The organism is Arthrobacter sp. GW822-FHT05G07, assembly GCF_058799755.1.
In genome coordinates this window covers 285,540-459,636 of sequence record NZ_JBXALT010000003.1, presented here as the reverse complement: position 1 = coordinate 459,636, position 174,097 = coordinate 285,540, and the positions used below count along the sequence as shown (strand labels likewise).

General features: G+C 62.5%; 156 protein-coding genes, 5 tRNA genes, 1 pseudogene and 1 riboswitch (1 of these 163 running past the window's edge). Of the genes and pseudogenes, 53 read left to right on the top strand and 109 right to left on the bottom strand.

Going from position 1 to position 174,097, the window contains the following annotated elements; translation table 11 throughout:
- From AC1RJY_RS07260 to AC1RJY_RS07235, 6 genes are all read left to right on the top strand, one after another.
- A partial coding sequence (locus tag AC1RJY_RS07260) for a transketolase-like TK C-terminal-containing protein (RefSeq protein WP_498601970.1) occupies positions 1-743 on the top strand: 743 nt, incomplete at its 5' end.
- A 184-nt stretch (positions 744-927) separates the two neighbouring features.
- Entirely contained in the window at positions 928-2,172 is a 1,245-nt protein-coding gene (locus AC1RJY_RS07255) for a PucR family transcriptional regulator (protein ID WP_498601968.1), read from the top strand.
- Positions 2,173-2,260: 88 nt separating this feature from the next.
- Positions 2,261-3,190 (top strand): ACP S-malonyltransferase, encoded by a 930-nt coding sequence (locus tag AC1RJY_RS07250; RefSeq protein WP_187329881.1) that lies wholly within the window; start codon positions 2,261-2,263, stop codon positions 3,188-3,190.
- Positions 3,187-4,248: a beta-ketoacyl-ACP synthase III gene (locus AC1RJY_RS07245; protein WP_498601967.1), complete on the top strand. Its 1,062-nt coding sequence runs from the start codon at positions 3,187-3,189 to the stop codon at positions 4,246-4,248. Before AC1RJY_RS07250 ends, AC1RJY_RS07245 begins: the two co-directional genes overlap by 4 nt.
- A gap of 114 nt (positions 4,249-4,362) precedes the next feature.
- Entirely contained in the window at positions 4,363-4,608 is a 246-nt protein-coding gene (locus AC1RJY_RS07240) for an acyl carrier protein (RefSeq protein WP_011692310.1), read from the top strand.
- Positions 4,609-4,738: 130 nt separating this feature from the next.
- Positions 4,739-5,974: a beta-ketoacyl-[acyl-carrier-protein] synthase family protein gene (locus tag AC1RJY_RS07235; protein WP_043806151.1), complete on the top strand. Its 1,236-nt coding sequence runs from the start codon at positions 4,739-4,741 to the stop codon at positions 5,972-5,974.
- A gap of 97 nt (positions 5,975-6,071) precedes the next feature.
- Here AC1RJY_RS07235 and AC1RJY_RS07230 read toward each other — a convergent pair whose 3' ends face one another.
- The 5 genes from AC1RJY_RS07230 to AC1RJY_RS07210 all read right to left on the bottom strand — a co-directional run bounded on the left by AC1RJY_RS07230 (position 6,072) and on the right by AC1RJY_RS07210 (position 10,939).
- The gene (locus AC1RJY_RS07230; protein ID WP_018776197.1) at positions 6,072-6,575 is read right to left on the bottom strand and encodes a DUF3145 domain-containing protein; all 504 of its coding nucleotides are present in this window, start codon (positions 6,573-6,575) and stop codon (positions 6,072-6,074) included.
- A gap of 237 nt (positions 6,576-6,812) precedes the next feature.
- Positions 6,813-7,739, bottom strand: coding sequence for a tyrosine recombinase XerC (locus AC1RJY_RS07225; RefSeq protein WP_187329882.1), 927 nt, complete (start codon positions 7,737-7,739; stop codon positions 6,813-6,815).
- Between the two features lie 61 nt (positions 7,740-7,800).
- Entirely contained in the window at positions 7,801-9,036 is a 1,236-nt protein-coding gene (dprA, locus tag AC1RJY_RS07220; protein ID WP_014922074.1) for a DNA-processing protein DprA, read from the bottom strand.
- A complete protein-coding gene (locus AC1RJY_RS07215) occupies positions 9,033-10,574 on the bottom strand; it encodes a YifB family Mg chelatase-like AAA ATPase (protein ID WP_014922075.1) in 1,542 nt (513 codons plus the stop codon). The genes dprA and AC1RJY_RS07215 overlap by 4 nt, the downstream gene beginning before the upstream one ends.
- Positions 10,574-10,939 carry a YraN family protein gene (locus AC1RJY_RS07210; RefSeq protein ID WP_498601965.1) on the bottom strand — a complete coding sequence of 122 codons (366 nt, stop codon included), beginning with the start codon at positions 10,937-10,939 and terminating at the stop codon, positions 10,574-10,576. Before AC1RJY_RS07210 ends, AC1RJY_RS07215 begins: the two co-directional genes overlap by 1 nt.
- Between AC1RJY_RS07210 and AC1RJY_RS07205 the strand changes: the two genes are divergently transcribed.
- Complete coding sequence (locus tag AC1RJY_RS07205; protein ID WP_498601986.1) at positions 10,929-11,057, top strand: hypothetical protein; 129 nt, start codon at positions 10,929-10,931, stop codon at positions 11,055-11,057. The two genes, AC1RJY_RS07210 and AC1RJY_RS07205, sit on opposite strands and share 11 nt — an antisense overlap.
- Here AC1RJY_RS07205 and AC1RJY_RS07200 read toward each other — a convergent pair.
- The 12 genes from AC1RJY_RS07200 to AC1RJY_RS07145 form a co-directional block, all read right to left on the bottom strand.
- Positions 11,054-11,398 (bottom strand): DUF2469 domain-containing protein, encoded by a 345-nt coding sequence (locus tag AC1RJY_RS07200; RefSeq protein ID WP_018776202.1) that lies wholly within the window; start codon positions 11,396-11,398, stop codon positions 11,054-11,056. The two genes, AC1RJY_RS07205 and AC1RJY_RS07200, sit on opposite strands and share 4 nt — an antisense overlap.
- A 68-nt stretch (positions 11,399-11,466) precedes the next feature.
- Complete coding sequence (rnhB, locus tag AC1RJY_RS07195) at positions 11,467-12,237, bottom strand: ribonuclease HII (protein WP_498601963.1); 771 nt, start codon at positions 12,235-12,237, stop codon at positions 11,467-11,469.
- Positions 12,238-12,255: 18 nt separating this feature from the next.
- Positions 12,256-13,125, bottom strand: a complete 870-nt coding sequence (lepB, locus tag AC1RJY_RS07190; RefSeq protein WP_043806153.1) for a signal peptidase I — start codon at positions 13,123-13,125, stop codon at positions 12,256-12,258.
- Entirely contained in the window at positions 13,126-13,803 is a 678-nt protein-coding gene (lepB, locus tag AC1RJY_RS07185) for a signal peptidase I (RefSeq protein WP_210063703.1), read from the bottom strand.
- An 80-nt stretch (positions 13,804-13,883) separates the two neighbouring features.
- Positions 13,884-14,237 (bottom strand): 50S ribosomal protein L19, encoded by a 354-nt coding sequence (rplS, locus tag AC1RJY_RS07180; RefSeq protein ID WP_014922079.1) that lies wholly within the window; start codon positions 14,235-14,237, stop codon positions 13,884-13,886.
- Between the two features lie 257 nt (positions 14,238-14,494).
- Complete coding sequence (gene trmD / locus AC1RJY_RS07175) at positions 14,495-15,295, bottom strand: tRNA (guanosine(37)-N1)-methyltransferase TrmD (RefSeq protein WP_011775117.1); 801 nt, start codon at positions 15,293-15,295, stop codon at positions 14,495-14,497.
- A complete protein-coding gene (gene rimM, locus AC1RJY_RS07170; RefSeq protein WP_187329883.1) occupies positions 15,296-15,850 on the bottom strand; it encodes a ribosome maturation factor RimM in 555 nt (184 codons plus the stop codon).
- 131 nt (positions 15,851-15,981) lie between these two features.
- A complete protein-coding gene (locus AC1RJY_RS07165) occupies positions 15,982-16,224 on the bottom strand; it encodes an RNA-binding protein (protein ID WP_011775119.1) in 243 nt (80 codons plus the stop codon).
- Position 16,225: 1 nt separating this feature from the next.
- A complete protein-coding gene (rpsP, locus tag AC1RJY_RS07160) occupies positions 16,226-16,645 on the bottom strand; it encodes a 30S ribosomal protein S16 (protein ID WP_017199647.1) in 420 nt (139 codons plus the stop codon).
- Between the two features lie 235 nt (positions 16,646-16,880).
- A complete protein-coding gene (locus AC1RJY_RS07155) occupies positions 16,881-17,318 on the bottom strand; it encodes a hypothetical protein (RefSeq protein ID WP_238324316.1) in 438 nt (145 codons plus the stop codon).
- Between the two features lie 162 nt (positions 17,319-17,480).
- Complete coding sequence (locus AC1RJY_RS07150) at positions 17,481-18,353, bottom strand: VOC family protein (RefSeq protein WP_014922082.1); 873 nt, start codon at positions 18,351-18,353, stop codon at positions 17,481-17,483.
- 79 nt (positions 18,354-18,432) lie between these two features.
- Positions 18,433-19,515: an amidohydrolase family protein gene (locus AC1RJY_RS07145; RefSeq protein WP_210063701.1), complete on the bottom strand. Its 1,083-nt coding sequence runs from the start codon at positions 19,513-19,515 to the stop codon at positions 18,433-18,435.
- Positions 19,516-19,598: 83 nt separating this feature from the next.
- Positions 19,599-19,706, top strand: a riboswitch (TPP riboswitch).
- Here AC1RJY_RS07145 and thiC point away from each other — a divergent pair.
- The gene (thiC, locus tag AC1RJY_RS07140) at positions 19,702-21,570 is read left to right on the top strand and encodes a phosphomethylpyrimidine synthase ThiC (RefSeq protein WP_498601960.1); all 1,869 of its coding nucleotides are present in this window, start codon (positions 19,702-19,704) and stop codon (positions 21,568-21,570) included. Its footprint overlaps the riboswitch before it by 5 nt.
- Here thiC and AC1RJY_RS07135 read toward each other — a convergent pair.
- Both AC1RJY_RS07135 and ffh read right to left on the bottom strand, forming a co-directional pair.
- Positions 21,553-22,275: an alpha/beta fold hydrolase gene (locus AC1RJY_RS07135; RefSeq protein WP_014922085.1), complete on the bottom strand. Its 723-nt coding sequence runs from the start codon at positions 22,273-22,275 to the stop codon at positions 21,553-21,555. The two genes, thiC and AC1RJY_RS07135, sit on opposite strands and share 18 nt — an antisense overlap.
- A gap of 104 nt (positions 22,276-22,379) precedes the next feature.
- Entirely contained in the window at positions 22,380-23,960 is a 1,581-nt protein-coding gene (ffh, locus tag AC1RJY_RS07130; protein WP_011775126.1) for a signal recognition particle protein, read from the bottom strand.
- Positions 23,961-23,990: 30 nt separating this feature from the next.
- Here ffh and AC1RJY_RS07125 point away from each other — a divergent pair, with 30 nt between their 5' ends.
- Positions 23,991-25,529 (top strand): glucose-6-phosphate dehydrogenase, encoded by a 1,539-nt coding sequence (locus tag AC1RJY_RS07125; RefSeq protein ID WP_498601957.1) that lies wholly within the window; start codon positions 23,991-23,993, stop codon positions 25,527-25,529.
- Positions 25,530-25,602: 73 nt separating this feature from the next.
- Here the strand turns inward: AC1RJY_RS07125 and AC1RJY_RS07120 are convergent, their stop codons facing one another.
- Positions 25,603-25,941 carry a P-II family nitrogen regulator gene (locus tag AC1RJY_RS07120; RefSeq protein WP_011775128.1) on the bottom strand — a complete coding sequence of 113 codons (339 nt, stop codon included), beginning with the start codon at positions 25,939-25,941 and terminating at the stop codon, positions 25,603-25,605.
- Positions 25,938-27,266, bottom strand: coding sequence for an ammonium transporter (locus AC1RJY_RS07115; protein WP_014922087.1), 1,329 nt, complete (start codon positions 27,264-27,266; stop codon positions 25,938-25,940). The genes AC1RJY_RS07120 and AC1RJY_RS07115 overlap by 4 nt, the downstream gene beginning before the upstream one ends.
- 264 nt (positions 27,267-27,530) lie before the next feature.
- Between AC1RJY_RS07115 and AC1RJY_RS07110 the strand changes: the two genes are divergently transcribed.
- Positions 27,531-28,751 (top strand): MFS transporter, encoded by a 1,221-nt coding sequence (locus AC1RJY_RS07110; RefSeq protein WP_014922088.1) that lies wholly within the window; start codon positions 27,531-27,533, stop codon positions 28,749-28,751.
- 66 nt (positions 28,752-28,817) lie between these two features.
- Here AC1RJY_RS07110 and ftsY read toward each other — a convergent pair whose 3' ends face one another.
- Positions 28,818-30,023, bottom strand: a complete 1,206-nt coding sequence (ftsY, locus tag AC1RJY_RS07105; protein WP_141285266.1) for a signal recognition particle-docking protein FtsY — start codon at positions 30,021-30,023, stop codon at positions 28,818-28,820.
- 20 nt (positions 30,024-30,043) lie between these two features.
- Positions 30,044-33,622: a chromosome segregation protein SMC gene (gene smc / locus AC1RJY_RS07100; RefSeq protein ID WP_498601984.1), complete on the bottom strand. Its 3,579-nt coding sequence runs from the start codon at positions 33,620-33,622 to the stop codon at positions 30,044-30,046.
- Positions 33,623-33,970: 348 nt separating this feature from the next.
- Between smc and AC1RJY_RS07095 the strand changes: the two genes are divergently transcribed.
- Positions 33,971-38,869 (top strand): DUF4082 domain-containing protein, encoded by a 4,899-nt coding sequence (locus AC1RJY_RS07095; protein WP_498601955.1) that lies wholly within the window; start codon positions 33,971-33,973, stop codon positions 38,867-38,869.
- 99 nt (positions 38,870-38,968) lie between these two features.
- Here the strand turns inward: AC1RJY_RS07095 and AC1RJY_RS07090 are convergent, their stop codons facing one another.
- The 9 genes from AC1RJY_RS07090 to coaD all read right to left on the bottom strand — a co-directional run bounded on the left by AC1RJY_RS07090 (position 38,969) and on the right by coaD (position 45,319).
- The gene (locus AC1RJY_RS07090) at positions 38,969-39,997 is read right to left on the bottom strand and encodes a TolB family protein (RefSeq protein ID WP_498601953.1); all 1,029 of its coding nucleotides are present in this window, start codon (positions 39,995-39,997) and stop codon (positions 38,969-38,971) included.
- Positions 39,994-41,217 carry an MFS transporter gene (locus AC1RJY_RS07085; protein WP_498601983.1) on the bottom strand — a complete coding sequence of 408 codons (1,224 nt, stop codon included), beginning with the start codon at positions 41,215-41,217 and terminating at the stop codon, positions 39,994-39,996. Before AC1RJY_RS07085 ends, AC1RJY_RS07090 begins: the two co-directional genes overlap by 4 nt.
- An 80-nt stretch (positions 41,218-41,297) precedes the next feature.
- Positions 41,298-42,005 (bottom strand): hypothetical protein, encoded by a 708-nt coding sequence (locus AC1RJY_RS07080; RefSeq protein WP_498601952.1) that lies wholly within the window; start codon positions 42,003-42,005, stop codon positions 41,298-41,300.
- Entirely contained in the window at positions 42,002-42,139 is a 138-nt protein-coding gene (locus AC1RJY_RS07075; protein ID WP_159101464.1) for a hypothetical protein, read from the bottom strand. Before AC1RJY_RS07075 ends, AC1RJY_RS07080 begins: the two co-directional genes overlap by 4 nt.
- Before the next feature lie 46 nt (positions 42,140-42,185).
- Positions 42,186-43,148: a bifunctional DNA-formamidopyrimidine glycosylase/DNA-(apurinic or apyrimidinic site) lyase gene (mutM, locus tag AC1RJY_RS07070; RefSeq protein WP_498601950.1), complete on the bottom strand. Its 963-nt coding sequence runs from the start codon at positions 43,146-43,148 to the stop codon at positions 42,186-42,188.
- A gap of 6 nt (positions 43,149-43,154) precedes the next feature.
- Positions 43,155-43,865, bottom strand: coding sequence for a ribonuclease III (gene rnc / locus AC1RJY_RS07065; protein ID WP_011775138.1), 711 nt, complete (start codon positions 43,863-43,865; stop codon positions 43,155-43,157).
- A 23-nt stretch (positions 43,866-43,888) separates the two neighbouring features.
- The gene (gene rpmF, locus AC1RJY_RS07060; RefSeq protein ID WP_011775139.1) at positions 43,889-44,092 is read right to left on the bottom strand and encodes a 50S ribosomal protein L32; all 204 of its coding nucleotides are present in this window, start codon (positions 44,090-44,092) and stop codon (positions 43,889-43,891) included.
- A gap of 33 nt (positions 44,093-44,125) precedes the next feature.
- Positions 44,126-44,653 (bottom strand): YceD family protein, encoded by a 528-nt coding sequence (locus tag AC1RJY_RS07055; RefSeq protein ID WP_011775140.1) that lies wholly within the window; start codon positions 44,651-44,653, stop codon positions 44,126-44,128.
- Between the two features lie 165 nt (positions 44,654-44,818).
- Complete coding sequence (gene coaD, locus AC1RJY_RS07050; RefSeq protein WP_011775141.1) at positions 44,819-45,319, bottom strand: pantetheine-phosphate adenylyltransferase; 501 nt, start codon at positions 45,317-45,319, stop codon at positions 44,819-44,821.
- A gap of 77 nt (positions 45,320-45,396) precedes the next feature.
- On the opposite strand from coaD, the gene AC1RJY_RS07045 reads away from it, so the two are divergent.
- On the top strand, positions 45,397-46,620 hold the full coding sequence (locus tag AC1RJY_RS07045; protein WP_498601982.1) for an aminotransferase class I/II-fold pyridoxal phosphate-dependent enzyme: 1,224 nt from the start codon (positions 45,397-45,399) through the stop codon (positions 46,618-46,620).
- Positions 46,617-47,411, top strand: a complete 795-nt coding sequence (locus tag AC1RJY_RS07040) for a spermidine synthase (protein WP_498601980.1) — start codon at positions 46,617-46,619, stop codon at positions 47,409-47,411. The genes AC1RJY_RS07045 and AC1RJY_RS07040 overlap by 4 nt, the downstream gene beginning before the upstream one ends.
- 12 nt (positions 47,412-47,423) lie before the next feature.
- Here AC1RJY_RS07040 and rsmD read toward each other — a convergent pair whose 3' ends face one another.
- From rsmD to AC1RJY_RS07020, 4 genes are read right to left on the bottom strand one after another with little or no spacing between them, the layout of a single operon-like run.
- Positions 47,424-47,990 carry a 16S rRNA (guanine(966)-N(2))-methyltransferase RsmD gene (rsmD, locus tag AC1RJY_RS07035; RefSeq protein WP_498601948.1) on the bottom strand — a complete coding sequence of 189 codons (567 nt, stop codon included), beginning with the start codon at positions 47,988-47,990 and terminating at the stop codon, positions 47,424-47,426.
- 33 nt (positions 47,991-48,023) lie between these two features.
- On the bottom strand, positions 48,024-50,279 hold the full coding sequence (locus AC1RJY_RS07030; protein ID WP_498601946.1) for an ATP-dependent DNA helicase RecG: 2,256 nt from the start codon (positions 50,277-50,279) through the stop codon (positions 48,024-48,026).
- Positions 50,269-51,342, bottom strand: a complete 1,074-nt coding sequence (locus tag AC1RJY_RS07025; protein WP_498601944.1) for a DAK2 domain-containing protein — start codon at positions 51,340-51,342, stop codon at positions 50,269-50,271. The genes AC1RJY_RS07030 and AC1RJY_RS07025 overlap by 11 nt, the downstream gene beginning before the upstream one ends.
- Before the next feature lie 22 nt (positions 51,343-51,364).
- The gene (locus tag AC1RJY_RS07020) at positions 51,365-52,378 is read right to left on the bottom strand and encodes a thiamine-phosphate kinase (RefSeq protein ID WP_498601943.1); all 1,014 of its coding nucleotides are present in this window, start codon (positions 52,376-52,378) and stop codon (positions 51,365-51,367) included.
- 266 nt (positions 52,379-52,644) lie between these two features.
- Here AC1RJY_RS07020 and AC1RJY_RS07015 point away from each other — a divergent pair, with 266 nt between their 5' ends.
- Entirely contained in the window at positions 52,645-53,154 is a 510-nt protein-coding gene (locus AC1RJY_RS07015; protein WP_014922098.1) for a DUF3515 family protein, read from the top strand.
- A 67-nt stretch (positions 53,155-53,221) separates the two neighbouring features.
- On the opposite strand, the gene AC1RJY_RS07010 is transcribed toward AC1RJY_RS07015, so the two are convergent.
- The 6 genes from AC1RJY_RS07010 to leuC all read right to left on the bottom strand — a co-directional run bounded on the left by AC1RJY_RS07010 (position 53,222) and on the right by leuC (position 59,796).
- Positions 53,222-54,358, bottom strand: coding sequence for a D-alanine--D-alanine ligase family protein (locus AC1RJY_RS07010; protein WP_498601941.1), 1,137 nt, complete (start codon positions 54,356-54,358; stop codon positions 53,222-53,224).
- Positions 54,358-55,410, bottom strand: coding sequence for an NAD(P)H-dependent glycerol-3-phosphate dehydrogenase (locus AC1RJY_RS07005; RefSeq protein ID WP_498601940.1), 1,053 nt, complete (start codon positions 55,408-55,410; stop codon positions 54,358-54,360). Before AC1RJY_RS07005 ends, AC1RJY_RS07010 begins: the two co-directional genes overlap by 1 nt.
- Positions 55,407-56,180 carry a lysophospholipid acyltransferase family protein gene (locus tag AC1RJY_RS07000; protein WP_210063691.1) on the bottom strand — a complete coding sequence of 258 codons (774 nt, stop codon included), beginning with the start codon at positions 56,178-56,180 and terminating at the stop codon, positions 55,407-55,409. Before AC1RJY_RS07000 ends, AC1RJY_RS07005 begins: the two co-directional genes overlap by 4 nt.
- A gap of 11 nt (positions 56,181-56,191) precedes the next feature.
- Entirely contained in the window at positions 56,192-57,517 is a 1,326-nt protein-coding gene (gene murA / locus AC1RJY_RS06995) for a UDP-N-acetylglucosamine 1-carboxyvinyltransferase (RefSeq protein WP_014922100.1), read from the bottom strand.
- A gap of 209 nt (positions 57,518-57,726) precedes the next feature.
- Positions 57,727-58,335: a 3-isopropylmalate dehydratase small subunit gene (gene leuD / locus AC1RJY_RS06990; RefSeq protein WP_011775153.1), complete on the bottom strand. Its 609-nt coding sequence runs from the start codon at positions 58,333-58,335 to the stop codon at positions 57,727-57,729.
- Positions 58,336-58,344: 9 nt separating this feature from the next.
- Positions 58,345-59,796: a 3-isopropylmalate dehydratase large subunit gene (leuC, locus tag AC1RJY_RS06985; protein WP_498601938.1), complete on the bottom strand. Its 1,452-nt coding sequence runs from the start codon at positions 59,794-59,796 to the stop codon at positions 58,345-58,347.
- A gap of 166 nt (positions 59,797-59,962) precedes the next feature.
- Here leuC and AC1RJY_RS06980 point away from each other — a divergent pair, with 166 nt between their 5' ends.
- Entirely contained in the window at positions 59,963-60,682 is a 720-nt protein-coding gene (locus tag AC1RJY_RS06980) for an IclR family transcriptional regulator (RefSeq protein ID WP_014922101.1), read from the top strand.
- Between the two features lies 1 nt (position 60,683).
- Positions 60,684-61,220 carry a DUF1697 domain-containing protein gene (locus tag AC1RJY_RS06975; protein ID WP_014922102.1) on the top strand — a complete coding sequence of 179 codons (537 nt, stop codon included), beginning with the start codon at positions 60,684-60,686 and terminating at the stop codon, positions 61,218-61,220.
- Here AC1RJY_RS06975 and AC1RJY_RS06970 read toward each other — a convergent pair.
- The 10 genes from AC1RJY_RS06970 to AC1RJY_RS06925 form a co-directional block, all read right to left on the bottom strand.
- Positions 61,217-62,836 carry a GTPase gene (locus tag AC1RJY_RS06970; protein WP_498601936.1) on the bottom strand — a complete coding sequence of 540 codons (1,620 nt, stop codon included), beginning with the start codon at positions 62,834-62,836 and terminating at the stop codon, positions 61,217-61,219. The two genes, AC1RJY_RS06975 and AC1RJY_RS06970, sit on opposite strands and share 4 nt — an antisense overlap.
- Positions 62,833-64,614, bottom strand: a complete 1,782-nt coding sequence (locus AC1RJY_RS06965; protein ID WP_498601934.1) for a dynamin family protein — start codon at positions 64,612-64,614, stop codon at positions 62,833-62,835. Before AC1RJY_RS06965 ends, AC1RJY_RS06970 begins: the two co-directional genes overlap by 4 nt.
- 110 nt (positions 64,615-64,724) lie before the next feature.
- Positions 64,725-64,797, bottom strand: a tRNA-Glu gene (locus tag AC1RJY_RS06960).
- 127 nt (positions 64,798-64,924) lie between these two features.
- Positions 64,925-64,996 (bottom strand) — tRNA-Gln (locus AC1RJY_RS06955).
- 138 nt (positions 64,997-65,134) lie between these two features.
- Positions 65,135-65,863: an HAD family hydrolase gene (locus AC1RJY_RS06950; protein WP_011775159.1), complete on the bottom strand. Its 729-nt coding sequence runs from the start codon at positions 65,861-65,863 to the stop codon at positions 65,135-65,137.
- A 14-nt stretch (positions 65,864-65,877) separates the two neighbouring features.
- Positions 65,878-67,398: a glutamate--tRNA ligase gene (gene gltX / locus AC1RJY_RS06945; protein ID WP_011775160.1), complete on the bottom strand. Its 1,521-nt coding sequence runs from the start codon at positions 67,396-67,398 to the stop codon at positions 65,878-65,880.
- Positions 67,399-67,522: 124 nt separating this feature from the next.
- Positions 67,523-68,299 (bottom strand): fumarylacetoacetate hydrolase family protein, encoded by a 777-nt coding sequence (locus tag AC1RJY_RS06940; protein ID WP_011775161.1) that lies wholly within the window; start codon positions 68,297-68,299, stop codon positions 67,523-67,525.
- 23 nt (positions 68,300-68,322) lie between these two features.
- A complete protein-coding gene (locus AC1RJY_RS06935; RefSeq protein ID WP_011775162.1) occupies positions 68,323-69,225 on the bottom strand; it encodes an MBL fold metallo-hydrolase in 903 nt (300 codons plus the stop codon).
- Between the two features lie 262 nt (positions 69,226-69,487).
- Complete coding sequence (locus AC1RJY_RS06930; RefSeq protein WP_011775163.1) at positions 69,488-70,600, bottom strand: branched-chain amino acid aminotransferase; 1,113 nt, start codon at positions 70,598-70,600, stop codon at positions 69,488-69,490.
- A gap of 119 nt (positions 70,601-70,719) precedes the next feature.
- Positions 70,720-71,772, bottom strand: a complete 1,053-nt coding sequence (locus AC1RJY_RS06925; protein WP_498601930.1) for a 3-isopropylmalate dehydrogenase — start codon at positions 71,770-71,772, stop codon at positions 70,720-70,722.
- A gap of 135 nt (positions 71,773-71,907) precedes the next feature.
- Between AC1RJY_RS06925 and AC1RJY_RS06920 the strand changes: the two genes are divergently transcribed.
- The 4 genes from AC1RJY_RS06920 to AC1RJY_RS06905 all read left to right on the top strand — a co-directional run bounded on the left by AC1RJY_RS06920 (position 71,908) and on the right by AC1RJY_RS06905 (position 77,197).
- On the top strand, positions 71,908-73,092 hold the full coding sequence (locus tag AC1RJY_RS06920) for a sensor histidine kinase (protein WP_498601928.1): 1,185 nt from the start codon (positions 71,908-71,910) through the stop codon (positions 73,090-73,092).
- Positions 73,093-73,095: 3 nt separating this feature from the next.
- On the top strand, positions 73,096-73,809 hold the full coding sequence (locus tag AC1RJY_RS06915) for a response regulator (RefSeq protein ID WP_011775166.1): 714 nt from the start codon (positions 73,096-73,098) through the stop codon (positions 73,807-73,809).
- Positions 73,810-73,933: 124 nt separating this feature from the next.
- Positions 73,934-74,728 carry an ABC transporter ATP-binding protein gene (locus tag AC1RJY_RS06910; RefSeq protein WP_011775167.1) on the top strand — a complete coding sequence of 265 codons (795 nt, stop codon included), beginning with the start codon at positions 73,934-73,936 and terminating at the stop codon, positions 74,726-74,728.
- Positions 74,729-74,731: 3 nt separating this feature from the next.
- Positions 74,732-77,197, top strand: a complete 2,466-nt coding sequence (locus AC1RJY_RS06905) for an ABC transporter permease (protein WP_498601927.1) — start codon at positions 74,732-74,734, stop codon at positions 77,195-77,197.
- 113 nt (positions 77,198-77,310) lie between these two features.
- Here AC1RJY_RS06905 and metG read toward each other — a convergent pair whose 3' ends face one another.
- From metG to AC1RJY_RS06860, 9 genes are all read right to left on the bottom strand, one after another.
- The gene (metG, locus tag AC1RJY_RS06900) at positions 77,311-78,870 is read right to left on the bottom strand and encodes a methionine--tRNA ligase (protein WP_011775169.1); all 1,560 of its coding nucleotides are present in this window, start codon (positions 78,868-78,870) and stop codon (positions 77,311-77,313) included.
- Positions 78,871-78,904: 34 nt separating this feature from the next.
- Positions 78,905-79,660 carry an ABC transporter ATP-binding protein gene (locus tag AC1RJY_RS06895; RefSeq protein WP_011775170.1) on the bottom strand — a complete coding sequence of 252 codons (756 nt, stop codon included), beginning with the start codon at positions 79,658-79,660 and terminating at the stop codon, positions 78,905-78,907.
- On the bottom strand, positions 79,657-82,467 hold the full coding sequence (locus AC1RJY_RS06890; protein WP_014922110.1) for an FtsX-like permease family protein: 2,811 nt from the start codon (positions 82,465-82,467) through the stop codon (positions 79,657-79,659). Before AC1RJY_RS06890 ends, AC1RJY_RS06895 begins: the two co-directional genes overlap by 4 nt.
- A 209-nt stretch (positions 82,468-82,676) precedes the next feature.
- Complete coding sequence (serA, locus tag AC1RJY_RS06885) at positions 82,677-84,272, bottom strand: phosphoglycerate dehydrogenase (protein WP_014922111.1); 1,596 nt, start codon at positions 84,270-84,272, stop codon at positions 82,677-82,679.
- A gap of 305 nt (positions 84,273-84,577) precedes the next feature.
- Positions 84,578-85,603, bottom strand: coding sequence for a ketol-acid reductoisomerase (gene ilvC / locus AC1RJY_RS06880; RefSeq protein ID WP_014922112.1), 1,026 nt, complete (start codon positions 85,601-85,603; stop codon positions 84,578-84,580).
- A 68-nt stretch (positions 85,604-85,671) separates the two neighbouring features.
- Positions 85,672-86,184 carry an acetolactate synthase small subunit gene (gene ilvN, locus AC1RJY_RS06875; RefSeq protein WP_011775174.1) on the bottom strand — a complete coding sequence of 171 codons (513 nt, stop codon included), beginning with the start codon at positions 86,182-86,184 and terminating at the stop codon, positions 85,672-85,674.
- Between the two features lie 2 nt (positions 86,185-86,186).
- Positions 86,187-88,091 (bottom strand): acetolactate synthase large subunit, encoded by a 1,905-nt coding sequence (locus AC1RJY_RS06870; RefSeq protein WP_498601924.1) that lies wholly within the window; start codon positions 88,089-88,091, stop codon positions 86,187-86,189.
- A 294-nt stretch (positions 88,092-88,385) separates the two neighbouring features.
- The gene (ilvD, locus tag AC1RJY_RS06865) at positions 88,386-90,107 is read right to left on the bottom strand and encodes a dihydroxy-acid dehydratase (protein ID WP_011775176.1); all 1,722 of its coding nucleotides are present in this window, start codon (positions 90,105-90,107) and stop codon (positions 88,386-88,388) included.
- A 123-nt stretch (positions 90,108-90,230) separates the two neighbouring features.
- Entirely contained in the window at positions 90,231-91,163 is a 933-nt protein-coding gene (locus AC1RJY_RS06860; RefSeq protein ID WP_498601923.1) for a LysR family transcriptional regulator, read from the bottom strand.
- Positions 91,164-91,344: 181 nt separating this feature from the next.
- Here AC1RJY_RS06860 and AC1RJY_RS06855 point away from each other — a divergent pair, with 181 nt between their 5' ends.
- From AC1RJY_RS06855 to AC1RJY_RS06840, 4 genes are all read left to right on the top strand, one after another.
- Positions 91,345-92,343, top strand: coding sequence for a sunset domain-containing protein (locus AC1RJY_RS06855; protein ID WP_498601921.1), 999 nt, complete (start codon positions 91,345-91,347; stop codon positions 92,341-92,343).
- A gap of 18 nt (positions 92,344-92,361) precedes the next feature.
- Positions 92,362-93,543, top strand: a complete 1,182-nt coding sequence (locus tag AC1RJY_RS06850) for a PQQ-dependent sugar dehydrogenase (RefSeq protein WP_498601920.1) — start codon at positions 92,362-92,364, stop codon at positions 93,541-93,543.
- Positions 93,544-93,662: 119 nt separating this feature from the next.
- Positions 93,663-93,738, top strand: a tRNA-Lys gene (locus AC1RJY_RS06845).
- Positions 93,739-93,933: 195 nt separating this feature from the next.
- Positions 93,934-94,009, top strand: a tRNA-Lys gene (locus AC1RJY_RS06840).
- Positions 94,010-94,102: 93 nt separating this feature from the next.
- Here AC1RJY_RS06840 and AC1RJY_RS06835 read toward each other — a convergent pair.
- A complete protein-coding gene (locus AC1RJY_RS06835; RefSeq protein WP_498601919.1) occupies positions 94,103-94,570 on the bottom strand; it encodes a MarR family winged helix-turn-helix transcriptional regulator in 468 nt (155 codons plus the stop codon).
- An 84-nt stretch (positions 94,571-94,654) separates the two neighbouring features.
- Between AC1RJY_RS06835 and bcp the strand changes: the two genes are divergently transcribed.
- From bcp to AC1RJY_RS06800, 7 genes are all read left to right on the top strand, one after another.
- A complete protein-coding gene (gene bcp / locus AC1RJY_RS06830) occupies positions 94,655-95,128 on the top strand; it encodes a thioredoxin-dependent thiol peroxidase (protein WP_014922117.1) in 474 nt (157 codons plus the stop codon).
- Between the two features lie 61 nt (positions 95,129-95,189).
- Positions 95,190-95,271: transfer RNA gene (locus tag AC1RJY_RS06825), tRNA-Leu, on the top strand.
- Positions 95,272-95,439: 168 nt separating this feature from the next.
- A complete protein-coding gene (locus AC1RJY_RS06820; protein ID WP_498601917.1) occupies positions 95,440-97,107 on the top strand; it encodes an ABC transporter substrate-binding protein in 1,668 nt (555 codons plus the stop codon).
- Between the two features lie 79 nt (positions 97,108-97,186).
- Complete coding sequence (locus tag AC1RJY_RS06815; RefSeq protein WP_081589143.1) at positions 97,187-98,692, top strand: malate:quinone oxidoreductase; 1,506 nt, start codon at positions 97,187-97,189, stop codon at positions 98,690-98,692.
- Positions 98,693-98,759: 67 nt separating this feature from the next.
- Positions 98,760-101,984, top strand: coding sequence for an efflux RND transporter permease subunit (locus tag AC1RJY_RS06810; RefSeq protein WP_498601915.1), 3,225 nt, complete (start codon positions 98,760-98,762; stop codon positions 101,982-101,984).
- 149 nt (positions 101,985-102,133) lie between these two features.
- Positions 102,134-103,258: an LLM class flavin-dependent oxidoreductase gene (locus AC1RJY_RS06805; protein ID WP_014922120.1), complete on the top strand. Its 1,125-nt coding sequence runs from the start codon at positions 102,134-102,136 to the stop codon at positions 103,256-103,258.
- On the top strand, positions 103,258-103,719 hold the full coding sequence (locus tag AC1RJY_RS06800; protein ID WP_011775186.1) for a MarR family winged helix-turn-helix transcriptional regulator: 462 nt from the start codon (positions 103,258-103,260) through the stop codon (positions 103,717-103,719). The genes AC1RJY_RS06805 and AC1RJY_RS06800 overlap by 1 nt, the downstream gene beginning before the upstream one ends.
- Positions 103,720-103,734: 15 nt before the next feature.
- Here the strand turns inward: AC1RJY_RS06800 and AC1RJY_RS06795 are convergent, their stop codons facing one another.
- Complete coding sequence (locus AC1RJY_RS06795) at positions 103,735-104,541, bottom strand: transglutaminase-like domain-containing protein (RefSeq protein WP_498601913.1); 807 nt, start codon at positions 104,539-104,541, stop codon at positions 103,735-103,737.
- 70 nt (positions 104,542-104,611) lie between these two features.
- Entirely contained in the window at positions 104,612-105,514 is a 903-nt protein-coding gene (locus tag AC1RJY_RS06790) for a hypothetical protein (RefSeq protein ID WP_043806159.1), read from the bottom strand.
- A 54-nt stretch (positions 105,515-105,568) separates the two neighbouring features.
- On the opposite strand from AC1RJY_RS06790, the gene AC1RJY_RS06785 reads away from it, so the two are divergent.
- The gene (locus tag AC1RJY_RS06785) at positions 105,569-106,237 is read left to right on the top strand and encodes a DUF1684 domain-containing protein (RefSeq protein WP_498601911.1); all 669 of its coding nucleotides are present in this window, start codon (positions 105,569-105,571) and stop codon (positions 106,235-106,237) included.
- Here the strand turns inward: AC1RJY_RS06785 and AC1RJY_RS06780 are convergent.
- Positions 106,234-107,430, bottom strand: coding sequence for an SLC13 family permease (locus AC1RJY_RS06780; protein WP_498601909.1), 1,197 nt, complete (start codon positions 107,428-107,430; stop codon positions 106,234-106,236). The two genes, AC1RJY_RS06785 and AC1RJY_RS06780, sit on opposite strands and share 4 nt — an antisense overlap.
- A gap of 116 nt (positions 107,431-107,546) precedes the next feature.
- Here AC1RJY_RS06780 and AC1RJY_RS06775 point away from each other — a divergent pair, with 116 nt between their 5' ends.
- The 3 genes from AC1RJY_RS06775 to AC1RJY_RS06765 all read left to right on the top strand — a co-directional run bounded on the left by AC1RJY_RS06775 (position 107,547) and on the right by AC1RJY_RS06765 (position 109,681).
- On the top strand, positions 107,547-108,182 hold the full coding sequence (locus tag AC1RJY_RS06775; protein WP_498601908.1) for a DM13 domain-containing protein: 636 nt from the start codon (positions 107,547-107,549) through the stop codon (positions 108,180-108,182).
- Positions 108,183-108,283: 101 nt separating this feature from the next.
- The gene (locus AC1RJY_RS06770; RefSeq protein WP_498601907.1) at positions 108,284-109,177 is read left to right on the top strand and encodes a fumarylacetoacetate hydrolase family protein; all 894 of its coding nucleotides are present in this window, start codon (positions 108,284-108,286) and stop codon (positions 109,175-109,177) included.
- 18 nt (positions 109,178-109,195) lie between these two features.
- Positions 109,196-109,681, top strand: coding sequence for a GtrA family protein (locus tag AC1RJY_RS06765; RefSeq protein ID WP_498601906.1), 486 nt, complete (start codon positions 109,196-109,198; stop codon positions 109,679-109,681).
- Here the strand turns inward: AC1RJY_RS06765 and AC1RJY_RS06760 are convergent, their stop codons facing one another.
- From AC1RJY_RS06760 to AC1RJY_RS06735, 6 genes are all read right to left on the bottom strand, one after another.
- Positions 109,682-110,848, bottom strand: coding sequence for a cysteine desulfurase family protein (locus tag AC1RJY_RS06760; protein WP_498601905.1), 1,167 nt, complete (start codon positions 110,846-110,848; stop codon positions 109,682-109,684). It abuts the gene before it with no gap.
- Between the two features lie 13 nt (positions 110,849-110,861).
- On the bottom strand, positions 110,862-111,740 hold the full coding sequence (nadC, locus tag AC1RJY_RS06755) for a carboxylating nicotinate-nucleotide diphosphorylase (RefSeq protein ID WP_011775195.1): 879 nt from the start codon (positions 111,738-111,740) through the stop codon (positions 110,862-110,864).
- Positions 111,733-113,589 (bottom strand): L-aspartate oxidase, encoded by a 1,857-nt coding sequence (locus tag AC1RJY_RS06750; protein ID WP_498601903.1) that lies wholly within the window; start codon positions 113,587-113,589, stop codon positions 111,733-111,735. The genes nadC and AC1RJY_RS06750 overlap by 8 nt, the downstream gene beginning before the upstream one ends.
- Before the next feature lie 43 nt (positions 113,590-113,632).
- Positions 113,633-114,940, bottom strand: a complete 1,308-nt coding sequence (nadA, locus tag AC1RJY_RS06745) for a quinolinate synthase NadA (protein WP_498601901.1) — start codon at positions 114,938-114,940, stop codon at positions 113,633-113,635.
- Positions 114,937-115,656, bottom strand: a complete 720-nt coding sequence (locus AC1RJY_RS06740; protein ID WP_011775198.1) for an NUDIX hydrolase — start codon at positions 115,654-115,656, stop codon at positions 114,937-114,939. Before AC1RJY_RS06740 ends, nadA begins: the two co-directional genes overlap by 4 nt.
- Before the next feature lie 101 nt (positions 115,657-115,757).
- Positions 115,758-116,231, bottom strand: a complete 474-nt coding sequence (locus AC1RJY_RS06735; RefSeq protein WP_014922130.1) for an Lrp/AsnC family transcriptional regulator — start codon at positions 116,229-116,231, stop codon at positions 115,758-115,760.
- Between the two features lie 174 nt (positions 116,232-116,405).
- On the opposite strand from AC1RJY_RS06735, the gene AC1RJY_RS06730 reads away from it, so the two are divergent.
- The 5 genes and pseudogenes from AC1RJY_RS06730 (at position 116,406) to AC1RJY_RS06710 (ending at position 121,212) form a co-directional block, all read left to right on the top strand.
- Positions 116,406-117,791, top strand: coding sequence for an amino acid permease (locus tag AC1RJY_RS06730; protein WP_011775200.1), 1,386 nt, complete (start codon positions 116,406-116,408; stop codon positions 117,789-117,791).
- A 138-nt stretch (positions 117,792-117,929) separates the two neighbouring features.
- Positions 117,930-118,982, top strand: coding sequence for a thiamine pyrophosphate-dependent enzyme (locus AC1RJY_RS06725; protein WP_043806163.1), 1,053 nt, complete (start codon positions 117,930-117,932; stop codon positions 118,980-118,982).
- Positions 118,975-120,058 (top strand): annotated as a pseudogene (locus tag AC1RJY_RS06720) (alpha-ketoacid dehydrogenase subunit beta). Before AC1RJY_RS06725 ends, AC1RJY_RS06720 begins: the two are co-directional and overlap by 8 nt.
- Positions 120,051-120,380 carry a biotin/lipoyl-containing protein gene (locus AC1RJY_RS06715; RefSeq protein ID WP_014922133.1) on the top strand — a complete coding sequence of 110 codons (330 nt, stop codon included), beginning with the start codon at positions 120,051-120,053 and terminating at the stop codon, positions 120,378-120,380. Before AC1RJY_RS06720 ends, AC1RJY_RS06715 begins: the two are co-directional and overlap by 8 nt.
- Position 120,381: 1 nt before the next feature.
- On the top strand, positions 120,382-121,212 hold the full coding sequence (locus tag AC1RJY_RS06710) for an alpha/beta fold hydrolase (RefSeq protein ID WP_083773641.1): 831 nt from the start codon (positions 120,382-120,384) through the stop codon (positions 121,210-121,212).
- Between the two features lie 57 nt (positions 121,213-121,269).
- Here the strand turns inward: AC1RJY_RS06710 and AC1RJY_RS06705 are convergent, their stop codons facing one another.
- Positions 121,270-121,683, bottom strand: a complete 414-nt coding sequence (locus AC1RJY_RS06705) for a winged helix DNA-binding protein (RefSeq protein WP_011775205.1) — start codon at positions 121,681-121,683, stop codon at positions 121,270-121,272.
- Positions 121,684-121,768: 85 nt separating this feature from the next.
- Here AC1RJY_RS06705 and AC1RJY_RS06700 point away from each other — a divergent pair, with 85 nt between their 5' ends.
- Positions 121,769-122,437 (top strand): phosphoribosyltransferase, encoded by a 669-nt coding sequence (locus AC1RJY_RS06700; protein WP_238324649.1) that lies wholly within the window; start codon positions 121,769-121,771, stop codon positions 122,435-122,437.
- Between the two features lie 77 nt (positions 122,438-122,514).
- Here the strand turns inward: AC1RJY_RS06700 and AC1RJY_RS06695 are convergent, their stop codons facing one another.
- On the bottom strand, positions 122,515-123,849 hold the full coding sequence (locus tag AC1RJY_RS06695; protein WP_011775207.1) for an MFS transporter: 1,335 nt from the start codon (positions 123,847-123,849) through the stop codon (positions 122,515-122,517).
- A 129-nt stretch (positions 123,850-123,978) separates the two neighbouring features.
- On the opposite strand from AC1RJY_RS06695, the gene AC1RJY_RS06690 reads away from it, so the two are divergent.
- Positions 123,979-124,725: an IclR family transcriptional regulator gene (locus AC1RJY_RS06690; protein ID WP_014922136.1), complete on the top strand. Its 747-nt coding sequence runs from the start codon at positions 123,979-123,981 to the stop codon at positions 124,723-124,725.
- A gap of 19 nt (positions 124,726-124,744) precedes the next feature.
- Positions 124,745-125,647, top strand: a complete 903-nt coding sequence (locus AC1RJY_RS06685) for a MoaF C-terminal domain-containing protein (protein ID WP_210063675.1) — start codon at positions 124,745-124,747, stop codon at positions 125,645-125,647.
- Positions 125,648-125,721: 74 nt separating this feature from the next.
- Here the strand turns inward: AC1RJY_RS06685 and AC1RJY_RS06680 are convergent, their stop codons facing one another.
- On the bottom strand, positions 125,722-127,197 hold the full coding sequence (locus AC1RJY_RS06680; RefSeq protein WP_498601898.1) for an APC family permease: 1,476 nt from the start codon (positions 127,195-127,197) through the stop codon (positions 125,722-125,724).
- A 234-nt stretch (positions 127,198-127,431) separates the two neighbouring features.
- Between AC1RJY_RS06680 and AC1RJY_RS06675 the strand changes: the two genes are divergently transcribed.
- Positions 127,432-128,406 carry an AraC-like ligand-binding domain-containing protein gene (locus AC1RJY_RS06675; protein WP_014922139.1) on the top strand — a complete coding sequence of 325 codons (975 nt, stop codon included), beginning with the start codon at positions 127,432-127,434 and terminating at the stop codon, positions 128,404-128,406.
- Between the two features lie 46 nt (positions 128,407-128,452).
- Here the strand turns inward: AC1RJY_RS06675 and AC1RJY_RS06670 are convergent, their stop codons facing one another.
- From AC1RJY_RS06670 to AC1RJY_RS06645, 6 genes are read right to left on the bottom strand one after another with little or no spacing between them, the layout of a single operon-like run.
- Complete coding sequence (locus AC1RJY_RS06670) at positions 128,453-130,063, bottom strand: sulfatase-like hydrolase/transferase (RefSeq protein ID WP_011775212.1); 1,611 nt, start codon at positions 130,061-130,063, stop codon at positions 128,453-128,455.
- On the bottom strand, positions 130,060-130,914 hold the full coding sequence (locus tag AC1RJY_RS06665) for an ABC transporter ATP-binding protein (RefSeq protein ID WP_011775213.1): 855 nt from the start codon (positions 130,912-130,914) through the stop codon (positions 130,060-130,062). The genes AC1RJY_RS06670 and AC1RJY_RS06665 overlap by 4 nt, the downstream gene beginning before the upstream one ends.
- Complete coding sequence (locus AC1RJY_RS06660) at positions 130,911-131,690, bottom strand: ABC transporter permease (protein ID WP_011775214.1); 780 nt, start codon at positions 131,688-131,690, stop codon at positions 130,911-130,913. Before AC1RJY_RS06660 ends, AC1RJY_RS06665 begins: the two co-directional genes overlap by 4 nt.
- The gene (locus AC1RJY_RS06655; RefSeq protein WP_011775215.1) at positions 131,690-132,463 is read right to left on the bottom strand and encodes an ABC transporter permease; all 774 of its coding nucleotides are present in this window, start codon (positions 132,461-132,463) and stop codon (positions 131,690-131,692) included. Before AC1RJY_RS06655 ends, AC1RJY_RS06660 begins: the two co-directional genes overlap by 1 nt.
- A 26-nt stretch (positions 132,464-132,489) precedes the next feature.
- Positions 132,490-133,482 (bottom strand): ABC transporter substrate-binding protein, encoded by a 993-nt coding sequence (locus tag AC1RJY_RS06650; RefSeq protein ID WP_498601896.1) that lies wholly within the window; start codon positions 133,480-133,482, stop codon positions 132,490-132,492.
- A 59-nt stretch (positions 133,483-133,541) separates the two neighbouring features.
- Positions 133,542-135,239, bottom strand: coding sequence for an amidohydrolase (locus AC1RJY_RS06645; protein ID WP_498601895.1), 1,698 nt, complete (start codon positions 135,237-135,239; stop codon positions 133,542-133,544).
- 206 nt (positions 135,240-135,445) lie between these two features.
- Here AC1RJY_RS06645 and AC1RJY_RS06640 point away from each other — a divergent pair, with 206 nt between their 5' ends.
- On the top strand, positions 135,446-136,057 hold the full coding sequence (locus AC1RJY_RS06640; RefSeq protein ID WP_011775218.1) for a TetR/AcrR family transcriptional regulator: 612 nt from the start codon (positions 135,446-135,448) through the stop codon (positions 136,055-136,057).
- On the opposite strand, the gene AC1RJY_RS06635 is transcribed toward AC1RJY_RS06640, so the two are convergent.
- From AC1RJY_RS06635 to AC1RJY_RS06610, 6 genes are all read right to left on the bottom strand, one after another.
- A complete protein-coding gene (locus AC1RJY_RS06635; protein ID WP_498601894.1) occupies positions 136,048-137,427 on the bottom strand; it encodes an MFS transporter in 1,380 nt (459 codons plus the stop codon). The two genes, AC1RJY_RS06640 and AC1RJY_RS06635, sit on opposite strands and share 10 nt — an antisense overlap.
- A gap of 86 nt (positions 137,428-137,513) precedes the next feature.
- A complete protein-coding gene (locus AC1RJY_RS06630) occupies positions 137,514-140,528 on the bottom strand; it encodes an AAA family ATPase (protein ID WP_498601892.1) in 3,015 nt (1,004 codons plus the stop codon).
- Entirely contained in the window at positions 140,525-141,715 is a 1,191-nt protein-coding gene (locus AC1RJY_RS06625; RefSeq protein WP_498601890.1) for an exonuclease SbcCD subunit D, read from the bottom strand. Before AC1RJY_RS06625 ends, AC1RJY_RS06630 begins: the two co-directional genes overlap by 4 nt.
- A gap of 69 nt (positions 141,716-141,784) precedes the next feature.
- Positions 141,785-142,720, bottom strand: coding sequence for an aquaporin (locus AC1RJY_RS06620; RefSeq protein ID WP_498601888.1), 936 nt, complete (start codon positions 142,718-142,720; stop codon positions 141,785-141,787).
- 160 nt (positions 142,721-142,880) lie between these two features.
- Positions 142,881-143,225, bottom strand: coding sequence for a DUF202 domain-containing protein (locus tag AC1RJY_RS06615; protein ID WP_210063666.1), 345 nt, complete (start codon positions 143,223-143,225; stop codon positions 142,881-142,883).
- A gap of 2 nt (positions 143,226-143,227) precedes the next feature.
- Complete coding sequence (locus AC1RJY_RS06610) at positions 143,228-143,584, bottom strand: YidH family protein (protein ID WP_175538584.1); 357 nt, start codon at positions 143,582-143,584, stop codon at positions 143,228-143,230.
- A gap of 81 nt (positions 143,585-143,665) precedes the next feature.
- Between AC1RJY_RS06610 and AC1RJY_RS06605 the strand changes: the two genes are divergently transcribed.
- Positions 143,666-144,736: an ADP-ribosylglycohydrolase family protein gene (locus tag AC1RJY_RS06605; RefSeq protein ID WP_498601886.1), complete on the top strand. Its 1,071-nt coding sequence runs from the start codon at positions 143,666-143,668 to the stop codon at positions 144,734-144,736.
- 7 nt (positions 144,737-144,743) lie between these two features.
- Here the strand turns inward: AC1RJY_RS06605 and AC1RJY_RS06600 are convergent, their stop codons facing one another.
- From AC1RJY_RS06600 to AC1RJY_RS06580, 5 genes are all read right to left on the bottom strand, one after another.
- The gene (locus AC1RJY_RS06600) at positions 144,744-145,196 is read right to left on the bottom strand and encodes a DUF4395 domain-containing protein (protein WP_498601978.1); all 453 of its coding nucleotides are present in this window, start codon (positions 145,194-145,196) and stop codon (positions 144,744-144,746) included.
- A 1-nt stretch (position 145,197) separates the two neighbouring features.
- Positions 145,198-146,208 (bottom strand): 3'-5' exonuclease, encoded by a 1,011-nt coding sequence (locus tag AC1RJY_RS06595; protein WP_011775227.1) that lies wholly within the window; start codon positions 146,206-146,208, stop codon positions 145,198-145,200.
- 95 nt (positions 146,209-146,303) lie between these two features.
- Entirely contained in the window at positions 146,304-146,990 is a 687-nt protein-coding gene (locus AC1RJY_RS06590; protein ID WP_011775228.1) for a hypothetical protein, read from the bottom strand.
- Positions 146,987-147,925 (bottom strand): ABC transporter ATP-binding protein, encoded by a 939-nt coding sequence (locus AC1RJY_RS06585; protein WP_498601884.1) that lies wholly within the window; start codon positions 147,923-147,925, stop codon positions 146,987-146,989. The genes AC1RJY_RS06590 and AC1RJY_RS06585 overlap by 4 nt, the downstream gene beginning before the upstream one ends.
- Positions 147,922-148,323, bottom strand: coding sequence for a GntR family transcriptional regulator (locus AC1RJY_RS06580; protein ID WP_197533143.1), 402 nt, complete (start codon positions 148,321-148,323; stop codon positions 147,922-147,924). The genes AC1RJY_RS06585 and AC1RJY_RS06580 overlap by 4 nt, the downstream gene beginning before the upstream one ends.
- A gap of 130 nt (positions 148,324-148,453) precedes the next feature.
- Here AC1RJY_RS06580 and AC1RJY_RS06575 point away from each other — a divergent pair, with 130 nt between their 5' ends.
- The gene (locus AC1RJY_RS06575; protein ID WP_187329962.1) at positions 148,454-149,215 is read left to right on the top strand and encodes a DedA family protein; all 762 of its coding nucleotides are present in this window, start codon (positions 148,454-148,456) and stop codon (positions 149,213-149,215) included.
- Positions 149,216-149,286: 71 nt separating this feature from the next.
- On the opposite strand, the gene rdgB is transcribed toward AC1RJY_RS06575, so the two are convergent.
- The 6 genes from rdgB to clpS form a co-directional block, all read right to left on the bottom strand.
- The gene (gene rdgB, locus AC1RJY_RS06570; protein WP_498601881.1) at positions 149,287-149,949 is read right to left on the bottom strand and encodes an RdgB/HAM1 family non-canonical purine NTP pyrophosphatase; all 663 of its coding nucleotides are present in this window, start codon (positions 149,947-149,949) and stop codon (positions 149,287-149,289) included.
- Positions 149,946-150,704: a ribonuclease PH gene (gene rph, locus AC1RJY_RS06565; protein WP_011775233.1), complete on the bottom strand. Its 759-nt coding sequence runs from the start codon at positions 150,702-150,704 to the stop codon at positions 149,946-149,948. Before rph ends, rdgB begins: the two co-directional genes overlap by 4 nt.
- Positions 150,705-150,759: 55 nt before the next feature.
- Positions 150,760-151,557, bottom strand: a complete 798-nt coding sequence (locus AC1RJY_RS06560) for an MBL fold metallo-hydrolase (RefSeq protein ID WP_011775234.1) — start codon at positions 151,555-151,557, stop codon at positions 150,760-150,762.
- A complete protein-coding gene (murI, locus tag AC1RJY_RS06555) occupies positions 151,554-152,624 on the bottom strand; it encodes a glutamate racemase (protein WP_498601878.1) in 1,071 nt (356 codons plus the stop codon). The genes AC1RJY_RS06560 and murI overlap by 4 nt, the downstream gene beginning before the upstream one ends.
- Positions 152,625-152,688: 64 nt before the next feature.
- Positions 152,689-153,255 carry a DUF2017 domain-containing protein gene (locus AC1RJY_RS06550; RefSeq protein WP_011775236.1) on the bottom strand — a complete coding sequence of 189 codons (567 nt, stop codon included), beginning with the start codon at positions 153,253-153,255 and terminating at the stop codon, positions 152,689-152,691.
- On the bottom strand, positions 153,248-153,610 hold the full coding sequence (gene clpS / locus AC1RJY_RS06545; protein ID WP_011775237.1) for an ATP-dependent Clp protease adapter ClpS: 363 nt from the start codon (positions 153,608-153,610) through the stop codon (positions 153,248-153,250). The genes AC1RJY_RS06550 and clpS overlap by 8 nt, the downstream gene beginning before the upstream one ends.
- Positions 153,611-153,647: 37 nt before the next feature.
- On the opposite strand from clpS, the gene AC1RJY_RS06540 reads away from it, so the two are divergent.
- Together AC1RJY_RS06540 and AC1RJY_RS06535 are read left to right on the top strand one after the other, a co-directional pair.
- Positions 153,648-154,976, top strand: a complete 1,329-nt coding sequence (locus AC1RJY_RS06540) for a nicotinate phosphoribosyltransferase (protein ID WP_011775238.1) — start codon at positions 153,648-153,650, stop codon at positions 154,974-154,976.
- The gene (locus tag AC1RJY_RS06535) at positions 154,976-155,602 is read left to right on the top strand and encodes an isochorismatase family protein (protein ID WP_498601877.1); all 627 of its coding nucleotides are present in this window, start codon (positions 154,976-154,978) and stop codon (positions 155,600-155,602) included. The genes AC1RJY_RS06540 and AC1RJY_RS06535 overlap by 1 nt, the downstream gene beginning before the upstream one ends.
- Before the next feature lie 77 nt (positions 155,603-155,679).
- On the opposite strand, the gene AC1RJY_RS06530 is transcribed toward AC1RJY_RS06535, so the two are convergent.
- The 8 genes from AC1RJY_RS06530 to AC1RJY_RS06495 all read right to left on the bottom strand — a co-directional run bounded on the left by AC1RJY_RS06530 (position 155,680) and on the right by AC1RJY_RS06495 (position 165,248).
- Positions 155,680-157,455 carry a DEAD/DEAH box helicase gene (locus tag AC1RJY_RS06530; protein ID WP_011775240.1) on the bottom strand — a complete coding sequence of 592 codons (1,776 nt, stop codon included), beginning with the start codon at positions 157,453-157,455 and terminating at the stop codon, positions 155,680-155,682.
- A 112-nt stretch (positions 157,456-157,567) separates the two neighbouring features.
- On the bottom strand, positions 157,568-157,906 hold the full coding sequence (locus AC1RJY_RS06525; protein WP_014922159.1) for a DUF3039 domain-containing protein: 339 nt from the start codon (positions 157,904-157,906) through the stop codon (positions 157,568-157,570).
- A gap of 8 nt (positions 157,907-157,914) precedes the next feature.
- The gene (gene nagB / locus AC1RJY_RS06520) at positions 157,915-158,697 is read right to left on the bottom strand and encodes a glucosamine-6-phosphate deaminase (protein WP_014922160.1); all 783 of its coding nucleotides are present in this window, start codon (positions 158,695-158,697) and stop codon (positions 157,915-157,917) included.
- Positions 158,698-158,784: 87 nt separating this feature from the next.
- On the bottom strand, positions 158,785-160,356 hold the full coding sequence (locus AC1RJY_RS06515; protein WP_014922161.1) for a hypothetical protein: 1,572 nt from the start codon (positions 160,354-160,356) through the stop codon (positions 158,785-158,787).
- A complete protein-coding gene (locus AC1RJY_RS06510) occupies positions 160,338-161,279 on the bottom strand; it encodes an ABC transporter ATP-binding protein (protein WP_498601874.1) in 942 nt (313 codons plus the stop codon). The genes AC1RJY_RS06515 and AC1RJY_RS06510 overlap by 19 nt, the downstream gene beginning before the upstream one ends.
- A gap of 35 nt (positions 161,280-161,314) precedes the next feature.
- Positions 161,315-162,415: an NADH:flavin oxidoreductase/NADH oxidase gene (locus AC1RJY_RS06505; protein WP_498601872.1), complete on the bottom strand. Its 1,101-nt coding sequence runs from the start codon at positions 162,413-162,415 to the stop codon at positions 161,315-161,317.
- Complete coding sequence (locus AC1RJY_RS06500) at positions 162,415-163,413, bottom strand: tetratricopeptide repeat protein (RefSeq protein ID WP_043806169.1); 999 nt, start codon at positions 163,411-163,413, stop codon at positions 162,415-162,417. Before AC1RJY_RS06500 ends, AC1RJY_RS06505 begins: the two co-directional genes overlap by 1 nt.
- A gap of 38 nt (positions 163,414-163,451) precedes the next feature.
- On the bottom strand, positions 163,452-165,248 hold the full coding sequence (locus AC1RJY_RS06495) for a DUF8094 domain-containing protein (protein ID WP_498601870.1): 1,797 nt from the start codon (positions 165,246-165,248) through the stop codon (positions 163,452-163,454).
- A gap of 202 nt (positions 165,249-165,450) precedes the next feature.
- Between AC1RJY_RS06495 and AC1RJY_RS06490 the strand changes: the two genes are divergently transcribed.
- Positions 165,451-166,743 (top strand): AI-2E family transporter, encoded by a 1,293-nt coding sequence (locus tag AC1RJY_RS06490; RefSeq protein ID WP_011775248.1) that lies wholly within the window; start codon positions 165,451-165,453, stop codon positions 166,741-166,743.
- Between the two features lie 221 nt (positions 166,744-166,964).
- On the opposite strand, the gene AC1RJY_RS06485 is transcribed toward AC1RJY_RS06490, so the two are convergent.
- Entirely contained in the window at positions 166,965-167,759 is a 795-nt protein-coding gene (locus AC1RJY_RS06485) for an alpha/beta hydrolase (RefSeq protein WP_498601868.1), read from the bottom strand.
- 19 nt (positions 167,760-167,778) lie between these two features.
- Positions 167,779-168,123 carry an Rv1322 family protein gene (locus AC1RJY_RS06480; RefSeq protein ID WP_014922167.1) on the bottom strand — a complete coding sequence of 115 codons (345 nt, stop codon included), beginning with the start codon at positions 168,121-168,123 and terminating at the stop codon, positions 167,779-167,781.
- Positions 168,124-168,180: 57 nt separating this feature from the next.
- On the opposite strand from AC1RJY_RS06480, the gene nucS reads away from it, so the two are divergent.
- From nucS to AC1RJY_RS06465, 3 genes are all read left to right on the top strand, one after another.
- Positions 168,181-168,876, top strand: a complete 696-nt coding sequence (gene nucS / locus AC1RJY_RS06475; protein ID WP_014922168.1) for an endonuclease NucS — start codon at positions 168,181-168,183, stop codon at positions 168,874-168,876.
- 47 nt (positions 168,877-168,923) lie between these two features.
- Complete coding sequence (locus AC1RJY_RS06470) at positions 168,924-170,168, top strand: N-acetylglucosamine-6-phosphate deacetylase (RefSeq protein WP_014922169.1); 1,245 nt, start codon at positions 168,924-168,926, stop codon at positions 170,166-170,168.
- A 285-nt stretch (positions 170,169-170,453) separates the two neighbouring features.
- Positions 170,454-170,657 carry a cold-shock protein gene (locus AC1RJY_RS06465; protein WP_017199737.1) on the top strand — a complete coding sequence of 68 codons (204 nt, stop codon included), beginning with the start codon at positions 170,454-170,456 and terminating at the stop codon, positions 170,655-170,657.
- A 177-nt stretch (positions 170,658-170,834) separates the two neighbouring features.
- On the opposite strand, the gene AC1RJY_RS06460 is transcribed toward AC1RJY_RS06465, so the two are convergent.
- Complete coding sequence (locus AC1RJY_RS06460; protein ID WP_498601866.1) at positions 170,835-173,351, bottom strand: bifunctional lysylphosphatidylglycerol flippase/synthetase MprF; 2,517 nt, start codon at positions 173,349-173,351, stop codon at positions 170,835-170,837.
- Positions 173,333-174,097: the 3' portion of an alpha/beta hydrolase gene (locus tag AC1RJY_RS06455; protein WP_498601865.1), read on the bottom strand. Its footprint extends 534 nt past the window's final position; 765 of the gene's 1,299 nt are visible here — the last part of the coding sequence; its start codon lies off the right edge, out of view; the stop codon is at positions 173,333-173,335. Before AC1RJY_RS06455 ends, AC1RJY_RS06460 begins: the two co-directional genes overlap by 19 nt.

Sequence of the window (174,097 nt, the reverse complement as noted above, 5' to 3'; positions counted from 1 at the left end):
ACCCCGCCTACGGCTACGAAATCGGCCACATCATCCGCCACGGCCTCGAAGAAATGTACGGACCCGACAGCACTGACGGCACCGGTGAAGACCGCAACGTGATGTACTACCTCACCGTCTACAACGAGCCCATCACCCAACCCGCCGAACCCGACAACCTCGACATCAACGGACTCCTCAAAGGCATCTACAAACTCGCAGACGCCCCCGAAACCACCGGGAACGGGAACCGGCCCACCGCGACCATCCTCGCCTCCGGCGTCTCCGTCCCCTGGGCCCTCGAAGCACAACGCATCCTCAACGAAGACTGGAACGTCGCCGCCGAAGTCTGGTCCGTGACCTCCTGGAACGAACTCCGCCGCGACGGACTCGCCGCCGAAGAACACGCCTTCCTCAACCCCGGCCAACCCGCCCGCACCCCGTTCATCACCGAACAACTCAAAGACACCAACGGACCCGTCATCGCCGTGTCCGACTACATGAAAGCCGTCCCCGACCAAATCCGCCAATTCATCCCCAACGACTTCGCCTCCCTCGGAGCAGACGGCTTCGGCTTCTCCGACACCCGCCAAGCCGCACGCCGCTACTTCAAAAACGACACCCACTCCATCGTCGCCAAAACCCTCCAACTCCTCGCCGCCAAGGGAGAAGTTGAAGCTGGTGCGCTGGAAAAGGCGATCGAAAAGTACCGGCTCCTGGATGTAAACGCCGGCACCACCGGCGGAGCAGGCGGCGACGCATAACAAACTGCGGGCAAGCCCCACAGGAACAGCAGTATCCGCGACGGCGGCTTTCACCGAAAGGTGAGGGCCGCCGTCGGGCTTTAACCTGGCTGGGACATGCATCCCAAGGACGTGATCAGCAACAACACGAGTTGTAGCCTTCTCACAAATGGAGCTTGCCGGGGATGGGCCGTATGCTCGTTCCATGGCAGAGCCGAGCAAAACAACCACCAAGCGCAAGGCAGCACCCCAGGCATTGTCACCCGAAAAGGCCGAGACACTGCGGCAACTCCGCGCCAACGTGGGCCAACTATCCACAAGCACCATGAGGCAACTCGAGAAATCGCTGCCTTGGTATGGCCGCCTGAGCTCGGATGAACGCTCGACCTTGGGCCTGGTGGCCCAGAACGGCATTGCCGCCTTCGTGACGTGGTATGAGCGGCCCAGTTCTCCATCGTGGATCCTCACGGACGTCTTCGGAAACGCTCCTACCGAACTGACCCGCTCCATCAGCCTGCAAAAGGCTCTGCAACTGATCCGCATCGTGGTGGAAGTCGTCGAGGACCAGGTTCCCGTGATCGCTCCGGAGTCGGACCAGCCTTCCCTCCGCGAAGCGGTGCTGCGCTATTCGAGGGAGGTAGCCTTCGCGGCCGCCGATGTGTACGCGAGGGCCGCGGAATCCCGCGGATCCTGGGACACGCGCTTGGAAGCACTGATCGTTGACGCCATTCTACGAGGCGAAAACACCGATGCCTTGAGGTCCAGAATCGCGGCCCTCGGCTGGAAAGCCCAAGAGCGTTTCACGGTAATGGTGGGAAATTCGCCCTCGGAGCCAAGCGCCAGCTATGTCAGCGAACTACGCCGCACCGCCGGGCGGTTCGCCGAGGACGCACTGGTCGGAATCCAGGGTGACAGGCTCATATTGATCCTTGGCGGCTTACAGGACCGCGACACAGCTTACGTCAAGCTCAGCGAGCTTTTTGCCCCGGGAGCCGTGGTTTATGGTCCGGAAGCAGGCTCACTCCTGGAGGCGAGCAGTTCCGCCCAAGCCGCCTTCGCGGGGCTCACTGCGGCCCGTGCATGGCCTTCCGCGCCCCGACCTGTTGCTGCCGACGACCTCCTGCCCGAACGTGTTGTTTCCGGTGATGACGCCGCGCGCCGCTCCCTGATCAAGAACATCTACAGGCCACTCCTGGCGGCTTCAAATGGCTTGGTGGAGACCTTGGGAACGTACTTGGAGTTGGGCCACTCGTTGGAGGCTACGGCGCGCGAACTGTTCGTCCATGCCAACACCGTGCGCTACCGTTTGAAGCGTGTCTGCGATGTGACAGGCTGGGATCCGCTCCTCCCCAGGGAGGCGTTTGTATTGCAAACGGCGTTGGTAGTGGGTCGTCTTTCGGCCCAACCGAAAGCCGCCCCGGAACGTCACGCGTCACGTTCACAGAACTGAACCGTTGTAGACTTCCTACAAACTGACCCAGTGAGCTTGGTGTACCAAAACACCAGTGGATCACGTGGCAATTTGGAAAGCTGGATACGTGCTTGCAATCGTCTGCCCTGGACAGGGCTCCCAGACCCCCGGATTTTTGGCCCCTTGGCTGGAACTCCCCTCCGTCGAAGGCCAATTGGCCGCACTGAGCGAAATCGCAGGCATTGACCTCAAGGCCCACGGAACCACCTCGGATGAAGAGACCATCAAGGACACTGCCGTAGCGCAGCCGCTGATCGTCGCTGCCGGCCTCGTTGCTGCCAAGTCCTTGTTCGATGTGGAACTCAGTACCCTTCCCGTCATCCTTGCCGGTCACTCCGTCGGCGAAATCACGGCCTCAGCCCTCGCGGGCGTCCTCACGGAGTCCGAGGCCATGACCTTCGTTCGGGAACGCGCCAACAGCATGGCTGCAGCAGCTGCGGTGACGCCCACGGGCATGAGCGCAGTTGTGGGCGGAGACCCTGCCGAGGTCCTGGCGGCCATTGAGGCTGCAGGCGCCACTCCGGCCAATGTGAACGGGGCCGGACAAACCGTGGCCGCAGGCACGTTCGAACAGCTCAAGGCCTTGGCGGAAAACCCCCCGGCGAAGGCACGCGTCATACCCCTCAAGGTTGCCGGCGCCTTCCACACTTCCCACATGGCACCGGCAGTCAGCGCCCTTGAAGACCTCAAGCCGTCGCTGTCGCCGCAAAACCCTGCAGTTCCGCTGTTGTCGAACTATGACGGCAAGGAGGTCACGGCCGGGCCTGCCGCCGTCGAAAGCCTGATCGCACAGGTCTCACGCCCCGTCCGCTGGGATCAGTGCATGGAAACACTGGTTGAACGCGGCGTCACCGGCGTGATCGAGCTTGCCCCTGCAGGCACGCTCGCGGGGCTTGCCAAGCGCGGAATGCCCGGCGTGAAGACGGTTGCCGTCAAAACCCCGGAAGACCTCTCCGCGGCTCTCGCACTTTTCGCTGAATTGGAGGGACAGGCATGAGCACTCCCGTACTGAACAAGACTGCGGTCAACGAAAACGCCCGCATTCTGGGCATCGGCGCCTACCGCCCGGATGTCATCGTCACCAACGACGACGTCTGCCAGTGGATCGATTCCTCGGACGAGTGGATCCGCCAGCGCACCGGCATTATCACGCGTCACCGTGCAGCCGCAGATGTCAGCGTGATCGACATGGCTGAAGGCGCCGCACGTGAGGCACTCAAGCAGGCGGGAATTGAACCGTCCCAGCTGGGAGCCGTCATCGTGTCCACCGTGACACACCCTTACGCCACGCCGTCGGCTGCCGCTGCACTCACCGACCGTTTGGGCGCGACGCCGGCACCCGCCTTTGACATCTCTGCCGCCTGCGCGGGGTACTGCTACGGCGTGGCCCAGGCCGATGCCCTCGTCCGTTCAGGCGCCGCCGAGTACGTACTGGTGGTCGGCGCCGAGAAACTCTCGGACGTCATCGACAACCACGAGCGAACCATTTCGTTCCTCCTCGGCGACGGCGCCGGCGCCGTGGTGGTCGGCCCATCCGACACCCCCGGCATCGGACCTTCCGTGTGGGGATCCGACGGCAGCAAGTGGGATGCCATCGGCATGACCCACTCCCTGGAAGACGTCAAGAAGCTCGGCGAATCCGCCCGCCACTCGGACGAAATCGACGATCCCGCCATCCTTTCCGCGACCCAGGACGTCTGGCCGACGTTGCGCCAGGATGGTCAGACAGTGTTCCGCTGGGCCGTCTGGGAAATGGCAAAGGTAGCGCAGCAGGCATTGGATGCCGCAGGCATCGAAGCCAGCGACCTCGCTGCTTTTGTTCCCCACCAGGCCAACATGCGCATCATTGACGAGATGGTCAAGAAGCTCAAGCTTCCCGAATCTGTTGTCATCGGCCGCGACATCGCCCAGGCGGGAAACACCTCCGCGGCGTCCATTCCGCTGGCAACGCACCGCTTGCTTCAGGAGAATCCTGAACTGAGCGGCGGCCTGGCCCTGCAGATCGGCTTCGGTGCCGGTTTGGTCTTCGGCGCCCAGGTAGTGGCTCTGCCGTAGATCGGGACACGTCCCGGCTATCAGCCAACTGAATACGACTTACAAACCCAAGCCGCAACCCGCGGTTTGCCCCCTTTCCGGCAGTAGCCGGTACAACAAGAAAAGGAGCCAACAATGGCTAGCAACGAAGAGATCCTGGCCGGCCTGGCTGAAATCGTCAACGAAGAAACCGGCCTCGCCACCGAAGCCGTGGAGCTGGACAAGTCCTTCACCGAGGACCTGGACATCGACTCCATCTCGATGATGACCATCGTCGTCAACGCCGAAGAGAAGTTCGGCGTTCGCATCCCGGACGAAGAGGTCAAGAACCTCAAGACCGTCGGCGACGCCGTCAGCTTCATCGCTAACGCACAGGCCTAGTCCTGACACCTGCTGTGCCGGGCCGGGATTCCTATCCTTGAGCCCGGCACAGCCGCAGTAACCCATAGATTTTCTTGCCTCCCCGTGTGAACAGCGCATGTGGGACGGCTATCCGACAGAGAGTGATCGCATGGCACGCAAAGTAGTCATAACCGGTCTGGGGGCCACCACTCCCATCGGCGGCGACGTCCCCACAATGTGGCAGAACGCGCTGAAAGGGGTCTCCGGCGCCCGCACGCTCGGCGACGAGTGGGTGGCCAAGTACGACCTCCCCGTCCACTTTGCTGCCCGGTGCTCGACGCCGGCACTTGACGTCCTGAGCCGCGTTGAGGCAAAGCGCATGGACCCGTCCACACAGTTCGGCGTCATCGCAGCCCGTGAAGCCTGGTCAGACTCCGGGATCGAAGAAATCGATCACGACCGGCTCGCCGTAGCATTTGCCACAGGCATCGGCGGCGTCTGGACGCTCCTTGATGCTTGGGACACGCTCAGGGACAAGGGCCCGCGCCGGGTCCTGCCCATGACTGTTCCCATGCTCATGCCCAATGGCGTGGCAGCAGCTGTCAGCCTCGACCTCGGCGCCCGTGCCGGAGCGCACACTCCCGTATCGGCCTGTGCATCCGGCACCGAGGCCCTCCACCTCGGATTGGACTTGATCCGGTCCGGCAAAGCAGACGTTGTGGTGTGCGGTGGCGCTGAAGCCGCAATCCACCCGATGCCGTTGGCCGCCTTCTCCTCCATGCAGGCCTTGTCGCGCCGCAACGACGAGCCGGAGCGCGCCTCCCGCCCGTACGACATCGACCGCGACGGTTTTGTCATGGGTGAAGGTGCCGGTGCTCTGGTCCTCGAAGCCGAAGAGCACGCCATCGCCCGCGGCGCGCGCATCTACGCCGAGCTCGCTGGAACCTCGGTGACAGCGGACGCCTACCACATCACGGCACCGGACCCCGAGGGCCTGGGTGCCACCCGCGCACTGAAGGCCGCGATGTTCGATGGCCGGATCCAAGCGGAGGACGTGGTCCATGTCAACGCGCACGCCACCTCCACTCCTGTGGGCGATAAGCCCGAGTACACGGCCCTCCGTGCCGCCCTGGGGACCCATGTAGACAATGTGGCGGTCTCCGCCACGAAGTCGCAGATGGGCCACCTCCTGGGTGCTTCAGGGGCCGTTGAGGCTGTACTGACCGTACTGGCCGTCTACGAGCGCAAGGCGCCGGTCACTATCAACCTCGAAAACCAGGATCCCGAGATCCCCCTCGACGTTGTCACCTCCGTCCGTGACCTTCCCGCCGGCGACATCGTGGCGCTGAGCAACTCCTTCGGCTTCGGCGGTCACAATGCCGTCATCGCAGTCCGGAACGTCTAAGCGCGGTTAGGCAGTCGCCTCAATGAGACATAGGAAGGGCCCCACCAGCAGGTGGGGCCCTTCCTATTGCTATGGGGAAACGCTTAGGTCGGTGCTGTTACCCGACCTGGTGCAACCAGCGCACGGGCGCTCCTTCAGCTGCATGGCGGAAGGGCTCCAGTTCCTCGTCCCACGCTTCACCGAGCGCCAATGACAGCTCATGATAAACGGCCGAGGGGTCTCCTGCGCCGGATTCGTACGCGTAGCGGATGCGGTCCTCCGTCACCATGATGTTGCCGTGTACATCCGTGACGGCATGGAAGATACCCAACTCAGGGGTGTGCGACCAACGCGCTCCATCCACACCTTGGCTGGGTTCTTCGGTGACCTCGTAACGCAAATGAGCCCAGCCCCTCAGCGCCGAGGCCAATTGGGCTCCGGTACCGGGGGCCCCTGTCCACGACAACTCCGCCCTGAACATTCCCGGCGCAGCTGGCTGAGGGGTCCACTCAAGATCGGTTCGCTTATCCACGACCGATCCAATGGCCCATTCAACGTGCGGGCAAAGTGCCGTCGGGGCCGAGTGCACGAACAGGACACCGCGGGTTGTTGCAACAGACATTCCATCCTCCATAGCTGTAGGTACGTCTTCCCCAACGACCTCTGCCTGGATGTTTGCTGTTGCTGCCGGATGCCATGTAAATCATGTGGGCCCTGACAGGCTATTTAGTTTTCTTGGTACTAAAGACGATATTGGCACAGATTTAACCCTCAACCGTGAATTGAAGGTTTCCCCGTGGTGCTTTCATTTTGCCGTACGGTGCCCTTTTCCGCCAGTGCGGCTCTTGCGGGGTCATGCTCAGGCCCTCGGGTGCGCCTGCTGGTAGCTCTTCCGCAGACGATCGACCGATACATGGGTGTAGATCTGAGTGGTGGCCAGGCTGCTGTGACCAAGTATTTCCTGCACCGCCCGCAGGTCCGCTCCCCCGTCAAGCAGGTGAGTGGCCGCGCTGTGCCTGAGCGCGTGCGGTCCTGTGGCAGATGTGTCACCCAAAGCCTGCAGCAGCTCGCTGACCACCGCCCGGATTTGGCGCGGATCAACCCGGTTGCCACGCACGCCCAAGAACAAGGCCGGTCCGCTCGTGGCTCCCACAACGGCGGGACGGCCCCGCCTGAGCCAATCGTCCACGGCTACGGCTGCCGGAACGCCGAACGGAACAGTACGCTCCTTGTTGCCTTTACCCAGCACTCGTACAGTACGTCGATCGGGATCAAGGTCATCGATGTCCAGCCCCGCCAGTTCCCCCACGCGGACTCCCGTGGCATACAGGAGTTCCACCATCGCCCTATTGCGCAGAGCCATGGGCCCACCGTCAGCGGCCGCAGTGTTCAGATCATCCACCATCCGGGAGACCTGCTGCTGCTGAAGGACCCCTGGCAGGGACTTGTCCCGCTTGGGAGCCTGTAGACGGACGGCGGGGTCAGTCTCGATAAGTTCTTCCCGGAGCGCCCAGCCAGTGAACGACCTGGCGGTTGCAGCCCGGCGCGCCAAAGTGGCCCGTGCCATGCCAGCCTCACTTTGCGCCCCAAGCCAGCGCCGCAGGGAGCCTAACTCCAGTTGCCTGAGTTCTTGGACTCCCTCCTGCACCGCAAAGCCAAGGAGACTCTCAACATCGGACAGATAGGCACGGACTGTGTGCGCAGACCTTGCACATTCGCCCTCCAGGTAGCGTCGAAAGCCATCGACTGCCTTTTGAAGGGGTCCTGGAAGTAGTTGCGTGTCCACCCTTCCCACTGTGCCAGTCGCCGGTACAAAGTCGGCGTATCAACATGCTTTTCCTCTGCGTCTAGGCCTTTCCGGTCCGTTTCCACCCTCCGCGTTCCGAGCGCGCCAACCCCAGCAGCCCCAGCCGGCCAAGGCCCGCGCGCACGGCATCCGGACTCAGTCCCGCCACCACAGTCAGCTTCTCCACCGAGCTTGTGGACCTAAGAGGCAGAGCGTCCAAGAGAATGAGATCTTCCAAAGACAGGCCGTCGTGCACCGCAGCGGCGCCGGCGTCCTTTTCCTCACTGCCGGTTTCCCCGATGGCGCCGGCAAGCTCGGAAATCTCGCCGACGTCGGTGACGCAGACAGCTCCCCCGTCCCGGAGGAGGCGATGACAGCCGGCCGAGTTGGCACTATGTATTGATCCGGGAACAGTGGCAACAACCCTTCCGATGGTTTCAGCATGATGGGCTGTGTTGAGGGCTCCCGACCGCCAGCGTGCCTCAACCACAACCGTGACTGACGCCAAGGCCGCAATGATCCGGTTCCGTTGCAGGAATCTGTAACGCGTTGGAGCGGATCCTGGTGGCACCTCCGAGATGACAGCCCCCTGCGTGGCCACCGCCCGGAGCAGGTCCTCGTTGCCCGATGGGTAGAAGCGGTCCACGCCTCCAGCCATGACGGCGATGGTGGGCACGCCGGCCACCCCGCCGCTCAGAGCTCCCCGATGGGCATGGGCATCGATACCATAGGCTCCACCTGAAACCACGGTATATCCGCGTTGTGCCAGGCCATAGGCGAAGTCCCCCGTGACGGATGCTCCGTAGTTGGTACTGTCCCTCGAACCTACAAGGGCGATGGCTTGGCGGGCGGAGGGCAGCGGCTGCTCCTGTCCTCGCCACCACAAGCAAAGCGGCTCTTGGAGTCCAAGGTCTTCCAACTGCTCCGGCCACAAATCATCACCCGGGATGATCAAGCGTCCTCCGAGTCGACGAACGGTCTCCAAATCGCGGTCCGGCGCGAGGTCGGCGACACGCGGCGCCCAACGTCGAAGGCTGGCCGGGAGCCCGGCCCAAGACGATGGCCCTCCTCCGTCAGCAAGCAGGGAAGAGATCTCCCGTTCCAGGTCTGGACCTGTTCCCAGCTCCCCTGTTGCGATGCCCAGAGTATCCACGGCCCCTACTGCCCGCACCAATGCGAGGCCTACCGAATCCTGGGGCTCCATGAGGCGGGCCAGTGCTGCCCTGGCAATGCGTTCTTTGTCCTGCTTCCCCACTACAGCCACTGCTGTGAATCCCTTCGTGTCGGTACTGCTCATGTCGCGGCCGCCGCTTGGCGCAGGCCTAATGCTTGGCCAATGTGATCGATGTCCGGCGCATCGCAGTGCCCCAGATCTGCCAGCGTCCAAGCCAGCCTGAGGACGCGGTCGTAGCCGCGGGCAGTGAGGGTGCCACGTTCCAACGCAGTGTCCAGAATCCGGGTCGTTCCGGGAGACAACCGCAGTTCTCCCCGCAAGGTGCGCCCCGGAACCTGCGAATTTGTCTCGAGCCCCATGGCCAGCAAGCGCTCGAGTTGCCGTTGCCGGGCCGCCAGCACCCGTTCTGCGACAGTGTGGGTATCTTCTTCTTCGCCCGCATGGCCAAAGTCGGCCAATGACACCCGTTCGACCGGCAATTGAATATCCACGCGGTCCAACAATGGTCCTGAGATCCGTCCAAAATACCTGCGACGCATCATGGCAGTGCACGTACAGTCCATTCCCTTGCCGGAAGCTTTGCCGCATGGGCAGGGATTGGCGGCCAGTACCAGCTGGAACCGGGCAGGGTATGCCGCAGTCCCCGCCGAGCGGTGTATGACCAACTCTCCGCTCTCCAGGGGTTGCCGAAGGGCGTCCAGCACCCGGCGCTCATACTCTGGAGCTTCGTCAAGGAACAACACACCGCGATGTGCGCGCGAAGCGGCACCGGGCCGGGGAAGCCCTGAGCCGCCTCCGATGATGGCAGCGGCTGTGGCACTGTGGTGGGGATTCTCGAAAGGGGGCCTCCGCAGGAGCCGCACCGGAGAGGATTGGACTGCGGCCAACGAGTGGATGGCCGTGACCTCCATGGCCGCTGTATCAGCCAAATCCGGAAGCAAGCCCGGCAAGCGTTCCGCCAGCATGGTCTTGCCGGCACCCGGCGGCCCGGTCAGCAACATATGGTGGCCGCCAGCAGCAGCTACCTCCAGGGCACGGCGAGCCTCGCCCTGTCCGGACACATCGCAAAGGTCCGGCACGATGAGAGCATCATCGCTGTCTTCGCCCGGCTCGTCGACGTCCAGGGGGTCGTAATCGAGGGCGAGGTCCTTGGGATCCGCGCCAAAGTCGAAGGCAAGCCGGGCAAGGGTCTTGTAGCCGCGAACCTTCGCTCCCGGGACCAGTGACGCTTCCGCAGCGTTGGCTTCAGCCACCACAATGTCGGGGTAGCCTGCCTGAACAGCGGCCATTACGGCAGGAAGTATGCCACGTACCGGCCTCAATCTGCCGTCCAGGCCAAGCTCCGCGATGAACACAGTCCCGCCGATTTCACGGATGTCGTCCGCCGCTCGGAGCACAGCCATAGTGATGGCGAGATCGAATCCAGAGCCCCGCTTGGGGAGCGAGGCCGGAATAAGGTTGGCGGTGATTTTCCGTCTACTCAGGGGAATGCCGGAGTTCCGGGCGGCAGATCGGATACGTTCCTTGGCCTCGTTCAATGCCGCATCAGGCAACCCCAGGATGATGAAGTTGGGGAGCGTTTGGCCGATGTCGGCTTCTACTTCCACGATGTAGCCGTTGAGTCCGACGAGGGCAACGCAGTAACTGCGTCCGACCCCCATCAGCAAACACCCCGTAAATGCTCCAGCTGCGGCTCGACCACGCCGTTGTCAATCACGGACACAACATCGATGCGCCTTCGCGGGGCATTGAGTTGGTGCTGCCGGCACCACGATGACGAGAGCCGGTGAAGACGCGCCAGTTTGGCTGCATCCACCGCCTCAAAAGGATGCCCGTAGTCCAAACTCTTACGGGTCTTCACTTCGGCAACAACCAGGGTGTCGCCGTCGATCGCCACGATGTCGATCTCGCCGTCCGGGCACCGCCAATTACGATCGAGGATCCGCATTCCCTGGTTCTCCAGAAAATCGGCCGCCAGCGCTTCGCCGCTTCGGCCAAGCAGGTCTTTTGCTCTCATGACCACCACCTCCGCTCACCAGCTTTCAGGCTGGCGGAGTGCAGCGGCAGAGCGTTACGACGCTATGTGGGTAAACCTGCCCATATCAGTGTCTGTGGAGGAATACTCGCGGAAGGTGCCGCGCTAGTTTCCGAGATCTCCCAAGTCCCCAAGGCCGCCATCCTTCGGCAAAGCCAAGTCTTCGCTTCGCGGCAGTTCTTCCACATTGACGTCCTTGAAGGTGATCACCCGGACGTTCTTGACGAAGCGAGCAGAGCGGTAAACGTCCCAGACCCAGGCGTCCTGCAGGGTCAGGTCAAAGTAGACTTCGCCGTCGGCGCTGCGAGCCTGGAGATCTACGTGGTTGGCCAAGTAGAACCGCCGCTCAGTTTCCACCACGTAGCTGAACAGACCAACAACATCCCGGTACTCGCGGTAGAGCTGAAGCTCCATGTCGGTTTCATAGTTCTCAAGGTCCTCGGCGCTCATAGTTCCATCTTGCACTATCAGCCGGGCAGCACGCGCCATGGGACGCGTCGGCGCCGTTCAGGACAACGTCACAACAGCTCAGGCCCAGTAAGGTTCCAGCTGGTCCGGTGGTGTGCGCTTGGGCCCTGCAGCCGGATCACGTCCCGGTGAGCAGAGGTGGCGTAGCCCTTATTCACGTTCCAGCCATAGGAGGGAATCTCCGAATGCAGGTCCAACATGATCCGGTCACGGGCAACCTTCGCCAGAACACTCGCTGCGGCAACACTGAGGCAGCTCATATCGGCTTTCACCCTGGTGTGGACAGGCGCTTCGCACCATGGACCCGAGTCGGGTGTGTCGAAGAGAGAGGCTTGAACGTCGGGCGAAAGCCAGTTGTGGCTACCGTCCAACAGCACGACATCCGGCGTGATGCCGCCGGCCAGGATCTCAAACCAAGCGCGGGTTCCGGCCAGGCGGAGTGCTGCAATGATGCCTATTTGGTCAATCTCCCGCGACGATGCGTGCCCGACGGCGGAGGCGACGGCCCATTCCCGAACAAGTGGTTCCAGCCTGTCGCGGTCCTCGGGCTTGAGCAGTTTGCTGTCCCGGACGTCTGCCAGCAAGCCGTGGTTTTCGAGGTTGACCACGGCAATTCCCACGCTGACGGGACCAGCCAGTGCTCCCCGCCCAACCTCATCCACACCGGCCAGCAACCGCACTCCGGAGGACAAGAACGATCGTTCGACGTCAAGGGTAGGGAAACCCACCGGGCTCTTGGCCTTAGTGGTGGATTTAGCCTTCGTCTTGGCTTGGGCTTTGACCTTCGCCTTGCCCTTGGAGCCGGTAGCCGTTGTAGCCATTACGTTGCCGGTGTTGCCTTACTTGGTAGGGGTACCTTCAGGGACGTCACGGAAAACGTCCTGGTAGTTATCGAGGATGGTCCAACGGTTGATCGGCCAGGCAATGACGGTGGCCTTGCCTTCAACATCCTCAATGTTAATGAAACCACCATTGACTTCCTGGTGCGCCCGGGAATCCTCGGAATGGTTTCGGTTGTCGCCCATCACCCACACCTTTCCTTCCGGAACAACGATGTCGAAAGGCTGCGGAGAAGGTACTTCTGCCGGGTTGATATACGTCTCATTGACCGGCACACCGTTGATCGAAAGACGGCCCTCAGCGTCGCAACAGGAAACCCTGTCGCCCGGGAGCCCGATGATTCGCTTAACAAGATGTTGATCATTGTCATCAGCAGCCAAACCGACGAACTCCAGGCCGTCCCCCACCCAGTCCATGGGTCCGGCCGGCTTCTTGGCCACGGGCGGTAACCAGGCCTGAGCGTCCCTGAAGACCACAACGTCCCCGCGTTCCAGGTCGAAAGGCCCAGGCACCAAGAGGTTGATGAAGATGCGATCGTTGACGTCCAAAGTGCTTTCCATGGACTCGGACGGAATGTAAAACGCCCTGAACAGGAAGGTCTTGAGAAGGAAGGACAAAACCAGCGCAATGGCCACCACTGTGACAATCTCTTTGACCCATACGAGCACCGGGTTCTTGCGCGGTTTCTCGGCTGCGTGGGATCCACCTTCGGAATCCCGGGAACGCGGCCCGTCCGCCCCATCTCGCGAACCAGATGCGACGTCGTCAACCGGGCGGGGCTCCGCCACGCCGGCGGCACTTGCCGTTCCGTCCGAGAACCGGGCGTCGTCGTCGTACCGCTCGGGATTCTCTGGAGCTTTGTCCGGCATTTACTGTCCGTTCTTCGATGATGGTTCGGCCTGCGCTGAGCGAGGCATCTCTGCAAATCTATCAAGTGGCCAGACGATCTGGACCGGACGGCCTATAACGCGTTCCACCGGAACCATACCGCCGCCCGGGGCTCCCAGCAGTCCACGGGAGTCAGCAGAACGTGAACGGTGGTCACCCATCAGCCAGAGGCGGCCATCAGGAACTACGACGTCGAATTTCTGATCGCTGGGGTCATCCCCCGGATACAAATATGGTTCCTCAAGAATCTGGCCATTCACCGTGAGTTGTCCTGCTGCGTCGCAGCACTTAACCTGGTCGCCTCCAACCCCGATGACCCGCTTTACGTAGGTGGTGTCGCTGCCGGTCAGCCCGAACCATTGGCTCGCAGCCGACACCGCATCAACAAACGGGCCTTGTCCGCTGCTCAGGGGTGCGAAGGAACCGCGGCCATCGAAGACCACTACGTCCCCGCGGCGAATCGGCTCGCCGTTGAAGGCCGTCCGCGATACCAGGATCCTGTCCCCTTCTCCGAGGAGGGGTTCCATGGACTCGGACGGAATGTAGTAGACATCCAGCCACAAGGAACGGACCAAGCCACTGATCGCTACGGCCAACACCAGTGCGAGTAAAACAAAACGCCAGCCCTGTTTACGGGGCTGGCGTTCTGATGTGTCCATGACTCGTATCCCTGTTGCGTTGCGGATTGCTCCGGAACTACCGGGCACGAATCCTGGACCCGTTGCGTAAGTCGCAGGACTTACTTGGCGAAGTCGCGCTTTTCCTTGATCTTCGCAGCCTTACCGCGCAGTGCACGCATGTAGTAAAGCTTCGCGCGGCGGACGTCACCCTTGGTGACGACCTCGATCTTGTCGATGATCGGGGAGTGTACCGGGAAGGTACGCTCTACGCCGACACCGAAGGAAACCTTACGCACGGTGAAGGTTTCGCGAACGCCGTCACCCTGGCGGCCCAGGACGAAGCCCTGGAATACCTGGACACGGGAGTTCTTGCCTTCGATGATGTTGACGTGAACCTTGAGGGTGTCGCCCGCGCGGAACTCCGGAACATCGTTACGCAGCGAGGCTGCATCTACGCTATCGAGGATATGCATTAATCCACTCCTGGTGAACGCCACAGGTCATTCACTTTGGGTTACGGCGGACAAGCCCGGGGCACGAAGGCTAACCGGAAATCTCCGCCGAAGTTTCTTAGTGTCCGGCTCCGCCACCGATTGGCGTCGCCGGGTTGTCCGACTGTTGGCTGAACTCCCCCTGTGGCAGGTGTCAGCCCAGCAGACACAAGGGTTAATTCTGCCATAGTCGCCACCATCAGGCCAACTGCAGCAACGTTCGACGGCGGGAGGTGGACTTAGTTTTCGGTGTCGCCGCCGGGCTTGGCACGGAGGCGGCCATCAACGACGTCGTACCCGAGGTCCGCGAGGGCCTGCCGGTCCGCGCGACTCAACACACCGGCGTCGAGCCCTTCCATAAGGTCCGGCCTGCGCTCAGCCGTCCGGCGGAACTGCTCGTGGCGCCGCCACTGTGCAATCTTGCCGTGGTTGCCGCTAAGGAGGATCGGCGGGACGTCGTGATCTCGCCACGCTGACGGTTTGGTGTAAACGGGATACTCCAGGAGACCATCGGAGTGGGACTCCTCTACCAAGGATTCGGGGTTTCCGACTACACCGGGAAGGAGGCGGCCAATGGCTTCGACCATGGCCAACACGGCCACTTCTCCGCCGTTGAGGACGTAATCACCGAGGCTGACAGGCCGGACCCTGAAGTGATCCTGAGCCCAATCAATGACGCGTTCGTCGATGCCTTCGTAGCGTCCGCAGGCGAAGACGAGCTGCTCTTCTTCTGCGAGTTCATATGCCAAGGCCTGGTTGAATTTCTCCCCTGCCGGCGAGGGAACAATCAGCACCGGCTTGGAGTTTTCGCGGGCGGCGGCAACCGACTCGAGGGCTTGTGCCCATGGTTCCGGTTTCATCACCATTCCAGCGCCACCACCATACGGCGTGTCATCCACTGTCCGGTGCTTGTCCGTGGTGAAGGTGCGAAGATCGTGGACGTTGAGCTCCAACAATCCGTCCTGGCGGGCCTTGCCTATGAGTGACAGCTCCAGCGGGGCGAGGTACTCAGGAAAAATGCTGACAACATCGATCCTCATTCAGGCATCATCCCCGGCGCCGTCCTTGGGCTCCTTGGCGTTCTCGTCGTTGATCTCAAACAGGCCAGATGGTGGGGTGATGAGGATGTACCCGCCCTCCACATTGACCTCCGGCACGATTTCGTCAACGAAGGGAATGAGAATTTCTTTGCCCTCCTCTGTCGTCACCGTGAGCAGGTCCTGGACCGGCAGGGTGCTGAGCGCTGCTACTTTGCCCACTACCTGTGAACCAACGCGGGCCTCCAAGCCAACGAGCTCGTGCTCGTACCAGCCTTCATCGTCATCTTCGTCGCTGAGCTCCTCGGTTTCGATGAAAAGCTTCGCTCCACGGATGACTTCGGCAGCGTTGCGGTCGGCGATTTCCTCAAAGCCAAGCAGGAGGATGTCCTTGTTCCACCTGGCGCTCCGGATGGTCAACGGGCCGGCGGAGGCGGGCTCCACGACGAACTCGGTTCCGGCGACGAATCGCTCGGAGGGTGCGTCGGTGAGTACCTGCACCGTCACCTCGCCGCGGATGCCATGGGGTTTGCCGATCCGGGCCACCTGGAGCTGCATGGGTTCCTCTGAATTCTTGTAGTGCCCGCGCTGCCGGGCAGCAACGGACAGTAAATTGTGGATAAAGCAATCCGGCCCCTCCACCATATTCGGTGAAGGGGCCGGATCTAAGACAAGTAGTGCTGAGCGCGTTACCGGCGACGGTCGGTGTCGACGACGTCGACCCTGACCTGCTCGCCACCAGCCAAAGCTGCAACCACTGTGCGCAATGCACGTGCGGTGCGTCCTTGACGGCCGATCACCCGTCCGAGGTCCTCCTGGTGAACACGCACCTCGAGGGATTCCCCGCGGCGATTGTTCTTGGCACTGACCTTGACATCCTCAGGGCTGTCAACAATCCCACGGACCAAGTGCTCGAGCGCTTCTGCCAGCAACTTACTCAGCCTCGGTGGTCTCTGCTTCAGCCTCGGCCGGAGCTTCGGCTTCGTCCTTCTTGGCCTTCTTGGTGATGGCTTCCGGAATGATGACGGAACCCTTCTCCGGGGCTACGAAGGCTTCCTTCGGAGCTTTGGTCTTCAGGGTGCCTTCCTGGCCCGGCAGGCCCTTGAACTTCTGCCAGTCACCGGTGATCTTGAGGATCGCGGCGACCTGCTCGGTCGGCTGGGCGCCAACGGAAAGCCAGTACTGGGCGCGCTCGGAAGCGACCTCGATGTACGACGGCTCTTCGGTGGGGTGGTACTTGCCGATTTCTTCAATGGCACGGCCATCGCGCTTGGCGCGGGCATCCATGACGACGATGCGGTAGTACGGTGCGCGCATCTTACCGAAGCGCTTAAGGCGAATCTTTACGGCCACTTTTGTGGTCACTCCTGTTTCTGAAACGAGGTTGAACCCGACGTTCTGCACCCGTGGGGCGGGCCATACTTGACGGTTCGAAGGACAAGATACGAGCACGGAGAGAGGGGCCGCACCGATCGAGTACCTGTCTATTGTGCCAGATGCCCGGAGCAAATACGACTTAGGCCACGCGGGGCGGCGTGTTCTTCCTCACTCCCCGGGTTGAACGTGCGGCCATACCCGGATCGGTGGGTTACTCAGACCACACATAGAGGCCCGTGCGCTCAGCCTTCTCCACGTCCGTCGCGAGGGCAGCGAGCTGTTGGACGTACTGGCGTGACTGGGCGGCATCGAAAGGCATGTCGTCCTGCGCGGCCCAGGCAGCAGCGACGTCGTCGAGAACGTTCGCGTCGCCTTCGCTCTCATAAGTCAGCAGTTCAGCAAGGGCCCGCACCATGGCTTCGGGAACCCCCAGAAGTGCGTCACTCGTCACATCAACCAGGGCAAGCTCGTAGTCAGCTCCGGCGGCGTGGACAGCCTGTCCTGCGAGGTCGCCCAACTGTTCGACTTCGAAGTCGGTAATGCCGTCAATCCTGACGGCCGGGCCGGTCACATCCGCGCCCTTCTCCAGGGCAGCTGCCCGTTTGAGTGCTTCATCGTGGGTGGCTACAAAAATTTCGGCAAAGCCCATGGAAAGTACTCTCATTCCTTCGTGCTGACGGGGCGGCGGCACGGAATCCATATCGGCTCCGTGCCGTCACTGCCCAGCCTAATGCAGCGGGAGGGGGCCAGCGGATCAGGCGCGGGTGGCCACGGCTTAGCAGGTGGCCGCGGCTTAACAGGTGGCCGTGGCTTATTTGGCGGCGACCCGCAGCTTGTTCCGCCAAGGATCCTCAAACTGAAGCTCAGCTCCGGTGTGATGATTCTGCACACCCGCAACTTTCAGGCGATCCGCCAGCGCTGCTACGTCTTCACTGCCGGGGACTTCGATCAAGACTTCACCCAGGCCGAGCGTGTCCTTCCGGGGTCCGGCTCCGCGACTGTTCCAAACGTTCATCGCCATGTGATGGTGGTAGCCGCCGGCGGAAACGAACAGCGCCTGACCATGCCAGCCTGCAGTCCGCTCGAAGCCAAGGGTCTCAACGTAGAACTTCTGCGCAGTCTCCACGTCGCCCACCTGCAGGTGCACGTGTCCAACGCCGGCAGCGGCCTCCCGCTGCCCCGTTACGGCAGCTTCGCTCAGGTGCTGCTGGAGGAAGCGCTGCGGCGGCAAGGCCACATTATCCATCACTACATTCTTGCCATCCCACTGCCAGAGTTCACGCGGCTTGTCGTAGTAAAGCTCGATTCCATTACCTTCGGGGTCAGTGAAGTAGAACGCTTCGCTGACCAGGTGGTCGGCGCTGCCCGCGAACGCCCGGGGCTCATATTCAGCGGCCGTGGCGATGGTTGCGGCCAGTGAGGGCTGATCCTGGAACAGGATGGCTGTGTGGAACAGGCCAGCCTCCCCCCGCCCCGGTATCTGCAAGCCAACCGCCGGCGCAAGATGGACAACGGGCTTACCTACGCGTCCCAAATAGAGCCCGCCATCCTGCTCGGCCACGACGTCCAGCCCCAGGGCGCGCTGGTAATAGTCACTCATGACCTTCATGTCGCCGACCTTGAGCATGACGGTGCCCATGGTGAGTTCGGCGGGAAGAAGATCCTGGCTGGAGGTGGTGGTCATGTGAAGCTCCCGGTTTTGAGGATGCCGCCTTTCGGTACCCTGCTTACCTTACTAAATTACTTGAAGCTTCAATTTATTCCTAACGTACGATCTCGCCTCGCAGGACGATGTGCTTTAGTTCGAGCACTGTCTCCAGGTGGCGCCGTGGATCGGTACTGCACAGCACGACGTCGGCACTCGCCCCGTCGCTGATGCCGTCGGCTCCCAGCCATGGACGGGCACTCCACGCGGCGGCGTCCAGGACCGCCGCCGGCGGCAGGCCGGCGTCGTGCAGTTCCTTCATTTCGTCGGCAATCCTGCCGTGCTTGATCACGCTGCCGGCGTCGGTGCCTGCATAGATGGAAACACCCGCCTCGAAGGCCTCAAGCACACGCTCACGCCTCCCCTCCCAGAGACGGGTCATATGGTCCGCGTACTCCGGAAACTTCTGCCCGGCCTGGGCTGCTATATCCGGGAAAGTAGCGATGTTTACCAAGGTGGGAACGATCGGCACTGACTGTTCCACCAAGCGGGGAAGGTGTCGCGGCAGGAGACCGGTGGCGTGCTCTATGCAGTCGATATTGGCATCGAGCATGTCGTCGATGGTGTCCTCGGCGAAACAGTGAGCCGTGACCCTGGCACCTTCATCATGCGCGGCCGAAATGGCGTCCCTCACGATCTTCGCCGGGAAAGAGGCAGCGAGATCGCCAACGCCGCGATCGATCCAGTCACCCACCAGCTTTACCCAGCCGTCGCCGTCGCGGGCTTCCTTTCGGACGGTCTCCACGAGGTCGCCGGGCTCAATCTCGTGGCCCAACCCGCGGAGGTAACGTCGGCTCCGCGCGATATGCCGGCCTGACCGGATCAACCGGGGCAAGTCCGATCGCTGCTGTACCCAGCGGGTGTCTGAGGGCGATCCGCAATCGCGGATCAGCAGCGTCCCGGCGACGAGGTCTGCTTGTGCCTGGGCAAGCGTGGCCTGCTCGTCAACCGCTCCTCCAACGCCGAGTCCGATATGGCAGTGTGCGTCAACAAATCCCGGCAGTACCCAGCCATCCAATACCTTGTCCGGCGAGGCAAGGGGACGTTCAAACGTCAGTTTGCCGTCGATGGACCACAGCCCGCGGCGCTCTTCGTCCGCCGAGACGAGCACGGGTCCACTGAATTCGATGATGTTGGCCATGGCAAAAGCGTAGCTGCGGTGGCTAACCAGAGCCTGCTGTACTCATGTGACTGGGAGCCCGCCGGGAGCTGTGGTAGCTTCGTCTACGACCACACGGGAGCCCTTGCAGGGGCTGAGATCGGACTGATGCAGTCTGCGACCGTTGAACCTGTCCGGGTAATGCCGGCGAAGGAAGTGAGTATTCCCTTGAGCACCGCAGAAACACAGCACAGCCCTGTTCAAAATCAGATCAACGCAGGCCAAAACCAGATCAACGCAAGCGAAAACGCTCCTGAGCCCGTCACGCAATCGTTGAAGTCCCACTCGTTGGCGTGGCTGGAAGACCGCGACAACGGCATACAAGTCCCCGTCACGGAGATCGCTTTGGAGCCCTCCCCCAACGGGCAAGCCAATCCCCCTTTGCGGGTGTACCGAACAGCAGGCCCGGGCAGCGATCCGGTGGTGGGGTTGGAGTCGTTCCGTGCACCGTGGATCGAAGCCCGCGGAGACACGGAGGCCTATTCTGGTCGGGAACGAAACCTACTCGACGACGGCAAGTCCGCGGTTCGGCGTGGAGCAGCGTCAGCGGAGTGGAAGGGCGCGCAACCTGTGCCGCGCCGCGCCGTCGAGGGTAGGACCGTCACGCAGATGCACTACGCGAAGCAGGGAGTTGTGACTCCTGAAATGCAGTTCGTCGCGTTGCGGGAAAACTGCGATGTTGACCTTGTCCGCAGCGAAGTTGCCGCGGGAAGAGCGATTATCCCGAACAACATCAACCACCCCGAATCCGAGCCGATGATCATTGGCAAGGCTTTCTTCGTGAAGATCAACGCCAACATCGGAAACTCTGCAGTCACCAGCTCCATCGCCGAGGAGGTGGACAAGCTGCAGTGGGCAGCCCAGTGGGGCGCTGACACAGTGATGGACCTCTCTACGGGAGATGACATCCACACGACGCGCGAATGGATCATCCGCAACTCCCCCGTTCCGATCGGAACAGTCCCTATCTACCAGGCGCTGGAAAAAGTGAACGGCGAGGCCAACAAGCTGACGTGGGAAATCTTCCGCGATACCGTGATCGAGCAATGCGAGCAGGGCGTGGACTACATGACCATCCACGCGGGCGTTCTGCTGAGGTACGTGCCGTTGACCGCCAACCGGGTCACGGGCATCGTGTCCCGCGGCGGTTCGATCATGGCCGGCTGGTGCTTGGCGCACCACCAGGAGAACTTCCTGTACACGCATTTTGACGAGTTGTGCGAAATCTTCGCCAAATACGATGTCGCGTTTTCCCTGGGTGACGGGCTCCGCCCCGGTTCCATCGCCGACGCGAACGACGCCGCGCAGTTCGCCGAGCTGGATACGCTCGCTGAGCTGACACAACGGGCGTGGGAGTTCGACGTGCAGGTCATGGTGGAAGGCCCGGGGCACATTCCCTTCCATCTGGTGCGTGAAAATGTGGAGCGCCAGCAGGAACTGTGCAAGGGTGCGCCGTTCTACACGTTGGGTCCGCTAGTTACCGATATCGCCCCCGGCTATGACCACATCACCTCGGCCATCGGCGCCACGGAAATTGCACGCTACGGCACGGCCATGCTCTGTTATGTGACCCCGAAGGAGCATCTGGGGCTTCCCAACAAGGACGACGTCAAAACGGGCGTCATCACCTACAAGATCGCGGCGCACGCTGCGGACCTCGCCAAGGGACATCCGGGGGCTCATGAACGTGATGATGCACTTTCCAAGGCGCGGTTTGAATTCCGGTGGCGCGACCAGTTCGCGTTGTCCCTCGATCCCGTGACTGCCGAGGCCTTCCATGATGAGACGTTGCCCGCCGAACCGGCGAAGACCGCCCATTTCTGCTCCATGTGCGGACCCAAGTTCTGTTCGATGCGCATCAGCCAGGACATCCGTGACGAGTATGGTTCGGCAGAATCGCAGGCGGCCATCGCTGGAATGTACAGCGGCATGCGGGAAAAGAGCGAGGAGTTCCTGGCTTCAGGTGGAAAGGTGTACCTGCCGGAGCTTCAGGTCCCGGCAAACCAGGGCGTCAGCCGCTCAGGAAGCTTGAACTGACATAGCCCGGCCGACATCCGCGATGAACGAGCGGATAGCCTGATCTCCGTCAACGGAATCCTGGGGCCGGTGTCCTCCCGCTGCTACGCGGCGGAGGGCACCGGTTTCCTGCAGATAGCCGGCGATTTCCTCATACAAGGGCTCCCAACCTCCCGTGAGGACGAGTGTGGGAACGCCCGGCACGATATGGAGCGGGGCATCCCATGGCGGTGCTTGGAGCCGGAGCCTGCGGGCTGACCGCCGGGCCTCCGGGGTGTCCAGCCCGCCGGTTTCGGCCGAGAAAGCACGCCGGTAGAACTCGCGCTGGTAGTCGGCGTCGTTGAGCTGGTTTCTTACGTCGAACAGCGGTTCCATGAGGGCCCGGTAGGAAGCAGTCGCCGGAAGCTCAGCGGTCAGAGACAAGCAGGACGGTTCTACCAGGGAGAGCGAGTGCACCAGATCGGGGCGCTCGACGGCGGCAAGCATGGCGGATATAGCGCCTTGTTCGTGGGCAACGACGTGGCCGCCGCCGGAGTCCACCAGCGCGTTGATCAGGATGGCCACGTCCGCCGCGACGTTGGACTCCAGAGGTTCGGTGACGGCATCAAAGCCGTGCCGCCGAAGGAAGAGTGCGTCATAAGCAAGGGCCATGCCATGTTGCTTCGGCCATGCGGCTGAACCGAAACTGCCCAAACCGTGGACGAAGACTACGCGCTGCTTATGCATTGGTTCAGCCTATTCCACGGCTCTGACACCCCAACTGACCGACATTTGTGGTTGCTCTGAGTGTTCAAAACAACCACTAATGTCAGCCAGTCGGGTTGCAACGTTTACTTGCCGAGGAACTTGTCGAAGCCCTTGGGAAGGTTGAGCGATGACGGGTCGAAGTCTGCTGCGCCCTGGCCGAAAGCCGCACCCGTGGGTGCCGCCGAGGCTGCGTTTGCCCGCTTGGCTTCGGCATCGCGAAGTTCCTGGGCTGCCTTGGCGGGATTGCCGGAGCGTGCTTTCTTCTTCGGGGCATTCTTGCCGCCCTTGCGTCCGCCACCGGGGCCTCCGAGGCCCGGCATTCCGGGCATTCCCGGCATGCCGCCACCCTGAGCGAGCTTCTTCATCATCTTCTGGGCCTGGGCGAACCGCTCCAGCAGGCCATTGACCTCGGACACATGCACACCGGAGCCCCTGGCGATACGGGCGCGACGTGAGCCGTTGATGATCTTCGGAGCCACACGCTCGTGGGGAGTCATGGAGCGGACGATTGCCTCGACGCGGTCGATCTCTTTTTCGTCGAAGTTCTCCAGCTGCTGACGGATGTTCTGCGCACCCGGCATCATCATGAGCATCTTTTTCATGGAGCCCATGTTGCGGATCTGCTGCATCTGGGCGAGGAAGTCGTCCAGGGTGAAGTCTTCCTGGTCGGCGAACTTCTTCGCCATCCGGGCGGCTTCGTCCTTGTCCCACGCCTTTTCCGCCTGTTCGATCAGGGTGAGGACGTCACCCATGTCCAGGATGCGGGAGGCCATGCGGTCTGGGTGGAAGAGCTCGAAATCGTCCAGGCCTTCGCCGGTGGACGCGAACATCACCGGCTTACCGGTCACGGACGCTACCGAAAGCGCGGCACCGCCGCGGGCGTCGCCGTCGAGCTTGGACAGCACGATGCCCGTGAAGTTGACGCCTTCATCAAAAGCCATCGCCGTGTTGACGGCGTCCTGGCCGATCATGGAGTCGATGACGAAGAGGACCTCGTTGGGGATGATCGCCTGACGGATGCGGCGGGCCTGGTCCATCATTTCGGCGTCGACGCCAAGGCGGCCGGCGGTGTCAACGATCACGACGTCGTGCAGCTTCTGGCGAGCTTCCTCAACACCGGCCTTGGCGACGGCTACCGGGTCACCGGCAGGGTGCTCGAGCTCGGACGTAGCACCGGGGTGCGGAGCAAACACGGGAACGCCCGCGCGCTGGCCGACAACCTGGAGCTGGGTCACTGCATTGGGGCGCTGAAGGTCACAGGCCACCAACATGGGGCTGTGGCCCTGTGCCTTGAGCCACTTGGACAGCTTGCCGGCGAGGGTGGTCTTACCGGCGCCTTGGAGGCCGGCAAGCATGATGATGGTGGGGCCGGTCTTGGCCAGGCGGATGCGGCGGGTTTCGCCACCAAGGATCTCTTTGAGTTCCTCGTTGACGATCTTCACGATCTGCTGGCTCGGGTTCAATGCTCCCGAGACTTCGGCGCCGAGGGCACGTTCGCGGATACGGCCAGTGAACTCGCGGACCACGGATACGGCAACGTCCGCATCCAAGAGGGCACGGCGAATCTCCCGAACGGTGGCATCGACATCAGCCTCGGTGAGGCGGCCCTTGCCACGAAGGTTCTTGAAGGTTGCTGTCAACCGGTCAGAGAGTGAATTGAACACGCGCCGTGCACTTCTTTCGATGGTCTACGAATGGCGGCCAATGCGGCACGCCAGAGTCTTGACGATTGCCCCCAAATAAAAATGTCTCAACCCAACAAATCTGAATCGACAAGGGGACTCGACTATCTAGGGTACCAAGTCGCACCTGCAAGATGGCATGCTGGCACAGTGACCAGCAAAACGACGGTAAAAACGTTGCTCATCCTCGGCGCGTCCGGGGACCTCACAGGCAGGCTGCTGCTTCCCGGACTCGCCGGGCTACTGGCTTCGGGCCGGGCTCCCGGTCTTCGGTTGGTCGGAGCCGGCTCCGACCCTTGGTCCCCTGAACAGTGGCAGGAAAGAGTCAAGGGCGCCTTTGAAGCTGCCGTGGGCGGGGCCGACGCCACCGGGCAAGCTGCTTTGGCCGCCGTTGCCGCCGCCACGGAATACCACCAAGTGGATGTCACGGCGGACGGACCCCTGGCGGAGCTGCTCGCGACGTTGGAGGGGCCTATTGCCATCTACTTCGCCCTGCCCCCGCACGTCAGCCAGAAGGCTTGCGAGGTCCTGCACAGGGATCAGCTGCCCGCCGGTACACGCTTGGTCATGGAGAAGCCCTTCGGTTCCGGCACGGAATCGGCGCATGAGTTGAACAAGACGTTGGCCGCTTTGGTGCCTGAAGATCACATCCACCGGGTGGACCACTTCCTGGGCAAAGCCACGGTGCTGAACATCCTGGGCCTCCGCTTTGCCAACAGGTTCCTGGAACCAGTGTGGAACCGGGACCACATCGAAAAAGTGGAGGTCATCTTCGACGAGGACCTGGCACTCGAGGGTCGGGCCCGCTATTACGACACCGCCGGGGCGCTCCGCGACATGATTCAGAGCCACCTCCTGCACATCATGGCTTTCCTCGCCATCGATGCCCCAGCCACCATCGAGGAACGGGACCTTCGTGACGCCGTGGCAACGGTCCTGCGGGCCAGCAGCATCAAGGCCCCTTACACCGGCTCGACGCGGCGCGCCCGGTATGCAGCGGGAACCATCGGGGAACGCAAGGTACCGGACTACGCCGCCGAGGAGGGTGTGGACCCGTCCCGAAATACCGAAACACTCGCAGAGGTCAGGGTGGACATCGACAACTGGCGATGGAAGGGCGTCCCCTTCATCCTTCGATCGGGCAAGGCCCTGGGGCGCCGGCGCAAAGAGGCAGTGATCACCTTCCGCCCTGTGCCTCATCTGCCAAAGGGCTTCTCCGGTATGGACTCCCCCAACCAGCTGCGGATCGGTTTCGGTCCGGACGTGCTCCAACTCAACGTCGACGTGAACGGCCCCGGAGACATCTTCACCTTGGACCGCGCCAGTCTGGTGGCCGAGCTCAACGCACCCGGCATGCTGCCCTACGGAGAAGTGCTGGAGGGCATCCTGACCGGGGATCCGCTGCTGTCCGTCCGTGGCGACACGGCTGAAGACTGCTGGAGGATCATCGAGCCGGTCCTTCGGGCGTGGGAGAGCGGTACCGTCCCCTTGGACGAGTACGACGCCGGCAGCGCGGGGCCGGCGAACTGGCCCACCGACGTCGAGGACTAAAGTCAGCGGATACACCAAAAGCGGGCCGGGTACCTTGATTGGTACCCGGCCCGCTTTATGTTGAGTGGAGGACTTAGATTGCGGCTGCGCCGCGCTCTCCGGTCCTGACCCGGACTGCTTCGTAGACATCCACGGTCCACACCTTGCCGTCACCGGCGCGGCCGGTGTTGGAGCTGGCGATGAGGACATCCAGGATGTCGTCTGCCTGCTCATCCGTAGCGAGGACCTCTATGCGGATCTTGGGCAGCAAATCCACGTTGTACTCGGCTCCGCGATACACCTCGGTGTAGCCGCGCTGACGGCCGTACCCGCTGGCCGCGCTGACCGTCAGGCCCTGGACCCCGTATGATTCGAGGCCTTCCCGGACTGCTTCAAGCTTTTCGGGACGGACGATCGCTGTGATGAGCTTCATGCCTGGACACTCTCCTTGCCTTCTGCGGGGGTCTTGGCTGCTGCGGGATCGCTCTTTCCAGTCATCGCCTCGTGCAGGGGCTGGAAGCTGCCGCCGTGGCCGTTGACACCGAATTCGTAGGCCGTCTCAGCGTGGAGGCTGAGGTCGACGCCAACGTTCTCCTGCTCAGTGGAGACCCGGAAGCCCATGGTCTTGTGGATGGCGAAGGCGATGATGGCCGTCATGATGGCCGAGAAAGCAATGGCGATACCGGCTGCCGCGAGCTGTGCCCACATCTGGGCCATGCCGCCACCGTAGAAGAGGCCGCCACCGACGCCGTCGGTGGGCAGGGCGATGAAGCCCAATGCCACGGTGCCGATGATGCCGGAAACAAGGTGGACGCCTACGACATCCAGCGAGTCGTCGAAGCCCCAGCGGAACTTCAAGCCAACGGCCAGGGCCGACGCCACACCGGCAACCACACCGAGACCGAGTGCACCTATGGGACTGACGTTTGCACAGGCGGGGGTGATGGCCACGAGGCCGGCAACCACACCTGAAGCTGCACCGAGGGAGGTCGGGTGGCCGTCGCGGATGCGTTCGGTGATGAGCCAGCCGATCATGGCTGCTGCAGGTGCTGCGAGGGTGTTGATCCAGATGAGGCCACCCTGTTCAGCGGTGGTTGCTGCACCGCCGTTGAATCCGAACCAGCCGAACCAAAGGATTGCAGCGCCAAGCATCACGAACGGGATGTTGTGCGGGCGGTGGTTCGGGTCCTTGCCGAAACCACGGCGGTTACCAATGATGAGGACCAGGACCAAGGCTGCTACACCGGCATTGATGTGCACCACGGTGCCACCTGCAAAGTCAATGGCCGGGCCAAGGGCCTTGCCGATAGCGCCTTCCGGGCCGAAGAGTCCGCCGCCCCACACCATGTAGGCCAGCGGGCAGTAAACCAGCGTGACCCAAACCGGGACGAAGATGCTCCAGGCGCCGAACTTTGCGCGGTCAGCGATCGCGCCACTGATGAGGGCGACCGTGATGATGGCGAAGGTGGAAGCGTAGCCGACCTTGATCAAGCCATCCGGGGTGTCAATGCCTTCCAGGCCGAAGGTGGCAAACGGGTTACCCACGATCTGCAGGAAACCTTCACCGGAGCTCATCGAAGCGCCCCACAGCACCCAGACGACGCCCACGATGCCGATGGAGATGAAGCTCATCATCATCATGTTCAGGGCTGCCTTGGCGCGTGTCATGCCGCCGTAGAAAAATGCCAGACCAGGTGTCATGAACAGCACAAGCGCCGCCGCCACCATGACCCATACGTGACCTGCGGTAAGTTCCATGGTGCACGTTCCTCTCTTGCTAGATCTGCGGTTCAACCGCTGTCCTGACGCCGTTTGCGTCCTGCTTAAGAGTTTTGTGCCGCCGTGTTTCACCTGCGCAGGTTTTACATTGCGGGCTCGTTACAACAACCTCCCCAACGTAAATGGTGCATATCCCCGGTGTTACGGATATGTTTCAGGCGTCGGACTTCACAGGAAATACCCGGTTTTCGACCACACGCACCCCAATAGCCCCAGACATCCCACCTGAAGGACCAGTACCGTATGACCGAGTCGCCCAGATCCGTCAAAGCTCCAAGGATCAGGCCGGAGAAGGCTCCCCTTCCGCGCGACATCAAGGTGATGTTGGCTGCGGCTTTCCTGATCGCGCTGGGCTTTGGTCTGGTGGCTCCTGTCCTGCCGCAGTTCGCCACAACGTTCGACGTCGGCGCCACGGCTGCCGCAGTGATTGTCAGCATCTTCGCCTTCATGAGGCTGGTCTTCGCCCCGGCAGGCGGCGCCTTGATCGGACGCTTTGGCGAACGGAATGTCTACGTCTCAGGCTTGCTGATCGTGGCGGTGTCCACGGCGGCTTGCGCCTTTGCCCAAGACTATTGGCAACTGCTGATCTTCCGCGGTCTGGGCGGGGCCGGCTCGGTGATGTTCACGGTTGCCGCCATGGGACTGCTCATCCGGCTTGCACCACCCGAACGGCGGGGACGTGTGTCCGGTGCTTACGCCTCAGCTTTCCTGATCGGAAGCGTCCTGGGGCCGGTAGTGGGCGGTTTGCTGGCGGGCTTTGGCCTCCGGGTGCCCTTCCTTGCCTACGCCGGAGCGTTGTTGGTGGCTGCCCTGGTGGTGCGGACCATGCTCAGCGGGGAAGGCAATGCGGCGGAGGACGCAGCACCTGCCCCGGCAATGACTTTGAAGGAAGCTCTGGCGGACTCCGCGTACCGTGCCGCCATTTTTTCGAGCTTCGGCAACGGCTGGGTGACGTTCGGCGTCCGCATGGCCACTATCCCGCTGTTCGCCGTTGCGGTCCTGCAGTCCGCGCCGGAGACCGCCGCTTGGGCCCTGGCTATCTTTGCCGTTGGCAACGCCTTGGCGCTGACCTTCAGCGGGCGGCTCGCGGACGCTTGGGGACGTAAGCCCTTGCTGATCCCCGGTCTGGTCATCACGGGCGCGGCCACCGGGGTCATTGGCCTCACATCAGACCTGCCCGCATTCCTCATAGCTTCGGCTGTGGCAGGATTCGGCTCCGGTTTGCTGGGGCCGGCGCAACAGGCCGCCGTCGCCGATGTTATCGGCCGGGGACGTTCGGGAGGGAAGGTACTCGCCATCTTCCAGATGGCGGCTGACACAGGCGCGATCGTCGGTCCCATCGTGGCGGGACTCCTCGCTGACCGCCTTGGCTACGGCTGGGCGTTCGGCATCACAGGAGGCGTGCTCCTCCTTACCGCCGCGGCGTGGCTGCCGGCACGCGAACCGCTTAAACCGAAAAACTGACTGGCAATAGTGGTTGCTCTGAGGGCTCAGAACAACCGCTAATGCCAGTCAGTTGGGCAGGCAGCGCTAGTTAAGCAGTGCGTCCACGAAGCTTTCGGCATCGAACGGTGCGAGGTCGTCCGGGCCTTCGCCCAAGCCAATGAGCTTCACCGGGACCCCCAATGACTTCTGGATGGCCACAACAATGCCGCCCTTGGCGGTTCCGTCCAGCTTGGTCAGGACGATGCCCGTGATGTTGACTACCTCCGCGAAGACGCGCGCTTGGTTGAGGCCGTTCTGTCCGGTAGTGGCGTCCAGGACCAGCAGGACCTCATCCACTTCGGCCAGCTTTTCGATGACGCGCTTGACCTTTCCGAGCTCATCCATCAGGCCGGTCTTGTTCTGCAGGCGTCCGGCGGTGTCCACCATGACCACATCGACTTCCTGGTCAATGCCGGCCTTCACGGCCTCGTAGGCCACGGAAGCTGGGTCCGCGCCGTCGATATCGGATTTGACGGTGGGCACACCCACACGCTGTCCCCACGTGGCCAACTGCTCGGCCGCTGCCGCACGGAACGTGTCAGCCGCCCCCAACAGCACGTCCTTGTCTTCAGCCACCAGCACACGTGCCAGCTTGCCTACGGTGGTGGTCTTGCCAACGCCGTTCACACCAACAACAAGGACGACGGCGGGACGGTCACCCTTGCGCTCGACGTTCAACGAACGGTCCATGCCGGGATCCACCAGCTTGATGAGCTCCTCACGGAGCATCGCCTTGACGTCCTCGGGGCTGCGGGTGCCCAGCACCTTCACGCGCTCCCGCAAAGCATCGACCAGCTGCATGGTGGGTTCGGTGCCAAGGTCGGCCAGCAGGAGGGTCTCTTCAACCTCGTCCCACACGTTCTCGTCAATCTTGTCGCCTGACAAAAGTGCGAGGAGGCCCTTGCCCAGGATGTTGTTGGACTTGATCAACCTGGCACGGAGACGGGTCAGGCGACCCTCCACCGGCGCCGGTGTATCGATGGCGATGGTCTCGAGCCCGGCGGCGTCATCCGGGACGTCCGTGTCCTCGACGGTTCCGTCGAAGGTCGGGGCCGGGGCCTTTACCGCATCCGGGCGGTCCTCCACAAGGGTTCCGCCGCCTGCTGCCGATGACTGGACGGGATCATTCGCGTCACGTGTTCCGGGGTACTTTGCGCCGGTCTTCCGGGCTTTCATCAGTACCGGCACGAGTCCGCCGACCACTACGAGCGCAGCGAGAATGGACAGAATTATGGGTAGGAAATCGTTCACTCCCCTACCTTCTCATAAAGCTATGCCCCGGCACCGAGCCTCTGGCTGATCACGGTGGAGACGCCGTCGCCCCGCATCGTGACTCCGTAAAGTGCGTCGGCCACTTCCATGGTTCGCTTCTGGTGGGTGATCACGATCAACTGGCTGGACTCCCGCAGTTCCTCAAAAATGGTGATGAGCCGGCCCAGGTTGGTATCGTCCAACGCCGCCTCCACTTCATCCATGACATAGAACGGCGAGGGACGGGCTTTGAAGATCGCCACCAATAGTGCCACTGCCGTGAGTGAGCGCTCCCCGCCGGAGAGCAGCGAAAGCCTCTTGATCTTCTTGCCAGCGGGCCTGGCCTCTACTTCTATTCCCGTGGTGAGCATGTCGTCAGGGTCAGTGAGTACCAACTTTCCTTCGCCGCCGGGGAAGAGCCGGGCAAAGACGTGGTCGAACTGCGCTGAAGTATCAGCAAAGGCTTCGGTGAACACCTGCTGGACACGGTTATCCACCTCTTTGATGATGTCCAGCAGGTCTTTGCGGCTGGATTTGAGGTCTTCAAGCTGCGAGCTCAGGAACTGGTGCCGTTCTTCCAGCGCGGCGAACTCTTCCAAGGCGAGGGGGTTCACTTTGCCCAGCGCCGCAAGTTCTCGTTCGGCCTTCTTCAGCCGTTTTTCCTGCTCTGCCCGGACGAACGGAACTCCCTCGATGATGGCCTCGCCGTTCTCATCAACCGGCGCCCGAAGCTCAGCCCACTTATCGGTGGTGGCTCCGGGTGGCAGTGGAACCGGTTGATCGGGACCGTAATCGGCAATGAGTTGTTCAGCGGAGAGGCCCAGTTCTTCGATGGACCGCGATTCCAGGGCCTCGATGCGGAGCCGCTGCTGTGTCCGGGCCATTTCATCCCGGTGCACCGAGTCAGTCAGTTCGGCAAGCTCCCGGGCCAGGGCATCGTTCCCGGAGCGGACCTCAGTGAGCTCCTTCTCCAGCTGCTCACGCTTTTGCTCGGCAAGGTCACGATCATATCCGGCCAGATCCACCGAAATATCGATGAACCGGAGGGTCTGCTCCACCGCTGACGCGACTGCCGCCGCACGATTCGCCTGGGCGCGTCGGCGTTGCGCCCGACGAGCGGCCTCTTCACGGGCACGGCGTTCAGTTGCTGCTGCCCGCTCAAGAGATGCCGCCCTGTTACTGATTGCTCCCAACTGCTCTTCCGAAGTCCGGAGCGCGAGGCGGGCCTCTGTTTCCAATGCCCGGGCGGTTCTGGCGTGGGCAGCCAGTTCATCCCGTTGATCCGTGGACGGTTCCTCATCCGGAGCTTCCTGGGCCGCAGCGAGGCGCTCCGCTGCGACTTCGAGGTCCAGTTGAGCTTCAGCGATGTTGGCTTCAGCCTTGGCCATGGATGCAGCGAGCCTTTCGCTTTCGCCAACAGCACTGCGAAGAACCGAGTTAAGATGGCCCAAGCGCTCAGCGACCGCCGCCAGCCGGGCATCCGATTCGTGCAGCCGCTCCAAGGCGGCGTCGGCGCGGTCCTGCGCTTCGGCGCGGCGCGATTGAGCTCCGGCCAAGGCGAAGCGTCCACGTTCCAGACGGGCCGTGACCTCCTGGAGCCGGGCAACGGCGTCGTCCACTGCTGCCTGAACCTCAAGCAGTGACGGCGCGGTGGCCGATCCGCCTGTGATGGTCAGGGAGGTCAGAACGTCACCTTCACGGGTGACAGCCCTGAGGCCAGGGTGCTCCGCAATGAGGTCTGCCGCCGCCTCCACATCATCGACGACGGCGGTACGGGCCAAGAGTGCGAGCGCACCTTGAGCAGCGGGATCAGCGATTTTCACCACATCGGCTGCCCAGCGACTACCGGCGGGAAGCGCGGCGTTGGCACGTACGTCTTCCTCGGCGGGTGGACCGCCGGCAAGAAGCAGTGCTGCCCGGCCGGCGTCGTCATCCTTCAGTAAACGCAAGGCTGCTACAGCGCTGTCCGTATCGGCGACCACCAAGGCGTCAGAGGCACTCCCCAGGGCGGCAGCTATGGCGGCTTCGTATCCCGGCTCGATAGTTATCAGCGCGGCCAATGAACCAAGAACGCCCTCAGCCGTCAGAAGACTTCCGGACCCGTCCTTGCGGTTGAGCCCCAGTTGAAGTGCATCACGCCGAGCCGTCAGGGCGTCCCGCTCACGGACAGCTTCCCGCTCGGAAGCTTTCAGTTCCTCGATCTCCGCCAGGACAGCATCCAGGACCTCGTTGGCATTCTCGTAGTCAGCGTCGAGGCTCTCTTCGCCGTCTTCAACGCCCGCCACCTGTGTTTCGAGGGCAGTGAACTCGCTTTGCGCCTTACGGCGCCGTTCGTCACCTGCACCGAGGGATTCCCTGAGGCGACCACGCTCGGCTTCGGCAGCTTCAGCCCGGGATCTGGCCGCTGCCACTTGGCCTGCCAATCTGGCCAGCCCTTCCCTGCGGTCGGCGGCTGCCCTTAGCATGGCCGTCAAGCGTTTGTCTTCCGCAGCTGCGAGTGCTTCGGCCGAGTCCTTGGCAACTGTGGCTTCCAGGAGTGCCGCTTGCTTTGCAAGGATGTCGTGCTCAAGGGCAGCCTGTTCCTCACGGACCCTGGCGGCTTGGCGTTCGAGTTGCTCGGGGTCGCGTCCCGTGTCCGGGCTGACCTCCGAGGAACCCAAGAGCCTCCTGCGCTCCGTGGCCAGTGATCCGAGCGAGCGGAGTCGTTCCCTGTTTGCTGAGAGCTGGTACCAATGGTCGCGTGCTGCGTTGAGTCGCGGTGTGGCTTCGGTGGCCTGTTGCTCCAAGGCAGCTTGGCGTCGCCTCCCCGCACCCAGCTCCGCTTCAACCACCTGACGGCGCTCCTTGAGCGCTGCTTCGTCGGCGACGTCCTTTTCAAGGGTTGTGGTCAGTTGCACGAGGTCGTCAGCTAAAAGTCGTGCGCGGGCATCACGGACATCGAACTGGACTGTTTGGGCACGGCGGGCTATTTCTGCCTGCTTGCCCAAGGGGGTTAATTGCCGCCGTATCTCTGCCGTGAGGTCACCGAGCCGTGCGAGGTTGGCCTGCATGGCTTCCAGCTTGCGGACAGTCTTTTCCTTGCGGCGGCGGTGCTTAAGGATGCCTGCGGCCTCTTCGATGAAGCCGCGGCGGTCCTCAGGGGTGGCATGGAGTACGCGGTCCAGCTGGCCTTGTCCGACGATGACGTGCATCTCGCGGCCGAGGCCTGAATCGGAGAGGAGTTCCTGGATGTCCAGGAGCCTGCAGGGTGCGCCGTTAATGGCGTACTCGGACCCACCCGTACGGAAGAGGGTCCGGGAGATGGTGACTTCGCTGTACTCGATGGGGAGTGCGTTGTCCGCATTGTCGATTGTCAGGGCCACATGGGCCCGGCCCAGCGGAGGCCGGCCTGAGGTACCTGCGAAGATGACGTCTTCCATCTTGCCGCCGCGGAGGGTTTTTGCGCCCTGCTCTCCCATGACCCAGGCCAAGGCATCCACCACATTGGATTTGCCCGAGCCGTTGGGACCGACGACGGCAGTGACGCCCGGCTCAAAGTCGAAGGTCGTGGCCGACGCAAACGACTTGAATCCTCGGACAGTCAAACTTTTCAGGTGCAAGGCGCTTCGGTTCTCCTGGGTGGCCCGGGTGTCTGTATCCACTAAATCTACTGCGGTTTGTGCGAAATCCGCGGATCTGAAGGCGTAAGCCCTTGCGGGCGGCAAGCCACGCCCCTACACTCCTGCCAAGGGTTACTTGGCGGATTCGTTCCTGTGATCCGGCTTCGGCTTGAACTTCTGTTCGGTCTTTGCCGGATCCGGTCCCGATCTTCGGAACATCCATCCGTGATAATCCTGTATTTCATAACTGAAGATCTTGGTTTGACCCTGGCTGGGGAGCGGCAAGCAGGGGCTGCGCTTAAGGCGTGGCCCCGTCTTAGCAATCGGCGTACCACTCCAGGAGTTCTCATGCCCGGTCCTTCAGCTACCCAACCGCAGCGGGTCTTCAAAGGGTTTCTTGTGCCCTTGGTGCTTGCCATGGTGGCAGCCCTGCTGCCTCTTACAGCACCAGCAGCCGTTGCGGCAGGGCCCTGCGACCCCGTGGTAAACCCAGTGGTCTGCGAGAACTCCAAACCAGGCAGCCCCCCATCGGAGTGGGACATCCTTGGAGCCGGGGATGACAGCATTCAAGGCTTCTCGACCGAGATCAGCGTCAATGCCGGCCAGCCCATCCGCTTTAAGGTGGCCACGAATGCGCCGAGCTACACCATAGCGATCTACCGCACAGGCTGGTACGGCGGCAACGGAGCGCGCAAGATCGCGGATGTTGTGCCATCGGTCTTGCGCCAGAACCAACCTGCCTGCCGGAGCGACCTCGCCACGGAGCTGTACGACTGCGGCACGTGGGGTGTGTCGGCAACGTGGCAAGTACCGGCAACAGCAGTATCCGGTGTTTACGTTGCCCTGCTGACAAGGCCTGATACTGGCGGCCAAAGCCACATAACGTTCGTTGTCCGCCAAGACGCCAGCCGCTCGGACGTGGTCTTCCAAACCAGTGACACCACATGGCAGGCCTACAACACTTACGGAGGCTCCAGCTTCTATGAGGGCGGTGACAATGGCAGGGCCTACAAGATCAGTTATAACCGGCCCATGAACAGCCGCGGCGGGCCCGATGGCAGGGACTTTTACTTCGCCAACGAGTACCCGATGGTCCGCTTCCTGGAGCAGAACGGCTATGACGTCAGCTACATCAGCGGGCTCGACACCGACCGCAGCGGGAGTTTGCTGCTCAATCACAAAGTGTTCCTGTCCGTGGGGCACGATGAGTACTGGTCCGGCCCACAGCGCGCCAACGTCGCAGCGGCACGCGATGCGGGCGTCAACCTGCAGTTCTTGTCCGGCAACGAGATGTATTGGAGGACCCGTTTCGAACCCTCAATCGTGGATGGCGCAGCCGGGCGCACGCTGACCTCCTACAAGGAGACGTGGTCCAACGGCAAGATCGACCCCAGCCCGCAGTGGACAGGCACCTGGCGGGACCCGCGTTTCGCATCACAGGCCAATGGCGGCGGACTCCCGGAGAACGGGCTGACTGGAACCCTGTACATGTCCAACTACTCCGACCTTCCCGTGACCGTCAGCTCCGAGGAAGGCAAGACGCGGCTCTGGCGTAATACCACGCTGGCTTCCCTGCCGGCAGGCTCGTCGGCGGCGTTGGCTCCGCACACCGTGGGGTATGAGTCGAACGAGGACATCGACAACGGCTTCCGTCCGGCCGGCCTCATCCGCCTGTCCACAACGGTAGGCAGCGTAGCCGAATATCTGCAGGACTACGGGAACACGGTGAAGCCCGGAACCACCACCCATAACGTCACGCTGTATCGCGCTGCGAGCGGGGCCCTGGTGTTCTCAGCCGGCAGCGTGCAGTGGACCTGGGGCCTGGATCAGGAACACGACGGCAACGGGGCTCCGGCTGACCCGAGGATGCGCCAAGCCCAAGTCAACCTTCTTGCCGACATGGGGGCGCAGCCGGCTTCGAGGGCAGCAGGCCTTGTGGCCGCGGCCGCCAGCAGCGATCGGACAGCGCCGACGGTTGCTGTTACCGCCCCGGCCAATGGGGCCACCATCCCCCATGGCAGCAAAGTCACAGTAAGCGGCACCGCAGCCGACACCGGCGGCGTGGTTGCCGGCGTCGAGGTTTCCACGGACGGCGGCAGCACTTGGCACCCCGCCGCGGGCAAGCAGAACTGGACCTACAGTTACATCCAGCAGGGCCTGGCAAATGCCACCATCCAGGTTCGCGCGATTGACGACAGCGCCAACATTGGAACTCCGACCACCCGCAACCTCGTACTGAGCGGACCGTACAGCGTGTTCGGCCAAACGGTTCCCGCGATCCAGGACTCCGGTGATGGGGGCGCGTACGAAATGGGACTGCGTTTCACTCCCACGGTGGATGGCTTCATCACCGGCGTCCGCTTCTACAAGAGCACCGCAAACACAGGAACGCATACGGGCTCACTCTGGAGTTCCTCCGGCGAGCGCCTGGCCACCGCCACATTCAGCAATGAGACTGCCAGCGGTTGGCAGAGCACGCTGTTCAGCCAACCTGTAGCGGTCGCCGCCGGGCAGAAGTACACGGTCTCGTATTGGGCTCCACGGGGGCACTATGCCACCAAGGACTTCCAGTGGGTGAGCTTCGGGTCCACCGCTGCCCCACTGACGGTTGCGGGGGGCTTTGGCGCTGAACCCGCAGGTGTGTACAGCACCTCCCAGAGCTTCCCGACCACCAGCTTCAACGGGGGCAACTACTTCGCCGACGCCATCTTCAGCACCGTTGACAATTCCCCAATGACGGTGTCCGGGCACTCCCCGATCCCGTCGTCGTCAAGCGTCGCGGTCTCCACGAAGGTCAGCGCGGTGTTCTCCAAGCCCGTCACCGCCGCCAGCGTCCAGTTGACGCTGCAGTCTGCTGCCGGTCCCGTGGCCGGCACCACGACCTACGACGCTGCTACCCGCCGCGCCACGTTCACTCCGACATCGCAGTTGGCCTTCAGTACGCAGTACACGGCGACTCTTGCCGGTACCGACACGGTAGGCGGCCAGGTAACCTCAGGGGGCACCTGGACATTCACCACAGCGTCCACGGTGCCGGTTCCCGGTTCCTGCCCCTGCAGTCTTTACGACGACAGCGTGACGCCAGGGATTGCCGAGATCCGTGATGGCGTTCCGCTGACATTGGGTGTGCGGTTCTCGAGTGTTTCGGCAGGCGAGGTCACCGGCATCCGGTTCTACAAGTCGGCCGGCAACACGGGCACGCATACGGGCGCCCTCTACACGGCCACGGGCCAGCAGCTGGCAACAGTTACCTTCGCCAACGAGAGCAGCTCCGGATGGCAGACCGCAATGTTCAGCCAGCCCGTCCAGATTGCGGCGAACACTGAATATATTGCGTCCTACAAGTCACCCACGGGCGCCTACTCGGCCACGTCCAACGGCTTTGGGTCCGGCATGAGCGTTGGACCCCTTCGGACTGTGTCGGACGCGGGCGCGTACACGTACAGTGGCGATTTCCCGGGTTCGCGGTCGTCCGCCAGCTACTTGGTGGACGTGGTGGTGATGGTTTCGGCGCCACCGTTCACGGTCGGCGGTCATAACCCGATCCCGAACGCCTCCAGCGTCCCACTGAACTCGACCGTGAGCGCAGTCCTTTCCGAGGCCGCAGTTGCCTCAAGCGTTGCTCTGTCCCTCAAGACCGCCGCCGGCGTTGCGGTTTCAGGAACCACCGCCTACGACACGGCAACGCGCAAGGTCACGTTCACTCCGGCGGCCCCCTTGGCGGCCGGTACAACGTACACGGCAACGGTGACCGCGACGGCGACGTCCGGACAACCGATGTCGTCCGGCGGTACCTGGCAGTTCACCACTGTCCCGCCGGCCGGCACGCCTGGTTCGTGCCCCTGCAGCCTGTACGAGGACACGGTGACGCCGACCACTGTCGAAGTCAATGATGGAGTGCCTTTGACGTTGGGCGTCCGGTTCAGCAGTGACACCGCCGGCCAGGTAACCGGCGTGCGCTTCTACAAGTCCGCGGGGAACACCGGAACCCACACCGGATACCTGTACACGGCCGCCGGCCAGGTGTTGGCTACCGTCGCCTTCACCAATGAATCCAGCACCGGCTGGCAGACGGCCACGTTCAGCCAACCGGTGAACATCCAGGCTGACACAGAGTACGTGGCCGCCTACAAGACGCCTACAGGTAAGTACTCCTACACCGCCGGAGGATTCGGCGAGGGCTTCACCAGCGGGCCGCTAAAGACGGAGCCGGATTCCGGGGCTTACTCCTACAGCGGGGATTTCCCAAACACCGCATCCACGGCAAGCTACCTCGTGGATTTGGTATTTACCGTAGCGGAACCGCCACTGAGCGTGGTGGCGCAGGTGCCGGGTCCCGGTGCAACGGCCATTCCGACTGATGTGAAACCGACCATCACGTTCTCCACGGCCATAAAACCCGGTGCCTCGTTCACCTTGACCGCGAACGGTTCGGCCGTGGCCGGGACGGCTGCTTTGTCCGCCGACGCCAAGACCATCACCTTCACGCCGACGGCTGCCCTGCCGGCCAGCACGGTGATTTCAGCCAGCGTCTCAGGTGTGGCAACTCCACAAGGGCAGACGCTGTCCCCGAGCAATTGGCAATTCACCACGGCTGCCCCAACCATGCAGCAATCCACGATCTTTGGATCGTTGGTGCCACAGGTAGCGGCCGCTTCTGAAACCAAATCGGTGGAGCTCGGGACGGCCTTCACGGTTTCGCAAGCAGGAAGCGTAACCGGCATCCGGTTCTACAAGGGAACAGGCAACACTGGTACTCACGTCGGATCCCTGTGGAATTCTGCGGGTAGCCGCCTCGCCCAGGTGACATTCACGAATGAAACCGCTACCGGGTGGCAAACGGCTACGCTGTCCGCCCCGGTCGCCTTGTCTACAGGCCAAACCTATGTGGTGTCTTACCGGGCGCCCAACGGCAGGTACTCCTTTACACAGGGGTTCTTCAACCAAACGTGGACCAGTGGCGTGTTCACCGCCTCCGGCCCGAATAACGGGCTCTATCGGTACGGATCCGGCGGCGTGATGCCGACCAACTCCTGGAACGCCACGAACTACTTCGTTGACGTCGTGTACTCCACGGCGGCGCCTGCCCAGCAGCAGGCTGCGCCATCCGCCACAGCTACTCCGACTGCCACCGCCACCGCAACGCCGTCACCAACAGCGACGGCGACGGCGACTGCCACCCCCAGTCCCACGCCCAGTCCCACACAAACCGGCGGGCTTCTCTGCGGGTTGCTGCGGACCTGCTGACGGCCGGCCGTAAACGGCGACTTCCGCTGGTGTCCGACCCCCGAACTCCGGGCCGGGCGCCAGCGGATCCATGCAGTGGACCCCTGACCTCGAGCAGCTTCAGCGGACCACGCTGGGTGACCATGCGTGGGCGATGAACAGGCTCGGCTGCGAGTCGGGATCGGTTGCCAGCTTCCAGATGTTGCTGTCCCCGTCAATGGTTTCGTCCGCTAAACCGTAGAGAACGTTCTGGTTGTCGAGCCATTCGATCTGGTCATCGACACTGCGCTTCTCAGCGAGTACCGTTTCCCGTCCCGTAGCGAGCTCAAGCACAGCGACGTTCCAGTGGGCTGCCAACGCCCCGCCGTCGTTCTTCTTAAACGCGATCCGCGTGCCATCAGGCGAGATGGACGGACACTCAACGTTGTCGTGAATGGCAGTCAGGGTCTTGGCGGACAGGCTCCCCCGCACCAGCCAGATGCGCCCTGAGGAAGCGGCAGTAGCGTAGAAAACATCGCTCTGGCCAGGCGCGAAGGTCACACCCCAAATGTTCCTGTCGGTGGCAAGAAGCCTTTCGCCGTTCACCATCAAGGCGAAGTCCTCGAGGTTACCGGAGGTACCTTCCGGAAGGCTGATCTCGGTGGCGGTGGAAAAGCCTGCTGTGGCATAGGAGTGGCCGGAAACGAAAACGGTGGTGGCGATCATGGAACCGTCGGGGCTGATGCGGGTCCTGCTGGGTATTCCCGGGACCGGCCAGGCCCGTTGCTGCTCCCAGTTGCGGTCCAGCACAGCAGCCTCGAATGCCGTCACCAATCCCCGGTTTGTCTTCAGGCACACCACGTTCTCCGGCGTTCCGTAAACGCGATCGCACTCTTGTCCACTCACCGCCCGGGTGCCATCCGGGGAGTCCAACGGAACAGTGGCGGCGTTTCCGTAGCCTTGGCCTGATGCTGTGTTGCGAAAAAGGATGAAGGGTCCGGCCGGAAGCGGCTGGCTCGCCGTGACGCCCACGGACGAGGCCGCAGTGCGACTCTCCTCGAAACGCTGATATGCGCCCACCGCGTAGATACCTGCCGCCACCAGGACCAGTGCCGTGACGGCAAGGAGGGCACCCCACCGCAACTTACCTTCCGCGAGCCCGCCGCTCATGCCTCGTCACTTGCATCCTGAACCGGGGCAATCCGGGCGCCTCTCAGGATGAACGCGACGGCCACGACAGCGCAGGCGAGCAACCCACCGGCCACCACCATGGCCGTTGGCGCGCCGACTGCGTACCAGAGGACACCGAAACCTGCCGATGCCATCATCCGGCTGAGAGCCACCACTGTCTGCGCAGAGGCAATGCCCGTGGCGAGCTTCCCCGGAGGGGTTAGTTGGCTGGCCAAGGCGGCCAGAACGCCATCTGTGGCTGCGTAGAACGCTCCCAGGAGGACCAGGCAGCCTACAGTCGCCCAAAGCCCCCCGAAAGGTGCCGCCGCGAGGAGGTAGGTTGCCAGTAGCGCAATGTGTCCCGCTACGAACACCGGGATCTTTCCCACCCGGTCCGCCAGCCGTCCCAGCGGAATGGCGAAGGCGAGGAACACCACATTTGTGCCCACGAACAACAACGGAAACCACTGGACGGCGAAGGAATCCCGTGCCTGCAGCACCAGATAGATGAAGCCGTCACCAACGGTCACCAACCCCAACAGCCCCGCAGCAATCAGCAGCTTGCCCAGCCCTGGTTCCTTCAGGTGACTCCAGGAAAAAGCGAAAAGCCGGCGTCCTTCGCGTTCCTCCGTGCCCTTGAGGCCACGCGCCTTGATATCAGGCACCACCAAAGCAAGAACAGCAACACCGATCACGGCGAACGCCAGAGACACCACAAACACCGTGCTGAAACCGTTGGGAATCATCAACAACACGAAGAACGCGATCAACGGCCCGGCCGCGGCGCCGATGTTGTCCAGCATCCTGTGCACGCCGAAGGAACGAGCCAGATGTTCGGGCTGTGCTGAGACCGAAATGAGGGCGTCCCGCGGTGCCGTGCGGATGCCCTTGCCGATCCTGTCACCGGTAACTATTGCCGCTATTGCCCAGAACCCGCCCGCGAAGAGAAAACCAATTCTGGCAATCATGGACAAGCCGTAGCCGGCCAAAGCTATCCGTTTGGGGTGGCCACTGCGGTCGGCAGCCCAGCCGGCCGCAATCCTGACGATCGCACTGGCGCCCTGGTTGATGCCGTCGATGACCCCAAAGGCAATGGTGGACAATCCCAGGAATCCGGTCACATACAAAGGGAGGATCGCGGTGACCGACTCCGAGGAGACATCGGTCACCATACTCACAATGCCCAACCACAAAATGACCGGAGACAAACGGAACGGCACTTCGCTCGATAGTGCCGTTCGTGTTCCCTCCGGCTTGTCCCGTTTACCTCGGTCCGAGAGTGAAATGTACATCGCTGCCCCTAGTCCGCCGCCGTGTGCAGGCTGCCCAAAAGCTGGAAGCGTGAGTTGCCTGTGCCTGTCGTCGACACTGAAACCGTGACCGTGTCTGCGCCTCGCACGAATCGTTCGGCAACAGCTCCTTCCGCTGCGGGGGCTCCCTCCGACCAGAATCCATGGGCCACCAACGACTGCCGGAAGGACGCCAGGACCTCGGCCTGCGGTTTGGCAATGATTCCGTCCGCTGTTACTTGGAGGACATCACCAGACGTCGATATTGAGGTGGAACCGATCGTTGTTCCTTGGGGCAACGTCAAAATATCGGCAGGCCATCCGTCCACCACTTCACCGGCCGCACTTCCGGGCTCAGGCAAGGTGGTGATCAGTGGCGCGGGGGCAGATGGTTCGGGCAAACCTGTGGGAGTGGCGGTTACCGGCGGGAGGACCTCGAGCGGCTTGGCGGTGGACGGGCCACCCTCCTCCTCGCTGTTGTTGCCTGCGCTGCCTTCGGCGCCCGACGTCGGGCTACCGGACTGGGCGGGCTCCCCGGCACCACCCGGGGTCGGGGTCCCTGAAGCGGTGGCGTTGGAGCCTGGGGTTGGGGCGGAAGACGTTGTGCTTTGGGCGGCCGACGGCCCTGGCTTCCCGGCCATCTGGTCCAAAACTACGGCGACGGCGGCGATCAGCACAGCAAGGCAGATGCCCGCAATGACCAACCGCCGCGCCATCATGGCATGTCCGGGGTGACGGGATTGCCGAGAGGTTGGTACGCCTTTTCACGATGGACGGCGGGTAGAACTGACGCCACCCACATTGTGGTGGCGTTGATCCTTGCGATGGCGATTCGAAGCGCCAAGCTGTTCATGGGGACAGTCTGCCATTGCGACCCCGATTCCGGAACAGTTTTGGCCCTACCAACGTCCATTCCGCGGCCGCGGTTGGCACACCGGGCAGGTATAGGAAGAACGGTTCATAAACTGTTCCCGCTTCATGACGCTGTGCAATCCGATTGCCTCGCAACGGCCACACAGTTCACCGGCACGTCCGTAGGCATTGAGCGACCTGGAGAAGTACCCGGAATCGCCATTGACATTCACATAGAGGGAGTCAAAACTCGTCCCCCCTGCGGCAAGGGCGGCGTTCATGACGTCTTTCACAGCCTCAACCAGGCGCTCGGCATCCGCCCGGCGAAGTGTGTCTGTGGCCCTGGCATAGTGGAGACGGGCACGCCACAAGGCTTCATCCGCATAGATGTTGCCGATGCCGGAAATGACCCCTTGGTCCAGAAGAGCGCGCTTCAGGCCGGTCTTGCGGCCCTTGACCTTCCGGTAGAACGCGTCAAAAGAGAAGTAAGGGTCAAGCGGGTCCCGGGCAATGTGCGATGCTTCCTCGGCGATCTCCGGCAGGGGCGTTTCGCCCAGGCCGCCAGGGCCACCGTCGACAGTTGGCACCAAAGCAGTCACGAACAGGCCACCAAAAATCCTCTGGTCCACGAACCGCAGCTGCTCAGGCATCCCGTCCGCCGGGCTGAGGCTGATTCTGACCTTCAGGTGCTTCTCATCCGGCACCACGGGGTCCTGCATCAGCAGCTGCCCGCTCATTCCCAGATGCGCCATCAGCGCCACCTTGGGGAGCTCGTCCGCGGGTTCGGTGTCGGATACGCCGGACATGGCGAGGGGCATCCAGAGGAACTTGCCTCGACGGACGACGTCCAGCACGGTTGCGTGCTCAAGATTCCCGATAAAGTCTTCTGTTCCGAGGGCATGGCGTCGGATGGAGCGCGGATCAAGGACATCAACACCGGTGACGGTACGGCCACGAACCCACCGGGCCAAGCCGCGGCGGACAACCTCTACTTCAGGAAGTTCAGGCATCCGGGTTCAAGCGGAAGAAGGACCGGCAGTAGTGGGATCCAAGGCAGTCAGGGCACGCCAGGCATCAGCGGCTGCTTCCTGCTCTGCTTCTTTCTTGGAATGGCCCGAGCCCCGGCCGTAGGGAGTTCCACCGATGTTCAGTACTGCCTCGAACGTCCTGGCGTGGTCCGGCCCGGAGCCCTCCACAGCATAGTGAATGGCGCCCAGTTGCCGGCTCGCCGTAAGTTCCTGGATGCTGGTCTTCCAGTCGGTTCCTGCTCCAAGGGCACCGGCATCTTTGAGCAGCGGGCCCACCAGGCGCATCACCAGTTGGCGTGCGGTCTCGATGTCGTTCGAGAGATACGTGGCCCCGATCAGGGCCTCCATGGTGTCAGCCAGGATGGAGGCTTTGTTCTTGCCGTCAGTCAGCTTCTCGCCTTGACCGAGGTAAATAAACTCGCCGACGCCGATCTCCCGGCCAATACCAGCCAAAGCACGCGTACTGACGACGGCGGAGCGTCGCTTGGCGAGCTCACCTTCAGGCAGCGAGGGGTTCTCACGGTAAAGAGAATCGGTGACCGAGAATCCCAGGATGGAGTCGCCGAGGAACTCAAGACGCTCGTTGGTGGGAATCCCGCCGTTCTCATACGCATATGAGCGATGTGTCAGAGCAAGACGAAGCGTCTCGGTGTCAATCGAGACACCGAGACGCTTCAGAAGCTCTTCAGTTGAAGACATCCTTAGTCAGCCTGTACGGCAGATTAGGCGTCTGCGACCTTGCGGCCCTTGTATTCAAGGAACAGCGCGGTGCCGGCAGAGTCAGTAACGACCTTTGCCTGGTGCGGCAGGCTGTAGGTAACCTGACCGTTTTCGATGGTCTTGACCAAGTTGGGGGCAGTTGCCTTCCACTGGGCACGGCGGGCGCGTGTATTTGCGCGAGACATTTTCCGCTTGGGAACAGCCACGGCTATCTCATTTCTCTCTTAGACGAACACTTACTAATCGGTTTGCCGGTCAGTCTTAGCCAGATCAGCTAGGGCAGCCCAGCGAGGGTCAATGACCTCGTGGTGGTGCCCCGGCTCGTCTTCCAGGCGCGCTCCACATTCGGAACACAGGCCCTGGCAGTCTTCCCGGCACACCGGCTGGAACGGCAGCATAGTGACAACTGCGTCCCGCAACACCGGCTCAAGATCGATTAGATCGTACTCGACTCGACGTTGCTCTTCATCGTCTTCTTCGCCCGAAAGCTCAACGCCTTCGTAGAAGAAAAGTTCTTGCACATTGACCTCAAGGTCATACGCAAGGGGATCCAGGCATCGACCGCATTCGCCGGTTACTTCGACGTCTACGGTTCCAGATACCAGAATTCCTTCGTGTACGGCCTCAAGACGAAGATCCAGCTCGATATCCGAGCCTTCCTTTACGCCAATGAGCGCCACACCAAGGTCACTTGGCGCAGGTACATGCTCGTTGAGTGTCCGCATGGTCCCTGGACTGCGTCCAAGGTCCTTGACTACCAGCGCCAAGGGCGAACTTGCATCTCGCTTAATGAGAACTCCTGTAGAACATATGACCGACGTATCATCTTAGCCTGATCACGCTTGAGGACTCAAACCGACGCCGGGCGCGCGTGAATGCGCGGTGATTTCAGCTTGGGAACTCCGCGCGAAGGCGCAAGGTACCCATCAAGCCTACCCCTTGCGCGAGGGTTCCGTGGGCGGCTCGCCAGCGAGGAGCCTCTTCAGCACCGATTTGGGGACGTACTCGGAGATGTCGCCGCCGAGGACGTTGACCTCTTTGATCAAGGTGGAGGAAAGGTGCACGTAATGCGCTTCCGCAGGCAGGAAGACCGTTTCGACGCCGGTCAACTGGCGGTTCATGGTGGCCATCGGCAACTCGTAATCGAAATCCGAAGATGAACGCAGCCCCTTGACTATGGCTGAGACACCGCGGTGACGGCAGTACTCCGCCAGCAAACCTTCGCCCATGGGCTCCACGATGATCCCGCGCAGAGAGGCCAATGTTTCCCGCGCCATTTCCATGCGGTCTTCAAGGCTGAACCTGTATTTTTTGGCGTAGTTGGTGGACACGGCCACGATGACTTCGTCGAACAGGCCGGCGGCCCGGGCGATGACTTCGAGATGTCCATTGTGAATGGGGTCAAAGGATCCAGGGCATACCGCGCGTCTCATGAGACGAACCTACCCCATGGCTTTGCCGGGATACCATGGCTGACATGGCATCCGCAGGCAAAAGCCCCTCCCTTGATATGAGTGCCGGCACCACCGCTGGTACTTACTCAACACCATGGCAGCGGGCCGCTACGGGAGCCAATCTGCTCTCCCCGGATGGAACGTTGGGTGTGACAATCTTCGAGGAAATGACCACCTTGGCACTGTCCACCGGTGCCATAAACCTTGGCCAGGGGTTTCCCGATGAAGACGGCCCGGCGGAAATCAAAGCGGCTGCCCAATCCGCCATCGCCCAGGGAGCCAACCAATACGCGCCAGGCAAGGGCACTGCCGCGTTGAGGGAAGCCATTGCCACACACCAACAGCGCTTCTACGGGCTTAACCCGGATCCGGACACGGAAGTACTGGTCACAACTGGCGCAACGGAAGCCATTGCCGCCACACTGCTCGCCTTCATCCAGCCCGGCGACGAAGTCCTGACCTTCGAGCCCTTCTACGACTCGTACGGGGCCATCATCGGCATGGCGGGAGGCAACCACGTCACCGCTCCCCTGCTGGCTCCGGACTTCCTCCCCGACCTCGCGGAGCTGGAAAACTCCTTCAGCAGCCGGACCAAAATCGTCCTTTTGAATAATCCGCATAACCCCACAGGAGCCGTTTTTCCGGAACCCGTACTGACCAGGATTGTGGAACTCGCAGCTAAGTACGGCGCCATCATCGTGAGCGACGAAGTCTACGAGCACCTGACATTCGGCGTAAGGCACATCCCGATCACGTCGCTGCCCGGCGCCGCCGAACGCACCATCACCATTTCGTCCGCAGGCAAGACCTTCTCCTTCACCGGGTGGAAAATCGGCTGGCTCAGCGGACCGGCGGAGCTGGTGGCGGCAGTGCGTACGGTGAAACAATTCCTGACTTACAGCTCGGGGACGCCCTTCCAAAGCGCAATCGCCGTGGGACTTGCCCTACCCGATGAGTTCTACACGGGCATTGCCAATACCCTTCGACACAAGCGCGACGTTCTTGCTGAGGGCCTCCGCGCCGCAGGCTTCGGAGTCTACAACCCCAGCGGAACCTACTTCATCAACGTCGACACCGCTCCGCTGGGCATTCGGGACTCGGTGGATCTCGCACGGCGACTTCCCGGGCTCGTTGGAGTAGCAGCCATCCCTGTCCCCGTGTTCTGCCACCCCGAAGGGGCCGAGCGAACGCGGAGCCTGCTGCGGTTTGCCTTCTGCAAGAAAGCGGACGTCCTGGAAGAGGCTGCCGCCCGACTGTCCACCCTCAAGGACCGGCTCTGAACCCGGCAGGCTCCGGCCAGCATGGGGCTACCCGCTTCCTCAGAACCACAGGACAGCACGCCACCATCGAGACGGACACCCTGATTGAGGGCGGCTTCATCCTCAGCATCGGCGGAGCCGAACAATCGCATGTGAACCTGGCCGATCCATCGGAGATCTTCTACGAGTACCTGCGCAGGATCGGGCACGTAGTGGACTTGGCTGCCGAACCCGGAAAACCCATCAGCGCCCTGCATCTGGGCGCCGGTGCCCTCACCTTGGCGCGTTACATCCAAGCGACCCGTCCGGGCTCGGAACAATACGCCGTTGAGCTGGAACGTGAGCTTTTGGACTTCGTACTCCAGAAACTGCCCATGCCTGAAGGCACCACGTTGACCACCCACATCGGCGACGCCCGCGACGCGTTGGCCGAACTTCCCGCGCAGGTGACGTTCGACGTCGTGATTCTCGATATCTTCTCCGGACCGGAGGCCCCTGCCCATATCGCCTGCCGGGAATTCTATGAAGAAGCAGCCGCGCGGTTGCGGCCCGACGGGGTGCTGATCGTCAACGTGGGTGACGAACCCGCGCTGACGCTCGTACGCAGTCAAGTGGCTGCGTTGCGCCAGGCCATGCCGGACGTCGCCGCCTTCGCTGAAACGGGAATGTTCGCTGGCCGCTACCCGGGCAATATAGTGCTGGTGGGCACACGCAAGCCGTGGTCCCCGGACTGGACCGCGCGGCTGCTGGCGCTGGGCCCCCACCCCGCAACCGTCCTCACGGGCGTGGAGCTGGATAGGATTACTGCCTAGCACCCGCAAGCGTTAGGCAGGCTCAGCGAACCACAACTTGGTCTCGCCGTACTTCTTGTCCGCGAAACGCTCCAGAGCCTCGGGCCACACAGGTTCCGGGCTCCGCGAACTCCGCTCCACCACCACAACGGCCGCGTCGTCCAAATACGGTGCCAACTTTTCGAGCACGGCACTCAGGGCAGGCTCATCCAAGGGATAAGGCGGATCAAGGAAGACCAGATCCCACCTGTCAGCGTCGCCCGCACGCTCCAGGAACGACTCCACCTTGGAACGATGCACCGAGACCCTCTTGCCGCCCAGGAGCTGATTCACCAAATCCGCATTGCGCTGGCAGACATCGCTCGCCTTGGCATCAAACTCCACCAGATCCACGGTCCGGGCACCTCGGCTGGCACTCTCGATGCCCAAGGAACCGGATCCTGCATAAAGGTCCAGGACCCTGGCATCGTCAATTACCGCCAAGGATTCCAGCCGGGAAAACAGCGCTTCCTTGACCCTGTCGGTCGTGGGACGCGTAGCCGTTCCGGGAACGCTGGTCAGCGGGTTCCCGCCACCAACTCCGGCAATGATCCGGCTCACAGGGATTCTCCAAGTGCGAGCATCCATGGATCTCTATCCGCGTTCAAGGAACGCCTCCTTCTCAGGGTTCAAATACTCATCGATCGCGGCGGCAAGAACCGGCTGATGGTCCAACGCCGGGTCCTCCGACACCAGGCCTTGGGCGTCAGTTCGTGCACGGGCAATGATTTCTTCGTGTTCAAGTACACGGAGCAACTTCAGCGTGGACCGCCCGCCGGATTGCGAAGCACCCAGAATGTCACCTTCCCGGCGGAGTTTCAGGTCTTCCTGGGACAGCTCAAAACCGTCGGTCGTTGAAGCAACGGCATCAAGCCGCCGCCGACTCGGGTGTCCGGGTTCCAACGTAGTCACCAGCAGGCAAGTGCCCGGCAGTCCCCCACGACCCACCCGGCCGCGCAACTGGTGGAGCTGGGAGATCCCAAAGCGGTCGGCGTCGAGAATCACCATGAGGGTGGCGTTGTGGACGTCCACGCCCACCTCAATGACAGTAGTGGACACCAGCACTTTGGTGTTGTTGGATGCGAACGAAGCCATCGTCTCGGACTTCACCTGCGGATCCTGCCGGCCGTGGAGCGGCGCCACCGGGACACCAGCCAGCGCCGGCTCCTGCAAGAGGCTTTCGACGACGGCGGTCACCGAGGCCAGCTCCCGCGCCGGGCCTTCGTCCGCGAGCTCGGCATCGCTGGGTTCCGCTTCGCCAGGGCTGAAGTCGCCGTCGTCGTCCGAGCCGATCTTGGGGCACACCACATACACCTGATGGCCGGAATCGACTTCTTCGCGTGAACGCTTCCAAATGCGGTCCACCCAGCCCGGATTCTCAGCGAGCCCCACCACGTGCGTCGAAATAGGTGCACGTCCGGCTGGAAGCTCATCAAGGATGGAAGTCTCAAGGTCACCGAATACCGTCATGGCAACCGTGCGCGGAATCGGTGTGGCCGTCATGACCAGCAAATGTGGAGGCCGCTGCGCCTTTGCGCGGAGGGCATCGCGCTGCTCCACGCCAAAGCGGTGCTGCTCATCCACCACAATCAATCCGAGGTCCTGAAAGCTGGTTTTGTCGCTCAGCAAAGCATGAGTACCAATGACGATTCCCGCATTCCCGGAGGCCGCATCCAGCATTGCCTGTTTGCGTGCCGCGGTGGGCATGGAGCCGGTGAGGAGCGTTACTTGCACGGCTTCCTGAGTGGAGTCTCCTCCCAGCATGCCCGCTCCGCCAAAGATATGGTCCCGAGCCAGTGGCCCCAAGGTCTTGCGGATCGAGTGGAAATGTTGGGCCGCCAAAACCTCCGTAGGCGCCAGCAGGGCAGCCTGGCCACCCGCGTCCACTACCTGCAACATGGCCCGAAGGGCAACGATCGTCTTGCCCGAGCCCACTTCACCCTGCAGGAGCCTGTTCATGGGGGTATCGCGCCCGAGCTCTTCAGCCAGTGTCTTTCCGATTGCGGACTGGCCGGCGGTCAGCGTAAAAGGCAGGTTCTGGTCGAACTTGCTGAGCAAACCGTCCGCGCGCGGCCGGCGCGCAGTGGCTTCCTCGGCGGCGAGCTGCGCGCGACGGCGTGCCAGAGCCGTTTGCAGCACTAGCGCTTCCTGATACCGGAAGCGTTCTTGGGCCCGTTGCCAGTCCTTGGCAATGTCAGGTGAATGGATCAGACGGTATGCCTCAGCCACGCTGAGCAATGCGTCCCTTCGGACAATACTTTCCGGCAGCGGGTCTTCCAAGGAATCAAGATCCATGGTTTGGAGCAAGGCGGTGATTACTTTGTGGATGGACCAACTGGTCAGCTTGGCAGTTGCCGGGTAGACGGGGATGGGCATGGCGGCGAGCTTCTCCGGATCCACGGAACCCTCGGCTTCAGGGTCCTCGTCCAGCAGAAGGAAGTCGGGGTTGGTCAGGCCGAGGGCCCCGCCGTAGCGGGTCACCTTTCCAGAGAACATGGCCCGACGACCAGGCAGTAGTTCTGCCTTCGCACGGAACCCGTTGAAGAAGCTGACCTTCAACGTGCCTGGAACGCCGCCGCCCCCGGCCTCGTCCGTCACCACCACATCTGTGATCGAACCACGCCGGGCCCGCATCTGGCGTGTGCTGTTGGACAGCACACGGGCAATCAGCGTGACCTCTTCATCCAGCGGAAGCTTGTTGATGGGCGTCAATTCACCGCGACTCAAGTATCTGCGAGGGAAGTAGTTCAGCAAGGCTCCGGCCGTTTTGAGGCCCAAGTGCTTATCAATGACAGCCGCAGACCGCTTGCCGATTCTGCGTTCGAGGGGCAGTTCCAGCTCAGAATACATGCCGTGACTGGCCCGGGACTGGGGAGGCTTGGTTGATGCTGGTGGATTCTCCGCCAGCTGCCAGTGTGGCCGGTTCCTGCCCGTCCTCACGGGGTATCGCCAGCTGGCTTACGGCGATATCAGTCGGTTCCCCCAGCGAACGTATGAGTGCGACAGCCGGCTCCGGATCCGGGACATGCACATGAACGCGCCAACGGTAGCTGATTTCGACGCCGGATTCGTCGTCATCATCATCGGTGCCCTGGGCACCACCAACTTGACTCATGATGACGGAATCGCCCATCTCGTCGAGGCGCTGGCGAAGGATGGCTGCATTCAGTGGCGAGAGGTTGATGGTGCACATGACCTCCACGCCGTCGTCGGCAGGCATGTGCTCATGGATGTGGGGATCCTGCAATTTGTAGCCGTGGAGACCATCCAGCAGTTCCTCCTGGAGTTCCTCACCAAGGACGGCAGCGCGGAGGCAATCCAGCACCAGCAGCATGCCCACCCCGCCCGCATCCACAACATGTGCTTCATGGAGCTGTGCGAGCTCATCTTCGGTCCGGACAACTGCTTGGTAGGCCGCCTCCACCACGGCGTCGAGCGAGAGCCCCAATGCATGGTTGCTGTCGTCGCCGCTTTGGGATGCATCCACCGCTTGGGCAGCGTGAGCGGCGGCTTCCAGAACAGACAGCATGGTGCCTGCCACAGGCTCACTCAAGGCAGACCAAGCCCGGATCTGTGCCCTGTTCAGGGCAGCGGCAAGCAGGGGTGCGCTGAGGCGCGATTTTCCCGCCAAAGGCTCTGCGGCGGCGCACAGGAACACCGCAAAAAGCGTGCCCGAATTGCCCCGTGCTTGCTCCATTGCTGCCTGCCCCGCGCGGGACAGCAAGGCGCCGACGTCGTTGCCGGTCTCGGTGGTGTCCGGCGCAGCTCCACCCAAGGCAGCCACTGCTGCCCGAACAGTGAGATAAAGGTTGGTTCCGGTATCGCCGTCAGCGACAGGAAAGATGTTGATCGCATTGAGACGGTCGCTGTGGTTGCCGAGGACAACCTCCGCCTTGCCGAGCCAACGTTTCATGGCGTGTGCATTCGCGGCGATCTTAGTCTGCAAAGTGATCCCATCCAACGGTGTCAGCAGTTTGCCCGGCAATCCGGACGCCACTGCCTGGCGGCTCGACAACGGCTTGCACCGAGCCTATCGCAGTGAAGCCCTGCGGCAGCTGAATTTCTGCCGGGAACGTAGCAAGCAAACCGTGGTCTTCTCCCCCACCGAGCACCCACCGCATAGCTTTCCCGCCCAGAACCGCAGCTGCTGGTTCCAACGGGGCTGCGTGAATCTTCAAAGCAGCAGGATCAAAGTCCAGGACCACGCCGCTGGCTCCGGCCAGCCGGCTGCCGTCCCGCAGCAGGCCGTCGGAAATATCCAACATGGCCGTGGCACCCGCATGCGCAGCCAGCGGTCCGGCTGCCAGCGGTGGCAGCGGCCGGCATTGGTTGTCCACCAAGCTCCGCAACTCACCTGACAGGCTGTCCAAGGGAATTTCACTTTCCAGCAGCGCCCAGCCGGCAGCTGCCCTTCCCAGCGTCCCTGAAACCGCCACGACGTCCCCGGGTTTGGCGCCGGACCTCAGCACCGGCGCCATACCGGCCAGCGTTCCGACGACGGCGACGGTCACCGCGAGCTCGCGGCCCCTTCCAAGGTCTCCGCCGGCAACGGAGCAGTCCTGGGCGCCCAAACCCACAATTGCCGCCGAGAGGCCATCGGCAAACGCTTCAACCCATTCGACGGGCGTTTCCGGTGGCATGGTCAGGCTCACCACGAGACTCGTGGCACTGCCGCCCATGGCATTGATGTCACTGAGGTTTTGCGCCGCAGCTTTCCAGCCGACGTCGTATCCCGTGGTCCGGTAGCCGTTACGCCACTCAAGCCTGAAGTCCTGATCCTGCGTTTGAGTGTCAATGGAGATGAGCGTCCGGCCGTCCGGGGCTGAGATCAGGGCGGCATCGTCACCAGGTCCCAGCAGAACGCCGGGGCTATGATGCAGGCGAGGAAAGATCCGGGCGAGGAGCTCAGACTCCGAAAGGTCTTGGACACGCAACCGTTCTGCAGGCACTGCTCTCAATTCTTCTGCTGGCACTGCGCTCGACTCTTCTTCCCGCACTGCACTCGACTCTTCTCCTGGCAATGCTCTCCACACTTCTTCTGGCACTGCGCTCCACTCTTCTTCCCGCACTGCACTCGACTCTTCTCCTGACACTGCTCCACGCTATCGCGATCCACCGACAGAATAATGCGGCGCTGCATTGTGGGGGTTCCGACCTTAGTGTGACCCTGGCAACGCGAATCTGACTGCCAGCGCTTGCGGGATAGTCTGGATGAATGCACCGAAAGATCCTTCGCCGGACTGCTCTGGCCATCGCCTTGGCTTCGGCATCCGTCACCGCTTTGTCGGCTTGTGCGCCGGCCGTGGACGTCACGGCCGCCGCCGACGCCGCAAATCCTGCCTGCGCACCAATGATGGTGGCCCTGCCGGACCAAATCGGTGACGCCGCCCTCCGCAAAACCAACAGCCAGGCGACAGCTGCGTGGGGAGACCCTTCACAGGTCATTCTCCGGTGCGGCGTGAACGTTCCCGGCCCCACTACCGACCGTTGCGTGAGCGTCAATGACATTGACTGGGTGATCAAGGAAGGCGATCCCGTCTACACCTTGACCACGTTCGGCCGCGAACCGGCCACGGAGATCTTGATTGATCCGGTCAAACTGGAGGCGGCAAACATCAGTTCCGCAACCGTGCTGACCGAGCTGGCAGCGGCGGTTGGCAAGATCAAGGCAACTGGAAAGTGTGTGGGCCAAGAGGACCTTCAGAACTTGCCGTCCGCGCAGTAGTCGACGCCCACTGACGGGCAAGAGTAGTTGTCTTTAGCACAACAACCACTATTGCCCCGTACGTGGGTCAGCGCAGCCCGGTCTTGCGGGTCAGAGCCAGATGGATCAGTTCATCTATCAAGTCCCCGTAGGCCAGACCGGATGCCGCCCACATCTGCGGGTACATGCTTTTCGGCGTGAAGCCAGGCATGGTGTTGATCTCATTGATGATCAGCTCTCCGGCCGGGGTATAGAAGAAGTCCACACGACTGAGGCCTTCTGCTCCCACGGCGTCGAAAGCGACGGCGGCGAGTTCCCGCACGCGTGCGATCGCCTCATCCGGCATATCTGCCGGGCAGCTTAGAGCTGCGGCCCCGTCCTCAACATACTTGGCCGCAAAGTCGTAGAACTGATGTTCCCCAACTGCCACCGCAATCTCACCCGGCATGGAGGTACGTGGCGCATCCGTGCCACGGCCCTGTAGGACAGCGCACTCGATTTCGCGGCCCACAATGCCGGCTTCAATGACCAGCTTCAGGTCGTGGCGGCGCGCTTCCTCGATGGCAGCGTCAAGTCCTTCCATCGAGTCAACTTTGGAGATACCCATGGACGAACCCGCGCGGGCAGGCTTGACGAACACGGGGAACCCGAGCTTGTCCACCCGCTTACGAACAGCCTCCGCGTCGGTGCTCCATTCGCGGTCTGTGACAGCCACGTACGGGCCCACGCTCAGTCCGGCGGACTCAAACACCACCTTCATGAAGTGCTTGTCCATTCCCACAGCCGAGGCCAGCACACCGGCGCCGACATAGCGCGTGTCTGAAAGCTCCAAGAGGCCCTGGATGGTCCCGTCTTCGCCCCATGGCCCATGCAGCAAGGGGAAGACAACATCCACCGAACCCAGTTCCTGGGGAACGGCATTGGGCTCGGTCACTATGAGCTGATGCTCACCACCCACTTCGGCCAAGGTTACGGTCCTGCCCGACGGCGCCACCTCGGGAAGCGCTGCGGAGCTCAAGGACCACTCACTTGTGTCGCCCGAAGCGAGAACCCACTGCCCCGATTTGGCGATGCCAATCGGTATGACCTCGTACTTGTTCTTGTCGATCGCGCCCATGACACCAGCGGCGGTAACGCAGCTGACGGCATGCTCGCTGGAGCGCCCCCCAAAGAGAATCGCTACACGGGGGCGGCCCGTCACGGGGGTGGAGTGGTCAGTCACCATCAGTAGTCGCCTTCGGACTTCAGTGCCCGGGCCAACAGTCGCGGCCCCAGGTCATCAACGGACATTCTGCCTTCAAGCACCGCCACGACGGCAGCCGTTATGGGCATTTCAACATTCAACTTGCCAGCAAGCTCGTGCACAGCAGGGCCTGACTTGATGCCCTCCGCTGTCTGTGTCATCTGTTCGGCAACCTGCTCAAGGCTGAGACCTTCGCCGAGCAATCTGCCGGCCGTGTGGTTGCGTGAGAGTGCTGAAGAGCATGTGGCAACAAGATCGCCGAGTCCGGCAAGACCGGCCATGGTGTGTGCTTCTCCGCCAAGAGCCAGCGCCAGCCGGGACGTCTCGGCGAGACCGCGCGTGATGACGGAAGCTTTAGTGTTGTCGCCCATCTGCCGGCCTTCGCAAATGCCCACGGCAAGTGCAATCACGTTCTTCACGATCCCGCCGATTTCCACACCTACGACGTCGGTGCTGGTGTACGGCCGGAAGTAGGGTGCCGTGCAGCAAAGCGCTATGGCAGCAGCGGTGTCGGCGTCGCTGCAAGCAACAACTGACGCCGTTGGTTGTTCCCTGGCAATCTCCATCGCCAGGTTAGGGCCTGAAACCACAGCAACGCGCGATGCGGGAAGACCCAGCTCCTGGGCAATGACTTCGCTCATCCGGGCGTCCGTGCCCAATTCCAGGCCCTTCATCAAGGAGACAACCACGGCGTCCGGCGCCAGCAACGGCTTCCATTCCCCCAGCTGTGGCCGCAGGGACTGGGCGGGCACGGCGAGGACCACCAAGGTGGCATCCCGGAGCACCTCCGCCACATCCGTGGACGCTGTGATGGATGACGGAAGGTCAATGTCTTTGAGGTACTGCTCGTTCCGGCGTGAAGAGTTGATCTGCTCCACAACTTCCGTGCGACGTCCCCAGATCCGGATACTGCGCTCAGATCCCGTAGCGTCAGCTGCGTCAGCCAGGACCTTGGCAAACGTGGTTCCCCACGACCCGGCACCCAAGACAGCCACGATGTCCGGTGTTTTGACGGGGCTTTCCACTGCGATCATTTGCTGTCCTCCCCTTCACGGGCATCAGGAGAGCCACCCTGAGTGAAGCGGCCGTGCTTGGACTGTTTGTGGACAGCCGGATCCCAGCGTTCAACCGGAGCATCTTTGCCGCGAAGAGTCTCAAGGAGTTCCGTGATGGCGTCCATGATGACTTCAGTGGCCTCGGTCAGTGTGGCGCGGTCCATCGGCCGGTCACTGAACGCACTGAGATCCACGGGCTTCCCGATGAGCACGCGAACCGTTTTCCGCGGGAACACATGGAACCGCTTGGCATAACGCGGGAAAACATCTTGCGCACCCCAGTGGGCCATGGGCACCACAGGGGCTCCGGTCTGCAGGGCAAGCCTGGCGGCCCCGGTGTGCCCCTTCATCGGCCACAGATCAGGATCCCGGGTCAAGGTGCCCTCCGGATAAATGATGATGGCACCGCCGGCATCCACCACCTCTTTGGCGACTTGGAGCGAGCGGTTCGCTCCCGCCGTCGAGCGTTCAACCGGAATCTGCCTGGTGGCGTGCAGCAGGGCACCCAGCACGGGGACCTTGAAGAGGCCTGTCTTCGCGAGGAAGTGCGGTGGCCGCTTCTGGTTGTACACCATGTGTCCAATGACGATGGGGTCGATCTCGGTGCAGTGGTTTGGTACTGCGATGAAGCCGCCAGGTGGAAGGTTCTCCACACCTTCCCACTTCTTGGCCATCAGGATGTTCATCAACGGGCGCGCGAGACCCGCCAGCAGCATGAACGTTGCACGGCTCTTGGCCGATTCCTTCAAAGGATCCCCCGCTACTTGGTGGTGGTGATGTCGAAATCGGCGCCCAGACCGGCCAGCTTCTCGGTAAAGCGCTCGTAACCGCGGTTGATGATGTCTATGCCCGTAACGCGTGACGTTCCCGTGGCGGCCAAAGCCGCGATGAGGTGGCTGAAACCGCCACGGAGGTCGGGAATGTCAATGTCCGTGCCCCTGAGCGGAGTGGGACCTGAGATCACTGCTGAGTGGAGGAAGTTCCGCTGTCCGAACCGGCAGGGAACACTGCCCAGGCACTCACGGTGTACCTGAATGTTCGCACCCATCCGCGCAAGGGCTTCTGTGAATCCGAAACGGTTCTCATAGACAGTCTCGTGGACGATGGAGACGCCCTCGGCCTGTGTCAGGGCAACCACCAACGGCTGCTGCCAGTCCGTCATGAAGCCGGGGTGGACGTCCGTCTCCAGGACGAGCGGGGAGAGCTTTCCGCCCTGGTGGTAGAAGCGGATACCGTCGTCGCCGATGTCCATGCCGCCGCCAACCTTGCGGTAGGTATTCAGGAACGTCATCATGTCCCGCTGCGAAGCACCCTCAACAAAGATGTCGCCGCGCGTGACCAAGGCGGCAGATGCCCAGGACGCGGATTCGTTGCGGTCCGGGAGTGCGCGGTGGTTGTAGCCACCAAGGTCCTTGACGCCCTCAATCCGGATGGTCCGGTCAGTCTGGACGCTGATAATGGCGCCCATTTTCTGCAGGACCGCAATGAGGTCGATGATCTCCGGTTCCGTGGCCGCACCAATGAGTTCGGTGATGCCCTCGGCGCGCGTGGCGCTGAGCAGCACCTGCTCAGTGGCTCCAACTGACGGATACGGCAGCGAAATCTTGGCTCCGTGCAGACCGTTGGGGGCGGAGATATGAATACCGCCCGGACGCTTTTCCACCACGGCACCAAATTGGCGCAGGACGTTCAGGTGGTAGTCGATGGGCCTGTCGCCGATCTTGCAACCACCAAGGTCGGGGATGAAGGCCTCGCCGATCGCATGGATCAGGGGTCCGCACAGCAGGATGGGAATCCGCGAATCGCCCGCGTGCGCATCAATTGCTGTACTGGAGGCCGTCTTGGCATCCTTGGGATCCAAGGTGAGGTCTCCCGTCACCGGATCCTTTACGACGGTTACGCCATGCAGCTGCAGCAGGCTGGTGACAACCTCGACATCCTTGATTTCCGGCACGTTCCTCAGCACCGATGGTTCGCTGCCCAGCAACGCCGCCACCATGGCCTTTGGCACCAGGTTCTTGGCACCGCGAACGGTCACTCGTCCTGTTAATGGGACGCCACCGCGGATTGTCAGAACACTACTCATCTATACCGGTTTCCTCACGACTACTCGCCCCCCAAACTTACAAAGGCTCCAGCTAAGCATAGAAGCTCGCTTTACCGAACCGAAATGGAACCGCCCGACACCCCGCCTTTCACGCTCCAGGCGCACGCCAATGAAAAAGGACCGGCGGGGCCCCTTTGAGGGGGCCCTGCCGGTCCGAAAACCGCAGCGTTGCGACCTGGCGTCGGAGGCTACTGGGCTTGAACCTTCGCGGGAAGCGTCTTCGGCTTGAAGGACGGGCGTGTGGCCTCGTAGGCCGTGATGTCTGCCTCATGCTGGAGGGTCAGGCCAATGTCATCGAGACCTTCCAGGAGGCGCCAGCGGGTGTAGTCGTCGATCTCGAACGGCGCCACCACATTGCCGCACTCAACCGTTTTGGAAACCAGGTCAACCTTGATTTCAGTCCCGGGGTGGTTCTCCAGGACCTTCCAGATGAGTTCAATGTCATCCTGTGCCACCTGGGCCGCAAGCAGCCCCTGCTTTCCTGAGTTGCCACGGAAAATGTCGGCGAACCGGGAGGACAGAACGGCTTTGAACCCATAGTCCTTCAACGCCCAGACAGCGTGCTCACGGGATGATCCCGTACCGAAATCAGGTCCGGCCACCAGCACGGAGCCGGCATTGAACGGGGCCTGGTTCAAGATGAAGGACTCGTCCTTCCGCCAAGCGGCAAACAAGGCATCCTCGAAACCGGTGCGCGTAATGCGCTTGAGGTACACAGCGGGGATGATCTGGTCGGTGTCCACGTTGCTCTGGCGCAGCGGGACGCCGATGCCGGTGTGGGTAGTGAATGCTTCCATGGGATCCTCCTAGACTGCGATTCCGGTCAGTGTGCATGCCGCAGCGGGCTCAAGGTCCGATGGCGAGCTCAGCGTGCCTCGGACAGCTGTGGCCGCAGCCACGACGGGCGAGACCAAGTGCGTGCGGCCACCCTTGCCCTGACGCCCCTCAAAGTTGCGGTTGGACGTGGAGGCGCAACGCTCCCCCGGCTCCAACTGGTCCGGGTTCATGCCCAAGCACATGGAGCAGCCGGCAAAACGCCATTCTGCGCCAAACTCCTTGAAGACCTTGTCCAAGCCTTCAGCCTCTGCTTCCAAGCGGACTCGGGCTGAGCCTGGAACCACCAGCATCCGCACGTTGGGATCCTTGGCACGGCCGCGGATGATGTCGGCGGCAACGCGCAGGTCCTCGATGCGTGAATTGGTGCAGGATCCCAGGAACACGGTATCCACGCGGATGTCCTTCATGGGGGTGCCGGCTTCCAAGCCCATGTACTGCAGGGCGCGCTCGGCAGCTGCCTTGGCATTCTCGTCACCGAAGTCCTCAGGAGACGGCACCTTTGCGGACAGGGACACGCCCTGACCCGGGTTGGTACCCCAGGTCACGAACGGCTCCAACGTGTCGGCGTCCAGGTCAACTTCGACGTCGAAGGTCGCATCGGCGTCCGTGGTGAGCGTGTTCCAGTACTCGACGGCGGCATCCCAGTCGGCGCCTTCCGGTGCGTGTGGGCGGCCCTGCATGTAGTCGTAGGTAGTCTGGTCCGGAGCCACCATACCGGCGCGTGCGCCGGCTTCGATGGACATGTTGCAGATGGTCATGCGGGCGTCCATGGACAGCGCACGAATTGCGGAGCCACGGTATTCCAGGACGTATCCCTGACCGCCACCGGTGCCGATCTTGGCGATGACGGCCAAGATGATGTCCTTCGCGGTGACGCCGGGACGCAGGGTGCCTTCAACATTGATGGCCATGGTCTTGAACGGCTTCAAGGACAGCGTCTGGGTAGCCATGACATGTTCTACCTCGGACGTGCCGATGCCCATGGCCAGGGCACCGAAGGCGCCGTGGGTTGAGGTGTGCGAGTCGCCGCAGACCACAGTCATGCCCGGCTGGGTCAGGCCCAGCTGCGGCCCTACCACGTGCACGATCCCCTGCTCCTTGTCGCCGAGGGAGTGCAGGCGGACACCGAACTCCTTGCAGTTGGCGCGCAGGGTTTCGATCTGGGTGCGGCTGGTCAGGTCCGCGATTGGCTTGTCGATGTCCAGCGTGGGAGTGTTGTGGTCCTCCGTGGCAATGGTGAGGTCGACGCGACGCAGCGGCCGACCAGCCAGGCGCAGGCCCTCAAAGGCCTGCGGGGACGTCACTTCGTGGATGAGGTGCAGGTCGATGAAAAGAAGGTCTGGCTGGGCATTGGCTCCTTCGCCTTCACCCTTGCGCACCACGTGCGCGTCCCAGACTTTCTCGGCCAGTGTCTTTCCCACGGCCTTGCTCCCTTCACTGCGGTTGGATGATCACATCCATTGAACTGTTCGTGATCCACTGATCTCTTCATCTACTGAAGCAGCTTCAACTACTGAAGCAGCCCTGCGGCAAAATAGGCCAGCGAAACAACTTGCATCTCAGATATTGAGACGGCAATATCATTACATGGACAATTCTAGTGGAGTCGGTGTCATTGATAAAGCGGCCCAGGTACTCGATGCCCTTGAGGCCGGGCCCACGACTCTCGCCCAACTTGTGGCGGCCACGGGCCTTGCCCGGCCCACGGTTCACCGGCTCGCGCTGGCCCTGGTTCACCACCGTCTGGTGAGCCGCGATATCCAAGGACGTTTCGTCCTGGGCAGCCGGCTGGTGGAACTCGCATCCGCTGCCGGTGAAGACCGGCTCATCGCCTCAGCCGGTCCCGTGCTCATTCAACTCCGCGACGCCACGGGCGAAAGCGCGCAGATCTTCCGCCGCCAAGGCGACTGGCGTGTCTGCGTGGCCTCAGCGGAACGCCCCATCGGTTTGCGGGACACCATTCCGGTAGGCACCCAACTCTCCATGAAGGCCGGCTCTGCCGCCCAGGTCTTACTGGCGTGGGAGGACCACGACCGCCTTCTCGAAGGGCTTCAAAACGCCCGCTTTACGCCCACCGTACTGGCAGGGGTACGACGCCGGGGCTGGGGTCAGAGCCTCGGCGAACGCGAGCCCGGGGTCGCCTCGGTTTCAGCCCCCGTTCGCGGACCGTCGGGCAGGGTCATCGCGGCGGTGTCTATTTCGGGTCCGATTGAACGCCTCACCCGCCAGCCGGGCCGCCTTCACGCCGAAGTGGTTTGCAACGCCGCCCGGGTTTTGACCGAAGCCCTGCGCAAGAACAACGACTGACATGAACAGCTACGCCGTGTTCCTCCGCGGCATCAATGTGGGCGGCATCAACATCAAGATGGCCGATCTCTCGTCAGCCCTGAAGGACTACCCGTTCGCCAAGGTCAAAACCCTCCTGGCCAGCGGAAACGTGGTCCTTCAGAGTGAACTCAGCGCCAAGGACGTCAAAGCGCAGTTCGAGAAGTGCTTGCGGGAAACCTTTGACTACGACGCCTGGGTGGTAGTCCTTACCGCCGCACGGGTAAGCGAACTTGTGGACGCGTGCCCGTACCCGGCCGACGACAAATCCACGCACAGCTACATCACCCTCGCCTCCGACACAGCAATGCTCGACGAACTCTTTGAGGCAGGCGAAAACCTGGGCGGCGTAGAACAAGTGCGGCTGGGCCCGGAGGCCTCCGCTTGGCTGGCCCCCGCCGGCGGTACACTGGCCAGCCCTTTCAGCAAGCTCTCCGCCAAGGCACGCTACAAGGCCAGTACCACTACCAGGAACTTGCGCACTCTAATCAAAGTCAGGGATGCGGCCGAGGCCCTCTAGCCGGAACGCGCGGCCCTCAGCGCCGCGTTGAAAGCCTTCAACCGCGTAATTTCCACTTCAACCGGCTCCACGATCCGCTGCTCGGCAACCGCTGCCACAGCGCCCTTCAAACGCTTTGCAGCCCCCGAAGCCCTGACGCGGGCAGCCCAGCCCCCAAGCATCCGCCCGGAAATCGCCAGGACAATACCCAACACCACTCCGCCCACGACCATCAAGGTAGGCCACGGCCATCCCTCCGTGCGGGGTACTTCGGGTACAGGCATCTGGAAGTAGCCGAGGACGGCCAACACGCCGAGCCATCCAAGGCCGCCAACGGCCAGCAGAAGCGCCAGCCATTGAAGTGTATTAAAGAGCACCCACCACAGCGGACGCTTCGTGGCCTTCAGATCAGTTCCGGCAATAGCCTGATCCAACGCATCAGGCAGCTGTTCCCGGCCGTCCCTGGCCACACCACGGATGGCCGCACGCCACGGACCAGGAGCGCCGGTGGATGCGTCGTCCGCGAAGTCCCTGACGGCGGCATCCGTCCGTGCTCGCTCCGGCGCGCCCGCTGGAGGCAACGATGTCCGGCTCAACTCAGGCCGGGTGTCATCCCTGCCCAGATTTAACCTCCGCAACGGATCAGGTCGGAAACGCAACAGCCATCGGGTGACGGGCCACCCCGTCCTCTTGGCCGACTCCCTCTTGAAAGATCGCTGAACAGCATCCACCACCACCGGTACATTTGCCGCCGTCGAAAGTTCTGACGCCAAGCGGGCCTTCGCGTTTCCCTTGATGCCCCGGGCTTCACCCTCGCCGGACGCCCGAGCGAGTTCCGTGGCGGCCCTCGTGACGTCCGCCGCCAGGCGCTGTGTTGTTGCCTCCCGTTGGACCACGACGTTCCGGATGGCACCGCGGAGGGTTTGGACGCCGTCGCCAGTCAGCGCTGAGGCGCTGAGGACCCGAACCTGGCCCAGTCCGTCCCGTGCCAGGATCCCTTCCAATGACTGCATGACTGCCGAAGCGTCCGCAGAACTGAGCTTGTCCACCTGGTTCAGGACAACCAGCGTGACGGCACCGTGGGAGGCCATGGGTCGAAGGAAATCATTATGCACAGCGGCGTCGGCGTACTTTTGCGGGTCCAGAACCCACACCAAGACATCCACCATGCCCACCATGCGCTGGACAATCTTTCGGTTTTCAACCCGAGTGGAATCGAAGTCCGGGAGGTCCAGCAGCACCAGGCCGGTGTGCTCATCTGCGAGGCCAGGGACCGGCGGCAGCGTATGCCGCTCTTTGACATCCAACCAGTCCAGCAACGGTCCGCTGCCATCTTCTCCCCAGATGCCCGCCAAAGGCGCCGAGGTTGTGGGGCGTCGCGCAGCTGCAGTCGCCAGTTCGCTGCCGGATACTGCATTGAACAAGGACGACTTGCCGCTGCCAGTAGCTCCGAAAAAGCCCACCACGGTGTGTTCTGCAGACAATGACCGCCGGGACGCTGCACGTTCCAGGACGTCATAGACAGATTGCAGCTCCTGCTCCGGAAGCACGCCTTCGGCGAGTTCCCGGGCCGTGTTGAGCGATTCAAGCCGGCGCTGCAACTGGGAAGACTCGCGGACCTGACTGTGGCGGCTCATGCGGCCCCTGCCAGGCGGCGCAAGGCTTTGGCATGCCGGGTGAGGTTGTTTCCGGAGCTGGGATTGGCCTCCTCAAGCCGGCTAAGGAACCGTTGCCTCTCATCGTCCAGGAGCCGTTGGCACTGAGTGTGCAAGTCATCCCTGGCCTGCTGGGCCAAGCGACGTACGGCGTCCTCACCGAACACCGCTTCCAGCAGTTTCTGGCCAACAACGGCCGTTCCGCCTGCGATGCCGATCTCCAAACCGCTCAGACCGGCAGTCATGGAGAACACCACCACCATGAGCGCAGCGCCGAGTCCGTTGACGCCGAAGGACAACCACCGGGCCTGGGTTCGTTTTCCCTGGCCCTGGGTCCGGATCATCTCCATCAGCCCTTCCTGCCAGGATCGGATGGCTGCTGCGGCCTTTGCGTCGAAGCCCTCGCTGGTGCCCGAAAGATCGTCGGAACCAAGGAGCTCCCGACCAGCAGCATCCGCACGCCATCGCCTGTCCACGTTTTCGGCAGCGTTCGCGGCTTCGTCCAAGATCACCGCCTGCAACCCGGTCTCAATCGCGGTTTCAACCTTCACCGCGGGGGCGGGTTCGCCACGGAAGAATGCCCCTACGCGGTCCCGCATCCGTCCGATGTTCTGTTCGAGTGCCCGGAAGAACTCCCCCGTGCCTACAAAGTCCTGCCACCGCGCCAACACTTCGCCGCGGAGCAACGCTCCGTCCTTAGTGGCCTCCAAAATGCGCGAAAGGGCTTGCCCATACTCAGCAACGCATGCTGCCTGGAGGTCGTTGGCTGCGGCATCCTGGGCAGCAGCAGCACCGGCGATTCCCTCCAACCGGACGCTGACAGCTTTGACAGCGCCATTGAGTGTGCGCCTGGCAACGTCTGCACGCCCGGCTGCATTGGCCGCCAAGGCACCCAGCCACTGGCGCAGGGGAATGACGGATTCCTCCGGCAGCATCCCCAGCCCATCCAAAGCACTCTCCGGAACGACGAAGAGTTTCGCGTCAGCCAGCCCCTGCCGATCAAGCATTGCTTGGAGGTCAGTCCTGACTTCGTCTTCCGCAGCAGCGGGCACGCGGTCCAGGACCACGGCTACGGTGATATCCCGCGAAGCTGCGTCCAGGAGCAGTCGCCAGGGAACGGCGTCGGCATAGCGGTTTGCCGTGGTGACAAACACCCAGAGGTCAGCGGCAGCAAGCAGCTGTCCGGCAAGCCTGCGGTTGTCGTCGGAGATGGAGTCGACGTCGGGCGCATCCAGGAGGGCTATGCCCTGCGGAACGCGATCATGCCCCACCAGCACCAACGATGTGATGGCTCGTGCATCGGGAACGGCACCTGCCTGATGCGCGGGCATGGGATTCGCGGACACGGTTCCCCGGATACGGTCCAGGTTCGGAAGTATCCGGTGGCCTTCAAACCACCCTGCGTCCAGAGGATGATGCAGAAGGATGGGCTGGCGAGTGGTGGGCCTGATAGCACCGGCACGAGTCACCGGATACCCAATCAGCGCATTAACCAGCGTGGACTTCCCGGCGCCCGTTGAACCGCCGACGACGGCCAGCAGCGGAGCGTCGAGGCTGCGGTAGCGGGGAATAACGTAGTCGTCCAGCTGGGCCAGTGACTCTCGGATCCACTGACGTGCTTCCCGCACCTCCGGCACGGCGAGCGGAAGGGTTGTGGCCGCAAGTTCCGCGCGGGCATCTTCCAGGGTCTCGACGGCGGCTGCCGCGCCTGGTGCAGCTTGGGTAGCCCCGGGTGTTGCCTCATCATCATTTGCGGTCACAGCATCATCATGCCAGCCCGATCCGTCGCAGGAGCGGCGGCGCAGGCCCTGAGGGCAAAACCGTGGAAAAAAGAAATCCCCCGGAACCTGAGTTCCGGGGGATTTGTTTGTGACCCCAGCGGGATTCGAACCCGCGTTACCGCCGTGAGAGGGCGGCGTACTAGGCCGCTATACGATGGGGCCTTGCACTTTTTGTCACCGTTTCCGGCGATCAAGCTGAATGAGTATTTCATACTTTCAGCTTCACTCCAAATCGCTTCAGCGGCTTGGAGGTTCCGAATTTCCAGCGAATTCACGCGGATTTTCAGAGCTGGGATACCAGGACTCGAACCTAGAATGACGGTACCAGAAACCGTAGTGTTGCCAATTACACCATATCCCAAAGTGACTTTTGGACCGGAGTTCCTCGCGTTGGTTTCCCTCAGCTTTTCCCTCCGTGCCCCTCAGCACGAGTAATGACTCTACCGGAGTCTCGTCACCTGCACAAATCGGAAAGCCGTTACCTGCATCACATGATCCTTTAGGCCGGAGTGGGAGCGGTGACCAGCAACCGGGACAGGGAGTCCACTTGGCGTCCGGTGAATGTTTCCACCACTTCCCCCGTCCTGTTGAGCCACACGCCTATCAGGCCGGCCGCGGTTGCACCGTCAGCATCAAGCAACCTGTTGTCGCCCACGTAAAGGGTTTCGCCCGGCCCGGTGCCCAACAGCCGCACGCCTTCGAGGTAGATCGCCGGATCCGGCTTTGGCACACCTACCGTATCCGTACCCACCAGAACCTTGATCCTGGAGAGACCTGCACCGTCCAGCTTGGCCCGCTGGTAATCATGCACATTGTTGCTGACGGCACCGTAGGGAATGCCTGCGGCATCGAGCGCGTCCAGCACGCCCTCCACGTCGTCGAAGGCCCGCACGTACGCCGTCTGGCGCTGGTGATACTCCGTTACCCAGGCCTGCGATTCCTCACCTTCTTCAAGCTCCACACCAAAGTGACCCAAAGCAGCCCTGCCGCGCAGCAGCCGCTGCTCGTTGAACGTCAGCTCGCCGGCCAGGTAGCGGTCGTAGAAGTGAGTAGTTTCGTGGGTAAAGATGCGCCCGAACTTCACCCACCCGGCCTGGTCCAGGCCGGGCAGGAGATGTTCGCTGACGTCGCGGAGCGCCGTTGTCATGGCGTACTCAAGGTCCACCAAGGTGTCGTCAATGTCGAAGAGGACACCGCGGATGGTGCCGAAAGTGCTTGAGATAGCCATGACTGTTTCCGTTGTTAGCCGCGGAAAGCGCGGACGCGTGCGAGGGACGAGTCCTTGCCGAGGATCACCATCGACTCGAACAGCGGCGGGGAAATCCGGCGTCCTGAGATGGCGGTGCGCACAGGCCCGAAAGCTGCCCGCGGTTTGATGCCAAGGTCCTCAACCAGAGCCTGCTTGAGCGCGGTCTGGATATTCTCCGCCGTCCACTCCCCGATAGGCTCCAGTGCCGCCAAGGCAGCATCCAGGACTTCCTCCAGGTTCTGCGGAAGACCCTTGCGTGCATCATCCGCAACGTCAATGGCGTCATCGGCCTTGAACAGGAACGCCAGCATCTCGGGAGCTTCGCCCAGAAGGGTGATTCGCTCCTGAACCAGCGGGGCGGCCTCCGCGAGGATCTCTTCCTGCCGCGGGGTGAGGATCTCTCCGACGAATCCGGCGGCGCGGAGGTAGGGAACCAGCCGCTCCTTGAAGTCCTCGGCCGCAAGCATCCGGACGTGGGTTCCGTTAATGGCTTCGGCTTTCTTGATGTCGAAGCGCGCCGGGTTGCCCAGGACGTCATGGATGTCGAAGTTGGCCACCAACTGCTCCACGGTGAAGATGTCCTCGTCCGCACTCAAGGACCAGCCGAGCAGCGACAGGTAATTCAGCAGGCCCTCGGGGATGAAGCCACGTTCGCGGTGCAGGAACAGGCTGGACTCGGGATCACGCTTGGAAAGCTTCTTGTTGCCCTGGCCCATGACATAGGGCAGGTGACCGAACTCCGGCATGTACTCGGCAACACCGATGGCGTAGAGCGCTCGGTACAGCGCGATCTGACGCGGAGTGGAGCTCAGCAGGTCCTCACCGCGCAGGACGTGCGTGATTCCCATGAGGGCATCGTCCACCGGGTTCACCAAGGTGTACAGGGGGGCACCGTTGGCACGGACCACGGCGAAGTCGGGTACGGAGCCGGCCTTGAAGGTGATTTCACCGCGTACGAGGTCGTTGAACGTCAGGTCCTCATCCGGCATGCGGAGACGCAGGACGGCTTCGCGGCCTTCGGCCTTGAACTGTGCCAGCTGTTCATCCGTCAGGTGGCGGTCGAAGCCGTCGTAGCCCAGCTTCGGATCGCGACCGGCAGCCTTGTGGCGGGCTTCGATCTCATCTGGCGTGGAGTAAGACTCGTAGACGTGTCCCCCGGCCTTGAGCTTGGCGATGACATCCTGGTAGATGTCTCCGCGCTGCGATTGTCGGTACGGCTCGTGTGGTCCGCCAACCTCTACACCCTCATCCCAGTTGATGCCAAGCCATTTGAGGGCATCCAGCAGCTGGTGGTAGCTCTCTTCGCTGTCACGGGCAGAATCCGTGTCCTCGATGCGGAAGATCAGCTTGCCACCGGTGTGGCGCGCATAGGCCCAGTTGAACAGGGCGGTGCGAATCAGGCCAACGTGCGGCGTACCCGTGGGCGACGGGCAAAAACGGACGCGGACCGGAGTCTCGGCGTTGACGGCAGGGATGGCGCTGGAGGCAGCGTTCGACGCAGAAGCAGTAGTCATAGTGGTTCCAACTTTACCGCTTGGCGCCGCTTCGGTTTCCCCGGCTGGGAGCGCCCGACGGCGGTACGCGCCTTTCGTGCGAAAGGCGCGTACCGCCGTCGAGCTGTGGCCTTCGGCGGGGTGCCTAGCGGCGGACCACCGGGTTGGACAGGCGTCCGATGCCTTCGATCTCCACTTCGAAGCGGTCGCCCTCGCTCACCAGTCCGACACCGGCCGGGGTGCCGGTCATGATGACATCACCCGGGAGCAGGGTGAACGCGTGCGAGACGATCGAGACGAGCTCGCGTACGCCGCGGATCATCTGGTTGGTGCTGCCGTCCTGGCGGAGTTCACCATTGAGTCGGCCCTGGATGGACAGGTCTTCGTGGTCCAGCTCGGTTTCGATCCACGGGCCCAGCGGCGCCGACGTGTCAAAGCCCTTGGCACGTGCCCACTGGAGGTCCGTCTTTTGGACGTCGCGGGCAGTGAGGTCGTTACCGCACGTGTACCCGAAGATGACATCGTCCGCGCGGTCCTCGGGAACGTCCTTGCAGATGCGGCCGATGACGACGCACAGCTCGGCTTCGAAGGAAACTTCCTCCGAGAATTCCGGAAGGATGATGGGATCGTTCGGGCCGATCACCGAGGTGTTGGGCTTCAGGAAGAGCAGCGGTTGCTGCGGAACCTCGTTGCCGAGTTCGGCAGCGTGCTCGGCGAAGTTCCTGCCGACGCCAATGACTTTGCTGCGGGGAATGATCGGAGCGAGCAACCGCACATCCTCCAGCTTGTGCTTCACGTGGGTACGTTCGACGCCGTTGAAGAAGGGGTCACCGTTGATGACAGTGATTTCCTCACTGCCGGGCTCGCCTTCAACGACGCCGTAAAGGGGATCAGAATCAACTACAAACCGGGCGATACGCATGGGCTCAAGCCTACCGTCAGCGTTTAGCTTCGGAGGTAATCCAACTGGGCCGCGACGGATGTCTCCGCCGCCCACCTGACGGAAGGGTCGACGTCAGGATAAACGGCATCGGTAACGGCAGGTATCGATGCATCCTGTCCCAGGGAATTCAGCGCCGCCCTGATTTGATCGAGCCGCTGCTCACGGTGGTCACGGTACTCGCGGCACTTCTCGTCCAAGGCCGGTAGCACAGGCCCATGTGCGGGCAGCAGTGTTGCGGGCCCCATCGCTTCCAGCTTGTCCAAGCTTGAAAGGTAGTCGCCCAATCGACCATCCGGAAAGTCCAACACGGTGGTGCCACGACCCAAAATGGTGTCCCCCGTGAGGACGGATCCGGTGGGGCCGTCATGAGGGAGATGGAAACAGAGAGAGTCGGACGTGTGGCCCGGGGTTGCCACCACACGGATCTCCACGCCACCCGCGGTCAGGACCTCGCCGCCCATCAGCGGCTCGCCGCCATGGCAATGCTCCAGCAACGCAGCACGCACCGGCGCCCCGGTGATCTGATGGAACCGCGCAGACGCCTCGGTGTGGTCAGCATGCCGGTGAGTGATGAGTACGACGTCCACTACGCCTGCCGATGCCAAGACGGCCAAGTGCTCTTCGTCGTCAGGACCCGGATCCACAACCGCGACGTAAGGGGATCCCGGGGCGCCGATGACGTACGAGTTGGTACCGTCCAGACTCATCGGACCCGGGTTCGGGGCCAATCGGAAACGGGTGAGCTCACTGCTGCGCTGGAGGGAACTGCTGGGCTGGGGGGAACTGCTGGGCTGGGGGGAAGAGTCGCCATTGATGGGTGAGTTGCCGGAAGTCGCCTTTGATTCTGAAGTCACTGTCCCATCTTGGCACTGAACCAACCCTCTCTCACATCCCACACCCTTCATCCCAGCCCTCTCTCACATCCCACACCCTTCCCAAGGCACGACGCCGTCAAGCGGCTGAGGTGCCAGCATCGCCGGCGTCGAACGCCCCTGCCGGAAGGTGAGTCAGGGTTCGACGCAAACCCGAGGGATCTGCGAGAGCGTCCGCCCCAAACCCGAGGGATCTGCGAGAGCGTCCGGGAAGCAGAACGGCGGCCCTTCCGCTTGTCTGCCAAGTGGAAGGGCCGCCGTCGCGCGTCTTCAGTCGTGCCAGGAAACCCGGGTACTAGACCAGGCGGGTCAGCCAGCCGTGGGTGTCCTCGACGGTTCCGGTTTGGATGCCCAAGAGCTGCTCGCGGATAGCCATGGTGGTTTCCCCGGCCTTCGCGTCTTCGGAGCCGATGAATTCCGTGGCGTCCTTGAGCACACCGATCGGCGTGATCACGGCGGCCGTGCCACAAGCGAAGACTTCGGTGATCTCACCTGAGGCCACGCCGTCACGCCACTCGTCCAGGGTGATCTTGCGCTCTGTCACTTCACGGCCCATGTCCTTGGCCACCTGAATGACGGACATCCGGGTGACGCCTTCAAGGATGGTGCCGCTGAGCGCGGGAGTGACCAGAGAGCCGTCCTTCATGACGAAGAAGACGTTCATGCCACCGAGTTCTTCCACGGCGTCATCGTTGAAGTGGTCAAGGAACAGTACCTGCTTGCAACCGTTCGCTTCGGCTTCCTGCTGCGCAATCAGGGAAGCTGCGTAGTTGCCCCCGCACTTGGCAGCACCGGTACCGCCACGGCCCGCACGGGCGTATTCGCGGGAGATCCAGATGGAGACGGGCTTGAGCTCGCCGCCAAAGTAGTTGCCGGCGGGCGAAGCGATGACGCGGAAAGACACCTCGCGCGCGGCCCGAACACCAAGGAACGCCTCCGTGGCGATCATGAACGGGCGCAGGTAAAGGGCTTCTCCGTCGCCGGAAGGAACCCATTCCTTGTCTGCCTGCACGAGTTCGCGGATGGCACCAAGGAAGTACTCCTCGGGCAACTCCGGGAGGGCGAGGCGGCGTGCGGACTTGTTCAGGCGCGCGGCGTTGGCTTCGGGCCGGAAGGTCCAGACAGAGCCGTCAGCGTGACGGTAGGCCTTGAGGCCTTCGAAGATTTCCTGGCCGTAGTGCAGGACTGCGGCCGAGGGGTCCAGGGAAATGGGTCCGTAGGGCTCGATCCGGGCATTCTGCCAACCGCCATTCCCATCGGCATCAACCTTGTAGTCGACGACGGCGGTGTGGTCGGTGAAGTAGTCGCCGAAGCCTGGGTTCGCCAGGACGGCTGCACGCTCCTCAGCAGACTTCGGGGTTTCCGAAAGCTGCTGGCTGAATTCGACGCCGTGGGCAGTCTGAGTCATGTTTCCTCCACAGTCAGCTACCTGGCAGGGCGAACCGGGCCCCCAAAAGGGTGTGGTTCAGCGATGGACCAGGGAAGCAGGTAAATAATTCAACACAAGCTTACGCCTGAGTAATGGGCCTAAAGTGCGGCCGCGATGGCATCGCCGATGGCAGCTGTGCTGCGTGGCTCACCGGTGCGGCTTTCGACGTCGGCGACTACTGCCGCTTCGATCTTGCGGGCCGCCGTGGTGTAGCCAAGGTGGTCCAGGAGTAGCACTGCGGAGAGGATGGCCGCCGTGGGATCGGCTTTTTGCTGTCCGGCGATATCCGGAGCTGAGCCGTGAACGGGCTCAAACATGGACGGTGCTGTGCGGTCCATGTTGATGTTGCCCGATGCCGCCAGGCCGATGCCGCCTGTGATGGCAGCGGCGAGGTCGGTGAGGATGTCGCCGAACAGGTTGTCGGTGACGATGACATCAAAACGGGAGGGGTCGGTCACCATGAAGATGGTGGCGGCGTCAATGTGCAGGTAGTCGTGGGTGACCTCGGGGAACTCCCGGGCCACGGCCTCGACCGTGCGCTTCCACAAATGACCGGCGAAGACCAGCACATTGTGCTTGTGGACGAGTGTGACGTGCTTGCGCGGGCGTTCGCTGGCGCGGCGGAAGGCATCGCGGACAACGCGCTCCACACCGTGAGCCGTGTTGAGGGAAACTTCCGTGGCTACCTCGTGGGGAGTACCGCCCCGGAGGGTGCCGCCGTTGCCCACGTAGGGACCTTCGGTACCTTCGCGGACCACGATGAAATCGATCTCGCCGGGGTTCGCCAGTGGGCTGCCGACGGTGCCGTACAGGCGGGACGGGCGCAGGTTAACATAGTGGTCCAGGCTGAAGCGGAGCTTGAGGAGCATCTCGCGTTCAATGATGCCGGAGGGGATGCGCGTGTCACCCGGGGCTGCACCCACAGCTCCGAAGAGGATGGCATCGCGGGTGCGCAGGTCTGTAAGGACCTCGTCAGGGAGGGTCTCGCCGGTCTCAAGCCAGTGCTGTGCGCCAAGCTTGTAGTTGGTCAGCTCCAGGGCCACGCCCTGGGCGGCGACAGCCTTTTCGAGGACCTTGACGGCTTCAGCGATGACCTCAGGGCCGATGCCGTCGCCGGGGATGACAGCGAGATTGATGGACGTTGCACTCATAGCTCTATCTAGCCAAGCAATCCACATGCTGGTCAAAATCGTCTCACTCTGCGAACACCTGCTTGCCTGCAGCCCGGGTCGGACTCAGACCACGGCATGATGCCCGAGCATGGAGCGAGCACATAGAGTCATAGCGTGGATAGAAGGCACGAGATATACGAATGGTTCCGGATCAACCGATTCAAGGTTGATATGACGGCCACGTGCCTCCTCATCCTCCTTTTTGGTCCCGTATATCTGGTCGCGGACCGGCCTTGGCTGTTCCTCTTGTCCTGCAGCCTCCTGCTTCCCCTCGCATGGCGACGCACCCGCCCGGCCGTTGCGGCCGGCGTCGTCATCCTGGTGTGCCTCGTCCAGTGGGCGGTGGCTGCCGAACCTGTAGCCGGACAGATAGCCGTCCCGCTTGTCATCTACGCGACGGCTGCTTATGGCCCCGCGTGGGCGAGTCGGACGGTTCTTCTGGCCGGACTGTTAGGTGGGGTCATGCTTACCACCCGACTCTTTTCAACCACCGCTGAGTCCGGCATCCTGGGCCTCACCATCGGTGCGCTCTATACGGTGTTGATCTGGATGCTGGTGCTGGTGAGCTGGACCCTGGGCGACCTCACGCGCGTACGTCGGTTACAGCTCCAGGCCCTTGAGGACCGCACGCGGAGGCTTGAGGTGGAGCAGATGCAGGAACGGAAACTGGCCGCCGCCGATGAACGCTCGCACATTGCCCGGGAGATGCACGACATCGTGGCGCACTCCCTGTCCGTCATCATCACCCAGGCCGACGGAGCCCGTTATGCGGCGGCCGCCAAACCCGAACTCGCGACCCAGGCGTTGGCCACTATTGCGGCCACGGGCCGGGATTCGCTGGGCGAGATGCGAAGACTGCTGGGCGTCCTCCGCTCCGACGACGATTCCCCTACCCGCCCTCAGCCCCGGCTTTCGGACCTGGATGAGCTCCTGCTCGGTTTCCGTGCCGCCACGCTTCAGGTCACCTTTGAACAAAGCGGCGCACCTCGTAGGGCCCTTCCTGCAGGTGCGGAACTGACGGCGTACAGGATCATCCAGGAAGCCCTCACCAACGTGATGAAGCACGCAGGACCAAGAGCGACGGCGGCGGTCACCCTGGCGTGGCAGGCCCGCGGCCTGCAGGTGGACGTCGTCGACGACGGCCGGGGCGCCGCCGCCGATCCGCCGACTGCCGGTGGAGGTAACGGCCTGAGGGGAATGGGCGAGCGTGTCTCGCTCTACGATGGTTCCTTGACCGCAGGCCCGGAACAGGGCGGCGGTTTCCGTGTGTCCGCTTTCATCCCTTATTCGGAGGCCTGAGCCATGCCTGTAGTTCCTTCACCTATCCGGGTGGCACTCGTCGATGACCAGCAATTGGTTCGCTCGGGATTTGGCATGCTGATCAATTCCCAGCCCGACCTCGAAGTTGTGGCCGAAGCAGGCAACGGTATTGAGGCCGTCCAAGCGCTCAGTGCCACAACGGCCGATGTGGTCCTGATGGACGTCCGGATGCCGGGGATGGACGGTATTGAAGCAACCCGTCGCATCCTGGAGCAGGCAGCGGCACAGCCGACGGGTTCGCAGCGGGCTGAGATCAAGATCGTGGTCCTCACCACCTTTGACCTGGACGAGTACGCCCTTGCCGCCATCCAGGCAGGCGCCAGTGGATTCCTCCTGAAGGATGCACCTCCGGAGGAACTTCTCGAGGCCATCCGTACCGTTTTCCGCGGGGACGCCGTGATTGCCCCGTCTACCACCAGACGCCTGCTTGACCACGTGGCGCCACTCCTGAGGACGCAGACGCCGGAGCAAACTGAGCATGCTGCCGCCGTCGAGCGCCTTACCGCCCGCGAGCGCGAGGTGTTCCAGCTGATTGCGCAGGGACAGTCGAACCCGGAGATCGCGGCGGGGCTGTTCCTTTCCGAGGCCACGGTCAAGACCCATGTAGGGCATATCCTGGCGAAGCTAGGCGCACGGGACCGCGTTCAAGTGGTGGTCATCGCGTATGAAACCGGTGTCGTAGCCCCTGGCACCTAGATGGAACATCCGGCTGGCTCATACCGGCCGACCGCCAGTCTCAGACCACGGTATGAGCAGGCACCCGGAACAATGGGCCCGCGGCCCGATCCAGCAGGGCAGCCCTGAAACATAGCGTGGAACCATGACAACTTTCACGTCTCTCCCCCACCCGTCAGGAACCGATCGCCCCGCAGGCTCGGCAGGCGCCCAGGCCCGTCCCGCCGTGGAGGCTCATGAGCTGACCAAGAGCTACGGCCGCGCCGACACCACCGTCACTGCCCTGAACAAAGTGTCCTTGAGCTTCGACGCCGGGAAGTTCACTGCCATCATGGGACCGTCCGGTTCCGGCAAGTCCACTTTGATGCATTGCCTCGCCGGCTTGGATACGGCTGATTCCGGGCGGATTGTGCTGGGCGGCACGGAACTGACGGGGCTGAACGACCGCCAGCTCACGGCGCTCCGCCGCGAGAGGATCGGCTTTGTTTTCCAGGCGTTCAATCTTGTGCCCACCTTGACTGCCGAACAGAACATCACGCTCCCCCTCGCCTTGGCAGGAACCACTGCCGACGCCGGATGGCTGGACACCGTTGTCAGCACCCTTGGGCTCAAGGACCGTTTGAAGCACCGGCCACATGAGCTCTCGGGCGGCCAGCAGCAGCGTGTGGCGGTTGCCCGGGCGTTGCTGACGCGTCCCGACGTCGTGTTCGGCGACGAACCTACCGGCAACCTGGACTCAAGGGCGGGCGGAGAAGTCCTGGCGTTGCTGCGCCGGAGCAGCCAGGAGATGGGGCAGACCATCATCATGGTCACGCACGATCCCGTGGCAGCCAGCTACGCGGACCGGGTGGTGCTGATGAGCGACGGAGGACTGGTGGGCGAGATTCACGATCCCACAGCAGACTCTGTGCTCGTTGCACTTGGCAAGCTGGGGGCTTAAAGCATGTTGCGTGTTGCCCTTTCCCAATTGACCACACATTTCCGGCGGTTCGTGGCCATCGGGCTTGCCGTGATGTTGTCCGTCATGTTCCTCTCGGCCACCCTCATGGTGGGTGCGAGCACCAATGCGTCGCTGGGCGCGAGCATCGGTGAGGCGTACCGGAACGCGGATGTTGTGGCTACGTCCAAGAACGGGGAGCCGTTCAGCCAGGCTGCGGTGGACTCGGCGGTTTCCTCCCCCGCCGTGCAGGACAGCTATGCGGAGCGTTCCACCTACGTGACGTTCGAGGCTGGTGGCGGTGAGCAGTACGGACGCCTGCGCAGTGCGGCGCCGGCTTCCCTGGAGAGTGCAGTGCTGTCCTCGGGGTCCATGCCATCGAGCGCCTTGGAAGCCACGGTTGACGTCAAGGCTGCCGAGCATCTGGGCCTCACTGTCGGCAGCACCTTGGAGCTGCGGGGCGCGGGACCCGTCAAGACGGCGAAGGTGACCATTTCTGGCTTGACGAAAGCTACCAACGATCCTTTCTCGGCATCGGCTGCCCAGCTGGTTGGTTCTGAGTCTGTACTGAACGCTGTCCAGGACGCGGGCGCCGGGTATTCGGGGCTGCAGTTCGTACTCAAGCCCGGGGAAGACGCCACCGCAGCAAAGGACTACATCGCGCACCGAATGGAAGCAGCAGGTGCGGTCGAGCCCGTGCTGGAAACGGCGCAGGAGAAGGTCACCTCCACCGTGGCCATGCTCAGTGCAGGCCAGGACCAGCTGACCGTGGTGCTGCTCGCCTTCGCAGGAGTGGCCATCCTCGTTTCCACTTTGGTGGTGGCCAATACGTTCTCCGTTCTGGTGGCTCAACGGACCAGGGAGTTGGCTTTGCTCCGCTGCTTGGGGGCCGGCCGGGCACAGATCCGCGGCTCAGTCATGGTGGAGGCCCTGGTGGTCGGCTTCATTTCTTCAGTCCTGGGTGTCCTTGCTGCCACCGGCCTGATGACGGGCTTGATTGCCTGGGCGAAGTCCCAGCCCGAGCAAGCGTTCGCGACGTTGGCTGTACCGCCGTCGGCCATCATCGCCGGCCTGGTAGCCGGAACGCTCCTGACCGTGGTGGCTGCACTGGTACCCGCGAAGGCGGCAACCGCCGTCGCTCCCCTTGCCGCCCTCCGCCCGGCAGACGACGCCTCCGTGGGTAACCGACGCGGTAAGGTACGCCTGATCCTGGGCCTGGTGGCCATGCTGGGCGGAGCAGCCTTGCTGGTGTACGGCAGCATGACTGTCTCCTTGCTGGTGGCACTGCTCGGTGGTGCTGCCTCGTTTGTGGGCATCCTTCTTTGCTCCACCCTGTTCATCCCCTCCGTGGTGGCCTTGGCCGGCTGTCTGGCCGCACCGGCCGGTGTGCCCGGCAAGCTTGCCGCCGTCAACGCGACGCGAAACCCTGCCCGCACCTCCGCTACGGCCGCTGCGCTGCTGATCGGTGTCACGCTGGTCTCCCTCATGATGACCGGAGCGGCTACGTCCAGGCATGCATTCAACGACACCTTGGCGGAAAATTATCCGGTGGACCTGTCCGTCCAGACAACAGTGGACGCCAGCGACCCCGCGCAGGCTGTTGCCCGGATCAAAGCGCTCGACGGCGTCAGCACTGCAGTGCTGCTGCAGCCGGTGGGAACACTGACTGACGGAGCCACGCCCGACGCCGGCACTACCATCTACGGGCTCTCCGCCGCTGATGCCGCATCAGTACTGCGCGACAACAATCTCAAGCCGACGCCGGGCACCGTATACCTGCCTGAAGACTCTCCGGAGGGACCAGCCGAGATCTCGACGGCGGCAGGCAGCGTTACGCTCGACGCCAAGGTTCTGCGCACCCGCCACGTACCCGCCTTCGTGGAGACTTCCAGTCTCTCCTCGGCTGCGCTGCCGGAAACGCCCGGCATGGTGTGGGTGAAACTGGACGATTCGGTATCCGGGGACCGGGTTCAGGCCATCCAGAAGGAAATCGCATCGACGCTGGGTGTTCATGAGCGCACAGTCAGCGGTGCGGCCATTGAGCGGGTGACTTTCAACAGCATTATCGATGTCCTGTTGCTGGTAGTCACAGGCCTCTTAGGGGTCGCGGTGGTCATCGCGCTGATCGGCGTAGCCAACACGTTGTCACTTTCTGTCCTGGAGCGAACACGAGAGAACTCCTTGCTCCGTGCCTTGGGACTGACCAGGGGTCAACTCCGCGGGATGCTGGCCATCGAGGCCGTGCTCGTCGCTGGTGTGGCCGCAATCATGGGCGCAGGCCTGGGCATCGTTTACGGCTGGCTCGGCGCACAGGCAACCCTGGGAGGGGTAGCCACTGTTGTTCCGGCGGTGCCGTGGGTGCAACTGGCGGCCGTTTTTGGGGTCGCCGTGGTTGCCGGGCTCCTGGCTTCCGTGGTTCCTGCCCGGCGCGCGGCACGATTGTCGCCCGTTGAGGGTCTGGCAACCGCCTAAGTCGCTCTCTCACATCATCACGCCAAACGAGAATCGCTCTCTCACTTCCTGCGGTCAAACCGACGGGAAGTGAGAGAGCGATTCTCAATGAGGGCTGTTATGTGAGAGAGGGACTAAGCCTCGGCGGGTTCCTCGTAGCGCGGGAAGACCGGCGCAGGCGCGGGCAATTCGGTGCCGGCAACAATCGGTGTGGCGACAGCCGCGAATTGACGCGACTCGCCTTCCGGCTGTCCGAGAACTTCCAGGAGCTTCGCGGACGACGACGGCATGACCGGCTGAGCGAGGATCGCCACGATGCGGACAACTTCCAAGGTGACGTACAGGACCGTGTTCATACGTTCCAGATCGGTCTTGCGCAGCACCCACGGAGCCTGCTCTGCGAAGTAGGCATTGGTGTCGCCCAAAACAGTCCAGATGGCCTCGAGTGCCCTGCTGAATTCCTGCTTGTCGAACGCGGCACGTGCGGTGTCCAGCAGCTCACCGGCCTGTGCCAGCAAGGCTTTGTCCTCTGCCGTGAACTCTCCGGGTTCGGGAACCCTGCCCTCGCAGTTCTTCGCAACCATGGACAGCGAACGCTGGGCGAGGTTGCCGAAGTTGTTGGCCAGATCCGAATTCATACGCCCCACGATGGCCTCGTGGTTGTAGTTGCCATCCGCCCCGAAAGGAACTTCGCGGAGGAAGAAGTAGCGGCACTGGTCCAGGCCGTACTGGGCGACGAAGTCCTGCGGTGCCACAACGTTGCCCAGGGATTTGGACATCTTCACACCGTTGTTGGTGAGGAAGCCATGAATCATGACCCGTTTGGGCAGTTCCAGCCCGGCGCTCATGAGGAAAGCGGGCCAGTAGATAGCGTGGAAGCGGGAGATGTCCTTGCCGATAACGTGGACGTCGGCGGGCCAGAACTTCTTGAAGGATTCCGACTCGATGTCCGGGTAGCCGACGCCGGTCAGGTAGTTGGTGAGTGCGTCAACCCAGACGTACATGACGTGCTTCTCGTCGCCCGGAACCGGGACGCCCCAGTCGAAGGTGGTGCGGCTGATGGACAGGTCCTCCAAGCCGCGCCTGACGAAGCTGATGACCTCGTTGAAGCGGGATTGCGGCGCGCCGAACTCAGGCTGTTCCTCGTACAGGGCAAGCAGTTTGTCCTGGTAGTTCGAGAGCCGGAAGAAGTAGCTTTCCTCGGCCGTCCAGGTGACCAGGGTGTCCGTCTCCTTGGAGTAGCGGAGCCCGTCATCCTTCACCACGGTGTCGTCTTCGACGTAGTAGGCCTCGTCGCGGACGGAGTACCAGCCCTCGTACTTGGACAGGTAGATATCGCCGTTGGCTTCCATCTTCTTCCAGATGGCTTGGGAAGCGGCGTAATGGTCCTGATCCGTGGTGCGGATGAAGCGGTCATGGGAGATGCCCAAGTCCTGGCTCATCTGCTTGAAGGCGGCCGAATTGCGGTCAGCGAGCTGCTTGGCAGTGAGGCCTTCTTTCTCGGCTGACTGCTGCATTTTGAGTCCGTGCTCATCCGTTCCGGTCATGAAGAACACCTCATGGCCGTCAAGGCGCTTGAAGCGCGCCATGGCATCAGTCGCGATGACCTCGTAGGCGTGGCCGATGTGCGGCACGCCATTGGGGTAGCTGATTGCGGTGGTGATGTAGAACGGGGATTTCTCTGGAGACGTCACTCTAAGAAGTTACCTTTTTTTGGGATGAAATAGCTCAGTTAAGTTCGGTCAGCGTATCGCTGAGCCGCACCAGCTCATGGTCGTGGGAGGCAACCAGGACGGCAATGCCATCGCTGGTGGTGTCCTTAAGGATGCCGATGATGCGGTTCGCCGCAGCACGGTCAAGGCTGGCGGTAGGCTCGTCCACCACCAGTACGCGGGTTCCCAGGATCAGTGCACGGGCAATTGCGACTCGCTGGCGTTCACCGCCGGAGAGCTGAGCGGGACGGTGACGCATGCGGCGTCCGAGCCCCACCAGGTCCAGGAGGTCCTTGGCCATTTCGGTGCGCTGTTCAACTTCGCCGTCGGGTACTGCGGGAAGCAGGACGTTCTCAAGGGCACTCATACCGTCGATCAAGGCGCCGCCCTGGTCCACGTATCCAATGAGTGCCCGCCGGCGGTCCGCGATCTCGTCGTCGCCCATGGTGTCCAGCGCCTGGCCCTCCCAGAAGACCTTGCCCGACGTCGGGAGCGTAAGTCCCGCGCTGACCGTCAGGATACTGGTCTTACCGGAGCCGCTTCGCCCGGCGATGCAGTGCATCTCACCTGCGTGCAGGGTGAGGTTGAAGTCGTCCACGACGTCGACTTCCTCGGCTCCGCCTTTATCGCCACCGTAGTGGATGGTGACCCGGCTCAGTTCCAACGGAGTTGCGTGGTCCGTGGCCCTCACGATGGTGTTGGCACGGGTCTGCAGCGACTCGTCCGCGGGTTCCGGGGTGGCCGTCTTCTCGGGGTTGAGGTTGTCAGTCATTTGACTACTTTCGTTGCAATCGGAATCCAGCAAATTACGGCCAACAGTCCGGCCAGCCCGGCCCAAAGAGCCGCGTAGGGAGCCAGGAGCAATCCCAGCCCCAGGGCACCAAGGACACCCAGGGGAAGTGCCACGGTGCCCACAAGTGCGTTCTCAAAGAAGCGGACCTGGCCAAGCATGTCCGGGTTCCAGCCCATGGCACGCAATGTACCGAGGTACTCCCGCTTGGCGTGGAGCTCGAAGCGGCCGGTGACCAAGGTCAAGAGGAGGCCAACAACCACACCGAAGACCGCGAGGATGACGCTCGGCAAGGCGATGCTGGCAGCGGCCAGACCACTCAAAGCACTGGCGCCGGCTGCTCGGGGGATGTCGATCAGGAGTGCGATCAGGGCGCCCACCGCTGCGCCGAACACGCCGACAGCCACGGCAAGGGAGATCGAGTTGAAGCGGTTGGTGGTGAGCTGCCTGTTGGCGAACGTCAGGGGCGAGTCCACGGTCACCAGGCGCTCATCGTGCTGCGGTTCCTGATCAATCACCACTCGGTGGCGCAACTGCTGGGCAGCCAGCAGTGCCGCGCCGGAATAGATGACAAGCATGGTCACGGAGACGATTACCGTGGCGATATTCCAACTCAGCAGGCTGAGGATAATACCGGCGGCCGCGAGGGCTGCGGCGCCCACGGCAAACTCCTCCAAGACCCAGGAACGGATGCGTTTCTGCGTCCAACCCATGGCCCTGAGGATTCCGGCTTCGCTCCTGCGTTGGCGGATGTAACTCACGGTGGAAGCACCCGTCAGGAGCGTTGCACCCAGCAGTGTCAGGAACAGCAGGGTGATGTTGGTTCCGGTGAGGGATCCTGTGACGGCGTCGGCCGCGTCCTGGCGCACCCACGACTGCTGGACGGTGCCCAGCGGTGACTCCTTGCCGGCGTCGTCCTTGCTGTAACCGGGGACGAAAATATTGGCGTCTTCACGGGCGGAACCAGCCACAACAGTTGCCTCAAGGCCGAGTTCACGGATTTGCGTGGCCAGTTTCTCTACCTCGGGCTGTGCCGTCTTCCAATTACCGGTAGCTGACGCCTTGACCCGTACGGCGTCAATGACATCCGCGTTGCTGTCGTATCCACGCGCGGCTGCAAGACCGTAGTAATCGGTGATGGCGCCGGCGGACTGGCTGACCAGACCTGTAGCACTCAGCGAGGGCTTCAGTTGCGTGCCCTCAACGTCTTTGCCCTCAGCGTCTTTTGTCAGGGTCATGGGAGTGGGGTCGTAGCCACCCAGGGGCAGCTTGTTGACATCCCCGGCCGCTGCCTGGACATCTGCAGGGTCAAAAGTGCCGTACACCATGGGCAGCGGCGTGGCCGGCTTCTTGCCCGTTTCCAGGTCTTCACGGTACGAACGCTCGTCAACCGGCTTACGCTGCGTCTGGTCCACGGCAGCCCCGAAGGACGACTTCTCAGGCAGACGGTTGACTGTTACCCAGTCCCCCGGTGTGGCGCTCTTTTCCGATGCTCCGTTGGCGGCTTCGTCACCGTCCTGGTACTGCGGAGCGGCGGCAAACGCAGTGCTCCAGGTGGCCGGGTTGTACAAACCCTGGCTGAAGGAGGCAGTGCTGCCCAGCAGTTTGCTGTAATCAGTGGATCCCGGCCATTCAAGGGCAAACGGGGACTTGGACACGAACGGAAGGTAATCCTTGTCCAGGGACCGCGTTACGGTGCCCACCTCATTGACCACCTTGCCGCTTGCATCAAGTTCCTCGATTTTGACCGAGTACTGCAGGTCAAGGGAGGTTCCGGAACGGACAATCAGCGGGATGGCCTGTGAGTCATCAGTCAGCAGGCCGTCGCGCTTGGCTTGCTGGTACTGGGTCATCAGCGGGGCCCAGTACTTGAGCTTGACGCCCAGGAAATCCGGCCCTTCTTCCAACTGGTCCATGCTGAGGCCGGTGGTGAAGAGACTCTCGAAGTGACGTCCGATGGCGCCCGCGTCACGCGCATCTGCCGGCGGGGCCTTCTCCAGCGGTGCCAGGAAATCTCCTGCGGACCCCAGCAATGCCCGCTCCGCGGCAGGGTCGACGGCGACGACGGACTCTGTCACCTCTGGCGCCAGGGGAAGCGCTACGGAGAGGTTGAAGAGGTTGTGCTCCGAGCCCAAGGCGGGGGCAGGGAACTTGACGCCGGTCTCGCCTTCGGGACCCGCGATCCGGACGTTGGAGCCGCCCGCAGTCTGCTCCTGGATCAGGCGGCCCTTGCCCAAAGTGCCTTCAGCGCTGGTTTTGAAAAGAGTTTGTTGGTTCACGCCATCCGAGCTCGTGGCGGAGGCTGTGAGACGGTACTTCTTGGGGGAATCGGGCAGCACGGATTCCGGGGCAGGCCATTTGCCCGAATCCATGGCGGAGGGGTCCCCCGCAGTCATGGCGCCAGCAAGCCCTGCATTGTAGCCCAGGTAGTCCATGGCATTGAGGCGCGGAGCCTCAAGGTTCTGCGACACACGCGAGACAAGGCTGATGGGTGCGGCCACAGCCGTTTGGCCCATGGTCCGGATCTTCTCCAACTGCTCAAAGCTGATTCCGCCTTGGCCGTTCGCGATTTCCGGCTGGATCAATGCGCCGCCGTCGCCATCTTGTGATTGGTCAGGTTTGGCCTGGACCAGGATGTCGTAGAGTCCCCGCGAGTTCTCGTCCACTGTCCTGTTCAGAGCAGCCTGCGACTGGCTCTGGACGAGGACGGACAAGCACATTGCGACGATCAAAATGGCCGCGGTCAGCAGCAGCACACGGCTTCTGATGAACCTTTGGACGGCGTTCATTGGGCTCCCTGAGACCTTGATTGCGGGCGCGCACACATGCACCGTGCTTCCTCAAAAGACACAGAGGAATACCGGGCTGTATGTGCAAAAAGTTGTGGCCGGCCTGCTGCCGGGTCCGAATCCCGGACCCAGCCATTGTAAGCAGACCGGCCACTCCTGCGTGCCAGGGTGTGTCGCCGGCACGCGAACTTAGCTGATGAAAATCAGTGCTAGTCCTCCAGGTCCACTTCACGGACCATCTCTGCACCGATACCGGCTTTGATGGCTTCCAGTACCTGCTGAGGAACCGAGCTGTCGATGGTCAGGAGCGCCAGGACCTGGCCGCCTTCGGTCTGGCGTGCCACCTGCATCCCGCCGATGTTGATGTTGTTCATGCCCAGGATGTGTCCAATGGTGCCGATCACGCCCGGACGGTCGGCGTAGGCCACAACAACCAGGTGCTCGCTGATGGGAATTTCGACGTCATACCCGTTGACGCCTACCAGCTTCTCCACCTGCTTGGGACCCGTGAGGGTGCCGGCAACCGAGATTTGCGAACCATCGCTGAGCGCTCCACGGATGGTCAGGACGTTGCGGTAGTCCTCAGCGTCCGGGGTGGTGATCAGCCGGGTGTTGATGCCGCGCTGTTCGGCGATCACGGGAGCGTTGACGTAGGAGACCTGCTCCGTCACGACATCGGCGAAGACGCCCTTCAGCGCGGCCAGTTCGAGTACCTTGACGTCCAGGGCGGCAATTTCTCCGGCGACTTCAACGTCGATCTGCGTCAGGGACGCGTGGGTGAGCGCAGTGAAGATCCGGCCCAACTTTTCGATCAGAGGGATGCCGGGACGTACGTCCGGAGCGATGACCCCGCCGGCAACGTTCACGGCATCGGGCACGAGCTCGCCGGCAAGGGCAAGGCGAACCGACTTGGCCACCGACACGCCCGCCTTTTCCTGGGCCTCATCCGTGGACGCGCCGAGGTGCGGTGTAACAACTACGTTGTCGAATTCGAAGAACGGCAGGTCGGTGCTGGGCTCCTTGACGAAGACGTCCACGCCGGCGCCGGCAATCTGACCTTCCTTCAGAGCCGTGTAGAGGGCTTCCTCGTCCACAAGGCCACCACGTGCCACATTGATGACATATGCCGATTCCTTCATCTTGCGGAAGGCGTCAGCACCCAGCATTCCCACCGTCTCCGGCGTCTTGGGCATGTGGATGGTGATGAAGTCGGAATTTTCCAGAAGTTCATCCAGGGTGACCAGCTTGACGCCCAACTGGGCTGCACGGGCAGCCGTGATGTAGGGGTCGTAGGCGAGGATCTCGGTCTCGAAGCCCTGCAGGCGTGCTGCCACCAAGGCGCCGATGCGGCCCAGGCCGATGATTCCGATCTTCTTCTCGAAGAGTTCAATGCCGGTGTACTTTGAGCGCTTCCATTCGCCGTTCTTCAGCGCGGAACTGGCCTGCGGGATGTGGCGCGCGAGGCTCAGGATGTGGCCCACGGTGAGCTCTGCGGCAGAGACGATGTTGGACGTCGGCGCGTTGACCACCATGACGCCTGCCTGCGTCGCAGACTTGATGTCCACGTTGTCCAGACCCACGCCTGCACGGGCGATGACCTTGAGGTTTTTAGCCGCAGCGATGGCTTCGGCATCCACCTGTGTAGCCGAACGGACCAGGATGGCGTCGACGTCGGCAATGGCGGACAGCAGCTGGGAACGGTCGGCGCCGTCGGTCTGTCGGATTTCAAAGTCCGGGCCCAGTGCCTCGACTGTGGCGGGCGAAAGTTCCTCGGCGAGGAGGACGACGGGTTTGCTGGCTGACACGGGGTGGCACCTTACTTTGGACAACTTTGGACAGAACTGGACAAGGAGCGGATGCGTGGCCCGGGCACGGCGCCGGGACCAGCCCAGAATATCGAATCCGGGCGGGGATTCCGGTGCCGGGGAGGGATGTTACGGCCGGACCGGTAGCTGGTGTGAAGAAGTTCACAGCCCATGCGGCTGGGCTATTCGGTGGAGAAAACTGTGAAATTCGGTGGAGAAACAACGCATCAAACGACGACGCCCGCCCGGCTGTGTTCCCCGGACGGGCGTCGTGGTGCGCGAGCCGCTAGGCCTGCACTGAAGGATCAGCGGGCTGCAGAACCTTCAACGTAGTCAGCGTCCTGCTGCTGCCAGGAGAACAGGGAGCGAAGTTCGCGGCCGACCTCTTCGATCGGGTGCTGCTCTGCCTTGGCACGCAGTTCCTTGAACTCGGTGCCGCCGTTGTCCTGATCGTCGATGAAACGCTTGGCGAAAGCACCGTTCTGGATGTCCGCGAGGACAGCCTTCATGTTTTCCTTCACCTCGGGGGTGATGACGCGCGGGCCGGAGACGTAGTCGCCGTACTCTGCGGTGTCGGAAACGCTCCAGCGCTGCTTGGCGATGCCGCCTTCCCACATGAGGTCAACAATGAGCTTGAGTTCGTGGAGAACCTCGAAGTAGGCGATCTGCGGCTGGTAGCCGGCCTCGGTGAGGGTTTCGAAGCCGTACTGGACGAGCTGGGAAACGCCGCCGCAAAGGACAGCCTGCTCGCCGAAGAGGTCGGTCTCAGTCTCTTCGGTGAAGGTGGTCTTGATAACGCCGGCGCGGGTTCCGCCGATTGCCTTGGCGTAGGACTTCGCCAGGTCCCAAGCGGAACCGGATGCGTCCTGCTCAACAGCGATGATGTCCGGGATACCGCGGCCGGCTTCGAACTCGCGGCGAACAGTGTGGCCCGGAGCCTTCGGGGCGATCAGGATGACGTCAACGCCGGCCGGAGCTTCGATGTAGCCGAAGCGGATGTTGAAGCCGTGTGCGAAGGCGAGTGCCTTGCCCTCGGTCAGCTTGTCCTTGATGGAGTCGTTGTAGATAGAGCGCTGGTGCTGGTCCGGTGCCAGGATCATGATGACGTCTGCCCATTCGGCAGCGTCTGCAACGTTCTTGACAGTGAAGCCTGCGTCTTCTGCCTTGGAGGTCGACTTTGAGCCGTCCTTCAGCGCGATAACAACCTCGACGCCGGAATCGCGCAGGTTGAGTGCGTGGGCGTGGCCCTGGGAGCCGTAGCCAACGATGGCTACCTTGCGGCCCTGGATGATCGACAGGTCTGCGTCGTCGTCGTAGAACATTTCAGTCACTTGCGTAACTCCTCTTGAGTGGTTTTTCGTAGATATTGATAGTGGTGCTGCGGTACTGGGCGCAAGGCTCACGCGGAGCGGAGCGCCCTGTCACTCATGGAGCGGGATCCCCGTCCAACGGCCAAGGTGCCGGACTGCACGATTTCACGGATGCCGAACGGCTCGAGCACTGAGAGCAGTGCAGCGAGCTTCTCGGGGGTACCGGTTGCCTCAATCACCAACGAGTCTGTGGACACGTCGACGACCGCGGCACGGAACAGGTCTGCAGCCTGGGTAACCTGCAGACGTGTCGCGGCATCCGCACGTACTTTGACCAGGATGTGGTCACGTTGTACGGAAGATTCTGAAGTCAGCTCAACGATCTTGATGACGTTGACCAACTTGTTGAGCTGCTTGGTGACCTGCTCGATGAGGTCGCCGTCGGCGTCGACGACCACCGTCATGCGGGACATGCCTGGAACCTCGGTGGGTCCCACAGCCAGGGAATTGATGTTGAACGCGCGCCGGGCGAAGAGGCTGGCCACGCGGGTCAGCACGCCGGGCTTGTCTTCTACCAGAACGGACAGTGTGTGACGGCTCATGCCTAGTCCTCCTCTTCCCATTCCGGGGTCATGTTGCGGGCAACCTGGATCTGGTCGTTGCTGACGCCTGAAGGCACCATCGGCCACACCATCGAGTTGGGGCTGACGACGAAGTCGATAACCACGGGGCGGTCATTGATTTCGAGCGCCTTCTGGATGGTGGCGTCAATGTCTTCGTCGCGCTCACAACGAAGTGCTGCGCAGCCGTAGGCGTCGGCCAGCTTCACGAAGTCCGGAATCCGGATGGTGTCGTGGCCTGTGTTCAGATCCGTGTTGGAGTAACGGCCCTCGTAGAACAGGGTCTGCCATTGGCGGACCATGCCCAGTGAGGAGTTGTTGATGATGGCGACCTTGATCGGGATGTTGTTGATGGCACACGTGGCCAGTTCCTGATTGGTCATTTGGAAGCAGCCGTCACCGTCGATGGCCCAGACCACGCGGTCCGGTTCACCGACCTTGGCGCCCATGGCTGCCGGAACCGAGTATCCCATGGTTCCTGCGCCACCTGAGTTCAGCCAGGCGTGAGGCCTTTCGTACTTGATGAACTGGGCGGCCCACATCTGGTGCTGGCCCACTCCGGCTACGTAGATGCCTTCCGGACCGGTGAGTTCGCCGATGCGTTTGATCACGCGCTGCGGGGCAGTGAGACCGTCCTCGGGCTCCGTCCAACCCAGCGGGTACGTGTCGCGGAGGTTGCCCAGGAAGGCCCACCACGAATCCAGGTCCGGGGTCCCGCTCAGTTCGAACTGAGTCTTCACGGCCTCGGTAAGTTCCGGAATGATTTCCTTGACCGAGCCAACGATCGGAACATCGGCAGTGCGGTTCTTGGAGATTTCCGCGGGGTCGATGTCAGCGTGAATGACCTTGGCAAACGGGGCAAAGGTCTTCAGCACGCCGGTGACGCGGTCATCAAACCTTGCACCGAGAGTGATCAGGAGGTCGGCCTGCTGGAGGGCAGTGACGGCGGAGACGGAACCGTGCATGCCGGGCATGCCTACATGCTGTGGGTGGGAATCCGGGAAGGCACCGCGGGCCATCAAGGTAGTGACCACGGGAGCGCCGGTAGCAAGCGCGAGCTCCATGAGCTCTGCAGAAGCATGGCCCTTGACCACACCGCCGCCTACGTAGAGGACCGGCTTGCTGGAAGCAGCGATCAGCTTGGCAGCTTCGCGGACCTGCTTGTTGTGGCCACGCACCACGGGACGGTAGCCCGGCAAGTCCACCTTCGGCGGCCAGGAGAAAGTCATCTGGCCAACCTGGGCGTCCTTGGCGATATCCACCAGGACAGGTCCCGGGCGGCCCGTGGACGCGAGGTGGAAAGCCTCTGCCATGACGTGCGGGATGTCGTTGGGGTCAGTCACCAGGAACGAGTGCTTGGTGATGGGCATCGTGATCCCCACGATGTCCGCTTCCTGGAAGGCATCGGTGCCGATGACTCCACTGGAGACCTGGCCGGTGATGGCCACCATCGGCACGGAGTCCATGTGGGCGTCCATGATGGCGGTAACGAGGTTGGTGGCACCGGGTCCCGAGGTGGCGATGCAAACGCCAACCCGTCCGGTAACCATGGCGTAGCCTTGCGCGGCGTGGCCGGCTCCCTGTTCGTGACGGACCAGGATGTGATTCATGCTGGAGGCCATCAAGGGGTCGTAGGTGGGCAGGATCGCGCCACCGGGCAAACCGAAAATATCGTCCACGCCGAGTTCTTCGAGCGACCGGACAATTGCTTGCGAGCCGGACATCACCGTTGGGGGTACAACGGTGTTCGGCCCAAGTACAGGAGAGAGAGGTGCAGCAGTGTCGACCACGACGGCCTCGGCCGTACGGTCGATCTTTTCCGGAGCTTTGTGGGCTCCAGCGGACTTTGCAGCCATCAGCGAGGGGCTGATCGGCGATCCTTTGCTCATCGGACTCTTCCTTAGTGGATCTTCATTAGATGGATCTTGCTTCGGGGAATAAAAAAACCCCTCAGCCTTCCGGCTCTTCGAGGGGTTTGCGCGTGACGGTTCGTTACCAGTCGGGCTAAGCCACGCGCTTGGTAAGGACGACGACGCCGACGGTAACGAATGTGATCATGCGTTCAGTGTTCCCTCTAAGTGAGATACGTGTCAATTGACCACTATCGTATCTCACTATTTGGACAGCTATGTCCGCCTGCCGGACTCCGGCTGTCTCATGACAGCCGGAGCCCCGTGCAGGAATTATCCGCAGTACGCTCCGGTGGAGGCGCTGTGGACAAGCTTGGCGTACTTGGCAAGAACACCCTTGGTGAACTTGGCGGGCAGTGGCTTCCAGCCCTCTTTGCGGGCTTCGAGCTCGGCTTCGTCCACCAGGAGGTCGAAGGAGCGAGCGGCGATGTCTACACGGATGCGGTCACCGTCCTTCACGAACGCGATGGGGCCACCATCCACGGCTTCAGGCGCAACGTGGCCGATGCACAGACCCGTTGTGCCACCCGAGAACCGGCCATCCGTGAGAAGGAGGACATCCTTGCCGAGTCCCGCTCCCTTGATGGCGCCGGTGATGGCCAACATTTCCCGCATGCCGGGACCGCCCTTGGGGCCTTCATAGCGGATGACCACTACGTCTCCCTTGTTGATTTCGCCGTTGTCCAACGCGCTGAGGGCGCCCTGCTCGCGTTCGAAAACGCGTGCAGTTCCTTCAAAGACGTCAGCATCAAAACCGGCACTCTTCACTACCGCTCCTTCCGGAGCCATAGAGCCGTGGAGGATGGTGATGCCACCGGTCTTGTGGATCGGGTTGTCCAGCGCACGGAGGATTTTGCCGTCAAGGTCCGGCGGGTTGATCGAGGCGAGGTTTTCCGCGAGCGTCTTGCCGGTAACGGTGAGGCAGTCGCCGTGCAGTAGTCCGGCGTCGAGCAGTGCCTTCATGATGACCGGCACGCCGCCGATCTTGTCAACGTCGGTCATCACATAACGGCCGAAGGGCTTGAGGTCCCCAAGGTGCGGAATTTTGTCGCCGATGCGATTGAAGTCGTCCAGCGTCAGCTCTACTTCGGCTTCCCGGGCGATCGCGAGCAAGTGCAGCACGGCGTTGGTGGAACCGCCGAAGGCCATGGTGACGGCAATGGCATTCTCGAACGCCTTTTTGGTCATGATGTCGCGGGCCGTGATGCCCAGGCGCAGCAGGTTTACTACGGCTTCGCCGGACTTGCGTGCGAAATCATCACGACGGCGGTCTGCCGACGGCGGGGCGGCTGAACCCGGGAGGGACATGCCCAAGGCCTCGCCGATGCACGCCATGGTGTTGGCCGTGTACATACCGCCGCAGGCGCCTTCGCCGGGACAGATGGCCTTTTCGATCCTTGTGAGGTCTTCCATGCTCATTTTGCCGGCGGCGCAGGCACCCACGGCCTCGAAGGCATCAATGAGGGTGACTTCCTTCTCCGAGCCGTCCTCCAGCTTGACCCAGCCCGGCATGATGGAGCCGGCGTAGAGGAAGACGGATGCGAGGTCCAAGCGGGCAGCAGCCATGAGCATGCCCGGAAGGGACTTGTCACAGCCGGCCAGGAGCACCGAGCCGTCAATGCGCTCGGCCTGCATCACTGTTTCCACAGAGTCGGCGATGACTTCGCGGGAGACCAGGGAGAAGTGCATGCCCTCGTGGCCCATGGAAATACCATCCGAAACGGAGATCGTGCCGAACTGCATCGGGAAGCCGCCGCCGGCATGGACGCCTTCCTTGGCGCCTTGTGCGAGGCGATTCAGGGAAAGATTGCAAGGGGTAATTTCATTCCACGAGCTGGCAACACCGATTTGGGGTTTGGCAAAGTCGTCGTCGCCCATGCCCACCGCACGGAACATGCCGCGGGCAGGCGCCGCGTGAATGCCGTCTGTCACCACCCGGCTGCGGGGTTTAATGTCCGGCGTGCTGTCTGTCGCAATCTGGGTGGTGTCACTCATGGTCCAAAGTCTATGTCTACCGGGCGACTGCCGACGCTGTTGCACACCGGGTTAAGCCCAAACCTTCGAATATTGCGGGCGTCCTGCCCGCTAACCAAGGCCAGGGACTCAGATCGTCCGGGTCTAAGTGCCGGGATGTGACTCGTTGAGTTCCCTGGCAATGGCTGCAGCCTCACTTTTGAGCATGTCCAAAACGATGCCAATGGTTGCCCGTGCGGCAACCTCCTGCCGGGACAGGGCCACAATGCTTCTGCTCGCCTTCACGTCCGTGAGCGGGCGAAGGACCAGCCCCCGACGCGCGCTTGCCCGGGCCGTGTAGCGGGGAAGAAGGCAAATGCCGTGCCCGGCGCCCACCAAAGCCTCAAGCACCCTGAGATCCGGATATCGCTGTCCCCTCAGAGCGGGCCTGCCTGCATGGAGTTCGATCTGGCGAAGCACGGTATCGAAAGGGAATCCCTCCGGGACGCCGATCCACGGGTAATCAACAACGTCCTGGGGGCTTAACCGGACCTTGGCTGCCAAGGGATGACCGGCAGGCATCGCGACATCCAGCGCTTCCTCCAAAAGCGGCACTACCGCCAGGCCCCTCCTGGCGAAAACTTCCGGCCCATCCACGCTGTGTGCCAGCACGATGTCGTAGTCCGCCACCAAGGGAGCGAAGTGGGCGGTTCCCGGATCTTCGAAATGGGCGTCGAAAGTCAGTCCGGCCACCGCGGAAACCCGATGCAGCACTCCTGGAAGCAGCATTTCCGCTGCGCTGGGAAAGAAAGCTGCGGAAACGCGCGTCTGCCAACCCTTGCGGTAACTGTCAATGGTGGACTCCGCCTTGGCCATGGCCGTGGCGATGTCCGACGCCGCTGCCGCCATGGCCAGTCCTGCTTCAGTCAACTGAACGCCCCGGCCCACCTTCTCCACCAGCACAACGCCGATCTCAGCCTGCAGCGTTTTCAGCTGCTGCGAGACTGCCGAGGCTGTGACGTTCATGGCCTCGGCAGTAGCGCCAACACTTTGTCGGTCTGCCAATTCGCGCAGAATCTGCAGCCTTTTGAAATCCATGGAGCCAGACTAAGCGACCCCGGGGAATTACCCGTTCATGATCTATTTTCAACCTCAAGGCAGTAAGTAAACTGATCATTTTCGGGTGAATCAGCAGGTCAAACGCTGGACAGCCCATTAGCAGCCACGTAACGTCGGGATGACCACGAGCTTCACCCCAGTGAGCAGAAGGGCCTCAACCATGGACTGGTTAATTTGGGTCATTGTCATTGTTTTGGTCGTAGCCATTATTTGGTGGCTCATGAACCGCAACAAGACAGGGAGTACTTCCTCAAGCCAAGCGCCCGCTGATGATCGCGCTGCAGGGACATCCGGGGCTGCTCCCCCTGCAGCGACGGCGCCGAGCAATACAGCGTCCCTGCCGGACGCCGGCGTAGCCGCAGCAGGCGTGGCAGGTTTGGCGGGGGTGACCAATCTCGGAAAGGCTGCCGCCGAGGGCAGCGGCCCTACCGTCGACGAACCCGGCCCAACAGAACCCGGCCCCTCAGAACCCTCCCCTTCAAACGAAACGCAGGGGGCCTCCCCCGCCCCAGATGAGCTGCACGCCGCGCCGCGTACCGCCGTCGACGATTCACCGGCAGTGATCGCCTCCGACATTCAGCCCGCCGCAACACCGGGCTTGACCGTAGCGGAACCGGTCATCGCAACTCCCGCAGTGGCCGAACCCGTGGTTGAAGAACCAGTGGTCAACGAACCGGTGGTGGACACGGACGCGAAGGTCCATTCGGCCGACGCCGGCGACGTTGACGACTGGGACGCGGGTTCTCCTGCGGTCGCTTCCGGAGCAACGACAATCGGGGCGACTGACGCAGCAGTACCAACAGGCACCGACGAAGCAGCAGACAAGGCCGAGTGGGAATCTTCCTGGACAGATGAGAGCGGAAGCCCGGTCCACCACCACGAGTACACGGACGCGCACTCCCCAACCCTGCCTGGCGCCGAGTCCGCCGCAGCCGAAGATTCGGGGAGCTCCGGCCACCTGGCCGTGGAACACCCCTACGGCACGGGCTCGTCCAGCGCACCCGGGGATGCGTATCCCGTCAAGGCCAGCGCATCAGACATGACCTACCACGACGAAGGCACGGCCGGGTATGACGACGCTGCTGCCGACGTATGGTTCGAATCCTCCGCGCACGCCGAAGCTGCCGGTTTCCGCCCACCCCGGCGCAGCAGGCACTGAACCCAGGCAGGCAAGAACATGGGCAGGCACTCTTCGGACCGACGCGAGCGTCTGGTGCCTGCCTCTGCGCTTGCAGTGATCCTGGCGCTGACGGGATGCACAGGCAGTCCGTCGTCGCCGGGCACCGCGGCAACACCCAACCCATCAAACACCTCCGGCAGTTCGCCTACACAGGGCGGGGCAGCCTCTTCTGCAACTACGCCCCCAGGCACCAGCCAGGCGACGGGCGCATCGCCACAGCTCCCCGAGGTGGTTCAGAAGCTCGACGTCGGACTGCAGCTGCCATGGTCGGTGGTCTTCCTGCCGGACGGTACAGCTGTGGTGTCCGAGCGCGACTCCGCTCAAGTTAAGAGCATCCGAGACGGCCAGGCCACCACCGTTGGCGAGGTACCCGGCGTCGACCCCGGCGGGGAGGGCGGGCTGTTGGGCTTGGCTCTCTCACCTGACTTCGCAACGGACCGTTGGCTGTACGCCTACTTCACTTCGCCAAGCGACAACCGCATCGCTCGGATCAAGCTGACCGGGGAACCAGGTGGTCAGTTGGCCCTGGGCGAGACTGAGGTGATTTTCTCCGGAATGTCCAAGGCCTCAACCCACAATGGTGGCCGGATCCGCTTTGGCCCCGATGGGTTCCTCTACGTCGGCACGGGTGACTCGCAGCGGCGGGAACAACCGCAGGACACCAACGCCTTGGGCGGCAAGATCCTGCGGCTCACGCCCGAGGGGCGCCCGGCGCCGGGAAATCCCTTCGGCGACAACCCGGTCTACAGCTACGGGCACCGGAACGTTCAGGGCTTGGCCTGGGACAGTGACGGACGCCTCTGGGCCAGTGAGTTCGGCCCGGACGTGGATGACGAACTCAACCTGATTACCCCGGGCGGCAACTACGGTTGGCCTACAGTGACCGGTGCACCCGGCCGCAGCGGCCTGATCGATGCCAAGGTGGTCTGGCCTTCAACGTCCGACGCCTCACCAAGCGGGCTCGAAATCGTGGACGGTATTGCCTACACGGGGGCGCTTCGCGGCCAAAGGCTGTGGGCAGTTCCACTCAGCGGTGAGACCGCCGGCACCCCTGTGGCCTATTTCACAGGAGAATACGGGCGCCTGAGGGACGTGGCCCGCGCTCCCGACGGCACCTTGTGGGTCCTCAGCAACAACAGAAACCCTGATTTTGCGCTGATTCTGAGGGCTGGGCCGTGAAGCCGCAGGCGGCAAACAGCCGATTTCACTCTTCGGCGGAAGTCGTGTAGAGTTACATGTCGTTGCGGAGATCGCCGGGGAAAGAAAAGCTCCCTGGCTTGATCAAAATCAACAGCTCTGCACCTCTAGCTCAACTGGCAGAGCAATTGACTCTTAATCAATGGGTTCCGGGTTCGAGTCCCGGGGGGTGCACCAAGCAAAAGGCCTTGGAGTGAATATCACTCCAAGGCCTTTTTCGTTGTTCAACGCCTTATTTCGGGGGCAAGAAAATGGCGTGCATCACGCATTGCACTTTGTGGTCTGCAGCAGCCAAAATGTGGTGTAGAGTTATTTGTCGTTGCGGAGGTCAACGGGGAATGCGAATTCCTCCACTAAGCCGAAACAATAGCTGCACCTCTAGCTCAACTGGCAGAGCAATTGACTCTTAATCAATGGGTTCCGGGTTCGAGTCCCGGGGGGTGCACCATAAGGAAAGGCTCCGGATCGTTTCTACGATCCGGAGCCTTTTTGTGTGTCCCTGCATGGGCTCCCACCGGGAAGCCCAGGTCACAGGCTTTGCTCAGGCTTGAGGCAGGTCGGTGTCAATATCGCGGGATTCCTCCTCCGGCGTCGGCAACCCGGCCAGACCCCGGACAACGATCCTTAGTTCCTCGCGGAGGCGGGCCGTGTCCACCGCCACGGGTGACAAGACATCCTGCTCAAGCTTTACTGCTTCCGCAAGAGCTGCAATGCCAGCGTCGGTAAGGGTTACCACGTGGCTTCGGCGGTCGGAATCACTGCGTTGCCGGGTGACATGCCCGTGCAGCTCAAGCCTCGCAAGAGTGGTTCCCATGGTCTGGGCCTTGACCCGTGCTACTTCGGCCAAGGCCGCCTGCGTAATGGCCCCCTTGGCAGCCAGCACCTGCATGGCAATGACACCGGCGTGCGTAAGGCCGATGGACTTCAATTTTTCGTTCCACGAGATTTCCACCAGGCGCGCAGCTGTTGAAAGCAATCGGGTGGTGGGCCATCTCTCCATATCTGGCATGCCGACAGTATATGCGCGGATGGGGTGAGGACGCGGCTTCTCCTACTAAACTGGGAAATCGCGATCACTGGCAAGGAGCACATTTTGGCTGAACGACTTATCCCTGGGGACAACGCCCCGGACTTCACACTTCAGGATGAAACCGGCAAAAGCATGAGCTTGTCCGACCTCCGCGGACGGAAAACCATCCTCTATTTCTACCCCGCCGCCTCCACTCCCGGATGTACCAAGGAAGCCTGCGATTTCCGCGACACCCTCGGTTCCCTTCAGGCTGCAGGCTACGAGGTTGTTGGCGTCTCCCCCGACCCCGTCAAAGCACTTGCCAAGTTCAGCGAGGAGGAACAGCTGACCTTCCGCCTGCTCTCGGACGAAGACCACACCGTAGCCGAGGCGTATGGAGCCTGGGGCGAGAAAAAGAATTACGGCCGCAGCTACATGGGATTGATCCGATCCACTTTTGTGGTTGATCCTGACGGGAAAGTTTCCCTGGCGCAGTACAACGTGCGAGCCACAGGGCACGTTGCCAAACTCCGGCGGGATCTCAAGCTGGACAAGTAGCGGGTACACTGGAGGCCGGTATTGCAGCGGCCGTCCTGTAAGACGGACCGATTGTCAGCCAGCGCGAGTGGTGAAATTGGCAGACACGCAGGATTTAGGTTCCTGTGCCTTCGGGCGTGGGGGTTCAAGTCCCCCCTTGCGCACAGTTATACGAATACCCCCGGTTGCAGAACCGGGGGTATTTCTGTCCTCAAGCAGCCGGGGGCTACCTGGAGTTGCGCTGGGAACCGCACTCAGGACGTTCAACTAGACTGGAATGCGGTCTGGCCGAAGCCGGCCAAAGCACTTCCAACCGGCTTGAGGGGACAAGAGTGGCAAGCAGCAAAACGCGGCGCCTGAGCATGCAGATCGGGGCTGCCGTACTGGCGTTGGGGCTGGCAGGGTGCACGGGCACACCGGGCCCCGCACCGTCGTCGTCCGCCGGCAATTCCGTCGCCGCCGAGCCCTCGGAAACTTTCAACTTCGGCACATCGTCCATGCCCTTGGGCCTCGATCCTGCGATGACCGCGGATTCCGAGTCCTACCGTGTCACCCGCCAGGTCCTCGAAGGACTCGTGGGCGTAGATGGCGAAACAGGGCAGACAACTCCCCTTCTCGCCACGGAGTGGAAGGACAGCAACAAAGGGCTGAGCTACGACTTCACGCTCCGCTCCGGCGTGACCTTCCACGACGGCACTCCTCTGGACGCCGCAGCTGTTTGCGCCAACTTCAACCGCTGGTTCACCTTCCCCGAGGACCTCCGAAAACAAGCGCCCGGAATTTCCTTCCAAAGCGTTTTCAAGGCTTACTCGGACCAGCCGGTGTTCTCCATCTTCAAAGACTGCACAGTGGTCTCGGCCAGCAACGTTCAGATAAACCTGACACGCCCCTTCACCGGATTCCTTCAGGCCCTGACGCTCCCGGCCTTCGCCATTTCATCCCCGGCAGCCCTGAACGCGCAGAAGGCCAACGTCCTTGACCAGGTCCGGAACGGCCAGGCGATGTCCAGCTACGCCGGCCATCCCGTGGGCACGGGCCCGTATGTGTTCACCGGGTGGGACGACCATAAGCTGACCCTGTCCAGCTACAAGAACTATTGGGGCGACCGGGGCCAGATAGCAACCATCAACTTCATTCCTTACGATCGCGCGGAAACGCGCCAGCAAGCTTTGTTGGACGGCAAGATCGATGCCTACGACCTCGTGACGTCCGGAACCTTTGACCAATTGGTCAAAAAGGGTGTCCAGATCATCCAGCGTGACCCGTTCTCAGTGATGTACCTGGGGATCAACCAGGCCGTTGCACCGTTGGAAAAGCCGGAGGTCCGGCAAGCGATCGAAATGGCGATCGACAAGGAATCGTTGATCCGCAAGTTCTTCATCGACAACACGTCGCAGGCCTCGCAGTTCGTGCCGCCCAAGCTCAGCGGCTTCAACAACAACGCCCCGGCCTTGGGGTACAACCCGGAGAAGGCTAAAGAGCTTTTGAAGAAGGCCGGGTACAAGGGCGAGGAGCTGAAGTTCTACTATCCGCTCAACGCCACGCGGGCCTACATGCCCACCCCGGAAAAGATCTACGCCGAGCTGAGCCGCCAACTCGTCGCCGTCGGCTTTAACATCAAACCAGTTCCCATCGACTGGGAAGACGGCTACCTCCAAAGGGTCCAGTCTGCCGGAGACCGCGGACTGCACCTGCTTGGCTGGAACGGCTCCTACGCGGATGCCGACAACTTCCTGGGCCCCCTCTTCGGCGAAACCCGCGCCGAGTTCGGATACGCCGACTCGGAAGTCTTCCACAAGATAGAACGCGCACGGGCCATGCCCGAAGGCGATGACCGCAACGCCCAGTATCAGTCCATCAACGCAGAGATCGCGGCGTCGGTACCGGCTGTGCCCATCGCCTTCCCCATCTCGGCGCTGGCGTTGTCCAACAAGGTGGAAAGCTACCCGGCTTCCCCCGTCCTCAACGAAGTTTTCACAAACGTCCGGCTAAAGCCTTGACGATTCCCCGTAATTTCAGTATTGAGTCTGCGCGGGGATATTCTGTGACAGCCAGTGCCGCCGCTAACGGAGATTGATCGTGACCTTCATTTCCAAGACTCAACATGCCGACGTCGTCCTTATTGGCGGTGGAATCATGAGTGCCACCCTTGGTGCGTTCATCAAGCAACTTGAACCCACCTGGACCATCTCCCTGTTCGAGAGACTCGACGAAGCAGGGCTCGAAAGTTCCGGACCGTGGAACAATGCCGGCACCGGCCATGCTGCCCTGTGTGAGCTTAACTACTCCCCCGCAGCAAAAGACGGCTCCGTAGACCCGTCCAAGGCCTTGCACATCAATGAACAGTTCCAGCTTTCCCGCCAGTTCTGGTCCCACTTGGTGGACAGCAACGTCATCGGGTCCCCCAAGGGCTTCATCAACACCGTCCCGCACATGAGCTTCGTCATCGGCGATGACCACTCGAACTTCCTCAAGAACCGGTACGAGGCACTCAAGCCCAACACGCTGTTCCGCAGCATGGAGTACACCGAGGACCAGGACCAGATCGCCAAGTGGGCCCCGTTGATCGTCAAGGGCCGCGACCGCAAGCAGCGCGTTGCCGCCACCCGCGCGGCTGAAGGCACCGACGTCGACTTTGGCGCCCTGACGCGCGAACTGACGGGCTACCTGCAAAGCAGCGGCGCCGAGGTCAACTACGGCCACGACGTCACCAACATCCACCGTGCAGCAGGCGGCGGCTGGGACCTGTCCATCAAGCACCCCAAATCCGGCGAGCATGGCCGAATCCACGCGAAGTTTGTCTTTGTCGGAGCCGGCGGCGGCGCGCTCCACCTGCTCCAGGCATCCGGCATCCCTGAAAGCAAGGGCTACGGCGGCTTCCCCGTCTCCGGCCAGTTCTTCCGCTGCACGGACGACGCCATCACCTCACAGCACAGCGCAAAGGTATACGGTCAGGCGTCCGTCGGCGCGCCGCCCATGTCCGTCCCCCACCTGGATACCCGCTATGTGGACGGCAAGCGCTCCCTCCTCTTCGGCCCGTACGCCGGCTTCTCCACCAACTTCCTGAAAACCTCCAGCTACCTGGACCTTCCGCTGTCCATCCGTCCTGGAAACATCATCCCCATGCTGGCCGTGGCCAAGGACAACATGGACCTCACCGCTTACCTCATCAAGGAGGTTGCCAAGCGGCACGAGGCCAAGGTTGAGGCCCTGCGCGAGTACTACCCGGAAGCAGCCGGGGGCAATTGGGAACTGATTACCGCAGGCCAGCGTGTACAGATCATTAAGAAGCACCCCCAAAAGGGTGGCGTCCTGCAGTTTGGCACCGAGGTCATTGCCTCCCGCGATGGTTCCATTGGCGCTCTGCTGGGCGCTTCTCCTGGTGCTTCCACCGCCGTGCCCATCATGATCGAACTGTTGCAGAAGTCCTTCCCCAAGAACTTCAAGGGGTGGCAGTCCAAACTCAAGGACATGATGCCGGGCTACGGCGTCAAGCTCAACGAGAATCCGGACTTGGCCGCCGAACTGGAAGCAAGCACCGCCAGGTCCCTGCAATTGGAAGTGGCCAACGCTATCCAAGGCTAGGCCACACCCGGGGCTGCGGCCGGTTCCCGTCAGCCGAATCGTTACGTAGACCGCAGGAGTCAATGCAATGTTCCGCTTGGCCAAACTGTCCCTGGGAAACCGGGCCCTGATCGCGCTGATCACCGTCTTTGCGGCGGTGTTCGGCGTGATCACCATGGGATCGCTCAAGCAGGAACTCATTCCCTCCATCGAGTTTCCGCAGATCACCGTTGTGACCTCCATGCCGGGCGCCTCTCCTGAGGTTGTGGACAAGCAGCTGAGCCAGCCGCTGGAAACAGCACTGAACAGCGTTGAGGGGCTTGAGTCCACCACGTCGACGTCCCGCAACGGCGTTTCGCAGATCACCATGGTGTTCACGTACGGCTCCAACCTGGACCGGGCGCGCAACCAGATTGACCGGGCCATTTCCAACGCCAAGCGTGTTCTGCCGGCGGACGTTGAGCCCCAGTCCATCGCCGGCAACATCAGCGACTTCCCCATCGTCTATTTGGCAGTGTCCTCGGACAAACCACTGAGCGAGCTCAACGCTGATCTCCTGCGACTCAGCGTTCCCCGGTTGCAGAAGATCGACGGCGTCCGCGGCGCCGATGTGACCGGCGGTTCCAGCCAACACATCCTGATCCAGCCCCGCCCCGCGGACCTTGCAACTACAGGGGCCTCCGTCCAGTCCATCAGCAATGCGCTGAAGAACAACGGCACCCTGGTCCCTGTCGGCACCATCGAGGATCAGGGCAAGACCCTGTCCCTCCAGCTCGGCAGCCCCGTGGATTCCCTGGACATCATCAAGGGGCTTCCCTTGGCCGGTGCGAAAGGTGCTGCAACCATCGGGGCGGTTGCCGACGTCAGCATCGAGGACGACGCCCCTACTTCCATCACGCGTACCAACGGCAAGCCCACTCTGGCTCTGTCCGTCACCAAGAAGCCAGAGGGCGATACGGTAGCGATTTCGCATGCTGTGCGGGACGCCGTCGGACCCATGCAAGAGGAGCTCGGCAACAACGCGACCTTCACGCCGGTCTTCGACCAAGCGCCCTTCATTGAGAAGTCCATCAAGGACCTCACCACGGAAGGACTCCTAGGGCTGGGCTTCGCGGTGGCGGTCATTCTGGTTTTCCTGATGTCCGTGCGCTCCACGTTGGTCACCGCCGTCTCCATCCCGCTGTCCCTGCTCATCACTTTCATCGGCATCTCGGCAACGGGTTACTCGCTGAACATCCTTACTTTGGGTGCCCTCACCATTGCCATCGGGCGTGTAGTTGACGATTCCATCGTGGTGATCGAGAACATCAAGCGGCACCTCAGCTACGGCGAACACAAGCTGACAGCCATCCTGACGTCCATCAGGGAGGTTGCCGGGGCCATCACGGCTTCGACGCTGACCACTGTGGCCGTGTTCCTTCCAATAGCGTTTGTGGGGGACCTCGCCGGAGAGCTGTTCCGTCCCTTCGCCTTGACAGTGACCATCGCACTGTTGTCTTCGCTGTTGGTTTCCCTGACGATCGTTCCGGTCCTTGCCTACTGGTTCCTGTCCTCCCCCGGAAAGGGCGCTGAGGCACAAGCATCTGCCAAAGAGGCGGCCGCGAAGGCCCGCGAGGCGGAACAGCGGAGCCGTCTCCAGCGCGGTTACCTTCCAATCCTGGCTAAGACGCAGAAACATCCTGTCATCACGTTGTCCGCGGCAGCACTGGTGCTGGTGGCCACTATCGCCGTCTCGCCGCTGCTGGCCACTGATCTGTTGGGCCGCTCCGGTGAGAACAGCATGACGGTGCGCCAAGTCCTTCCTGCCGGCACCAGCCTGCAGGCCACCAGCGATGAAGCCTCCAAGATTGAGGATTCCCTGAAGGGCATTGAGGGCATCAAGGACGTGCAGGTCACCTCCGGAAATGCCCAGACCGGCTTCGCCGCACTCACGTCAACCGGTTCATCCAACTCGACGTTCACCATTGTCACCGACGAGAAAGTGAACCAAACCAAACTTCAAGACGAGGTTCGCGCCAAACTGGAGGGTGCCTCCGGGAAGGTCACGGTGGGATCCCAGCAGGGCGGGTTCGGCACGTCGTCCACGGTGGACATCACTATCAGGGCCGCGAACTCCGCTGACCTGCAAACGGCGAGCGATACCATGGTGAAGGCCATGGAAGGCGTCCCGGGCAGCTCAGAAGTAGCCACGAACCTTGCTTCCACGCAGGCGGTGGTTCAGGTCCGCGTTGACCGGGCCAAGGCCGTGGCGGCCGGATTGACAGAAGAGCAGGTTGGCGCCTTCCTCGCCAGCACGGTCAGCCCCGTTCCCGCCGGTACGGTCCGAATCGAGACCAACGACTACCCCGTGCAAATCGGCGAGGGGACCCGCTTCACCAGCATTGCCGCAGTCCGTGCGCTGCAGCTCCCCACAGCCCGCGGTGGCGTGGCACTTGAGACAATTGCCGCCGTCGAGCAGGTGGACACCCCTGTGTCCATCACCAGCAGCAACGGGCAGCGGACCGCAAGGGTGACTGTGACGCCTTCCGGCTCCAACCTGGGCAGCGTCAGCACTGCCGTGCAAGAGCGGTTGGCAGCCGTGGAGCTGCCCGCCGGGGTCACGGCCACGATCGGCGGTGCCACTACACAGCAGGCGGAGTCCTTCCGGCAGCTTGGCTTGGCTCTGCTGGCAGCCATCGCGATCGTCTACGTGATTATGGTGGCCGCGTTCAAGTCACTCGTGCAGCCGCTCATCCTGCTGATCTCTGTTCCGTTCGCGGCAACCGGAGCCGTGGGCCTGCTGTTGGTGACGGGCGTTCCGTTGGGGCTGCCGTCCTTGATCGGCATGCTGATGCTGGTGGGCATCGTGGTCACCAACGCCATTGTGCTGATCGATCTCATCAACCAGTACCGTAAACCGCACGATGGCAGTCCGGGCATGAACGTTGCCGATGCCATTACGCACGGTGCGCGCCAGCGCCTGCGCCCCATCCTCATGACGGCACTGGCTACCGTGTTTGCCCTGACTCCCATGGCGTTGGGCCTCACCGGTGGCGGCGGGTTCATTTCCCAGCCACTGGCAATCGTTGTGATCGGTGGGCTGGTGTCTTCCACTGCGCTGACGCTGGTCCTGGTTCCGGTCCTCTACAAACTGGTGGAGGGGCGCCGGGAGAAGAAGGATCTGCGCAGAGCCCTCCAGGACAAGCCAACGGCGGCACCCGGCGACGGCCCTGGCGGCAGCGGCGGCAGCGGGTCGGACGAGTTCCAGGACTGGACCACTGGAATGATTCCCCGCGTTACAGGCCGTCGCGCGGCCCACAATCCCGGAGAATAGCGGACTCCCAACAGACATATCCTTCATGGATAGGGCCGGGAACAATTCCCGGCCCTGTCCTGTTACAGGTACCGATACATGCAAATGCATCTAGTTTGAGGTACACTGTTTACAGAGCCCGGGACCTCGGGCAGGGAGAAAGGCACATCATGCAGATCGGCGTATTCAGCGTCAGCGACATCACCACTGACCCCACCACGGGCCGCACGCCCACGGAAAACGAACGCATCAAAGCGTCCGTTGCCATCGCCAAGAAGGTCGAAGAAATCGGCATGGATGTCTACGCCCTTGGCGAGCACCACAACCGGCCGTTCTTCTCTTCCTCCCCCACCACCACACTGGCCTACATCGCAGCCCAGACCGAACGCATCACGTTGTCCACGGCCACCACCCTGATCACCACCAATGACCCGGTCAAGATCGCCGAAGACTTCGCCATGCTCCAGCACCTCTCCGACGGCCGCGTCGATCTGGTCCTCGGCCGGGGCAACACGGCACCGGTGTACCCCTGGTTCGGCAAGAACATCCAGGACGGCATTGAACTCGCCATCGAGAACTACAGCCTGCTCCGCAAGCTGTGGGACGAGGACACGGTCAACTGGTCCGGCAAGTTCCGCACGCCCCTGCAGAACTTCACCTCCACGCCGCGGCCGCTCGACGACGTCGCCCCCTTCGTGTGGCACGGCTCCATCCGCACACCGCAGATCGCAGAAGTTGCCGCCTACTACGGCGATGGCTTCTTCGCCAACAACATCTTCTGGCCCAAGGAGCACTACCAGCAGCTGATCGGCCTGTACCGTGAGCGCTACGAGCACTACGGACACGGCAAAGCAGACCAGGCAATTGTTGGCCTCGGTGGTCAGTTCTTCATGAGGAAGAACTCCCAGGATGCCGTGAAGGAATTCCGCCCGTACTTCGACAACGCACCGGTCTACGGGCACGGACCGTCCCTGGAGGACTTCACCTCGCAGACTCCCCTTACCGTGGGCAGCCCGCAGGAAGTTATCGAAAAGACGCTGACCTTCCGCGAGGCATTCGGTGACTACCAGCGCCAGCTGTTCCTGATCGACCACGCCGGACTGCCCCTGAAGACCGTCCTGGAGCAGTTGGATCTCTTCGGCGAAGAAGTCCTCCCGGTCCTGCGCAAGGAATACGCTGCCATGAAGCCTGCGCACGTGCCCGACGCACCGACGCACGCCTCACGCGTTGCCGAAGCGCTGGAAGCCAAGGTTAGCGAATCCGCTACTGCCGGTACTGCGGGGCAGGACGCCTGATGTCCAGCCCCTCGGCGTCCTCCGCCGTTCGTCTAGCCGCCGAAACCTGGGAGTCGTTGTTCCGCTCCCAGGTGGCGGTGATGCGGAAGCTCCAGTCAGGACCGGCGTTCAAGACCCTCCCCGTCAAGGAATACGACGTCCTCTTCACGCTGTCCACATGCCCATCGGGCCAGCTTCGGCTCAATGAAATCAATGACAAAGTCCTGCTGAGCCAGTCCAGCCTGAGCCGGTTGGTGGACCGCTTGGAAAAGCGAGGTTTGGTGGAACGAACAACAGCGCCCGACGACGGCCGCGGAGTCCTGCTCTCACTCACCGAAGCGGGCAGCGAGCTACAAAAAACCATCGGCCGCGAACATGTTCGGGACATCGCCCACCTGGTGGCGCCTGCGCTCACAGCCGAGGAGCAACGGGAGCTTCTGCGCCTGACGGAGAAACTCCGCGCATCGGTCGCGGGACACTAACCCGAAGTCCGGACACTAACGCAGGCTGACGAGCTCCCGGGGGTCCTCCACCGGGAGCTCGCCGTTAACCGACGCACTGACCCTCAGTGTCTTCAAGGTCAAGCTGCCACCCACGGTGGACAGAAATGCCGTATCCGAAGAATCGCGCCCGGCAGTAATCCGAAGCATGGATTCGCGGGGGGCCAGCCCGGTGGGGTCGATAATGTGCCAGGCACCGTTAATGTAGGCCTCGGCAACGGCATGGAAATCCATGGGGCTCAGCCCGGGAGCGTACACTGCCGCCAGCCGCGCAGGTACGTCCTTGGACCTCAAGAGGGCGATGGCGAGGTGGGCGAAGTCCCGGCACACGCCTTTCCGGTGAAGCAATGTTTCCACGGCTCCGTCAGTTCCCCGCGACGAACCGCTGACATACCGGAGTTCCCCATTCACCCAGTTGCGCACCGCATGGAGCAGCTCGGCACCTTGCAGGCTGCCGAACTCGGCATAGGAAGTGGGCAGCAGCCGGTCTGACTCCGCATATCGGCTGGGCCGAACGTACCTGATGAGTTCCATCGGACTGGAGGCATCAGGCTCTCCCAAACCATGAACGGTTGCGCGGTAGTCCACCGACACCTCACTCGGCTCGGTGAACTCCAGATAGTGGAAGCGGCCACCATGGTGGTCGCTGAGTTCAGAAAAAGGAACATCAGCACCATCGATAGTGATGGACAGGGTTTCCTCCACTGCGTCATACCCCTGGTTGTTGGCCACGGCTATGGCCATGGCCACCTTGGTGTTGGCTGCAGTCTTGAAAACGAGCGAGGCAGCAACGTTGCGTTCCATTGATCTCCGGGGTGGGTTGCGGCGGGCAGCCCCCATCGCCGCCGTATGTATGAGTCAGCCAATCACAGGACTACAGATTGACCTTCAGAGACAGTAGCATCCGCTGGACATTGGCGAATTCAGAACCGTGGACCGCATACTTCGCAGCCAGGTCCAGAGTGTCAAAAGCTTTGGCTGGAGCCACCTTCTCATCAGCGGCAAAGGCGTGGATCGCCGGGACATCCCCAAAGGAGATGTCGCCCTTGCCTGCAGGGCCCTGAACCCGGTTCCGCAGTTCGCAGGACTGTCCGTCCACTCCCGCCACCATGTTGGTGATGCCGTAGGAGCCGAAGAACTTGTAGCCCTGGACCACACGGAAGACCACTCGCGGATCAATGGTGTCCGGGCCATCGGAATGCGGAACGTCCAAGGGCACGCTGCTGATCACCACATAGGGGCGCGCCTGCCCGGCGGGGCAGGAAACAGCTGCGACTGGGGGAAGGCCTGTTTGGAGCGTGGCGATATAGCGCCCTTCGCCATCCTTGACCTCCACCTTCACGGCATGGGCCAACGAACCGGCCTCCGGCGTCCCCGACTGCGCAATCCACTCCTGCGGCAGCTCGAAGCTCACTGTTTTGGCTGGGTCCGTGTATGTCTTCCAGGACACCGCCGTTGCCGCCGGGCTTGGCCCGGTGCTGGCCGAAGCGCTCGCGCCGGCTGTAGGGCTAGCGCCGGTGTTTTCGCCGGAGCCTGTTGTTTCCCCTGGGCCGGGTATTGCGGACGGCGAACCGGCCGCGGAACCCGTTGCCGGCGTCGTGCTTTCCGCAGTGCCGGTCCCCGATTCCGAACTGTTCGGCTGAGAGCCCGTGGTTGAGGTGACTTGCGGGCCTTTGTTTTCGGTGGAACAGGATGTTGTGGCGGCGAGCATGGAACCCGCCAGTACCACGGCGGCGAGCCGCATCGGAATACAGCGCAGGTTCAGGGAGCCCTTCATGACCACAGCTTATCGGCGGCCGTCCTACGACACGCACAGGGCTAGGCTGAGGGTATGGCTCCCGATCAAAAGGACTATTTCGAGGACTACATTCCCACCCTGTCAGCGGTTGATATAGCCGACTGGCGCCTGCGGACGTTCGCTCTCTACGACAAGGTGCGTCAACTGGCAGCCACCAATCCCTTTGACGCCCACGTTTTCTGGCGCCAGGAACGTGATCTGATGTTCGCCACCCATCCTGCTTCAGCGCTGACCGCGGAGATGAAAGCCTCATTTTCAGGGCTGCGAACCGCTGACTACGATCCCTCCTTCCGGATATACGCCGCTTTGTCACCCGAAGGAACCGGCCAGGAGATGAACGTCGAAACGGGGACTGACGGCGTGGTGCCCTTCACCAGGATCGGTACGTTTGAGCTGCCCGGGCTCGGCTCCGTGGCGGCCTGGCGGTTACGGAGCTATGGAGGCGGCATCTTTGTGCCCTTCCGGGATTCAACGGCCGGCAAGGACGGCGGAAGCTACGGAGCAGGAAGATACCTGCTGGACACGGTCAAGGGCTCGTTCCATGGGACGCGCGGAACGGGCGCTGATCAAGAGTTCGTGTTGGACTTCAACTTCGCGTACAACCCGTCGTGTGCCTACAACGAGGCCTGGGCATGCCCCTTGGCCGGACCAGCCAACCGCCTGGCTGCAGACGTGCCCGTGGGAGAGCTTTATCTGGGCTAGCCGAGCAGTCCGCCGGGGCCAAAGACTGCGAGCGCCGCGATGGCCGCGAGTATTGTCAGGGGCGCCACGATCAGGCCGAAGACCGCGTATCCCTTCCACTTGACCAGCACGTTCATCCGCACCAGCCTGTCGTGCCACAACAGGGTGGCCAGTGATGCCCACGGCGTGATCAAGGGACCCGCGTTGACTCCCACCAAGAGCGCGGCCATCCTCTGCGGGGTTCCTGCCAGTGGCTCGACCAGCAGGTAAGCGGGAAGGTTGTTGACGATGTTGGAGCCCAGGGCGCCCGTCATGGCCAACCTCAGCAGTTCAAGGAATCCGTTCCCCTGCCCCGCCACCTGGCCCAGCAGAATGGACGCTCCAAGGTATTGGGTTGCCTCAACCACCAGGAAAAGGCCGCAGGTGAACAGCAGCAGGGACCATGGAATCAAGGTCACTGTGAGCACCTTGGGCCTCCGGACGGCGAACGCCACTGCAAGGGTGGCCGCAGCTGCAGCGGCGGGGATCCAGATGGGGACTCCGGATACCAGCGCCGGCAACAGCAACAGCAGCACCACGGCACTGACCAGCAGCAGGACCTTGTCAGTGGTTGCTGACGACGAAGGTCCTTGTGCTGACCGGGTGGAATCGCGCGCATACGCCTTGCCCAATTCGCGGCGAAAGACTATTGCTATGAACACCAACGGGACCAGGACGGCGGCCAACGACGGTGCCCACATCAGCTGGGCGAACTGTGCCGGACTGATTCCGCCCAAGTTGTGCTGCGCCAAGAGGTTGGTCAGGTTTGAGATGGGAAGCAGCAAGCTGGCGGTGTTCGCCAGCCACACTGTGGTCAGGGCGAAGGGCAAAACCGGGAGGCCCGCTTGGCGGGCAACGGTGACCACCACCGGGGTGAGGAGCACCGCCGTCGTATCCAGCGATAGGAAGACAGTGCTGAGCGTGGCAAACAACGCCAAAAGCAACCACAGCAGGACACTGCGTCCACGCCCCCAACCTCGCAGATGACGGGCGATCCATTGGAAGGCGCCGGCTTCACTGACGAGCTCGGTAACTACTGTCATGGCAACCACAAAACCCAGGATGGGCGCCACCCGGTCAACCAAGACCGCCACTTCCGGCCATGGCAGGACACCCGTGGCAACGGTAATCCCACCAGCCACAAGAAGGGCCAACCCGATGATCGCCAGACGCATGGAACGGATTCTAAGCCTGGCTCCTGTGTTCTTCCTCCGCGGCACGGGAATAACGCGTCATCGTACTGTAAGCAATGGGGCCCCCACAGCGCGGCGTCGAAGCCTAGCCTTGAAGCATGAACAAACTGCGGGGCATGAACGGACTCCGGAGACAGATCCGGGCCCACAAGACGCTCACCGCTGTGGCAGGGGTGGTTGTCTTGGCAGCCGTAGTGATCGGGGCGGCCCTGTTCCAGCCGTGGCGGCTCTTCACCAGCAGCAGCCTCAATGAGGCCCTTCCTGTTGTCCCATACTCAGCGACCCCGTCGCCGGAAGCTAAGTCGCCAGAGGTTGGGTCGCCAGAGGTTGGGTCGCCAGAGGTCAGGGAGGCTGCGGCTGACACCCCCACTCCTGCAGCGCCGGCGCCTGGCGGACCCGTTGTCGTCGGATCGGGCGCCTTCCTGTCCCAGGAACATGAGACCACCGGCACTGCCCGGTTGCTGAAGCTCCCTGATGGAAGCCATCTGCTCCGCCTGGAGAACCTGGCAAGCAGCGACGGCCCCGACGTCAAGGTGTGGCTGAGTAGCTTGGAAGCTGGCGGCGACTGGTTCAAATACCGTTCAGGACGCTACGTGGATCTTGGCGCGATCAAAGCCACGCACGGTAATCACAACTACGTGATCCCGGCCGGGACCGACGTCGCCGGACTGACGTCAGTAGTCCTGTGGTGTGACCGGTTCAGCGTTTCCTTCGGATCGGCCCCTCTTAGCTGACGTCGTGGCTGACGCGCTGTGAGGCCTGCTCTGCGCGCCAAGAATGTGTCTTCAGGCTTAAGGCAGGCCTCGCAACGCATGGGAGGACGTAGGATGTCATCATGACTTCGCCCCTTCCCCGTCGTATCGCCCGCGTCCGGCCCGCTCCACCCCGCTCGATGACCAGCCAGTCGTTCACCGGTTTGCCGGTAACCAGCAAAGCACCGGACGAGCAATTCTTCGTGGCCAACGACGCCGCGGTGTTCGATTCGCCCGCAGGGACCCGGTGGACCGTGGTGGACTCCCCTTTCGGGGCCTCGAGGGCCAACGCCAACAGTCCTGCCAGGGAGGGCTGGGAGCTTGGTGATGTGGTCAGCCAAGACGCGTTCATCTTCCTGGCCCCTTCAGTACCTGCCAACGTCTTTGGCATGGCCCATAACACCGGGCAACCTGGCCGCGACTTGCCGCCACAGGCTTTCCACAAGGCGGCGTCGAGCGTCATCGGCCCCGGCGAGGCGATCCAACTCAGCTCCACCGTCGGTTACGTGGACCCGGAAGCTGAACTGGCCGTCGTCGTCGGCCGTGCCGCACGAGGCTTGACCCTTGAAACGGCGAGCTCGGCAATTCTTGGTTACACCATCGGCAACGACGTCTCAGCCCGCGACCTCCAGAAGACCGACGAGCTCTGGATCAGCGCCAAAAGCCAGGACACCTTCACTCCCGCAGGTCCGTGGATAGTCACCAACCTGGATGACTCAAACCTGGAGATCGGGATCGTGCACAACGGCAAGGAGCTGCAGACTGCTAGTTCCGCGGACCTTGGCTGGAAAGTGGACGAGATCATGGTCTATCTGACCTCCTTCATGACCCTCCAACCCGGCGACCTTGTGCTCACAGGGTTCCCCGCAGAGTGCGCTCGAATCCAGCCCGGAGACACCGTTGTGTGCCGGGTGGAAGGAATCGGCGAACTTCACAACCCCGTCACCAGCGCCGCCTGGGAGGAACTGCCAGCGTAGTGTGTCAGGCTTAATGGCATGGAGACAGCCGCGGACGCCACTGAGCTGCGCCCGCCTCCCGCCCCGAAGCTCCCCCGCAAACGGCACCGTGGGGTGCTCAAGTATCCCGTTGTCCGGCAATTGCTGCGTTTCACGGGGGTCGGTGTGGTGTGCACAGCAAGTTCGCTGGCGATCTATGCCTTGCTGCGTCCTTGGATCGATCCCCAACTGGCCAACGCTGTGGCCCTCATTGTGACGTCTCTGATGAACACGGCCCTTAATCGCCGTTTGACGTTCAAGATCACGGGCCGCAAGAAGCGGACCCAAGATCACCTGAGCGGGGTGATCGTCATTGTCATAGCCTTGATCATTACCGGCGGCAGCCTCGGCGTACTGCATCTCTTCCGTCCGGAAGCCACAGTCACCGAGGAGCTGTGGACCACTACCCTGGCCGGGTTCCTTGCCACGGCTGTCCGGTTCACCCTGCTGCGCCACTGGATCTTCCGGCGCGCCCGGCACATGTAGCTAGCCGGCCTGCGGGGACGCCAGGTTCCGGACACGCCCGACGGCGGTCTCCACGGCAGCGGCTGCCTGCTCCAGCTCCGCGTCGGTGATAGTTGAGGTGAAACTGAAGCGCACCGCCGTCTGGGCCGTTTCGGGCGCGATGCCAAGGGCCACCAGCACCGGCGAGGGCGCGTCGGATCCTGCCGCGCAAGCCGAGCCACTGGAACACACCACGCCGAGCCGCTCAAGTTCAAGCAGCACCGACTCGCCGCTGGTGCCCGGGAAGCAGAAGGAAGCAACTGAAGGAAGGCGCTGCTTACGGTGACCCGTGAGCGACGCGTCAGGTACGGTGGCGAGGATCCTGCCTATGAACTGATTCCTCAGCTCCGAAACACGCGCCGCCTGTTCTGGCTGCTCGGCGTGGGACAGCCTGAGCGCTGTGGACAGCGCCACGGCTCCGGCCACGTTCTCTGTCCCCGAGCGCTTTGCCCTTTCCTGGCCCCCACCGTGAACCAGGGGTTCCACCCGCAGACGACCCCTGGTGAACAGAACACCGGACCCTTTGGGCGCACCAAGTTTGTGTCCGGAAATACTCAAGGCGTCCACACCAAGCGCTCTAACGTCCAGCGTCAACCATCCGGCAGCTTGCACTGCGTCCGTGTGGAAGGGGACGCCGTGTTCCCGAGCCACTGCCGCCAAGGCAGCAATGGGCTGGACCGTTCCGATCTCGTTGTTCGCGTACATGATGCTCACCATCGCAGTTTTGGGCCCTATGACTGCCCGCAGGGCGTCAACGGAGACCATGCCGTCTCCATCGACCGGAAGCACGTCCACGGCGAACCCGTGCACTCGCTCAAGGTAGCGGGCCGACTCTTCCACTGCGGGATGCTCGATGGCGCTGATCACGATCCGGTTCAGCGAGGGGGCTGCCGCCTGCCGGGCCAGCGCGATGCCTTTGACGGCGAGATTGTCCGCTTCCGTGCCTCCGGAGGTGAAGGTCACCTCCCCGGCACGGCAGTTCAGGACCTTCGCGACGCCGGAACGGGCCTCTGCGAGTGCAGCTGCTGCCGCTTCGCCGAGGCTGTGATGACTGGAAGGGTTGCCGAACTCGCCGCTGAGGTACGGCCACATGGCTTCAAGGGCCTCACGGCGAACCGGTGTGGTGGCGGCGGCGTCGAGGAAGATCATGGCGGTTACGCCTTCAGTTCTGTGTGGGTTTAAGTTCGATGTCGAGGCCGAGATCGAGCGCGCTTACGCTGTGGGTCAGGCCTCCGACGGAGATGACGTCCACGCCCGCCGAGGCAATTTCGGTGACGGTGTTGATGTTCACGTTGCCGCTGGCTTCCACGATGGCGCGCCCGTCGACTTGCTTAACCCCTGCCCGGAGCTCTTCAAGGGAGAAGTTGTCCAGCATGATGGTGTCCACACCGGCAGCCAGCACGGGTTCGATCTGCTCGGCCCGGTCCACTTCGACTTCGAAGTGGGTGGTGTGGCCAAGCTGGGCTTTTGCTGCAATCAGCAGCTCGGTCAGCTTGCTGGAATCACCCCCGGTCATGACTGCCAAGTGGTTGTCCTTGGCCAGCACGGCGTCGGAGAGGCTGTATCGGTGGTTGGCTCCCCCACCGCAGCGCACCGCGTAGCGCTCCAGGACACGAAGTCCGGGTGTGGTCTTGCGGGTGTCCGTGATCCGGGCGCGCGTCCCTTCCACGAGCCGGACAAACTCCGCCGTCTTGGTGGCGATGGCACTCATCCGCTGCACCAGGTTCAAACCGACCCTTTCGGCGAGGAGCACCGAACGGGCGCTGCCACTGACCCGCGCGAGGTGTGTTCCGGCGTCGAAGGCTTCACCGTCGGCGAGCAGGATTTCCACCTCGGTGTCCGGGTCCACAAGCTTCATGGCGTCACGGAACACAGTGCCGCCGCTGAAGACGCCGGGGACGCGCGCGTTCAGCACGGCCGTTGCCCGGGCTTCGGCGGGAATCAGGAGCTGCGAGGTGATGTCGCCGCTGGGTGCGTCCTCCGCGAATGCCCGTTCCAGGATCTCCCGGACGGGGGCTGCGGGGAGGGTCAGGTTAGTCATGGACGAGGCTCGCTTTCCGGCTCATGGTGTAACGCTTGTCAAAATCGTCGACGGCGGCTGGTTCCGTCACGCTGTCGCTGCGGTAATGCGCTCCCAAAGACTCCCGCCGCTCCTGTGCCGCATGGACGAGCAACTGAGCTGCCAGGAGCAGGTTGGAATCCTCATGCTCCCGGACGTTGAGGGAATCAGGAATATTCAGGGGCAGAACGTCCTCCGCCCAAGCAGCCAAGCCGGTCCCGGCCTCACGAAGCAGACCACCGGTCCGCAAAACCCCGGCCTTCGCAGTCATCAATCGCCGTAAAGCCCCCCGCGAAAACACCCCCGCCTTCGCAAAAGAAACCTCCCGAGCCCCCGGCCCAGGCAAAGACTCAAACTCCCAGGAAACAGGAGCAGGGACAGGATCCAACGCCAACGCCCAACCGCCCGGACTAGTCGACAAGTCCTCTTCCAGCGGCGCCGGAGGCCCCGACAGCGCCGTTGTCGCGTGAGGGCCCGTACCGGCCGCCGGGCTAGCGAGGCGATCGCCGGTACGAGGCGCGAGCACAGGCGCCAAGGGGCCTGAGGCGCCGCGGTCACCGTAGAGGAACGCTTCCACGGCTCTCCGCCCGAACACCAGGCCTTCGAGGAGGGAGTTGCTCGCCAAGCGGTTGGCTCCCTGGACTCCGGTACAGGCCACTTCGCCGGCAGCCAAGAGCCCGGGAACGGAGGTCCGGCCGTAGAGATCGGTCACCACGCCACCCATCCAGTAGTGGGCGGCGGGTGCCACGGGAACGAGTTCCCTGGTCCAGTCGACTCCAGCTTGGCGTGTTCGTTTGCTGAGGGTGGGGAAGCGCTTGTCGAGGAAGCCTTTTCCTCGGCTTTCCTCAATCACGGTGGCATCCAGGAACACGTGGCCGTTGGGGTCGCCGAGCTTTGTGAGGTGCAGGGCGATGCTGCGGGATACGACGTCGCGGGGGGCGAGTTCCGCGTCAGGGTGGTATGCGGGCATGAAGCGGTGCCCGTTGGCGTCCAGGAGGATGGCACCTTCGCCCCGCACCGCCTCGGAGATCAGCAGGGGGTCGTTGTTGCCTTCTGCTTCCCGCGCCTCAGCCGGGAGCACCATGCACGTCGGGTGGAATTGGAAGAACTCGAGGTCTGCAACCGCGGCTCCAACACGCCATGCGAGCGCCAAACCATCGGCTGTGGCAACCGCCGGGTTGGTGGTTTGGGCAAAAAGCTGCCCGGCCCCGCCCGTGGCGAGGAGGACGGAGTCGCCGTGGACGCCGAGGTGGCGTCCGTCATGGAGGAAATTTGCTCCCACCACACGGCCACCCTGCGGTCCGCCCAACGAGAGCGAGGTGACCTGGGCGCGCCCGATGACGTGGATTCTGCCGGCGGCTTGGAAATCCAGGACTGTCCGGATCAGTGCGGCCGCCACCCCGGCACCGGTGGCGTCGCCGCCGGCGTGCAGGATGCGCGGAGCCGAGTGGGCGGCTTCGAGACCCAAGGCGGGGTCGCCGTCGTCGTCGAGGTCGAACTGCACGCCGAACCGTCCCAGCCCTGCGATGTCCAAGCGCGCTTCCGTGCACAACACCTGTACTGCTTCTTCGTTGCAGTGGCCTGCCCCTGCTTTGAGGGTGTCAGCGATGTGGGCAGCCACTGTGTCACCGGGGGCCGGCTCGTCCAGTACAGCGGAAATCCCACCTTGGGCGTAGTAGGTGTTGCTGTCCGCGAGCGCACCCTTGGTCAGCAGTACCACTTCCGCGCCGGCTTCCGCGGCCAGCAGCGCGGAGTACAGCCCTGCTATTCCGCTTCCGACGACGATCAGCCGTTTGGGGGCAGGCCCTTGAGCAACGCTCGCTGCAGTCATGTGAGGCTCGATTCGGCTAGTGCGGTGTGATGTGCCTGCTGGCTTAGGCCGGCTTGGCAGCCAGCATGCGCTCCAGCGCAATCTTGGCGTTGTCCTGCACGGAGTCGTCCACCGTGATCCGGTTGACAATGCGTCCTTCCACGAGCTCCTCAAGGACCCAGGCGAGGTAGCCGGGGTGGATGCGGTACATGGTGGAGCACGGGCAGATGACGGGATCGAGGCAGAAGATGGTGTGCTGCGGGTTTTCGGCGGCGAGCCGGTTCACCATGTTGATTTCGGTTCCGATGGCGAACGTGGTGGGCTCGGTTGCGGCAGCGATGGCCTTCTTGATGAAGTCGGTGGAACCGGCGGAGTCGGCGGCGTCCACTACCTCCATGGGGCACTCGGGGTGGACGATCACGTTGACGCCGGGGAAGTCCAGTCGGGCTTTTTCGATCTGGCCTACGTTGAAGCGCTTGTGGACTGAGCAGAAGCCGTGCCAGAGGATGACGCGGGAGTCCAGCAGCGCATGTTCGTCGTTGCCGCCGAATTCCTTGCGCGGGTTCCACATGGGCATCTGTTCCAGCGGGACGCCCAGTGCCTTGGCGGTGTTGCGACCCAAGTGCTGATCGGGGAAGAACAGGACCCGCTGGCCGCGCTCGAAGGCCCATTCCAGGACCACTTTGGCGTTGGACGAGGTGCAGACGATTCCACCGTTGCGCCCACAGAACGCCTTCAGGGCAGCTGAAGAGTTCATGTAGGTTACGGGGATGACGGGTACCCGGCCGGATGCGTCAGGCTCCGTGCCGAAGATTTCTTCCAGCTGCTCCCAGCATTCTTCTACAGAGTCTTCGTCTGCCATGTCGGCCATGGAGCAACCGGCGGCGAGGTTGGGCAGAATGACTGCCTGCTGGGGCGTGGAGAGGATGTCCGCTGTCTCGGCCATGAAGTGGACCCCGCAGAAGATGATTGCTTCGGCGTCCGGCTTGGTCAGTGCTGCGTTGGCGAGCTGGAACGAGTCGCCTACGAAGTCTGCGTACTGGATGACTTCGTCTCGCTGGTAGAAGTGGCCCAGGATGACGGCGCGGTCCCCCAGCGTCGCTTTGGCGGCCCGGATACGAACGTCAAGTTCGGCGTCGGTGGCTTTCTTGTACTCTTCAGGAAGCTGGCCTTGGCGCGGCGTGGCTATGGGCGCAACGTCGTCACTTGAGGCGCCCGGGCCATAGGCGGGCTCACCGGCGAGGGACTCGGCAAGGTCATACTCCCATGGGCCCCTGGCCAAGGCCGGGCTGCACGTGGACCCTGCGCGGGAGAGGCCCTTCTCGGCTTCTTCGCGAGTGATCAGCTGGACGGCAGTGTTGACGCTGCTCATGGTGTACTCCTGTTGTCTGGCCCGAGGCCGGGCGTGCCGGTGAAGCGGTAGAGGCGGGGTGGGCGGTGTTTTCCGCCTTGGAGGTATTCACCGGTTTCTTCGATTTCCGGTGTTGCCTTGACGTGCCTGCGGAAGTTTGCGGGATCGAGCTGGCGGTCCAGCACGGCCTCGTAGACTTCGCGGACTTGGGCGAGGGTGAAGAACTCTCCCAGCAGGTGGTAGGCGATGGACCCGTAGGCCATCTTGTTGCGGAGCCGCCATAACGCGTAGTCCACGATTGCGTTGTGATCGAAGGCCAGTTCTCCGAGCCGGTCCGCCCGGAACCAGCGCACGTTTTCTGATTCGTCAGCAAGGGCAGCTTCAGTGGGTTGCACCAGTGCCCAGTACACGATGGAGACAACCCTCTGGGTGGGCGATCTGTGGAGGCCGCCAAAAGCGTAGAGCTGCTCGAGGTAGTGGGGCGCCAGGCCGGTGGTTTCGCGGAGGTTCCGCGAGGCAGCGTCCTGCAGGGATTCGTCATGGGCCAACGGTCCACCCGGGAGCGCCCACATGTCTTTGTAGGGTTCACGAATGCGGCGGACCAGCGGCAGCCACAGGGTGGGGCGCCCGGACTTTTCGCTGGGGCGGAGGGCGAAAATCACCGTTGAAATAGCCAACGACGGCGGTGCGAGACGCCTCTCGGCGACGTTCGCTGAGTTGGTGTTCACGGCGTTCACCTCGCTTCATCGCCGTCGGGTCCAGACCGGATTATTAGTTAAAGTCATGTTGACTAGAACTAATGGTACGACTCGATGTGCGCGTAGCAAAATGCTTTGCGTCACACTGGCTTCGCAGCCGCTTCCATCAGCGGCAGCGTGCGGCCCTGGATGTGGCTGTTCAGGACGATGACCGACGAGCAGCGGACCACGGACTTGGTGGCAATCATGGCATCAAGGACGCGCTGCATATCCGGGTTGGACCGCGCCGCGATCCTCACCATAAGGTCCGAGTTTCCCGTGACTGTGTGGACCTCAATAATCTCCGGGATGGCACTCAGGCTTTCAATGATCGCGTCATGGCCGATCTCCTGGGTGATGGTGACCGAACAGAAGGCCACCACCGGGAATCCGAAATTGGCCGGATCGGGCTGCGGAACCCATGAACCGATGACCCCGTTCTCGATCATGCGATCGATCCGGGACTGCACCGTGGCCCTGGCAACCCTGAGCACGCGGGAGGCCTCCAGCACCGAAGATCGCGGTGAATCCGTGAAGAAACGTACAATTTTTGCATCAAGCGCATCGACCAGCATCAAAGTTCCTGTCCCCGGGGATCCATACCCATCACATCGCTACAGCAAAAAGTGATGTATCTTACAAACTGCGAGAATTATTCCACGGCTCTTGCTGCGTCGTCGACGCCCGCGTGCCAAACCCATGAGGCCAGCACGCCAAACCAGCATGTAATCCATAGAAGGTAGACACGTATGACAACGAAGTCCATCGCGGCTCCTGCGCCAACATCCGGCCTCGGCCATTCGCTCAAGCCGCGCCAGCTCACCATGATGGGGCTCGGCAGCGCGATCGGCGCGGGCCTCTTCCTCGGCTCGGGGGCAGGCGTTCAGGCGGCCGGTCCGGCAGTCCTCATTTCCTACCTCGTCGCCGGCACCCTGATCATCCTGGTCATGTGGGCCCTCGGCGAGATGGCCGCCGCCAACCCGAACAGCGGCGCGTTCTCCGTGTACGCAGAGAAAGCCATGGGCAAAACCGCCGGCGGAACCATCGGCTGGCTGTGGTGGCTCCAGCTGGTAGTGGTCATTGCCGCCGAAGCCATCGGCGCAGCCGGGCTACTGTTCTCCATCTGGCCCGTCATCCCCGTATGGGTCCTTGCGCTGGTCTTCATGGTGGTCTTCACGGGAATCAACCTGGTGGGCGTCCGCAACTTCGGTGAGTTCGAGTTCTGGTTCGCCATCCTCAAGGTGGCCGCAATCGTCATCTTCCTGCTGATCGGCGCAGCCCTGTTGTTCGGTTGGCTGCCGAACGTCCCCTCCCCCGGATTCTCAGCGTTCGGCGACTTTGCCCCCAACGGCATCGGTGGCATCGCCGCCGCCTTGTTCGTGGTGATCTTCGCGTTCGGTGGAACCGAGATCGTCAGCGTTGCTGCTGCCGAAACCGAGAACCCTGCCCACAGCGTAGGCAAGGCCATCCGCACGGTGGTCTGGCGCATCCTGGTCTTCTACATCGGCTCAGTATTCGTCATCGCGGCCGTCCTTCCCGTGGGATCGGAAGGACTGAAGTCCCCGTTCGCAGGAGTGCTGGACCTTGCAGGAATCCCCGGCGCCGGAGCGGCCATCACCTTGGTAGCCGTCGTCGCCCTGTTGTCCGCCCTCAACGCCAACCTCTACGGCGCCTCCCGCATGATTTTCTCCCTCTCAGAGCGCGGGGAAGCTCCCGGCTTCCTGTCCCGCCTCAGCGGCTCAAAGGTTCCCGTTGCCGCCGTCGGAATTTCGGTTGCCTTCGGCTTCATCGCCACGGTCCTCGAGTTGCTGTTCCCGGAGAAGATCCTGCCGGCCCTGCTGAACCTTGTCGGATCCACGTGCCTTGTAGTGTGGGGCACCGCACTGGTCTCGCAGTTCATCCTGCGCCGCAGGGCTGACCGGGACGGCACAGAGCTGCCGCTGCGCATGAAGGGATTCCCCTTCCTCACCATCGTGGGCCTCGTCCTGCTGGGCCTCATCCTGGTGGTGGGCTTCGCCAACCCGGAAAGTGCCGGGCAGCTGATCGGAACCTTCATCCTGATCCTGGTCATCGCCGCCGGCTGCTTCCTCAACGCCAAGGCCAAGGCTGCCAAACACTCCACATCCGTCGAGTAACCAGCTGCTCATTGCCATCAAGAAGCCCTGCACAGTTTGTACCGTGCAGGGCTTCTTTGTGTGCCCAAATTGTACAAAGTGTTTCATTTGAACTGAGCTGATTGCGCACAGCTTCATTGGGTGACTAGGGTCACAGCCATGACTACACATCCTGTGCTGGCCGCCGTCGATGATGACTCGGCCCCGCTCACCCACCATCAACTCCGTGAGCTGTACACCCTGATGGCAGCCGTCCGGCACCTGGACACCTCTGCTGTCGCCTGGCAGCGCCAAGGCATCATCCCGGGCTATGCGCCGGAGCTCGGCCAGGAGGCCGCACAAGTGGGCAGCGGCTACGCCGTTGACCGGACCCGTGACTTCGTCTTCCCCACCTACCGTGAGATGGGCGTTGCCCGGGCAATGGGCCTGGACATGGTGGGGTACATGTCCACCCACAAGGCCACGTGGCACGGTGGCATGTACAACCCTTTGGAATCCAGGTTCGCACCTATTCAGGCCGTGGTTGCGGGGTCTGTCCTGCACGCTGTCGGCTGGGCCCACGGCCAAACCCTCTCCGGCCACGCCGCGGGTGAAACGGGCGTTGCCATGACGTACTTCGGTGACGGCGCCTCCTCGCAGGGCGACGTCCACGAAGCCATGAACTTCGCCGCAGTCATGAAAGCCCCCGTCGTCTTCTTCATCCAGAACAACGGGTGGGCCATCTCGGTCCCCACGGAACGCCAAGTTGCCGGCGGCTCCGTCGCGGCGCGCGCTGCCGGGTACGGAATCCCGGCCCTGCAGGTGGACGGCAATGACGTCGTAGCTGTTTTCGAAGCCACTCGTTCCGCTTTCGCGCACTGCCGCGCCGGCAACGGACCCGTGGTGATCGAAGCCATGACCTACCGCCGCGGGCCACACTCCACCGCCGACGATCCCGGCCGCTACCGCACGCTGGATGAAGAACGGCTGGACGCCGGAGAGGATCCACTGGAGCGTTTCAAGCAGCGACTGCTCGCCGAAGGGATTGCAGACGAGGCCTTCTTCACCGAAGCGCAGCGGAAGGCCGAAGAAGAAGAGGAAGCCATCCGTACCGGCATCGAAGACCTGGGCCCCCGCCCCGGCGCCGAAATGTTCGGCCTGGTTTTCCAGGAACCAACGCCCGCACTTCAATCCCAAGCCACCGCGTGGCGCGAGGAGTCCGAACATGTCTGAGACCATCACCGTTCCGCGCAGTACTGAGAGCAGCACGGCCACCGATGCCGGGTCCGTTCAGCAACTGTCCATGCAGCAAGCACTCAACCGTGCCCTCGACGATCCTGGCCGAGAACCCCAAGACGGTCATCTTCGGCGAGGACTGCGGCCGGCTGGGCGGCGTCTTTCGCATCACCGACGGTCTCCAGGCGAAGCACGGCGAGGACCGCGTCTTCGACACCCCGCTGGCAGAGTCCGGCATCCTCGGAATGTCCGTGGGCCTGGCCATGGCAGGCTTCCATCCCATCCCCGAGGTCCAGTTCGATGGCTTCGCCTACCCGGCCATCAACCAGATCGTTTGCCAGATCGCCCGGATGAACTACCGCAGCCGAGGCGCCCTGCCCATGCCCATCACGCTGCGTGTGCCCAGCTTCGGCGGCATCCGCGCACCCGAACACCATGGCGAGTCCCTGGAGGCGCTCTTCGCCCACGTACCGGGACTCAAAGTGGTCTCACCGTCCACCCCGCACGACGCCTACCACCTGCTCAAGTACGCCGCGACCCGCCCGGACCCGGTCATCTTCATGGAGCCCAAGTCCCGCTATTGGCAGAAGGGACCGGTGGACGTCGCCTCCGCAGTTCCGGGTCCGGCAACACACGACGGCGGCACGGACGACGCTGCCGGTCTCAGCGGCGCCCGCGTGGCCAGGGAAGGCCGCCACCTTACTCTCGTGGCGTGGGGCGCCATGGTCTCCCGCTGCCTGCAGGTTGCCGAGTTGGCTGCCGAGGACGGGATCGACATCGAGGTCCTGGACCTGCGCTGGCTGAAACCGATCGATGCCGAAGCTTTGGCGAGGTCTGTTGGCAAGACGCGCCGCGCCGTCGTCGTCCATGAAGCGCCGCTGACCTCAGGTTTGGGGGCCGAAGTCGCCCAACTCATCACGCAGAGCTGTTTCGCGACGCTCAAGGCGCCGGTGGAACGTGTGACCGGCTTCGACGTGCCCTATCCGTCCGGAGACCTGGAGGACGAATACATTCCCAACATCGACCGCATCCTCTTTGGGATCCAACGCGTACTGGAGTACCGCCGTGGCTGAAATTTCCTTCCCGCTCCCCGACCTCGGTGAGGGCCTCATTGAGGCAACCGTGCTGGACTGGCTCGTGGAGCCCGGTCAGCAGGTGGAACGCAACCAAGCGATCGTGGAGCTGGAGACCACTAAGTCGGCCCTCGAATTGCCCAGCCCGCAGGCGGGTAAAGTGGTGCGTATTCACGGTGCGCCCGGTGACACAATCAACGTTGGCGAGCCGCTGATCGTGTTCGAGGTCCCGGATGACACCGCCGGGATCGTGGGCACTGTTCCGAAGGACGAAGCACCCAAGCGCCGGGTCCGCCTGAGCGCCGTACTCGATGAGGACTGACATGATGACCGGCAGGCACACCATGGAACAGCACAGGCACACGGTAGAGGGCACGGATCCCGGGCTGTTCGTGGAAGTCCACGAGCCGGCCACCGACGCCGGCCTGCGCCCCGTCCTGCTTATCCACGGCTTCTCTTCCTCCACGAAACTGAACTGGGTGGACAGCGGCTGGATCACCACCCTTCAGGACGCAGGCCGCCGGGTCATCACCGTGGACCTGCCTGGTCATGGCCGGAGCCACTCCCCTGAGGATTTGGATTCGTACACGCCCAGCCGCATTCGTGCTGACCTTCTCCAGATAGTCAACGACGCCGGGGCGCGGCCCCTGCGCGACGGCGACCCGTCCACGGGACTCGACGTCATTGGCTACTCGCTCGGTTCCAGGCTGGCGTGGGAGTTCGGCGCCACCCAGCCGGACCTCGTTCACCGCATCGTTCTGGGCGGGCCGAGCTCGGCGGACCCGTTGGCAGCTTTCGACCTCGTGGCCGCGCAGCGGCATCTGGCCGACGGCACACCCATTGAGGACGGGTCCACGGCAGGCCTGCTGAAGATGGCGCAAATGCTTCCAAGCAACAACCTGTTTGCCATGTTGTCGCTCATCGAGGCCATCAAGGGCGAACCTTTCGATCCTGCGGAGGCCGCCCCTCACATGCCACTGTTGCTCGTGGCCGGGGAGAAAGACGAACGGGCAGCCACCATGCCGGAGCTGGCCTCCATTGCCGGCAAACGTGGCGGCATGGTGGAGACCTTGGTGATCCCGGGACGCACCCATACCAATGTCATAACAAGCCGGGCGTTCAAGGAAGCTGCCGTCGGGTTCCTCGGCGTGTAGGAGCCCGGCGTATAGAACGGAAATAGCTTTGCGGGCGGCTGGTACTCCTGACTGACGTCAGCGGGCCAGCCGCTCGGCGTTCAGGCTCATGCGCTCCAACACACTCAGGGCCATCGCGTACTCGTCGATGCCTATGCCCATGGACAGGTCCTGACGCGCGTCTTCCACCAAGCGTTGGGCCTCGTGGTATTTTTCCCTTCCACGTTCGCTCAGCGCCAGCCTGTCGTCGATCATGGTGATCATTCCCCGCCCCACCAAGGCCGCAAGTTCGCGTTCGCGTAGCCGGGCATCGCCGCCCCACAGCGGCTGCAGGATGTCCTCCAGTCGATCAGGCCGCATGGCACCCTCCGACAGCGTGCCCAAGGTGTGCCATTGGCGCCGGGTGAGTTTGATCCGGGCCAGGGTGGCGTCCAGCTGGATTTCCAATGCGGCGTCCAACCTCTTGATCCAATATCCGATGGGCTTGTTCACAAGGCCATGCTTTCAGTGGGGGCGCCACCGGGCAAGGTGTGGACTGTAGGCTGGGAGTGCAACGAATTACGTGGAAGTGGAGCAGATGGGCATGCGTTTCAAGGACCGTGCGGAAGCCGGTCGACGCCTGGCTGAAGGACTCCCCCAACTGAGGGAGCGGCCGGACACCATCGTCCTGGGCCTGGCCCGTGGCGGAGTCCCGGTAGCCGCAGCCGCGGCCGCGGAACTGTACCTGCCGTTTGGCGCCGTGCTGGTCCGCAAACTGGGTATTCCGGGGCGTGACGAGACCGCTTTCGGGGCCCTGGCGTGGTCGCAGGGCGATGTCCTTCGGATCGTTAACAGGCCCTTGAAGGAGCTCGTCCTGGCCCACGGAATTTCCCAGTCAGCCTTGGACGCCGTGGAAGCCCATGAACGGGCCGAGTTGATCCGCCGCGCCAACCGCTACCCGGGTATCGGCCACGATCTCCGCGGAAAGACAGTGGTGCTGGCTGACGACGGACTCGCTACAGGAGCCACCATGCGGGCAGCCGTGGAAGCCGTCCGGTCCGGCGGTGCCAGCACCGTCATCGCCGCAGTGCCGGTTGCCTCCCTTGAGGCCTCGACGTCGCTGGCCCGGGTCTGCGACTTTGTGATGGCATTGCACACGCCCGGCAAGTTCCATGCAGTTGGCGCGTTCTACGACCGCTTCGAGCAGTTGTCCGACGCCGACGTCGTAGGCCAGCTTGAAGGCGCCGGGGCCAGCGGCCGTAAGTAGCCGCCGTCGTGATCTAAACGTAAAGACGGGCGCGGTCCCCTGGGACCGCACCCGTCTTTTATGCTTTTTTGCAGCTTCTAGTGGTGGACGCTATATCCCAGCGGACGGCCACGGGTTTCCTTGGCCAAGATCACGCCAATTGCGGAGATGACGCACAGAACCATGATGTAGATGCCCACTGATCCGGACCACTTGGTGGTATCCAGGAGAGCTTGGGCAATGAGCGGAGCGAAAGCGCCGCCCAGGATTGCACCCAGCGCATATCCGATGGAAATTCCCGAGTATCGGACTTGGGCAGGGAACATCTCGGCGTACATGGCGGACATAGGGCCGTAGGACAGACCCAATCCGATAGTGAGGACAAACAGTGCGGTTCCATAGAGCAGGATGTCCTTGGAATCGATCAGCACGAACATGGGAATCATCCACGCGAAGACCAAGCCGTAACCGATCAGGAACGTCTTGACGCGACCAATCTTGTCTGACAACCAACCGCCCACCATGGTGAAGATGAGCCAGCCGAAGGACGCAATGGTGGTGGCCAGCAAGACCTGCGGCGTAGGCATCTTCAACGTACGTGTGGCGTAGGAGATGAAGAAGGCGATCAGCAGGTAACCGGCCGCGTTATTGGCGATGAAGATCAAGGCAGCAAGAACAACTTCCTTCTTGTTCTTGCGGAACAGTTCACCCAGGGGTGCCTTGCTTTCGGCCTTGCGCTGGGCGATCTCCTTGAAGACAGGGCTCTCACCAACGGCGCGTCGAATCAGGTATCCCACCACGATGAGGACCACGGACAGCAGGAACGGCACGCGCCATCCCCAAGACGCGAAGTCTTCCTTGGACATCCCCGACTGCAGCAGGAACAACAGACCGGTGGCCAGGATCATGCCGATCGGAACACCGATCTGCGGGTAGGCGCCGAAAAGTCCGCGCTTCTTAAGCGGCGCATGCTCCACAGCCATGAGTGCAGCACCGCCCCACTCGCCACCGGCCGAGAACCCCTGGACCACGCGCAGCGTGATGAGCAGGATAGGCGCCCATACGCCGATGGTTGCGTAGGTGGGCAGCAAGCCGATCAGCGCAGTGGCAGCACCCATCATGACCAGTGTCATGACAAGCACGGCCTTGCGGCCCATCCTGTCGCCGAGGTGTCCGGCGACAAAGGCCCCGAGAGGACGGAACAGGAAACTGATGCCGATCGTGGCGAACGACAGGAGCTGGGCCACTCCCGGGTTGGACTTCTCCAAGGGAGAAAGGAACAACGGCGCCAACAGGGTGGCGGTGAGCTGGGCGAAAATGAAGAAGTCGTACCACTCAATGGTGGTGCCCACCAACGTCCCGGCCAGTACCCTGCGCTCCTCGCGCTTGCTGCTGGGTCCTGACGGAGAGTCGACAGTGGAAGTTGCGGTCATTGGAACTCCATGGGGTGAGAGTGACTGGTCGGCGCTTGACTTGCATTAACCGACAGAACGGTCAGTTAGGAAAGAATACTACATCCTGTGACCCAAAGCACAGACCCCTGGGCTTTGGGCCACCATAGAATGGTTCGCATGAATCCCCGCAGCGACGTCAAGGGTCCACCGGAAGCAGCAACGCAGGTTCCGCCGTCGCAAACGCTCTCACGCGGTATCCGCGCGTTGGAGATTCTCGCCGCAGCCGAACGCCCCCTCAGCATTGCCGAACTCACCGAGGCCCTGGGCGTCCACCGGTCCGTGGCCTATCGAATCCTGCGGACGCTGGAGGATCACTCGTTGCTGGTGCGCGACGACTCCGGACGCGTTCAACCAGGCCCCGGACTGTCGGTCCTTGCCCGCGGAGTGTCACGAAACCTGCAAACGGCCGCACTGCCCGAGCTCACGCAACTGGCGAACACGCTGCACATGACCGCTTTCGTCGCAGTGTGGGACCACCAGGAATGCGTCAACCTGGTGACCGTTGAACCACGGCACTCCGGGGCCGCCCTCGCCCAACACCCCGGGAACCGCCACCCCATCGCCACCGGCGCCCCGGGGATAGCCATCCAATCAACCATGACGGAAGAACGCTGGCAGCAGGTAGGAGCCGGGAACCCCTATCGGGCCGAAGCCCACGAGGCCCGCCGCCTGGGCTACGCAACCAGCCATGACGAAGTGATCGCCGGGCTCTCCTCCATCGCTGCCCCCATCCGGGTTCCCGGCGGACGGCCGGCAGCGATCGCCGTCGTCTATATCCGCCTGGACCAGGACGCCGACGCCGTGGGCAAGGCGCTGGCCGCCAGCGCAGCCCGGATCGAGAGCCAGCTGGCCTGAGCCCTTCTTCGCAGGTCAAGTGACGTGCCCCACAGCACAAGACGGCAGCCGTGGCAAAGCGAATACTCGAAGAAGGACCGGACACACCGTCCGGCCTTCTTTCGAGCACGAGAAGGAACCCATGAGCCTGAATCTCCTTGATACCTCCAACTGGCTGCCACTGGATGGCCTGGCCCCCGGCTTCGACGCCAACAAGGCCCCCACCGTGCAAGACCTGGCAGGAAAACAGTTCTCCGTCCGCAACGACGGAGGACCCATGACGTTCAGCTTCGACGACGAAGAAGTTCAATGGGCTGCCGCCGGTCATTCAGGAACCGCCCCCTATGAGGCCTTCTTGGTAGCCGAGGGACTGTACTACGCCCAGTGGCAGAGTCAGACGGATCCCGAAATCGCAGTTTCCCTGGTCCTGGACCTGCTGCACGGCAGGGCCCTCTACATTGGCGCGGCGCTCGGCAGGGCATCAGCCTCCAGCGTCGCCGTCCACCACGATTTCCGCCCCGGCACGCTCGATGGTCACCACAGCACGGGGGCGGAAATTTCAGAAAGTCACGCACTTATTGGCCGCCGCGTTGAATGGGTCTACAGCGAATCGCACGCATATGAGCACATCTACCTCAGCCCCACCTGGTACACATGGCAGTGCCTCGCCGGTCCGGAGCGCGGACTGGCGGACACGGACTCGAACACCGTTTTTCAGGTCCGGCCCGGAATCTTCGTGTTCACCTGGCGCGAAAAAGTCATACCGTGCGGCTCAGTCACCATCGCCGACCACCGGGATCCCCACGCCATCAGGTCCCACGGCAGCCTCTTCGGCTGGGACGAGGCAGGCACGGAACCCGTGCACTTCACCTTCGGAGCCCACGGCCGCCTGATCAGCATCAGCCGGCACAGCCCGGAACTTGATCCGGCCAAGGGGATGTAGCCCTAGGGGAAGACAACAAGAAAGCCCCGGTGAGCGTTACGCTCGCCGGGGCTTCCTTTGCTAGTGGCTGGGTATCAGCTTTCAGCCCCATGGCCGATCCGGGCGTACAGTGCCGGCTGCGAGCGCCGCAGACGCAAACCCCAGATGACACCAACCACTCCGGGCAACAGGACCAGCATCGGCAAGACAAAGGTGACAGCCGTCGATTCGGTCTGTCCCAGCAAAACGTTGAAGTTGGCCATGATGAGCACAAAGACGATGGCCAAAAGCACAAAGCCCAGGCCCGGAGCGATCACCCTGACCCACAGGCTTGCCCCATGCTGCTCCCGGCGGAAGAACCCGATCACCGCCACCGATACCACAGTCATCAGCAACACCAGGCCCATGGCCCCGCTGTTGGTCAGCCAAGTGAACATGGTCAGCACGGGGTACAGTTCGCCGAGCTCGGAACCGGATCCCGCAACGGCGAAGGCCAAGGTCACGACGACGGCAATCACCGTCTGCGCCAACGAACCGGCGAAGGGTGCCCCGCTGCCCACCCGGACTTTGGCCAGCGTTGACGGCAGGACGCGCTCGCGGCCGAGAGAGAAGAAGTAGCGGGCTACTGCGTTGTGGAAGCTGACCAGAGCGGCGAAAAGGCTGGTCACAAAGAGGATCTGGGCGATGTCGCTGAGCAGCACACCGCCGTGGGTGCCCAGGAAGGCAAAAATCATGTCGGGGCCGCTGGTGGTGGCCGCCTCAATCACAGCGGACGGCCCCGCCCCCACGGTCATGGCCCAGGCAGAGACTGCATAGAAGACTGCAATGATCCCAACGGCAGCGAAGGTGGCCCGGGCTACCGTGCGCTTGGGGTCCTTGGATTCCTCACCATAAATAGCGGCCGATTCGAAGCCCATAAAGGCGGCGATGCCGAACGAGAGAACGGCTCCGATGCCGGGAACGAACAGGCTTTCGGGGCTGAAGGTTGCTGCGCTGATGCCCTCCGGAGCTACGGCGAGGCTGATGACGTCATACACGATGACCACCAGGAACTCGAGGGCCACCAGGATGCCGAGCACCTTGGCGGACAGGTCCACCCTGTTCACGCCCAGCCACCCGACGATTGCGATGCACACCAGCACGGGAATCCACCAAGGAACGCTCACACCAAGCCGTGCGGACAGCAGCGAGGAGACGGTGAAGCCAAACAGCCCGTAAATGCCCACTTGCATCAGGTTGTAGGCCATGAGGGCAATCAGCGACGCGCCCACGCCTGCCGGCCGTGAGATGCCTTGTGCGATGTATGCGTAGAACGCTCCTGCGTTGGTGACGTAACGGCTCATGGCCGCGTAGCCCACAGCGAACAGCGCCAAAATTGCACCCAGGATCAGAAATGACAGCGGCACGCCGGTGACACCGGTGACCGCAAAAGTGGTGGTGACACCGCCCGCCAGCACGGTCAGCGGCGCCGAGGCCGCGATAATCATGAAGGTTACTGCCGGTACGCCCAGCCGCCTCTTGGTGCCTACGGCTCCGGCCGCCCTGCCCTTGACGGGGTTGTCCACGCTCATAGTGTGCTCCTGCCTCGGTGCCGCGGGAAATTGCGCGGCACGGTGTCTGTCATTCCGCAATCTTCCACCGCAGGGCCGCGGCGTGACTTGTCTCACACGGCAGGGTGTTTGTCGCTGCACGCAAGCACGGACGTTGGCAGGCCCCGGTGTAGAATCGTGGGCAAGCTCACGTCCGCGCCTTTGGCATTCCCGCCCTTGTGGCAGCGGCGCCGGGGGCCATGGAAAAGGAGTTTGATGACCGTCGCGGCTGATACGGGCCCCGCAACCGTGGACACCATCGTGGCGGAGTCGTTCCAAGAGTGGAGCAAGGCGATCTCCAGCTCTTTCGTACCCCTGTTGGCTACGGGCCCAGGCAGTTCATCCTTCCAAGGTGCCACCTTCCACGGCATCATGCGCGCGCGAGTACTGGGGCAGATCTCTGTGGTGGAAATTACGGCCGGGCCCCACACCGTCCTGCGCACACCGGAGCTGATTGCCAAGTCCACGGGCCGCTTCTTCAAGCTCAGCATCCAGCTCGCAGGATCGGGCCGCCTCATTCAGGACGAACGCGAGGCGGTGCTCCGCCCCGGTGATCTTTCCATCTACGACACCTCCCGCCCGTATCAACTAACGTTCGACGACGACTTCCGTACTTTGGTGCTCATGTTCCCGCATGTCTTGTTGGACTTGCCGGCCGAAGCCATGGGACATGTGACCGCTTTGCGGATTCCGGGCGATGAGGGCCTGGGCGAACTCATCAGCCCCTTCCTGGTGAAACTGGCCGACAACCTCGAGGCCCTTTCCGGCACCAATGGGCTGCGGTTGGTCCACAACGCGTTGGACCTGGTCACCACACTTTTCAACGGTGAACTCGATCAATTGATCGAGACAGGCCGGGATCCACATCTATTACTGCTGGGCCGCATCCACGACTACATTGAGGCCAACCTCGGCGATCCCGAACTCTCCCCCGGAACAATAGCCGCTGCACACTACATCTCCACGCGGCATCTGCACGACCTCTTTCAGGAAATCGGGACCACGGTGGCCTCCTCCATTCGTCAACGCCGACTCGAACGGTGCCGGCGGGACCTCAGGGATCCTGTGCTGGCAGATCGACCTGTGACGGCCATCGCGGCGCGGTGGGGGTTCACCGATGCCGCCCATTTCAGCCGTATTTTCCGCGCGGCTTTTGGAAACTCCCCCACCGGCTACCGCAACAGCCACTGACGGCGCGCTGGACCAACAAACCCAGCGGCCGTCATCGAGCTGATGGCTACGCCGCCGCCGTCGGAGCCGTGCCCTGATCCGCAAGGGCTGCCATCTCTTCGAGCATGGTCCGCAACAGCCTGTCTTCCAATCCGGCGTAAGCAGGATCTCCCGCACGGTTGACCAGCTCCCCGGGGTCTTCGCCATGATCGTACAGTTCCGTGATCCCGGTGCCGAAGTAGCGGGTCAGCCTGCCCTCAAAGGTGATGACCGTACGCATACGGACAGGTCCTGGCAGTCCATCCAAGCCAAATGGTTGCTCTTCCTCCACCAGGAGCGAGTCTCGATGATGCTCGGTGTCCCCCTGAAGGAGCGGCACAAGGGAGCGTCCCTGAATTCCCCTATACCCCTTGGAGCCGGCGAGCTCAAGAAGGGTCGGGGCCAGGTCCGCACTGGAAACCAAGGCTTTAGCGCGCCGGGGTGGGGTGCCCGGAAGGTGCACCACCAACGGAACATTGGTCACGGCGCGGTAGTGGACAAAATGCTTGAGCATGAGGCCGTGGTCCCCAAAGAGATCGCCATGATCGCTGGTGAACACCACAATGGTGTCGTCGGCCAGTCCTTGGCGGTCCAGTTCGTCCAGTATCCGACCAATGTGCTCGTCCATCATGGTGATCAGGCCGTACTGGGCGGCCGCCGCGAACCTGTACTGTTCCTCCGTAGCCGCCCATGTCATGGTTGGGTCCATATTCGGCTCACCGCGGTGCTCCATCATGTTCCTGACATGCTCCGGCGAGCCGGAATGGTCCTGCTCGAAGCCCAGCGGGAGCGGCAGATCCTTTGGGTTGTAAAGGTCTGAATAGCCTGCCGGTGGCGAGAACGGGTGATGCGGGTCAGGGAAGGACACGAACATGAAGAACGGCTGGTCCTGGCCGGCAGCATCCTTCAAGTGCTCGATCGCCTTCTCGCTCACATAGCTGGTGGGGTGCACATCAGCCGGGATGGCCGTCTGATACACCTGATCCCACCCCCCGTACGTGCTGGACGAATTTCCCGGACCTCCCAGCGTTTCGGGGTCAACGCCGCGTTCCCGGGCCCAGTGCACGTAGTGTCCTCCGGGCCGGTCCCCGTGGCCAATCACGAGGTCCACATGCTGGTAGCCGTAGTAGTCTGCCGGGAGTGGAATGAAACGGGCATCGTGGGCGTCGCGGTTCTCCCATTGATCCCACCCCGGGGAAAGACCCTGACGGCGGGCGTCGCTGATCACGGCGTCCAGCAACAGGGGATCTGTTGCCCGGATCTCCTCGGCCTGGTGCGGCTCGAACTCCCAGCCCATGTTTTGATGGTGCAGCTTTCCCACACCCACCGTCCGGTAACCACCCGCCCCAAGGGATCCGGGAACTGTCCGGGTCAGCGGGTCAAGGGTGATGCCGTTGCAGCGGGTCCCGTGCGCGGAGGGCCACCTGCCGGTCATCAGGCTGGCCCGGTTAGGCATGCACGTGGGGTTGGCCACCGTCGCATTCTCGAAAACAACGCTCTTGGCTGCGAGCGCGTCCAGGTTTGGCGTCTTGACAGTGGCGTTGCCGGCGAAACCCAGGTGGTCGGCCCGGAGCTGGTCCGCGATGATGAACAGGACATTGGGCCGGCGGTTGGCGGCTGTCCGTCGCTGCCCCGTCATGCGGGCCTCTTGATGAGCGACAGCACTTCGGTTCGCTGCCGGGCGAACTCCGGCAAGGAGCGAGTAGTGATTTGATCGCGTGGTGCCGGCAATTCCACGTCCACCACCTTGAGGACGCGGGCGGGCCGGGACCCGAGGACCACTACGCGGTCCGCAAGGTAGACAGCCTCGTCGATGTCGTGGGTGACCACCAAAATAGTCATGTTGAAGTCATTCCGGATCTTCAAGCACAGGTCCTCCAGGTCAAACCTGGTCTGTGCGTCTACTGAAGCGAACGGCTCGTCCATGATGAGGATCTCGGGCCGGTATGCCAGCGCCCGGGCGATCGCCACGCGTTGCTGCATGCCGCCGGACAACTGCCACGGATATTGGTTGTCGGCATGGGAAAGTCCGACGGCGGCCAGCGCACTATCGCAGCGCTCCTTCAGTTCCGCTGGGGGCAACTTGAGGTGCCGCAAGGGGAGGACCAGGTTCTTCCGCACGGTGAGCCATGGCATGAGCGAGCGGTTGTAGTCCTGGAACACCAGCGCCATCTCCGGTGGCGGACCGCTGATGGTTCGCCCGTCAATTGCTGCACGTCCGCTGCTTGCCGGATGAAGCCCGGCCAGGCATTTCAGGAGTGTCGTCTTTCCAACCCCTGATGGGCCGACGATGCAGACAACCTCGCCGGCATCCACGGTGAAGGTGAGGTCTTCGATGACTGTGCGTGATTTGTCGCCGCTGCCGTAGGTCTTGGCGAGGTGCGCCACGTCCAGCCGCGGTGTGGTCGCACTGATGCGGGTTTCTGGTTGCTGTGCCATGGTGGACTTTCTGTTTCGGGTGGGAAGAACCGGGACCTGCCGGGCGCTCATGCTGCACGCGCCATGCGACGGGATCCGATGTACCAGGACAAAACCTTGCGCTTGAGAAGGCTGAACAGGATGTTGACCAGGAATCCGATGACACCCAGGAGCAGGATGCCGGCCCACATGTCAGCGGTCATGAAGCTCTGTTGTGCCAGCAAGGTCATGGCTCCGATGCCCTGCGAACTGCCGAGCATTTCGCTGGCAATCATCACGATGAAGGCCACTTGAAGGCTCACCTGCAGACCGGAGAAGATCTGGGGCATCGCCGCTGGCAGGAGGACATTGAGCACCCGTTCCTTTCGGCTGAGCCGGTAAACCCTTGCGACGTCCATGAGATCGTTGCTGACACTCCGGATGCCGTCCACTGTGGCGATCATGGTGGGGAACAACGCAGCCAGGGCAATGCTGGTTACGCGCATTTGCGTACCGAAGCCGATGAGGGAGATGAAGATCGGCACCAAGGCCACGGGAGGTATACCGCGCAGGAAGTGGATCAACGGATCGATCATCCACCGGGCCGGAGGGACCAGCGCCGTGACGAACCCGACCCCGATGCCGGCCACCGCTGCGATGGCGAAGCCCAGGAACAGGTTTCCCAAGCTGAGAAGGACATCGGACTGGAAGTGGTCGAACAGCCACAGTTCCTGAAAACGGATGAGGATGGTTTCCAGCGGAGGAAAGAAAGGATCGGCGGAGTTGGCGGATAGGAACCACCATGCCGCAAGCAGCAGCACCGGAGTTCCTGCGCCGATCACCCAGTTTCGTATTGCGACGTTTCTCATCAGGGCACCACTTCCCGGTAGGACTCATGCCAGTGCAGAACCCGGCGCTCGGCCAACCGGGTAGCACCTTGGAACAACAGACCCAGAACACCGAGGACAATTACCAATCCGTAAAGACTGGCGTAGTCACCTGCCGCTTGTGCCTGGTAAATGCTTTGGCCCAGGCCCGGGCCACCGCCGAGGAGGCCTGCCACCACCGTGACCACCAAGGCGGCAGGAGCTGCCACCCGCATAGCCGTACCGATGTAGGGCATGGCACTGGGCAAAACCACCCGTGCCAGAATTTCTCCTTCGCCCATGCCGTAGGAGCGGGCAGTATCGCGTGCCACGGGGTCGGTGCCCTGCACGCCGTCAACGGTTTGCATGATGATGGGGAGCAAGCACCCGAACACCACCAGGAAAAGCGCCATCTCAGCAGTAGGACCAAGCACCAGCACCGCTAGGGGGAGGATAACGATCGGCGGGACTGGTTTCAGGAATTCCAACACGGCCAAGGTGGCGTACCGGACGGATTCGAAGCTGCCTATCAGCAATCCGAGGACTACTCCCGCCAAGGCCGCCAAAGCCAACGCGAGCAATGCGATGCCAATGGTGGCGCCAAGGGCGGACCAGAAAGTGCCTGTACCCAGAATGGTCGCGAGGGTGGTGAACACTGTTGTGGCCAGTGGGAGCGCGTTTCCTGCCACGTTGGCCGTCGCCAGGACCTGCCAGATGACAAGGGCTCCGGCGATGCCCAAGGCGCTGAACGCATAGGGGCGGATGGATGCTTTCATGATGAATCTCCCATGTCGCTTACGGCCTACTTGCCGAAAATTACGTCAGCCGGCAGCTTCACAGGTGCACTCAGGAAGCCGAGCTCAGCGAGGTTTTTGTTGGCGCGTTCGATGTCCTCGAGGCGTACCTCTTCGGGCCAGTAGTTCACGGCACCGGATTTCACGACCTCCAGCGGAGTCTTGGTGATTTCGGCGCTGAGCTGCTGTGCTTCATCGATGTGGCCGTTGGCGTATGCGTTCGCCTTGTAGATGGCCGTCTTGAACCCCTCCAACGCCTTCTCCTTGGACTTCACCGTGTTCGCCCCTGACACCCAGAGGCCAATCGCGCCCTGTTCAAAGAACTCGACGCCGGGCGAGGCCAGAAGCCTGTTGCCTTCTGACGCGGCCTTGGACGTGAATGGGGCAACCAGGGATGCCGCATCGACTCGTCCGGAGTTCAACGATTGGAGTGCCGATGACGGATCGAGGACCATCCAATTCACCTTGGCGGGGTCCCCGCCGTCGTCCTTGACGAGCTTGCTGACTGTAACCTCCAGCTGTGCCTTGCGGGCTGGAACACTGACGCTCTTTCCTTCCAGGTCCTTCGGCCGGTTGATGGTGGACCCCTGCTGCACCAGGAGGCCGGTGTCATCCACGCGGTTGAGGTCCGCCCCCTCACTAGCCCCGTCCTTGTAGCCATCGGCTGCGGCGATGATCTTGAGCGGTACGTTCTGGCTCAATGCATTCAAAAGCGGGATGGAGGGAGTGTAGGTGAGATCAATCTGACCGCTCTGGGCAGCTGCAATACCGGCAGGCGGGTTGGCAATGACAGAAATCTCGACGTTGAGACCCTGTTCCTTGAAATAGCCTTTGTCAGCCGCGAGGCGGATACCGGCGTCCGAACCTATACCGATGGTTCCCACCTTGAGGGTGGTGGTCCCGTCCGCAGCGGGGGCGGTGGCTGGGCCGGAACCGCCACCGCAGGCGGCCAACGTCATGGACAAAACTGCGGCCAGGGCCAAGGGAATGGTGCGTCGCATGGTGCTCCTTGAATCACGAATGGTTGGAAGGGAAATGTTCTGTCTGGTTGATTGGTGGCCTACGCTGATCGGTGGACTACGCGGCCACCGCTCAGGGTGAGCCTGACCTCAGTGTCGAGGAGCTTTTCAATGTCCTCGTCCACCGGCCAAGGGTTGGAGAGCAAGCACAAATCTGCTGTCATCCCGGGTGTCAAAGCACCCTTGAAGTGCTCCGCGTGGTCTTGCCAGGCAGCGTTGGTGGTCATGGCAGCCAACGCCTGCAAGCCAGTAATCCGCTCCGGATCCTGCGGACTGCCTGGCTGGGAACGAGTGGCTCGGCGGACGGCTGCCACCACGGTTCGCCGCCAATCGGTACTGGTGACGGGAGCATCCGAGGCAAGGTTGACATGAACTCCGGCTCCCAGTGCTGACTTCAGGGGCTGGTGCCGGGAGAAACGATCCTCACCGAGGACCTGGCGCATGATGTCACCGGCCTCTTGGCGGATGAGGGGGTTGGTGCTGTAACCAATGCCGTGCGAAGCCATGGAGTGAAGTGTCCCGAGATCATCGAAGGCCCCATGGATGATGTAGTGGCGATTCCCTGATGACAATGAATGCGCCGCGGCTCCCTCAGCTGCTGCGATGATCGCTTCAACGGCGGCTGCGGCGGCTGCGTCCCCTGTGGCGTGGACCCCTGCTTGCAACCCGGCGTCGTTGATGAGCCCCAGTATTTTGTGCAGCTCCGCAACCCGCTCGGCGTCAGTGGCCCCCTGGATCACCAGGCTGCCGTGCGTGCATGCCTTGCCATACGGTTCACTCATCCACGAGGTGCCGCTGCGGGGGATACCATCGGCGAAGATTTTGACACCCGCGATCCGCAGCTGCTCAGGATTGATACCGCGGTTCAGGTAGGTAGCGGCAAGTCCGCTGCGCAGGCCTGCCTCAACCGCCCTGGCATTGGCTCCCCCGGTTCCCGCGAAGAGCATCAGGACGTTGATCCTCAGCGTCAGTTGGTTCGCCTCGGCGAGATCGCCCAGCAACTCCAGTGCCGCCGTCGAACCTGCACCATCCATGAGTCCGGCGCTTGCCGGACCCAGGCCAGGATCGGTGAGGGAGGTGATACCGAGTGCATGCAGCTGCTCCTGCAAGGCAAGCAGAGCCGGCCGCAAGGTGGATTCGGGAACCGGCGGCATTGCCCGCGAGAGAAGTTCCATAGCTCCGTCCTGGAGCAGGCCGGATGGGCTGCCGTCGGAAGTCCTCGCCACCACGCCGCCGTGAACATCCGGCGTCGCGGCGTCAACGCCTGCCCTTCTCAGCGCTTCCCGGTTGGCCAGCAACTGGTGCCCTGTACTGTCGAACGCCACTACGGGGGTTTCCGGCCTGACTTCGAGCAGGAATCCTTGGGCCGGGCCCAGCAGGGCTTCGTCCCAGCCATGGGCACGTACCCAGCCGTCCTCACCCGCAGGCGCTGCCTCCAGGACGTCGACGACGGCCGCCCAATCAGGCGCCACGGCCGGATCCAGTCGGGTATAGCCGTAGGCGGCCATGGCCGCGGAGACGAAATGCAGGTGAGCATCGTTGATGCCGGGGATGACCGCCCCGCCGGCGGCGTCGATAACCTGCGTGTCGGGGCCAATCGACGGGCTCACCGCGTGGTGGCCCAGCGCCGCAACGCGGCCGCCCTTGACAGCGACGGCATCGCTCACGTGATGTGGTGCCGCCGGGTCCATGGTGTGGACCGAGGCATTCACGATCACCAGATCAGCGAAATCTTCCATCGGTTCTCCTCGGGTCACAGCATCCAAAATGTGATGCAGACAACGTTCCTGAAAGAAGTATGTCGCTTGACTGGGTCACTTGACTAGGTTTTGACGTAAAATTTCTTTCGGAGGACTTTTCCACCTCCCCGGCACGGCCGAAACGACGCCACGGCGGATAGCGCCTACGATCGATGAGACCGCCTGAAAGAGAAGAAGGTGCATGAATGGCCAGGGTTCCCGCTGAGGAAAGGCGGCTGCAGTTCGTCGAGGCCGCAGCAAGGGTGATCGCCCAGGACGGCCTCGCCTCTGCAACCACACGACGAATCGCCAGTGAAGCCGAAGCCCCGCTTGCGGCACTGCACTACTGTTTCCGGAGCAAGGACGAGCTCCTTGAAGAGGTCTATAACTTCCTCAGCAGGGACTACGCCAAGGCCCTGGAGCCTGTGGCTGATCCTGGAATGGGATTGCGCCACATGGTGGGTGTCCATGCCAGACGCATCTGGAGCCGTATGCTGGAAAACCCCCATGAGCAGGTCACAACTTTCGAACTGCTGCTTCGGCGCTTCCGCGTAGAGGCCGAAGACCAGCCGCAGGCCTTGCTCATGAACCGCTCCATGTACGACGGCTGGGTCAACTCAACGCTGGAGCTGTTCCGTGCAGCCGCGGAAGCCGCCGGCGAACCTGTCCCCGCCAATCTGGAGGACATCACGCGCATGTTCATTTCCGGGATCGACGGCATCAGCATGCAGCATTTGGCCGACCCCGACGACGAACGGTCACTCCGGTTGGTGGAACTCATGGCCTCGTCCCTCGCCGGAGCGCTCCACTACGACTGAGACTGGCGCTTCATCACCAAGGACGTGACTACGCCCAGCAGCAAAAGGCCGGCGGCCGCCGCCATGGAGACGACAAACGCCGCACCCGGGCCTTGCGTTTCAGCCAATTGCCCGGCCAGGTAAGAGCCCAGCGCAGTTCCTGCCACGATTCCGCTGGCGAGGGCTGTCATCACCGTTGCCATGCGCCCTGCCGGTGCTACCACGCCGCCGATGCTGAAAACGGTCACCATCACGGGCCCCACGGGAATGCCCAGTATCAGCAGGACAAAGATCATGGGCCAGATACCCGCCGGGAGAAGCAGCAAGAGCGACAGAACGGACATCGCCAAGGCTGCGGCAACCCAGCGGGAAGCCAAGCTGAACCGTTGCGGCCAGAATGCCACCGAAAGCGCTGCCACGGCTGAGCTGAGGCCCATCACTGCATACAGGAGTCCAGCGATCTCGGCAGTAGCGTACTGGGCGGAAAAGGCACTCAGGGCGTTCTGCGTTGCACCGAAAAAGGTACCCATGCACACCATCGCGACAACCGGCACGGCCACCACGGCTCCGGCCCGACGGCTACGCCGCTGCGGAGCCACCGGAGAGGATTGTTCGCTGTAAGGCCCCTGTCCACTGGGAGTGACGACGCCGGCCCGAGGCTTCCGAGGCGCGGGCACCACCGCATGCTGGCTTGGATGGACCGCAAAGGCAGGAACCAAGGTGATGGTCATGACGGCAGCCAACGCGAGCGGCAACCACGGCGCCACCATGCTGGCCAGAACACCTACCAAGGCAGGGCCCAGAACGAAGGTGATCTCGTCCGCGGTGCCTTCATAAGACAGGGCGGTGTCCAGGTCAGCCCGGTTGGCTGCGACGCTCCTGCCCCCGCTGCCGGCAGAGGAAGATAAATTGCGGGTGGTCAACGCCATCCAGCGGACACGGGCCATGGGACCCACCTGCGGGCAGCTGGCTCCCGCGAGGAAGGCTGCGATGAGGACACCGACTGCATCGCCCACCGAACCGTAGCCGGTGGTGAGGTATGCCGCGGCGAGGAGCCCCGCAACGGCAAGCGTATTCACCACCGCTGCCACGAGGAGGACGATCCGTTGTCCGGCGCGGTCGGCCAATGAGCCGAGCACCGGTGCACCCAACGCCGAGCCAATGCCAACCGCTCCGGCCGCCATACCGCCGATCGCGTAGGAGTTGCTGACGGCGGTGACCAACGTCAGGGTGCCGACCGTCAACATGGCAAGTGGGAGCCGGGCAAAAAGGCCCAAAGGCAGGAAACCAGGTCCCGCTAATTCCGGCAGCCGCGCAAAGCGCCCCGGCAGGCGTGAGGGGCGTGAAGGAGCCGGTGACAAAGGCTGTGAAACTACTGAAGATTTTTCCATTAATCCGGGTTCGCTAAAGTGTGCGCATCGTCCCTCCTCCCGATGCGCGCGACCCGGTGTAACGGGTTAAGTCTATCGGATCCGTCTCAGACCGGACCCGCTTCGGCAATCCGCACGCTTGAACCGTGCCTGCCCTTAACCACTTGCAGCTGATTGGTGATGCGTTGCTTCATCTCCCCCACGTGACTCACAAGGCCAACTACCCTGCCGCCGTCGCGCAATCCCTCCAAGGCATCCATCACTTGTTCCAGGGCCTGGTCATCGAGGCTGCCGAAGCCTTCGTCAACAAACAGGGTCTCGATATCCACGCCGCCGGCCTCCTGCTGGACCACATCGGCGAGGCCAAGAGCCAAGGATAACGACGCCATGAACGATTCACCGCCCGACAACGTGGACGTGTCCCGCCGCTGCCCCGTCCACTCGTCCACAACTTCAAGCCCAAGCCCGGACTTTGCGCCTCTGGCAGCCTTAGCGTCCGTGTGCTGCAACGTATACCGGCCATCGCTCATGGCCACAAGGCGCTCGGAGGCCGCGGTGGCCACCTGTTCAAGGCGTGCCGCCAAGACGTAGGCGTTCAGGCTCATCCGGTAGCTGTTGTCGCCCGATCCCCTCACGGTATCGGCCAGCTCAGCCAGCATCTGCGCCCGGTTCCGCGGCTCCCTTCCGGCTTGCGCCAAGCTTTGGTACTCCGTCCGAAAACGGGCAACAGCGGCCGCCGATTTTCCAGCAAGCCCAGCCGACAAAGCCTTGGCCCGTGCATCGTCCGCGGCATTCGCAGCATGAAGCTTCGATTCGGCAAGTTCGGCTTCTCCCAAAGGATGTTCTCCAATGCTCGCTTCCTTGGCAGCGAGGACGAGGTCCTCACTGCCAAACAACTCATCCAGACGGGATGACTCAGCATCGAAATCGGCCAGGTCCTTTTCCAGGCCCACAACATCGGCGGGAGAGAGGATCTCCCGGCGGGCGTCGTCGGCCGAGGCGAACCCGGATTCCGACAAAGCTTTGTCAAGGGATGCGGCAGCGTCTTGCCTCGCTTGTTCGGCTCGTTCCAGTTCGCGGTCTGCATCCACAGCTGCCTGCAGGAGGCCGCGTTCAGCCTCGAGTGCTTCCAAACGATCGCGCAAGCTCGAAAAGTCGCCCCTCAAGCCAGCAAGATCCGTTTCGAGGGCAACACATTGCTCTTGGAGTACGTGGACAGCCGCCGACGCCTGCGCCGCTGCTCCCACGGATGCATCGTGCTCTTCCTGCGCGAGTACGATGCGCTTGATGAGGGCCTCGTGCCGGACACGAAGTTTCTCCAATGAGGCTTCCGCCGTACGTGCGGCCAAGGCCGCGGCCCGGGCATCTGCAAGCGTGGACTCTGCGGCGGCAGCATCGGCTGAACCACCCTGCGCCACCAGTCCGGCGAGCACCTGCGCTGCCGAGGAAACTTGCTCGGCGAGGAGCCCCAGGGCTCTTTCGCTCGCCTCAAACCGTTCCCTGGCCTCTTCCTCTTCCTGGGCCAGGGAAAGTGCTGTTCGCACGGCTTGGGCGGGGTTGGGGTGTTCTTCGCTCCCGCAAACAGCACATGGCTTACCGCTCTCCAACGCGGCGGCCAGTTCCCCCGCTGCGTTGGCTAAACGCAGTTCGCGGACGTCAAGCCACTTCTGCCGGAGATCCTGCGATGCGGACCGGGCGTGCAGATGCTTCCCGGTGATCACATCCAATTCGCTGGCAGCAGTTGCGTGGCGGGCCACAATTCCCACCAACTCGGCCGCAGCCGTAGCCTCCCGTTCACGTTCGGCCAGTTGGTCAGCCAAAGGTTCGAGGGGCTGGATCTCCAGCTCCACGGCGGACACTTCTTCGCGCAGCTGGTCCACCACGGTGGCCGCAGCTTCCGCAGCGGATAGATGTTCCGCCAGTTCACCACGCCTGGCCGCCAGGCGGACTGTGATCCCTTCCAAGCGCTGTTCTTCTGGCAGCCTGGCCTCAAGGACTGCACAACTCGCCTTGACGGTTTCCAGGGCAATGGTGGGCTTTGGTGCATCCAGGCCCGCGGCATCAAGCTTCTCGCGAAGACCGGCAGCCCGCGCAGACGCCGTGTGGAGTTTGCGCGCTGCGGAGTCAACTGCTTCCAGTTGGCCGCTGAGAACAGCGGCGCGTCGGTGCTTCCCAAGCATTTCCTTGTTCTCCAAGGCACGGGGCGCTGCAAGTTCAAGCAGGACCCGCCGCTGCATCGCGGCACCGAGACGCCCATGCCGCTGGGACTTCTCCTGGGCCTCCTGGAAATGCTCCATAAGGCGGGAAGACAGGGATTCTGCCTCGGCGGCCTCGTTCTGCCGCCGCTTCCATTCAGCTTCTACTTCTGCCTCTACCCCGGCCAGCCAGGCCTCAGGCTCCTGTCCTGGTTCCGTCCCTGCGGCCGAAGTGTCAGCGGCGGGAAGGCCCAGCTGGTCCTGTTCCGATGCAACGCGGTCCAGCAGTAGCTTGAGCTCTGACGCGTTCTCCTGGACGGCACGGGCGGCCTCGGCAGCTTGGTGAACGAGCTGGCGTTCAACCGCTTCAAATCGTTGTGTGCCGAACAATTTTTGGAGGAGTTCCAGCCGGTCATTGGCCTTGGACCTCAGGAATGCGGCGAAGTCTCCCTGTGGCAGCATCACCACCCGGGTGAACTGCTCCCGGTCCATTCCGAGGACGTCCGAAAGTTCGGCCCCAACCTCGTCATTCCTGGAAGATTTCTCCTCCCAGCTCCCGGCGACGCGCTCCCTGAGGAGGGTCTTGGCTTGCTGGGTAGTGAATCCATTGCGTCCGCGGGCGCTGGGCCGGTCCCAAGCGGGCGACCGCGTCACTTCAAAACGGCGACCCCGCGCGGAGAACTCACAGACCACGCGAGGCTCCGCACCTGGCGCCGCATGATCGCTTCGTAGCCGTTTCCCTTCCTGGCGGGCGCCGGGAACGGACCCGTACAGGGCGAAGCAGATGGCATCCAGAATGCTGGTCTTTCCGGCCCCCGTGGCGCCGTTGAGGAGGAAAAGTCCTTGGGCGCTCAAATGGTCGAAGTCAATATGCTGGGGCGTTGCAAACGGACCGAAGGCTTCGATGTCCAAACGATGAATTCTCACAGTTCGGCCTCCTGCAGGCGGACAGCTTCAAGGGCTTCGCGCAGTGCAGCTTCTTCTGCATCGCTGGCGTCGCGGTCCCTGACGTGGTCCAGAAAACCACAGCAGACCCCAAGGTCGTCTTCTGCCTCGGCGAGCCGATTGCTGTAGCTGGTTGAGGTCCGCGCCGCAGCACCCTGGGGATCGAAAGAGAGCACCAAAGTGTCAGGGAAACGGGTGCGCACCCTCTCCATGGCCTGTGCCGGCCGTTGCGTATCGGTCAACGTGATCTGGCAGTAAGCATTCTCTGCCCACGCGTGCTCTTCGGCGCCCAGCAGGTCATCCAGCGTCCCGCGCAAGGTGGCGAGGGCTTTGGGGGCTTCCCACAGAACTTCCTCAACAGCGATCACGCCGCCGGCGTCGAGGTCTACCAGCCAGGCACCCTTGTGGTGCTTGGCTTCCGAGAACGAATAGGCCAAGGGAGAGCCGGAGTACCGGACATGTGGAGCCAGCTCCTGCCGCCCATGGAGGTGACCCAATGCTGTGTAGGCGAAGTCATCAAAGAGATCCACTGGAACCGCGCCCAAGCCGCCGATGCTCAGATCCCGTTCGCTTTCCGAGGTAATGCCCCCACTGGCAAAGGTATGCGCAAGGACCACCGGATACACGGGTCCTGATGCACGGCGCGCCTCAACATCACGCCGGATCCTTTCCACTGCGGCCAGGGTCACATCAAAATGGTTGGCGTTCTCAGCACCCAACCGTTCAGCCACGAGCCGGGGCTCAAGATAGGGGATTCCGTAGACGGCGACTTGGCCGTTCAGTGTGCTGTTCTTGGCATTCTCATCGCCTCCGAGGGGGAAGAGGACTGGTACATCAATGTCCTCCACCTTGGTCCTCAGGTGCACTCCCCCGCGTTCCAGCAGACGGGATGCAAAACCCAACCTGATGGCGGAGTCGTGATTGCCGCTGGTCAGGACGACGCCGGCCCCTGCCTGGGTGATGCGCACGAGGGCGTCATCAAGCAGTTTCACCACGTCCAGGCCAGGCAAGGCGCGATCGTAGACATCCCCTGCAATCAGCACGACGTCAACGGACTTGGATTCCACCAGCGACACCAACTGGTCCACGAAGTTGCGTTGGGCATCAAGCATGCCAACGCCGTGGAATGACCGGCCAAGGTGCCAATCAGAAGTGTGAAGTAACCGCATATTCTCAAGTTAACCGGGGGCACCGACAATAAAGCGCAGGCGAGCCGTCCGCCGTCGATACCTTAAGGTTTATTTGCCCTTTTTACCGTCGAAAAAATCACGGGCGTCATCGGTGACCGGCACGGTCGGTACAGCCCGGGAAGGGGCAACGTCAGCTTTTGCAGCGGCTTCTTCCTTGACCTCTGAGTCTTCAGCAGGCTCATCATCAGCATCGAAGGCGTCGTTAATGCCGTCGGTGCCGCCGTGGAGGTGGTCAGTGTCAGCGACGGCGGCCTGTGACAAGCCTTGGAAACCTCGGAAGGCGAGACCGGCAAGTGCGGCACCCATCAGCGGGGCCACCCAGAAGAGCCAAAGGCCCTCAATCGCCCAGGGTGAGCTGAAGAACGCCTGCGCTGTTGCCCGCGCAGGGTTGAAGGGAAGGTTCCCCAGGACCTGTCCGAGTTGCAGCAAAACAGCCATGGCAAGGCCTACGGCGAAGGGAGCCATCGCGGGAAGAGCCCGGCGACCGGCGGTCGCGCCAAGGAACACTGCCACAAGCAGGGCAGACCCCAAGACTTCAACCAGCAGGACTCCTGCCATCTGTGTTTGCGCAGAAGCATGGTCGCCAAAACCCGGCGCAACAACGTCAAACGCGGCGCGGGCATCCGTGAGGACCGGCACGGTGGTTACCACGAAGTACATCAGGGCAGCACCAACCACGCTGCCGATGATTTGCGCCGCCACATATGCAACGGCCGCCACGGCACGGATTCGGCCGGCAATCAGATTGCCCAAGGTGATAGCCGGGTTGAAATGTCCTCCGGAGACATAACCGAACGCCAGCATTGCCGCTGTCACCGTGAGGCCGGTCGCTAGAGCTGCCGGCAAGGGCGCAGCACCAGGATTTGAAAAAATCCCGACTCCCACTGCCGCGACCACAACGAACATCGATCCCAAAGCTTCAGCCGACAACCGGGCAACAAGTCCCGGCTGGGGTTCGGGTGTGGCCTGTACAGGAGAGGTCATGTCGTATGAGTCCTTACGGTTGATCCGGGATGCCGGTAGGACCGGCTTCGTCTAGGGGACGCTGGTGTTTGGCGCTGGTGCTGCGAGGGCATTGAATGCTCAAGGCCATTGAGTATCTTGCCAGCCGAGTCTGGGCGGTTGCTGAATCCCGCCATTGAGCTTATCCGCCCAAGGCGATGGCGGCGATGGCACTGGCCCCGAGACCCATCACTGCCAGCGTGCTGACCAGGACCAGCCTTGCTGATGCCGCCGAGTTTCCGACGTGGAGTTGGCGTGAGCGAACCCACACCACGGAGGCCAGCACGATGGTGGCCGCGGCTGCCACGAGTGCACAGATCCCTTGGTAATCAAGTCCGGGAAGGCCTGCGACAACGTTCCCGTTGGAAGGTTCGGATGTCAGCCAACTCCGCCAGATAAACAGGTCCACCACCACAAGGGAGATCAGAGTCCTGCGCCAGGCCAAAGTGGTGCGCTCGGGCTGCAACCCGGGGTCGCGGACTTCCATACTTACCGCGCCACCAGGATCAGCACCGCAAAGGCGAACGCCGCAACGGCCACCACGATGGTCATGAACAGCATGACCCGGGAAAACGGGAGCGCCTGATCGTTGCGCATCGCGGCTTCCATCTGTCCCCATCGGCGGTAAGAAAGTGCGGCCAGCCCCGCCCCGACCAAGGCAAGCAAGACACAAAGGACCAGCCGGACGGGCGTCGGGGCGATGTTCGGAGCCAGCTGGTCAACGGCAACGGCGCCGGCAAGCAAGGCAAGCGACGTGCGGATCCATGCGAGGAAGGTACGTTCATTGGCAAGGGAAAACCTGTAGTCGGGTGTCTTGCCTGTCCGTCGCCAAGCAGGTTCACGCAAAATGTCTCTCCAAGTTTTGTCAGTGCCGGGCAGCTTCCCCACCATATCAGCGGCGGTTCACGGGCACGGTAAGTTACTGGCATGAGTGTTGAGCGTACGTCCCCCGTTGTTCCTTCCTTCGAGTCCCGCGTCCACGGGTCACTTTTGGGAGGGGCACTGGGTGATTCCCTTGGTTATGCGGTGGAGTTCGACTCCCTTGCCGCAATTCGCGCCCGCTATGGTTCCGCCGGCCTGACGACGTTCGGGCAACTCGACGGCGCCAGCCACTTCTCGGACGACACGCAAATGACGTTGTATACCGTGGACGGCCTTGTGGAAGCCCTCGAATGGGCCAACGACGGCGTTGCGGCGGACGAAATTGCCTGCCTGTGGCTGGCTTACCTGCGCTGGCTCGCCACCCAGGACGTCGCTGTTGCCTCCTCCGCCCCAGTGCCGCAACCGCGGTGGATCGACACCCAGGAGGTCCTGCGTCACCGCCGTGCGCCCGGAAATGCCTGTCTCAGTGGTTTGGCAACGGGCGAGATGGGGACAGTGGCGCGTCCGGTCAATGCCGACTCCAAGGGTTGCGGCACGGTGATGCGTTCGGCCCCGTTCGGACTCATCCCCCACATTTCCCGGGAGGCTGTGTACAAGCTCAGTTCCGACGCCGCGTCGTTGACTCACGGGCACCCTTCCGCGCGGCTCAGCGCTGCAGCCTTCGGCCTCCTGATCCACAACATCGTGGCCGGAAGCGACATCCGCACCGCCGCTACGGAGGCCCTCGCCTACGTCAATGGCGTCCCTACCAAGGCACCGGAGCTGGCGGAGCGGCTGGAAGCGGCCCTCCAGTTGTCGCTGCAGCCAACCCATCTGGACCCCGACGAACTGACCGCAGCGTTGGGCGAGGGATGGATCGCCGAGGAGGCACTCGCCGTCGGGCTTTATGCTGTGCTGGCCACCAGCGGCAGCACGCCGGCAGAACACTTCCGGACCGCAATAGCCGTGGCAATCAATCACAGTGGCGACAGCGACTCCACAGGGTCCATCGCCGGGAACATCCTGGGCGCGTACTACGGCGAAGACTGCCTGCCGGCCGATTGGATCGAGGCCGTGGAAGCCCCGGAGGTCATCCGCGGCATGGCGGACAGGTTGCTTGCCGTAACCACCGGCTGACTCCCCGCTACGTCCGGCGAAGCGTGACGTTGTTGCAGGCCTCGCACACGGCTTCATGGATAAGGCCGCTGCGCTGCAGAAAGCCAAAAATTGCGCAGCCCAGGCAAAAGCCCGCAAATGCCTCCAGCGAAGCCGCCACGATCAGCAGCGCCAGCAGTATCCAAGCGGCGGGCTGGAAAGCGGTGAAAAACAGCACGACGGCGGCACTCGTCAAGGCGGCCCCGATGCCTTGGGCGAAACGCTTGGGAGGACGGGCAACGAGCTTGGCGTGCCCGATCCGGGGCCAGCACCTTGACGGACAGCACGTCGAGCGGTGAGAGACCACAACCAGCCTGGCGGTGATCCGTGCAGCATATTCGTTCACCGGGTTCGGGAAGGCGAAGACGGCCCGCCAATCCACCCCGCCGTGTGTGGCAGCACCGGCAGGCGGAGGCTGAGGGGTTGGGGAAGGGCCGGCCAGGTCATGCCCCGCCCACCATCTGCAGGAATTCGCCCTCGGAGACAACCTCGATTTGTTGGCCCTTGGCGTGAAGTTCCAAGACCCGTTTGGCTTTGCCGGTCAGGCGTCCGGCGCGAAGGTCGCCTGCCACGAAGCCATCACCGACAATCAGCACGGTGGTCCGTGCTGTGACCCGGCTTTCCGGGCGGGCACCCATGTCCGCGGCCCGTGACTTCGCCTCCGGCCTGGTGATGGCGAGGTCGCCCGTGAACACCACGGTCTGGCCGAAGAGCGGATGTCCAGGTTCGGCAGCGGGGTTCGGCAAGGGGTTGGGCCCCTCCTCCGGCCACGCCGCGAAACCGCTGGGGACGCCCATGGCTCGCTCCAGTGTTCGTTCGGCTGAGCTGCCGGTCCTGGCCGCGAGCGCGGAGATGGTCGCTTTGGAGAGACCATGCGCGGGATCGAAGGCCGGTTGCTTCGGCAGGTTGAGGCCCAGTGATAGATAGAGTTCGGCGATGCTGTTGGCGTTGTTGCGGCGGGCGATGTCCACCAGGATGCCGGCGCAGGCGCGTGCGTCTTCTGCGGCGTCGTGGTGGTTCACCAAGGGAACTCCGGCTTCCTCGGCTGCGTAAGGCAAGGAATTGGACACCAGTGAGTAGCAGCGGCGGGACAGCATCACGGTGCACACGTAGTCGTAGGCTGGTCCGGCAAGACCAGAGACTTCCAGGCCTGAACGGATCACGCCAAGGTCGAAGGCTGCATTGTGCGCTGCGAGTACATCGTCCCCGATGAACGCACCGATTTCCGGGAACAGTTCCCCGAACCTCGGGCGTCCGGCGACGTCTTCGGCACGGATGCCGTGAATTCGCGTGTTGTGGAATTCGAAGTGATCGTGGTTCTCGGGTGGGCGCATCAGCCAGGAGGCTTCCTCCACCACAACGCCACCGCGGACTTTACTGAGGCCTACCGAACACGGCGACCCCCGGAAGCCGTTGGCTGTTTCAAAGTCGATCGCCGTAAAGTCCAATGCCACTGGACAAGATTACAGCCGGTAAAGGCCGCCCCAGCCGATTTCCGCGGCGGGGCGGCCCTTCCGGCCTGCTTTGTGGTGAACGCTACATTCGGCGCTTATGGGGTTGCCCTGCGAAGGGTCGCGTAGGAGCCGACTGCGAGAACGACGCACAGCAGCGCGGCCCACCCGCTGATGGTTAGCGGTGTTTGCTGGGCAAACCAACTTCCAACGTGTCCCCACCACTCAAGCAATGTTGTGAGGGCTGCGAAGCCTATCAACGCCAAGGCGGTTCCCAGGGTGGAGATCAGGGTGCCCGTGGTTCCCCAGCGCTTGAATATGGTGGCGAACCAGAATCCAATGATGAACATGAACATCATCAGTACGAAGAAGAACGCTGCGGTGGAGTACCAGGGACCATCCGTTACCCATGGGATGTTGAAGAAGTAGCCGTAGATGCCCCAGCCTGTGGTTGCCCTTTCAATGACACCACCGAGCAGGTAGAGCGCTGTCATCCCGAGTGCGATGAGGGAGAAGAGACCCAGAGTTCCCAGGTAGAACGCCCTGCGGCTGATGCTCAGGCCCTGGGAGAACGGGAACACCAAGGTCATGCTTTGGATTCCGAGAACCAGGAAATACCACAGGGGCGCTTGGCTTCCGCCACCGTTTTTGCCCTCGGTGACGGGGATGAGTGCGAAGATGGCGAGCGACATCAGGAAGGCTGCCGCCAGGATGGTCAACGGCCATCCGATGTACGTCCATTTATTGATCAGTTGCATTCGGGCAACTGCCAGGGTCCTGCTCATCGCCTTGCCTCCAACGTGTCGTCGGCGAGTTCTTCTGTTCTCGACGCGGGTCCGGGTACTCCCGAGCCCGCCATGGTTTTGCGGACCACCAACTGCTGCAGGGAAACGGGCGTCAATTCGAGACCAAGCTCTTGGGCCACGCCACGTTCGCTGCTGCTGAGCGCCTCGTCCACTGTCACGGACGCCAGGGAGCCCAACGTTTCGCGGTGCAGAATCCTGCGGCCGGTCAGGAAAGCGTCCACTTTTTCCACGGAACCTGAAACGGTGACAGCCGAACCGCGGATTTCTTCGGCGTCGGCGTCCATGATGATCCGTCCCCGGTCAATCACCACAACATGTTCCAGGAGGTTTGCTACCTCGTCGATCAGGTGGGACGACAGGATGATGGTGCGCGGGTGCTCTGCATAGTCCTCCACGAGGCGGTCGTAGAACAACTGGCGGGCTACTGCGTCGAGCCCCAGATACGGCTCATCGAAGAATGTCAGTTCTGCGCGGGACGCCAGTCCGATGATGACTCCCACGGCAGACAACTGGCCGCGGGAGAGTTTCTTGATCCGCCTCTTGACGGGAAGCTGGAAGTCCTCGGCCAGGCGGTCCGCGAAGTCCTGGTCCCAGTTTTTGTAGAAGAGCGCAGCCGAGCGGAAGGCGTGCTGCGGCTGGAAGTCTTCCGGATATTTCTGCGATTCACGGATGAAGCAGATCCGGGACAGGACGGCATCGTTCTCGTAAGCGTTGGCGCCAAAAACCAGGGCTTCACCGGAGGTGGCGAAAGCCTGGGCCGTAAGGATGGACATCAGCGTTGTCTTGCCGGCACCGTTGCGTCCCAACAGGCCGTAGATTCGGTTTGCCGAGAGGCTGAGGGTGACGTTGTCCAGTGCGTTGACGTCTTTGTAGTGCTTGACCAGGTTACGGGCCTCGACGATGGTCTCGTTCACAGGGCCGCGCTCCTTTCTTTATCGGTCCCGGGTTCCGGGGCAAGCCCCGAGCTTCGTTCAATCATGGTGTTCAGCTGCTCGGCCGAGATGCCCAGTTTCCGGGCTTCCAATGTCAGCGGCTTGACGTACTGTTCGAAGAACTCTTCAGTGCGGCGCGCAACCAGCTGGGCACGGGCCCCTGTGGCGACGAACATCCCTATCCCCCTGCGTTTGTAGAGAATTCCTGAATCCACCAGCACATTGACGCCCTTGGCGGCAGTCGCCGGGTTGATGCGGTGGAAAGCTGCGAACTCGTTGGTGGAGGGCACCTGCGATTCCTCGGCCATGCTGCCGTCCACGATTCCGTTTTCGATGAGTTCGGCGATCTGCATGAAGATCGGTTTGCTGTCATCGATCATGAGCACCACCGCCTTACTGGTTCATTACTCATGTAACTAACCATACAACCGGTGAACCAAGAGTCAAGAGGCTCACCGGAAAAATACGACGACGGCCGTCAAGTAGGCTTGATGGGTGATCTTTACTGCGATAAGCGACCTTGCCGTATCCACTTTCGGGGGCGCGGGCCCGGTACAGCCGCCTATGGCTTCGTTCCTGCCGGACTGGCTGAACCCCGACGTCTTCCTCCGCGATTCACCTTTGGGACCGTGGGTGGTCCTTCTGGTCTGCGCCATTGTGTTCGCAGAAACAGGCCTCCTTGTGGGGTTCTTCCTGCCCGGTGACTCGATGCTGTTCACGGCGGGGCTCCTGGTCTCCACCGGGGCTATCGAGTTCAACCTCTGGGCCATGTGCGCCATGATCATCGTGGCTGCCATCATCGGCAACCAGACCGGTTATCTCATAGGATCCAAGGCCGGCCCGGCCATCTTCAACAAGCCCGACTCCAGGCTTTTCAAAAAGGAGAACGTGGAGAGCGCCCATGCGTTCTTCGAAAAGCACGGCGGCAAAGCCTTGATACTGGCACGGTTCGTTCCCATCATCCGCACCTTCGTGCCGGTGATCGTGGGCGTGGCTCAGATGGACAAGCGCAAGTTCTTCCTCTTCAACGTCATCGGCGCCGTCCTTTGGGGCGGCGGTGTTACCCTGCTCGGCGCATGGCTTGGCCAGTTCGAGTGGGTTGGAAACAACATCGACATTATCTTCATCGTCATCGTTCTGATCTCGGTCATCCCCATCTTCATTGAGATCGGCCGTGGATTCATGGCAAAGCGCAGGGCCGCTGCCGAAGGCACGGACCCCGTGGAGGAATTCATCGAGGAACACGAGGGCGGCAAGCACGGCGAGCACTAAGGCTCCTGGAACCCCTGAAACGCGAAAGGCACCCCGCAGCAGCGGGGTGCCTTTTCACGTACAGGAGCAAGCTACGTGGCGTCTGGCCCGGACAACGCCGATACGATGGCGGGCAACAAAGCACGGAACGCCTGTCCGCGGTGGCTGATGGCGTTCTTTTCTGCGGGGCTAAGCTCGGCACAGCTCCGATCCATTCCGGCGGGTTGCAGCACGGGGTCGTAGCCGAAACCACCCTCGCCGCGGGGTTCACGCAGCAACGTCCCTTCCAACTGGCCATACTCCACGGTCTCGTGGGCAATGCCGTCGGGACCCGGGACCGCCAAGGCAGCAGCGCATACGAACGCAGCTCCGCGGAAAGCGTCCGGAACATCGGAGAGCTGTGCCAGCAACAGGTTCAGATTGCCGATGTCATCACCATGCGTGCCGGACCAGCGTGCCGAGAAGATACCCGGAGCCCCGCCCAGGACATCAACGGCCAATCCCGAGTCGTCGGCGATGGCCACCAGGCCGGTCGCCTCCGCCACCGCCCTGGCCTTGAGGAGGGAGTTCTCAGCAAAGGTGACACCGGTTTCGGCAACATCCGGGGCACCTGCCGCAGCGGCGTCCACCACCTGGGTATCGACGTCGAGCCCTGGCACCTGGCCCCGCAGCAGGTCCCGGAGTTCCTTCAGCTTGCCCTTGTTGTGTGTTGCCAGGACGAGGCGTGGAGCCTCAGAGGCCTGTGCGCTGCTCACGGTGCTTCGGCCAGCGTCTCACGCTGGATGGCGGACAGCTGCGTGGTGCCGAGGAGTGCGAGGTCCAAGAGGGCGTTGAGCTCGTCGCGATCGAACGGAGCGCCTTCTGCGGTGCCCTGAACTTCCACGAACTTGCCCGAACCGGTCACCACAACGTTCATGTCCGTCTCCGCACGAACGTCCTCCACATACGGAAGATCCAGCATCGGGACGCCGTCAATGATGCCCACGGAGACCGCTGCAATGGTATCCACCAGGGGCTCCGCGTTGCGTGCAATGAGCTTGTTCTCACGTGCAAAGCGGATAGCTTCCGCCAGCGCCACGTAAGCGCCGGTGATCGCGGCGGTGCGCGTGCCGCCGTCGGCCTGCAGGACGTCGCAGTCCAGAACGATCGTGTTTTCGCCCAGTGCCTTGGTGTCGATGATGGAGCGCAGCGAGCGGCCAATGAGGCGCGAGATCTCATGCGTGCGCCCACCGATCTTGCCCTTGACCGACTCGCGGTCGGAACGGGTGTTCGTGGCACGGGGAAGCATGGCGTACTCGGCCGTGACCCATCCGCGGCCTTCGCCCTTGAGCCAGCGGGGCACACCCTCGGTCAGGGAAGCGGTGCACAGAACCCGGGTGTTGCCGAATTCGATCAGTGCCGAGCCCTCGGCCTGCTTCGACCAGCCGCGGGTGATGCTGATGGGTCGCAGTTGATCGGGGGTCCGGCCATCGGCGCGGATGACGGGAGTGGCTGTAGCTTCAGAAGTCATGGTTCAAGCTTAGCCAAGCTGAAGGCACCACCCCGACGCCGGGTAAGGTGCGAGGCTAGATCGTGTAGTGGACTCCGGCGACGGCGACTGCAACGTCACCGGTGAAGACCGGCTTGGCCTCGGACAACACCTTGGTCTGGGAGGTCCACACCGGGATGTGTGTCAGGAGGAGGCGTTTGGCACCGGCATTCATGGCAGCCTCACCTGCACGCTTGCCCGTAAGGTGGACGTCCTTGATGCCGTCATCCCTGCCTTCCTCGAATGCCGCCTCGCACAGGAACAAGTCCGAGCCCCTCGCGGCGTCCTCGAGCCCCTGGCAGGAATCCGTGTCCCCGGAGTACGTCAGGATCCTGGTAACGGGAACGCCGTCCTTGCCCGGTTCCGTGGCAGTAACGCGCAAGGCGTAAGCCTCCTCGACGGGGTGGTTGACCGCGAAAGGGGTCACAGTGAAGGGACCCACCGTGACCGGCTTGAGCTCGGTCCAGTTGGTGAAGTCGAATTCCTCGTGCATGCCGGGGTCGAGGTCCAGCCCGTAGGCGGTGGCCATTCTGTCCGCAGTAGCCGCAGGACCCCACACTGGCAGGCGATCCCGGCCCCAGCCGCCCGGCTTCCAACGAACCGCGACGTGGAGGCCGCAGAGGTCCATGCAGTGATCAGGGTGCAAGTGCGTGAGGAAGATCGCATCGATGTCTTCCAGATCCGTATAGCGCTGGATGGCGCCCAAAGCTCCGCTGCCCAGGTCCATCACGATCTTCCACTCGCGCTCACCGTCGTGCGCTGTCACCAGATAGCACGACGCCGGCGAACCAGGACCGGGGAACGAGCCCGTGCAACCTACGATGGTCAGTTTCACAGGCCACGTCCCATGGTGGTGCGAGCGTCGCCGGTGAGGGTGTCCTCCGGCTGGACGAAGTACGAGCGGCGGGACAGCCCTGCTCCCGAACGTGCGGCTTCCAGCATCTCCGGAGTGATGCGGGCCAGGCTGCCTGTGGGGTACTGGGCCGCGACGTGATCCACGTGCTTCACGGAGAGGACTTCCGGCCCCAGGAAGCGGCGGGCCAGGGTCTCGAACTGCGTGGCATCACCCGTGGCTACGAATTCGTGGCTCGGCGCCTGTGCCTCCGTCCGCTGGATGCCGTGGTTGGCCAAAGCACGGTAGACATCCTTGGCCGTCTCCTCAGCGCTGGAAACCAGGGTGACGTCCTCGCCCATGACGAAAGAAATCACGCCTGTCAGCAGCGGGTAGTGGGTGCAGCCCAGGACAACAGTGTCCACGCCGGCGGACTTGAGTGGCTCCAGGTATTCATTGGCAGCAGCCAGGAGGTCGGGACCGGTGGTGATTCCCGCCTCCACGAAGTTCACGAACGCCGGGCAAGCCACGGAAGTGATGGTGAGGTCCGGCGCGGCGGCAAACGTATCCTCATAAGCTCTGGACCCCACAGTGGCCGAGGTTCCGATCACGCCGATCTTGCCGGAGCGGGTAGCAGAGACTGCACGCCGGACTGCCGGCTGGATAACCTCGATGACCGGGATGCCATAACGGGCCGTGTAGCGTTCCCTCGCATCACGGAGCACAGCGGCGGATGCCGAATTGCAGGCAATGGTCAGCAACTTCACGCCTGAATCCACCAGTTCGTCCATGACGCCCAGCGCGTTGGCACGGACTTCGGCTATGGGCAGTGGACCATAGGGGCCATTAGCGGTGTCGCCGACGTAAAGAATCGATTCGTTGGGGAGTTGATCGATGATGGAACGTGCCACCGTCAACCCGCCCACGCCTGAATCAAAAATGCCGATCGGACGTGCCCCTATGAGTTCCCCGTTGCTGGTGGGGGTGCTGCTGCCCAACGCGCCGCTTGGTGAACCCGATGCTGAAGTCATAATTATTCGAGAATAAGGCTTCCCGTGGTGTCCGGCCATTAACTGTGTTCTCCGCCTCGTGTCTGATTTGTCACAGAGCTGAAGCAGCAACCCGCCATCCGGATCAGGATTTCGCCTGCCTTGCGGCCATCATTGCCTGCACCAAGGACTCCTGGAGCCACGTCGTGAAGTTGTAGACGAGGGCCAAGTAACTCTCCACATCCTCCGCCTGGCTCCAGTCCTGCATGCTGTGGATGTGCTCTGCATCCGCTTCATCGCGGATGTCCAGGCGTTCGGCCAGGACAAGCCGGACGTCGTTCAGCGCCATCGACCACCGCTTGGCATCCTCCGGCGTCAGAACAAGCTCGTTTTTGTCCAGGCCCAAAGCTGCAGCCCTCAAGGCACCAATTTTGCTCTCCCGAACAGAGCGTTCGGTGAGCTGGCGGAACTCCAGCGAGCCCTCGTCGTCGTCCTTCATGACGTTCGGCAACAGGCGCAGCAGGGCGCGGTCGTTGGGCTTCTTGACGTCCATGTCCAGGCCGATCAGCGCCGCCAGCGGGTCTTCGTTCTCCCGAACGTCCGATTCCAACATGGAAATGACGTCGTCCAGCAACCCGCGCAGGAGGTCACGCTCCGCGGGCTCCAGGTATCCGCTGATGCCTTTGAGTCCGTATTTGAATGCCTTAGCCACGCTGGCGGCCGCCCTTTCCGGGTGTTTCGTTGCCGCTCGCGGCCTTCTCCACAGTGGCCCACAGACCGAAACCGTGCATGGCCACCGCGTGCTGCTCCACTTGTTCCTTGCTGCCATGGGCCACAATGGACCGGCCCTTCTTATGGACCTCCATCATGAGCTTGTGGGCTTTGGACTCGGAGTAGCCGAAGTAACTCTGGAACACATAGCTCACATAGCTCATCAGGTTCACGGGATCATTCCAGATCACAAGGTTCCACGGGATATCAGGGGCTGTCAGGACATCGGTGGACGACTGCTCTGCAGCTTTCGTCCTCTCATCAATGTCCGTGCCATACGCAACGCTAGGGCTCATCTGTCCATTCTATGGCGGCTCGCATTAGAGTGAATTCGTGAGTAGAGCCTCGTCGTGGGACCACCCCGCAACTTCCTTGTACACAGACCACTACGAACTGACCATGCTTCAGGCAGCCTTGCATTCGGGCGCCGCGCACCGCCGCTCGGTGTTCGAAGCATTCGCCCGGCGGCTGCCGGACGGCCGCCGCTATGGCGTAGTGGGCGGCACAGGCCGCCTCTTGGAGGGCATCGCAGACTTCCGTTTCGGCGACGCCGAGCTCGCGTTCCTTGAGCTAAACAAAGTGGTCAACCAGGAAACCCTGGACTACTTGGCCGACTACAAATTCAGCGGCGACATCTGGGGTTACGCCGAGGGTGACGCCTATTTCCCCAACTCCCCCATCCTCATCGTCGAATCAACGTTCGCCGAGGCCTGCATCCTGGAAACGTTCATCCTGTCAGTCCTCAACCACGACAGCGCCATTGCTTCCGCGGCCTCAAGGATGACCTCAGCGGCCGGCACACGCCCGTGCATCGAAATGGGCTCCCGGCGCACCCAGGAAGAATCAGCGACGGCGGCGGCCCGCGCCGCCGTGATTGCCGGCTTCGCCAGCACCTCCAACCTGGAAGCCGGCCGGCGCTACGGCATCAAAACCGTCGGCACAGCCGCACACTCCTTCACCCTCCTGCACGACACCGAACGGGAGGCCTTCGAGGCACAGATCGCAGCGTTCGGTCCAGGCACCTCGCTGCTGGTGGATACCTACGACGTCGAGACGGCGGTGCGTACCGCCGTCGAACTGGCCGGTGACAAACTCGGCGCAGTCCGGCTGGATTCGGGCGACCTCATTGCGCAGGCGCAGTGGGTACGGCAAATGCTGGATGACCTCGGCAACGTCAACACCCGCATCGTGGTCACCTCGGACCTCGACGAATTCGCCATCGCAGCGCTCCAGTCGGCGCCGGTTGACTCCTACGGTGTTGGTACGTCCCTGGTCACCGGATCCGGGGCACCCACCGCGAGCATGGTCTACAAGCTGGTCAGCCGCACCAACGACGCCGGCGAGTTCATTTCAGTTGCCAAGGCAGCCAAGAACAAGGCGAGTGTTGGTGGACGCAAATACGCCCTCCGCAAGCTCAACGAACGCGGCCGGGCCACCCAGGAGATCGTTGGCATCGGTCACCGCCCGGAAGATGACGGCAATGACCGCGTCCTGCTCCACCAATTCGTCAAGAACGGCGAGGTGCTGCCCGGATGGACCGGACCGGAAGGCGTCATCCGTGCCCGTGAACGGCACGCAGCCACCATGGCAGAGCTGCCCGCCGTCGTGAACCGCTTGCAGCGTGGCGAAGCTGCCATCCCCACCATCTACGAGGAGAACTGATGTCCAGGGCCCTGATCATCGTCGATGTACAAAATGACTTCTGCGAAGGCGGAACGCTCGCCGTCGAAGGGGGAGCCGCGGTAGCCGGTGCCATCACGGAGTATGTAGATGCCAACCAGCAACACTTCGATCACATCGTTGCCACCCAGGACTGGCACATCGAGCCCGGCGAGCACTTTTCGGATGACCCGGACATGGTTGATTCCTGGCCTCCGCACTGCAGGGCCAGGAGCAAAGGTGCCGAACTCCACGAAGACCTTGATCCCGAGTACATCCAGGCCTACTTCCGCAAAGGGCAGTTCACCGCTGCCTACTCCGGATTCGAGGGCGTCCTGGCTCCTGAGGACGATGTCCCCACCGGTGACCTCAAAGCAGGCACCACCGTAACTGAGGTCCTCGATGAAGACGCGATCGGGCTTGACGACTGGCTGCAAAGCCACGACGTCGAGGAAGTGGTGGTAGTGGGGCTCGCAACGGACTACTGCGTCAAGGCCACGGCACTGGATGCTGTGCAGGCCGGTTACACCACCACGGTCATCGCTGAACTCACGGCCGGAATCGCCGAAGACCTCACCGACGCCTACGACGAAATGGAAGCCGCCGGCGTCGAGGTTGAACGCGACTGAAGCTGAAACGGCTGGAAACACGGGAGGGGGCCGCAACCGCGGCCCCCTCCCGTGTTTACTGCTGAAATTCGAACCAGCTACTTCCTGCCGATGAACCAATCCTGGAGCTTGCGCAGGCGGGCCTGCAACTGTTCCTCGTTCGCTTGGGCAACAGCGGGACCGCCGCACACTTCACGCAGCTTGGTATGAACCACTCCATGCGGCGTGCCGGTGCGGGCGGACCAGGCCGCCACGTTCTTGGCCAGCTCGTTGCGCAGGTCCATCAGCATGCGGTGGTCGGGAACCGCGGGCGAAGCCGCAGCTGCCAAGGGCGACTGGCGCTTCTTCCGTGACTGCTGTTCGTGCTGGCGCTGACGCAAGAGCGTACCTACTTGCTCGGCGTCAAGAAGCCCCGGAATTCCCAGGAAGTCCAACTCTTCATCCGAACCGATATCCGCACCTGTGCCGAACTCCCCGCCGTCAAAAAGGACCCGGTCAAAAGAGGCCTGGGAATCCAAGGCTTCGAACTTGCCCTTGGTGAGCTCGTCCGAGGCCTTGTCCTCGCGGTTGGCCTCCGCCATGAGGTTTTCTTCCGGGTTGAAAAGGCCGTCCTCGTCTTTTTCGGGGCGGTCCAACGCGTGATCGCGTTCGGCCTCCATGGTGTTGGCGAGCACCATCAGCGGAGGTACGGAGGGCAGGAAGACCGACGCCGTCTCGCCCCTCTTGCGGGCACGCACAAAGCGCCCCACGGCCTGGGCAAAGAACAGCGGCGTTGACGTTGAGGTGGCATACACGCCCACGGAGAGACGTGGAACGTCCACGCCTTCGGACACCATGCGGACAGCCACCATCCAGCGCTGGTCCCCAGCGGAGAATTCCTCGATCTTGCTCGAAGCCTTGGAATCATCGGAAAGAATCACAGTGGGCGACTGGCCCGTAATCTTCTTCAGCTGACCGGCATAGGCGCGGGCGTCATCGTGATCCGTGGCAATCACCAGGCCACCGGCGTCCGGAACCGTCCGCCGAACCTCGCCGAGCCGTTTGTCCGCAGCTGCAAGCACGGCTGGGATCCACTCGCCGGTGGGGTTCAAAGCAGTTCGCCAAGCCTGTGAGGTGATGTCCTTCGTGACGGCAGCCTCGCCCAGCGACGCCGCCATTTCATCTCCGGCACTTGTCCGCCAGCGCATCTGGCCGGAATAGGCCATGAACAGCACAGGACGCACCACATGGTCCCGCAGGGCGTTGCCATAACCGTAGGTGTAGTCGGCCTTGGAACGGCGAATACCGTCGCGGTCCTCGGCGTACTCAACGAAAGGAATCGGCGACGTGTCCGAACGGAAGGGTGTACCTGTCAAGGACAAGCGCCGCGCAGCAGGATCAAAGGCCTCGCGCAGGCCGTCACCCCACGAGAGAGCCTCGCCGCCGTGGTGGATTTCGTCGAGGATCACCAAGGTGCGGGCAGCTTCAGTCTTCGCGCGGTGCAGCATGGGCTTGCTCGCCACCTGCGCATATGTGACCGCGACACCCACGAACCCGCGGCCGTGTTGGCCGTCTGAGTTCTTGAAGTTTGGATCAATGGCGACGCCCACTTTTGCTGCGGCGTCCGCCCACTGCCGCTTCAAGTGGTCAGTGGGCGCCACAATGGTGATGCGGTTGACCACCCCGCTGTCCAGCAGGGTGGTGGCGATGCGCAGCGCGAAAGTGGTCTTACCAGCGCCGGGCGTTGCCACAGCGAGGAAGTCCTTTGGATTGCGGGTCATGTAGAGGTCAAGCGCCTCCTGCTGCCACGCACGGAGCTTGGGCGCCGTACCCCAGGCAGCACGCTCCGGGTACGCCGGAGGCAGCGATGGTCCGCCAAAAAGTGTTTCTGTCATGCTGACTCCCCCGGCCTGATGGCAGCGACCACGATCGCCGGCTTTCCGGGCACGCCAAAGCGGACCGAAAGACGGTGATGATCAGTGTGGGCCGGTGTTCTCTTCCCACCCACTACTTGGAGTTGCCCGGGCCGCCGTTTTTTCCACCGTCGTTACCGGGGCGGAGGCCTTCGTAAATCTCCTTGCACTCCGGGCAGACCGGGAACTTCTGGGGATCGCGCCCCGGCGTCCAGACTTTGCCGCACAGGGCAATGACGGGCTCGCCGGTCAGGGCCGACTCCATGATCTTTTCCTTGCGGACGTAGTGCGAAAACCGCTCGCGGTCGCCGGGTTCCACTTCCTGACGCGTTTCCTCACGCTCAATAGTGGAAGTGGACGTTCCGGCTCCGGAAAGCTCGCGCATGGGGTCGTTTTCGAATGGATCCGGAGGAAGCGTAGTCATGCCAAACATCTTACCGTCTACAGTCCCTGCCACTCCGGCTTGTTGTCATAGGTGTGCCGATAATAGTCGGCCAATTTCAGCGACGACGCGGCCGCCTCGTCCACCAGAATCGTGGCGTGCGGGTGCATCTGAAGGATGGACGCCGCGCAAATGGCAGCTACCGGGCCCTCCACGAAATCGCGAACCGCCTGGGCTTTCTGGGCACCTGTTGCGACCAACACCACATGCCGGGCATCCATGATGGTCCCGAGGCCCTGTGTGACTACGTGATGGGGAACGTCGTCAATGCTGTCGAAGAACCGGGCGTTGTCCTTGCGGGTCTGCTCGATCAGCGTTTTGATACGTGTACGGGAGGCCAGGGAAGATCCGGGCTCATTAAAACCGATATGCCCGTCCGTGCCGACGCCCAGAATCTGGAGATCCACTCCGCCCACGGCCTTGATGGCATCTTCATAGCTTTGGCACGCTGCCTCAAGGTCCGCGGCCGCACCATCCGGTCCGTGGACATTCTCCGGCTTGATATTGACCCGATTGGTGAACTCGCGCCGAATCACCTCGCGGTAAGACTCGGGATGTCCTGCTTCGAGCCCGACATACTCATCCAAAGCGAAACCGTGTGCTTGACTGAAGTCCAATCCCCCGGCTTCGTAGCGGCTTGCCAGTTCGTCGTAGATAGGCAGCGGAGACGAGCCCGTGGCCAAGCCCAGGACCGCGTTGGGCTTACGGCGCACCAGTGCCTCGATGGCGTCGGCTGCCAGCGCACCGATTTGCTTGGTGCCAGGGAGAATGACAACTTCCATCGTCACGGCCTTTCGTAGTTATGGTCTTCGAGCTAATTCACAATGAGGTTATCCCATGTCCCACCTTAGGGCACGGTTATTACGGGGCTAGCGGTTCACGCTGAGTTGGGCGAACATTTCCGGACCCCGCGCGTCCAACCATTTTCCACCGAGGCGCACACCAACCACGAACAAGATGACGCCCAGTAAAGGACCGACGGCCAGGTTGATCCATCCGGCCTCGGGGCCGCCGCTGAACGCTTGGACAGCCACCAGTGCAAGCTCCGGAACGAGCAGGAGCGCCAAGAGGCCCATGCCAACGGCCTGGACTGCCAGCGTCTGGGCGACATTTCCCGGAGGCTTCTTGAAAGGACTGTCCCCCGGCAACGGCACGGCGATGTTGTAGCGGGCCGATATCACGGATGAGAGTCCCAACCCGGTGAAGAGCGTTCCCAGCGACAAGCCCAAAAGGTTGGGCAGCCATTGCCAATCACCAGTGACGAAGAGTGGCCCTATGGTGAACACCAGCACCACTGGAAGTGAGATCGCCAAGCATGCCAAAGCCCGTCCCAGGCGATCGTCAATGCCCCGGACTCCCGCCGCGAGGTGAAGGGCAAAAGCCGTGTTGTCATACGAGACGTCGGCGCAAATGGACCACGCCATCATGAACGCGGTCAACGGCCCCAAAAGCATCAGCAGACCATAGCTGCCACTCTGTGATCCGCTGAAGAAAAAGAGAACGGGGAACAACGGAACAATCACCAGGGATGCCGCGTACCTCGGATCCTTCATCCAATAGATTAAGGACCGGGCAGCAACTGCGCCCGCAGGCGTCCCGGGGAGTACGCCGAACAATCCGAGTTTTCCGCCCTTCCTTGCCGAGCCTCCGGAGTACGGAGGGGTCACCAGGGCTCGCTGCAGCAGAAGATGCCAGCACAGGAGGAGGCCGGCGATGGTTGCCGCCGAGATCAGAAACTTGAGCGCCGCGGCGCCCACGTTGCCGGACTCAAGGTCGCCACCCAGAGACCACGCCGCACCTAGCGGCGTCCAGGACACAGTGCGGGCCAACACGGGCAGGTAGTCGGCGCTGCCGCGAACCCCGTCCACGATTCCCACCATGATGGGCCCCAACAGCATCAGCGGAATGAAGACGATGATGCTGCTGACGTCTTTGAAGCGTCGCGAAGAGGCAAGGCCGGCCGTCGCCGTCGTAACCACCTTGGACAACACCACGCACGTAAGGGCCCCCAGGATGGCACCCAACAAAGCACCCGCTACGGCCGGAACACTGCGCCACCAGGTACCCACCGTGCCCAAGGCGGCGAGCAAGGTGGCGATACCCGGAATGCCAATGAACCCTGCCAACGCAAGCCCCGCCAGGAGCTGCCTCGGCGGAATAGCGAACGTCGTAAAACGAGCGGGATCCAAAGTCATGTCAGCCGCGGAAGCGACGAGGGGAATTATGGCCCACCCCAGCACAGTGGCTGCACCGCCCAGCACCACAGCGGTATGGGCAATCTCAGCGTCAACCCAGCGCAGCGCAATGAGTCCGCCGATCAAGAGTGACAGGACGCCCAGTGCATACAGCAAGCCGAGGGCCATGCCCACCAACTGCCACGGGCTGCGTTTGAATCCGTTAAGAAGCAGGCGCCACTTCAGGTTTAGAAGGTGCGCAACCATTCCAGCCCCTCCGTCCGGTGTCCGCCGCCCACCAACTGCACAAACCGTTCTTCCAAGGTGGAGCCGTTCCGGACCTCATCCACGGATCCTGCCGCCAGCACCCGCCCGCCCGCGACCACGGCGACGTGGCTGCACATGCGCTGCACAAGGTCCATGACATGGCTGGACACAATGACAGTGCCGCCGGAGGAGACGTAACTCTCCAAAATGCCCCTGATGTTGGCAGCCGAAACAGGATCCACCGATTCAAAAGGCTCATCCAGGACGAGGAGCCGGGGTGCATGGATAAGTGCGGACGCAAGGGCGATCTTCTTGGTCATACCTGCCGAGTAGTCAACAACCAACGTACCGGCGTCTGCTTCAAGATCAAGGGCAGCCAGCAATTCAGAAACCCTTGAGCCCACCACGTCACGGTCCATTCCGCGGAGCAACCCCGAATAGGTGACTAATTGTTCGCCCGTCAGCCTGTCGAACAAGCGCACGCCATCCGGCAGGACGCCCATGAGCTTCTTAGCCTCCAAGGGCTGCTTCCAGACGTCCACGCCGTGAACCAGGGCCGTGCCAAAATCGGGCCGCAGCAGGCCAGTAGCCATGGACAGCGTGGTGGTCTTGCCGGCACCATTGGGACCAACCATCCCGTAGAACGAACCCGCAGGTACCTCCAGGCTCACGCCATCGACGGCGATCTTCTCGCCGAATCGCTTGGCCAAGCCCCGGATGGAAAGTGCAGCCAACGGCGTACCCTCCGCAGAACCTTCGGAAGGCAACAGTAGGTTGCCAACCCCCGGCTGGTCGACGTGCTGCGTTTCGGGAGCCAGCGGCGTTGCCGGGGATTGTGGCGCAGCGGACGCTTGTGGCGGCGCGGACGCTTGTGGCGGCGCGGACGTGGGCGTGGGTTCATGGCGTGGTTCCGTCATGAACACAGCCTAACCTTTGCCAACACTAACCTGAGGAGCTCCTAGAAGCCGTGGCGGGGGACGGCCCGCTGATACTGCGGAACCCAAGGAATATCATGGCCTAGTTCGTAGGCTGCCCTGAGCCACCAGTGCGGATCCCGCAACGCGGCCCTGGCCATGAAAACGGCATCCGCCCTTCCGTTGGCCACAATGTCCTCCGCCTGCGCGACACTCGTGAGCAAACCCACCGCGCCGGTGGGAACACCGGCGTCGTTCTTCACACGGTGGGCGAAACCTGCCTGATAACCGGGCACAGCCCTGATCTGCTGATGCGCTACTGCGCCGCCGCTGGAAACGTCCACCAGATCAACGCCATGTTCGGCAGCGGCGCGGGCCAGACGAACAGAAGCGTCAGGATCCACGCCGCCCTCCGCCCAATCAGACGCGGAGATACGGAGCAGGAGGGGCATGGAGTCGGGAATGGCATCCCTGACCGCATCCACCACGGTGAGCATCAGCCGGTTCCGTCCCTCCTCGTTTCCGCCCCAGCCATCGGTCCGGGTGTTGATGAGGGGGCTTTGAAACTGGTGCAGCAGGTAGCCATGAGCTCCGTGGATCTCCACAGTGTCAAAGCCCACTGCCACGGCGCGACTGGCAGCGGCAGCGAAGTCAGCCACCACGCCGTGGATATCCTCTTCACTCATAACGTGCGGCGCAGCATAGCCATCAAACGGATCGCCGGTAGGTCCCACGGTGACCCATCCGCCGTCGGACTCCGGAACTGAGCCGGAGCGATCCGAAAACGGCCAATACGTAGAGGCCTTGCGCCCCGCGTGGGCGAGTTGCGCCCCTATCTTGCAGTCGACGGCGGCATGCCGGTGCGCGAACGCCACTATCCGTTCCCATCCGGCAGCCTGCTCATCTGAGTACAGCCCGGCGTCCAGCGGGCTGATCCGGCCTGCCGCGTTCACCGCCGCTGCCTCACTCAGGATCAACGCGGCGCCGCCGGCGGCAAAAGAGCCCAAGTGCATCAAGTGCCAGTCGTTCGGGACGCCTTCCCCGGTCTCCGGATGGCAACTGTACTGGCACATCGGCGATACCCAACCACGGTGCGGGACGCTAAGAGAGCGCAGCTGAAGCGGTGTGAACAGCGCGGATGTCACTAGAAGAGAACCCTCGCGAGCCCCTGACGGGCCTTTGCCACCCGTTGGTCCTGGGTGCCCACAACCTCAAAAAGCTCAAGAAGGCGCAGGCGGGCAGTCTCACGCTCGGGGCCGAAGTTCCTGCCAATGAACGTGATGATGCGGTTGAACGCGTCCTCGATGTGACCGCCGGAAATGTCCAGGTCGGCCACATCCAACTGGGCCTGGACGTTGTCCGGCTCTTTCGCGGCGAGGTCGCGGAGGCTTTCAGCCTCGGGTGCAGAGAGTTTTTCCAAGCGTGCCATCAGCTCCACCTGGGCAAGGCCGGCCTTGGCGTCCGTGTCTGCCGGCTGCTCGAGGAGCGCCTGCTTGTAAGCTGCGGCTGCTGCGGCATAGTCTCCGGCTTCGATCGCGTCAATGGCGGCCTGGTGAAGTGGCGGCAGTGGTGCCGGTTCGGTGTCCTCGCCCGGCGCCGCGTCACCTATGCTGCCTGTTACCCCGTTGGCTGCAGCAACCTTAAGAAGTTCCTCCACAAGGCTTCGGATCTGCTCGTCATCAGCGGGCCCTTGGAAAAGCGGAACGGGCTGTCCCTTAACCACAGCAACGGCTGTGGGGACGGCCTGGACCTGGAAAGCCTGCGCCAGCTGCGGGAAAGCGTCCACATCAGCGGCTGCAAGCACCAGACGGCCACCGTAGCCTTCAACAACGCGCTCTGCTGCGTCGAGGACGGCGGGTGACTCGGGCGCATAGCGCGACCAAAGAAGGAAGAGCACGGGGATCTGCGCAGACAGCTGCACCAGATCCTGGAAATTTGATTCGGTTGCATCCACCCGAAGTGGAGCTTGGCCGGTTTCGCCTGCTGGGGGCGTGCCGTTCTCAGGCGTTTCGCCCTGCCCCGAAACAGGAGCGGCAGGCACCGGCGGGGCGGCCGGGCGGCGCAGCGACGACAGGTCAACGGCACCGCGAAGATTGAGCTGGCTGGCAGCGGCTGGAGTGGGTCGGTATCCGGGCGAACTCATACCGTCCACTCTAGCCGCTGCCCTGCCATGGATATGCCTTACTTGAAGCTGGCCCCCACCAGCCCGCGGGTTGCGGCCACGAGCTTCATGGGATCGGCAGAACCTGCCGGCGGAATGTATACGGCCACGGATTCGGCGAAGTTCAGTACCATGCCCGTCGTGGTTTCCTTTCCACCGGCGAAGACCGCAGAATCATCCTCAAGAAGAAGCTTGTCGCCTGCCGCCTTGGGCGTACCTTCGAAGGCGAAGTCCAAACGTCCCACAACCAGGGCACCGCCATCGGCTGTCCGCAGCACCACGGTCTGATTGGTGACCGGCGTGTGCGTGAACTTGAAGTTGGCGCTGGTTCCGTTCTTCACGGTGTCCGCCTGATAGGCCAGTGCGCCCGCGATGTACGGGGAAGACTGTCCATCGGCCAGCTTGCTTCGGTTGGCCGACTCAGGGTTGGTCAGCATCTCGCTCAGGATTTCCAAGGCCTCGTTACCGCTGTAGGCCAAGCCCGTGCTGTCACTCGCCGGTACAGACTCGGTACCCTTGCGCGGAATCGGGAAGGAAGGGAAGTTGGTGCCAGGCTGAAGCGGCGCACTGCCCCACAGCTTGTAGTTTTCACGAGGAGAAAGCTGCACGAGGGTCAGGACCTGGGGCACCACGTTTCCTTCGCCCTCCGTGAGGGCGAATACCGTACGGGGCCAGTCGCGCTTGGTGCTGATAACGCTGCTCTGAAGCTTAGTGGCGCGGACCGGCATGCGCGGCTCGTAGGCGGAGACCGCGGACCGGATCTTGTAGTTCTGCGTCCGGATCTGAAGTTCCATCTTGTCTACCCGGGGAGCCAGTTTTGCTGCGTCCTTGGCGGCATCCGCTGCATCCACCGTGCTGGCTACCTGCTCGAGGATCCTCTGCAGCTGGGATTCCAGCATGACAGGGGTCCCACCGTCGGCAGTAGCTGCGGCAGAGGACGTTGAGGTGGCCTCAGGCGTCGTGGTGGCTTGGGCGGCGATGGCCGTGCCGCCCACCATGACAGCTGCCAGCGTGGCAGCGAGTGCGGTGATCCGGAGGGTCGGACCTTCGGTGCCGGCACCACGACCACGGCCTTCGTCACCCGCAGGTGACTGAACCGTTGGGGACTGTATCGTGTGCGACTGATCCTTGGGCGACTGGACAGGCAGCGTGGTGGTCTCTCCGCCGTCGCGCGGCTCGTTGTCGTCGCCTTCGTTGCGGCGGTTACTGAGCGCTTTGGCGATGAACGGCAAGGCCGCTCCCACCAGGATGATGACGATGCCCAGAACAATCAGCGGCACTGCCCATGGGGTGGTGGCGTTGTTCGGGAACGTCATGGAAATCGACGACGGCGCAGGCTGGGTACCGTCGCCGGCTACCAGCAGGGACCACTCACCATCAGCGGGAGGGTTCCATGTGTAGTCCAGCTCGCCGCTGGCGTCCTCGGTGCTGACCCACAAATCGGATCCAGCAGGGGAAGGCGCAGTGGCTTCGCCGTCCGCAGAGGAAACCTCCAGTGACTTCTGGTCCGCGGAGACACCGGTCAACGTGTTGTGGGCAGTCTCGCCAACCCAGGCTTCGACGTCGTCCGGGCGTCCCGTGGCAACGATGAAGTTGCCTTCACCCTGGATCTTGATCTTCACCGGCCCGTCGTGGAGGGCGATCAACTTTTGGTCGATCACGGTCAGCGGGGCAGCTTTGGTATCGCTGGGAACCGAGGCCGTTACGGTCTCGGAGGGGGCCCAAAAAGTCAGCTGGCCAATACCGGCCAGCATCGTCAGCAGGCCCAGCAGCACCAGCAAGGCTGCAGTCTTCAAACGCACAGGATCACCTATCATCAGCGGTCGTTGAACTTCAAGGGTAACCGTTTTGTTATCAAAGAGTCAGATCGAGGTGATCTCCCCGACATCCCGAAAAGCCCGTCACCGCGCCGATGCAGCGCCATTCCGCGCTCCTGATAGTGTGGCGATGATCATGACATAAGGGCCTTCAAACGCCTATGTCCACCCTGTACCACCACTGAAAAGGCAGCTAAACCGCGTGAAAGACCACATGGAGCCCCGTCCCGTCGATGAGCCCGGGTCAAGTGCGGTGAGTGGACCTTCCGAGGGAACTTCTGCGACCGTCCCGGTCCGGACCGGACGCCTTGCTGCCATCAGCCGCAGACTACTGCGGCCCATCCCCGGAGCACGGGACCGGCTGCGCTTCGAGATGCCCCCTGAAACTGAATCCGAAGAGGGCACCAAAGTTTTCCGGCCCGAAGACGATCACGGCTTCGGCGCCCCGGGCCCGCGGATGTCATCCCAGCACCCCGTTTATGTCGGATTCATGGGTACCGCCGGGGTCGGCATTGCCTTGGCCGTGTTCTACATTGCCAGCAACACCACCCAGCTCATTTTGTGGATCGTGGCCGCACTGTTCATCGCCCTCGGACTTGATCCCGTGGTTCGCTGGCTTGAAAGCCGCAAAGTCCCGCGGCCGGCCGGCATTCTTATTTCCGTCTCAGCGCTTGTCCTGGCAGTGGCAGGCTTCTTCGCAACACTGATACCCACCATCGTTGAACAGGTATCGGAGATCGTGCGACAAGCCCCGGAGTGGATCCGCGGCTTCCTCGACTCAGACTTCTTCCGCAACGCAGACAGCCAATTCGGCGTGCGTGACCGTATCACCACTGAACTGGACAAGTTCGTCAAGGATCCCGAGGCGATGGGTGGCATCTTCGGCGGCGTGGTCGGTTTCGGTTCCACTGTGGCCAACGGCCTGTTCGGCTCGCTGATCGTCCTGGTCCTGAGCCTGTATTTCCTGGCAGCCCTGCCGTCCATGAAAAAATGGGCTTACCGCCTCGCTCCCCGGTCCCGCCGTCCGCGTGTTGAGGCGCTCTCCGAAGCGATCACCGATTCCGTGGGCAATTACGTCATTGGCCAGGTCTGCGTAGCCCTCCTGAATGCTATTTTTGCCTTCATCCTGATGACGATCCTGGGCATACCATTCAGCGTCCTGCTTGCGTTCGTGGTTGCCCTGCTGGCGTTCATCCCCTTGGTAGGCGGCATGATCGCCGCTGTCGTGGTCATCCTGGTGGCACTGACCGCCGGCTGGCAGACAGCCGTGGTCTACGCGATCGCCTACTTCGCCTACCTGCAGTTCGAGGCGTACTTCATCTCACCCCGCATCATGCAGCGCGCTGTGGCGGTTCCGGGGGCCGTGGCCGTAATCTCGGTGATTGCCGGTGGCAGCTTGCTTGGCGTCCTTGGCGCACTGATCGCCATTCCCACAGCAGCAGCGATCATGCTGCTGATGAAGGAAGTCTTCATCGTCCGGCAAGACAGGCACTGAGCCCTCCCCTTCTCTACGAGTTTTCGAACAGATAATGCCCCTAAACGCGATGTTTAGGGGCATTATCTGTAAGCAACTCGGCGGCCGGGCCGGCACTCGCCACCGAGCTAGGCACTCGCCACCGAGCTAGGCACTCGCCACCAGGCTAGGCACTCGCCACCAGGCTAGGCACTCGCCACCAGGCTAGGCACTCGCCACCAGGCTAGGCACTCGCCACCGAGCTAGGCACTCGCCACCGACCCCGCCCACTCCCGGGGAAGGCCGGCCGCTCCGGCACCCGCCGGAGTGACGTCGTCGACTATTTCATCCAGGACGCGCGCCGCGTACTTCTCGCCAACCCAGAGGTGCTTGGCGCCGTCGACGCCGACAAGCCGGGCCTGCGGCACGAGGCTGAACCGCTGGGCCGCTTCGGCAGGTTGCAGGTAGTCGTCGTGTTCAGGCACGAGGACTGTCAAGGGCTTCCCGGAGGCTGCCCACTCCTTAAGGTGCACGTCTGTGGCGCGGTGCAATGGCGGGGACAGCAGCACAGCTCCCTCAACCTGCGCTGCGACGGGATCCACCGCCCCGTACATCAGGGCAAGTTCGGTTCCGAAGGACCACCCCACGAGCCAGCGGTTGGGCAGGCCGCGTTCTACGGCGAACCTGACTGCAGCTTCAACGTCATAGCGCTCCCCGAGGCCTTCCTCGAACTGGCCGTCGCTGGTGCCGCGCGGCGACGCTGTGCCCCGGGTATTGAAGCGGAGGACAGCAACTCCTGCCAAAGCCGGCAGCCTGTAGGAGGCCTTGCGGTAAACGTGCGAATCCATGAATCCCCCGTGCGTGGGCAGCGGGTGGAGGGTGATCAGCGTGGCGGTGATTTCTCCTGATGCCGGGAGCGCGAGCTCACCCACCAGCACCTTGCCATCCTCAGTGGTGAATTCCACATTCTCGCGCAGGGCAGGGAGGACCGTGGAAGCACGAATTTCCGAGGGCGCTTCCTGCGGGGTGAAAACGAACGAGGCGGGGTCGAAAGTCATGCAATCAAGCCTAAGGGAATCAGCGGTAGCGGTACGTCCGTGAAGTCCAGCAATTGGTGTGCCAGTGCCTGCGCTCAGCCAAGCCCGCGGCCTGGCCGAAGAGATGGCTGTCCGACCACACCACCAAGTGCGCTATTCCGGGCATGATCGCGGTAGAACAACCAGGGCAGATGTATTGCTTCTCTGCTTTCTTGGCCGTCATGGTGCGCACCATCCAGTCCCCGTCCGGCGCGCTTTCGCGCCTCGCAATTCCCCCACGCGCACGCTCAAGGTCCAGCTCCGGCGTCGGTTCCGTCCACTTGCCTCCGGTGTTGCCGGAGCGTGTGCTGGACGCGTTGCGACGAGGACGGTTGGAGCGGGGCATGCTTCCATTCTGCCCCAGCCATGCTGTTGCAGATGGTGAGACGGTAATGTGGGGCGGGTGCGACTCGTCATAGCCCGTTGTTCTGTTGATTACGTTGGCCGCCTCAAGGCCCATCTTCCCCTCGCTACCCGGCTCCTGCTGGTCAAAGCTGATGGTTCGGTGCTGGTGCATTCCGACGGCGGCTCCTACAAGCCGCTGAACTGGATGAGCCCCCCTGCGACCCTTCGGGTGACCTCACCGGAGGAGACCGAAGTGGAGGAAGGGGTGGTGGAACAGTGGACTGTTCAGTCCGCCAAAACGGATGATCGCCTCATCATCAACATCTACGAGCAACTGCACGACACCTCGCACGAGCTCGGCACCGATCCCGGCCTGATCAAGGACGGAGTCGAAGCAGATCTTCAAAGGTTGCTGGCCGAGCAAATCGAGCTTCTGGGGTCCGGCTACTCCCTCATACGCCGCGAGTACTTCACAGCCATTGGTCCTGTAGACATTCTGGCCAGGGACGCTGCCGGTGCCACCGTTGCCATTGAGCTGAAACGCCGTGGAGACATCGACGGCGTCGAGCAACTCACCCGGTATCTGGAACTGCTCAACCGCGATCCCCTGCTGGCGCCGGTGCGGGGGATCTTCGCCGCCCAACAAATCAAGCCCCAAGCGAAAGTACTGGCAAACGATCGCGGTATCGATTGCGTCACTCTGGATTATGACGCCATGCGCGGCGTGGACGACAGCGAGTCGCGGCTCTTCTGAATTCCCGTCTTCGAGAGAGTGTGCCGCAGGCCACTAGAATCAGAATCATGACTGCCGCATCCCGTTTTCCCTCCTCCGCTCCAAGCCATCAGATCATCAGAGGAACGCTTGTCAGCGACGGCGAGGTGGTGGAAGACGGCCTGGTTGCCGTGGACGGGGACCGGATCGCCTATGCGGGACCGGCCAATGGTTTTGATCCCGAAGAATTCGAAGGGTTTCAGAGCGCAATCCGTTTGGGAATTCCCAGCGGAAGCTATCTCTTCCCCGGCCTTGTGGACGTTCACTGCCACGGCGGCAACGGTGGCGATTTCCCCAGCGGCGAAGAAGCCTCGGCGCGCAAGGCTGTGGAGTTTCTGCATCGGTCCGGAACCACGACGTTCCTTGCAAGCATGGTCACCGCTCCACGGGCCGACCTCCTCCGCGGCATTGAACTCTACGTGAAGCTCGTGGACGAAGGCCTGGTGGCGGGCATTCACCTTGAAGGCCCTTTCCTTTCCCATGCCCGGTGCGGGGCCCAGAATCCTGATTACTTGCTGGAACCCGACCTCGAGTTGATGGACGAGCTCGTGGGCGCCGCGGCCGGCAAGCTCGCCACCATGACCTATGCGCCGGAGCTTCCGGGCGCATCTGCCTTGGTGGACCTGATGACATCGCATGGCGTCACACCGTCGCTGGGGCACACGGATTGCGACGACGCTACGGCTACGGCGTCGCTGGCTGCCGCCCGCGAGGGGCTCGAGTCAGCAGGGTTCGACGGCGTGAGCTCACTCCCTACGGTCACGCACCTTTTCAATGGGATGCCTCCCCTGCATCACCGCGCCCCTGGTCCCGTTGCTGCGTGTCTGCGCATGGCCCAGGAGGGAAAGGCAGTTGTTGAACTCATCGCAGACGGAACTCACCTGGACCCCAGCACGGTAGCCACCGTCTTCCAGTTGGTGGGAGCCGGGAATATTGTGTTGGTGACGGATTCCATGGCTGCAGCAGGACTAGCCGATGGAAACTACATGCTCGGCCCGTCTCCCGTCACCGTCAGTGGTGGTGTGGCCACACTGGATGCCACAGGATCCATCGCGGGAGGCACCTCCACCCTCCTGGAAGTCGTCAGCAAAACGGTGGCAGCCGGCGTCGCGCTTCCCGATGCGATTTGCTCAGCGACGGCGGTTCCGGCCGCCGTTCTGGGACTTTCCGACGAAATAGGCGGGCTTCGACGGGGCCTGCGAGCCGATGTCGTTGTAACAAACGAGGATCTGGAACTGACGGGCGTAATGCGCAATGGCCAGTGGTTGTCCTAGGTGCACCGGGAAAACGGCCCTGATGAATTCCAGAGGCCGACGTTACCTTCTTTTTACCGAAAATTTTCCTGAATTGCCCAAAACACCGTTGACCTCCGGCATAGCTCGTGAAAGTGTTGTAGCAGTCTTTGTGTAGGTGGTTTTCATGCTCGCAAGACCAGTTGCGAGCGTGAAGCTCCTGCGAATCAATCAAGCCCCGGCTTGGATGGTATTCAGGTCTTCTCGCGGAGTAACAAACCCGGTACGAGGTGTATCGGACTGATGTTCCACAATGAGGAGAAATACATGGCACTGGGAACCGTCAAGTGGTTCAACGCTGAAAAGGGCTTCGGCTTCATCACCCCGGATGACGCGGACGGAGACGTTTTCGTTCACTACTCCGAGATCCAGACCGGTGGCTTCAAGACCCTCGATGAGAACCAGCGCGTTCAGTTCGAGATCGGTCAGGGAGCTAAGGGCCCCCAGGCAACCGGCGTTACGGTGGTCTAGTCTTACCCGTTGACCTTTGCTTGTGGCAGGTCCAACAAACACGCTGACCCTGGCTTTCGAGCCGGGGTCAACGTGTCTTAACATCAGGAATGCAAGCCGGAATATGAGCTTGTCAACAAGGCTTGTTACTAAGTTTGAAGAAATACCAAAAGGGTCCTCCAAATAGGTGTTGACAATTCAACCAACCAAGCTCCGGAGCAGCCGCGCGGAATGCCGGACTGACAATCCCGGAAGGTAAGCCCTGCTGAGCGCCCGTCCTATTGCAGGAAGATGCAGCGGGTCCTGATAATACATGTACAGCGTTCTGTACTCGGGCTGGAATCTCGACTTAAAAGAAGCCAACGACCTGAATCCGTAAACAGGTTCCAAGGCCTGCCCAACCACCTCCAGTATTCCGGCCAGGCCTTTAGCCCGCTGCTCGATTTCGCTCTCTTCCCGGGCCAAGGGCGAACCGGACAAAGAAATCAGCTCCACGGAATCCCGCAGATGCAATACGGCGGAAGCGATCAGGAACTCCATGACTCCCGGGAAGGCATCGCCTCGCCGCCGCATGAAGTCCAACGTCCAACTGACAACCGCGCCATCCTCATAGACAGGAAGCCAACTGGTCACACCGTAGACAAAGCCCGTGTCATCCACAGCAACGCAGCACAGGACGTCGTCGTCATCCAACTCGTCCAAGCCGCCCATGGTGAAGCCCATTTCCGGGATCTTTTTCTGCGCTGCCCACTCCTCTGAGACCTCACTCACCTGGGCACGCACCCCATGCGGAAGGTCAGAGTACCGACCCCAGCTTGCCGTGATCCCCATTTTCGCGGCACGGTTGAGAGATGTTCTGACGTTCTGCCACTCTTTGCCCCTGAACTCCAGGCCCCTTATCCGCAGCCGTGTCTCTTGGGCAACCGAGACGCGGCGGAATCCACGTGATTGCAGCATAGGCCAGAGCTCGTCCGTGCAGGAGTAGAGGCATGGTGTCAGCGCATGCTGTGAGCAGTACTCCAGGAAGCCTTTCGCAGTGGTCGAATGGTGCTGCCGTGGTCCGAAGGGACCCGCCAACGTCAACGCCACGTGGCTGTGCTGCTGGTAGGCCACTCCCCCGGTGCCGTCGGGAGCGAACCAGTACTTATTCGGCTCCCAGAGAGCCATCCATGACAAGGAATCTCCGCCGCGCTTCACCAGGGCACGGGCCCTTTGGCGCGCCTGAAGGTCAAGTCCGCCGGTGTGATGCCCGCGGATCAGAAGCATCCACACACCAAGCAACGCGACGAGCCAAAACACCGTCCCCGAGTAAGAAAAGAGGAAGACTTCCACTACGTCACGCTCGGCGAAAACCTTCCGGTAGACACCAGGAAGCGGAACCGGGAGATACTGTCTGGCGAGCTCAGCCGCCAAACCCAGCATGCCGCCGTCGCGAACCAAGCCGCCCGATGCCAACCACACCACGGTGTAAGCCAGGCTAAGCCCTCCCCCGGTGAGGCCAACCAGCCAGAACACTTTCCGGCGGAGGTGATCCGAAGTCACCACCCGGAAATGGCCCCGGTACGCGAAAAGGAGAAGTGCCAAGGCCAAGGGGACCAGCACAAGCGGAATGATGTGAACCACAGCAGAGTTGAGCATTCCCACATGGGGGCGGCCCACCGGTCGCGGCATACCGGCGAAGAGGCCAAGGTAGATCGTGGACAAGACGACTACCACCAACTGCACGCCGATGGCAATCCCCAACGCCAGCCGGCGTCCCCGCCTCATGCCGTCGGCACAAATCAGGAGCAAGACCACCGGCACCACCGCCAGAGCCAAGCCGAACGGACCTGTGTACCCCTGGCGGGCAATCTCAAGGCAAGCGACATCGATGGTGCCCCCGCAGTTGCTTTCCAGCTGGCTCAGGGTAGGTAGGGGGTTGAGGATGACGTCCCGCAACAGAGCCAAAGGCCCGGATGGACTTTTGGCTGCAGCGGTCACGATAGGACCCACAGCGAAGATTGCCATGGTCAGTGAGAGGAGGTTCCTGACCTCACGGCTGGTTGACCGGTGAAGGTGGAGATGACCTTGGCTGCTTTGCATCCACCACCCGGTGAGCAAGCCGATCAGCGCGCCCAGGAAGCCGACCACCGTCTCTGCGTGTCCTACATAGAGCACCAGCAGCACGGAGATGGAGAGCACCACAGTGCGCAGGCGCCGCTGCCACAAAGTGGGCAGGAGGGCGCTGGCGGCCAAAGCGGTGGCCAGAACTGCGCCGTAGGGTCCAATCAGGCGGATATCAGCCATCCCGGAGAGCCACCCGTCATCGGCGTACTGCGCCACTTGGGTCACAAGGAAGAACGCCGAGATGCAAGCGAACTGGCTGCCGAAGAACACCCCCGCGGTCTTTAGCGAGCCCAGGTGTCGCTCTGCCGGGCCAAGGAGAAACACGATCATGAGAACGGCCGTGACATAAGCCAACGGATTGGTGGTGAAGAACAACGATGTCCAAATAGACCACCAATCCCCCGACCGCAGACCCTCCAGCGACACACTTGCCACCGGAAGCCAAGGCTCAGGTGGCCCCGTCAGGAAGCTCGCGGATACCAACGAGAGGCCCACAAAAAGGGCAAGAACCAGCAGAGTGAACGGTGTGGACCGCAGATGCCGGCCCGCCTGCCCCATAGCTGGCTCGATCACACCCTTCAGGGCAAGGCTCACCGCGGCAACCCCCATCGGGCAGCCAGGAAATCGAGTCCACCAGGCATTCCACGTATCACTGCGTCCCAGGAGTGCCCGGCATTGGGAATGGCATGTTCTTCGGTTTCAAAACCGGCAGTTCTTGCCGCGTCAGCAAGCTCATGCATGTAGTCGGTGAACTCGCGGTCAGCTTCACCCGAGACCAGATACACCCCGCTGCCGGCAAAGTTGCGCTGCTCCATCAGCACCAAGGGAGTCCTGGATTCGAAAGCTTCAACATCGCCGTCGAATGAGTCCGAAATGGTCTTGTTTCTATCCTTGGCGAGAGCGGGTTCCCGCTCGGCGGCGAAAGGCAGGATGGACGCGTACACATCCGGGTGTGAGGTTCCCATCTGCATGGCGCAAGTACCGCCAAAGGAGAAACCGCCAACTGCCCACTGCTTGTGATCCTTGGAGACATTCAACGTCTCAGTGATCCACGCCGGCACATCCTGTGAAAGATAGGTGTCCACGGAGGCGATGTTGCTGTCCATGCACATAGTGTTGGCGTTGGCTGAGCCGTTGGGGTCCACCACCACGGTGACAGGGGCGATCCCCTGGTGTGCTTCGGCGAACTTGTCCAGGAGCGTGCGGAGCTGGCCACCAGACAGCCAGTCCGCAGGACCGCCCGGCTGCCCAGCGAAGAGCACAAGCACAGGAAGGCTTGGACGAGGCACCGTGTGATAAGCCGGCGGCAAGTAGATATAGGCCTCCCGAGCAGTAAACCCGGAAGCAGTACCGGG

What these genes read in the sequence shown, in the direction of transcription:
- AC1RJY_RS06785 (WP_498601911.1), top strand. Translation starts at nt 105,569, where the DNA reads ATGGCTCCCGATCAAAAGGACTATTTCGAGGACTACATTCCCACCCTG.
- AC1RJY_RS06940 (WP_011775161.1), bottom strand. Translation starts at nt 68,299, where the DNA reads ATGCGTATCGCCCGGTTTGTAGTTGATTCTGATCCCCTTTACGGCGTC.
- AC1RJY_RS07010 (WP_498601941.1), bottom strand. Translation starts at nt 54,358, where the DNA reads ATGGTGACTGACCACTCCACCCCCGTGACGGGCCGCCCCCGTGTAGCG.
- AC1RJY_RS06655 (WP_011775215.1), bottom strand. Translation starts at nt 132,463, where the DNA reads ATGAAAGCATCCATCCGCCCCTATGCGTTCAGCGCCTTGGGCATCGCC.
- AC1RJY_RS06500 (WP_043806169.1), bottom strand. Translation starts at nt 163,413, where the DNA reads ATGAGTTCGCCCGGATACCGACCCACTCCAGCCGCTGCCAGCCAGCTC.
- AC1RJY_RS06775 (WP_498601908.1), top strand. Translation starts at nt 107,547, where the DNA reads ATGAACAAACTGCGGGGCATGAACGGACTCCGGAGACAGATCCGGGCC.
- AC1RJY_RS06835 (WP_498601919.1), bottom strand. Translation starts at nt 94,570, where the DNA reads ATGCCAGATATGGAGAGATGGCCCACCACCCGATTGCTTTCAACAGCT.
- AC1RJY_RS07125 (WP_498601957.1), top strand. Translation starts at nt 23,991, where the DNA reads ATGGCGGCCAATGCGGCACGCCAGAGTCTTGACGATTGCCCCCAAATA.
- AC1RJY_RS07200 (WP_018776202.1), bottom strand. Translation starts at nt 11,398, where the DNA reads ATGAGCGCCGAGGACCTTGAGAACTATGAAACCGACATGGAGCTTCAG.
- AC1RJY_RS06465 (WP_017199737.1), top strand. Translation starts at nt 170,454, where the DNA reads ATGGCACTGGGAACCGTCAAGTGGTTCAACGCTGAAAAGGGCTTCGGC.
- AC1RJY_RS07110 (WP_014922088.1), top strand. Translation starts at nt 27,531, where the DNA reads ATGACCGAGTCGCCCAGATCCGTCAAAGCTCCAAGGATCAGGCCGGAG.
- AC1RJY_RS07025 (WP_498601944.1), bottom strand. Translation starts at nt 51,342, where the DNA reads ATGAAACGTTGGCTCGGCAAGGCGGAGGTTGTCCTCGGCAACCACAGC.
- rph (WP_011775233.1), bottom strand. Translation starts at nt 150,704, where the DNA reads ATGACTTCTGAAGCTACAGCCACTCCCGTCATCCGCGCCGATGGCCGG.
- AC1RJY_RS06650 (WP_498601896.1), bottom strand. Translation starts at nt 133,482, where the DNA reads ATGCGACGCACCATTCCCTTGGCCCTGGCCGCAGTTTTGTCCATGACG.
- AC1RJY_RS07240 (WP_011692310.1), top strand. Translation starts at nt 4,363, where the DNA reads ATGGCTAGCAACGAAGAGATCCTGGCCGGCCTGGCTGAAATCGTCAAC.
- mutM (WP_498601950.1), bottom strand. Translation starts at nt 43,148, where the DNA reads ATGCCTGAACTTCCTGAAGTAGAGGTTGTCCGCCGCGGCTTGGCCCGG.
- AC1RJY_RS06665 (WP_011775213.1), bottom strand. Translation starts at nt 130,914, where the DNA reads ATGAGCGCCCGGCAGGTCCCGGTTCTTCCCACCCGAAACAGAAAGTCC.
- AC1RJY_RS06700 (WP_238324649.1), top strand. Translation starts at nt 121,769, where the DNA reads ATGGGCATGCGTTTCAAGGACCGTGCGGAAGCCGGTCGACGCCTGGCT.
- AC1RJY_RS06620 (WP_498601888.1), bottom strand. Translation starts at nt 142,720, where the DNA reads ATGACCTCTCCTGTACAGGCCACACCCGAACCCCAGCCGGGACTTGTT.
- AC1RJY_RS06915 (WP_011775166.1), top strand. Translation starts at nt 73,096, where the DNA reads ATGCCTGTAGTTCCTTCACCTATCCGGGTGGCACTCGTCGATGACCAG.
- AC1RJY_RS06725 (WP_043806163.1), top strand. Translation starts at nt 117,930, where the DNA reads ATGACTACACATCCTGTGCTGGCCGCCGTCGATGATGACTCGGCCCCG.
- AC1RJY_RS06530 (WP_011775240.1), bottom strand. Translation starts at nt 157,455, where the DNA reads ATGACAGAAACACTTTTTGGCGGACCATCGCTGCCTCCGGCGTACCCG.
- AC1RJY_RS06735 (WP_014922130.1), bottom strand. Translation starts at nt 116,231, where the DNA reads ATGCTGGTCGATGCGCTTGATGCAAAAATTGTACGTTTCTTCACGGAT.
- nagB (WP_014922160.1), bottom strand. Translation starts at nt 158,697, where the DNA reads ATGGAAGTTGTCATTCTCCCTGGCACCAAGCAAATCGGTGCGCTGGCA.
- AC1RJY_RS06605 (WP_498601886.1), top strand. Translation starts at nt 143,666, where the DNA reads ATGAGTGTTGAGCGTACGTCCCCCGTTGTTCCTTCCTTCGAGTCCCGC.
- AC1RJY_RS06790 (WP_043806159.1), bottom strand. Translation starts at nt 105,514, where the DNA reads ATGAAGGGCTCCCTGAACCTGCGCTGTATTCCGATGCGGCTCGCCGCC.
- AC1RJY_RS07245 (WP_498601967.1), top strand. Translation starts at nt 3,187, where the DNA reads ATGAGCACTCCCGTACTGAACAAGACTGCGGTCAACGAAAACGCCCGC.
- AC1RJY_RS06515 (WP_014922161.1), bottom strand. Translation starts at nt 160,356, where the DNA reads ATGGTTGCGCACCTTCTAAACCTGAAGTGGCGCCTGCTTCTTAACGGA.
- AC1RJY_RS07115 (WP_014922087.1), bottom strand. Translation starts at nt 27,266, where the DNA reads ATGGAACTTACCGCAGGTCACGTATGGGTCATGGTGGCGGCGGCGCTT.
- AC1RJY_RS06910 (WP_011775167.1), top strand. Translation starts at nt 73,934, where the DNA reads ATGACAACTTTCACGTCTCTCCCCCACCCGTCAGGAACCGATCGCCCC.
- AC1RJY_RS06680 (WP_498601898.1), bottom strand. Translation starts at nt 127,197, where the DNA reads ATGAGCGTGGACAACCCCGTCAAGGGCAGGGCGGCCGGAGCCGTAGGC.
- AC1RJY_RS07005 (WP_498601940.1), bottom strand. Translation starts at nt 55,410, where the DNA reads ATGATCGCAGTGGAAAGCCCCGTCAAAACACCGGACATCGTGGCTGTC.
- AC1RJY_RS07230 (WP_018776197.1), bottom strand. Translation starts at nt 6,575, where the DNA reads ATGTCTGTTGCAACAACCCGCGGTGTCCTGTTCGTGCACTCGGCCCCG.
- AC1RJY_RS06860 (WP_498601923.1), bottom strand. Translation starts at nt 91,163, where the DNA reads ATGGATTTCAAAAGGCTGCAGATTCTGCGCGAATTGGCAGACCGACAA.
- lepB (WP_043806153.1), bottom strand. Translation starts at nt 13,125, where the DNA reads ATGCCGGACAAAGCTCCAGAGAATCCCGAGCGGTACGACGACGACGCC.
- AC1RJY_RS06770 (WP_498601907.1), top strand. Translation starts at nt 108,284, where the DNA reads ATGACTTCGCCCCTTCCCCGTCGTATCGCCCGCGTCCGGCCCGCTCCA.
- AC1RJY_RS06660 (WP_011775214.1), bottom strand. Translation starts at nt 131,690, where the DNA reads ATGAGAAACGTCGCAATACGAAACTGGGTGATCGGCGCAGGAACTCCG.
- AC1RJY_RS06640 (WP_011775218.1), top strand. Translation starts at nt 135,446, where the DNA reads ATGGCCAGGGTTCCCGCTGAGGAAAGGCGGCTGCAGTTCGTCGAGGCC.
- AC1RJY_RS06800 (WP_011775186.1), top strand. Translation starts at nt 103,258, where the DNA reads ATGTCCAGCCCCTCGGCGTCCTCCGCCGTTCGTCTAGCCGCCGAAACC.
- coaD (WP_011775141.1), bottom strand. Translation starts at nt 45,319, where the DNA reads ATGAGACGCGCGGTATGCCCTGGATCCTTTGACCCCATTCACAATGGA.
- leuD (WP_011775153.1), bottom strand. Translation starts at nt 58,335, where the DNA reads ATGGAAGCATTCACTACCCACACCGGCATCGGCGTCCCGCTGCGCCAG.
- AC1RJY_RS06870 (WP_498601924.1), bottom strand. Translation starts at nt 88,091, where the DNA reads ATGAGCAAAGGATCGCCGATCAGCCCCTCGCTGATGGCTGCAAAGTCC.
- AC1RJY_RS06580 (WP_197533143.1), bottom strand. Translation starts at nt 148,323, where the DNA reads ATGATCGATGACAGCAAACCGATCTTCATGCAGATCGCCGAACTCATC.
- AC1RJY_RS06615 (WP_210063666.1), bottom strand. Translation starts at nt 143,225, where the DNA reads ATGGAAGTCCGCGACCCCGGGTTGCAGCCCGAGCGCACCACTTTGGCC.
- AC1RJY_RS06855 (WP_498601921.1), top strand. Translation starts at nt 91,345, where the DNA reads ATGGACTGGTTAATTTGGGTCATTGTCATTGTTTTGGTCGTAGCCATT.
- AC1RJY_RS06780 (WP_498601909.1), bottom strand. Translation starts at nt 107,430, where the DNA reads ATGCGTCTGGCGATCATCGGGTTGGCCCTTCTTGTGGCTGGTGGGATT.
- AC1RJY_RS06535 (WP_498601877.1), top strand. Translation starts at nt 154,976, where the DNA reads ATGTCCAGGGCCCTGATCATCGTCGATGTACAAAATGACTTCTGCGAA.
- AC1RJY_RS06930 (WP_011775163.1), bottom strand. Translation starts at nt 70,600, where the DNA reads ATGACTCAGACTGCCCACGGCGTCGAATTCAGCCAGCAGCTTTCGGAA.
- clpS (WP_011775237.1), bottom strand. Translation starts at nt 153,610, where the DNA reads ATGAGCCCTAGCGTTGCGTATGGCACGGACATTGATGAGAGGACGAAA.
- ilvN (WP_011775174.1), bottom strand. Translation starts at nt 86,184, where the DNA reads ATGAGCCGTCACACACTGTCCGTTCTGGTAGAAGACAAGCCCGGCGTG.
- lepB (WP_210063703.1), bottom strand. Translation starts at nt 13,803, where the DNA reads ATGGACACATCAGAACGCCAGCCCCGTAAACAGGGCTGGCGTTTTGTT.
- murI (WP_498601878.1), bottom strand. Translation starts at nt 152,624, where the DNA reads ATGGCCGGACACCACGGGAAGCCTTATTCTCGAATAATTATGACTTCA.
- AC1RJY_RS06950 (WP_011775159.1), bottom strand. Translation starts at nt 65,863, where the DNA reads ATGGCTATCTCAAGCACTTTCGGCACCATCCGCGGTGTCCTCTTCGAC.
- AC1RJY_RS06795 (WP_498601913.1), bottom strand. Translation starts at nt 104,541, where the DNA reads ATGGAACGCAACGTTGCTGCCTCGCTCGTTTTCAAGACTGCAGCCAAC.
- AC1RJY_RS07155 (WP_238324316.1), bottom strand. Translation starts at nt 17,318, where the DNA reads ATGGGCTTTGCCGAAATTTTTGTAGCCACCCACGATGAAGCACTCAAA.
- AC1RJY_RS07135 (WP_014922085.1), bottom strand. Translation starts at nt 22,275, where the DNA reads ATGCATAAGCAGCGCGTAGTCTTCGTCCACGGTTTGGGCAGTTTCGGT.
- AC1RJY_RS07095 (WP_498601955.1), top strand. Translation starts at nt 33,971, where the DNA reads ATGCCCGGTCCTTCAGCTACCCAACCGCAGCGGGTCTTCAAAGGGTTT.
- AC1RJY_RS06905 (WP_498601927.1), top strand. Translation starts at nt 74,732, where the DNA reads ATGTTGCGTGTTGCCCTTTCCCAATTGACCACACATTTCCGGCGGTTC.
- AC1RJY_RS07235 (WP_043806151.1), top strand. Translation starts at nt 4,739, where the DNA reads ATGGCACGCAAAGTAGTCATAACCGGTCTGGGGGCCACCACTCCCATC.
- dprA (WP_014922074.1), bottom strand. Translation starts at nt 9,036, where the DNA reads ATGAGCAGTACCGACACGAAGGGATTCACAGCAGTGGCTGTAGTGGGG.
- AC1RJY_RS07045 (WP_498601982.1), top strand. Translation starts at nt 45,397, where the DNA reads ATGAGTGCCGGCACCACCGCTGGTACTTACTCAACACCATGGCAGCGG.
- AC1RJY_RS06765 (WP_498601906.1), top strand. Translation starts at nt 109,196, where the DNA reads ATGGAGACAGCCGCGGACGCCACTGAGCTGCGCCCGCCTCCCGCCCCG.
- AC1RJY_RS06760 (WP_498601905.1), bottom strand. Translation starts at nt 110,848, where the DNA reads ATGATCTTCCTCGACGCCGCCGCCACCACACCGGTTCGCCGTGAGGCC.
- AC1RJY_RS06470 (WP_014922169.1), top strand. Translation starts at nt 168,924, where the DNA reads ATGACTGCCGCATCCCGTTTTCCCTCCTCCGCTCCAAGCCATCAGATC.
- AC1RJY_RS07090 (WP_498601953.1), bottom strand. Translation starts at nt 39,997, where the DNA reads ATGAGCGGCGGGCTCGCGGAAGGTAAGTTGCGGTGGGGTGCCCTCCTT.
- AC1RJY_RS07120 (WP_011775128.1), bottom strand. Translation starts at nt 25,941, where the DNA reads ATGAAGCTCATCACAGCGATCGTCCGTCCCGAAAAGCTTGAAGCAGTC.
- AC1RJY_RS07215 (WP_014922075.1), bottom strand. Translation starts at nt 10,574, where the DNA reads ATGGGGGTCGGACGCAGTTACTGCGTTGCCCTCGTCGGACTCAACGGC.
- AC1RJY_RS07015 (WP_014922098.1), top strand. Translation starts at nt 52,645, where the DNA reads ATGCACCGAAAGATCCTTCGCCGGACTGCTCTGGCCATCGCCTTGGCT.
- ilvD (WP_011775176.1), bottom strand. Translation starts at nt 90,107, where the DNA reads ATGAGTGACACCACCCAGATTGCGACAGACAGCACGCCGGACATTAAA.
- AC1RJY_RS06935 (WP_011775162.1), bottom strand. Translation starts at nt 69,225, where the DNA reads ATGAAGGGTGTGGGATGTGAGAGAGGGTTGGTTCAGTGCCAAGATGGG.
- AC1RJY_RS06980 (WP_014922101.1), top strand. Translation starts at nt 59,963, where the DNA reads ATGGACAATTCTAGTGGAGTCGGTGTCATTGATAAAGCGGCCCAGGTA.
- AC1RJY_RS06925 (WP_498601930.1), bottom strand. Translation starts at nt 71,772, where the DNA reads ATGAGTGCAACGTCCATCAATCTCGCTGTCATCCCCGGCGACGGCATC.
- rnc (WP_011775138.1), bottom strand. Translation starts at nt 43,865, where the DNA reads ATGTCTTCAACTGAAGAGCTTCTGAAGCGTCTCGGTGTCTCGATTGAC.
- AC1RJY_RS06805 (WP_014922120.1), top strand. Translation starts at nt 102,134, where the DNA reads ATGCAGATCGGCGTATTCAGCGTCAGCGACATCACCACTGACCCCACC.
- gltX (WP_011775160.1), bottom strand. Translation starts at nt 67,398, where the DNA reads ATGACTACTGCTTCTGCGTCGAACGCTGCCTCCAGCGCCATCCCTGCC.
- nadA (WP_498601901.1), bottom strand. Translation starts at nt 114,940, where the DNA reads ATGAGCAGCGTCAACACTGCCGTCCAGCTGATCACTCGCGAAGAAGCC.
- AC1RJY_RS06675 (WP_014922139.1), top strand. Translation starts at nt 127,432, where the DNA reads ATGACCGTCGCGGCTGATACGGGCCCCGCAACCGTGGACACCATCGTG.
- AC1RJY_RS06525 (WP_014922159.1), bottom strand. Translation starts at nt 157,906, where the DNA reads ATGTTTGGCATGACTACGCTTCCTCCGGATCCATTCGAAAACGACCCC.
- trmD (WP_011775117.1), bottom strand. Translation starts at nt 15,295, where the DNA reads ATGAGGATCGATGTTGTCAGCATTTTTCCTGAGTACCTCGCCCCGCTG.
- AC1RJY_RS07075 (WP_159101464.1), bottom strand. Translation starts at nt 42,139, where the DNA reads ATGAACAGCTTGGCGCTTCGAATCGCCATCGCAAGGATCAACGCCACC.
- AC1RJY_RS07030 (WP_498601946.1), bottom strand. Translation starts at nt 50,279, where the DNA reads ATGTATTCTGAGCTGGAACTGCCCCTCGAACGCAGAATCGGCAAGCGG.
- AC1RJY_RS07255 (WP_498601968.1), top strand. Translation starts at nt 928, where the DNA reads ATGGCAGAGCCGAGCAAAACAACCACCAAGCGCAAGGCAGCACCCCAG.
- AC1RJY_RS06710 (WP_083773641.1), top strand. Translation starts at nt 120,382, where the DNA reads ATGATGACCGGCAGGCACACCATGGAACAGCACAGGCACACGGTAGAG.
- AC1RJY_RS06975 (WP_014922102.1), top strand. Translation starts at nt 60,684, where the DNA reads ATGAACAGCTACGCCGTGTTCCTCCGCGGCATCAATGTGGGCGGCATC.
- AC1RJY_RS06895 (WP_011775170.1), bottom strand. Translation starts at nt 79,660, where the DNA reads ATGACTGACAACCTCAACCCCGAGAAGACGGCCACCCCGGAACCCGCG.
- AC1RJY_RS07145 (WP_210063701.1), bottom strand. Translation starts at nt 19,515, where the DNA reads ATGGCCAACATCATCGAATTCAGTGGACCCGTGCTCGTCTCGGCGGAC.
- AC1RJY_RS06460 (WP_498601866.1), bottom strand. Translation starts at nt 173,351, where the DNA reads ATGGGGGTTGCCGCGGTGAGCCTTGCCCTGAAGGGTGTGATCGAGCCA.
- rplS (WP_014922079.1), bottom strand. Translation starts at nt 14,237, where the DNA reads ATGCATATCCTCGATAGCGTAGATGCAGCCTCGCTGCGTAACGATGTT.
- AC1RJY_RS06730 (WP_011775200.1), top strand. Translation starts at nt 116,406, where the DNA reads ATGACAACGAAGTCCATCGCGGCTCCTGCGCCAACATCCGGCCTCGGC.
- AC1RJY_RS07205 (WP_498601986.1), top strand. Translation starts at nt 10,929, where the DNA reads ATGACCACCACCTCCGCTCACCAGCTTTCAGGCTGGCGGAGTGCAGCG.
- AC1RJY_RS06750 (WP_498601903.1), bottom strand. Translation starts at nt 113,589, where the DNA reads ATGACTGCAGCGAGCGTTGCTCAAGGGCCTGCCCCCAAACGGCTGATC.
- AC1RJY_RS06970 (WP_498601936.1), bottom strand. Translation starts at nt 62,836, where the DNA reads ATGAGCCGCCACAGTCAGGTCCGCGAGTCTTCCCAGTTGCAGCGCCGG.
- murA (WP_014922100.1), bottom strand. Translation starts at nt 57,517, where the DNA reads ATGAGTAGTGTTCTGACAATCCGCGGTGGCGTCCCATTAACAGGACGA.
- rnhB (WP_498601963.1), bottom strand. Translation starts at nt 12,237, where the DNA reads ATGGCTACAACGGCTACCGGCTCCAAGGGCAAGGCGAAGGTCAAAGCC.
- AC1RJY_RS06590 (WP_011775228.1), bottom strand. Translation starts at nt 146,990, where the DNA reads ATGAGCAGGACCCTGGCAGTTGCCCGAATGCAACTGATCAATAAATGG.
- AC1RJY_RS06695 (WP_011775207.1), bottom strand. Translation starts at nt 123,849, where the DNA reads ATGACCGCAACTTCCACTGTCGACTCTCCGTCAGGACCCAGCAGCAAG.
- AC1RJY_RS06625 (WP_498601890.1), bottom strand. Translation starts at nt 141,715, where the DNA reads ATGCGGTTACTTCACACTTCTGATTGGCACCTTGGCCGGTCATTCCAC.
- AC1RJY_RS07150 (WP_014922082.1), bottom strand. Translation starts at nt 18,353, where the DNA reads ATGACCACCACCTCCAGCCAGGATCTTCTTCCCGCCGAACTCACCATG.
- rimM (WP_187329883.1), bottom strand. Translation starts at nt 15,850, where the DNA reads ATGCAGCTCCAGGTGGCCCGGATCGGCAAACCCCATGGCATCCGCGGC.
- AC1RJY_RS06670 (WP_011775212.1), bottom strand. Translation starts at nt 130,063, where the DNA reads ATGACGGGGCAGCGACGGACAGCCGCCAACCGCCGGCCCAATGTCCTG.
- AC1RJY_RS06485 (WP_498601868.1), bottom strand. Translation starts at nt 167,759, where the DNA reads ATGACTTTCGACCCCGCCTCGTTCGTTTTCACCCCGCAGGAAGCGCCC.
- AC1RJY_RS06495 (WP_498601870.1), bottom strand. Translation starts at nt 165,248, where the DNA reads ATGATAGGTGATCCTGTGCGTTTGAAGACTGCAGCCTTGCTGGTGCTG.
- AC1RJY_RS07080 (WP_498601952.1), bottom strand. Translation starts at nt 42,005, where the DNA reads ATGATGGCGCGGCGGTTGGTCATTGCGGGCATCTGCCTTGCTGTGCTG.
- nadC (WP_011775195.1), bottom strand. Translation starts at nt 111,740, where the DNA reads ATGACTAACCTGACCCTCCCCGCAGCCCCCGTCCGGGAGATCCTGGAA.
- AC1RJY_RS06645 (WP_498601895.1), bottom strand. Translation starts at nt 135,239, where the DNA reads ATGGAAGATTTCGCTGATCTGGTGATCGTGAATGCCTCGGTCCACACC.
- AC1RJY_RS06890 (WP_014922110.1), bottom strand. Translation starts at nt 82,467, where the DNA reads ATGAACGCCGTCCAAAGGTTCATCAGAAGCCGTGTGCTGCTGCTGACC.
- AC1RJY_RS06850 (WP_498601920.1), top strand. Translation starts at nt 92,362, where the DNA reads ATGGGCAGGCACTCTTCGGACCGACGCGAGCGTCTGGTGCCTGCCTCT.
- AC1RJY_RS06480 (WP_014922167.1), bottom strand. Translation starts at nt 168,123, where the DNA reads ATGCCCCGCTCCAACCGTCCTCGTCGCAACGCGTCCAGCACACGCTCC.
- AC1RJY_RS06635 (WP_498601894.1), bottom strand. Translation starts at nt 137,427, where the DNA reads ATGGAAAAATCTTCAGTAGTTTCACAGCCTTTGTCACCGGCTCCTTCA.
- AC1RJY_RS06810 (WP_498601915.1), top strand. Translation starts at nt 98,760, where the DNA reads ATGTTCCGCTTGGCCAAACTGTCCCTGGGAAACCGGGCCCTGATCGCG.
- AC1RJY_RS06690 (WP_014922136.1), top strand. Translation starts at nt 123,979, where the DNA reads ATGGTTCGCATGAATCCCCGCAGCGACGTCAAGGGTCCACCGGAAGCA.